Genomic DNA, 202,592 nt, shown 5'->3' on the forward strand with positions numbered 1-202,592 from the left:
AAGATGATGGCGGGTGAATGGTCAGGCACCATGAACCTGACCGAACCGCAGGCCGGATCGGATGTGGGCGCGCTGACCTCGAAAGCCGAAGACAATGGCGACGGCACCTATTCGGTGACCGGGCAGAAGATCTATATCTCTTGGGGCGACAACGACTTTGCCGAGAATGTCTGCCATCTTGTTCTGGCCCGCCTGCCAGACGGTGTTCCGGGAACCAAAGGGATTTCGCTGTTTCTGGTGCCGAAATACATCCCCGACGAGAACGGCAACCCCGGCGTGGCCAATGACCTCAAGGTGGTCTCGCTGGAACACAAGATGGGCCTGCACGGCTCGCCCACCTGCGTGATGCAGTATGACGGGGCCAAGGGTTGGCTGGTCGGCAAGGAACACTGCGGCATGGCCGCGATGTTCACCATGATGAACAACGCGCGTTTGGGCGTTGGTGGCGAAGGTGTGGGTGTCGCCGAAGGAGCCTACCAGCATGCGCTGGCCTATGCGTTGGAGCGTAAACAGGGCAACCCGCCCTCGGGCACCATCATCGACCATGCGGATGTGCGGCGGATGCTGATGTCGATGCGCGCGGATGTGTTTGCGGCGCGGGCGATCATGCTGGCCAATGCAGCTGCAATCGACATGGCGCAGGCCACGGGTGAGGCCGATTGGGCGGCACGTGCGGCGCTGCTGACGCCGATCTGCAAGGCTTTTGGCACCGAGACCGGCATGCGCGTTTCCGAGACCGGCGTTCAAGTGCATGGTGGCATGGGCTTCATCGAAGAAACTGGTGCTGCACAATATTATCGCGATGTCCGTGTGACCGCGATCTACGAGGGCACCAATGGTATTCAGGCCATGGACCTCGTAGCGCGCAAGATGATGGATGGGGGTGAGGCGGCCTCGAACCTTCTGGATGAGATCGAGGATCAAGCTGAGAAGGCGCGCGCCACGATGCCTGAACTTGCTGGTCCTGTTTGGGAAGCTTCCGAGTCGCTGCGGGAAGCGACGGAGTGGCTCGTTGCTCAATCGGATATGAACAACCGGTTTGCTGGCGCGGCTTCGTATCTAAAAGCGTTCGCGCGGGTTCTGGGCGGGCATTACCATTTGTCAGCGGCGCTGGCCGATCCCGATGGACCGCGCGCCAAGTTGGCACGTTTTTATATCAATGTGCTGCTGCCTGAACATACGGGCTTGCTTGCGCAGGCGCAGAACGGGGCGGATGACCTCTATGCCCTCAGCCCAGAGGAACTGGCGGTTTGATGGATGGCGAGGCTCCGCAAGTGATGCGATATCCGTGGGAGGAACCACCCGCTCCTGGCGAATGGGTCGAAGTTGCAGAAGGAGTTCTGTGGATCAGGCTGCCTTTGCCGATGGCGCTGGATCATGTGAATGTCTATGCATTGGATGATGGCGACGGTTGGACCATAGTCGACACAGGGCTTTCTTCAAAGAAAACACGGGGAATCTGGCAGACCCTGATGGAAGGGCCATTGGCTGGCAAACCCGTCCGTCGCGTTGTCGTGACTCATCACCATCCTGACCATGTCGGCAATGCGGGCTGGTTCCAGTCCGAGCATGGCGCGGAACTGGTCATCAGTCGTACCGCATGGTTGTTCGCGCGTATGCTGACGCTGGATGTGCAAGAGAATTGGCCGAAGGAAACGTTGGATTATTACCGCAGCGCGGGGATGGATCCGGACGTGCTGGCCGGTCGGATGGCCGAGCGTCCGTTCAACTTTGCCGACGCCGTGTACCCTATGCCGCTGGGATTTACCCGTGTCAAACAGGGCGACGTGATCCGCATGGGTGGCCGCGACTGGGATGTTCACATGGGCAACGGCCATGCGCCCGAGCATTGCACCTTCTGGAGCCGCGAGGACAATCTGGTGCTGACCGGCGATCAGATCCTCAGTTCGATCAGTTCCAACTTGGGCGTCTATGCCACCGAGCCGATGGCCGATCCGGTGGCCGACTGGTTGGAGGCTTGCGAACGCCTGCAACCGCTGGCCCGGCCCGATCATTTGGTTTTGGGCGGGCACAAACTGCCGTTCACCGGGTTGCCGATCCGCATGCGGCAGTTGATCGATAACCACCACGGCGCGCTGGAGCGTCTGCTTAACGATCTCGATCAACCCAAAACCGCCGCCGAGTGCTTTGCCCCGCTGTTCAAGCGCCAGATCAGGGGCGGGGAATACGGTCTCGCGCTGGTCGAGGCGGTTGCACATATGAACCATCTCTACCACATTGGAGCTGTCGCCCGGACGCGGCGCGCGGACGGAGCTTGGGAATATCAGCGCAAAGGGTAGAGCAATGGACAAGATCGAAACCTCAGCCGAGGCAGCGGAATCTGCGGCGTTGCCGCGGTGCTATGAGGTGCACGCCAACCCTGAAGCGGCATCGGGGAACAAGGATTTGCCCAAGCCATTGCAAAAGCCGGTCGAAAGCAAAAGCCCTGCTCAATGGGCCTATGAGCGGCTGATCATGTATATTCAGAATTTCGAGAAGACTCTGGATGGCGATCACGAGGTTGCCATGGGATTTACCGGTGGTGATGCCGGTGTAATGCGGATCGAGGGCATGGGCTATTTCGATCCGGATGTGATTACCTTCTATGGCTCGGACGGAGGCGGCGCCAAAACGCAGCTCGTCCAGCATGTCAGCCAGTTGAATGTGATGCTACGTGCCTTGCCGAAATCGATCGAGGATAAACCAGCCAACCGCATTGGTTTCCGGCTGGCGGCTGATCTGGAAGAAAGCTGACGCCCACTCTTGCAATTCACACTTACGCAGCCTTGAATGGATAGACCATTCAGGAGGCAACCGCGTGACCAATTTCTCAGCCGTTACAACTGCCTACCGGGGCGCATGGGCGCGGCGGCGCGTGTTTGTGCCTGTTTATGTCGCCGTCCGGTTGCTGCTGGTTGCACTGATCGCTCCGGGCGTTGCCATCGCCGTCAATCTTGCTGTCTCATTGTCTGATCAATCGGCGCTGACGGATCAGGACATTGCGATGTTCCTGCTGTCACCAGCAGGCTTCATCGCGGCGGTTGTAGTTCTCAGCCTGTTCTTACTGGCCGAGGTCTTTGTCTTCTCGGTCATGGCCGGATCATTGCGGATGGGTGAGCGTGACCCTTGGCGCGCGGGCAGTGCTTCCATCCGGTTGATCCTGACGCGTTTACCTGCGCTTTTCGGCTTTGCCGCACGGTTCATTTTGCGTGTGCTGGTACTTGCGCTGCCTTTTGTCGCCGTGGCTGGCCTGATCGCCTGGTGGATGCTGACTGAATACGACATCAACTATTACCTCACCTTCCACCCGCCTTCATTCTGGGTGGCGGTAGTGCTGATCGGATTTGTGGTGCTGTGTCTGGCTTGGGTTCTGATCCGCAGGCTCTCGGCCTGGGCGCTGTCGCTGCATCTTGTATTATTTGAGGGCTGCAAACCCGCCGAGGCCTTCTCCGCCAGCACGGATCGAATGGAAGGCAAACGCGGTCGCCTCAAGATCGAGCTTGGCCTTTGGCTTGCGATGCGTCTCGTGATCGCCGCACTGATTGCCTTTGTGGCCGGACTGTTGTTCGATCTGGTGCCGTTGCAGGAAAGCACGAACCTGCGCTTTGCGCTGATCTTCAGTATGATCGTAGCGGGCCTCTGGTCGCTGGCTGGGCTTGTGCTTGCAGCCGTCGCTCTGGGAGCATTGGCGGTTCTGCTGGATGGGTTCTTCGACACACAGGGCCGAGAGGTCACTCATCCCGAACCAGGCAACCTGCGCGCGCCGCTTTACGCTGTGGTCGGTGGCGCGGCAATCGCCCTGCTGATCGGGCTCTGGTCCGGGCAGGAGTTGCTAGTCCGCATTCAGGCCCCCGATCATGCGGATGTCATTGGCCATCGAGGCGCGGCGGCGATAAGGCCGGAAAATACCATGGCGGCGGTGTTGAAGGCTATCGAAGATGGCGCCGATTGGGTTGAGATCGACGTTCAGGAGACTGCGGATGGTGTGGTCATCATCGCGCATGACAGTGATTTCATGAAATTGGCGGGTGTGCCGCTCAAGGTCTGGGACGCAACCATGGAGGATATAGCCGAGATCGATATCGGCAGCTGGTTCGGCCCCGAATATGCTTCGGAACGGACGCCCACGCTGCGGGATGTTCTGGAAGCTGCGAAGGGCAAATCCAAGGTCATCATCGAGCTGAAATACTATGGCCATGACGTCGACCTGGAAAACCGAGTTGCCACGATTGTCGAGGAGCTGGATATGCAGGATGACATCGCCACCATGTCATTGAAATATCCGGCCGTGCAGAAGATGAAAGCGCTGCGCCCCGATTGGCGGGCAGGCGTTCTGGCCGCAACCGCGATAGGCGATCTTTCAGGGCTTGAGGGCGATTTCGTGGCCGTAAACGCAGCAACGGTGTCACCGGGCCTGATCCGCTCGGTCCATGAGGCGGGCAAGGACATCTATGTATGGACGGTGAATGACCCGTTGCAGATGTCGGCCATGGCATCGATGGGGGTCGACGGGCTGATCACTGACCGCCCGGCCATGGCTCGCGAAGTGCTGCGTGTTCGTGCCGAGATGGGACCGGGCGAACGCCTGATGCTTTGGTTGGCGACGACGTTCGGATTGTCTATCGATACTGCCGAGATGCGTGATGCGGAACCATAGACTGGCCGCCCTTCTGGTCTGTTGCGCGCTGCCTGCAGCTGCGCAGGACCTGATGCGTAGCGTGGAAATACCCGCTCACCGGGCGTTGGCCGACACGATAGAAGGCGCTGAACTGACCCCCTTCGAAACGGACGGCTGTTCGGGCGGATTATCTTCCAGCTGGCGTATGGTTGCCGAGACCTTTCCGAAGTTCAGTCTGCTTTATGAAGAACACCCGCCATGGGAGTACTGCTGCGTTACTCACGATCGCGCTTATTACAACGCAGGCGGCGCATCGCAGGCCGAGGCCAGCTTTGACGCCCGGCTCGCTGCCGATGACGCGCTGCGCACCTGTGTCAAAACCCACGGCGAAAGCCACGCTGATGAATACGCCGAACGTTATGACATGACGCCGGATCAGATCCGCTCGGTTCATTCAATCACCTCCGAGGCGATGTTTCTGGCCGTGCGTTTTGGGGGTGGTCCCTGCAGCGGGTTGCCCTGGCGCTGGGGGTTTGGTTATCCAGGCTGCACGATTTTTGGACCAACTGCGCGCGAATGACGTCGTGACAGGCCCTGAATTTTGCATTATCCAACATTTCAAATACGCGAATTGGGATTCTAATAAACATGGCTGATCACAAGCACGGCGAGATGGACATCACCGTTCAAACAAAAACCTTTGACGGTTTCATCAAATTCACCACGTGGTGCGTGGTAGCAATTGTACTCCTTTGCCTGTTCCTGGCGGTCTTTGCGGCCTAAACGGTACACGAGGCGCATCTCTTGTTCAGGATTCTGATTGCCTGCCTGCTGGCAGTGACAGTTGCGGGTTGCGCGGGATCGCAGCGCCCGCAGGCTGATCCCTCGGAAATCGTGGCCCGGTCCTATCGTGATCCGGGGCCATCGACACTGACGCTCTATACGATGATCAGCACGCGCACCGGATCTGGGGCACACACGTCGCTGATGATCAGCGGGAGCGAGCGGGTCATATTTGATCCTGCCGGATCGTTCCGGGCGGATGTGGTGCCGATCAAGAATGATGTCCTTTATGGCATCACGCCAAATGTCGAACGCGCCTATCGTAGCAGTCATGCGCGCGAGACGCATTATGCCCGTATTCAGACGATCGAAGTGACGCCACAGCAGGCCGAGATCGCGCTGCAATTGGCCAAGCAAATGGGCCCGGTTTCGCAGGCTTTTTGTGCAAATTCGACCTCGCAATTGCTGCAACAGGTCCCGGGGTTCGAGCAAATCAAAACAACATTCTACCCGGTGAAGCTATCCGATCAGTTTGGTCAGATTCCAGGCGTTGTCACCACGGATTATCGTGAGAATGACTCGGCTGATCTGCAGCAGGGGCTGGCGGAAAACAATGCGCGACTCAATCAGCTTGAAGCGGTCTCAACCAACTAGGTAAAGCAGACCGTAAAGCGTGGCGGCCCCTGAAAAGATGGCCGCTATGACGTTTTTCGTTACAATTCCCACCGTCAACGCAACTGCCGCAGCCGCCATGCGCGGCATATCCGGTTGTCCTTCGGTGGCTGTCGGCCAGACTACCAAAGGTGCGATCAGGGCAGGCAGAATCGCCACTGCTGTGTATCTCAGGTGCCGCAGAAGCCAGGGCGGCATCGGGCGGTCGCCAACCAGCCCGATAAAGGTAAAGCGCAGAAGGTAGCTGCCTATCGCCAGACCTACGATGATGATCCACATGGTTGTCGGGTCGATCTGCGTCATGACTTTTTTCGCTCTAACATCAATTCAGCCTGCGCACCTGCCATCATCCCGGCTATTCCTGCGATCAACAGTCCAAGATTGAACGGCACTGCCACGCAGAGCAGGGCGACAACAATCGCCACCAGCGCGGCTACAACATGCGCCATGGTGCGCATCATCGGTCCGATCATGGACAAGAACGTGATCGGCAGCGCAAAATCCAGAGCCCAGCTTTCCGGAATCTGCGCCCCCAGAACAGCACCCAGATAAGTGGCAAGTATCCAAAGCGGCGTGATCGGCGTGACCGAGCCGACAAAGTACGCCATGCGCTGAGGCACGGACATATCCGGTTCTTTCTCGAAGCGGACAATCGAACAGGCGTAAGACTGATCAACAATAAGATAGGCTCCAAGGGCCCGTTGCCACAGCGGAGCCTCCCCCAGATAAGGGGTCAGTGAAGCCGAATACATGGCCACCCGCAGGTTCACAGCCAGGGCCGAGATCAGAACGATAACCGTTGGTGTATTGTCCTGCAGCAATTGCAATGCGGTGAACTGAGCGGCGCCGGCAAACACCGTGGCGGAAAAGGCCATCGTCTGGATGATATCCAGCCCTGCTTCTGTGGCAAAAACACCAAACAGAAGGCCAAAGGGCATGGCGACGAAGATAAACGGCGTCCCGTCGCGAAAACCTTTCCAGAAGTATGACTTGGATGTGGCAGAGGCCATGGCTAAATCCTATGGTGACGCGAGCAGCAGTAGCCGTCTTGGGAAGGGGTTGCAATTGGCCACGGAGATCGACCTGTCAGACTACCTCATTGCGCCCGATCCGGGGGCTGCCCGCCTGACGCGCGGTGTCGAGGGTGTGGACCAGAATGGTGAGATAAGTCAAATCTCAGTGGTCGAGGAACGCCCGCTGACCATTTTCCTCAACTCGCAGGAAATCGTGACGGCAATGACCATCGGCGACTATCCCGAATACCTTGCGCTCGGGTTTCTGCGTAATCAGGGGATGCTGCTTGCAGATGATGAAATTACTCGGATCGACTATGACGACGATCTGGAAACCGTGGTCGTGCGTACAGCGCGTGAGACCTCATACGAGGACAAGCTGAAGAAGAAGACCCGCACCAGCGGTTGCGCAGTAGGCACTGTGTTCGGAGACATGATGGAGGGGCTAGAGGACGTGCGCCTGCCACAGGTTTCGGTGCGCACCTCGTGGCTGTATGAGTTGGCATCCAAGATCAACCGCACCCCGTCTCTGTACCTTGAGGCGGGTGCCATCCATGGCACGGTGCTTTGTCATGAAAGCCACCCGTTGGTCTATATGGAAGACGTGGGCCGCCATAACGCGGTCGACAAGATCGCAGGCTGGATGCTCTCCGAGGGTGCGAGCGCGTCTGACAAGATCCTCTATACGACCGGTCGTTTGACTTCGGAAATGGTGATCAAAACGGCAATGATGGGCATCCCTGTTCTCGCTTCGCGATCGGGATTCACCGCCTGGGGTGTCGAGATCGCGCGCGAGGTCGGTTTGACTCTGATCGGCCGGATGCGCGGGCAGCGGTTCGTGTGTTTGTCGGGCGAAGACCGATTGGTGCGCGATGTTGATCCGTCGAGCGTGGCGATTGAGGACAAAAAACATCGCAGGAAAAGTGCCGATGGCTGAACAGTCGCAAAAACCGCTGGGGGTTATTCTGGCAGGCGGCCTCGCTACGCGGATGGGAGGCGGTGATAAAGGGCTGTTGCAGATCGGCGGGCAGAGCCTGCTGGATCGGGTGATAGACAGGCTGCGCCCTCAGGTCGGCGGGCTGGCTTTGAACGCCAACGGCGATGCCGAACGGTTTGCTCGCTTGAACTTGCCGGTTGTTTCGGACTCGATCGAGGGCTTTGCAGGACCGCTGGCCGGCGTTTTGGCCGGGCTTGATTGGGCCGCTGAACAGGGCGCTCAATCTATCGTGACGGTTGCGGCGGATACTCCGTTCTTTCCGCATGATCTTGTGGCGCAACTGGTGAACGCATCCAAAGGGCAGAAATACCCCCTTGTTCTGGCAACCACCCCGCGCACGAGTGACGAGGCTTTAAAATCCGGCGGCGGCAAGCGGATCAATCGGCATCCGACCTTTGGGCTCTGGCCGGTGGCATTGCGCGATGATCTGAGGGCGGCGTTGAACGGTGGACTGCGCAAGGTTGTCCTGTGGACCGACCAGCATGATGGGCGAGAGGCGCTGTTTTCGGCCCAGCCGTTTGATCCGTTCTTCAACGTCAACACTCCCGATGATCTGGCCCGCGCTGAAACCTTGTTGGAGCAGGTATGAGGGTCTACGGCGTCACCGGTTGGAAAAACGCGGGCAAAACCGGCCTAGTGGAACGGCTGGTGGCTGAAATCACCGGACGTGGGTATACCGTTTCCACCGTTAAACATGCGCATCATTCCGTCGACGTAGACCATCCGGGTACCGACAGCCAGCGGCATCGCGCGGCGGGTGCGTCCGAAGTGCTGTTGGCATCCGGCCAGCGGATCGCACTGATGCAGGAGTTGCGCGGTGCGCCCGAGCCGAAGCTGGACACCCTGCTGTTGCGTTTGTCTCCGGTCGATCTGGTGTTGATCGAAGGCTTCAAACGCGAGCGTCACCCCAAGATCGAAGCGTTTCGCGCAGAACCCGGAAATCCGCTGATCGCCACGGATGATGAGACGGTTCGCGCGGTTGCAAGTGATACGCCTTTGGAATTGGATTGCCCGGTGTTTGATCTGGATGATACGGCGGCCATTGCAGATTTCATCCTGGAAGAGGTCGGATTATGAGCACGCCGGATATCTCACCTCCGCCCTTGCGCAATGATTGTTTCGCCTTGCCTGCAGGGGTGAACTGGACACCCGTTGATGAGGCTCTGGCGCTTTTGCGAGACAGATTGTCGGTGGTAGCTGGGGTTGAAAACGTGCCCGTGATGCGGGCGGCGGGCCGAGTTCTGGCGGTGGACGTGTCGGCCAAACGATCAAACCCGCCTCAGCCCAACACCGCTGTCGATGGGTACGGATTTGCCGGTCCGGTGCCGGAAGGACCCTGTGTCATGCCTTTGGTAGAGGGCCGGGCGGCTGCGGGTGTACCCTTTGACGGTGAGGTCCCAGAGGGCCATGCGATACGCATTCTTACCGGAGCTGCACTGCCAAAGGGTGTTAATACGGTCATATTGGAAGAGGATGTGACCTTTGATCATGGGCACATTGCATTCCGAGGTCCGTTGAAACAGGGCGCGAACACGCGAAAGGCAGGCGAAGACGTGGTTGAAGGCGCGCTGACCTTGCCAGTTGGGCGGCGTTTAACACCAACGGATCTGGCGCTTTTGTCGGCGGTTGGTCTGGCTGAGGTTTCCGTCCGCAAGGTTTTGCGCGTCGGGGTACTATCGACCGGGGATGAGCTGGTCGAGCCGGGTGACAGCGCCGGACTGGGGCAGATTTATGATGCAAATCGTCCGATGCTGCTGTCACTGGCCGAGCGGATTGGATTCAAAGCGGTTGATCTTGGGCGCGCCGAGGATGATCGCGCGGCGCTGAAACAGCATTTGGATCGCGCGGCTCAGCAAGTGGATGTAATCCTGACCAGTGGCGGGGCCTCCGCCGGCGATGAAGATCACGTCTCGGCATTATTGCGAGAGGCCGGGGCGATGCAGGAATGGCGCATCGCATTAAAACCCGGGCGACCATTGGCGCTGGGCATGTGGGATCATACGCCGGTGTTTGGCTTGCCGGGCAATCCGGTGGCAGCACTGGTTTGCACGTTGATCTTTGCCTGCCCGGCACTGAACCTGCTGGCCGGTGCAGGCTGGCAAGAGCCGCAAGGCTTCGACGTGCCCGCCGCGTTCGAAAAGCGCAAGAAACCGGGTCGCCGGGAATACCTGCGGGCGCGCATCCGTGAAGGACAGGCCGAGGTATTCCATTCGGAAGGATCTGGCCGGATCAGCGGGCTGAGCTGGGCCGAAGGCTTGGTCGAAATCGAGGACGGTGCCCGCGATATCAAGCCCGGCGATCTGGTGAGGTTCATACCCTACGGAAGTTTTGGGCTTTAATCGAACGTCCCTGCGACACGCCCCACCAGCATGAAGGCACGTGCTGTGCGGGTTTCGCCCAGGGCTGTAAGCTCGGCATCGCTGGCATTAGGTTCGAACTCGACGATCATATGGTCAAAGCGGCGCAGGAAATGGTGTGCGGCATCGCGAAAGATCGGATCCTGTTTCATCCGCGCCGCAGTCAGCGCCAGTGACGAACGGTCCCGAATGCCACCCAAGGCAGCCACCGACCGCCCGCGCGCGCCTTGGGCAAATTGCCGCCAGACTTCGGGTCGGGCCATATCGGGGCGCAGGTCATCCATATAGATGCCTTCCTGGCTGAGAAGGGTCAGAACATCTTGTGAGGCCTGCACAAGTTTCGAGGTCTTGCGATCTTTCAATGCAAGCCGCAGCGCGTTAAATCCCTCGGCATCGCTTTGTGTCTCGGGGAAGTTCAGGGCGCGGATAAAGATGTCGGTGGGCAACGGGGGCGCCATTTCTTCCGCTGAGGTGCCAAGTTCCAACGAAGTCTGATTGGCCATGTCCGGCGCGGGCCTTTGGGTGCGTCCGGGTTCACCGCGATTGGTCGAAAATGTCGCCAGCGCGCTCTCGGTCTTTTTTGCGCTTTCGGCGATTTCATCCAGTTTCTTGCCGACCGTCGGTTCATACGTGCTGGCCGCGCGTTGTTGCTGAACGACATAGCTGTTGCGGATCGCATCGATGGCTGTCTGCAGGCGGGCGCTTTCTTCGCGCATCACGCGGCTGGCGCGCATCGCGAGGGCTGCGACCCAGATCATTGCGACCGGCATGAACACCGCCAGGAAGGTGACGATGAACCCTCCTTGTTGCCCGCCGGGCAGTACCAGAAACACGACCGACACCACCAGCCAGATCAGGCTGAGAACAACTGCTGCAATCTCGATCTCGGTGACCGAACGGTGCGCCGGACGGTCGTAGATACCCAGCGAGGTGGGTTTCTCGGGTTCTTGCTCAGGTTCAGACCCTGACATGACAAACGCTCCGGTCAGGCGTATTCGATACTCAGAACTTCATAAGAGCGCACGCCTCCGGGGGTGCGGACCTCGACACTGTCGCCTTCTTCTTTGCCAATCAGGGCGCGGGCGATGGGGGATTTGATGTTCAGAAGGCCCGCTTCGATATTGGCCTCATACTCACCCACGATCTGCCAGGTCTTTTCTTCGTCGGTATCTTCATCCACCAACGTGACCTTCGCGCCGAACTTGATGGCCCCTGACAGTTTGGCCGGATCAATGACATCTGCCAGCGACAGGATGCCTTCAAGCTCTTTGATGCGGCCTTCGATAAAGCCCTGCTTTTCGCGCGCCGAGTGGTATTCGGCGTTTTCTTTCAGGTCGCCCAGTTCGCGGGCTGAGGCAATCGCCTCGATGATCGCCGGGCGCTCGACGGATTTCAGATTCTTCAGCTCTGCCTCGAGCGCGGCATTGCCCGAAGGCGTCATGGGGATCTTTTCCATTGTCTTGTCGTCCACGCAGAAATTGTTACGCCCCGCCGCACAATAGCGTCGGGGCGAAGGATGGTTTGGCAATTACCTGACCCAAATGAGGCGTGAATTGCAAGAGGGGAGGTGTGCGTTGTCAGTAAACTCGCAACTTAGCGCCGCCGTTCCGGGGGGCGGGTGCGCCTGTGGCGCTGTCCCAACAATTCTCCACTTCGCCAACGGCTGGCTTCGTGCCCACGCCACAGCATCTCAATCATACTGAACCACTTCGAATTCGATGCCATTGTCATCTTCGAAATAGAACCGCTTGCCTGGCTCATAGTCTGCGTGGTTGTGCGGTTCAAATCCCGCTTTGCGGACCTTTTCCTCGGTGGCGTCGATATCCTCGACCAGCACACCTACATGGTTCAAGCCGCCCACGAAATCATAGCTGTTTTCGCCTGATGGCTTGGGATCGCCGGGGGCGTAGAGTGCCAGATAGGTATGTGGGCTGCCCACATGCACCGTATAGCCACCGGCAATGGCAGGGCCTTCCCAGCGTGTTTTCCAGTCGAAGACTTTCTGCATCCACGCCGCAGATGCCTTTGGGTCGCGGACCGTGAAATTAGTATGTTCCAGCGTCGCCATCATGGGATTCTCCTTCCAATTTGAGGCTTGTCCCGACTCACTGTAATTTCTAAACCTAACTTTAGGTCAAGAGATTTCTTTGGGAGGATGTAATGGTTGTTTCGGAAGGTCTGGCGATTGGAGCATTGGCCCGGCGCACTGGGTTGGCGGTGTCGGCGATCCGATACTACGAGGCGCAAGGTTTGATATCTCCATGGCGTAACGCGGGTGGGCAGCGGCGTTATCAGCGCGCCGATATCCGACGGCTAAGCTTTGTGATGATCGCGCAGCAATTCGGTCTGACTTTGCCCGAGATCCGCGAGGTATTGTCGGGCTTGCCAGGAAACCGCACACCGACGCCTCAGGACTGGAAGAGTATCAGCGAACGGCTGCGCACGCATCTGGATCAGCGAATCGATACGCTGATGCGACTGCGCGACAATCTGGATGGATGTATTGGTTGCGGCTGCCTCAGCCTGCCGAAATGCAAGCTTTACAACCCCGATGACAGGGCCAAATCCCATGGTAGCGGTCCCAGATACCTTATGGGGGACGCACCCGAAGCCTGAAGTGTCGAATAGCGGCGTTGTTACGCCGTGTTTCGATTGACCAAAGTCTTTATGACCATGTAATCAGCCGTGAAACAATATTGCGCCGACCGCATGAAGAAAGCGCCAATTCGGAAAGTTAGCTAAGGAGCCCGCGATGGCCGAGATTGAACGCGAAGCGATGGAATATGACGTGGTGATCGTGGGTGCTGGCCCTGCGGGCCTGTCTGCGGCCATCCGTCTGAAACAGCTGGATGCCGACCTGAACGTCGTGGTTCTAGAGAAGGGTTCGGAAGTGGGTGCGCATATCCTGTCGGGTGCGGTGCTGGACCCTTGTGGTCTGGATGCTCTGATCCCCGATTGGAAGGAAAAGGGTGCCCCGCTGAACGTGCCTGTGCATGAAGACAATTTCTACATGCTGGGCGAGGCTGGCAAGATCCGCATCCCCAATTTCCCGATGCCGCCGCTGATGAACAACCACGGCAACTACATCGTCTCGATGGGCAATGTCTGCCGCTGGATGGCAGAGCAGGCCGAAGAACTAGGCGTCGAAATCTTCCCCGGCATGGCCTGTTCCGAGCTGGTCTACGGTGAGAACGGTGAAGTCAAAGGCGTTGTAGCCGGTGTATTTGGTCTGGAGCCAGACGGATCCTACGGCCCCAACACCGAGCCGGGCATGGAACTGCATGGCAAATATGTCTTCCTGTCGGAAGGCGTGCGCGGCTCACTGTCCAAGGAAGTCATCGCCAAATACGACCTGTCTGCCGGTAAAGAGCCGCAGAAATACGGCGTCGGCATGAAAGAGATCTGGGAGATCGACCCGGCCAAGCACAAAGAAGGCAGCGTCACGCACACCATGGGCTGGCCGCTGGGCAGCAACGCGGGTGGCGGGTCGTTCATCTATCACCTTGAAAACAATCAGGTCTATGTCGGCTTTGTGGTTCACCTGAACTACAAAAACCCGCACCTGTACCCCTACATGGAATTCCAGCGTTTCAAGCACCACCCGATGGTGGCCGAGCTGCTGAAAGGCGGCAAGCGTGTGGCTTACGGCGCCCGCGCGATCACCGAGGGTGGCTACCAGTCGATGCCGAAACTGGTCGCACCGGGTGTTGCGCTGTTGGGTTGCTCGGCCGGCATGGTCAACGTGCCGCGCATCAAGGGCAACCACAACGCGATGCTGTCAGGCAAGGCCGCGGCCGAGGCCGCCTATGACGCCATCAAGGCCGAGCGTTCGGGTGATGAGCTGACCGCTTATGAGGCCAACGTTCGCGATGGTGCAATCGGCTCGGATCTGAAGAAGGTGCGCAACGTCAAACCGCTGTGGTCGAAATACGGCCTGACCGCCAGCCTGGTACTGGGCGGTATGGACATGTGGACCAACACGCTGGGCTTCTCGCTGCTGGGCACGCTGGGCCACGGCAAGAACGACGCGGAATCGACCGAAGATGCCAGCAAGCATCAACCCATCGACTATCCGAAACCCGATGGCACACTGTCCTTTGACCGCCTGACGAACGTATCGTTTGCGGCCACCAATCACGAGGAAAGCCAGCCTTGCCATCTGAAACTGGCCGACCCGGACATCCCGGTTAAGGTCAACCTGCCCAAATTCGACGAGCCGGCACAGCGTTACTGCCCCGCAGGCGTCTATGAGATGGTCGAGGATGAAGACGGGCCGCGATTCGTGATCAACTTCCAGAACTGTGTTCACTGCAAGACCTGTGACATCAAGGATCCCAGCCAGAACATCACCTGGACTACACCGCAGGGCGGCGACGGGCCGAACTACCCCAATATGTAGGCAAGAACACGGGCGTTGGCAGGGTCGTGAAGGCTCTGCCATTGCCTCTCGCCCAGCAAAGCCCTAGCTTGTCGGTCAGTCAACGACAGCAAGGCAGATTATCAGTGGTTTCCCTGGTTCGACGCGCGGCTCTGGCCGTGATCCTCAGTTCTTCAATCGCGTTTCCTGCGGTATCGGATACCGGATCGGGGTCGTATCTGGCCGGGCGTCAGGCGATTTATGAGAGCGACTATCCCGCTGCCGAGCGTTACTATGCGCAGGCGCTTCGCGCTGATCCCCAAAATCCGAAACTGCTGGAAAACGTGGTCGTCGCCCGGCTCGCTTTGGGTGAGATTGAGCGGGCCCTGACCGTCGCCGAAGTTATCGAGGAAAATGAACTGCCCAGCCAGGCCGCTCGGATGGTGATCGCCGCCAATCTGGTGGCAGATGGCAAGCTGGATGAATTTCTGGCCCGCGATCCTGAAACGCAAGGGGTTGGACCGCTGGTTGATGGCCTGATGATTGCTTGGGCTCATATGGGGCAAGGCGCCATGACCAAAGCGATGGAACAATTTGACGTTGTTACCACGCAGGAAGGTCTGAAAGAATTTGCACTTTATCACAAGGCCATGGCGTTGGCGTCAGTCGGAGACTTTGAGGGGGCCGAGGCGATCCTTGCCGCAGATGATGGCCTGGTCGCCCGTTTTTCACGCCGGGCTGCGCTGGCGCGTGCCGAAGTGCTGTCGCAGCTGGATCGCAACGACGATGCGCTGGAATTTCTGGATAACGTCTTTGCCGCCGGCAGTGATCCGACCATCGAAGGTTACGTCACTCGGCTGTCTGATGGCGAAACGCTGCCCTTTACCCATGTCCGTTCTGCACAGGATGGCATGGCCGAGGTTTTCTTCACCGTTGGCGCTGCGCTGAGTGCGGAGGCCGCGCAGGATTATGTTCTGCTATATGCCCGCGTCGCGGCCTTTCTGCGGCCTGACCATATTGATGCGCTTTTGCTAAGCGCTGAGTTGTTGGATGGGCTGGAACAATATGATCTGGCGGTTGATGTCTATCGGCAGGTGCCTCCGGACAGCAGCGATTATCATGCCGCCGAGCTGGGGCGCGCCGAGGTCCTCAGTCGCTCTGACAGAAAAGAAGCTGCCGCCGAAGTCCTGCAAAACCTTGCCGCTCAAAGCCCCGATTTGCCCGGTGTGCATGTAGCTTTGGCCGACCTGCGGCGCCAGCAAGAGGATTACGCGGCAGCGGTCACCTCTTACGACAAGGCGATTGGCCTGACGGAAGAGGGTGCAGGCGGAAACTGGTTCCTGCATTATGCCCGCGGGATATCGCATGAACGTCTGAAGAACTGGGACGAGGCCGAGGCCGATTTCCGCCGCGCGCTTGAGTTGAACCCGGACCAACCACAGGTGCTGAACTATCTCGGGTATTCGCTGGTCGAGCGGCGCGAGAAATTGGACGAAGCGTTGAATATGATCGAACGCGCAGTCGCAGCGCGCCCTGACAGCGGCTATATCGTTGACAGCTTGGGCTGGGTGTTGTTCCGCCTGGGCCGGTACGACGAAGCAGTCGACCACATGGAGCGCGCCGTTGAACTGATGCCGGTCGATCCGGTGGTAAATGACCATCTGGGCGATGTTTACTGGGCCGTAGGTCGCGGGCGTGAAGCCGAGTTCCAGTGGAAACGAGCACTATCTTTCATTGATCCTGAAGATACCGACGGTGAAGCCGATCCTGAACGCATCCGCCGCAAGATTGAAGTCGGATTGGATGCGGTTCTGGCCGAGGAAGGTGCCGAACCCCTGAAGGTCGCCAATGAAGGCTGAGGCATTTGCCCCCGCCAAGATCAACCTGACCCTGCATGTGACCGGCCAACGCGCGGATGGCTATCATCTGCTTGATTCGTTGGTGGCCTTTGCCGATGTTGGGGATCAGTTGAGCCTCAGTTCCGGCCCCGAGCTGTCTCTGTCGGTCACGGGTGAGTTTTCGGATGGCGTACCGACCGATGATCGCAATCTGGTCTGGCAGGCCGCCGAGGCCGCAGGCTGGACCGGTCGCATTCATCTGAACAAACAACTGCCGCACGGTGGCGGTGTCGGGGGCGGCTCATCGGATGCTGCGGCGGTTTTGCGCACCGTGACGAAGGGGGGAGAGTGGCCCGATAGCGTGCCGCTGTCGCTTGGCGCGGATGTCCCGGTATGCATACATGCTGCTGCAGCGCGTATGCGCGGGATTGGTGAACAGATTGAGCCGATGGCGTTGCCGCCCCTCCCGGCGCTTTTGGTCAATCCGGGTATTGAAGTTCCCACCGGCCCGGTGTTTTCCGCTTTGCACAGCAGAGACAACGCACCGATGCCTGCTGAGATCCCTGCATTCAAAACACCGGAAGACTGCGCCACGTGGTTGAGGGCTCAGCGGAATGATTTAGAGGCACCTGCAATATCTGTAGCGCCGGGCATTGCGGAGGTCATAGCGGCGTTGGAAGACACCCGAGACGCGTTGATGGTTCGTATGTCGGGTTCAGGCTCAACCTGTTTCGCACTTTATCCAACGCTCAAAGCAGCCCATTTTGCCGCCTATGAGATCGGCGCGGCCCAACCCGGCTGGTGGTACCGCGCAACGACGCTCAGTTAAGGCGCGATACGACGTAATCGGCCAGATCGCCTAACAGGGTGCGGATTTCGTGATCCGGAAGAGGCGCCAGCGCAGCCTTGGCCTTGGCCGCCCAGCCAAACGCATCCGCGCGGGTTGCATCCAGCGTGCTGTATTTGGCCATCAGCGACAAAGCGTGATCCAGATCGCCCTCTTCCTGCCGCCCGCGACCGATCGTCCGTTCCCAAAACGAGTGTTCCTCGGCAGTTGCCTGAGCCACGGCTTTGATCACCGGTAGGGTGAGTTTACGTTCACGGAAGTCGTCGCCAACGTTTTTGCCTGTGGCCGCACTATCGCCCTGATAATCCAGAAGATCATCAGCGATCTGGAACGCGATTCCAAGCGCATCGCCATAGTCATACAGCGCCTTGACCTGAGCCTCAGTCGCGCCTGCGATCACACCACCCACTTCGGTTGCAGCAGAAAACAGCGCCGCTGTCTTGCCGCGCACAACCTGCAGGTAGACACTTTCATCCGTGCCCAGATCGGTGGCCGCTGTCATCTGCAGCACCTCGCCTTCGGCGATTGTGGCCGACGCATTTGCAAGGATATCCAGAACCCGCAACGAACCGGTTTCGACCATCAACTGGAAGCTGCGGGAAAACAGGTAATCGCCAACCAGAACACTGGATTTATTGTCCCATAGCAGGTTTGCCGTGGGTCGCCCGCGCCGCTGCCCGCTTTCATCGACGACATCGTCATGCAGCAGGGTTGCGGTATGAATGAACTCGACCGTTGCAGCCAGCTTGACGTGATGGTCGCCTGAATAGCCGAACAGCTGCGCCGCCGCCAGGGTCAGCATCGGGCGCAGACGCTTGCCGCCCGCCTCGACCAGGTGCGCGGTCACTTCGGGAATGCGCGGGGCATGTTCCGACGCCATACGCGTCCGAATCAGCGTATTTACTGCTGCCATTTCGCCCGCAAGCATCTCTGCCAGACGCTCATGCGGTTTCGAGATCGTGCTGACGTTCATCACTCTCCTGATACAAGGCTCGACATCCCTGTCACCTTGCCCTTACATCCATCCCCATGAAAGAACTATTGCGCAGCACCGATCCGACAATCCTAGCCTTTGCAACGGCTCTCCTTGAGGGCGAGGATATAGACTGCTTTCAGATGGACGTAAATATGAGCATCCTAGAAGGCGGCATCGGAATCTTTCCCCGTCGCCTGATGGTGCGGGCAGATGATCTGACCCGCGCCGAACGGGTCATGTGCGATAACGAGATCCCGCTGGGGCGATGAGCAGCTTTTCCGACAGTGATCTGACCTGCAATGATTTTCTGGGCGGGCGTGTGCGTTTGTGGCAGCCGCGCTCAGGATATCGTGCAGGGGTCGATCCGGTCTTACTGGCGGCATCGGTCCCGGCAAAAGCTGGCCAGTCGGTGCTGGAATTGGGCTGCGGGGCAGGGGCTGCTATTCAGTGCCTAATGGCGCGAGTGCCGCACCTGAAGGCAACTGGGGTTGAACTGCAGGCTGGCTATGCAGATCTGGCCCGCCGCAATTCGGAACAAAACGCAGCGATCACCGTGGTTGAGGCGGATTTGAACGCACTACCGAATGATCTGCGACAAGAACAGTTCGATCATGTGATCGCCAATCCGCCCTACTACCGGGCAGGCGCGCACAGCCCTGCCACCGACGCTGGACGGCAGATCGCACTGGGTGAAGACACGCCGCTTGAAGACTGGATCAATGTCGCCGCCCGACGTCTGGCGCCGCGCGGATATCTTCACATGATCCAGAGGGCAGACCGGCTGCCCGATATGCTTGCGGGGTGCGCGGGCCGCTTGGGCTCGATTCAGGTGCTACCTCTGGTCCCCCGTGCGGATCGCGCGTCCGAGCTGGTGATTTTGCGTGCCAGAAAGGGCGGGCGCGCCGCCTTTCGGCTACACGCACCGCTGATTCTGCACCTCGGTGACCGGCACGTAGAAGACGGCGAAAGCTATACCCCAAAGGTTTCGGCGGTGTTGCGCGATCGGGCGGATTTGACCGGGCACTTTGCCTGATCGGCAATGACCAGCCGAATTTGTCGGATTTATTATAGATTTCGTGCGTCTGCAGCGTGACAGGCTGGAAATGATGTGATCAACTTCTTACGTGACACTTACAAACCAGAGAAGGAGGACCGCCATGAGCGTGAGCGCACATCTGACGGAGTTGAAGAAAAAACACGAAATTCTCGGTCTTGAAGTGGAAGAAGCGCAACGCTCACCTGGTATTGACGATCTCCATATCGCACAGCTGAAGAAGCAAAAGCTGAAGCTAAAAGAAGAGATCGAGCGCCTGTCGACCTAAGGTTCTAGGCCTTCAGGCTGGCGCGGGCCGCGATGGCAGCGCCACCGGTGACAAACAAGGCCGCGATCGCCAGACCCCAGGACGGGGCGGCGATCCCGGCCAGAACCAACACAAGCGTCGATAGCAAAGGTGCCGCGTATGAGGCGGTGCCCAGTATTTGAATGTCCCCGCGCTTGACGCCGATATCCCAGACATAGAACGCCAGCCCAACCGGTCCCAGGCCAAGTGCAAAGGTCGAGGCCCAGCTAAATGTGCCTTGCGGCCAGGTCGTTTCTTCCACTGTGAAATGCAAGGCCCATGAGGCGATGGCCGTCAAAATGCAGAACACCGCGACCGAACTTGTCGGCACATCACCCAGCCGTCGCGATAGAACCGAGTAGCTGGACCATGTAAGCGCGCACAGCAAGGCCAGCCCGTAGCCGGGTAGATGCTGGACCTGAAACCCTGCGCTGCCACCACCGGTGATGATGACAGCGGCTCCGGCAAAGCCAAGGCAGGCTCCGATAAGGTGACCAGGTTTCAGATGTTCTCCGGGCAGCAGACCTGACAGAAGAACGATCAGCAAAGGCCAGAGATAAGCGATAAGCCCGGCCTCGGCTGCAGGGGCCATGCGAAGGGCTGAAAAGTACAGCGCGTGGTAGCCAAAAAGGCCAATTGATCCAAGCAGGTATGTCGTCCACGCGACCCGGCGCAGTTGACCCAGCCCGCCGCTGGCGAATGTCCAAATCAGACCCAGCGTACCGCCGATGGTAAAACAGATCGCGTTCAACAACAAAGGCGGCGTCGGGGCCGAACCCACAGTGAACAGCGCCAGCAGAGACCATAGCAAAACGGCGACAAAACCAATCGCGGTCGCGCCCATTCTGCTCATTCACCAGCTACCTTCTCAACAGGGATGATTTCAAACTCATCCGATATATGCGCGGTCTTTTCAATCTCGGATATGAACCAGTCGCGGAACGCTGCGATCTGCGGTCGCTTCTCTGCCCCTTGCAGGCAGAGGAAACGAAATCGCCCGGCGGTCTCCAGTGCCACTTTGAACGGCGCGACCAGTCGCCCTTCGGTCAGGTCTTTCAGGATCATGGCGCGCCGCCCCAGAACCACGCCCACCCCGGCCACGGCAGCGTCGATGGCGTGATCGGCGTTCGAAAAATGCGCCCCATGGGTCGGAGTGAAATCCAATCCCACCGCACGGAACCACGCGGGCCAGTCGCAACGCGGCTTGAGGAAACTGATCGAATCGTCGTGGATCAGGGGGGCGTCGCGCAACGACGCAGGCGTGGGGAATTGTTCGGCCAGCTCCGGGGTCATAACCGGTGTCAGCCACTCCTTGCGGACGGGAACCGAATAGAGCCCCTCATCCGGCCCGTAGCCAAAGCGGATCGCCACGTCCACGTCATCCCGTTCAAGGTCCATGTTGCGCAGAGTGGCCGAGAATTTCAGGTCAATCCCCGGATTTGCACGGGCGAATTCATAAAGGCGCGGTGCCAGCCATTTCGCCGTCAGGGCAGGGCCTGCTGTAACCGTGAGGCTGGTTTCATCCTGCAGCCTCCGCGTCGCTTGCCACGCGGCTTGCAGGGCGGCAAAGCCATCTGCGGTTCCGGGTGCCAATGTGCGCCCGGCTTCGGTCAGTTCGACAGCGCGATTGAGCCGGCGAAACACGGGGTGGCCCAGATGCTCTTCTAACGACTTGATTTGAAAGGACAGGGCAGCCGGGGTCACGTTCAGCTCCTCCGCCGCCTTGGCAAACGACATATGTCGTGCGGCGGCATCGAAGGCGCGCAAAGCAGTCAACGGAGGCAGGCGGTCGGTCATGGCGGTTAAGTTTTTCTTAACTGAAGGATCGAAAACTCTCGTTTGTGTAATTTAAAATCAAAGGCCATGTTGATGGCAAGACAAATCCAACTTGATTGAGAAGGGTTCAGCATGATCGAGATGACAACAAACCCAGCCATTCAGAACGCCATTCACCGCGCGCATGAAGAGCGCGGCAAGGCGGTTGTAGGATTCTGGTCCTGGCTATTCGGTTCCCGCTGATCGCAGCGCGCGTGATCTTACGGGATAAAAGAAGGGCCGGTCCTTGATGGACCGGCCCGTTTTCATTCTCAGATCGCCGGTTCAGACGAAGAACTGTGCTCCGTTTGCGGAAATGGTCGAGCCGTTGATGAACTGCGAATCGTCCGATGCCAGGAAGGCCACGCAACGCGCGATTTCTTCCGGTTCACCCAGACGACCAGCCGGGATTTGACCGATGATCGATTCGCGCACTTTTTCCGGCACGGCCATGACCATTTCGGTCGCGATGTAGCCGGGGCAGATCGCGTTGGCCGTGATACCGGCCCGCGCACCTTCCTGCGCCAGAGATTTCACGATGCCCAGATCGCCCGCTTTGGTTGCGGCATAGTTGACCTGCGCAAACTGGCCTTTCTGACCGTTGATCGAGCTGATCACGATGATACGACCAAATTTACGCTCGCGCATACCCGGCCATACCGGGTGCACGGTGTTGAAAACACCAGTCAGATTGGTGTCGATGACCTGATGCCACTGTTCAGGTGTCATCTTGTGGAACGGTGCGTCGCGGGTGATACCGGCGTTGGCGACCACGATGTCGATCGGGCCAACCTCGGCCTCGACTTTTTCGATGCCCGCTTTGGATTCGTCGTAATCCGCAACATTCCATTTATAAGTTTTGATACCGGTTTCGTCGGTGAACTTTGCGGCGGCTTCGTCATTGCCTGCATAAGTGGCGGCAACATTGTATCCTTCGGCCTTCAGCGCCTTGGAAATTGCTGCGCCGATGCCGCGGGAACCGCCGGTTACGAGTGCTGTACGTGCCATTTAGGACTCCTCCAAATTTAGTCGTCTTGGTAATTCTGTTACTCTGAGAGTTAAGGATGCGCAATATCGTTTCGTGATCGATCTTGTCTTTCTGTCCGGCGATATTGTCGCATCTAAGGGGTATGATCCGATTGTAACAAAAAAGGGCGCCCAGTGGACGCCCTTTTGTATTTAGTTTTCAGCGCACTTAGTCACGCTCCACACACAGGGCGACACCCATGCCGCCGCCGATGCAGAGGGTCGCGAGACCTTTCTTGGCATCCCGGCGCTTCATTTCGAACACCAGGGTGTTCAGAACCCGGCAGCCGGACGCGCCGATTGGGTGTCCGATGGCAATTGCACCACCATTGACGTTTACGATCGACGGATCCCAACCCATGTCTTTGTTTACAGCGCAGGCTTGCGCTGCGAAGGCTTCGTTTGCTTCGACCAGATCCAGATCATCGACCGACCATCCAGCTTTCTCCAGCGCCTTGCGCGAAGCGTAGATCGGGCCAACGCCCATGATCGACGGGTCAAGTCCGGCGGTCGCGTAGGATGCAATTCGGGCCAAGGGCTCAATCCCACGCTTTTCGGCATTCTCAGCCGACATCAGCAGGGTGGCAGCGGCACCGTCATTCAGGCCCGAAGCGTTTGCGGCCGTGACAGAACCGTCCTTGGCGAAGGCGGGGCGCAGTTTGCCCATGGCTTCGATTGTCGCGCCGTGGCGGATGTATTCGTCCTTGTCCATCACGATGTCGCCCTTGCGGGTCTTGATGGTGAAGGGCACGATTTCATCGGCGAACTTGCCAGCGTTCTGGGCCGCTTCGGCTTTGTTTTGCGAGGCGACCGCAAATTCATCCTGCATATCGCGGCTGATCTGCCATTTCTCGGCGACGTTCTCAGCCGTTTGACCCATGTGATAGCCGTTGAAGGCATCCCACAGACCATCGCGGATCATCGTGTCGATGTATTTCATGTCACCCATCTTATGACCGGCGCGCAGGGCGGCGGCATGGGGCGACAGGGTCATGTTTTCTTGTCCACCAGCGGCAACGATGTCGGCATCGCCCAATTGGATATGCTGTGCACCCAGAGCAACAGCACGCAGACCCGAACCGCAGACCTGGTTGATGCCCCAAGCCGCGCTTTCCTGCGGCAGGCCCGCATTTATATGCGCCTGGCGCGCTGGGTTCTGACCTTGGGCGGCAGTCAGGACCTGGCCCATGATGGTTTCGCTTACTTCGCCCTTGTCGATCCCGGCACGTTCGACAACTGCTTCAAGGACGGCAGCGCCCAGATCATGTGCGGGGGTGTTCGCAAACGAACCGCTAAAGCTACCGACGCCCGTACGTGCGGCGGATGCGATTACTACGTTGGTCATAAAGTCAATCCTTTACCGTCATGGTCCTGTGGGAAATCTGACGGCGCGGTTTGAGGAGAAGTCTTCTCCGGGTGCAAGAGCGCCTCGTGATCCCCCGCTCAAGCATCTTCTGCAATAACGCAATGCTGCATCTGCAGCAACGGACAGCTTGTCTCAGAGTGAGCCTTGGCGGTGTTCCGCGCGACCAGCTGCTATCAACTGCCCGTTTTTGCAGCTTTTTCCGAGCTCCAGGGCGGAGTGACTGAAGGCGCCCCATATAGGAAGCCCTGCAGACAATCGACACCGTTTGCGATCAGGAAATGAGCATCTTCGTCACTTTCGACCGATTCGGCAGTGACAAGAATTTCGAATTCCCGCGCAACTGCAATCAGTGCGCGCACCAGCGATTGATTGTCGGGATTGCTGCTGATGCCCCTGATAAACTGCCCATCGATCTTGGCGGCATCGAACAGAAATTCACGAAAGTGGCGAAAGCCAAAGTTACTGGCCCCAAAATCATCCAGCGCAAAGGCGATACCGCGGGCTTGTTGGCGATCCATGAAATCTACCACCAGTTCGGGCACCTGCATCGCCGAAGATTCTGAGATTTCCAGAATCAACCTTTCGCCCAAGCTTGCGTCTTTTTTCAGAAACCTATCCAGCACACGCGACCAGTTGGAATAACCGATGGACCGCGCGGACATGTTGATTGACAGGCGGATGCCAGGGTTGCGGATCAGAGTGCGCAGCCCCATTTCAAGCGCGACGCAATCAAGGTCCCGGCCAATTGGCGTGTTTTCAACCTGTGGCATGAACTCGCGCGCGGGGATGACGCGGCCGGTTTCATCCAATACACGGATGAACCCTTCGTAGAACGCGATGCCCTGAGGAGGATGTGCTTGAACGACAGGCTGGAACGCCAGCCTGCATTGTCTATGCTTCACGGCTTCGGTCGCCATCTGTACCACCGATCGATCCCGTGAAGTGACGGCGGCGCTTAAGGGGTCGTCCGATCCCTCGGGCAGGTCTGCGCGTTTCCTGTTTCCCATGACGTACCGTTCCCCTGATCCCGATGATTTTGGCCGGGGCCAGTTTCAGGGAAGACAGGTAAAACCGGGGTTAACGCTCAAAATTTTATCGCAGGTGGCGGGGCGGAAGATCAGTGTGTTGATTGCCAAGCATGACGCAGCGAAGCAGCCGCACCGATAAGCGCTCCTAAAAGTCCCAGCGCGGCCATGACAAATCCCAGCCCCAATAGCGCGGGCATTGCTCCGTTGAGTGCGGCGGTCATTGTGATGACGAGGCCCAGCAAACCTGTGATCGTAGAAATTCTCATCAGCTTTGACATGCGGACCTCCGGAAATGCACTCTTAAAACATCTCAGGGGATATGGAGCGCTTGTGCCAAATTTCAAGCAAAGAAAAGGTCTTTTTGAGACCTAGGCCCGCTTGGCTGTGGAAGCAGGTGATTTGGTGCCGAACTGTTCGAATCCCGGTGTGCCGTGATCTTGCGGATGGCGGACAAGGTGCTTGGCCTTGATCTGTTGGGAATTGTCGCGGCTGCCATCGTGGCTATAGCCCGGAGGGGCAAAACAATAAGCCAGACGTTGGCGCAAGGTCAGGCCCGGTTGGGTGGCGTCCCGCCAGATTCCAACCCATTCATGAAACGCCACGCGCAGCGGATTGAACGTGCCGATATTGTGGACAAGCCCATAGTCGACCTTGTCATCTTCTTGCTCGGGGACAAATGTGCCGAACATCTTGTCCCAGATGATAAAGACACCCGCATAGTTGCAATCAAGATATCGCGCATTTCGCCCATGATGGGCGCGGTGGTGACTGGGCGTATTCATGACGGCTTCGAACCAGCGCGGCATTTTGCCGATCGCTTCGGTATGGATCCAGAATTGGTAGATCAGGTTCAGACCTCCGACGAACAGCACCATCGCCGGGTGAAAGCCTAGTAAGATTAGCGGCGCACGTACCACCATCATGAAGGTGAATGTATAGGTCCAGGTCTGCCGCAGCGCCGTTGTGAGGTTGTAATGCTGTGAGCTGTGGTGGTTCACATGACTGGCCCAGACCCAGCGAATGCGGTGCCCAAAGCGGTGCACCCAGTAATACCGCAGATCGTCCAGTACAAAGCACAAGATGATGACCGGGATCGAGGTCCCTAGGTTGAGCGGTGTGATCTGCCACAGCCACATGAAAAACGCATATGCGATGAAGCCCAGCAAAAAGCCCGAGGCGATATTGCCTGCCCCCATGATTAGCGAGGTCAAGGCATCGCGGGTTTCGTACCTACCGCCCCGGCCTTTGATCGCGATCCAAAGGAATTCGGCCAGAATGGCCGCGATGAAGAAGGGCACGGCCCATTGCACCGCGTCGGGAAAACTCACTTGATCAGTCATGCAGGATCCATCAGATTTTGCCAGTGCTGGCGTTCGGTCTCATCAAGGTGGACGATGACCCGAGGAGTGCTGAAATCGTGGAACAGGACTTTAAAGCCTTCGGGATGATCCAGCCAATCGAAATCTCGCAAATGGCGGGCCACGGTATCGGCACCAAAGGACCACAGCAGACCGGCTCCGGTTTCGGTTCGGATAAGGGCGGCGTGACCATCATGGGCAACGGTCACGTCAATGATGGAATCATCTGGAAAGTGACGCAGCCACTGTTCGTGCGCTGTCTCGGGCGTCAGCACTTGCAAGCGTGACTTGCCCGTCAGATGCAGCAGCAAGGCGACCCCGGCAATGCCGCCGACGACGAGGATCAATAGTATTTCCAGCGGCATTCCATCCTCCTGCAGATAACCTGCAAGCGGGCGATTTGTCTGTCAAAGGTGGCGTGGCGTCAGCCGCTTTCCAGGCTTTCCAGAATCTCATGCTGGACGATGCGTGCGACAAACGGCATTAACCCGTCAGGGCCAGAGGCCCGATCTTTGAGATGGATGCAGATATCGGGCCTGCGCGCGGCGATGATGCCAACCATTTCTCCGCGTATCTTGTCATCAAGACCCGCGCCCATGATCGCACAGGCGATGCGCGGTTCCGCGTCCAGCTGCCGCCGCACCTCATCCTGATCATGCGCGCCCAGCCACTGAATCGGCAGGTGATCCAGTTGTTGTGCCACGTTGCCGATTACATTCGGCAACCGCCCAATCAACAGAACTACCGGTTTCATCGGAGTCTCCCTTTCTTCCGGTCGCAAACGAAAACCGGCCCGTTGGGGCCGGTCTCATTCTAACACAGATTTTCTGCAAGAGCGCGCGGGACCTCAGCTATTGCCTTCGACAAGCGCTGAAATTATCGCCTTGGCACTGTCCGAGTTCCATTCTGCATCACCGATCAGGCGTGCGATCTCATTGCCATCGGGGTCGATGATCACAGTGATCGGCAGGCCAATCACTCCCATTTCGCGTGCAACCGCCTGTTTCGGATCCTGATGACGCGGCAAGTTGTCGATGCCGTTTTCGTCAAAGAACTTCTTGATCCCGGCAGGTGTGTTGCGACCGGTCGCCAGGGTCAGAACCTCGAATTTGTCACCGCCAAACTCCTGTTGCAGTTCAGCGATCTGAGGCATTTCTTTGCGGCACGGCGCACACCATGTGGCCCAGAAGTTCAGCAGCACATACTTGCCTTTGTAGTCGGCCAGCGATCCGGTGCCGCCATCATCTTCTAGTTCAAAATCGACCACTTTGACCGGCTTGGGCTCACTATGCAGGATCAGCCGCTTCAGGCTGCCCTCACGCAATGGGCCAAGCGTTGCCGCATCTGTTGCCAAAGCGGCGTTTGCACCCAGCGCTAGGGCCATATAAAGGGGGATCAGACGTAACAGGCGCATATCAACTCCGGGTTTTCTTTCATGACCGATCAATCTTCGAACCAGATGTGGGGCGGCCGCTTTGCCGCTGGTCCAGACGCGATCATGGAGGCGATAAATGCCTCGATCGGGTTCGATCAGCGGATGGCAGCCCAGGACATCGCAGGCTCGCGCGCCCATGCCGCCATGTTGGCTGCCACAGGCGTTATTAGTGATAGTGATGCGCACGCCATTCGGGAAGGCCTGCTCACCGTTTTGTCAGAAATTCAGAACGGAGAATTTCAGTTCTCGACTGCGCTGGAAGACATTCACATGAATGTCGAGGCGCGCCTGAAAGAGGTGATCGGAGAACCCGCAGGCCGTCTGCACACGGGCCGGTCGCGAAACGACCAGGTGGCGACCGATTTCAAACTCTGGGTTCGCGACCAGCTAGATGCCGCAGAATCCGGTCTTCTGGCCCTGATCCGGGCGCTTTTGGCGCAGGCCGAGGCCGGGGCAGACTGGGTCATGCCCGGTTTCACCCACCTGCAAACCGCGCAGCCGGTAACCTGGGGTCACCACATGATGGCCTATGTCGAGATGTTTGGCCGCGATCTGTCCCGCGTGCGCGACGCCCGTGCCCGGATGAACGAATCCCCCTTGGGCGCAGCCGCGTTGGCCGGGACCTCTTTCCCAATCGACCGCCAGATGACAGCTGAGGCGCTGGGCTTCGACCGCCCCGCAGCCAACTCATTGGACGCTGTCAGCGACCGCGACTTCGCGTTGGAGTTCCTGTCGACCGCCTCGATTTGCGCCATGCACTTGTCGCGCTTTGCCGAGGAATTGGTAATCTGGTCCTCGGCCCAATTCCGGTTTGTATCACTGTCTGATCGCTTCTCGACTGGTTCATCAATCATGCCGCAAAAGAAGAACCCCGATGCAGCTGAGCTCATCCGTGCCAAGGTTGGCCGCATATTTGGTGCGAATACTGGCCTGATGATGGTGATGAAGGGGCTGCCGCTGACCTATTCCAAGGACATGCAGGAAGACAAAGAACAGGTATTTGATGCGGCAGATAACTGGATGCTGGCACTTGCCGCGATGGAAGGCATGGTCAAGGACATGACCGCCAATCGCGAAAGCCTGGCTGCCGCTGCCGGGTCTGGCTTTTCAACTGCGACCGACCTGGCCGACTGGTTGGTCCGCGTGCTGGGCCTGCCCTTCCGCGACGCGCACCATGTCACTGGATCGCTGGTGGCCATGGCTGAAAGCAAGGGCTGCGACCTACCGGATCTGACGCTGGAGGACATGCAATCGGTCCACGCGGACATCACCGACGACGTCTATTCTGTTCTTACCGTCGAAAATTCGGTAAACTCTCGCCAATCCTATGGCGGCACCGCACCGGATCAGGTGCGGGCCCAGATTAAGCGATGGAAGGCGCTGGTGTAATGCAGATACGACGGGTGGTGCTATTGATTGCGGTCGCAGCGGCCTTGGCCGGGTGTGGTGCCGATGGCGAACCCATACAGCCCACCATGAGCGCAAGCGTCGGCGTAGGCAGCAGCGGCACCTATGGCGGTGTTGGCGTTGGTCTCAGACGCGGTGGGCTGGGCGTTTATCTGGGGCTCTGAACTCCAAAATTGCAATTTGCTGATCGCACACCCATCTGCATCTGACACGTCCTGAATGACAAAGAGAAAATGCATGAGACCTGTCGGCCTGATCCTCTGCCTCGCCGTACTTGCAGCTTGCGACCCGTCAGGCGCACCCCGAACGGAACCAACGGCCGCACCTAGCGGGTCCGGGGTCTCGGTTTCAGGATATGCGAGGGTTGGCGCGTCAAAGACGTTCTGAACCGCGACGGTGACCACAACCCTACCGGAATCATTTGATCCACATACCTCTTTTGGTCTAAGCGCGCAGGCATGGATCATTTTCTCTACCGCGACGGCGCGCTTTTCGCCGAGGATGTGCCAATCTCCGAAATCGCAGCCGCGGTCGGAACCCCGTTCTATGTCTATTCGACGGCGACGCTGCAGCGGCATTTCAAGCTGTTCGATGACGCGCTTGAGGGCACTGATCACCTTATCTGCTATGCGATGAAAGCGGCCAGCAATCAGGCCATCCTGAAGACGCTGGCGCAGGCAGGTGCGGGAATGGATGTGGTTTCGGGCGGGGAATATCTGCGCGCCAAAGCCGCGGGCGTGCCCGGAGACAAGATTGTCTTTTCGGGCGTCGGCAAGACAGCGGATGAGATTCGTACCGCTCTGACCGGTGAAATTCGTCAGTTCAACGTTGAATCCGAGCCCGAAATGCAGGTGATCAATGCGGTTGCACTGGAATTGGGCAAGGTTGCGCCGATCACTGTTCGGGTGAATCCGGACGTGGATGCAAAAACCCACGCCAAGATCGCCACCGGCAAGTCCGAGAACAAGTTCGGCATCCCAATCTCGCGTGCGTCCGAGGTTTATGCACTGGCCGCAAGCCTTCCGGGACTGGAGGTGATTGGGATCGATGTCCATATCGGATCGCAACTAACCGAGCTTGAGCCGTTTGAACTGGCTTATAAGAAGGTTGCGGAACTGACAGAGCGCCTACGCGCAGAGGGGCATAACATCCGCCGCCTCGATCTGGGCGGTGGTTTGGGTATTCCTTATGCCCGTTCCAACGACGCGCCTCCGCTGCCGGTTGAATATGGTGCGATGGTCAAGAAAACACTGGGCCATCTGGGCTGCGAGATCGAGATTGAGCCCGGTCGGTTGATTGCCGGAAACGCGGGTCTGATGGTGTCCAAGGTCATCTATGTTAAATCCGGCGAAGACCGCGATTTCCTGATCCTCGATGGCGCGATGAACGACCTGATCCGCCCCGCGATGTATGAGGCGTATCATGATATTGTGGCGGTCGAAGAACCTGCCGCCGGGGTCGAACAACGCCCTTATGACATCGTTGGCCCGGTGTGCGAATCTGGTGATACATTTGCCAAACGGCGCAACATGCCCCCTCTGAAATCGGGTGATCTGATCGCATTCCGCAGTGCAGGTGCCTACGGTGCAGTCATGTCCAGCGAATACAATACGCGGCCCCTGATCCCTGAGGTTCTGGTGAACGGGGATCAATTTGCCGTAATTCGTGAACGCCCAAGCTTTGACGAAATCATAAACCGCGATACCATACCAGAGTGGCTTTGACGCGATAGGCGCGTCGGGCCGATCAGGAGGCCCGCCTTGCGCGACAACCAGACCTTGCCAATTCCAAGACTGTCCCTGTGGTTGACGCACGGGGGTATGCTGGCCGAGCAGGTGATGCGCGCCTTCTGGCCGTTCTTTTCTATTCTTATGGCGCTGCTGGCCGCCCTGATGCTGGGTCTGCACGATCTTGTGCGCATTGAAGCCGTTTGGATTTCTGCAGCGGTCGGATTGATTGCTTTAATTGCGACAGCGGTTTTGGGAATCAGACGGTTCCACCTGCCAACCCGGGCCGAGGCGCTGGTTCGGCTGGATGAAACCCTGCCCGGACGCCCGATACAAGCACTGATGGACGATCAGGCAATCGGTGCGATGGATGCGGATTCGGTGGCACTCTGGCATGCGCACCAGACGCGCATGGCAGATCGTGCATCAAAGGCCGATCCGGTGAAACCCGACTTGCGGCTGGCGTCTCGCGATCCCTATGCGCTTCGCTATGCTGCCTTATTGGCACTCGTCGTTGCGGCTCTGTTCGGCTCGTTCTGGCGGATAGGCTCGGTCGCTGACATGACGCCGGGGACCGCTCAGGCGGGGCAGGGCCCGACTTGGGAGGGTTGGGTTGAACCGCCGCGCTACACCGGACTGCCAACGCTCTATCTGGCCGATCAGACCGATCCAACATTGACAGTGCCCAAAGGCAGCCGCATCACGCTTCGATTTTATGGCGAGGTCGGCGCACATAGTCTGACGGAAACTTCGACGCCTCTGGGCACCGAAGCCGCGACGGACCCGGAACAGGAATTTGTTGCCGAACGCTCGGGTCAGATGCGGATTGATGGCCCGGCAGGGCGCGATTGGGCGCTTGAGATCCTTCCAGACACTGCCCCCAGGATCGCGACGGCAGGAGTGGCGCAATCAGAGGCTGGCGGACAGATGAAGCTGCCCTTCGCTGCTGCGGATGACTATGGAATCGTCTCCGGCACAGCCCGGATCGAATTGGACCTGCCAGCGGTCAACCGTCAATTCGGTCTTGCGACCGAGCCAGAACCGCGCGAGATCATTACGGTCGAGTTGCCAATGCCGATTACAGGCGATCGGACCGATTTCACCGAAGACTTGATCGAGGATTTCTCGCAGCACCCTTGGGCACATTTGCCGGTGAAAATAACCCTCATGGCCATCGACGCGGCAGTTCAAGAGACGGTGGCAGAACCTTATCTGACACAACTGCCGGCCCGTAGGTTCTTTGACCCATTGGCTGCTGCGGTGATCGAACAGCGGCGCGATCTGCTCTGGTCGCGCGAAAACGCGCTGCGTGTATCGCAATTGCTGCGTGCGGTTTCGCACCTACCCGAGGACCTGTTCCGCTCAGATACAGCGTATCTGCGTCTGCGTGTGATCCTGCGGCGGCTGGAGACCTTCGACAAATACGGCGCACTGAACGTCAAACAGCAGGAAGAAATTGCGCAAGCGCTGTGGGATCTGGCGGTTCTGATCGAGGATGGCACGCTGGCCGACGCATTGGAACGGATGCGCCGTGCGCAGGAGCGTCTGACCGAAGCGATGCAGAACGGTGCCAGCGACGAAGAGATTGCCGAACTGATGCAGGAGCTGCGCGAAGCGACACAGGATTACATGCGGCAACTCCAGCGTCTGGCGCAGGAAAACGGTGAGACGCAGCAAGGACAGCAGGGCCAGAACGGCGAAACCCTGCAGATGACGCAGGATGACCTGCAGCGAATGATGGACCGCATTCAGGAGCTCATGGAACAAGGCCGCATGGCCGAAGCGCAGCAGGCATTGGAAGAGTTCCAGCAAATGATGGAAAACATGCGCGTCACACAAGGGCAGGGCCAAGGTGGCCAGTCCGAAGGACAGCAGGCCATGGAAGGGCTGGCAGAAACCCTGCGCGAACAACAGGGCCTCAGCGATCAGGCATTCCGCGACCTGCAGGAACAGTTCAACCCCGGTGCGCAAGCGGGCGAAAGTCAGGGCAATGAGGGTCGCAACGGTGGTCTGGGACGCGGCCAGAGCCATGAAGGCCAAGGCGGTCGGGGCCAGGGTCAGGATGAGGCTGGTGAAGGCCAGCAAGGTCAGGGGTCACTGGCGGATCGGCAGCAGGCGCTGCGGGATGAGTTGAGTCGGCAACAACAAGGTCTGCCCGGCGGTGGTACACCCGAAGGCGACGCTGCGCGCGAAGCATTGGGCCGTGCGGGCCGGGCCATGGACGACGCCGAAGACGCCTTGCGCAGCGATGATCTGGCCGAGGCGATTGACCGTCAATCCGAGGCGATGGAAGCCTTGCGCGAAGGCATGCGTTCACTGGGCGAAGCCCTGGCGCAGAACCAGCAGAACCAGCCGGGTCAAGGGACCGAGGCCGGCGACATGCAGGCCAATAACCGCGATCCATTGGGTCGTACGCCAGGTTCCGTGGGATCAATCTCGACCGACGACAACCTGCTGCAAGGCGAAGATGTATATCGCCGTGCGCGCGAGTTGCTGGATGAAATCCGCCGTAGGACCGGTGAACAGGATCGGCCTCAGATCGAGTTGGAATACCTCAAGCGATTGCTCGAAAGGTTCTAGTTCTGCCCTGCGCCCCCGGTCTGTGTCTCAAGCCAAAGGCGCGCTTGATCGACCAGTGAGACATATGATTTCAACATCGGATCAGCCTGAGGAACCGCCTCGCTGATCTGATTGGCATTGCCATATATCAGAAACAGAATGACGCCGATGATAATGATCAAGGCAAAGCCACGCAGAAACCCACCGGATTTGCGGGCCGGAGCAACGGCTTCAGCTTCGTCCGATGTCAAGTCGCTGCGCAGACCCGAGTTGATCGCCTCAACATCCGGCAGCTCATCTTTCTGACCTGCGTCAGCGGCGGTTTCAGTGGCCGAGGGCCGTTTCGGTTTGACCTTGGGCTCTTCAGGCGGATCCAATGCCAGATCAGGTTGGCTTTCCAGATTGCTGCCTTCACGCTCGCGCAGTTCTGCCTCGCGTGCAGCCTCTTCCTTGAGGATGCTGGATACCGCTGGGTCTACGTTTCCAACACTCAATTCCTCGGGCGCATCGGGTTCTGGTGTGTCTTCTGCCTTAACCTTTTCTGGCTCGGCCTTGGCCGTATCGGGTTCTGGCGCATCCTCTGACTTAACATCTTCCGGTTCGGCAAAGGCTGCCTGGATTGCAGTTGCAGATTTCGCTTCCGGCTCTGCTTTGCTGGCGACTGGATACTTTTCCTGAAACCAGGTCTCTTCGCAAGCCGAGCATTGAACTTCGCGCCCGTCCTCGGGGATCACTTCGTCCGGGACTTCGTACTGGGCGCTGCAATTCGGACACGTTAAACGCATTCTGCCTCCTGGCCTTCAAGGCTGGCCTGATAATAGTTTTTTCAGGGATGATATTCCGTTAAGACCCAACAGCAAAGCGTGTTTTCGGTTTCGCGGGCCAAGTGTCGCCAATTGGCCCCGCCCGAGGCATTGAATCCACCGCTGCGCTCGGGCAAGAGGTGAGCAGAATAAAGGGGGCAGGCGTGATCGAGCTGGAGAATATCAGCTATACCTACGGCGGTGGTGAGTTGCTAAGCGATGTTTCGCTGCAATTGCAGCCCGGATCGTTCCACTTTCTGACCGGGCCTTCGGGTGCGGGCAAGACCACATTGCTGAAACTCTGTTATGGCGCGTTGTTGCCAACCTCGGGCAGGTTGATGGCCTTTGGCGAGGATATCGCCCGCATGGACCGTGATCAGATGGCGCTGCTGCGCCGCCGAATTGGCGTGGTGCATCAGGATTGCCGGTTTTTGGATCACATGACGCTGGCCGAGAATGTCGCGTTGCCGCTGATGGTCTCGGGGCGCTCTGAAAATGGGCAGCAGGACGATCTGACCGAACTGCTGGGCTGGGTCGGGCTTGGCAGCAGGCTTGAGGCGCACCCGCCTGAATTATCGGGGGGTGAACGTCAGCGTGCCGCATTGGCCCGCGCAGTCATCCTATCGCCCGATGTAGTGCTTGCGGATGAGCCCACCGGTAATGTGGACTGGGAGATGTCGCAACGACTTCTGCGCCTGTTGGTCGAATTGAACAGGATGGGAAAAACCGTGCTGATCGCCACCCATGACCTAAGCCTGATCCGCGCCGCCAAAAGCCAGGTTCAGGCTCGCGTTCTGCGTATCGCGCAGCGCCGGGTGCAGCTTGCGGGGGCGGATCTATGAGCAAGGGCACGATCCGCAATTTGCTGCGCCGTGACAGCCGCGCCGACCGGGTGGTGCCACCCACGGGCTTTACCGCGCAATTGACCCTGTTCGTGTCTGGTGCAATGGCCTTTCTGGCGGTTTTTGCGCTGGCTCTTTCGTTAGCCTCGGGCCGTGTGGCGGATCGTTGGGCTTCAGAGTTGGCGGGGGCAGCGACCTTGCGGATCAATGCCCCCGCAGATCAACGTGCGGCGCAAACCGAGGCTGCTTTGAACGTCCTCCAGCAAACGCCGGGTGTGGCTTCGGCTCGCGCGTTGACGAGCGAAGAGCAGGCCACACTGCTGTCACCCTGGTTCGGACCGGACTTGCCTCTGGACACTTTACCAATCCCGCAGCTGATAGAGATTATCGAAGGTGAGCCGGGTCTTGATGCGGCTGGCCTGCGGCTGCGGCTAGGGGCTGAGGTGCCGGGCGCAGTGCTGGATGATCACACTCGCTGGCGCGAGCCATTGGTTGATGCGGCCAATTCACTGCGGCGTCTGGGCTGGATTTCGATCCTGCTGATCGGCGGCGCCACTGCCGCCATGATCACGCTTGCCGCCAACGCCTCGCTTGCCGCCAACGCGCAGATAATCGAGGTTCTGCGTCAGGTCGGAGCGCGGGACCGGTTCATCGCCGGAGCGTTCGTGCGCCGCTTTACGTTCCGGGCGCTGTTTGGGGCAGCGGTCGGCACCTTGCTGGGTATGACGGGTGTATTGTTGCTCCCCGAAGCCTCGGATGCGGGTGGTTTTCTCACTGGCCTTGGGTTTCAGGGTATCGGTTGGATCCTGCCCGTGCTGATCCCGGTATTGGGCGCGGCCGTTGCGTTTCTGGCCACATGGTCAGCCGCGCAGCGCAAGTTGAAGGAGCTTTCGTGATGTTCATGGCTATTCAATGGGTCCGGTCGCTGATCTTCATGATCACCATCTATGCCTGGATGCTGGTACTGGGGCTTGTCTTTGCCCCCTATGCGCTGTTCGCCAAGCGTGGCGCATTGCGAGCATGCAAAACCTATGCGCGCACAACCAAGTGGTTGGCCCGCTGGATGGTTGGTATTCGCTGCGAAGTGCGCGGGGAAGTCCCACATGGCGAGGTTGTGATCGGCGCCAAGCACCAGTCGTTTCTGGACATCATCATAATCTTCGACGCCATCCCACACGGCAAATTCATCATGAAGCGAGAGCTTCTGTGGACGCCGGTCATCGGAATGTATGCGCGCCGTCTGGGATGTATCCCGGTCAATCGCGGCAAACGCGGGGCGGCGGTTGCGAAGATGGTCAAGGATGTCGCCCGCGAGTTCAGCGAACCCGGTCAGTTGGTGATCTACCCGCAAGGTACGCGCGTCGCGCCTGGGGTGCACAAGCCCTACAAGGTTGGAACGGCGGTTCTGTATGAAGGTCTCGGGTTCCCGTGCGTACCCGTTGCCACAAATGCGGGCGTCTTCTGGCCCAGAACCGGTGTCATGCGCAAGCCCGGCACGGCGATTGTCGATTTCCTAAATCCAATCGAACCCGGCGTTGCGCGGAATGACTTTCTGGAACGGCTGGAAAACGTGATTGAGACACGGTCCAACGAACTGATGCGAGAAGTGGGGTTTGACCCGGATGGAATTCGTTAAGGATATCACTGCCCTTGAGGCTCTGTATGGCACACCCGGCGCAGCCTCCATACGCAAAGTGGCGCGGCGGCTAACACCGCTCTACCGCAAATGGATTATGGCCTCACGCCTGTGTATCCTCAGCACCGTCGGCTCCGAAGGTGTCGATGGCAGCCCGCGTGGAGATGAAGGGCCAGTTGTGTTGGAACTGGACCAAGGCACCCTGGCACTGCCGGATTGGCGGGGAAACAACCGCTTGGATTCCCTGCGAAATATCGTACTCGATCCACGCGTCTCATTGTTGTTCATGGTGCCCGGTTCGAACAATGTGGTTCGGGTAAATGGGAACGCTCAACTGACTGCAGATGAAGCCCTGCGCGCCCGGTTCGAGAAAAACGGGAAGCGCCCCGCGACCGTCATCGTGATCGAAATTTCCGAAATCTACACCCAATGTGCCCGCGCCTTGATGCGCGCGCAAACATGGAGCGGGCGGGATGAATCCGATGGGCTGCCAACCATCGGCGAGATCCTCTCGGAGATGACGTCAGGAGAAGAAGGCGGCGCGCAATATGATCAGGAATGGGGTGCCCGCGCCGCAAAAACCATGTGGTAGGTAAACATGGTTCTGATTCAGCCGATCACCTCACCGATCAGCATCTGCGGTTTGACATTGGTGAAATTTGGCAGATCAGCCAGTACAGGGCCTGCCTTTGACATACCGTCGTTCATCGCTTCCTGATCTTCAAATATGATCGTTGCGATCGCGTAGTGACCCGCCGCCTCATCCGGGCCTCCCGCAATGCCTTTGGTTACGACCGTACGTTCGATATGTGACCCCATGTGCTCGCCGACAAGCGGAAGATGTGTGTCGACATAATAGTCGAAATCGAAATGTGTTTCTGTACCTATGGGATAGATCACCTGTAAACTGACGCTCATCTGACTTCCTTTCCAAAAGCAATGGAGTCAGTAAACCGCGTCTGATCACCTGCCGCAAATGGTTTTGAGCGACACGGGGTGCCGCTCAAGGAGACTAGGTAGAGGACCTGCTCAGGTTTGGTCAGCTATGAATTGGCCCGTCACCACAGGCGAGCGCCGCCTCGCGCACTGCTTCGGAATAGGTCGGGTGAGCGTGACAGGTCAGGGCCAGATCTTCGGCTGATGCGCCGAATTCCATGGCGACGCAAACCTCGTGGATCAGGTCTCCGGCCGCGGGGCCGATGATATGCGCGCCCAGAATGCGATCGGTTTCTTTGTCTGCCAGAATCTTGACGAACCCGTCGGCTGCGAAATTCGCCTTGGCCCGGCCATTGCCCATGAACATGAATTTGCCGACCTTGTAGGCGCGGCCCTGTTCTTTGAGTGTCGCTTCGGTCTCACCCACATTGGCCACTTCGGGCCAAGTGTAGATGACCCCAGGAATGACACCATAGTTCACATGACCATGCTTGCCTGCAACCTGCTCGGCTGCGGCCATGCCCTCGTCTTCAGCCTTGTGGGCCAGCATCGGGCCTTCGGTCACGTCGCCGATGGCGTAGATGCCCGGCACGTTGGTCTGCCAATCACTACCGACCTTGATCTGGCCGCGCGGGGTCATCTCGACGCCCAAAGCGTCCAGCCCCAGCCCATCCGAATATGGCTTGCGCCCGGTGGCCACCAGCACAGTATCAGCATCGATGACATGCTCGCTGTCATCTTTGAGCAGCTTGTACGTTACCTTGGCTTTGGTCTTGGTGGCTTCGGTCTTTTGCACCGCAGCGCCCATGACGAATTTCAAACCCTGTTTCTTCAGGATGCGCTGGAAAGTCTTCTGAACCTCGGGGTCCATACCCGGCGTGATTTCCTTGAGGAATTCGATCACCGTCACCTCTGCGCCCAAACGGCTGTAGACCGAGCCCAATTCAAGCCCGATCACACCGGCACCGATCACAATCATTTTCTTGGGAACTTTGCCCAGAGACAACGCGCCGGTCGAAGTCACCACGACCTTTTCGTCAACCTCGACGCCAGGCAGTGCCGATGGCTCAGAGCCCGACGCGATAATGATGTTCTTGGTCTCATGGACCTCATCACCAACCTTGACCTTGCCCGCAGCAGGGATTGAGCCCCAACCTTTCAGCCAATCGATCTTGTTCTTCTTGAACAGAAACTCGATGCCCTTGGTGTTGCCATCGATCACCTCGTCCTTGTAGGCCTGCATCTGCTTCCAATCGACCGAAGGTGACTTCCCCTTCAGACCCATCTTTGCAAAGTTGTGTTCGGCTTCGTGCAACTGATGGCTGGCATGCAACAATGCTTTCGAGGGGATGCAGCCCACGTTCAGGCAAGTCCCACCCAGCGTCTCGCGCCCCTCGACAACTGCGGTTTTAAGGCCCAGTTGGGCGCAACGGATGGCGCAGACATAGCCGCCTGGTCCGGCGCCGATTACGATGACGTCATAATTTGCCATTACATTCTCCTAAATCGACCGGCTGATCCGGCAGCGTCCCGATCCGGTATGGCGGGTCGGGTACCTATATTTCAAACGGGTTCCAGCAGCTTGATTGATATATGCGCAATGCCGCCGCGTTCGTGGTGCATCGCCAGTTCTTCGGACCCAAAAAAGGCTTTGGCCTTATCCAGATTCATAACCTCGAACATCGCTATCGCATGATCCCGCTGATCTGGATCGCGCCAGACATGCAGGTCGCGGATACCCGCGGCCTTGCGCATCGGTTGATCCTCGCGGAACACTTTCAGCCAGGCATCGAAATCGGCCACATCGGCTTGCCACAGTACATGAGTCGCCATCTTAAAGATCCATCAGCAGACGGCGCGGGTCTTCCAGCGCCTCTTTTACGCGGACAAGGAATGTCACCGCACCCTTGCCGTCCACAATACGGTGATCATAGGACAGCGCCAGATACATCATCGGGCGGATTTTGATCTCACCATTGATGACCATGGGACGATCCTGGATCTTGTGCATGCCCAGAATGCCCGATTGCGGCGGGTTCAGGATCGGTGAAGACATCAGCGAGCCGTAGACGCCTCCGTTCGAGATCGTGAAAGTGCCGCCCTGCATTTCCGCCATCGAGAGTTTACCATCACGGGCGCGCTTGCCCTTCTCGGCGATGGCTTTCTCGATCGCTGCGAAAGACATCGAGTCCGCATCCCGGATGACTGGAACCACCAGCCCTTGCGGCGTACCTGCGGCCACACCCATATGCACGAAGTTCTTGTAGACGATGTCATTGCCGTCGATCTCGGCATTCACTTCGGGCACTTCTTTCAGCGCATGACAGCAGGCCTTGGTGAAGAAGGACATAAAGCCCAGACGTACGCCATGCTTCTTCTCGAACTGGTCCTTGTACTGGTTGCGCAAGGCCATCACCTCAGTCATGTCCACCTCGTTATAGGTGGTCAGGATCGCGGCGGTGTTCTGCGCGTCCTTCAGGCGCTTGGCAATGGTCTGGCGCAGACGGGTCATGCGCACGCGCTCTTCGCGGCTCGCATCCTCGGCAGCCACAGGCGCGCGCGGAGCTTGGGCAGCGGGGGCGGGCACAGCCGCCGCAGGCGCTGGGGCCGTAGCTGCTGCAACTGCCTTTGCCACGTCTTCTTTCATGATACGACCATCGCGTCCGGTGCCAGTGACCTGATCCGCAGACAGACCAGCTTCGGCCATCGCTTTCTCAGCCGATGGAGCGTTGGACACGTCTTTACCTGTGCTGGCTGCAGCCGGAGCGGCGACGGCTGCCACCGGAGCCGCTGCCGCACCAGCGGCTGCGCCCGAGATCACCGCCAATTTGGCAGAAGCATCGACCGTGCTGCCTTCAGGCGCAACGATTTCAGCCAGAACGCCTGCCGCCGGGGCAGGGACCTCGACCGAGACCTTGTCGGTTTCCAGTTCGCACAGCATTTCATCCTGTGCAACGCTGTCGCCGACCTGTTTGAACCATGTCGAGACTGTAGCCTCGGTGACGGATTCACCCAATGTCGGCACCATCACATCTACACTGCCGCCTGATGCTGCGGGTGCCGCTGCCGCCGGGGCCGGGGCCGCCGCTGCCGGAGCAGGCGCAGCCCCTTCGCCCGCCGCTATCGTGGCAAGCAGGGCATCGACGCCCACGGTCTCACCTTCGGCTGCAACGATCTCACCCATCACGCCAGCAGCGGGTGAGGGCACCTCGACCGTGACCTTGTCGGTCTCAAGTTCACATAGCATCTCATCTACGGCGACTGCATCGCCGGGTTTTTTGAACCAAGTCGCAACGGTGGCTTCGGTGACAGACTCGCCCAGCGTGGGAACACGAACTTCAATCGTCATCGTTTACTTTCCTTCAATGCTCAGCGCTTCGTTCACCAGCGCTTCTTGTTGGGCTTTGTGTTGGCTGGCCAGACCCGTCGCGGGCGAGGCCGAAGTTGCGCGACCGGCATAGACCGGACGAGTGTGTTTTGCGCCAATGCGGGTCAGAACCCATTCGATATTGGGCTCAATAAAGGTCCAAGCACCCTGGTTCTTGGGTTCTTCCTGACACCAGACCATCTCGGCCCCCTTGAAGCGCTCAAGCTCGTTGATCAGCGAATGCGCGGGGAAAGGATAGTATTGCTCGATCCGCATTAAGTAGATGTCGTCGATGCCGCGCGCATCGCGTTCCTCAAGCAGATCAAAATAGACCTTGCCCGAGCACATGACGACCCGCTTGATCTTGTCATCTGCCACCAGTTTAGTGTCCGAGTTGCCCTGTTGAGCATCATCCCACAGCACCCTATGGAAGCTCGAGCCTGTGGTGAATTCCTCGGCCTTGCTGACCGCCAGCTTATGGCGCAGCAGCGACTTCGGCGTCACCAGGATAAGCGGCTTGCGGAAGGTCCGGTGCAATTGACGGCGCAGGATGTGGAAATAGTTCGCAGGCGTTGTGCAGTTCGCCACGATCCAGTTGTCCTGACCGCACATTTGCAGAAACCGCTCAAGCCGTGCAGATGAGTGTTCTGGGCCTTGCCCTTCGAACCCATGTGGCAGCAGCGTGACCAGACCAGACATCCGCAGCCACTTCGATTCACCCGAACTGATGAACTGATCGAACATGATCTGTGCCCCATTGGCGAAATCGCCAAACTGTGCTTCCCAGAGAACAAGCGCGTTGGGCTCGGCCAGTGAATAGCCATACTCGAACCCAAGCACCGCGTATTCGGACAGCATCGAGTCAATCACGTCATAATGTGATTGGCCCTTGCGGATATTGTTCAGCGGGTAATACCGTTCCTCGGTTTCCTGATGGACAAATCCGGAATGGCGTTGGCTGAATGTGCCACGCGTCGCGTCCTGTCCGGCCAAACGTACAGGGTAGCCTTCGGTCAGCAGAGAGCCAAACGCCAGAGCCTCGCCCGTTGCCCAGTCAAAGCCGGTTCCGTTTTCGAACATCTGTTTTTTGTGGTCCAGCAACCGGCCCACGGTTTTGTGCATCGCAAAACCTTCAGGGGTGCTGGTCAGAGCGGTGCCGATCTCGGCCAGCGTCTCTGGTGTAATTGCGGTTTCACCGCGCATGTATTCGTCTTTGTGCTTGTCCAGATGCGACCAGCGCCCATCCAGCCAGTCGGCTTTGTTTGGCTTGTAGTCTTTCCCGGCATCGAACTCTTCATTCAGATGTGCCTGAAAGGCCGCCTTCATGTCTTCAATCTCGCCTTCGGGGATAAGCCCGTCCCTGACAAGGCGCTCGGTATACAACGACAACGTGGTCTTATGCGTCTTGATCTTCTTGTACATGATCGGGTTGGTAAACATGGGTTCGTCACCCTCGTTATGACCAAACCGGCGGTAGCAGAAGATATCCAGCACCACGTCCTTGTGGAACTTCTGGCGGAACTCGGTCGCCACCTTGGCGGCATGCACCACCGCCTCGGGGTCGTCGCCATTCACGTGGAAGATGGGAGCTTCAACCATCAGCGCGATATCCGTTGGATAAGGGCTGGAACGGCTGAAATGTGGCGCGGTGGTAAAGCCGATCTGGTTGTTTACCACGATATGCATGGTGCCGCCGGTCTTGTGCCCTTTCAGACCCGACAGGCCGAAGCCTTCGGCGACAACACCCTGACCGGCAAAGGCCGCATCACCGTGCAGGAGGATGCCCATCACCTTGGTGCGGTCTTCGTCGTTCAACTGGTCCTGCTTGGCGCGGACCTTACCCAGAACCACCGGGTTCACCGCCTCAAGGTGCGAGGGGTTTGCGGTCAGCGACAGGTGAACGCTATTGCCATCGAACTCTCGGTCGCTTGACGCGCCGAGGTGATATTTCACGTCGCCTGATCCATCCACGTCTTCGGGCTTGAAGCTGCCGCCCTGAAACTCGTTGAAGATCGCGCGATAGGGCTTGCCCATCACATTGGCCAGAATGTTCAGACGACCCCGGTGTGGCATACCGATGACGATATCGCTGAGGCCCAAGGCGCCGCCGCGCTTGATGATTTGTTCCATCGCGGGGATCAGTGCCTCGCCACCATCCAGACCAAACCGCTTGGTGCCCATGTATTTCACATGCAGGAATTTCTCGAAACCCTCGGCCTCGACCATCTTGTTCAGGATCGCCTTGCGGCCTTCCTTGGTGAAGGCGATTTCCTTACCGAACCCCTCGATGCGTTCCTTCAGCCACGCGGCCTCTTCTGGGTTCGAGATATGCATGTATTGCAGCGCGAAGGTGCCGCAATAGGTCCTCTTCACGATCTCGACGATTTGGCGCATGCTGGCCATCTGCAGGCCCAGCACGTTGTCAATAAAGATCGGTCGATCCATGTCAGCATCGGTGAACCCGTAAGTCTTCGGGTCCAGCTCGGGATGCGTACTGGCGGCGCGCATGCCCAGCGGGTCCAGATCAGCTGCCAGATGGCCCCGGATACGATAGGCCCTGATCAGCATCAGCGCCCGCAGGCTGTCCAGCACCGCGCGCTTGATCTGGTCATCGCTGACCTCGACCCCCTTGGCTTCGGCCTTGCCCTTGATCTTCTTGCCTGCCGCCTTGGCGTCGATCTCGGCCCACTCGCCAGTCAACGCACCGGTCAGATCATCCGCAGGCATCGGAGGCCAATCGCTGCGTGCCCACGAAGGCCCCTCGGCCTCGCGCTGCACATCCGGCGCGTCATCGCCCATGGCCTTGAAGAACTCGACCCAGGCTGCGTCGACCGCACCGGGGTTCTTGGTGTACTGGGCATAAAGCTGCTCCAGATATTCGGCATTATGCCCCTGCATGAAGCTTGAGGCATGAAAGGCGGTGTTGGGCGAGTGTTCGGTCATTGGGCTACCTCATATGGGTTGGGACCGTATTGGTTGGTGCCTGGTTCGCTGGGGCGGGTCAGCCACCACAGAACCAGGAGGGGCGACACAAACAGGACAAGAAGTGTCGGAATGACAATAAGAAGAGTTGCGCGGGTGAACAGGATATCCAACGTGCCGCCATGGAACTGGCTGGCAAGGCCGATGCCAAAGATCAGGACGGCAAGCGCACCAAGTATCAGCAGGATCGGCAGCAAAGCATAAAGCCCGCTGCGCCCGGTATCATGCATCCGCCGCCATGCAACGGCCAGATGCGGGAAGAAGACAATCAGGCTGACGATGCTTTGGACCGGGCCTGTTGAGGTGGCCGTGACGGATTTGGATGTTTCGGTTTCAGTCACTGCGACCTGAGTGAAGAACTGCCAGTCGATGATCCCGGCAATGATGCTCCAGATCATGATGAACAGGAAAAAAAACCAGTATTCGGGCCGCGAGGCACGGCCCGAAAAGGTGAAAAACTTGGAGAAACAGGTTTTAATGGCTTCGCCGAAAGTCATGTTTACCGCTCCTCCCAAAGTAGTCAAATTCTGGTCAACCGATGGCTTCCAGCACAGCTTCACCCAGCTGCGCCGGGCTTTCGGCCACGATGATACCGGCCGAGCGCATGGCTTCGATCTTGTCCTCGGCACCGCCCTTGCCGCCAGCGACGATCGCGCCCGCGTGGCCCATGCGGCGGCCCGGAGGGGCTGTGCGGCCTGCGATGAAACCGGCGGTCGGCTTTTTGCGGCCCTTCCTGGCCTCATCCGCCAGGAACTGCGCAGCTTCTTCCTCGGCCGAGCCACCGATCTCACCGATCATGATGATCGAGTGGGTTTCGTCATCGGCCAGGAACCACTCCAGCACGTCGATATGCTCGGTGCCTTTGATCGGGTCGCCGCCGATGCCCACGCAGGTGGACTGGCCAAGACCCACATCGGTGGTCTGCTTGACGGCCTCATAGGTCAGGGTGCCGGAACGCGACACAACGCCGACCGAGCCGCGCTTGTGGATGTGGCCGGGCATGATGCCGATCTTGCAGGCGTCGGGCGTGATGACACCGGGGCAGTTCGGGCCGATCAGGCGCGAGTTCGACCCTTCCAGCGCACGCTTCACCTTCATCATGTCCAGAACGGGGATGCCTTCAGTGATGCAGACGATCACTTCCATCTCGGCATCAATCGCCTCGAGGATCGAATCCGCTGCAAACGGCGGCGGCACGTAGATCACGCTGGCATTGGCTTCGGTCACATGCTTGGCCTCGTGGACCGAGTTGAACACTGGTAGACCCAAGTGCTCCATCCCGCCTTTGCCGGGTGTCACGCCGCCGACCATCTTGGTGCCATAAGCGATGGCTTGTTCAGAGTGGAATGTGCCCTGCGAGCCGGTAAAGCCCTGACAGATCACTTTGGTATTTTCGTCGATGAGGACTGCCATCTGGCGTTCTCCTTTATACGGCAGGCTTCTGCCCGCCAAAATCTTGGGAAAGGCGGGCTGAAGCCCACCCTACGGGATGACACTCAGCCTTTAACCGCCTTCACGATCTTCTCGGCACCGTCTTTCAGGTTGTCCGCCGCGATCACGTCTAGGCCCGAGGTGTTGATGATCTCTTTGCCCTTCTCGACATTCGTGCCTTCCAGACGCACGACCAGCGGGACCTGAAGGCCCACCTCTTTCACCGCGGCAACGACGCCCTCGGCAATCACATCACAGCGCATGATGCCGCCGAAGATGTTGACCAGAATGCCTTTGACGTTCGGATCCGAGGTGATGATCTTGAACGCCTCGGTCACTTTCTCTTTGGTCGCGCCACCGCCAACATCCAGGAAGTTGGCAGGCTCGGCACCGTAAAGCTTGATGATGTCCATCGTCGCCATCGCCAGACCAGCACCGTTGACCATGCAGCCGATCTCACCGTCCAGCGCGATGTAGTTCAGGTCGTATTTGGACGCTTCCAGTTCCTTGGGGTCTTCCTCGGTCGTGTCGCGCAACTCGGCAATATCCGGGTGGCGGTATACCGCGTTACCATCAAAGCCGACTTTTGCGTCCAGTACTTTCAGGTCGCCCTTGTCCGAGACGATCAGCGGGTTGATCTCCAGCATCTCCATGTCCTTCTCGACGAAGGCATTGTAGAGCTGGTTCATCAGCTTGACGCATTGTTTGACCTGCGCGCCTTCCAGTCCCAACGAGAACGCGATGCGGCGGCCGTGATAGGGCTGATAACCAGTGGCGGGATCAACCGAGAAGGACAGGATTTTCTCAGGCGTCGCAGCGGCCACCTCTTCGATGTCCATGCCGCCTTCGGTCGAGCATACGAATGAGATACGGCTGGTCTGGCGGTCCACCAGCAGGGCCAGGTAAAGTTCACGTTCGATGCCCGAACCGGCTTCGATGTAGATGCGGTTCACCTGCTTGCCTGCGGGGCCGGTCTGATGGGTGACCAGCGTGCGGCCCAGCATCTTTTTGGCTTCTTCGGCGGCTTCTTCCACCGATTTGGTCAGACGGACACCGCCTTTTTCACCGGCGTCGGCCTCTTTAAAGGAACCCTTGCCGCGACCACCCGCGTGGATTTGCGCCTTGACGACCCAAAGCGGCCCGTCCAATTCACCGGCTGCGGTTTTGGCTTCCTCGGCGCGCAGAACTGCGCGACCATCGGAGACCGGAGCGCCATAGCTGCGAAGAAGCGCTTTGGCTTGATATTCGTGAATGTTCATCGAAATTGTCCCGTCTGACTACGATTACACCGTTATAGGGGTGTCTAAGCGCCAAAATTAAAGAGTTTTTTGACGGGTCACGGGAAATTGTCGAAGATTTTCAGTATTTGTGATCACAGGTTTTTGGGGTGTGATCACAAAAATTGCGGGGCGTGGAAATTGATTCGATGATCCGGGATCATGCCCACAAAACACATTCATAGATGAGTTTTGCGACGTTTGCGCGAACATCTTTTAGCCAGCTTGGCACCGTGTAAAAGAAAACCGGCCCGTGAAGAGGGCCGGTTCATTGGTTTTAGGGTTCGTGACTTAGGCCAGCGAGCTGTCGATGCCCTTGCATGCTTCGATCAGGCCCTTAACGGCATTGACCGAATTGTCGAAACCGGCCTGTTCTTCTTCGTTCAGCTTGATGTCGACGACGCGCTCGATACCACCTGCACCGATTACGGTAGGCACGCCGACATACATGCCGTCGACACCCAGTTCGCCGTTGCAATAGGCTGCACAAGGCAGAACGCGCTTCTGATCTTTCAAATAGGCTTCGGCCATTTCGATCGCCGAAGTCGCCGGTGCATAGAAAGCCGAGCCGGTCTTCAGCAGGCCAACGATTTCTGCGCCGCCGTCACGGGTGCGCTGAACGATGGCGTCCAGTTTTTCCTGCGTGGTCCAGCCCATCTCAACCAGATCGGGCAGCGGGATACCGGCAACGGTCGAGTAGCGTACCGAAGGCACCATCGTGTCGCCATGGCCGCCCAGAACAAAGGCGGTGACGTCGCGCATGGACACATTGAACTCTTCCGACAAGAAGTGTGCGAAACGGCCCGAGTCCAGAACGCCCGCCATGCCGCAGACTTTGTTGTGCGGCAGGCCCGAGAATTCACGCAGCGCCCAAACCATCGCGTCCAGCGGGTTGGTGATGCAGATGACGAACGCATCCGGAGCGTTTGCGGCGATGCCTTCACCGACCGATTTCATGACCTTCAGGTTGATGCCCAGCAAGTCGTCGCGGCTCATGCCCGGCTTGCGCGGCACGCCAGCGGTGACGATGCAGACGTCGGCACCGGCGATATCCTCATAGGACTGGGTGCCTTTCAGCTTGGCGTCGAAGCCTTCCGAGGGACCGGATTCGGCGATGTCCAGCGCCTTTCCTTCCGGGGTGCCTTCGGCGATGTCGAACAGCACGACGTCACCAAGTTCTTTCATTGCAGCGAGGTGGGCGAGCGTGCCGCCGATCTGACCTGCGCCGATCAGCGCGATCTTGGGTCTGGCCATTTGGAATATCTCCGGTCGGTTTTGAAATCGCGGTTGTGCTAGTCGCAAAAGCGGCGTCACGCAAGCCTTCTGCGGCGCGGCATGCCACCGCATACCGTTTGCACCCACCCCGCCGATTGCGCTAAACCGCCTGTGAATCATGCATATTTCCGGGGTGCCTGATGTTCGAGATGAACCTGATGTTTTTTGCAGTGGCGATCCCGGCGGTGATCTTCGCGGGCATCTCGAAAGGTGGGTTCGGCTCGGGAGTGGCGTTTGCATCTTCGTCGATTCTGGCTCTGATGCTGACGCCAGGACAGGCGCTAGCGCTAATGCTGCCGATCCTGATGGTGATCGATCTGGCGACGTTAAAGCCGTATTGGAAACGCTGGAGCTGGCCGGATTCGCGCCTTCTGATGTTGGGCGCAGTACCCGGTATCGCGCTGGGCGCGTGGCTTTATCGTGCGACGGATGACGATCTGCTACGTCTGTTGATTGGCGGAATATCGGTCGGTTTCGTGATCTGGCACGTTGCCCAGACCAGAGGCTGGGTACGGGGCTTTGCCAACCGATTGCCTCCATCGGCGGGCCTGTTTGCCGGGCTGATCGCCGGATTCACCAGCTTTGTCAGCCATGCGGGCGGCCCACCCGCCGCCGTGTACCTGCTGTCACAACGCCTGACGAAAACCGAATTTCAAGCCTCGACCGTGCTGGTCTTCTGGGTAATCAACGCCGTCAAATTCGTGCCCTTCGCCTATCTGGGCCTCTTCACCTGGCACACAGCCTTGGCAGACCTGTTGCTGACCCCGTTTGCGATCCTCGGGGCCTGGCTGGGCGTCCGGGCGCATTTCATGCTCTCCGAACGATTGTTTTTCAACATTGCCTACGTCTTGCTGACCCTGACGGGAAGCAAACTTATTTGGGATGCGCTGGTTTAGGCGTTGGGCGGCAATGCTTCGGCCAGTGTTTCATAAGACTGGCCTGAGGCGATCAGGCAGGTCACACCTTCCGGCAAGGTCACAACAATGGTCCAGCTGCCGGTTTGGTCCGAGGCAAAAACCTCCATCACCGCTCCCTGACGCGCAATACCGATGCCTCGTCGGGTTTCGCCATAGGACTTTGCCAATCGCTTGATCACGTCCTCGCGTGGCGCACAATTCTGTGCGCTGACTTGTTGCGCTGCCAGTACCATGATGCCCAAGCCAATCGTCATTTTCAGCATAATCGTTTTCATTGGTCACCCCTTTCAAGCTCTTCCTCAAAGCAGCGTGCCGTAGGCAAAAGGACATCGCGTTAAGGCAACGCACGTTGCGCAGCGCAGGAAATGCTGCGCTGCGGCGATTTTGTTCTTGAACTTTCCGTCAAAAAATGCCCCATTCCGCGCAACATTATTTCAATGGGAGAGTCCAGTGGACCCGCGCCAACGCCCCTATCGCTCGGTACTATACATCCCCGGCTCGCGTGAACGCGCGCTTGACAAGGCCCGCACATTGCCGGTGGACGCCATCATCTTTGACCTTGAAGACGCGGTTGCGGCTGATGAGAAAGAGAACGCGCGCGAGACCCTCAAGGCGGCTTTGGCCGCCGGAGGCTATGGTGCTCGGGTCAAGATTGTGCGGATCAACGGGCTTGATACCGAATGGGGGCGCGCGGATGCCGAAGCCATGCGCGAGATGGATGCAGATGCCGTTCTGTTGCCAAAGGTGAGTTCTGCTGCGGATGTGGATGCGCTGACCTCAATCACCGGAGACCTGCCGATCTGGGCGATGATGGAGACGCCGCGCGGGATGCTGAACGCAGCCGAAATTGCCGCACATCCGCTGATGGCAGGCTTTGTCATGGGGACCAACGATCTTGCGAAAGAGCTGCAGACGCGCTTCCGCCCCGACCGTTTGCCGATGATGACCTCGCTTGGCCTGTGCCTGTTGGCGGCCAAGGCAGAGGGGCTGATCATCGTCGATGGCGTCTACAATGCCTTCAAGGACACCGACGGTCTGGCCGCCGAGTGTGCCCAGGGCCGCGACATGGGCTTTGATGGCAAAACCCTGATCCACCCGGCCCAGGTCGACATCGCAAACTCCGCCTTTGCCCCTTCCGAGGATGAGATTGATCTGGCTCGCCGTCAGATTGCCGCTTTCGAGGAAACCGAGTCGCAGGGGCAGGGGGTCGCCGTCGTCGATGGCAAGATTGTTGAAAACCTACACGTTGTAACTGCCCGCGAAACTCTGGCAAAAGCAGAGGCGATAGTAGCTTTGCAAGCGGGGTAAGCCAGTATGGGCTTTGTTCTTCTGATCCTTGGTGTGGCACTTTGGTGGGCCGCACATCTTTTTAAGCGCGCGATGCCGGAACGACGTGCCTCCATGGGCGACGCGGGCAAGGGCGTCGTGGCGCTCGCCTTGGTGGCCTCGGTATTGTTGATGATCTTCGGTTATCGCATGACCGATTTCATATATGTCTGGGCGCCGCCAACCTTTCTGATTCACGTCAACAACCTGCTGGTGTTGATCGCGTTCTATCTGGCCAGCCCTGCGGGAACCAAAGGTCGCCTGTTGAACAAGGTCCGTCACCCCATGCTGGTTGGCTTTAAACTCTGGGCATTTGCGCACCTGTTGGTGAACGGTGATCTGGCCTCGATCATCCTGTTTGGTGGCTTGCTGGCCTGGGCAATTGTCGAAGTAATCGTGATCAACAAATCCGAACCAGACTGGGCGCCGGGCGAACCCGGCACATACGGCAAAGATGCCATGTTCTTTGTGGGCTCCATCGTTCTGCTGGGCGTTGTGGGCTATATTCACGGGCTGGTTGGTCCGTCTCCGTTTGGTGGATAAGGGGCCTAATCAATGGCGAAACTTTATCGTTTGTTGACCGAGGAAGACACATCAGCCTTCTGCCACAAGGTCTCGGACGCGTTGGCAAAGGGATGGGAGCTTTATGGCGACCCGTCCTATGCCTTTGACGCCGCAAATAACGTGATGCGTTGCGCGCAGGCTGTGACCAAAGAGGTCGCCGCTGATTACACCCCCGACATGAAACTGGGACAGCAATAATGGCAAAAACCAATCCGGGTAACTTTTTCGAGGATTATTCAGTCGGGCAGATCCTGCATCACGCCGTGCCACGCACGGTGACAGATGGCGAGCGCGCGCTTTATCACGCGCTCTATCCAGCGCGACACGCACTCTATTCCTCGGATGAGTTCGCCCGGAATTGTGGCCTGCCGCAAAGTCCGATTGACGATCTGGCGGCCTTCCATGTGGTGTTCGGTAAAACGGTTCCCGATATCTCGCTGAATGCAGTCGCCAATCTGGGTTATGCCGAAGGGCGCTGGCTGCAACCGGTCTACCCCGGTGATACGCTGCGCGCTGAATCTGAGGTGATCGGCCTCAAGCAGAACTCGAACGGCAAAACAGGTGTCGTCTGGGTCCGCACCCGCGGGCTGAACCAGCGCGACGAAGTGGTGATCGAGTATGTTCGCTGGGTCATGGTGCGCAAATCAAACCTCGATGCGCCTGCACCAGAGACGGTGGTGCCCAATCTGAAAAAGGCGCTTGATGTCAGCGATCTGGTGGTACCACAGGGGCTCGATTTCTCGAAATACAATTTTGTACAATCCGGCGAAAACCACCGCTGGGATGCGTACAACACGGAAGAAACGATTGATCACGTCGATGGCGTGACCGTCGAAGAGGCCGAGCACATGCTGGCCACCCGCCTGTGGCAGAACACCGCCAAAGTGCATTTCGACCTCACCTTCCGACCAGAGGGACGGTTGATCTATGGCGGCCACGTTATCTCAATGGCGCGTGCCTTGTCGTTTAATGGCCTGGCGAATGCGCAGATGATCGTTGGCCTGAACGGCGGTGCCCACGCCAACCCTTGTTTCTCGGGCGATACGATCAAAGCCTGGTCTGAGGTTTTGGACAAGGCCGAGACCGGAACTCCCGGAATCGGTGCCATCCGCTTGCGCCTTGTTGCGACCAAAGGCGGCGAGCCCTTCGTTCTGCGCAATGACGAGGGGAGATATCTTCCTAACGTTCTGCTAGATTTGGATTATTGGGCTCTTATGCCGATGTAGCCAATGCCTTCTGGCGGCTGACATTCAAGTGATCACGGTCCGCGAAATCCATGCTACGCTTGGCGCATGATGATGTTTCGTGCGCTCGCCGCCAGCCTGTATCTGGCATCTCAGGCCTATGCTTGTGATTTGGCTCTGGCCTTGGCCGTAGACGTTTCAGGCTCGGTTGATTCCGAGGAATATCGTATCCAAATGGACGGTCTTGCCGCAGGTCTGCGGGACCCTATCGTATCCGAGGCCTTGGTGCGCGGACAGGCTCGGCTGATGCTCGTGCAATGGACAGGCAGTTCTCGCCAGAGGATCACGATCCCCTGGACCCGGATCGATAGTTTTAACACCTTGGACAGTTTTGCTGATCAGGTCGCAGCTGATCCTCGTGTCTGGCGTAACTTCTCAACTGCGATAGGTGAGGCGCTCGATATGACGGTTGCCAGCTTTGACGACGTGCCCGAATGCGAAAGGCATCTTATTGATCTTTCGGGCGACGGAATTTCGAATGAAGGAATCGAGCCGTCGACCATCCACGCCAAACTGCGGGATCGCGGCATCACCGTGAACGCGATCGCGATTGAAGAAAGTGAACCCGATCTGACGGCCTATTTCTTCGAGAACGTCATCGTTGGCGAGGGGGCCTTTGTCGTCTCTGCAGCAGGCTTCGCGGATTATCCCGAACGTATTCGCAAGAAGCTTTTACGCGAGGTGACACAGCAGACTGCAGGGCTGACGCCGCTCCAATAATAGATTCGTGATCACATTGCTTTTTCATTGAAAACGCTAACATTGGCGGTATCGAATGTGATTTGTGATCACGAGAATATTTTGTGTGATCACAAACGCGGCTTATCAGCGATTTTGCGTTAAATTTACTGGATTTTGCACCTGCAGCGCGTGACAGAGTCGTAAAAAACAGTAAAACGTTCGGTAGCCAACCGAAAAGGAGCCAACATGGCCGATGTAAATCGAGGCAACCGCCCGCTTTCTCCACATTTGACGATCTATCGTCCACAGATGACGTCCATATCTTCGATTATGGTGCGCATCACGGGTCTTGCGTCTTTTGGTTTGGCTTTGTTGGTCGTCTGGTGGTTACTTGCTGCGGCCACATCGGAAAGCGCCTTTGAGCTGATCAATGGATTGATGACCAGTTTCCTGGGTGATCTGATCATGTTCGGCGCGGCTTGGGCCATTTTCTATCACATGCTGGGCCGTTTGCGGCACGTCATCTGGGATCTGGGATATTGCGTGAATGTTGAAGTGTCCGAGAAGATGGGCATTGGCATGTTCGTGCTGGCAACTGTTCTGGCTCTGATCACAGCCGTAGCGCTTTAAGGGGAGGTTCGCGATGCAGTTTCTCACAGACCGTAAACGCGCGCAGGGCATGGGGGCCGGACGTGCAGGTACACATCACCACTGGCAAATGATGCTCAGCTCGGCGGCATTGGTCATCCTTGTTCCGCTGTTTGTATTTACCTTCGGGCACGCCCTAGGTGGAACCTACGAAGAGGCTCTGGCCTATTACAGCCGCCCGTTCCCGGCGATTATCATGGGTCTGACACTGGTTGTTGTCGTCCCGCATTTGTTGCGCGAAGCCCAGGAAGCGATTGAGGACTACGTGCATGGCGTCGCGGAAAAGCTGGCGCTGATGGCAGCGCAGGCCTTTGCATACACACTGATTGCTGCGGGTCTCTTTGCGCTCGCGCGTCTGGCTCTCGGATATGCGCAGTAAGGAACAAGAACAATGACAGCAGCATATGAATACGAAACCCACGAATATGACGTGGTGGTTGTCGGTGCCGGTGGCGCGGGTCTGCGTGCAACATTGGGCATGGCCGAGCAGGGTTTGCGCACCGCTTGCGTGACGAAGGTATTCCCGACCCGGTCACACACAGTGGCCGCCCAAGGCGGCATTGCGGCGTCCTTGTCGAATATGGGGCCAGACCATTGGCAGTGGCACATGTATGACACCGTCAAGGGCTCGGACTGGCTGGGTGACACCGATGCGATGGAATACCTCGCGCGTGAAGCACCCAAAGCTGTATATGAGCTAGAACATTACGGAGTGCCATTCAGCCGGACCGAAGAAGGCAAGATCTATCAGCGCCCATTTGGTGGCCACACCACCGAATTTGGCGAAGGCCCCGCTGTGCAGCGGACCTGTGCCGCCGCCGACCGGACCGGTCATGCGATCCTGCACACGCTGTATGGTCAGTCGCTGAAGAACAACGCTGAGTTCTACATCGAGTATTTCGCCATTGATCTGATAATGTCTGAGGACGGACAGTGTCAGGGTGTCGTGTGCTGGAAGTTGGACGACGGCACGATGCACGTCTTCAACGCCAAGATGGTTGTTCTGGCGACCGGCGGCTATGGCCGCGCCTATTTCAGTGCAACCTCAGCACATACCTGCACCGGCGACGGTGGCGGTATGGTGGCCCGCGCGGGTCTTGCGCTGCAGGATATGGAATTTGTTCAGTTCCACCCAACCGGCATCTACGGATCGGGCTGCCTGATCACCGAAGGTGCACGTGGTGAAGGCGGATACCTGACCAACTCGGAAGGCGAGCGGTTCATGGAGCGCTATGCGCCTCAGTACAAAGACCTCGCGCCGCGCGACTACGTTAGCCGTTCAATGACCATGGAAATTCGCGAAGGGCGCGGCCACGGTGACAACGGCGATCACATCCATCTGAACCTCAGCCATTTGCCAGCCGAAGCTTTGGCGGAACGCCTACCGGGCATTTCAGAATCTGCGCGCGTCTTTGCCGGTGTTGACGTTACCAAGGAACCGATCCCGGTTCTGCCGACCGTGCACTATAACATGGGTGGTATCCCGACGAACTATTGGGGTGAAGTTCTGAACCCGACAGCCGACAACCCGACCGCCGTGGTCCCTGGTCTGATGGCTGTGGGCGAGGCCGGGTGTGCCTCGGTTCACGGGGCAAACCGTCTTGGTTCAAACTCGCTGATCGACCTCGTGGTGTTTGGCCGCGCGGCGGCGATCCGAGCGGGCAAAGTTGTGGATGCCGACGCGTCGAACCCGGTTCTGAACCAGGCCTCTGTCGATAAGGCGTTTGACAGGTTCGATGCGGCGCGCAACGCCAGCGGCGCAATTCCAACCGCAGATCTGCGGCTTGAGATGCAGCGCACCATGCAAGAGGACGCGGCGGTTTTCCGCACCTCGAAGACCATGGCTGAGGGCGTCGAGAAGATGACCGCGATCGCCGCCAAGATGGATGATCTGAAGGTTTCTGACAGATCGTTGGTTTGGAACAGCGATCTGATGGAGACGCTCGAGCTTACCAACCTGATGCCAAGCGCGCTCGCCACCATCGTTGGTGCCGAAGCGCGTAAGGAATCCCGCGGTGCGCACGCCCATGAAGATTTCACCGAGCGCGACGATGAGAACTGGCGCGTCCACACGGTCAGCCGTGTCGATGGCAATAAAGTAGAGCTTAGCTACCGTCCGGTTATCGTTGATCCGCTGACGACCGAAGACGAGGGCGGCATAAGCATGAAAAGAATCGCGCCCAAGGCGCGGACGTTCTAAGGAGAGGAACTTATGGTACAACTGACCCTCCCCAAGAATTCCCGGATCACCACCGGTAAAACCTGGCCCAAGCCCGACGGCGCGACCAATGTGCGCAAATTCCAGATCTATCGCTGGAACCCGGATGATGGCCAGAACCCGCGTGTCGATACCTATTTCGTCGACATGGACACTTGCGGCCCGATGGTTCTGGACGCGCTGATCAAGATCAAGAACGAGATTGACCCAACCCTGACTTTCCGCCGGTCCTGCCGCGAGGGCATCTGTGGTTCCTGCGCGATGAATATCGACGGGATCAACACGCTGGCCTGTATCTATGGCATGGATGAGATCAAGGGCGACGTGAAAATCTATCCGCTGCCTCATATGCCAGTGGTCAAGGACCTGATCCCTGATCTGACTCATTTCTACGCCCAACACGCCTCGATCATGCCGTGGCTGGAGACTAAGACCAATCGTCCGGCAAAAGAGTGGAAGCAATCCATCGAAGACCGCAAGAAATTGGATGGTCTCTATGAATGTGTGATGTGTGCCAGTTGTTCGACCTCGTGCCCCAGCTACTGGTGGAACGGCGACCGTTATCTCGGCCCTGCCGCGCTGTTGCATGCTTACCGCTGGATCATCGACAGTCGGGATGAGGCCACCGGTGAGCGCTTGGACGAGTTGGAAGATCCGTTCAAGCTGTATCGCTGCCACACCATCATGAACTGCGCCAAGACCTGCCCCAAGGGTCTGAATCCGGCCAAAGCGATTGCAGAAATCAAGAAGATGATGGTGGACCGCGCGGTCTGATCACGCACCAAAACAAAGCACTTGCCGGGTTGCGGCAAGTGCATGCCGCCTCTGCAAAACTATGCGATGCGCTTGTACAAGCGCGGATCTAAAGTCCGCGCAGGGGGGAGTGATGAGTTCGAAAAGAGGTCACTCCGATGAACATGCAAAACCAAAAACACGACGCGGCCAAAGCGTTGGAATTTCTGGAACAAGCCTGGGCCTATTATACGCCCGAGCCCAAAGTTCCGGCCAAAGACGAAACACCAGAGTTGTTTGAATATGCGAACGCGGCCTGACCGTGTCGCGCGGGCTTGAATATTACGACACAATAGGCAATGCAGAGCTATGCCCGTTCTATTGCTTCTGCTCGCCGCTGGCGTATTTGCCTATTTTTTCTGGCGGTCCCGCACGTCGTCTCTGACGCGCGACTGCAGGTGGCGGCAACATCGAAGCGAGGGCCAGTGGCGCTGTGCTTACTGTGGCGCGGTGTCAAAATCTGATGTTGAGCCCACGCAGTGTCTGAAAGGACAGTAGCTGCTGTTGGGGGTTTCCCACCGGGCCGAACTGCGCCACTCTCGGCCCATGTCAGAATCTCGGAATACTCCCCGCCCACCCATGGATGCAGATGCGCGCCGCGCGATTGCGCCCGTTATTTGCTACCCGAATGAAGGGCTACCAAAACCCGATCTAGGGCTCTATCAAACTGGGCGTGATACAGCGCACAAAACGGGTGAGGTGTTGGTGCCACCGCGAGATGCGCGATGCTTTGAGGTGCCTGCAGGGCATTTCTTTCGGATCACTTCTGTTGAAGGATCGCAAGTTGGCGATCTAAACCTGTGGAACCTCAACGACCTTTCCGAGCGGTTCTATTCCGGCAAGACGCGCGCGTTGCATGGCACACATATCACCGTGGGTGAGCGCATGTGGTCGAGCTTTCCACATATGCGACCGATGGCGACAATCATTGCAGATACGCTGGGGTGGTACGGAATCGATGATTTCGGCGGGTCGGTGCACGATGTGATCGGGACCCGATGTGATCCCTATACCGGTAATCTGCTAGCTGGATCCCAGTACCATCACTGTTGCCATTCGAATCTGACACGCGCGCTGGCGGATCATTTGGGCGTCTCTTTGGCCGAAGCCGAGCCTGCGGTACATGATGTATTGAACGTGTTCATGTGCACCGGTTTCACGCGTGATACCGGGCAGTATTTCATGAAAGCCTCACCTGTCCGTCCGGGAGACTATCTTGAGTTTTTCGCCGAGATTGACCTGCTGGGAAATCTAAGCGCGTGCCCGGGCGGTGATTGCTCGTCCGAGCATTCATCGGATACCGTAGCCTGTTATCCCCTGCTGGTAGAAACCTTTGCCCCGGCTGAAGGTGCGCTTGAGGGATGGCGCAGCCCCGCGCGCAACGGATATGACCGCACGCACGGGCTCTAGATATCGCGCAATTCAGCTGTCCGGGAACGCCGTCTGCAGCGCGATTTCGACCATATCGCCAAAACTGCTTTCTCGGTCCGAGGAGGGCAGGGCTTCGCCGGTCAGCAGGTGGTCCGAGACTGTCAGTACCGCCAATGCGCGGCATTTGTGACGCGCGGCAAGGATGTAAAGCTCTGCCGCTTCCATCTCGACACCCAAAATACCGTGCCGAACCATTTGTTCGTTCAGGTCCGGGCGTTCGTCATAAAAGACATCGGATGAATAGATGCCGCCAACATGGGTTGGCGTACCTTTGGCTTGTGCAGCCAATGCTGCAGACTGCAAAAGACCCCAATCCGCGCAAGGGGCGAAGTTCATTTCTCTCATGATCCCGCGCGAAGGGGTGCTGAGTGTGGTCGACGTCATCGCCAGAATAACATCACGCACATTCACACTGTCTTGCATCCCGCCACATGACCCGATCCGGATCAGAGTTTTGGCGCCGTAGTCACGGATCAATTCGTTCACGTAGATCGACAGAGACGGCATCCCCATGCCACTACCCTGAATGGTAACACGATTTCCTTTCCAGGTGCCGGTGAACCCCAGCATGCCACGCACTTCGTTTACCTGCTTTACGTCTTCAAGAAACGTTTCGGCCGCCCATTTTGCACGATACGGGTCGCCGGGCAAAAGAACGGTTTCGGCAATCTCGCCTTTTTGGGCTCCAATATGGATAGTCATTTTGCCACTTGCCCCCGATCAGATTTCCAGATCAGTAATATCGGTACCGGCTTTTATGGCGTCATGAACCCACTGCGGTTTGCGGCCCCGCCCGGTCCAGGTTTGCGACGGATTGTTCGGATTTTGATACTTCGCTTTAGATGATTTTACCGATTTAGCGCTGTCTCCTGACAATTCAGACAACGAAAACCCATATTCCGCCGCCGCCTTTTCGGCGGCTTTCAACGCTTCTTTTCGCTCACGCACTTCGGCGGTTTTTAGCGCCTTTTCGACCCGATTGCGCAATTCGAGCAGTTCTTTGCGCGACATTTTTTCAAGATCGATCGCCATAATCTTCTCCATTTCGGCTATTCCCCTACTTATTGCAGGGGAAATTGAATAAACCCGAACCTATCTATTCCCATTTTACCGGAAATAGAAATGGAGATTTCTGTAATATGCTTTTCTATTCAGCCGCAATTTCCGTTGGGTCAACCAATGTGACGATATCGCCCATGATTGCATTCAATTCGAAATTTTTCGGCGTATAGATTTTCGATACACCCATGGAACGCAATTGATCCGCGTCCTCATCGGGGATGATCCCACCTACAATGACGGGAATATCGCTTAGCCCTGCTGCTTTCAGCCGCGTCATCACGTCCTTCACCAATGGCAGGTGGCTGCCAGAGAGGATCGATAGACCAATCACATGCGCTTTGTCTTCTTGTGCCGCAGTTACGATTTCTTCGGGCGTAAGACGAATACCTTCGTAACTGATATCCATGCCACAGTCGCGTGCGCGGAAGGCGATCTGTTCGGCTCCGTTCGAGTGTCCGTCCAGACCAGGTTTGCCAACAAGAAACTTCAGCCTGCGCCCCAGCCGGTCGCTTACCGCATCTACGGCTGCGCGCAGGTCTTCCAGACCTTCGGTTTTGTTCGAAACAGATCCCGAGACGCCGGTTGGTCCACGATATGTACCGTAGGCCTTGCGCATTTCCTCGGCCCATTCGCCAGTTGTGACACCGGCCTTGGCCGCAGCGATTGAAGGTGCCATCACGTTGGCACCGGATCGCGCTGCTTCGCGCAATGCTTGCAGCGCCGCGGCCACTGCTGCGTCATCCCGATCCGCACGCCAGTCGTTCAAGCGCCCGATTTGTTCCTGTTCAACCGCCGGGTCGACGACCATGATGCCGCCATCCTCGGTCTGCAAAGGCGAGGTTTCGCCCTCGGTCCATTTGTTTACGCCAACGACGACGGTTTCATTGCGTTCAATGCGGTTCAGGCGCTCGGCATTGGACTCGACCAGCCGCGATTTCATGTATTCGATCGAGGCTACCGCGCCGCCCATCGATTCGAGATTAGCCAATTCGGCTCGTGCGCCATTTTTAAGTTCTTCGACTTTGGCGTCGACAACCGGATTGCCGTCGAACAAATCGCCATATTCCAGCAGATCGGTTTCATAGGCGAGGATTTGTTGCATCCTCATCGACCATTGCTGATCCCAGGGACGAGGCAGGCCGAGCGCTTCGTTCCATGCAGGCAACTGCACCGCACGTGCGCGGGCACGTTTAGACAGCGTCACCGCAAGCATTTCAATCAGTATGCGATAAACGTTGTTTTCCGGCTGCTGTTCGGTCAGTCCCAGCGAGTTTACCTGAACGCCATAACGGAATCGGCGGAACTTAGGGTCTTCAATGCCATAGCGCTGCTGCAGAATTTCGTCCCAAAGATCCACAAAGGCGCGCATTTTGCACATTTCGGTGACAAACCGGATGCCCGCATTCACAAAAAACGAAATCCGCCCGCAGAGTGCTGGGAAGTCTTCAGCCGGAACGCGCGGGCGAAGTTCGTCCAGCACTGCAATGGCAGTCGCCAGAGCATAGGCCAGCTCTTGCTCAGGCGTCGCGCCTGCTTCTTGCAGGTGGTACGAACACACATTCATCGGGTTCCATTTGGGCACGTTATCGTAGCAATATTCGGCCACGTCCGCGATCATCTTCAGCGATGGCTTGGGTGGGCACACATAAGTGCCGCGGCTCAGGTATTCCTTGATCAGGTCGTTCTGGACGGTCCCCTGCAATTTCGAGGCATCCGCGCCCTGTTCCTCGGCAACTGCGATATATAGCGCCAAAAGCCAAGGAGCAGTCGCATTGATCGTCATCGAGGTATTCATCTGTTCCAGCGGAATTTGATCGAACAGAACCCGCATGTCCCCCAGATGGCAGATCGGAACCCCAACTTTTCCAACTTCGCCGCGCGCCAAAGTGTGATCGCTGTCATACCCTGTTTGGGTTGGCAGATCGAAGGCCACGGATAGGCCGGTCTGACCTTTGGCCAGGTTCGCACGATAAAGCGAATTTGACGCTTTGGCCGTTGAGTGACCGGCATATGTACGGATGAGCCAGGGGCGATCTTTCTGCAACTGCGTCATGGGTCGGGCCTCGCGGATCGGTGGGTAACAAAATTACGTTCTATGGTGGTAAATAGTAATTTTCAGTACATGTCAATTCGCTGCGTTGCGGCATCGACGGTTTCTGCAGATTGTGGGTGGTCGCGTTTGATGGCACTGTGCCCGAATGATGCAGACTGTGGAAATCCCGCTTTGGCTGTTTGTGCTGATCGTGCTGTTTGCCGCGGTCACATTTGCCTCGCATTTTTTGTTTCCGTCGGTGCGCTGGTTTTTCCGCCGCCGCCTTGAGCGCGCCGTCGCACGGTTGAACAAGCGACTGCAGCGTCCGATCCAACCGTTCAAGTTGGCGGGGCGGCATGACATGATTCAACGGCTTATCTATGACCCGCAAGTAAGCCGGGCGGTGCAGCAGCATGCCAAAGAAGAAGGTGTGCCTGACGCTGTTGCCTCAGAATTGGCACGTCGTTATGCGCGCGAGATTGCGCCCTCATTCTCGACAGTGGCGTATTTCAGCATCGCGATCCGTTTTGCCCGCATGCTGAGCAACGCCTTTTACAAGGTGCAGTTGGGTTACGAGGACAAAGCCGCGCTGGACAGTATCGATCCCGATGCGACGGTCGTTTATGTCATGAACCACCGCAGCAATATGGATTACGTGCTGGTCACCTATCTGGCGGCAGACCATTCGACCTTATCCTATGCTGTGGGCGAGTGGGCCCGTGTCTGGCCTCTAAGTCGATTGATTCGCGCGATGGGGGCCTATTTCATTCGCCGCAAGTCGGGTAGCGACCTATATCGACAGGTCCTTGCAAGCTATGTAAGACACGCGACCGAAGCGGGCGTGACGCAGGCCATGTTCCCTGAGGGCGGGCTGAGTCTGACTGGCAAACTGGGGCGCCCCAAGCTGGGATTGTTGAAGTATATCCTTGACGGAGTCGAACCGCAGGGGCGGGATGTGGTGTTTGTTCCGGTTGCTTTGAACTATGATCGGGTGCTTGAAGATACCGTATTAACAGCGGCAGCGAAGGATAGTGAACGCCGCTTCCGCGCGCGGATCGGGGTTATCACCCGCTGGTCGCTCAAGCAGATTTGGCGCAGGCTAGTCGGGCGCTACAAGAGATTCGGGATTGCCTCAGTGCGGTATGCGACACCGATTTCTCTGAAGGAATTTCGAGTCGCGCACGAACGGGACCTAACGACCGATCTGGCCCGCGAGTTGATGCGCAGGATCGGCGCCGCAATTCCCTTTGTTCCAGTGCCTGCAGCGTGTCGGCTGGTTCAGGAAGAAGGTGAGATGTCAGAGCAGGAGTTGAAGGCGCGTTTGCTGACGTCGGGCGGCGACGCGGTTGCCCAGGATGATGGAGAGGCTGTTGACGATGCCATCAATCAGTTGGTCGAGCGACGGATCCTGCGTCGTGAGGCTGGAGTGTTGCGCCCATCAGGCGAGCGATCAGAGCTGCTTGCTTATTACGCGGCAGCATCAGAACCCGTTGTTCGGGCTGAGAATGATGCAAGTGCAGAAAGTATTTCTGCAACTGCTGGGTCATAAAATTACAAAATAGATACCAAAAACGGTTGCAATATTACTCATTGGCTAATATTTCGTCTTTGGAAAGCCGCGATTCTGCGGCGCGGCAACAGTTGGAAAAAGGAGGCCAGCATGGCTTTGGATGTCGACAGCGGTATCGCGTCGTATGAGGCGCCGGAAAAGGACCTCTACGAGATGGGTGAAATCCCCCCGATGGGGTACGTTCCCAAGCAAATGTATGCCTGGGCCATCCGGAAAGAGCGCCACGGTGAGCCAGACACAGCGATGCAGTTGGAAGTCGTTGATGTCCCGAAGCTGGACAGCCACGAAGTGCTGGTTCTCGTTATGGCGGCGGGTGTGAACTACAACGGCGTCTGGGCATCGCTTGGCAAGCCGATCAGCCCGTTTGATGGCCACGGCCAACCCTTTCACATCGCAGGTTCAGATGCGTCGGGCATCGTCTGGGCGGTTGGTGACAAAGTGAAGCGCTGGAAAGTCGGCGATGAAGTCGTGATTCACTGCAACCAGGACGATGGCGATGACGAACACTGCAACGGTGGTGATCCCATGTATTCGCCCAGCCAGCGCATCTGGGGATATGAGACACCTGATGGCTCGTTCGCGCAGTTTACAAATGTTCAGGCACAGCAGCTGATGCCGCGTCCCAAGCACCTGACCTGGGAAGAAAGCGCCTGCTACACGCTGACCTTGGCAACAGCCTATCGGATGCTTTTTGGGCACGAGCCGCACGATCTGAAGCCGGGCCAGAACGTCCTGGTTTGGGGCGCATCGGGCGGTCTGGGCTCTTACGCGATACAGTTGATCAACACTGCGGGTGCCAATGCGATCGGCGTGATATCGGATGAAAGCAAGCGTGAGTTTGTGATGGACCTTGGCGCCAAAGGCGTCATCAACCGCAAGGATTTCAACTGCTGGGGCCAGCTGCCCACGGTGAATACTCCGGAATATGCTGAATGGTTCAAAGAAGCCCGCAAGTTTGGTAAGGCCATCTGGGATATTACCGGCAAAGGTGTGAACGTCGACATGGTGTTCGAGCACCCCGGCGAAAGCACGTTCCCGGTGTCCACTTTTGTCGTGAAAAAGGGAGGTATGGTTGTGATCTGCGCCGGGACCACTGGCTACAACCTGACCTTCGACGTGCGTTACATGTGGATGCACCAGAAACGCTTGCAGGGCTCGCATTTTGCGCATCTCAAACAGGCCTCGGCTGCAAACCAGCTAATGGTCGAGCGCCGCTTGGATCCGTGCATGTCCGAAGTGTTCACTTGGCAGGATCTGCCTGAGGCGCACATGAAGATGATGCGCAACGAACACAAGCCGGGCAACATGTCGGTGCTGGTTCAGGCTCCGCATACAGGCATGCGCACCCTTGAAGAAGTATTGGCTGCCCGCGACTAACGGTCTCAGGCAAACAGCAGCTGCAACACCCGCAGGGCGCAAACACGCCTTGCGGGTGTTCATCGTTTCTATCGATGATTATGCATTTTCAATGCTTTAAGAAATCGCACCCCGCTATTTCTGGGGAGTAGAAAGCAGCGAGTAGGCCGAATTAGTCTGCACATGTTATGGTTGTGTTAACCCTTCGTTAACTATTTCGGGGACACCCTGATGGCGCAAAATGAGTGGATTTTGGACGTTCTGTCGGACCTCAACGCCTTTGCTGTGGCGAATGGGTTGAGCGCGCTGGCCGAGCAGCTTGACGACACAAGACTGATCGCCGCGGCCGAGATTGCGTCCTCAAAGGATGAGGCTTGCGCGCCCGCGAATGGGAAGAAAATTCGATTTGAGCCAGATCCTAGGGGATTTGGAAAGCACCAGCACGCTTGACGAGCTGACCAGCGTAGCAGTCCAGTTGCGGGACAAGCTGCAAATTGACCACATGACATATCACTGGGTTGATGGGGCCGGGGATCAATACGGGTTCACGACTTATTCGGATGCCTGGGATGAACGGTATCGAGACAGGAATTATCATCGTATTGATCCGGTTATTCTGGGTTGTTTTCAGCGATTTCACGCTGTGGACTGGAAACAGCTGAATTGGTCGGGCAAAGCAGTAAAGGCCTTCCTGCAGGACGCGCAGGAACATGGCGTCGGCAATCAGGGATATTCGATCCCGCTGCGGGGGCCAGGCGGACAATTTGCGCTGTTTACGGTCAACAACAGCTGTGATGACATCGCATGGCAGGCATTTGTCGAAACGTATGGCCGAGATCTCATATTGGTGGCGCATTTCCTCAATCGAAAAGCGCTGGAATTTGCAAAAGAACGGCAGCCGGACAACATGCGGGGGCTCTCGCCCCGCGAAATCGATGCAATGACATTGCTGGCGCTGGGGTATAGCCGAGCGCAGGTGGCGCACTCGCTTTCCATTTCTGAGCATACGCTCAGGGCCTATATCGAAAGCGCACGATCAAAACTCGGTGCGCAAAATACGACTCATGCAATCGCCACTGCACTCAGTAGAGGATTAATAGTCGTTTAACGACCGTACGGTGGTCTCACCTTAAATTAACCACGTGTTCGTACCCCCTTTGTTCCAACTATGGACGATAAGGGGAACACGTCATGTTGCGTTATTTGTATGCCGATGAGCTGCATAACTTTCCGGAATTGGCCAGGGGGATGTTCAGGGATCGCGCGGATCAGTTCAAAACCCGCCTTGGCTGGGATGTTAAGGTTAATGAAAAGGGGGAAGAGCGGGATCAGTACGATGACCTGAACCCGCTCTATGTGATTTGGGAAGAGGCAGATGGCAGCCATGGCGGGTCCATGCGGATCCTACCGACGACCGGTCCGGTCATGGTGAACGACATATTCGGACATCTCACCGGGGGCAGTCCGATCCGAAGCCCACTAATCTGGGAGGTCACTCGCTTTTGCCTCTCGCGCAACGCCAGCGCTCATACCGCCGGGGCCATCATGCTGAGCGGCGGTGAGGTGATGGAAGGGTTTGGCCTGACCCACATAGCGGGCGTTTTTGATGCCCGCATGATCCGGATCTACCGTATGATCGGATCGTCTCCGGTGGTTTTGGGCACCGAAGGGAAAGGGCGCGATCAGATCTCGGTCGGCCTGTGGCCTTATTCAGCGGATGATTGCAACCGTGTAGCAGCGCGCGCAGGCATCCCGCGAGAGTTGTCGCGCCTGTGGTTCAAGACAGCATTTGGCCATGGCGCACAGCACCGGTTCGCTTTGTCGGCATAAGCATACGGAAAAACCAATCGGCATCTGGCAGCGCGCGGCGCGTCCCTGTAGGGTCGCGCCATGTCCTTGCCCCAAGTCACATTTTCCGAAGATCAGGCTGCCGCTTTTGACAACATTGCCGAGATGTTGCGAGGTGCCGGAGTAGACCTTGAAGACGACGCTCTGCTGAAACTGCCCGGCAACGGAAAGTCTGGTGTGATGGCTGTTATTGGCAAGGCTGGATCGGGCAAAACCCTGTTGCTGGCAGAGCTTTACAAAGCTTTGGCCGAGACGGGGGTCAACCTGATCTCGGGTGATTTCGAAAGCCGCAAATCCCGCGACAAGCGCAGCCTTGCGATCCTCGCGCCGACGAACAAGGCCGCCAGCGTATTGCGGCTGCGTGGGGTGCCCGCGACCACGATCCACCGTATCCTCTATACGCCTGTTTACGACCCTGAATACGAGCGGATCGCCGAATGGCTAGCGGGCAATGACGAACGGCCCGAGATCGAAGGGCTGACAGACGAAGCGCTGGACCGCGCAGCCGCGTTCTATGCCAACAACAAATCCATCCCCGGTGCGCTGGCCGCTGCTGGGTTGCGCGGTTCGGATTTCATCACCGGCTGGAAACGTCGGGAAGAGCCGCTGGATATCGGTTTTGTGGATGAAGCCTCGATGCTAGACGACCGACAACTCGAGGATCTAAAGGAAATCTTCCCAACATTGTTGCTATTTGGTGATCCGGCGCAGTTGGCGCCGGTCAACCAATCGGGCTCGATGGTGTTTGACGGGTTGCCAGAGCCGCGCAAGCAAATCCTGCATCGCGTGCATCGGCAAACTGCGGATAACCCGATCCTAGACCTCGCCCATGCTCTATCCGATCCGGCCATGGGGTTTGAGGATTTCGAACGTCTGATCGAGGACACTGCCCGAAAGGATGACCGCGTTGTCTGGGGACAGCGGGTAGAAGTTGATCTGATGGCGCGCAGCCCGGTTCTTGTCTGGCGCAATGCGACCCGAATCCGGCTGATTCAGGCGTTCCGCACCGTACATGGCGCGCCGGAAACTGAACTACTGGAAGGGGAACCGTTGATTTGTGACGGCATTGAGCTGCCGTTGAAGCACCGCAAAAAGCGGCTGGACCTTGAGGCGCGCGGGCTGATTAAAGGCGCGCAGGTCATCTATCTTGGCCCTGGTCGCAAGCCGGGTTTTTCGCGGTTGCATGTGATGGGGGCCGAAGACCCTCAGGTCTCGGCGGCGTCGATCGTGCAGATTGAAAAGCCCGATGAGGAGGAGCCGTTCATTCCCTATGCTGCCCGTATGGGGGCAACGTTCCTGCATGGTGCCGCTGTGACGATCCATAAGGCGCAAGGGTCGCAATGGGACACGGTTCAGGTCTTTGCGCCAGACATCTACGCAGCCGCCCGCATGGGCCGTACTGAGGCCGGGCAACCTTTGTGGAAGCGCTTAGCTTATGTCGCCATAACCCGCGCACAGGAGAGGCTAATTTGGGTAGTGCGGAACCGCTTGTCGAAACCGACCCACCCATTGCGTGTGGATGACCTGCGTGCGGTTGCGGCACCATCCCTGACATTGGAGGCGGAAGAGACATGAAGACGATCATAGTGACCGGTGCAAGCTCGGGCATAGGCCGCGCCACCGCCGAGCTGTTTCTGTCAGAAGGATGGACTGTCGGGCTTCTGGCCCGCAGCGCTGACAAACTTCATGCTATGGCACAGCATAACGCCTCGGCGATCCCGCTGGTTGCCGATGTGACTGACCCGGATGCCGTTGCAAACGCCTTCACTGCATTCACCCGACAGACCGGGCGATTGGACGTGCTGTTCAACAATGCCGGGATTTTTGCCCCTGGTGGCACCATCGACGAGATCGCGCTTGAGGATTGGTACAGCTCGGTCAATGTGAACCTGAACGGCATGTTCCTGTGTGCACGGGCTGCATTTGCTGCAATGCGGGCTCAGGCGCCGCAGGGGGGGCGCATCATAAACAACGGTTCAATCGCTGCTCATGTGCCGCGCCCGAACTCGGTGCATTATTCTGCGACGAAACACGCGATTACCGGTCTGACGCGCAGCCTGTCTCTGGACGGGCGGAGTTTTGGAATTGCCTGTGGTCAGATCGACATCGGAAATGCGCGCACCCCGATGGTGCAAGGGCTGGTCGATGAGGCACTTGCCGAAGGCCGCGACCCTGATCCCACCATGGATGTCGGGGATGCCGCCCGCTCGGTACTGCATATGGCCGAACTGCCGCCTGAGGCGAATGTGCAATTCATGACCGTTATGGCCACGACCATGCCCTATATCGGTCGCGGGTGACGATCAGTTCTCGCGCAGTAGGCGGAAGGCTGTCGAAGCGCCCCAACCGGCGGCAATCGCGATGGCCAGTGACATAAGCCCGTACCAAATGGGTTGTTCGCGCGACATCGCGTACAAGAACCGCTCAAGCCCGACTTTGCGTACTCCGATCGAGGTTTCAAAGGTCGAGACCACCTTTCCGTCTCGCGTCAGGAAGATACGGGCGCTGTAGTCGCCTTCGGTTAGGTCAGACGGCATGTCGATTGATGTGCGGAACAACGTCTGTTCGTCCACAGCCACTGTGTTTTCCCGGATCGAGTACAGCCCTTCATCTTCGCGGATGCGGATGACCGCCTCGGAAAAATCCTGTGCGCCCTGAATGCTCATGTCCGCACCGACCGACCGGATGGCACGCTCGATCGAAACCTTATAGCGTAGGTCTTCGGTCTGGGTCAGAACCTCGGAAAACGGGGCGCTGGTGGCAACGGCGTAAAAGCTTGGAGCCAGATCAACAACAAGGCTGTCGGTATTCACCCAGATACCGAACCGTTTCTCTTTGCGGCGTACGGTGACAGGTTCGGATGGGCCGACCACCGATACGATGACCTCAAGCGGTGGACCGTCCGGGATCGGAGCTTCGCGCTTTACCGCGCCGAAAACCAGTATTTCGGACCCGTCAAAATTGGCGGTAATCGACACCCGATCCTGACTTAGGCCCAGAACAACCTGTTCTTCGGCTGCGTAGGCTGGCAGACAGATCAGACAAAGAAGAGCAATCAGACGCAGCATCTTAGTGCCCTCCTGCATCGCCAAGCGAATACAACTCGGCGGGTTGAAGCAGAAGATCAAGCGCCAGCTTGCCGCAGACGACAAGCACCAGAGCCGCCAACAAAACGCGCAGTTGTTCAGCCGGCATTCGGGCACCGATGACTGTTCCGATTTGGGCACCAACTACGCCACCGACGAGCAGAAGAACCGCCAACACGACATCAACGGTATAGTTGGTGGTGGCGTGCAGCATAGTGGTAAAGGCGGTTACAAAGATGATCTGAAACAGCGAAGTTCCGACAACAACCTTGGTCGGCATACCCAATAGATAGATCATCGCGGGCACCATGATAAACCCGCCGCCGACACCCATGATAGCAGACAGGACACCGACAAACAGGCCTACGACAAGCGGTGGAATGACCGAGATGTACAGGCCCGACGTCCGAAACCGCATCTTGAACGGCATGGCGTGCACCCAACCGCGCTGGCGTCGTTTCGGAGGCGGCGTGCCGCCTTTCCGCGTTTTTCTAATCGCGTTCAGGCTTTCGACAAACATCAGACTGCCGATGATTCCTAGAAATACGACATAGCAAAGTTTGACCAGCAGATCGACCTGTCCGAGGCTCTTGAGATAGTTGAAGACAACAACACCCAACGCAGCGCCTGTCAGCCCTCCGACCAAAAGGACTGTACCCATTTTAAGGTCCACGGTTCGGCGCCTGAAATGCGCCAGCACCCCAGAAAATGATGAAGCAACAATCTGGTTTGCCTCGGTTGCAACCGCCACTGCAGGCGGAATGCCGATGAAGAACAGCAGTGGAGTCATCAAAAACCCACCGCCAACGCCAAACATTCCAGACAGAATGCCCACCATTCCACCCAGTCCAAACAGTAGAAACGCGTTTACGGATACTTCGGCAATCGGGAGGTAAATCTGCATGGCTTCTTCTAGACAGGAGAGGCCGTACCACGCGGTGTGGCAAAGCCATTGGTAACATAAATCTCAACAGACGAAGCGCGCGTGCCAGGTGGGGCCATCTAGTTGTTTCCGTGGCTCGACCTGAAAATAGTCGATAGCATGGCTGCGGAACTGATGCGGGACACGTCCATACCCCCCTTAGAGCGGTTGCGGCATACAAAATCAACTCTGTATGCCGCTTTGCAGCAAACAGGACTGAGGGGCAGTCCTGAACTGGCTCTATCAGCGTTCCTTTACATATGGTTCGCCGCCTGCGCGTGGCGGTATGGCCTTGCCGACGAACCCGGCAAGAATCACCACGGTCAGGATATAGGGCAGAGCGTCCATGACCTGCACCGGGATCACGACCCCGCCCAAATCGATGTTCTGGAACCGCAAGGCAATGGCCTGCAACAGCCCGAACAAGAGGCATGCCCACATCGCGTGCCACGGACGCCATTTTGCAAAGATCAGAGCAGCCAGTGCGATAAATCCGCGCCCAGCGGTCATCTCTTTCACAAAGCCTGCTTGCAGCGCGGTGGCCAGGTAGGCACCTGCGATGCCGCAAAGTACGCCGCAAATCGCAACCGCTGCGTAGCGGAGACCTACAACCGAAACTCCAGCAGTATCCACCGCCGCAGGATTCTCTCCGACCGCGCGCAGACGCAGCCCGAACCGGGTGCGGAACAGAATCCACCAAGTCAGTGGCACCATAAGGAAAGCCACGTACACCAGAATGGAATGGCCAGACAGAAGCTCGGAATAGGCCATATGCAGGGGATTGGTTTCAGACATCAGCTCGGAAACTGGACGGCCTGTCAGTTCGGCGTCAGCCGGACCGATCGCATAAGGGAATTCTGCGGATTCAAACCGCCCTTCACCGAACAATGATGGCGTACGACCACCCTGCTTGAACCAGCTTTGGGCGACAAGAACGGTCATACCTGAGGCGAGAAAGTTGATCGCAACCCCCGAGATAAGCTGATTGCCCCGGAACGTGATCGACGCAAACCCGTGTAGCGCCGAAAGGACCAGAGATGCCGCGATCCCGGCCAGCAATCCCAGCCACACCGAACCGGTTACGGCGGCGACGGCAGCCGAGAAGAATGCTGACATCAGCATCTTGCCTTCAAGGCCGATGTCGAAGATGCCCGCGCGCTCGGAGTATAGACCGGCCAGACAGGCAAGCAGCAAAGGCGTAGCCAGTCGGATGGTCGAATCCAGAACCTGGATGAGTGTCAGGAAGAAATCCATCAGGCCGACCCCTTCCGAAGCGCCATGAACAGCTTTTCAAGCGGCATGCGCACCATGTTGTCCAGTGCTCCGGTAAACAGAATGACCAACGCTTGGATGACCACGATCAGTTCGCGCGGAATTGATGTCCAAAGCGCCAGTTCGGCACCGCCCTGATACAGAAACCCAAACAGAATAGCGGCTAGAAATACCCCGAATGGATGCGACCGACCCATCAGTGCCACGGCAATTCCAATGAAACCCGCGCCTTCGGTTGCGTTCAGCACCAACCGCTCGGCTTCGCCCATCACGTTGTTGACTGCCATCAGGCCCGCCAGAGCGCCCGAGATCAGCATGGCAATAATCGTGATACGTACAGGCGAGATACCGGCGTAGACGGCACCGGTTTCCGAATGGCCGTAGGCGCGGATTTCATAGCCCAGCCGAGTTCGCCAGATCAGCGCCCAGACAACAAAACACGCAAGGATTGCGACGAAGAACGAGATGTTGGCAGGCGCACCTCGGAAAACGATGTTTTCGGCGCTCGAGAACATCGACTGGAAAGTCGGGAGATGCACTGCCTCGGGGAAACGAGCCGTTGCTGGATCTTGCGACCCTTGCGGGCGCATGACGTTGACCAGCATGTAATTCAGGAAAGCGGCAGCGATGAAATTGAACATGATCGTGGTGATCACGATATGGCTGCCCCGCTTCGCCTGCAGATAGGCCGGGATCGCGGCCCAGGCTGCACCGAAGATCATCGAAGCAGCACAGGCGGCCAGCAAAGCTATTGTCCAATGCGGCCAAGGGACCGATAGACAGACGATGGCAACGCCCAGTCCGCCCAGCATGGCCTGACCCTCGCCGCCGATGTTGAACAAGCGCGCGTGAAAGGCAACTGCAACCGCGAGTCCGGTGAAGATGAAGTTCGTTGCGTAATAAAGTGTATAGCCCCAGCCGTAGGTTGACCCTAGGGCCCCAGTGACCATCAGATTTACCGCCTCAAGCGGATCTTCCCCGATGGCAAGGATGACGATTGCCGAAAGGATTGTGGCCAGAAGCAGACTGATTAGCGGGATCAGCACCACATCGGCCCATTTGGGCATTTTATCCATGGTTCAGGCGGCCTCTCCTGCAACACCGGCCATCAGCAGGCCTAGTTCTTTTTCATCCGTCTCGGCGGGCAGACGCTCGCCCATGATATGTCCGTCAAACATGACCGCGATCCGGTCCGAGAGTGAGAAGATCTCTTCCAGCTCGACCGAGACCAGCAAGATTGCTTTGCCCTGATCCCTCAAGGCGACGATCTGTTTATGAATGAACTCGATGGCACCGATATCCACGCCGCGCGTGGGTTGGCCCACCAGCAGCAGATCGGGATTGCGCTCGATTTCTCGTGCAACGACGATTTTCTGTTGATTGCCGCCCGAGAAGCTTTTTGCCGTCAGCCAGCCATTGGGCGGGCGCACGTCGAACTTCTCGATCTTGGCTTCGGTGTCGGCACGCAGGGCGGCGTTGTCCATGAACAGCCCGCGTTTGTAAGCAGGGTCGCGGTGGTAGCCGAACGCCACGTTCTCCCACGCGTGAAAATCCATGATCAGGCCTTCGCGCTGCCGATCCTCGGGGACATGAGCGATATGTCGGGCGCGCCGCGCTTGCCCATCCGATCCGGGGCCGTGCAACGCCAGAGGTTCGCCGTTCAGTTTGATCGAGCCTACCCCGGGTCGCATACCGCCCAAAACTTCAAGCAGCTCGGACTGCCCGTTGCCAGCAACGCCCGCGATGCCAACGATCTCACCCGCGCGAACGGTTAGGTCGATGCCTTTGACACGCTCGACACCGGCCGAATCGGTGACACTGAGGTTTTCGATTTCCAGAACCGGTTTGCCCGGCTGTGCAGGCACCTTATCAACCTGTAGCAAGACCTTGCGGCCAACCATCAATTCGGCCAGTGCCTGCGGATTGGTGTCAGCTGTTTTGACGGTGGCGGTCATCTCACCACGGCGCATAACCGAAACCGTATCAGTGTTCTCCATGATTTCGCGCAGCTTGTGCGTGATCACGATGATTGTTTTACCCTCGGACCGCAGCCGGTCGAGAATGCGAAACAGCTGGTCCGCCTCGGCAGGGGTAAGAACGCCCGTGGGTTCGTCCAGAATCAGAATTTCGGCCTTGCGGTAGAGCGCCTTGAGAATCTCAACCCGCTGCTGCATGCCCACACCGATCTCATCGATGCGTTTGTCCGGGTCGACGAACAGTTCGTATTCTTCCTCTAGGTCTTTCAGCTCTTTCCGGGCTTTCGCCAGCGACGGAGCCAACAGCCCACCGTCTTCCGCACCCAGAACGATGTTTTCCAGAACGGTGAAATTCTCGACCAGTTTGAAATGCTGAAACACCATCCCGATGCCCGAGGCGATCGCCGCCTGGCTGTCAGGGATGTCGGTCTTGGTGCCGTTGATCCAGATTTCGCCTTTGTCGGCTTTGTAAAATCCGTAGAGGATGCTCATCAGCGTGGATTTGCCCGCTCCGTTTTCACCGATGATCCCGTGGATCGCTCCGCGGGCGACGCTGATGGAAATATCTTTATTAGCCTGAACCGGCCCAAAGGCTTTGGAAATCCCTTTGAGTTCAATGGCGGGGACGGTCATATCTTGTCCTTGGGTTGCCGAAAGGGCCGCATGCGGCAGAGTGGTGCAGGGCGGAGGCCATGGCCCCCGCCCCCAGTTACATCAGAACTGCAGTGCAGGGCAGCTGTCGTTCTCGTAGTAGCTGACAACGCTTACGTTGCCATCGATGATGTCGCGACGGGCACTTTCAATGGCCGAGCTCATTTCTTCGCTCACCAGTTCCGCGTTGTTTTCATCCATCGCAACGCCAACGCCATCTTGTGCAAGACCCATGGTGTAAACACCGGTCTGGACGTCTTCGCCAGCTTTCATGGCGTCATATACAGCAACGTCCACACGCTTGAGCATCGAGGTCAGGACCTTGCCCGGGTGCAGGTGGTTCTGGTTGCTATCGACACCGATTGACAGGATGCCTTCGTCGGCTGCGGTTTGCAGAACGCCAACACCGGTACCGCCCGCAGCGGCGTAAATCACGTCAGCACCCTGGCTGATCTGTGCTTTGGTCAACTCCGAGCCCTTCACCGGGTCGTTCCATGCTGCAGGGGTGGTGCCTGTCATATTGGCAACAACGTTGATGTCCGGGTTCACGGACTTCGCGCCTTGTGCATAACCACAACCAAAGTGGCGGATCAGAGGGATATCCATGCCACCGATAAAGCCCACTGTGCCGGATTGGGACGCCATCGCCGCCATCATGCCGACCAGGTATGATCCTTCATGTTCGGCAAATCCTATCTGGCGAATGTTCGGGGCTTCCAGCCAGGTCACGTCGACCGCAACGAATTTGGTATCCGGATAGTCACCTGCCACTGCAGCCAATGGATCGGCCATGGCGAAGCCCATTGTGATAATCGGGTTTGCGCCCGCTTCGGCAAAGCGGCGAAGCGCTTGTTCGCGCTGCGCTTCCGACTGAAGCTCGATCTCGCGATAGCTTTTGCCGGTCTGTTCCGCCCAACGCTGAGCGCCATTATGCGCGGCTTCGTTGAACGATTTGTCGAACTTGCCACCCAGATCAAAGATAAGGGCCGGTTCTGCCATAGCAGCACCTGCTGTTAGTGCAACCGCAGCGGCTGCGCCCATCAAGGATTTCATAAATGTCATTTGTTACTCCCGTTGGCTGTTATCGGTCCGGGGCTTAATCGCCCGGTACCCACTCAGAGCGAGCATACCTGTTGTGATGGCGGGAATTGAAGCTGTTTGCAACAGCTTCGGTCAACACATTTTTGACCATATGGTCTAAAAAAGCGAATATTTTTCGCTCAGGGGGCGTTCCATGACGATCGCATCGGCGTTTGGGCCACTTTTGCGATGATAATAGGCTGCGCGATTGCCGCATGGCGTGTATCCGCAGGTTTGGTACAGAGAGATCGCCGAATGGTTATCTGAGGCAACGTCCAGAAATGCACGGATTGCACCGAGTTCTCGTGCCTTGGCGTGCCAGTCTGCCATGATGCGCCGCGCCAGCCCGCGTCTTTGATAGTCTGGACGTGTCGCGATCGTGAGCAGCTCGGCCTCTTCGCCGATCACTTGAATGAGAGCGAAAGACCGTTTGTCACCAACTACATGGGTAAAGCGATTGGCGATCAGATTGCTGAATTCTTCAGCGCTCCACGGGCGTGACTGTGTGAAGGCTGCGGCGTGGGTTTCTGCCATGTCCTGTGGTGTCATTCGTCCAAAAGCACCGGTGGTACATCGCTGGAGGGAGCCGCATCTGCAGGGCGGACATAAAGCGGAGCAGGTGGCGCTTGAACTGTCGTCCAACGACCAGCAGCCACCTGGGCGATCGCACGGGCCTGCTGTTCTGGGTCCTCGCAGAAATACAAGGGACCAATATCGTCAGCGGCATGACGTAAGGTCAGGTAAGGCGCGCGCCCCTTAGGCTGCACATAAACCTGATCGCGCGGTGCAGCTATCGCCGGGAGATGCCCGTCGGGCGCAATTTCCGCAACTGCATCAAACCCCGACACCCCAACCGCCGGCACACCAAGCCCAAGCGCCAACCCGCGCGCTGCGGATACCGAGATTCGGATGCCGGTGAAATTCCCGGGGCCGATTCCGACGGCGATCGCATCAAGGTGCCGCCATGTGCAATTGTTCCGGGTCAGGATTTCTTCAAGCAAGGGCATCAACCGTTCCGCCTGCCCACGAGTCATCGCCTCGGCGTGCGATGCGATAATCTTGCCCTCTCGCAGCAAAGCGGCCGCGCAATGCGCGGCCGATGTATCGAATGCCAAAATCGTCGGTTCAGACGGCAACAGGGCGAACCTCGGTCACTTCGGGGATGTAGTGACGCAACAGGTTCTCGATCCCCATTTTCAGCGTTAGGGTCGAGGACGGACAGCCCGCGCAGGCTCCCTGCATGTGCAGATAAACAACGCCGCGGTCAAAGCCGTGGAAGGTGATGTCACCGCCGTCCTGAGCCACAGCAGGACGCACGCGGCTATCCAGCAGATCTTTGATCTGGTTGACAATCTCTGCATCTTCGCCGGTGTGTTCAGCGTGGCCCGAGGCGGTCTCTGCGCCTGCGCCCATAACCGGTTGGCCGGACTGGTAATGCTCCATCACAGCGCCGAGAATTGCGGGCTTGATGTGATCCCACTGCACGTCATCAGATTTGGTTACCGTGACAAAATCGTTGCCGAAGAACACGCCTGTTACGCCGTTTACACCGAATATGCGTTTGGCGAGCGGAGATTTTTCTGCAGCGTCGGCGCTTGGAAAATCAGCGGTGCCTGCTTCCAGAACCGTCTGGCCGGGTAGGAATTTTAGTGTGGCCGGGTTGGGTGTGGATTCGGTTTGAATGAACATGGCGCGGCTCCGTCTAAGATGCACCTGATATGCGCGTCCGTGCGGGGGAAGTCAAGATTTGGAACCGTTCTAAATTGCGGCGGCGTAAGAAATCGCATCATCCAGACGATCATCACCCCAGAACAGCTCGTCCCCAATAACGAAACTCGGCGCACCAAAGATGTGTTTAGCCTTGGCCTGAGTAACTTGCTCGAACAAGGCAGCCTTGATCGCGGGGTCGCTTATCCGATCCATCAGATCAGTCGAAACGCCAGATTTGGTAAGGCACTCAGCCAGAACCGCCGGATTCGATATATCACGACTGGAACCAAACTGTGCAGAATAGACAATGCGTACAAAGGCTGCCCGTTGATCAGCTGGTTCGATCGCCAGCGCTAGCCTTGCTGCTTTCAGGCTATTTTGCGGAAATGGCTCAGGCCGCCGAAAAGGTAAATCGCGCGCGGCGCAAAGCCGTTCCATGTCCCGCCACATGTACCGACCTTTTGCAGGGTAGAGGTTGAACGGCGAGTTTTTCCATCCCTGTTCAGCAAAGATCGGCCCCAGAAGGAATGGGTGCCATTCTACGGCAACTCCATATTCCGAAGCCGCCTGCTGGATACGCATCGCGCTGAGATAAGAATAGGTCGATGCGAAGTCGAACCAGAACTGCAGCTTCGCGGACATAAATTCACCTCAGGTGATGGCTTCCAGCTTCTCTTTGCTCAGATCGCCGGGCACGATAGTAATAGGAATGGGCAAACTTCCAGAGTTCCGGGTCAGTTGTGTCACCAACGGTCCGGGGCCTTTTTTGTCAGTACCTGCACCCAGAACCAATACGCCGATCTCGGGATCGGATTGGACATGTTCAATGATTTCGGCCACCGGATCGCCTTCACGGATTGCCAATTCGGGCTCGACACCCTGTTTGTCGCGCATCCATTTGGCGAACACCTCGAAATGGGCGTGAATACGTTCACGCGCTTCTTCGCGCATCACCTCGGCAACACCGATCCAGTGGTTGAATTCGTCCGGTGGAATTACCGAAAGAACCGTAACCCCGCCGCCAGTATGTGCCGCACGCATAGCGGCAAAGCGCATGGCGTTCAGACATTCGCGGCTGTCGTCCAGAACGACTAGGAACTTGCGCATGTTTGTCCTCGTTTGTTTTCGGGATCATGCCTCACAGGGTAAGCAGTGGCAACTGAAACAGAAAAGGAGCAGATCAGCAATTGCTTGCAGCCCAATCCCAGTACATCTCGCGTGTGCGACGGGCGATTGGGCCCACCTGATACTGGGTGTCATCCAGCGCGGTGATTGGCGTCACTTTGCTCATGTTACCGCTCATGAACACTTCGTCCGCGTCGTGAAAGTCATCGAAACTCAGCACGGTTTCATGCACGGTTACCCCGTCGGCGCGCAGGTTTTTAATATGCCGCGCGCGTGTAATCCCGGCCAAGAATGTCCCATTGGGGATTGGAGTAAAAACCTCACCATCGCGCGCCATGAAGATATTTGCGGTCGCAGTCTCGGCCACATGCCCCATCGCGTCGGCCACAAGGGCGTTTGAAAAGCCCTTGCTGCGTGCCTCCTGCAACATCCGGGCATTGTTCGGATACAGGCACCCTGCCTTTGCGTTGACCACAGCGGATTCCAGAACAGGGCGGCGGAACCGAGTGGTTGTCAGCGTCGCCGAGGCGGTTTTGGGTGCCATTGGGATTTCTTCAAGACAGATGGCAAAGCCAGTGCTGTTTTCCTGAGGGACGATGGCGGTGTGATCCCCGTCGATGCCCCAATACATGGGGCGAATGTAAACGGCGGTGTCAGGTGCGTAACTTTGCAACCCTTCGTGAACCAGATCGACCATCTGTTCGGTTGTTACAGAAGGTGTCAGCATCAGCGCCTCGGCTGAACGGTTCACGCGGGCACAATGGGCATCCAGATCCGGGGTCATACCATCAAAGTACCGGGCTCCGTCAAACACCGATGAGCCCAGCCATGCGCCATGGTCAGCAGCGCGCATGATCGGTGCGTCCCCGTCATGCCATTGGCCGTTGAAATAGGTGCGGATGTTTTTGCCGACTGCCATTGCGCCCTCCCTCAAGCTTCGGGGAAACCTAGGTTGGGGCTGACGCAAGGTCCAGCAGATTATCCATGGTGCTGAGGCAGCGCTTCGCGTTTGACCATGGTGCGCAAAGCGAAGTTTGATCGTAGGTTTCGAATGCCCGAAATTTTCATAAGCCGGTTTTCCAGAAATGCATCAAACGCATTGAGGTCTTTGGCAACCACGCGCAGCAGAATGTCGCGTGATCCGGTCATAAGGTAGCATTCCATCACCTCGTCGCAGCGACGAATCGCCTTTTCGAAGGAATCGATGGCGTTGCGATCCTGTTTCTCCAACTCGACAGACACAAAGATTGTAACGCCGAATCCAAGCCGCTCGGGGTCGACCTGTGCGGCGTAGCCGGTGATAATCCCGTCCCGTTGCAGCCGATCCAAACGCCGTGCGCAGGGTGTCGGGGACAGCCCGACATGCTCCGCCAAATCGATGACAGTCATACGGCCATCGTTTTGAAGGGCGCGGATTATCTTGGAATCGATATCATCCATGGCGAAAAACTCCACAAAAGTTTTCAATTTTAGATGTTAGCACCAAAAATTTCCCTGATATAGTGACAAAAGGGTGAAAATCACTCGACGATAGGTGGCAAACTCTCGGAAGCACTCCGGAGGAGAAGAATGGACATCACCATCGTAGACGCGCCAGAGCACGAGCGCGTGGTCGAATTCAAAGATAACTCACTTGGTCTATTGGGCTACATCGCGATCCACTCAACGCAACGTGGCCCCGCTGCGGGCGGTGTGCGTATGCGCCCTTACGGCCACCCAGCCGAGGCCCTGGACGATGCTTTGCGACTGGCAAGGGGCATGACGTTCAAGAACGCCGCGGCTGATCTGCCGCTCGGGGGAGGCAAGGCTGTCATCATCGGGGATCCTCATGAGGATAAATCACCTGAACTTTTGCAGGCCTTTGGGCGCGTGATTCAAGGTTTGAACGGTCTGTACTGGACGGCAGAAGATATGGGTATGACGCCTGCAGATATGGCGCATATCGGATCTGAAACCGAATTTGTGGCTGGGCTGGCGGAAGGTGAGTTCGCCAGCGGTGATCCGTCTCCGATAACGGCGCGCGGGATATTCAATGCTATCCGGGTGACAGCGCAGCACCGGTTTGGATTTTCTGGCCTGAAAGGCCTGACTGTATCGGTTCAGGGGCTTGGCCATGTAGGCGAGCATTTGTGCCAGTTGTTGCACGATTCTGGTGCGCAGTTAATCGTAACTGACATCGACACCCGGCAAGCGGCCCGCGTGGCCGAACGGTTTGCGGCACGGGTCGTTGCACCCGATGCGATCTACGGCGTTGAAGCGGATATCTTTGCGCCTTGTGCGATCGGCGGCATCCTGAACGAAACGAGTATTCCATTACTGAAAGTCGGCGCTGTGGCCGGAGGGGCAAATAATCAGTTGTCCAGCGATCGGGACGCGCAGTTGCTCCACGAGCGTGGCATTCTTTACGCCCCTGACTTCGTCGCCAATGGCGGTGGTATCGTGAATGTGGCGACGGAAATCCTCCGTGTCGCAGAGCGTGAAGCTTGGGTCGCCGGTAGGTTGCAGGCGCTGGAGCAGACGATGGATCGCATCCTGACACGGGCCAAAGCCGAAGCGGTCAGCCCGCACGAAGTTGCGGAATCCATCGTGCACGAGATGCTGAGCCTGCAGGCGGCATAAGAGCCGACGGAACGAAAAACGCCGCCCGAGAAAGGGCGGCGTTCTTTTTGGATTGCGATCGCGTGGTCAGGACTTGCCCGCGCCGACCATCCCTACAATCTCGTAGGTCTGCTGCAGAATCGGGGCCGCGATTGCACGTGCCCGCTCAGCACCTCGGGCGAGAATCTGATCAATCTCGGCCTCTTCGCCCATCAGGCGCGCCATTTCGGTTGAAATGGGTGAGAGTTTCGAGACCGCAAGTTCTGCCAACATTGGCTTGAACTCACCGAATTGCTTCCCGCCAACCTCAGCCAGCACTTGTGCGGCCGTCTGGTCGCTAAGCGCGGCATAGATATTCACCAGATTGCGCGCCTCGGGACGGTCTTCAAGGCCATCGACCTCCGACGGCAAAGCGTCCGGATCGGTCTTGGCTTTACGGATCTTCTTGGCGATGGCATCGGCATCATCGGTCATGTTGATCCGCGTCATATCAGACGGGTCTGACGACGACATCTTCCGGGACCCGTCACGCAGGTTCATCACACGGGGCGCAGGCCCACCGATGACCGGTTCGGTCACCGGAAAGAAATCGACGCCATAGTCATGGTTGAACTTGATTGCGATGTCGCGCGTCAGTTCCAGATGTTGCTTCTGGTCTTCACCAACAGGCACATGGGTCGCGTGATAGACCAGAATGTCTGCCGCCATCAGGGCAGGATAGGCGAACAGACCCAAAGAGGCGTTCTGCGCATTCTTACCGGCCTTGTCCTTGAACTGTGTCATTCGCTGCATCCAGCCGATACGGGCGATGCAGTTGAAGATCCATGCCAGCTGTGTGTGCTCGGGCACCTGGCTCTGATTGAACAGGATCGATTTCTCAGGGTCGAGGCCAGCGGCAATGAACCCCGCGCAAACTTCGCGGGTCTTTTCACGCAGACGATCCGGATCTTGCCAGACAGTAATCGCGTGGAGGTCGACCATGCAGTAGACGGTCTCGTATTCCGGCCCCTGCATATCCACGAAACGTTTGAGTGCACCCAGGTAATTACCCAAGTGCAGGTTTCCTGAAGGTTGGATGCCGGAAAACACGCGCGGCGTGAATTGGGTCTCGGTCATCGAAGGAAACTCCTGTCTGGAAAAATCAGCCCCCGTCGCTTACCCATGAGGCCAAGGGACGTCAACAGCCGCGAAAGGCCAGCCCAATGAGCAGTGAGCATTATACACCGCCCGTGAACCCTCTGCCGCCGGTCGTGGTGGCGCTGGTTCTGTTCATCATCGGGATTGAACTGATCTTCTTGCTTGGCAGCAGGGGCTTGGTCGGAGGGCCGACTGCTGTTGGTTGGCGCTTGGATGCGTTGCAGCAATATACGTTTTCGCCCGATATATTCGATTGGATGGTCCAGAACGGGCGCTGGCCGTTCGAACATGTGATCCGCTTTGTCACATATCCCTTTGTTCAGGCCAATTTCACACAAGCTGTGTTTGTCTGCGTGTTTGTTCTGGCGATGGGGAAGATGGTGGCTGAGGTCTTTGGCAGCGTCGCCATGCTGATCATATTCGTCTTGTCCGGTGTCGGCGGAGCGTTGGCCTATGCGGTGCTGTTGAACCCGCCATATCCACTGGTTGGTGGGTTTCCTCCGGTCTACGGGCTAATCGGTGCGTTCACGTGGTTGCTATGGCGCAAGCTTTCTCTGGTGGGTGAAAACCAATCGCGCGCATTCAGCCTGATCGCGGTTCTTATGGGCATTCAGTTGCTGTTCGGTCTGATCTTCGGTGGGACCTCGGATTGGGTCGCCGATCTGGGCGGTTTTGCCACCGGGTTTGGTTTGTCTTTCTTTCTGGCTCCGGGTGGATGGGCGCGTATCCTTAGCAAAACCCGGCGGGATTGATGCGCCTTAGCTACGGCGCAGCGCTGTTCGGAATTCCGAAATCCTGAAGGCCCCCAAGAGGTGCCCCAAAAGGAAGTAGGCCACCGCCGCAGTTACAATGAGCACGATCAGCGCAAGGTAACGCCAGCCTGGTACGCCGAACGTCCAGCCGAAGAGGTTAATGGCCGTAAACAACACCACCCCCATGCCAGCCGATGACGCCACGACCCGCCAGATCCGCTGTTTGAACCGGTCATCAAATCGGGCTTCGTCGCCCATTCTGCGCGCGCCGATTGCAAGCAGCGCAACCATGGCCCAGCCAGCAGTCGACGCTGCGATTGCGGGCGCAATCCACCCGACAATGGGATAAAGCCCAAAGGCAAGTCCGGCATTCACCACCATCGCAACCACTGCGTATCGAAACGGTGATTTGGTATCTTCGCGGGCGAAGAACAAAGGTTGCAGTAGCTTCTGCAGCATGAATGCGGGCAGCCCGATACCATAGATGGCCACGGCCAAGGCGGTCGCCGCTGTATCTTCGGCGCTGAACTGGCCGCGTTGGAACAGGACCGAGACCAACGGGCCGGGGATGATCATAAAGGCAACTGTCGAAGGCAAGGTCAGCAGCAGAGTAAACTCTCCGGCTCTTGAAAAGGCGTTGCGTGCTCCATCTTTGTCGTCTGCGCGTAGGCGACGTGACAGGTCGGGTAACAGCACGATGCCGACGGCAATGCCAACCACTCCGAGCGGCAGTTGATACAAACGATCTGCGGCAAACAGCCAACTAACTGCCTTTTCGGTTTTTGATGCCACAAGCTGTCCGACTACAAGATTGACTTGCGTTACGCCCATGGCCAACGCCGCAGGAACCGCGATCCGCACCATGCGGCGCATTTCCGGGCTGAGCTTTGGCCGACCGAGCCGAATGCGAATTCCGGCGCGTTCAGTCGCAATCCAGACAAGCGCCAATTGCGCGATGCCTGCGATTGGGATGACCGCGATGAGCCAGCGTATGATGTCTCCACCAGATATCGCGCCAAAGATTAACGCGGAGCAGGCGAATATGTTCAGCAGCACAGGAGCGGCGGCTGCAGCGGCGAAGCGCCCGGTTGCGTTCAATACTCCGGAAAACAGCGCAGCGAGGGACATAAACAGGATGTAGGGGAACACGACGTACCCATAATCCACCGCCAGATCGAAGCGTTCATCACCATAGAATCCTTCGGCGGTTATCCAAACCAACGCGGGCATGAAGACCATCGCCAGACCGACTAGCGCCAGCACCGCCACTGCCAACAGGTTAAACGCATCCTGTGCGAAACCTTCGGCGTCTTCGCCGCCTTCAAGGCGTTTTGAAAACATTGGAACAAAGGCTGCGTTGAATGCGCCCTCGGCAAAGAAGCGGCGGAACATATTAGGCAGTCGGAAGGCTGCGACGAAAGCATCCATCACAGGTCCGGGCCCGATATAAGCGGTCAGCAGGATTTCCCGCAAAAAGCCCAGAATGCGGCTTGCCAAGGTCCAGAACCCAACGGTGAAAAAGCCCGAAATCAGGCGGATCGGCTTCATGATGCGGCCCGCTCGGCACCTTCGGTGATGGCCGCGCGCAGCTTGGCTTCCAACCCGCGTTGCTTGGCCTCAGAGTGGTATTTCAGGCCGAACATATCCTTGACATAGAACGTGTCGACCACCTGTTCGCCATAGGTGGCGATCACTGCGTTCGCGATATAGACATTGGCGGCTGCCATCGTGCGCGTCAAATCATATAGCAGTCCGGGCCGGTCGCGGGTGTCGACTTCGATGATCGTGTAAATCTCTGAACCTTCGTTGTCGAAGGTGATATGGGTCGGGACGTTGAAGGCGCGTTCGCGCTTCTTGATCTTGTCGCGGGATTTCAATGCGTCCCGTGCGACCACCTCACCCCTGAGTGTCTTGTGAATCATCTGGGTCAGCCGAGGCAGGCGCGTGGCCTCGAAGGGATGGCCCTCGGCGTCCTGAACCCAGAACGCATCAGTTACATATCCGTCTTTCGTCGTATAGCTGCGGGCATCAACCACATTGGCTCCGACAAGGGCAAGTGCCCCTGCAATGCGAGAAAAAATACCAGGATGATCACCCATGGCAAAACACGCGCGGGTGGCGTCGCGATCCTCATCCGGATGCAGACGGATTTCTACGGCACCTGGATCGCCGCTGTCCTCCAGCGATTTCAACATTTCCGCGAATTCGACATGTGTCGAAAGGTTCAGTCCCTGCCAATACGGATCATAATGCCGCCCGGTTTCGGTTTTCAGATCAGATTTGGACCAGTTTTCCAATTCGGCCCGCAACCGCTTTTTCGCCCCATCTCCACGATTGGCTCGGTTAAGCGCCTCCATCCCGGATTCCAGTGCGTGTTTGGTGTCAGCATGCAAAGCGCGCAGCAATGTAGCCTTCCAGTTGTTCCAGGTCGTTGGTCCGACACCGCGGATGTCACAGACTGTCAGCACCGTCAGCAAGTCCAGCCGTTTGACGGTTGCAACAGCTTTCGCGAAATCGCGGATTGTGCGCGGGTCTGAGATGTCGCGTTTTTGCGCCATATCGGACATCAGCAAGTGATAGCGTACAAGCCATTCGACGGTTTCAGAATCCGCCTTGCTCAGCCCTAATCGTGGTGCCACTTTGCGCGCGATTTGCGCACCCAGAATCGAATGATCTTCGGGGCGTCCTTTGCCAATGTCGTGCAGCAACAGAGCCACGTATAGAACCTTTCGGCTAACACCACCCTCCAGGATGGATGACGCCAAGGGCAGTTCCTCGATTAACTCTCCTCGCTCGATCTGCGCCAAATTGACGATGCACTGGATCGTATGCTCGTCCACCGTATAGCTGTGATACATATTGAACTGCATCATCGCCACGATGTGCTCAAACTCGGGCAAAAAGGCTGACAGAACCCCCAACTCGTTCATGCGTCGTAGGGCACGTTCGGGGTTGCCATGTTTCAGCATCAGATCAAGAAAGATGCGCCGCGCCTCTTTGTCGTTGCGCATCTCATCGTCGATCAGGTTCAGGTTGGCCGTTACCAACCGCATTGCGTCGGGATGGATCAGCATTCCCGTGCGCAAACCCTCTTCGAACAACCGTAACAGGTTGACCTTGTCTGACAGGAACGTGTCAGGGTCCGCGATATCCAGACGGCCATGGACCACGCGGTAACCGGCCTTGACGCGAGGGCGACGGCGGAAAATACGTTCCAGCAAGGCCGCGCCCTTCATGTGCGAGGCTTCCAGTTTGGTCAGGAAAATCCGTGTCAATTCGCCCACACGGGTGGCTTCGCGGAAATAGCGTTGCATGAACACCTCGACGGCGCGCCGACCGGCGCGGTCTTGATATCCCATACGATCGGCCACCTCGACCTGCAGATCGAAGGTCAGTTGTTCCGTCGCGCGGCCCGTCACCAGATGCAAATGAGACCTGACGGCCCAGAGGAATTCTTCGGCTTGCGCGAACTCGTCAAACTCTTCGGGCGTAAAGAGGCCCATAGGGACCAGTTCGGCCACATCCGTTACGCCATAGATATATTTTGCGATCCAGTAGAGCGATTGCAGGTCGCGTAAGCCGCCCTTGCCCTCTTTGACATTGGGTTCGACCATATAGCGTTCACCCTGCTTCAGGTGCCGCTCATCTCGCTCTTTCAGCTTGGCTTCGATAAATTCCCGCTCGGTGCCTTTGAAAAGATCGGTCTTCAGGCGCGCTTCAAGTTCTTGCGCAAGGGGCTGATCCCCGACGAGATACCGTTGTTCCAGCATGGCGGTACGGATGGTAAAATCATCGGCCCCCAGACGCAGGCAGTCTTTGATCGTGCGTGAAGAGTGACCGACCTTCAGCCGCAGATCCCAGAGAATATAGAGCATGGATTCGATCACGCTCTCGGCCCAGGCGGTGATTTTGTACGGCGTCAGAAAAAGCAGATCTACATCGGATGACGGGGCCATCTCACCCCGGCCATAACCTCCCACTGCCAGCACAGCGATTGCCTCGCCTTGCGTGGGATTTGCCAGCGGATGCAGATGCTCGCTGGCGATGCGCATCGCTGTGCCGACCATCTGGTCCGTCAGATAGGTATAGGAATGCGTCAGCGGCAGTGCATCAAATGGGCGCTCGGCAAAGGCGTCCGCAATCGCCTTGCGGCCTGTCTTTTGCGCCTCTCGCAGTATGCGCACCGTCTCGGCGCGCAAGGCTGCGTTGTCCGAACTGTTTTCAACAGCGGCGGACAGGTTGGCATTGACCTCGGCATTGTTAAAAATCTCGTCAGCCGCGCAGATCAGATTGACATCGGGCGCAGAGCCCTGCGCCGGTCGATTAGAATCCGGCGCCAGAGAAGCTTTGTGGGGCAGGGTCAATCACAACCACCTGTTTGTTCTGGATCGTGGCAACAGCCAGACCGCGTTCGTTCGTACCGTTCGGCCGCAGGCGGAAAATACCGCCGACACCCTGAAAACCGGCGTTCTGGGTTAATGCTGCACCTGTCAACGCGTTCGATTTGCCCTGGCTGACCAAGGCTCCGATCGCAGCGATTCCGTCATAGGCAAGCCCGCTGATCGGGTGTGGTGCCTCACCGTAGGTGTTGTTGTAACGCTGGCGATACGCCTGTGCCTTTGCCGGATCGGGAAGTGCGAACCAGCCACCTTGTACGCCAGGCAATTCCAGCGTTTGGGCTGGAATGTCCCAACGTGTCAGGCCGATATACTGAGTTGTCGCAGGAGACACACCAGCCTCGGGCAACAACTGGCTGTAAAGCGGCAGCGCGCCTGCGGTTGTCGCGGTCAGGAAAATCGAATCTGCGCCGGTCGAATCGACCGTTGCTTTAATCGCCGAAACAGAATCGATCACGCCCTGCTGAGACCGGTCATATCCAACTGTGCCCGCATTGTTGACGCGGCTGTTGCTGAGCGCGGCAGCGATGGCAGACTGGCCTAGCTGGCCCGCTGAATCATTGCTGTGCACAATGACAGTACTGTTTTTACCCTGCTGTCCGGCGTAGTTCACCAGCCTGTTGGCCGTGTTCTGGAAAGTGGGGCCAAGCACATAGACATTGCCGCCCGCAATGCTGGTGTTGTTCGAGAAGGACAGCACGTTCACATTGTTGTTTAGCACCGCAAGTCCTGCCGCGTTTGCGGCTTGTGCGTACACTGGCCCAAGAATGATCTTGGCCCCGTCCGCTACAGCTTGCTGTGCAACCGCCGAGGCCGTTCCGGCATTGCCGGCCGTGTCGTAGACGCGCAGATCAATCTTGACGTTCGGCAAATCCGCTATAGCCAGCCGCGCTGCGTTCTCAAGGCTACGGGCAAGGGCCGCATCGCCAGACTGAGGTGATCCGCTTGGGACCAACAGGGCCACCGGAACCGGGTCAGAGGTGTCGATCGAGGGGCCTCCGCTGATGCCGCCGACTTCACAGGCGGCCAGAAAAGCGGCCGTGGCCAGTACAATGGCGGATTTCGCCAGTTTGCGTGCGGGCTTGCAAACGGTAAACATCTAAAAGAAAACTCCCTGATCCGGCGTCTGAGGGCACCTTGGTCTATTGAACCGCGATAATAAACGTCACGCTGTGAGGGTCCAGCTTTGAATTTCCAAAAGATCAGATTGGCCACTGGGCTGTACTTTATTGCCACCCCAATCGGAACGGCACGCGATATTACGCTCAGGGCGCTCGATGTTTTGGCCTCGGCAGACATGATTGCTGCCGAAGATACGCGCAGCTTGCGACGTTTGATGGAAATCCACGGCGTGCCGCTCGAAGGGCGCCGCATATTGGCCTACCACGATCACAGCGGCGCGGGCGCGCGGGGCAAAATACTTGAGGCGCTGGAACAAGGGCAATCGGTGGCTTACGCGTCCGAGGCGGGAATGCCGCTGATCGCCGATCCCGGCTATGATTTAGGCCGCCAGGCGGCTGAGGCTGGGCACAACGTGACATGTGCACCGGGACCGTCTGCTGTTTTGACGGCGCTGACGTTGGCGGGGCTTCCCACGGATGCATTTTTCTTTGCCGGGTTCTTGCCCAATGCCTCTGGCGCACGGCGTTCACGAATCGAATCCCTGCGCAGCGTCCCCGGAACGCTTGTCTTCTATGAATCGCCGAAGCGTGTGGCTGCCTGCCTCTCTGATCTCGCGGATATTTTGGGTGGAGACCGACAGGCGGCCCTGTGCCGTGAACTCACCAAAAAGTTCGAAGAAACGCGTCGTGGCACGCTCGCTGATCTGGCAGCAGAGTACGAGGGCGCATCGGTTAAGGGCGAGGTGGTTCTGCTTGTGGATCGCGCCCATTCGCAATCTGTTAAGGACTCTGACGTAGAAGAGGCATTGATAAAAGCATTGCAAACGCATTCGGTGCGGGATGCGGCAGATTTGGTGTCAGAGATGTTCAGCCTGCCGCGCCGCCCGATCTATCAGATGGCTCTGAAGCTGGGAAAGGGATGATATGGCACAGAGATCCGTTCGGGGTTCTGTATCTTATCACGCTGGACAATCCGCCGAACTTTGCGTGGCCGCCGAATACGCGCGACGGGGTTATTCAATCGCAGGACGCAGGTGGCGCGGTGCTGGCGGTGAAATAGATCTGATCGCGCGCAACGCAGATGGGTTGGTCTTCATTGAAGTTAAGAAAAGCCGTAGTTTTGACCGCGCAGCCGCCCGGATTAGTCGCCGACAGATGGATCGAATTTGCGCATCCGCTGCCCAGTTTCTTGAACAGGAGCCGGCTGGTCAGCTGACGAATACTCGGTTTGATGCGGCACTGGTTGATGACACTGGAACTGTTCAAATCATCGAAAACGCCTTTGGTTTGGACTGACCCCCATTGAACCCGTCAAGCCTCTGCGCCATGTATCGAGCGTGGAATTGAGGGATACACCATGAAGATCGCCTTTCAGATGGACCCAATCGGGGCCGTGGATATCAACGCCGACAGCTCTTTCCGTCTGGCAGAAGAGGCTCAGGTGCGCGGCCACCAGCTGTTTTTTTATGGCCCGGATCAACTGGCTTACCAGGAAGGCAAGATCACGGCGCGCGGCCATGACATGACGGTGCAACGAGTCGCTGGCAACCCGGCAGTGTTGGGCCCTGAGCGTGAAGTGGACCTTGCTGAATTTGATGTCGTCTGGCTGCGCCAAGACCCCCCGTTTGACATGCACTACATCACCTCGACCCATTTGCTTGACCGGCTAAAGGGGCAGGCCCTGGTGGTTAACGATCCGTTTTGGGTGCGAAACTATCCCGAAAAGCTGCTGGTTCTGGATTTCCCTGAACTGACTCCGCCCACCACGATTGCGCGGGATTTGCGAACCATCAAGGCGTTCAAGGAAAAGCATGGCGATATCATCCTCAAGCCGCTTTACGGCAACGGAGGTGCTGGCGTATTCCGTCTTGATGCGAATGACCGCAACCTGACATCGCTACATGAGCTGTTCACCGGCTTTTCTCGTGAGCCTCTGATCGCGCAGAAATTCCTGCCCGATGTGCGCAATGGCGACAAGCGGGTCATACTTGTCGATGGTGAGCCGGTGGGCGCCATCAACCGGGTTCCAGCTGAGGGCGAGACCCGCTCGAACATGCATGTGGGCGGGCGCCCCGAGAAAATCGGCCTGTCCGAGCGAGATATGGAAATCTGCGCTGCGATTGGGCCGTTATTGAAGGAACGTGGTCAGATCTTTGTGGGGATCGATGTAATTGGCGACCACCTGACCGAGATCAACGTGACCTCACCCACTGGTATTCAGGAGCTTGAGCGGTTCAATGGCGTGAACATCGCCGAGAAAATCTGGCAAGCGATTGAGGCGAAACTTTAAGCTCCTGCTTTGGCGCTGATGCGAAAGCTCAGCGCCTCGGCGACATGGGGGCGGCGCACATCCGGCTCACCTTCGAGGTCGGCAATGGTGCGGGCCACGCGTAGGATGCGGTGAAAGGCGCGGGCCGACAGGCCAAAGCGTTCCGCGGCTTTCAGTAATAGTTCTTTGCCCTGAGCATCAGGGGCGGCGATTTCTTCCAGCACATTGCCTTCGACATCTGCGTTTTGACGGATATTTGGCGTGTCGCGAAAGCGATCTGCTTGTATGGCGCGCGCCGCTTCAACCCGCTCTGCGACGGTCGCAGAGTTGTCGCCGGTAGGCGGCAGGTCGAGATCGGTAAATCCGACCGGAGGGACTTCGATGCGCAAATCGAACCGGTCCATCAACGGCCCTGAGATACGCCCCAAGTAATCCTCGCCACAGACCGGTGCGCGTGAACAGGCGCGGGACGGGTCCGTCAGGTATCCGCATTTGCACGGGTTCGCGGCGGCTACCAGCATAAAGCGGCATGGGTATTTCACATGGGCGTTGGCGCGGGCGACCATTACCTCGCCGGTTTCAATAGGTTGGCGCAGGGTTTCCAAAACTGTGCGCGGAAATTCGGGAAACTCGTCCATGAACAGGACGCCGTTATGCGCCAGTGATATCTCACCGGGTTTCGCACCTTTGCCACCGCCCACGATCGCCGCCATCGAAGCGGTATGGTGCGGCTCGCGAAACGGTCTGGCGCGGCTGATGCCCCCTTCGTCCAGTAAGCCGCAAAGCGACTGGATCATCGATGTCTCTAAAGCTTCGACCGGGCTCAGTGGCGGCAAAATACCCGGCAGACGCGCCGCCAGCATGGATTTGCCGGAACCCGGTGTCCCGATCATGATCAAATGATGCCGCCCGGCTGCGGCGATTTCCAAGGCGCGTTTGGCGCGCTCTTGCCCCTTCACGTCCCGCAGGTCCCGTGCGTTGGGTGATAGTTTCACTTCGCCCGGTGTCGCAGCGGGCAGCGCAGACTGACCGGTAAAGTGCCGCACCACATCCCCCAACGAGCCCGCTCCGATCACCTGAGTGGCGTCAACCCACGCGGCTTCGGCGCTAGAGGCGCTGGGACAAAGCAAGCTGCGATCATCGGCGGCTGCTGTCATGGCAGCGGGCAGCGCGCCGACGACGGGTACCAGAGAACCATCCAAAGACAACTCGCCCAACGCGACAGCGCCCTCGGCAGCATCCGCTGGGATGATTTCCAACGCAGTCAACAAAGCGACGGCGATAGGCAGGTCGAAATGGCTGCCCTCTTTGGGCAGATCGGCAGGCGAAAGGTTAATCGTGATCCGTTTCGACGGCAGCGCGATCGCCATCGAACTTAGCGCACTACGAACACGGTCCCGTGCTTCGGAGACTGCCTTGTCCGGCAATCCCACGATGGAAAAGGCCGGAAGGCCCGGTGAGACGGCGCATTGCACCTCGACCGGGCGGGCATCGACCCCTTGAAAGGCAACGGTGTGAGCACGGGCGACCATGGCAATCCTGTCCTTGGTTAACAGGACGTTGCTGCCATGGCTGCAGTTTAAGAATCGTTAACGTCAGCAACCATCGCCGTAAATTTCGGCCACGCCTCAGGGTCAGAAACGGTCTTGTCTCGGCAAAACGGATTACAAAAGCCCCAAATCTTGCCATCGAGTTCCAGATAGTCTTGTACAGGCTTGCCGGAATAGGGGCAGGCTGTGTTGACCGAGGGGCCTGTGCTGACTGCCAATGCCCCTGAATCCCCGCCAATTGGCCAGCTGTGTGCGGGAAGGTCTTGCGGATACGGGAAGGGCTCATACGCGACCGTCATGCCCATGGCGCGCCATTGTCGAACTGCGATATCAGAGAGCAGGTGCATGCAGTATGCACGATTGACCTCGGACACGGGCAGGCCATAGCCGACAATCCGTGCAGCGACCGGCGTGTAGAAAACATCAGCCAGAGAATAGGCACCAAACAGCGGGCCCGACGCGTCACCAGAGACTTTCCGGGCATGGGCCCAGAGGGTTTCGATCCGCTGCAAATCGGCGATCGTATCAGCTGAAGGGTGGAACCCTTCCCAGCAATGTTTCAACTGCATGGGGCATTGCCCCCGCAGCGCTGTGAAACCGGCAACCATTTCAGCACAAAGCCACCGGGCTGTGGCGCGCGCGGCGGGGTCTGACGGCCAAAGCCCTGCTTCGGGGTGGCGTTCTGCCAATGTCTCTGCCATCGCGAGGCTTTCGCCGATCACGGTTCCATCTGGAAGACGCAGCGCAGGAACAAGGCGCGCCGGGGCCAGTGGTTCCATATCCGCCGCCATTGTGCCGGAATAAAGGCCAATCATGTGGGTGCGGTATGGCAGGCCGAATTTCTCAAGCAACAGCCATCCGCGCATGGACCAGCTGGAGAACAACCGGTCACCGATAAAGAGATCATATGTCATGCGGCAACGATGTCGGACAGAGACGCGTCGGTAAATCAGAGATTTGTGCGCAACCTTATCACGGTCGGTGATTAATCCGACCTACAGTCCAACCATCGTTATGGCGCGTGATCTCGGTGACGGACAGGTTGTCGATGCGGTGACCAAACGCGTGTTGGGCGTCCACGTCCAGAGCGCGTTGGACCTGAGTCAGGATCACTCCGAAATGGGCGACCAGGACTAGGTCATATCCGGTATGGGCCGCGATCAGGGTGTCGACGACCCTATCGACACGCGCGCGGACCTCATTCCAGCTTTCCCCGTTTGGAGGCCTGACCTCGCCCGGATTATCCCAGTAGGCAAAGCAAAGCTCGGGGTCTTCCGCCTCGATCTCGGCGAAGGGGCGCATCTCCCAGTTGCCGAAATTAATTTCGCGCAGATCGCGGTGGTGCGGAAGGCGGAGTCGCGTGCCTTGAATGGCGCTGGCCGTATCGCTGGCGCGTGACAAGTCTGATGAGATTACGACGGCATTGGAAGGCAGATGCGCATCAAGCCGTGCAATCGCGGCCTTATCACTCAAGTCGGCAGGAAGGTCGGACCAGCCTACCATAGTTTTAGCATGGGTGGGGCCGTGCCGTACCAAATGCAGGCGCGTCATAGGGGTTGCCCTTTGAGAACCAGCGGCAGCCCGGCCGTAACCTGCACCACCCGATCTGCCTGCGCAGCCAGAGCGATGTTCAGCCGTCCCTGCGCCTCGCGGAATCGACGGGACAAGGCGTTGTCGGGGACGATCCCGTGGCCGACTTCGTTTGATACCACGACGATCTGGGCGGCACAGGTCTTCATCGCCTCAAGCAGCCCGGCCTGTGCTTCCTCTAGGTTATTCTCTGCCAGCAGGTGATTTGTCAGCCACATGGTTGCACAATCGATCAGGCAAATCTGATCATTTGTCAGCTTGGCGAGTTCCGGCGATAGATCAAATGGCGCTTCGATCGTCGTCCACCCGCTGCCGCGTTGTGCAATATGTTGCCTGATTTTTAGGCGCATCTCGTCATCAAACACTTGTGATGTCGCAAGGTAAACGCGACTTTTCCCAGTTGAAACAGCAAGTTGCTCCGCAAAAGCAGATTTTCCGGATGCAGCGCCGCCTAGGATAAAGGTTAAATCGGCATGCACTTTTATTACCTTTCTGGTGATCCACCCGGTTTTGTCCTGCGTATCGACCACAAGTCGGCAAGGCAAGCCCGGCCCATCGCCTGTGATAAAAGGGGAGAATTGCATGGCACTCGACAACGCACATGATTTTTCGATGTCCCGTAAGGCAATGAAGGCCGAGTTGCTGGATGCCGAGACAGAACTGAAACTGGCCTATGCCTGGCGCGATGAACGCGATGAACAGGCGCTGCATCGCCTCATTACGGCTTACATGCGGCTGGCGATATCAATGGCGGCGAAATTCAAACGCTACGGCGCGCCGATGAATGATCTTATTCAGGAGGCGGGACTGGGCTTGATGAAAGCCGCCGACAAGTTCGATCCGGATCGGGGTGTGCGGTTTTCAACGTATGCAGTGTGGTGGATCAAGGCCAGCATTCAGGATTACGTGATGCGCAATTGGTCGATGGTGCGCACTGGTTCGACCTCTTCCCAGAAATCGCTTTTTTTCAATATGCGTCGGGTACAGGCGCGTCTGGAGCGCGAAGCCGCAACTGAGGGGCTGGAGCTGGATCGCCATCAGTTGCATCAGAAGATTGCCGCCGAAATCGGAGTCCCGCTGCGTGATGTCGAGATGATGGAAGGCCGTCTGGCAGGGTCCGATTTCTCGCTGAATGCGGTGCAGTCTGCAGATGAGGACGGGCGCGAGTGGATTGATGCGCTGGAAGATGACAGCGAACAAGCCGCCGAGGTAGTAGAGAACAGCCACGACAACCAGCAACTGCGCGAATGGCTGGTGGCGGCGATGCAAGCTTTGAACGATCGCGAGCGGTTTATCGTTCGCGAAAGAAAACTGCGTGAGCCTGCCCGGACGCTGGAAAGTCTTGGGAAAGAGCTTGGCCTGTCGAAAGAGCGTGTGCGCCAGCTCGAGGCGGCAGCATTCACAAAGATGCGCAAGAACCTTGAAGCGCAATCGCGCGAGGTGCAACACTTCTTCGCATGAAACCTCTTGCGATTCTTACAGCTTTTGTGTTGCTCGCCACTTTGCCTCAAACGGTTCGAGCTGCTGAATTTATCCCTCAGGACGTGTTGGCCGACATGCGGGCCGCGGATGTTGTTATTCTGGGCGAGATACATGACAACCCTCAGCATCATCTGGTCCAAGCCGAAGCAGTTGAAGCAATCACGCCCACGGCGGTTGTCTGGGAGATGGTGACCGAAGAGGGTGCTCAGCGGTTGGCTCAAAAAGCGGCAACCAATCCCGAGGAGCTGTCCCGAATTCTGCGCTGGGCAGAATCCGGCTGGCCGCCTCTCAGAATGTACTACCCCATTTTTCAGGCCGCGGATGTGCCGGTGTATGGCGCGATGGTTCCGCGTGAAGCGGCCCGCGCTGCTATGGAACGCGGGGCGGCCACAGCGTTGGGGGCTGATGCGGCCAGATATGGATTGACTGTACCCCTGTCGGATGAAGATCAAGCCGCACGCGAGGCTGATCAACTGGCGGCACATTGCGACGCATTGCCCGCTGAAGTTCTACCGCAGATGGTAGCCATTCAACGTCTGAGGGACGCTGTGTTGACCCGAGCCATTCTGCGCGCCACCGACGAAACTGGTGGGCCTGTCGCGGTCATCACTGGCAATGGCCATGCCCGTAAGGATCGCGGAATTCCGACTTTTCTGTCGCGACTGCGCCCCGGTTTGAAGGTCTTTGTACTGGGACAATCCGAAGATGGGGTCGTGAGCGGGGATTTTGATGCTGTTATCGATAGCCCCACAGTCGAGCGAGAAGACCCCTGCAAAGCCTTTGAGGTGCAGAATTAACTGCTGGAACTGCCCGCCAGCGTTGCCTAATGTCAGGGCCGACCGGGACGGGAAGGGCGAGCCATGCTGTCATCGAAACGTATTCTGCTGATTATCGGCGGTGGGATTGCGGCCTACAAGTCGCTGGACCTGATCCGGCGGTTGCGGGAACGTGGTGCAGCGGTCACGCCGGTTTTGACGCGTGCTGCCGAAGAATTCGTAACTCCGTTATCCGTGTCTGCCCTGGCCGGTGAAAAGGTCTATCGAGATCTCTTTGATCTGACCGATGAAGCTGAGATGGGTCATATTCAGCTTTCCCGTTCGGCTGATCTGATCGTGGTTGCTCCGGCAACGGCCGATCTGATGGGTAAGATGGCAGGCGGGTTGGCTAATGATCTGGCCTCGACCCTTTTGATGGCGACCGATACGCCGGTTCTGTGTGCGCCTGCGATGAATGTCCGCATGTGGGAGCATCCCGCAACCCGGCGTAACCATGCGCAACTGGAAGCAGACGGCGTGCGTTTTGTCGGCCCGAACGAAGGCGATATGGCTTGCGGTGAATACGGTCCGGGCCGCATGTCGGAGCCACTTGAAATTGTCGCGGCGATCGAGGCGCAGTTCGGGGATGGGCCTTTGGCTGGCAAACGTATTCTGGTGACATCGGGTCCGACACATGAACCAATTGATCCGGTACGATACATCGCCAACCGATCGTCGGGCGCTCAGGGAACAGCTGTTGCACGCGCGCTATCTGCGCTGGGGGCCGATGTTACATTTATCACAGGTCCGGCTGACGTGCCTCCTCCAGACGGCGTGAAGGTCGTGCGTGTAGAGACCGCGCTGCAAATGTCGGATGCGGTCGACGCAGCGCTTCCGGTGGATGCGGGGGTATTTGCAGCTGCAGTGGCCGATTGGCGGGTATCCAGTGCCTCGGACCAGAAGCTGAAGAAAAGCCGCGACGGGGTGCCCGCGCTAGAGTTTGCCGAGAATCCCGACATTTTGAAGCGCATCGCGCGAATGGGAAGTGGCAGGCCCGTTTTGGTAGTGGGTTTTGCCGCCGAAACAGACAACGTGATCGAACATGCTACGGCCAAACGTGCCCGCAAGGGCTGTGACTGGATCGTTGCGAATGATGTCAGTCCCGCGACAGGTATCATGGGCGGTTCTGAGAATGCGGTGATCCTGATCTCAGAGCAAGGTGCCGAAGAATGGCCGCGTATGGGCAAGGATGATGTGGCAAAGCGGTTAGCAGCCAAGATCGCCGGCGCGTTGACCAGATAGCAGCCATAAAGACAAGAGGTACAGGTATGGTGGCAATTCGCGTTATCCGAGAGGAGGGGGCTGACCCGTTGGTGCCCTTGCCTTCATACGAAACCGCGGGTGCTGCCGGGGCGGATGTGCGCGCCAATCTGCCGGATGGTACGTCTATTATTCTGGAACCGGGCCGTCGTGCGCTGATACCGACAGGCCTTAGGATCGAAATTCCGCAGGGGTTCGAGGTTCAGGTGCGTCCACGATCGGGCCTTGCCTTGAAACACGGGATCACCTTGCCCAACACTCCGGGTACAATCGACAGCGACTATCGCGGGCCATTGGGCGTGATCGTGATGAACGCGGGTCAGGACCCCTTCGAGATTACGCATGGCGAACGTATCGCGCAACTGATCGTCGCACCGGTGGTGCAGGCCATGTTCCAGGACGTTGAGGCTCTGACCGAGACTGATCGCGGCGCGGGTGGCTTCGGCTCGACCGGGCGCGGCTGATGCTGCTGGTTCTGATCATTGCCGCCGGGCTTTGGGGTGTCGGCTATATCGCCGGGGTGTCGCGCAGCGCGCGTCTGGTTTCCATTGGCGCGCTCCTGATAGGCGTGATTATTGCTCAACTTCTCCTGCCTGAGGGAAACCCGTTGCGTCAGGCGACCGGTGGGTCGGCAGCGATGTGGCTGATCCTCGCTGGAGCGGCTGTGCTGGTGCTGCTTTATGGGCGGGGTTTGAAGGCGTTGCGAAATCGCGCCGCGTCCGGCCAGACGTCGGAGCCCGCCAAGCCATCCGAACAGTTCAGCGAGACCGAGCTTGAACGCTATGCCCGCCACATCGTTCTGCGTGAACTGGGCGGTCCCGGCCAAAAGCGAATGAAACAGGCGCGCGTGCTGGTAATCGGTGCGGGGGGGCTCGGCGCGCCCGCCCTGCAATATTTGGCTGCCGCCGGAGTGGGAACAATCGGCGTGATCGACGATGACGTGGTCGAGAACGCCAACCTACAGCGGCAAGTGATCCACCGCGACGCAGATATCGGCATGCCCAAAGTGTTCTCGGCCCAGCAGGCGATGGTGGCGCAGAATCCCAACGTGGTCGTCTTGCCGTACCACCGTCGCCTGACCGAAGAGATTGCAGCAGATCTGTTTGCTGATTTTGATCTGATCCTCGACGGCACTGACAATTTCGACACCCGCTACCTTGCAAACCGTACGGCGGTTGCACTGGGAAAACCCCTGATATCTGGCGCGCTGTCGCAGTGGGAAGGGCAGCTCAGCGTCTTTGACCCTGCCACCACCGGCCCATGTTATCAGTGCATTTTCCCCGAAGCACCCGCCCCCGGCCTTGCGCCTTCTTGCGCCGAGGCTGGAGTAATCGGCCCACTGCCGGGTGTGGTCGGCTCGATGATGGCGGTTGAGGCGATCAAGGTGATCACCGGCGCCGGGCAGGCATTGCGAGGTGAGATGTTGATCTACGATGCGCTATACGGCGAAAGCCGCAAGATCACCCTAGCACGCCGCACCGATTGCCCGATTTGTGGGTCAGCACACTAACGCCGCCTCAAATTTTCGGGTAGCTCTGGATCATTTCGACGGACGGTCTTAGCTATGAGGTCAAAGGAGACCTCAATGACCAATCCGATCCTTTCTGACTGGAACACGCCCTTCGAAATCGCATCGTTTGACACAATCTCGGATGATGATTTTTCCCCCGCGCTGAAACAGGCGATGCACGCACATGATGCCGAGATTGAGGCGATAGCAGCGAGTCCGGACACGCCCACATTCGCCAATACGATCGAAGCGCTGGAGGCTGCAGGCGAGCAGATGGATAAGGTTCTGTCGGTCTTTTTCACCGTTGCAGGTGCGGACAGCAACCCCAAGCGTGAAGAACTGCAACGCGAATTTTCGCCCAAGCTGGCGGCACACTACTCGCGCATCTCATCAAACAAAGCACTGTTTAAGCGCGTGGCGGATTTATGGGACCGGCGCGATAATCTGGACCTGACCGATGAACAGGCGCGCGTTTTGATGCTGTCTCATCGCGGGTTCGTGCGGGCGGGGGCGGCGTTGACCGGCGCCGACGATGCGAGAATGCAAGAGATCAAGGCCCGTTTGGCGTCTCTGGGCACGTCCTTCACGCAGAACTTGCTGGCGGATGAACGCGACTGGTTCATGGATTTGACCGAAGAAGACCTGCAAGGCTTGCCGGATTTTGTTATCGATGCAGCGCGCGCAGCGGGTCAGGAAAAGGGAGCGGATGGCCCGGTGGTAACCCTTTCTCGGTCGATTATCGTGCCCTTTCTGCAATTCTCGCCCCGCCGGGATTTGCGTGCAAAGGCTTATCGCGCGTGGACTGCACGGGGGGCAAATGGAGGTGAGACCGAAAACCGCGAGATTGCGGCGGACATCCTGCGCCTGCGCGAAGAACGCGCCAAGCTGCTGGGGTATGCCAGCTTCGCTGCCTACAAGCTTGAGACCGAGATGGCCCGCACACCAGATCGCGTGCGAGAGCTGCTGTTGGATGTGTGGGAGCCCGCCAAAACCCGCGCCGACGCAGATGCCGAGGTGCTGACGGCAATGATGCAAGAGGATGGCGTAAATGGCCCGCTGGAGGCGTGGGATTGGCGCTACTATGCCGAGAAACGCCGCAAGGCCGAACATGATCTCGATGAAGCGGCGCTGAAGCCGTACCTGCAACTGGACCGGATGATCGAGGCGTCTTTCGCCTGCGCCACACGGCTGTTCGGGCTGGAGTTCGCGCCGCTTGATGTGCCGCTCTATCATCCCGATTGCCGTGCGTGGGAGGTGACCCGTGACGGGCAGCATATTGCGGTGTTCATCGGTGACTACTTTGCACGCGGATCGAAACGGTCGGGTGCATGGTGCAGCGCAATGCGCGGGCAGGCGAAATACCCGAAAGAACAGGCTCCGGTCGTGATCAACGTCTGTAACTTTGCCAAAGGTGACCAGGCGCTTTTGTCCTATGATGACGCCCGAACGTTGTTTCACGAGTTCGGCCATGCCCTGCACCAGATGCTGTCCAATGTGACCTATGAGAGTATCTCGGGCACCTCGGTGGCGCGTGATTTCGTTGAACTGCCCAGCCAGCTTTACGAACATTGGCTGGAAGTGCCCGAGGTATTGGCTGAGTTCGCCACTCATGCCGAAACGGGCGCACCGATGCCGCAGGAGATGTTGCAGAAGGTGCTACAGGCCGCCAATTTCGATCAGGGGTTCCAGACGGTGGAATATGTTGCCTCGGCCCTGGTCGATCTGGCGTTTCATGAGGGGGCTGCCCCCGCTGATCCGATGGAGAAACAGGCCGAGGTGCTGGCCGAAATCGGCATGCCTCGGGCCATTGGAATGCGCCACGCCACCCCGCATTTCGCCCATGTCTTTGCGGGCGACGGTTATAGCTCGGGCTATTACAGTTATATGTGGTCCGAAGTCATGGATGCCGACGCCTTTGCCGCCTTTGAAGAAGCGGGCGGTGCGTTTGATCCCGAACGCGCCAAGGCACTGGAGGAACACATCCTGTCAACTGGCGGATCCCGCGAGGCGGAAGAGCTGTATCTGGCCTTCCGTGGACGTCTGCCTGGCGTCGAAGCCTTGCTGAAAGGCCGCGGGCTGATCGCGGCCTAGTACCCAAGCTTTCGGTCAACGAGGTGGAGAAAGGGTTCACCCGCTTCACCTCGGCGAATGTTCTCGCAGATCACCTGAGCTGCGGTAACAGGTCTGGTTTCCGAGGCTATATGTGGCGTCACCGTCACATTGGGATGTGCCCAATAGGGATGCTCGGTCGGCAGAGGTTCGGTGCGGAAGACATCCAGCGTGGCGTGCCCGACCTGCCCTGAATTCAGCGCGGCCAGCAGGGCCTCATCATCGATAAGCGGCCCGCGACCCGGGTTGATGATCTTGGCCCCTTCCGGCAACAGCGCCAGTGTTTCGGCGTTGAGCGTGTTTTCGGTCGCCGGAGTATCTGGCAGCAGCAAAACCACTATCTCGGCCTGGGACAGTGCATCGCGCAGCCCGTTCTTACCATGCAGACAGGTCACGCCGGGAATAGTCTTGGCGGTACGGCTCCAACCGATGACATGGAAATTCAACGCTGCCAACGCGTGGGCCGATGCTTCACCCAATGCGCCCAAACCCAAGATGCAGACGGTGCGTTGCTGGGCCAGTGGTGGCGCATCAGGTGTCCAGACCCCATCCTGTAGCGTAATGTGTTGGTCCATCCCAAGGTGATAGCGCAGCATATGGCCCACCACCCATTCCGTCATGCCTTGCGTTAACCCCCCGTCAACCATACGCGCCAGCGGAACGGTCAAGGTTTCATTGCCCGAGATTTTCTCAACCCCCGCCCAGAGGCTCAGCACCGCCTTGAGCCGTGTGAAGGGCGTGAAATCCTGTACCCCTCCGTTCGGGGCGTAAACGATGTAGTCGACCTGATCTGCAGGGATGTCCGTGGCCAGATGAAAATCTAGCCCTGCGTCCGACAAGTATTGATGCATCAGAGCTTCATACTCGGGCCACAACTCAGGGCGCGCGGAAAACAGGACATTCACGGGCATAGGAAACCTTTCAGCGGGGACGATGTATATGGGCGCTTTGAACGATGCCAAAGGCGGCCATCAGGACCAGCATGGCCGAGCCGCCATAACTGACCATCGGCAGCGGTACTCCGACCACTGGGGCCAGCCCCATCACCATCGACATATTGACGGCAAAAAACAGGAAGAAATTCAGCGCGATCCCAAGTGTCACCAGAGACGAGAAACGATCCTTGGTCGACAGCGCCGTGACCATGCAGAAGATCAGGATCAGACCGTAAAGGATCAACAGTGTGATGCCGCCGACAAAGCCGAACTCTTCGGCCAAGGTGGTGAAGATGAAATCGGTGTGTTTTTCGGGCAGGAAGTTAAGACGTGATTGCGTTCCCTGCATGAAACCGCGCCCATTCCAGCCCCCCGAACCCAGAGCGATCTTCGATTGCGTGATGTGATATCCCGCTCCCAACGGATCGGTTGAAGGATCCAGAAACGTATCGATGCGTCGGAACTGGTAATCTTTGAGCAACTGCCATTCAGTCCCTCGGCTGTTGAACACTGCAGCAATCAGGCCAACCCCCGCTGCAATCACGGCAGCGAAATAGGCCCAATGCACCCCGGCAAGGAACATCAGACCACCACCAGCAGCCAATAACAGGATCGATGTGCCTAGGTCGGGCTGGCGCAGCACCATGAATGTAGGGATCAGGATCAGAATGACCGGGATAATCACCCAGAGCGGGCGCGAGGTTTTGTGCGCCGGCAGCCAGTCGTAATAGGCGGCCAGCACCATCACCAACGCCACTTTCATTACTTCTGAGGGTTGCAGCCGCATGAAGCCCAGATCAATCCAGCGCTGCGCCCCCATGCCGATCGTTCCAAACAGTTCGACCACGATCAGTAGACCGATCGCGCCCAGATAGGCCACAACCGACATGTTCCGCCAGAACCAGATAGGCACAAGCGCGATGATAAACATGGCTGCCAAGCCCAGACCGAACCGTTCCATTTGCGGTTCCGCCCACGGCATCCAGGATCCACCCGCGACCGAGTAGAGCATCAGGAACCCCGCGCTTGCCACGCTGATCAGCAACAGGGTGAGCGGCCAGTTCATATAAAGGAACTTGCGAAACCCTGACGGCGTGGATTTGACGGCATATTCAAGATAGCTCATGCGCGGTCCTTCTCGTCAGGACGCGCTTTGGGGCGACGGTCACCCTCCAGCCGTTTCTGTTGTTCTTTGATGCGCTCTCGGTCTCCGGCCGGATACGCCTCGAGCGGTGGCGTGCCATCGTAGAGTGCCTGCAGCATGATATCGCGCGCCACTGGGGCCGCGGCTTTGGAGCCGCCGCCGCCGTGTTCCACCACCACAGCCACAGCGTATTTCGGATTGTCATAGGGGGCGAAGCTGACGAACAGGGCATGGTCTCGACGCTCCCATGGCAGGTCTTCGTTTCGGATCACACCTGCGGCGCGTTCTGCCTTGGTAATATTGCGCACCTGACTGGTGCCGGTTTTGCCTGCCATGCGGAACTCATCGGCGATGATGCGACTGCGATACGCGGTGCCACGCCTGTTATTCGAGACTGTGAACATGGCTTTGCGCACTTGCTCAAGGTTGTTGCGGTTCACCTGCAGCGGTTCACCCGCGCCCGAGGGCTGCTCAACCCCATTGATTGATCGAACAAGGCGTGGTTGCACGGCGCGACCTGTCGCCAAACGCGCGGTCATCACGGCCAATTGAAGCGGTGAGGCAAGCATGAACCCCTGACCGATCGACGCGTTTGCGGTGTCGCCTACCAGCCAGTCCTGTCCGTGAACCCGCTGCTTCCATTCCTGATTGGGGGCAAGCCCGGCGGCAACGGCAGACATCGGAATGTCATGTTTGATACCCAGTCCGAAGGTGCGTGCCATCTCGGAAATCCTGTCGATCCCGACACGTATTGCCACGTCGTAATAGTAGACGTCGCAACTGCGCTTCAGCGAGGTTTCAAGGTCAACCGTCCCGTGCCCGCCGCGTTTCCAGCAGTGAAAGCGGCGGCTGCCCACTTTCATGTGACCCGGACAGTACACTGTACTGGATGGGCTGATCACCCCGGCTTCGAGCGCAGCCATGGCGGTGATCATTTTGAAAGTCGATCCAGGAGGGTAGGTGCCCTGTACTGTCTTATTGGCAAGCGGGCGATACTTGTCCTGCGTCAGCATCTGGTAGTCCGCCACCGAGATCCCACGCACGAACAGGTTCGGATCGAAGCTGGGGGCCGAGCTGATGGCGCGGATGTCGCCGGTTTCGCAATCGATCACGACCGCAGCGGCGCTTTCCCCAGCCAATCGCGCCTGCGCGTATTGCTGCAGATTGGCGTCGACTGACAATTGCAAATCTGCCCCGGCTTCGCCGACCTGGCGGTCCAGCTCGCGCATCACCCGGCCTGTGGCGTTGACCTCAACTCGCTTGGCGCCCGCCTTACCGCGCAATGTGATCTCTTGCTTGGCTTCCAGCCCGACCTTACCGATCTGAAACCTTGGAATACGTAGTACCGGTTCAGGGTCTTCAATTTGGCTTAGATCGTAATCGCTGACCGGGCCGACATAGCCAACAACGTGGGCAAAATCCTCGTAACGTGGATACTGGCGCGTCATGCCGACCTCGGGCGTGACGCCAGGCAATGCAGGGGCATTGACTGCGACTTTTGAAATATCCTCCCAAGTTACCTGATCAGCCAGTGTGACCGGCAGAAACGGGGCCGATCGACGCATCTCGGTTTTGGCACGTTCGATCTCATCCTCGGTCAATGGGATCAGTTCCGAAAGCTTGGCGATAACCTTGTCGATATCGCCTGCATCCTCGCGCACGATGACGATGCGATAGGACTGAGAGTTTAATCCTATGATCTGCCCGTTCCGGTCATATATCCGGCCCCGGGTTGGTGGGATCAGACGGATGTTGATCCGGTTTTCTTCGGCCAGCAGACGGTATTCATCCGCTTGATCCACCTGCATGAACCGCATTCGGGCTGCCAGCCCCCCGATAAAGGCCGCTTGTAGCCCACCGAGGATCAAGGCGCGGCGCGGCAAACGTTTGTAAGCAAGGCCCTTGGGCTTTGGTTTGCGCTGCTTCATGGCCGCACCCTTGGCATCGTGCTGTCGGCAACAGATTTGCGCCTAACGCCAAATACAGTTTGGCTCATCAAAACCATCACAGGATAGATTGCGATTGTCAGAATAACTTGCACCACTACCGGTCCCAGAGTTGCCTGTTGCACCGAGAGGATAGCAAGAATGAGTCGATTGAGCACAAACACAACCGTGATCACGGCCCCGACGGTTGCCCATTCGCCCACAAACCCGCTGTCTTTCATGCCAGCTGCAGTGGAATGAAGATAGGCTGCACCCAGAACCACTAACGCAGCAAGCAACCCGGGTGGGCGTTGCAACAGCAGATCGGCCATGAACATGACGATGGCAATGATCAGGATCGGAATATATTCCGGCCGCCGCAGCACCCACGCGTAGGTAAGCGCGATCAGTATGTCGGGAAAGGGCAGGCGATCAGGTTTGGTATCCAGCGGCAGCAGGTGCAGAAATACCACAAATACTGCCAGCGCGACATAGAGGCCACGCTTGGCCCACAGGTATGAGACTGGCCTATCCATCATTGACCTCGGATGGGGTCAAAGACGCCTCGGGTTGACGGGGCCCGACGATATCCCCGGATTCCGTGATCGGTGGGGCCGACTGATAGCGTAGTACGCGCAGAAACTCGAGCCGCTCGAAATCCGCCGACAGCCGCACGCGCAATCTGCCGCCGGGATCAACCGTGATCTGACCGATCAGCAAGCCACCGGGGAACACACCGCCATCGCCCGATGTAACGACCCGGTCACCCGGTCGCACGAGTTCCCGGTTTTCCAGAAACTCCACTGCAGGGGCCGAAGTATTGTCACCTGCGATCAGCGCCGTCTGACCCGAGGGCTGGATCGTCGCCGGGATCGCGCTTGAAGCATCGGTCATCAGGATCACGCGCGCGGTATCCGGGCCCACGCCCGAGATGCGCCCGACCACTCCGATCCCGTCCATCGTTGCCCAACCATCCACGATCCCGTCACGCTCCCCCACGTTCAGCAGCACAGATTGCCTGAAGGGTGAGCCGCTATCCGCCATCACCACCCCGGTGACATAGGTCAGGCGCGGATCGAGCCGAACATTGTTAAGGTCCAGCAGGCGGGCGTTTTCCTGTTCCAGTTGCAGCGCGGCCTCTTTCCAGGCGCGCATCAGGCGCAGCTCGCTGCGCAGTTCCTGGTTCTGCTCGCTGAGCCGCTGATAGCTTTGGAAATCACGAGACAGGTTCACCAGCGCAGTGACCGGAACCATTGCCCACTCCATCGAGGGGACTACCGTATCCACCACCTGCGCGCGGAAGCGTTCCACTCGCGGGCTGTCGATGCGCCAGATCAGGAAGATACCCAGCAGGCACAGGACCACGATCCCCAGCAGCAGGCGGCGCAAAGGGGTCGTGTATTCGTCGCGCTGTGAACGGTCTTTTGCCACAGGTTACCTTCCCGTGCTGCTCGTGCCCGAGTTCTCACCCCATCAGGGTGCGCGCCTTAGCTTTCGTAGTCAATCGCGTGGCGCAGTTGTTTTTCGTATTCGAGTGCTTTGCCCGTGCCCAAAGCCACACAATTCAGGCTTTCATCAGCAATAGAAACTGCCAAACCGGTCTGCTCGCGCAGCGCCAGATCCAGATCGCCCAGCAAAGCTCCGCCTCCGGTCAGCATAACACCCCGGTCCACGATATCAGCCGCCAGATCGGGCGGCGTGGTTTCCAGAGCTGTCATCACCGCCTCGCAAATCTGCTGCACGGGTTCAGACAGTGCTTCGGCCACCTGAGCCTGACTGATCTCGATTTCCTTCGGTACACCATTCAACAAGTCGCGCCCGCGAATATGCATCGACTGGCCACGCCCGTCGTCTGGCATCCGTGCGGTACCGATGGTGGTCTTGATCCGTTCCGCAGTTGATTCACCCACCAGCAGGTTCTGTTGACGCCGCAGGTACGAGATGATCGCCTCATCCATCCGGTCGCCACCAACGCGAACTGAGCGGGCATAGACGATGTCGCCCAGCGACAGAACCGCAACCTCGGTGGTCCCGCCGCCGATATCCACAACCATGTTGCCGGTTGGATCGGTGATCGGCATTCCTGCACCAATCGCAGCGGCAATCGGTTCGGCAATCAGGCCCGCGCGGCGCGCGCCTGCAGACAGAACCGACTGGCGGATTGCGCGTTTTTCAACCGGGGTTGCGCCATGAGGGACGCAAACGATGATCTTGGGTTTCGAGAAGGTTGAGCGTTTATGCACCTTGCGGATAAAATGCTTGATCATCTCTTCGGCGGTATCGAAGTCCGCGATGACACCCTCGCGCATCGGACGGATGGCTTCAATGGAGCCGGGGGTCCGGCCCAACATCAGCTTGGCGTCCTCGCCAACAGCAAGGACTTTCTTGACCCCATCCTTGACGTGGTAGGCAACGACCGAGGGCTCAGACAGGATCACTCCGCGCCCTTTGACATAAACCAGCGTGTTAGCTGTTCCAAGGTCGATAGCCATGTCGGCTGTGAACAGGCCGCCCAGATTGCCAAAGATGCCCATATTTCCCCGATCCCGTTTGTCAGAATTTCCACTGCCCGCGACTCGACGGTTCCGGGACGGATGCCTTATAGGGTGCCAACTCGCCCGGTTAAAGGGCTGATTCCGCGACAATCAGCACCTTTCCGCCTTATTGATGGAGACTTTAGAAGGCATAATGCTCTCATATCAACACATTTACCACGCTGGAAATCTGGCTGATGTGCAAAAGCACGCTTTATTGGCGTGGACGCTGCGTTATTTGACCCAAAAGGACAAACCCCTCAGCTATATCGAAACGCACTCCGGGCGTGGACTATATCACCTTGACGCGGCTGAGGCGGTTCGAACGGGTGAAGCTGTCGCCGGGATCGGGCGCGTCAGGCGCGAAGGTTGGTTTGATTCCGATCATCCAATGGCGCGGGTGCTGGATACCATACAGGCCAGTCACGGCGTGCAAGCGTATCCCGGTTCACCCCTGATTGCGGCCAACCTGTTGCGAAAACAGGATAGCCTGCATTTCGCCGAGCTGCATCCGCAGGAACATTCGGCACTTTCACTGGCATTGTCGCCGTTCGGTGCGAAGGTCTATCAGCAGGATGGGTTTGAGTTGGCCCAATCGTTGCTACCCCCGACCCCTCGGCGCGGGATGATGCTGATCGATCCCAGTTATGAAGTGAAGGCCGAGTATGACCGATTGCCCGGGGTGATCGCGAAGCTGCACCGCAAATGGAATGTGGGTGTGATCGCACTTTGGTATCCAATCCTGACGGATGCACGTCACAAGGCTATGATTTCGTCTCTGAAATCCGCTGGATATCCCAAAACGATTTGCCATGAGGTCACGTTCCCTCCGGCGCGGGAAGGTCATCGCATGGTCGGATCAGGTATGTTCATGTTGAATGCACCCTTCGGGATCGAAGACGAAACGCGCCGCTTGTCGGAGCTGTTCGCTCAGCTTTGAAAAGCAAGAATTACACAGGGAAAGCTCCCGCTCCGTTTGCCTGCATCAAAGTTGCCGTCAAACGCGTTGGGCCCGGCAGCGCGCCAGAGGTGCGTTGCCGGGCCCAAAACCCAAGAAGGGTCGGCGAAGCCGGGCCGCCGCGGGTGCGGGAGCCATTAGCCTTACCCTTCAATCAGGTCAGGTCTTTGTAGCTGATCTCGCGTGTATCTGCTCCCGGACCAGCCTTTTCACGACGCATGATCAGGCGGTTCAGCGCGTGGATATAGGCTTTGGCCGACGCAACCACCGTATCTGTATTTGCAGACTGACCGGTGGCGATCATACCATCCTCTTCCAGACGGACCGAAACCGTGGCTTGCGCGTCCGTACCTTCGGTTACCGCATGCACCTGATACAGTTGCAGCCGCGCAGTGTTGGGATAGATCGCCCGGATCGCCCGGAAGGTTGCGTCGACTGGGCCGTCACCGTTTTCTGTGGCGATCCTGTCTGCACCCTCTACCTCCAGCTCGACCGTCGCTTCGGCCTGACCTCCGGTACCGCAGGTCACTTTCATCGACACCAGTTGAAGATGATCGTCCGCTTCGTCGTCGACGCTCATCAACGCGATGAGGTCATCGTCAAAGACTTCTTTCTTGCGGTCGGCCAGATCCTTGAAGCGCACAAAAATGTCTTTGAGCTGGTTGTCACCAACCTCATACCCCAGCGTTTCGAGCTTATCGCGCAGTGCAGCGCGACCCGAATGCTTGCCCAGCGGCAAAGAGGTGCCAGAGAGCCCAATGTCTTCAGGGCGCATGATCTCGAAGTTTTCGCGGTTCTTCAGCATGCCATCCTGATGGATGCCGCTTTCATGGGCAAAAGCGTTCTTGCCGACAATGGCCTTGTTGAACTGCACCGGAAATCCGGCCACGGTCGCGACCCGGCGTGAAATATGCATGATCTTGGTGGTGTCGATGCCAGTATGCCACGGCATGATGTCGTTGCGTGTGCGCAACGCCATCACAACTTCTTCCAGCGCGGTGTTGCCTGCGCGTTCACCCAACCCGTTGATGGTGCATTCGATCTGACGCGCACCACCTGCGACCGCTGCCAGAGAGTTCGCTGTCGCCATGCCAAGGTCGTTGTGGCAGTGGGTGGCAAAGATTACCTCATCCGCGCCGGGAACCGTCTCGATCAGGCGCTTGATCAGATCTGCAGACTCGACTGGGGCAGTATAACCGACAGTATCGGGGATATTGATCGTGGTGGCGCCAGCCTTGATTGCAATCTCTATCACACGGCACAAATAATCCCATTCGGTCCGGGTCGCATCCATCGGCGACCACTGCACGTTTTCGCAAAGGTTGCGCGCGTGGCTGACCGTTTCGTGGATCTTGTCGGCCATCTCGTCCTGCGTCAGATTTGGTATCGCCCGGTGCAGCGGAGAGGTTCCGATAAAGGTGTGGATCCGGTTCTTCTCGGCGTGTTTCACCGCCTCCCAACACCGATCGATATCGGCGAAATTGGCGCGGGCCAGACCACAGATGCGGCTGTTCTTCGAGCGCTCGGCAATCTCGGACACCGCTTTGAAGTCGCCTTCCGATGCAATGGGGAATCCGGCTTCGATGATGTCGACGCCCATCTCATCCAGAAGCTCGGCAATTTCGAGCTTTTCGTTGTGGGTCATGGTCGCGCCGGGGCTCTGCTCGCCGTCGCGCAAGGTGGTGTCGAAGATCACGACGCGGTCTTGGTCGGTCACGTTTGTCATGGGGTTCTCTTTCTTCTTCTGTCCTAAAGCCTCTTGGCGCGCGGGCGTCCTCCTCTGAGCGGGCGCGCCGGATGGCACGCTCAGAGGCGGATTAGGATCAGTAGACCACGCAGCAACGCGCCGCTGGGTGCGGCGTTTGCAAAAGCGATATCTGCGCGGTTGATCATGGGGATCAGCTTATACAGGGCGCGCGGCGAATGAAAAGCGGGAAATTTACAGGGGAACAAAATTGACGGTGGAGTTGAAGCGATGAAGCTTTCGGCTAACTTCTCGAGCATGAAAACTGCATTAATCATCGGAGCTTCTGGCGGTATCGGGCGCGCTTTGAACGATCACCTGACAACGGATGGTGTCAAAGTCACCCGACTGGCCAGATCAACGGATGGGTTTGACCTGACTGACCCGGATGGCGCAGAGCGTATGCTGGCGTCCCTTTCTGATCCGTTTGATCTGATCATGGTGGCCTCAGGGGCGCTTGAGATTAACGGTATGGGTCCGGAAAAATCTATGCGCACCTTGTCCGCGAAGGCGATGATGGACCAGTTCGCGCTGAACGCAGTTGGTCCGGCCTTGGTGTTAAAGCACGTGCACCGCCTGCTGCCACGCGACCGCAGATCGGTGATCGCCGTGCTGTCGGCCCGAGTTGGTTCAATCGGGGACAACCGGCTGGGTGGGTGGGTCAGTTATCGTGCGGCCAAGGCGGCTGTGAATCAGATTGTACATACGGCTGCCATCGAATTGGCGCGCACGCACAAACAGGCCATATGTGTCGCTTTGCACCCCGGAACAGTCAAAACGGCCTTTACCGAAAAGTACCTTGCCCGCCACCCGGCTGTTGAACCAAATGAGGCCGCAGCCAATCTGCTGTCCGTCATCAATGGACTCACCCCCGCTGACTCGGGCAGTTTTTACGATTGGGCTGGCAAGCGCGTGCCTTGGTAGGGCTGATTTAGCCGTCGTTTATATCCGGGTCTGTCGCGTCAGGGGCGGGCGCGTCGGGGGTAGAGTCGGACTCAGGGGTTTCGGGGCTCGAAGCGGGGGTTTCGGGCGCAATCTCTGTCTCGGTCGCCAGCGTGTCATTTTCCCAAACGCCGGTCTCAACCTCGCCGCCTGCGAAACGCATCGTGCCGTCACCATGGCGTTTGTTTTCCAGGAAACTGCCCTCATAGACATCCCCGGTCTCATAGGTGGCGGTTCCAAAGCCAGTGATCTTGCCGTCGGCCCAGTCGCCTGTGTAGCTGTATCCGCCCGGTCGGGTCAGTGTTCCCTTGCCGTGACGCTTGCCATTCAGAAAATCGCCTTCGTAAATGATCCCGTCCGGAAACGTAGCCTTGCCCTTCCCCTGTCGGACGCCGTCTACCCAATCGCCATCATAGCGATAGCCATTTGCAAAGGTCAGAATACCTTTGCCGTCGAAGCGGGCGTTTTTGAACTGGCCCGTATAAGCCGTTCCGTTGGGATAGGTTGCCGTGCCGGTGCCCTCAAAAATCCCGGCGATCCAGTTGCCGTCGTAAACTGATCCGTCGGGGTATGTCGTTTGCCCCTTGCCATGAGGCAGGTCATCTAGAAAGTCGCCGATATAGACCGAACCATCGGGATAGAGCATCTCGCCCAGGCCCTCAATCTGGCCCTTTTGCCAGGCGCCTGTGTACGCAAACCCGTCGCTGCCCTTGTAGGTGCCCTGACCATGGCGCTGGTCGTCAGCATAGTCGCCTTCATAGGTCGCACCGTTGGCGTATATGGACTTGCCTTTGCCCTGTCGGCGATTTTCGACCATTTCGCCTTCGTAGACATCTCCGTTGGGTTGAACCAAACGGCCTGTTCCGGCCATCTGGTCGTTGGCCCAGGACCCAGCATAAGTCATGCCGTCGACCCAGACTTGACTACCCTGACCATGCCGTTGCCCGCCATTCAAGTCGCCCTCATAGGTACTTCCATCGGCGTAGGTGATCTTGGCGCTGCCGGTTTTCTGGCCGTTTACCCAGTCGCCCTCATAAACCGAGCCATCCGGGCCGGTCAGCACGCCGTGACCGTGATATCTGGCGTCCTTGAAGCCGCCCTCGTATCGCGAGCCGTTGGAATATGTCGCGATACCGGTACCGTTTATCGTGCCGTTGGCCCACTCGCCCTCATAGGACTGGCCATCAGAATAGACGATTTTGCCGCGCCCTTCCGGCTGGCCCTTGGCGAATGTCCCTTCATAGACAGAGCCATTGGCGTAGCGCGCGGTGCCTTGTCCTTGAATCTCGCCCTCGACCCATTGACCGGAATATTCAAAACCGTTCGGCAGGCGGTAAGTGCCGGTGCCATGGCGCAGCCCGTTTTCGAACGTGCCCTCGTAGACACCTCCGACATCATCATCAGCGATGACAATCTGACCGTCCTGTTGGGCGATCGCAAAAGACGCCAGCATTGTGAGCGTTGCAGCGGTAAGGGATGTGCGGATCGCTTTCATTTTTGTACCTGCCTGCGGTGTTTGTGTTGGCGCAAAACTAAGATACCGCCGAGGGCAGAGCAACGGCTTTTGGCGCATTTGCCTTTCACTCGCGGTGTGATCTGCTAAATCCCTGAAAGACATGAGGGCAAGAGGGCAAAAATGGCCGATCGTTTCCGCATCACTCTGGCGCAATTGAACCCAACGGTTGGGGATATCGACGGTAATGCCGCCAAGGCTGCTGCAGCCTGGCAGCAAGGGCGCGCGGCGCAGGCTGATCTTGTGGCGCTGCCCGAGATGTTCATAACCGGCTACAATACCCAGGATCTGGTGATGAAGCCCGCGTTTCATCGGGCCGCGATGAATGCGGTGCAGGCGTTGGCTGAAGACTGTGCCGACGGCCCGGCGTTGGCCATCGGCGGTCCTTGGGTTGAAGATGGGAAGCTTTATAACGCCTACCTGATCCTCAAAGGTGGGCGGATTGTCAGCAAAGTTCTTAAACATCATTTGCCCAATGAGACCGTCTTTGATGAAGTACGCCTTTATGATGCGGGTCCTATGGGCGGCCCTTATGCGGTTGGAAATGTCCGTATTGGTAGCCCGATTTGCGAGGATGGCTGGCACGAGGATGTAGCCGAGACACTGGAAGAAACCGGGGCCGAGTTTCTGCTGATCCCCAACGGCTCGCCCTATTTTCGAAACAAATACGATATCCGGTTGAACCACATGGTGGCTCGCACGGTCGAAACGGGTCTGCCGGTAATCTACCTGAACATGGTCGGCGGGCAGGATGATCAGGTTTTCGACGGTGCTACGTTTGGATTGAACCCGGGTGGAGAGCTTGCGTTCCGCATGCCCGTCTACGATGAGGCCGTCAGCCATATCGATCTGTCGCGCCAAGATGACGGATGGCGTATTGTGGCTGGTGAAGTCGTGCCGCAACCCGACGAATGGGAGCAGGACTATCGCGCGATGGTGCAATCTCTGCGCGATTACATGGGCAAGACGGGGTTTGGCAAAGCTGTGCTGGGGTTGTCGGGCGGCGTCGACTCGGCGCTGGTGGCCGCAATAGCCGTGGATGCGATCGGTGCGGAAAATGTACGCTGCGTAATGCTGCCTTCGGAATATACAAGCCAAAGTTCTTTGGATGATGCCGAAGCCGTCGCCAAGGCGCTGGGCGTGCACTACGACTTTGTGCCGATCTCTGAGGGACGCGCAGCGGTAACCAACACTTTGGCTCCGCTTTTTGCAGGGCGGAATGAGGACCTGACCGAAGAAAATGTTCAGTCTCGCCTGCGCGGTCTTCTGCTAATGGCGATTTCGAACAAGTTTGGCGAGATGCTGCTGACCACCGGCAACAAGTCCGAGGTCGCAGTGGGCTACGCCACTATCTATGGTGACATGAACGGTGGCTATAACCCGATCAAGGATCTGTACAAAACTCGCGTGTTCGAGACCTGCCGCTGGCGCAACGCCAATCATCGCGATTGGATGATGGGTCCCGAGGGTGAGGTAATACGCCCTACGGTGATCGACAAGCCGCCAAGTGCTGAATTGCGTGAAGACCAGAAAGACAGCGACAGCCTGCCGGACTACCCCGTTCTCGATGCGATTCTTGATATTTTGGTGGATCAGGATGGCTCAATCGCCGACTGCGTTGCAGCCGGATTTGACGAGGCCGAGGCCCGGAGGGTCGAACATCTGATTTACATTAGTGAATACAAGCGCTTCCAGTCCGCGCCTGGCACACGGTTGACACCGCGGGCCTTCTGGCTGGATCGTCGCTATCCGATTGTAAATCGCTGGCGGGATAGAACGTAAGCACCGCTCTGGTTGAAAAATTTACCATTGTTTCGAAAGTGAATGGTAATGCGGATTTCTGCGGCAGTTTGTTTATCAATTTCAGCCAGTTGTGCGGTCAAAAGACTATGTTTCGCTTGTACGCGCGTCCTTTTTTTGCCACATTTACGACAGGGGTTCGCCTCATATGGGGCGGATGTGACGCAATCCGGTAGGTTGGCCTGCCATTTTCAGAGCCGATGACCGGGATTGTGGAACTGGGAAAAGGCATCCGTGTTTGGGATGTCAGTAAAGGTATTGGTGGTCAAATGACGAATGGATACGATAAGCCGCTTCATTCTCCGTTGCAGTTGAAGCCTATGGAATCAGCGCCGCGCAAGTTGGATGAACAGGCGCTGGATGCTGCGATTGCAGACATTATGAGCCAGGAAGAGCCGACGCCCGGCGCGGTGGCAGGCCCGGTTCCGTTGCGATCGGAATTTCCGGTGTTGCAGCCACAGGAATCGCTTGCATCAAAGTCCGATCCCAAGCTCAGCACGGTACTGCGCCAGAAATGGGCGCAACTTTCCGGGGCGGCGTAATCTGAACGCATCTGCGCGGCGTAATTCGCCGCGCATTGGCCAATTGGCCACAGGTTCCGGCAATTGCCCGGGACCAACCGTTTTCTACATTGCCAGTGAAATCGCCTTCAGGCTGGATGTCGCTCCGATGAACGAGCACCGAGCGGTTAATGCCAGGCCCCACACCGACACCCGTCGAATCTGATCTCACACTTCCCAAGCACGTAGATGTTGTCGTCATAGGTGGTGGAATCATCGGGGCTTCGGCAGCCTTCGAGCTTGCTGAGCGAGGTGTTTCCGTTCTGTTGTGCGAGAAGGGCCGGATTGCGGGCGAGCAAAGCTCGCGCAATTGGGGCTGGGTGCGCCTTGGGACACGTGATCCGCGCGAGATCCCCCTGATGCAAGAGGCGCTTAGAATCTGGCAAGGGCTGGATGCGCGATTGGGACGCGCCACAGGCTATGTTCAATCAGGAATCGTGTTTGGCGCGTCTGGCGCACGAGACGATGAAAACCTGACGCGATGGCTGGACCATGTTGAAGGGCTGCAAACAGGTGCTCGCATGGTATCCGGCCCTGAACTGGACGGGTTGCTGTCGGATAACAGTATGAAACTGCGCTCAGCGCTTTACATGCCGCAGGACGGGCGCGCCGAGTCGCAATGGGCGGCCCCCGCAATCGCCGAGGCGGCGCGCGACCGTGGTGCCGCGATCATGACGCAATGCGCGGTGCGAAGTGTCGATGTTGCTGCGGGCCGGATCGCAGGTGTTTTCACCGAACGCGGCCGCGTAAGGTGTAGTCAAGTCGTACTTGCAGGCGGAGCCTGGTCTCGGCTGTTTGCGGGGAACGCTGGAATCACTCTGCCACAGCTCAAAGTGCTCAATACGGTCATGCGGACCTCTCCGGTTGCAGCAGGGCCAGAGGTGTCGCTTTGGAGTGATGATTTTGCCATTCGAAAGCGCTCGGACGGGGGATACACCATAGCTTCGGGTCACGAGAATACGGTGGATATCGTTCCTGACAGTTTCCGACTCGGGTTGCAGTTTCTACCCGCATTCCGGCAAGAGTGGCGGTCCTTAAGGTTTCGCCTTTCGAGACGCTGGATGGTCGAGGCGAATGAGGATCGAAGCTGGCTGCCGACCGATGTGACACCGTTTGAACATTGCCGAGTGCTCGACCCGGAACCTTCCCAGAAAGTGTTGCGAAGGGCGTGGGCCAACGCCCGCAAGGCGTTGCCTGCGCTTGATAGTGCGGAGATTGTTCAAAGCTGGGCTGGCCTGATCGATGTGACCCCGGATGCGATCCCGGTCATCTCGAAAGTGGACGCGGTGCTGGGCCTTCATATTGCGACCGGTTTCTCCGGCCACGGTTTTGGCATCGGTCCTGCCGCAGGTCGATTGGTGGCGGACCTTGTTACGGAAAGCACGCCTTGCGTTGAGCCGACCGCCTTTCGCCTGTCCCGTTTCACGGATGGGTCAAAAGTGCGGCCGGATGCTGGTTTTTAGCCTCTAACCCATCATTTGATAGCTGACCGGCACGAACCGGAACCCGTCGCCACGGGATTCGACATACCCAGCGGCCGGGAAAGGCATGTGATAGCCGATCATAGGCACTTTGTCCGCAGCCAGCATGCCCAGCACATTCCGGCGCGATTCCGTTGCAGCGGCTTTGTCCATGTCGAATCGCACTTCCCATTCAGGATGTGCAAATGACCAGACATAGTGATTTGCAAGATCCGCCGTCAGGACCAGACGCTGACCGTTGCTTTCTAGGTGATAGACCATATGGCCCGGAGTATGACCAAACGCTGCCATACCCGTGACGCCGGATGCGACTTCACCACCATCCCCGATAAAGGTCATCTTCTCTGCCATCGGGGTGACTTTGGCTGCAACCATATCACCCACTCGGTTGCCCGCGTCTTGCGCTGACCAAAAGTCGTATTCGGGTGCTGCTGTTACATAACGCGCATTGGCAAAAGTCGCGGCATCATTGGTTGTCATACCACCGATATGATCGGGATGCATGTGGGTAATGACCACCACATCGATCTGATCAGGCGTTACGCCGGCGTCGGCCAGCGCGGCCTGAATTCCACCTTGGCCAAGCCCAGTATCAAACAGGATCATCTCGGACCCCGTATTAACCAGCGTTGGTGTGAAGAAGAACTGCGCAACATCTGGCGAGATGAAGTTGTCAGCCGATACACGGGCGAAATCTTCATCCGAGGCGCCGCCGCCGAAAATGTCTTGCGCACCATCACGAGGCAGGCTGCCATCCAACAAGGTGGTGACGGTGAAATCGCCCAGTTGAAACGATTTTGCTATTGTAGAGTTGGCTTTGGTCTCGGTACCTGCGGCCAGAACAGGCGAAGTAGCTGCCGCAAGCGGCAGAGCCGCAACCGTTCCAAGCGCCGCCCGGCGAGTCAATCTGATGGTCATGGTCGTTCTCCCTGTCAGAGCATGTTTGACTGAATTAGGTCAGTCTGGGCCTGTGGCCATACTATGGCACTGTTATATGGGCTGCGTGGTTGAACATTACGTGTTAATTTTTGTTCATGCCGCGATCTGCGAATAAAACTGTACCCACAGGGCAAAACGTTGCTGATTTTCTGGCGAGTATTCAGCCGACCCGCAAGGCGGATGAGGCGCACGTGCTGGACAGGCTGTTTCGTGAAACCACAGGTTATGCGCCAGTAATGTGGGGCCCGTCGATCATTGGCTATGGTCGATATCATTATCGCTATGCGTCAGGGCGCGAGGGCGACTTTCTCGCAACTGGGTTCTCTCCGCGCAAGGCGGCGCATTCCATCTACATCATGCCAGGGTATGCTGACTTCGGAGATATCTTATCGAGACTGGGCAAGCACAAGCTGGGTAAATCCTGCCTCTATGTAAATAAACTACCGGATATTGATCTCGACGTGCTTCGTGAACTCATCAAAGCCGGGCTCGAACGCTTAGATGGCATTTGGCCGGTTGAACCAACCTGAAAGCCCCTGCTGGACAAAAACGCGCCCATGTGAGATGAGCCGCGCCAACAGGAGACTTCCATGACCACGACCCGTTTTGCCCCGTCGCCCACCGGTTACATCCATGTGGGCAACCTGCGCACCGCCCTGATGAACTATCTGATCGCCCGCAAGGCTGGCGGTACGTTCATTCTGCGCATTGATGACACCGATCCCGAGCGGTCTAAGGAAGAATATGTCGACGCGATCAAGCAGGATCTGGAGTGGTTGGGCCTGCATTGGGACCGGGTTGAGCGACAGTCGGAGCGTCTGGACCGCTACGCCGAGGCCGCCGATAAGCTGCGCGAGATGGGCCGGTTCTATGAGGCGTTCGAGACGCCCACCGAGCTGGACCTCAAGCGCAAGAAGCAACTGAACATGGGCAAGCCGCCGGTCTATGACCGTGCAGCGCTGAACCTCAGCGATGCCGAGAAAGAAGCCCTGCGCGCTGAGCGTGGCAATGGCGTCTGGCGGTTCAAACTGAACCACGAGCGTATCGAATGGAACGATGGCATTTTGGGCGACATCTCGATCGATGCCGCCTCGGTATCCGATCCGGTGCTGATCCGGGGCGATGGTCAGGTTCTTTATACGATTGCATCTGTGGTCGATGACACCGAGATGGGCGTAACCGATGTCGTGCGCGGCTCGGACCATGTCACCAATACCGCAACGCAGATTCAGATCATCGAGGCGCTGGGCGGGACTTGTCCGCGTTTTGCGCATCACTCGTTGCTGACTGGTCCTCAGGGTGAGGCCCTGTCTAAGCGCCTGGGCACACTGGCCTTGCGCGATCTGCGAGAGCAGGGCGTGCAGCCAATGGCCCTGCTAAGCCTGATGGCGCGTCTGGGATCGTCAGATCCGGTTGAGCTCCGCTCGGATATGGCAGAGTTGATCGACGGCTTTGATGTCACACGCTTCGGTGCGGCACCAACCAAGTTCGACGTGCAGGACCTGTTCCCGCTGACCGCGAAGCATCTGCAATCGCTGCCGCTGGCCGATGTGGCCGATGCCGTTGCTGAAGCAGGCGTTCCTGCTGAACTGGCCGAGCCTTTCTGGACGATGGCGCGCGAGAACATCACCACGTTGAGCGATCTCAAGGGATGGTGGGAATTGTGCCGTGATGGGGCCGAACCCCTGATCGCAGACGAGGATCGTGAGTTCATCGCTCAGGCTGTCTCATTGCTGCCCGAAGGCCCATTCGATGGCGAAACTTGGGGCACATGGACCAAGGCAGTCAAAGAAGCAACCGGTCGCAAGGGCAAAGGCCTGTTCATGCCGCTGCGCAAAGCGCTGACGGGGATGGAGCGTGGGCCAGAGATGGCGACCTTGCTGCCGCTATTGCAGGTGATCCGCGCTCGCGGCTGACTTAAGGGTCAGAGTTTTAGAACACGAAGGAGGCAGGCAAATCGCCTGCCTCTCTTTGTTCTCCGGGTTGCAAAACTCGCGCCGAAACGCGTTGCAGGCGGTCATCCACGAATTCGGTCTCGGCCTGCTTCAATTGTTGGTGACGGGGATAACGGGGCTCGGCGCGGTCGTTCAAAATCGGGGCATCCCAACCATCGGTTGTTGCAAAGAAGCGATCGGCGCCTTCTGGTCCAAAAGCCCGCAGATACCCTTGCACGACAACATCAATATAGCTGAGCAATAGGGGATGGTGATTGCTGGGCGCGGTGTGTCGATCATGCGGGACTGCGTAGACAGCGATTTCCACCTCTTGCGTCAGCGTGTGCGTGACCGACCGTGTGGCCGGAACGCGGTCATAAGCCCATTCTCTTTCATCCAACGCGGCCCAGTCGTTTTTTGGCACATGTGCGATCATACCATCAATCTCGGAATCAGCATCCGGCACGGCGGTCAGAAACGCCACTGGGCGCAGATCTGTGTGCCACCATGCGCGTCGCCAGCCTTTCAGGCGCGCTGGGCGCGGGTCAGGGAAATCATGCGTCGACAGGTTCACGAGGCTGCCATAGCCGAAGAAATATGGGTCTGCCATTCGGGTCGCGTCCTTCTTTGACGATTGATGTATGTCAAACAGTCTTTTTACGAGACATGCAATAAAGCTTCACCTTGAGATTCGGGAGGCCCTAATGCGGATTACCAAACGGACGAATATCGCGGTGCGTGTATTGATGTATTGCGCCGCACATCAGGAACGGCTGGTCACGAAGGCCGAGATCGCCGATGTCTGTAATATTTCAGAAAACCATCTGGCACAGGTGATCAACCAACTGAGCCAGCTAGACTATCTCAGCACACAACGCGGCCGCAATGGCGGCATGACGCTGGCGCGCCCGGCGGATCAGATCCGGGTCGGGTCCGTGTTTCGCCATGTCGAAGGCGGATTGCCGATTGCCGAGTGTTTTGCGGATGCTGACAACACCTGCCCACTGACCGATGCCTGCCGCCTCCGGTTGGCGCTGCGGGATGCGGCTGAGGTGTTTTATGCGTCGCTGGACGAAATCACGCTCGATGCGTTGGTGTGCGACAATGACCAATTGCTGAAAATATTGCAGCCTGTCGCTTGTATGCGCTGAACTCAGTCGCTGGCGCGCAGTATGCGCGCAGGGCGTACTGAAAGCGGGCGCAGGGCAAAGACCATCCCCGCGCCTAAGGTAACGCCAACACCGGCGATGACGATCCCAAGCGCGGATGGCCAGATGACCGCGAACTCTGTGTCGAATACATAAGTAGCCACGGCCCAACCGCCCAGAATTCCGGTCAGCAAAGCAACGCAACCTGCGGCTGCTCCCAAAAGGATTGCCCGCAGGGCAAAGCTGCGCAATATGCGCCCACGGTTGGCACCCAGAGTCTTGAGGATCGCTGCCTCGTACCTACGCGCCGGTTCGCCCGCTGCCGCCGCACCGATCAACACTAAAAACCCGGTCAACAGAGAAACCCCTGCGCCATATGACGTGGCTGCCGCAAGCCCTGCCAGCAGGCCTGATACCCGGTCGATGGCGTCTCTGACCCGGACTGCCGTGATGTTGGGGAATTGACCGGCCAAATCACGCAGAATGGCGGCCTCGGCCTGTTCTTCGGCATAGACGGTAGCGATGAAGCTATGCGGGGCACCAGCCAATGCAGAGGGGTTCATCGACATGACAAAACCCATTCCTGCAGTGGAGAAATCAACTTCGCGCAGCGATGTGAGTTCAGCTGTGATATCGCGGCCCAGGATATTAACGGTCAGCTCATCGCCCAGTTTCAGGCCCATCTCGTCGGCCTCTTCTGCGGCAAAGCTGACTTGCGGTGGGCCGCTGTAGTCCTCTGGCCACCAAACCCCGTCAGTCACGCGGGCATTCCGTGGGGGGCGGGCAGAGTAGGTTACGCCCCGGTCGCCGTCCAGAACCCAGTGATCGCCTGCAATCTCGCGCGCGGGTCGCCCATTGATTTTGGTAATGATCCCACGCAGCATCGGAGCGCTTTCTACCCGACTGACGGCAGGGTCGGTGTCGAGACGTTCGCTGAACCCGGGCATCTGATCCTTCTGGATATCGACGAAGAAATACGAGGGTGCGACCTCGGGCAAGTTGCCCGAAATCGCATTGCGTAGCGTGCCGTCGATCTGCCCCACCGCCGCAAGGACCGAAAGGCCGAGCCCAAGGGACAGGACCACCGATGCTGCGCCTTCGCGTGGGTCAGAGATGGCGGACAACGCCCACCGCAGGGCTGGACGCCCTCTGGCCCAAGGAGCGCCCACGCGGGCCAATTTGCGAATGGCAATGGCAGAAAGGGTCAGCAAAGTGAGCGCCCCCGCCAGACCTGCGCTTGTCCAGAGGGTCAACCGGGTTGAACCGCTGAACCAAGCGGCGGCTCCGATCAGTACGGCCAGGCCAATTGCAGTCGCAATTACATAGATCAGGCGCGGGAAGCTGCTTGCCGAAGTCAGCGCATCCCGGAACAATGTTGCCGCACGCACCTCCTCGGTTCTGGCCAGAGGCCAAAGAGTAAACAGGAACGCGGTTAGCACACCATAAAGTGCGGCCTCGAACAGGGGCTGCGGATATAGCGAGAATACAGCATGGATCGGCAATTGGGTCTCGATAACCGGTGCCAGCAGCATTGGAAGCGCCGCGCCCAGGGTCAAACCCATGACGATACCAACGCCTGAAAGAACGGCTATCTGGATCATGTATGTCTGAAAGATTGTGGCCCGATCAGCGCCCAAAGTCCGCAATGTCGCAATGGTTTCCGTTTTCTGGGACAGATAGGCGCGCACGGCAGCCGATACGCCGATCCCCCCAACCGCCAATCCGGATAGACCAACCAGCACCAGAAACGCGCTGAGGCGCCCTACAAACTCGGATATCCCCGGTGCACCATTGCGGGCATCAGTCCAGCGCATGCCGGTTCCCTCGAAGGCCTGCCTGGCTTGCTGCGACAGCGCCTCCAACTCGGCGGTTTGCGGCAAGTTCATCCTGTATTTGGTGGAAAACAAAGTACCCGGAGCCAGCAGGCCCGATGATTGCAAATCCTCGGTTCGAACCAACGTGCGCGGTCCCAGCGAGAACCCATCTGCCGCACCATCCGGTTCGTGTTCCAGCGAGGCCATCAAAACGAACCTCTGCGTGCCGAGATCAAATTGGTCCCCAATCGCAAGGTTCAGGCGGTCAATCAGGGACGGAGCCATCACGGCGCCGGGCAGACCATTGGCGCCCGCCAAGGCCTCGGGCAAAGAAACTGCGGGTTCCAGAGCCACCGATCCCAACAGCGGATAGGCCCCGTCCACGGCCTTCACCTGAGTTAACGCCCGTTGCGCGCCTGCGCCATCACCCGTGACGGCCATGGACCTGAAATTGACGACCTCCGACACTGCTTGCGCGGTGTCCGCCATCCAGGCACGTTCCTCATCGTTTGCAAAGCGATAGGTGAACTCCAGCTGGGCATCGCCGCCTAAGAGCGACGCGCCCTCTTGTTGCAATCCGGTCTGAATGGCTTGGCGCACCATGCCAACCGCAGCAATTGCTGCAACACCCAAAGCCAGGCAGGCCAGAAACACCCGAAACCCGCGCAACCCACCGCGCAGTTCGCGCCGGGCCAGGCGACCGGCCAGACGCAGGCTCATTCGGCGGCCTCACGCTGGGATTCCTCGGCGATACGCCCATCGCGCAAGCGCACAACGCGGTCGCATTTCTGAGCCAGCGTATGGCTGTGCGTGACCAGAACCAGAGTTGCCCCGTGACGGTCCCGCAGTCCGAATAACAGATCAATGATTGCTGAACCGTTGGTTTCATCCAGATTTCCCGTTGGTTCATCTGCTAACAATATATGCGGGCGCGGGGCCGAAGCGCGGGCCAGCGCCACACGCTGTTGCTCGCCGCCGGACAACTGCGCCGGGTGGTGATCGATACGATGTGAAAGGCCCACGGCCTCCAACTCGGCCGCGGCGCGCTGGAAAGCATCTTTGTGTCCCGCGAGTTCTAACGGGGTCGCCACGTTCTCAAGCGCGGTCATCGTCGGAATCAAGTGGAAATTCTGAAACACTACGCCCATGGCATCTCTTCTGAACCGTGCCAGCGCATCCTCGCTCATTTTCGTCAAATCTTGGCCCAATGCGGTAACGCGTCCACCGGTTGCCTGTTCTAAGCCGCCCATTAGCATCAGTAGCGAAGACTTTCCGGAACCAGAGGGACCGATAAGCCCCAGAGTTTCACCCTTGCTCACAGTCAAAGTGATGTCGTGCAGGATATCCACTCTTCCGGCATTGCCATCCAGCGATAATGCGGCATCTTGGAGGGTGAGAACGGGTGTCGTCATCGATCAGGCCATCAAGAGGGGTACAGTCCATTGGGATATGGCGCGATACAGAAGCTGCGCAAGGGTTTGATGTCAGGCGTGTTCATCTGTTGCGGATTTGCCGCGACGGCTGAGCCGGTGGTGATTGCGGCGCTCGGAGATTCCCTGACACAAGGATATGGACTTCCGCAACAAGACGGGTTTGTGCCTCAACTGCAACGCTGGTTGCAGGAGGAAGGGGCGGATATTCAGCTTATCAACGCCGGTGTTTCCGGGGATACGACCGCAGGAGGAGCCTCCCGCGTTGATTGGACTCTGACGCCAGAGGTCGATGGCATGATTGTAGCCCTCGGCGGCAATGATCTGTTACGCGGTATCGATCCGGATGTGTCGCGCGCCAATCTTGAGGCAATCCTGAACACCGCTGAAGCTGCGAATGTCGAAGTTCTGCTGATCGGCATGCAAGCCCCCGGGAACTATGGGACGGATTACAAGCAAAGTTTCGATGCCATGTATCCGGAACTGGCGCAGCAGTATGGCGCGATCTATGCGGAAAGCTTCTTTGACGGGCTCACGACCGAGGGCGATCCTGCAGTCGCGCGCCAGTTCATGCAATCTGATGGCATCCATCCAAATGCCCAAGGCGTTGCGCTGATCGTTGACGCGCTGGGACCTTTTGTACTGGCTTTAGCGGAGCGCGCTGCCGATTAGGAGGGTCCTATGCCAGGCCGGTTTTTTCTCACACGACCAATTGGCGAGATTGCTAAGTTCCTGAACGTGAAAGATAACGTAGGGCCTCAACCCCCGCGCAGAAATATTCAACCGGGTCAGGAGGTGACGGTATTGACCGGTGAAGGCTTGAAGATGATGCGATGGGGGATGATCCCGGTCGGCAGGGTCAATGCGCGCGGACGTCCGGTGATGGAGACCATTATCAACGCTCGCTCTGAAACGGTTTTTGACAAAAGCGCATTCGAAGGTGTTGGGCGCGCAGTTATACCAGTTGATGGCTGGTACGAGTGGACCGGAGAGAAACGGCGCAAAACTGCATGGCGTATCGCAGCGAAGGATGGCATACCGCTGTTATTTGCTGCAATTACGGATAGTTGGGAGGCCCCTGGTGGGCAGCGTGTGGATCAGGTCGCCGCAGTCACCTGCGAGCCAAATGCCGATGTAAAGCCGATCCACCACCGTATGGGTGTGTTGCTGGGGTCGCAGGATGTGGATAGCTGGTTACATGGATCCGAAGAAGAGGCGCAGAAGCTGATGCGCCCATGGCCAGAAGGTCGCCTGAGGATTGAACAAGCCGACGATGTGGATTGGTCGGCGGCTTAGACCACGGTCACCACGGTTCCAATCGGCACCCGGTTGTACAGATCGATTACATGCTCATTCAGCATCCGTATGCAGCCGTTCGAGGCCGCGCGACCGATGGTTTGCGGTTGTGTGGTGCCATGGATGCGGAAATAGGTGTCGACTCCGTTTTGGAACAGATACAAAGCGCGCGCGCCCAGTGGATTATCGCTCCCTCCGGGTTGGACATAGTCGTTGTCCTTGAACCGACCATAGGCCACCGGGTCGCGTTCGATCATCTCATCGGTCGGTCGCCAGGTGGGCCATTCCTTCTTTACGTCGATAGTTGCGGTTCCTGTAAACTCCAGTCCGGCTTTGCCGACGCCGCAGCCATAACGGATCGCTTTGCGGGGTTCGGTTATGTAATAAAGGTAGAAGGAACGGGGAACGACCAGCAGCTGACCGGGTAGGAATTGCTTTTTGACCCGCACGTATTGTGGCGTGGGATCATACTCGACCGCTTTCTTGGCGCTGACAACGCCCGGAAGCAGGCTGACGGCAGTACCGGCCAGAAATACGCGGCGTGTGAACATGGTGACATCCCTCAAATGACCAAAGAAATCATAACGCTAGTTTTGAAATGATAGCGGATTTGGTCAATCACCGGGGAGGAATAACCCGATTGTGATGTATTCCCTATGCCACACAATCAACGAGGGCATAGCAGAGAGGGCGGGAAAAATCCCGCCCTTTGAACGGCTTAGGCCAGTTCGATATTGTCGGCGCTTTCGCGGCCGTCACGACCAGCGCGCAGCTCGTACGTGACTTTCTGGTTGTCGGCCAGACCGGTGAGGCCTGAACGCTCGACAGCCGAGATGTGTACGAAGATGTCTTTGCCGCCATCTTCGGGCGCGATAAAGCCGTAGCCTTTGGTGGTGTTGAACCATTTTACGGTGCCTGCGGGCATATCCGTTGTCTCCTGTTTAGTGCTGCCCACGTGGATGCGGCAGCCCGGCGTCGTTGTCTGTATCGATAGACTGAGCGCCGTAGAAGGAGACTGCAGGTCGAAATAGAAAAACGTAAGCCTCATGGATATGGCATCGGTCAGGCGGTGTGGCAAGGGCGGATTGTACGGTTTGTACAGGGGTTTGAGGGGCAATCGTCCGACTTGTACAAGAATCCGCCGATGGTTTTGGTTATTGGTTAGCAGAGCTTTGATAAAGTCCGGTTATTTATCTGGCGCGTCGGAGTGGCATTCAGAATCCGTTAACCCTCGTCATGATCAAGTTGCAGTATGAGCAATTACCGACGCGTCCGCATTCCCGGAGCCAAGTATTTTTTCACCGTGTCTTTGGCCGACCGGTCGTCGGATTTGCTGGTGCGAGAGGTGGCGCATTTGCGGGCCGCCTTTGCGGTGACCCAGAAGGAGCGTCCGTTCTGGTGCGATGCGTTTGTTGTGTTGCCGGATCATTTGCACGCGGTTTGGACCTTGCCGCCGGGGGATGCGGATTATTCGACACGGTGGGGTGCGATTAAGGCGCGGTTTACCATGCGGGTCAGAGAAGCAATGCGTAGGCCGGACTTCAGTCCGGCACCCGCCCCCGAACACCTGCCCGTTGTGACATCCGGCAGATATGCCGGGCTGAAGCCCGGCCTACGGGCCGACAGACGCGAAGCGCCTGTTTGGCAACGCCGGTTTTGGGAGCACACCATTCGGGACGAACAGGATTACCGCAATCATATGGCGTATTGTTGGGGGAATCCGGTGAAGCACGGGTTGGTCGAGCGCCCGACCGATTGGCCGTATTCGTCAATCCATCGGGATATTCGTGCGGGTCGGGTAGAACCAGAGTGGAGCGGTGTGGTTACCGAAGGGGCGTTTGGAGAGCCGTAGGATGGGGTTTCACCCCATCATTTGAGAGGTCGGAGTTTGGAAGAGACTTGGTGCGCGGAAACACATCGTGCGGGTGTTCGGGCGTGATTATTAGGTGAGTGATGGGGTGAAACCCCATCCTACGCTTGTTTCACCAGCTAGTTATCGGATTTCTCTAAGTCTTTAAGAGTGGCATAGTTTATCGATCTAAGCGGTGTTCTATGGATCTTTTCTCTAATGGCGTTTTCACACGGCGCAAGACTAGTGGCTTCAAAACCTTGCTTCGTCCTTTTAAATGCCCCAAAAACAGAGTTCCTGGAATGCCTAGCAGGAGCATCATACATAGCGCCTAGCGACATAAAATCGGGTTGCTCTAAGTTGTTGCTTTTAATGTAATCTTCCAACAAATAGGCTTCGTCAAAATATGCAACAAATTCAATTTCTACGATCAAATGCTCATCCACTTCGATATTAGATGTAACAAGGCCTACTGGGACAGTTGAAGTTAATGGAATTGGTGCTTTTCCTTCGGTTCGGATTAGAAACTCCGGCTCCGGGGTCAACGGTTTTCTGTTCTCGGCCAAACCCGCAGAGTTAGCTTCACCAGGCTGGTACTCAGCATTCCATATTTTTGCATTAGGTCTTTCACATACTATGAATCTCGAGTGAATTGGGTCGACGCGAATATCAAAAGCGGACTTGTTTTCTAAGCTATAGTTTATCCGAAAGGCTCCGTCGGAAAATTCACTGTTATCGTGAAAAAGATTAAACCTTGGCGTGAGCTTCTCCAAAATTGTTATCTTGTTTTCCCACTCGCTTTGGTTCAACGAATGCGAGAACTGAGACAAGCCCACTCCAAAGCCAACAAGTGCCGCGACGATACCAAGATACTCAAGAATAAGTTTGTTTTTGCTCAGAAAGGCCAAGATCTTTTCATACATCGGCTCACCTCGCAAACTTCTTATGCTTCAACCGCTTGGGCTCCAGCGCGTCCGGTCCCAGACGGCGTTTTTTGTCCTCTTCGTAGTCCTCGAAGTTGCCCTCGAACCACTCCACATGGGCGTCGCCTTCGAAGGCCAGAATATGCGTGCAAATCCGGTCGAGGAAGAAGCGGTCGTGCGAGATGACGACGGCGCAGCCGGCGAAATCGACCAGCGCGTCTTCCAGCGCACGCAGGGTTTCAACGTCAAGGTCGTTGGTCGGTTCGTCGAGCAGCAGGACGTTGCCGCCCTCTTTCAGCAGGCGGGCCATGTGGACGCGGTTGCGCTCACCGCCTGAGAGTAGCGAGACCTTTTTCTGCTGGTCGCCGCCCTTGAAGTTGAAAGACGAGCAATAGGCGCGGGAATTGACCTGCGCGTCACCCAGTTGGATGATCTCGGCGCCGCCGGTGATCGCCTCCCACACGGTGTCATTGTCTTTCAGGTCGTCGCGGGACTGGTCGACGTATGACAGTTCAACCGTATCGCCCAGCGTGATGGTGCCGCTGTCGGGCTGTTCCTGACCGGTGAGCATCTTGAACAGGGTCGATTTACCCGCACCGTTGGGGCCGATTACGCCGACGATGCCGCCGGGGGGCAGGGCAAAGTCCAGCCCTTCGATCAGTTGCTTGTCGCCCATGTGTTTTGACAGGCCCTCGACCTCGATCACCTTGCCACCAAGGCGCTGGCCGTTGGGGATGACGATCTGGGCGCGGGTCAGCTTTTCGCGTTCGGACTGTTCGGCCAGCTCGTTATAGGCGTTGATCCGGGCCTTGGATTTGGCCTGACGGGCCTTTTGGCCCTGACGCATCCATTCTAGCTCGCGTTGCAGAGTCTTCTGCTTGGACTTGTCTTCGCGGGCTTCCTGTTCCAGCCGTTTGGCCTTTTGTTCCAGCCACGCGGAATAGTTGCCCTCGTACGGAATACCGCGGCCGCGGTCGAGTTCGAGGATCCAGCCGGTGATGTCATCCAGGAAATAGCGGTCGTGGGTGACGATCAGGATGGTGCCCTTGTAGTCGATCAGGTGCTGTTGCAGCCAGGCGATGGTCTCGGCGTCCAGGTGGTTGGTCGGTTCGTCCAAGAGCAGCATGTCGGGTGCTTCGAGCAGCAGCTTGCAGAGCGCCACGCGGCGTTTCTCACCACCCGAGAGGTTGGCGATGTTCGCGTCATCCGGCGGGCAGCGCAGTGCCTCCATCGAGACGTCGATCTGGCTGTCGAGGTCCCAGAGGTTCTGGCTGTCGATCTCGTCCTGCAGCTTGGCCATCTCATCGGCGGTTTCGTCCGAGTAGTTCATGGCCAGATCGTTGTAGCGGTCGAGGATCGCCTTTTTCTCGGCCACGCCCAGCATGACGTTTTCGCGGACCGTCAGCGATTCATCCAGTTGTGGTTCCTGCGGCAGATAGCCAACCTTGGCACCCTCAGCCGCCCAGGCCTCGCCGGTGAAGTCCTTGTCGAGGCCGGCCATGATTTTCATCAGCGTCGACTTACCCGCGCCGTTGACGCCGACAACGCCGATTTTCACGCCGGGCAGAAAGCTCAGGTGGATGTTTTCAAAGCACTTCTTGCCACCGGGATAGGTCTTGGAGACACCCTGCATGTGGTAGACATATTGATAGGCGGCCATGTCGCGTCCTCTGGGTCGGGGAAATTGAGTTGGGCGGTGTGATAGCGGATGCGGTTGGTGGGGGCAATCGTGTATGATTGTGACTGCGCTAACTGATTTCCAGTGCGCTTGAGTCAAAGACCTCTAGATACTCATCGCAGATTTCTGGGAGAAGGTTCTCTGGTATCAATCGATTGCTCGGATCGAATACCTCTTCATGACCGCTAGCGGCCCTCAATACACGGGTCCATAACGCAAGATCACTTTGATCGAAGTTAAAAACTTCTTGCAGATCTTGTGGTGTTAATTTGTTCTCCCTCATAAGTTCATAGGTGAGAGGAGCGCAAACTTTCACAATCGCCACAGTTACTAGAATCTTATCGGATATGTGTTGAGGTCTCTCCGGTGGAACTAAGGCGAGAACTGACAAAACCCTTTGAATGGTCCTTAGAGTCATCGGCAGGTGGCCGGTGTACAATCCAAAAAGGGCGCGTGTAGTTTCGTGTATCGGGATGGGTATCTGCATTTGAGCAGATGCATAATTGAAATAATGTAAATGGTCCCGCGTGTGCTGGATCATTCGAGGCAGCTTCAGCTTCAAGGAATAGAACTTTTGAAGATATGCGTCAGCTTCCGTTCCGCTACCGTACCTGGCTTTTACACTGTTTTGTAGTTGTTCCAGATTGACGCCAAGAATGAAGTGTACTCCATCTACGTTGAAGAAGTGTTTGATGGTTTCCAGCAGCGACAGCGCGTAGTCTGGTCGACAGCGATCCAATTCATCTACCACAATGACCAGCTTTCGTGTCGGTAGTCCGTTCACGTCTGGATCAGTCAACTCAACCAATGCTTGACGAAAGCTCTCCATCGCAACCCTTTTTCCGCTTTCTCTTTTCCAGAATTCGGCAACCGCTCCGTCAAGTTCGCGCGAAGCAGTTTCAATTGCGGCATCCGCCAATTCGTCTGCTTTATTCACGAGACCCGCTGTCGCGACTGAAACCCCGGCACGAACAATTGCCCGACCGAGTGCAGGAGCCACTCGTTTAGCTTTAATCCAAGCCTTTTGGGCGGTTTTGTCACCTGACTCTTCAAATCGTTCGGCAATTGCTCCGGTCAGCGCTATTAAAGGATCGTCTAGAAAGTCATGTTTGAATGCGTCGAAATAGACGGTTTGGGTCGTATTCCCTTCGCGCTTCGAATGCTCTCCAACCCAGCATTTCAGGAAGAATGATTTGCCAGACCCCCACGCTCCGTCCAAAGCTATCACCAGCGGGTCGTCGATCCCTTCGATCAATTCTGATAGCTTGTCGCCCGTAGCTTTGCGCGAGAGTTTGTCGTGTTCATCGAACCCATCTTCATACAATTTGATCTTGGGCTCCGGGATGGTCAGGCGCATATCTTTCTCCAATTCACAAATCAATCAGCGCTACTCTTAGCGCCTGTGTGTGAAAGGACCAGACTGCTAGATGAGGGGGATGGTGCAGGAAAGGCCCGATATGTCTCTGAAAAACCTCATCGCAGGTTGGGCTCAGCCCGGTCGCGTGGAATGGATCGGTCTCAGACCCGAACGGCGGGCTGGGATGGAGGTTGTGGAAGAAGCCATGATCTCCACCCATGGCCTCGATGGTGACCGTAGCCGGGCGGGCAAACGGGCCGTAACTCTGATCCAGCAAGAGCATCTGGCGGTGATAGGGGCGTTTCTGGGCCAAAAACCAATTGCGCCGGAAATCCTGCGGCGCAATCTGGTGGTTTCGGGGATCAATCTGGCGGCGCTAAAGGGGCGGGAGGTGCAGGTCGGGGAGGCCGTTTTGCGCTTTACCGTGATATGCGCTCCGTGCAGTCGGATGGAGGAGGCGTTGGGCAAAGGCGGCTATTCTGCTGTGCGGGGGCATGGGGGATGGTGTGCCGAAGTAGTGCAGCCGGGGCAAGTCAGGCTTGGCGATGTGGTGCAGCCGATTGATTGACAACACCTCTCAGTTCTGAACATCAGCAGAGGATGGAACGCAGTACCATTCCATATGCGGGGGCCGGGCAGGTCGTGGGGTTGTTCGGAGGGTCATTTGATCCTCCGCATCAAGGTCATGTGCATGTGACGCGCGAAGCGATGAAGGCGTTCGGGCTGGATCGGGTGTGGTGGCTGGTGTCTCCGGGGAACCCTCTTAAGGAGCGGGGGCCTGCGCCTTTGGCCCGGCGGATGGCGGCGGCGCTGGATGTGATACAGCATCCGCGCGTTGAGGTCACGGATATCGAGGCTCTGACGGGCACGCGGGCGACGGCAGACACTCTGGCGGCGTTGCGGCGGCTTTATCCTCAGGTTCGGTTCGTTTGGCTGATGGGCGCGGACAATCTGGCGCAGTTTCACCGCTGGAAGGACTGGCGACAGATCATGGACAGCGTGCCTGTGGGCGTTGTGGCGCGGCCGGGGGATCGGATCTCGGCGCGGATGTCTCCGGCGGCTCGGCTTTATGCCAAGTACCGTATCGACGGGCAGGCGCGGCATTTGCTGGGGCGGGCGGAGGCTCCGGCGTGGTGTTTTGTGAACGTGCCGATGGTTGACGTCAGTTCGACCGAGTTGCGCAATCGCGGGAATTGGAGCGATGGGGTGTTGCCCGAATGACTCCACTTGGCGCATAATCTTAATCAAGTGATTGTCTGCATTTAAGCTCTGGGATTCTAATAGACCCATGGTCGATCGAATTTCGCGTCGTTTGTTTCTGGGTGGATTAGGGGCGTCTCTGGTTCCGGGCACAGGTCTGGCCGAGGCGCCTTTGGTGTCTCTGCGCCCTGTGCTGCGTGGCCCGCAGCCCAGCGGGGCCGAGCGACTGGTTCAGGCAGCGGGGCTGAAGGGCGAGGTTGTTTTCGCCGTGGCCGACGTGGAAACCGGAACGCCGCTGGAGGTGTTCGGCGAGGGCCAAAGCCTACCACCAGCCAGCGTCGCCAAGGCGCTGACCGCGCTTTATGCGCTGGATGTGCTGGGTCCGGAGTATCGGTTCGAAACGCGCTTGATCGCGGATGGACCGGTGGAAAATGGTATTCTGAAAGGCGACCTGATCCTTGCGGGTGGCGGTGATCCGCTGCTGGATACAGACGCGCTGGCCACAATGGCAGCCAATCTGCGCAAGGCCGGGATCACCGAGGTGAAGGGCGCGTTCAAAGTCTTTGATGGTGCGCTGCCCTACGTCTTCAGCATTGATCCGGGGCAGCCGGATCATCTGGGCTATAGCCCGTCGATCAGCGGGATTTCCCTGAATTTCAACCGTGTGCATTTCGAGTGGAAACGCGAGGGCACCGGCTATGGTGTAACCATGGATGCGCGCAGCGCGAATTATACGCCTTCGGTAGATATGGCATCAATGCGGGTCGAGAACCGCAGCCTGCCGATCTACACCTATCAGCCAAGCGCGCGGCAGGATCGCTGGACCGTGGCCAAAGGCGCGCTAGGCAATGGCGGGGCACGCTGGCTGCCGGTACGCAAGCCTGCGCTTTATGCCGGAGATGTGTTCCGCACGCTGGCACGCGTGAACGGGATTGTACTGGGCCGGGTACAGCTGACGCGGCAAGCACCGCAAGGGACCGAACTGGTGGTGCATCAGAGCGATCCGTTGGAAAGCATCCTGAAGGGGATGCTGAGATATTCGACCAATATAACCGCCGAAATGGTGGGTTTGGCGGCCACCAAGGCGCGCGGGGTTGCGCCGCAGAGCCTTGAGGAGTCAGCTGCAGAAATGAACCTATGGGCGGCAGAGCGTTTTGGCGCAGATGGGATCGCGATGGTCGATCATTCCGGACTTAGCGGTTCCTCACGTATGGCCCCCGCCGGTCTGGTCAATACGCTGGTGGCGGCGGGGCAATCAGAGGAGCTGCGGCCGTTGCTTCGGTCCTTCACGCTGGCCGACAAAAATGGGCAGCCGGTCAAGGATCATCCGATCAAGGTCGACGCAAAAACGGGTACTTTGAACTTCGTCTCGGGTCTTGGCGGTTACATGACAACGGCAGATGGAGTGGATCTGGCGTTTGCGATCTTCACCGCCGACACCGCGCACCGCGCCACGATCCCGCGCGCGTCGCGCGAGCGCCCGGACGGCGCGCGGGCTTGGAACCGGCGGTCTCGCAAATTGCAACGCAATCTGATTGAGCGTTGGGGTACGCTCTACGGTAGCTAGGTTGTATGCCGCGCCCGTGCCCCGCGTTCGATAGCGGCAGCGTGCAGGCGGTCGATGCTGAGTTCGTACCGGATTTCTTCCAGCAGACGCAGTTCGGTTTCGGCCAGAGTGCCGTCAGCGGCGGCCACATCACAGGCCAGCGCGTAGGCGGTTTCGTTCAGGCGTTCGGGCAGGTTGTCACGGATCAGTCCGAATAGGGCATCCAGCCCGTCCACCTGCTCAAACAAATCAAACACGATCTGCGAGACGCGGCGGGTTCGGTCAATGTCGTAACCGGCAAAAACCGGCAGCATGTTGACCGCGCCTTCGATCTTGACCAGCTCTGCGGTTCGGATGTTCTCGTCCGAGGCGGAAATCGCCACCATGATCGCCACAAGGCAATCCTGCGGGGACATCGGATGTGGGGTTTGCTCGGTCATGGTGTCGTCCTGAATGAAACGTCTGTTGCCGCACGATAGGAGCGGGTGCGGGGAGGTTCAACTGGTAGTTTTGGGGGCCAATGAATGCGATCGATGAGGGTGAGTGATTTCGGCAGTGATGTAAACGCCCGTTGAGAGCTTATACCTGCCGTCGACCAGGCTTCTATTCATTGCATGTGCTGCGCGTCGCGAACCAAGCATTTCGGATTTTCACCGCCAGCATTCTAAAGCAGAACTTCGCCAAGTTAATTGGCCATACGGAAACGAGCAGGCACTAGCTAAGATGCGTTTCAGTTGGGCGTCTTTCTATGCCTTGCACCGCCGGTCATGCCCGATATTTAGCAAGCTCACTCCAGAATAATTCTACAGCATCCGAAGTGTTCTGTGACTTACGCGCTGCGCAGATGTTCCACGTAAGGTTCTGTGCCATAGACACGGCTTTCACCGTCTTTGCATGGATCAGATCCGCAAATGTGTCCGCCATCCCTCCCACGATGTAGTCCGGTTCTGCCAACAATCCGGTCAGGAGGTTGTAGTCGTCGCATTCGATATGCGGCTGTGCATTCACCTTTTCGACGGCTTCAGCACCGCCTCCAAGTGCTTTTGTCAAAGCGGCTTTCCAGTGTTTGTGGAGATGCGGAGATGCAAAGGGAAAATCGAATATGCCTGCCATCGTTTGCGGGCCACGCTGATGAATCTCATGGTCGCGATGTGCCACAAACTGGATTTGTTGTTTCTCCATCACCATAATCTCGACGTTGTCAGCTTCGGGTGTGTAGGTCAGGTCACCCAGGAACATGTCGAACTTTCCCGCCTGCAACAAATCAAGCGGTCGTGCGTAGGCGCTTACCAGAATTCGGAAACGAAGATCAGGCATCACTTGCCGCACTGATCGCAGGGCGGGCAGGATCAGGGTTCTCGTGGTCAGAGGCCCGCAACCGATCAGCAAAGTGCCCGGCCCGGTTTCGCGCAAAGCGGCCACGCGCGTTGCATACTGGTTCAGGTCTTCGCGCAGCGCCTGGGCGATTGGCAAGAACTCCTGCCCCGCGCGTGTCAGAGTGCTGCTGTTTCGGCTTCGATGAAACAAAACAAGCCCCGTATAGTCCTCGGCCTGCCCGACATAGCGGGACAATGATGCGTTGGACACACCCATCGCACGGGCAGCATTTTGGAAACTGCCGATTTCAGCCAATGTAAGAAAAGCGGTCAAAGAGTTTTCGTTCATCATGCCGTCAACCACATTTCAGGTTTTGTTCTTTAGATTTCACAATATGAAATTCCGGTAAAGCTCTGTTGCGACGCGAAAGTTTCGACCGCTATCCCTGATCGGACTTTCGATACTCCCTTCACCGGTATCGTCTTCTACGTTCGCAGAGGTAAAAATGTTCATTTATCGATCTATTGTGGTTTCCGCCACGCTGGCTACAGCTTCGGTCTGTGCCCTGCCAGTTTTGGCCGAAACCGACCAGCCCAATATCCTTGTCATCATGGCCGACGATGTCGGCTGGGCCAGTCTGGGTAGCTATCATCAGGGTGTGAAAAGTATCAAAACCCCCAACCTTGACCAGCTTGCTGCGGATGGTATGCGCCTTACGGATTACTATGCACAGCCAAGCTGCACCGCAGGGCGATCTGCCTTTATCACCGGACAATTGCCTGTTCGGACGGGTATGCACACAGTCGGGCTGCCCGGAGATCCGGAAAAAGGTCTGAATGAAAAAGACCCTACTCTGGCCAACATCCTTAAATCTCTAGGCTACACCACCGGGCAATTTGGCAAAAATCACTTGGGCGATATGAACAAGTTTCTGCCAACTGTGAAAGGTTTCGATGAATATTGGGGCTGGCTCTACCACCTGAATGCGATGGAATACACCTCTGACCCCGATTGGCCCAAAGATCAGAAATTCAACGACACATTTGGCCCACGGAACATCATCCACGCTTATGCCACGGATACAATTGATGAAACCGTAGATCCACGCTGGGGCCTGGTTGGAAAGCAGCGTATAATCGACGATGGCCCGGCTCCGCCCGAACGGCAAAAAACGCTCGACGATGAGGTGACGGCCCATACTCTGGACTTCATCAACCGCGCGGTCGATAGCGACACGCCCTTCTTTGTCTGGATGGCCCCGGCCCGAGCGCATGTCTGGACACATCTGAGCCCCGAATACGAGGCAATGCTGGGCGACGGGCGCGGTTTGCAGGATGTCGTAATGAAAGAGCTTGACGACAACGTGGGCAAGGTTATGGCCCGTCTGGACGAACTTGGCATCTCGGACAACACTATTGTGGTCTTCACCTCGGATAACGGCCCCGAAACCATGACTTGGCCCGATGGTGGAACAACACCGTTCCGAGGTGAAAAAGGTACGACATGGGAAGGCGGCTTCCGCGTTCCTGCTATCATTCGCTGGCCCGGAAGAGTTTCCGCCGGGACCGTAAGCAACGGTATTTTTGCTGGTCTTGACTGGATGCCTACCCTCGTCGCCGCCGCCGGAGGACCTGACGATCTGCCTGGATCACTACTGAAGGGCTATGAGGGCTATCAGGTGCATCTGGATGGTTACAACCAACTGCCTTTCCTGACTGGCGAGGGTGAGAGCAACCGGGACGAGATTATCTACTACGAAGGTCCGGACCTGCAAGCTGTACGCCATGGTGATTGGAAAGCACATTTCACGATACAAACCGAAGGATGGGCAGGTCCAAAAGAGGAACTGAACGCGCCCCTGCTGTTCAACCTGCGCCGCGATCCCTATGAAAAGGCAGCTGAGGAATCGGGGATGTATACCCGTTGGATGGGCAACAAAATGTGGGCCTTTGGCCCTGCTGCCAAAATCGTCCAAAACCACCTGTCTACCTTCAAGGACTATCCTCCGCGGGGGTCGGACATAACCAACCAGGGCCATGTCGAAGAGCAGATATCGACCGAAGGTGGGATGTCGCAGTAGAAATCAAACCTCGGGGGGCATCACCTGTTGCCTCCCGATCTGTGTCAAGGATTTCATCGAGGGCCGCGAAAATCACGCTTCACCGCCTCTTTGCTATCGCACTGCCCTGTTCATCCCGCCGTCGGACAGTATACTCTGACCGTTGATATACCGGGCTGCATCGCTGGCGAGAAACACGCAAGCCTGCCCAATTTCTTCGAACGTTGCGGGCCGCTGAGCGGGGATTTCCCGGCGTGCCTGTTCGGACAGGTTCACGTTTTCGCAGAACCCCGGCAGCAGGTTGTTCATGCGAATGTTGTGCCGTGCATATCGGTCCCCGTAAAGCTTTGAGAAACTATGCAATGCTCCACGCAGCATGCTCATGGGATAGGGCGCACGTGGCTCGATTGTGTTCATGGATGAGATATTTACGAATGCACCGCCGCCTTGTTCGATCAGAATGGGCGTGACGATACGGGCGATCTTGACGACATTTAGCACATACATGTCCAGACTTTCGTGCCATAACTCGTCGCTGAGTTCCAATAGCGGTCCGTCAAAGTCAGGATCGAAACCGACGGTTTTGATGGCTTCAGGCACCGTTCCACCGTGACCCATATTACTGACGATTGCATCAATCCGTCCATATTTGCTCATGGTGTCGTCGACCATCGCTTGCAAATCATCGACATCTAATACAGAGCCGCGACGGCCAATGCCCTCAAGTTCCTCCGCCAATTCAACCGAGCGGTTGGAAGGAGACATAAGCGAAACCTTATAGCCGGCTTTCGCCATTTCAATGGCGCAACCCCGGCCAATTCCCTGTCCTGTACCTGTCATCAAAGCAACTTTGGTATCGGGCATGGTGTGTCCTTTCTTTGGGCGCACAGTGTGTGAGGTTTATTGATCTGTGGTCAGTGTAACTGCCGGGAACAAAGCAGACCTATCGAGTTTTTGGGACAATGCTGTTAGGTTTTCTCACATGCCGGAGAACCTTAGACATCTACGTGCCCTTCAGGCCTTTGATGAAACCGCAACCCACTCCAGCCTGTCCAAGGCAGCAGATGTTCTGAACGTCACCCACGGGGCGATCAGTCGGCAAATTAAGCTGCTGGAACTGCATCTTGGCGTAACGCTTTTTCATCGCCGCCCAAATGGGGTTGAACTGACCAGTGCCGGGGAGCTTCTGCATCAATCGACGCGCGGGGCATTTTCGGCGTTGCAACTGGGCGTGATGGAGGTGAAGCGGCTGCATCACCGCCAGTCGATTACGGTGTCGTTGTCAACATCGCTGGCGCTTAAATGGCTTGTCCCGTTGCTCAGTTCATTTCAGCAAGAACATCCGGGTATCGCGTTGCTGCTGGACACAAATGATCGATTTGCGGATTTTGATGCGTCTGAGGTCGATGTCGCCCTGCGGTTCGGGGAACCCGGTTGGGACGGGCTCTATCATGAGCAGATAAGACAAGAGGACCTGATTGTTGTAGCAGCGCCATCCCTTGTTGGTAAAGCCCGACTGCCGATGCCCGCCGAGAATGTGGCTGATCTTCCACTCTTGCATGATGCCTACAACGTCGGGTGGGAAAGCTGGGCTGCGCAGGTCGGGCTGGGCGCTGACCGGATCAATTCGCAGAGCATCAAGTACGTGGACAGCGCGGTTCTGTTGGAGGCTGCGATTGACGGGCAAGGTGTAGCGTTGGCAAGACATCTCTTGGCGGAGAGGGATTTGGAACTTGGTCGCTTGATCCGCCTCGATGAAAGCCGGGTTCCATTGGATCGGGGGCTCTACTTCGTCTGCCGCCCCGGCGATCAGGAACGGGTCACCGTGAGAATTTTCAGGAAATGGCTTATGTCGATTTAATCTTTTTGCCTTGCCTGCAAATCCGCCAGAGCGATCAACAGACTACGTTTTTCAGAATGCCGCAATGCCCCGTGCTGCGGACACTTGTAACCAAGACCAGATATGGATTGCACGCCGTTCATGCGCATAGAGGCATGAAAATCACCACCCTTTATTGACTCATACTGCACCTGCACAATAACAGGGGCCGGTCCGGGCGCATGGGGTGTCTGGCACGTTTCCCGATGGAGTATCCAAATGTCTGACCTGCGTGAAACCGCGATGACGTCCAAGGCGTGGCCGTTTGAAGAGGCGCGGCGGTTGCTCAAACGGTATAAGCAGGGCGCTCCGGAGAAGGGATATGTGCTGTTTGAGACGGGTTATGGCCCCTCGGGTCTGCCGCATATCGGGACCTTTGGTGAGGTGGCGCGGACCACGATGGTCAAGCGCGCGTTTGAGGCGCTGTCGGATATCCCGACCAAGCTGATCTGTTTCTCTGACGATCTGGATGGGATGCGGAAAGTTCCCAGCAATGTGCCGAACCCCGAGGCGCTGCAGGATTATCTGCAATGTCCGCTGACCTCGGTGCCGGACCCGTTTGGTGAATATGACAGCTTTGGTGAGCATAACAATGCGATGCTGCGCCGGTTCCTCGATACTTTCGGGTTCGAGTATGAGTTCTATTCGGCGCGTGAGTTTTACCGCTCGGGCCAGTTCGACGAGATCCTGAAGCGCGCCGTTGAGAAGTATGACGACGTGATGGCCATCATGCTGAAAAGCCTGCGGGAAGAACGTCAGCAGACCTATTCGATCTTCCTGCCGATCCATCCCGAGACCGGGCGGGTTCTGTATGTGCCGATGAAGAAAGTTTGTGCCGATACCTACACTGTCACCTTCGATGACGAGGATGGCAAGGAATGGACGCTGCCCGTGACTGGCGGCAATGTGAAGCTACAGTGGAAGCCTGATTTTGGCGCGCGCTGGGCGGCATTGGGCGTGGATTTCGAGATGTATGGCAAGGAACATGCCACCAACGAAAAGATCTATGACGCGATCTGCCGGGCCTTGGGTGGCCGTGCGCCCGAGCATTTCAGCTATGAGCTGTTTTTGGACGAAAACGGTCAGAAGATTTCGAAGTCGTCGGGCAATGGTGTTTCGATCGATGAATGGCTGACCTATGCGCCCACCGAGTCGCTGGCCTATTTCATGTATCAAAAGCCCAAGACCGCGAAGCGGATGCATTTTGATGTGATCCCGAAGGCGTATGATGAATATCATCAACAGTTGCGGGCCTATCCGGGGCAGGACCTGAAGGCGAAGCTGAATAACCCGGTGTGGCATATCCATGGTGGGAATGTGCCAGAGTCCACGCTGATGGTTCCCTTTGCGATGCTGTTGAACCTGGCGTCGGTATCCGGGGCTGAGGACAAAGAGGCGCTGTGGGGCTTTATCCGCCGTTATGCGCCCGAGGCCACTGCCGAGACCCATCCCGATCTGGATCAGGCGGCGGGCTTTGCAGTGAGGTACTTCAACGATTTCGTCAAGCCGACGCGCCAGCATCGCGCGCCGACGGATCAGGAGCGTGAGGCGCTGGAAGCATTGAGGGCGGCCTTGGAAGCCTATGACGGGCCGATGGAAGACGAGGCACTGCAATCGGTGGTCTATTCCATCGGGCGTGAGCGGTTCGATCCGATGCGCGGCTGGTTCACGGCACTTTACGAAGTGCTGCTGGGGGCCTCGCAAGGACCTCGGTTTGGTGGGTTCATCGCGCTTTATGGCGTGCCAGAGACGATTGCTCTGATCGACAAGGCGCTTGCCGGGGAATTGGCCTGATTTGACCTGATCCAGTGTGGGGCTACCCTTGAAACAGGAGGTGGCCCTATGCGTCGACTATTGCTTGCTGTATCCCTGAGTGCCGGACTGGCATCCGGAGTTTTTGCTCAGAGTGACGAGATTGAGGCCAATATCTCGGCGCAGATACAGGCCTTCAAGGCGGATGATTTTGCCACCGCCTTCACGTTTGCCAGCCCCAATATCCAGCGGCTGTTCGGCGATCCGGAGAATTTCGGGATCATGGTGCGCCGTGGCTATCCTATGGTCTGGCGGCCTGCGGATGTGAGGTTTCTGGAGTTGCGCGAGATTAGCGGAGCCCTGTGGCAGAAGGTCATGATCACTGATGGTGACGGACGCGTGCATTTGCTGGACTACCAGATGATCCGGCAGGAAAACGGCTGGAAGATCAACGGTGTACAGTTGCTGGGCAACTCCGACCCGGCGGCCTGATGCAACACCATCGTCACGGTGGTAAGAGCCGCGATTAATCCCTTTTCGATACTCAGACCCATGCGCTTGGGCTCAGGGCCCGGGCGGTTTCGGGTTTTGGCGCGCGTGCTTGGCGCGATTGGGAAAGGGATTTTACATGAACAAGGCAATCACCGACGGCATCGTGTTCATGCCGCCCGCCTATGCGGCTGGTCTTGGGGTCTGGTCCAGTGGCGACGGCACGCCGGGCTCTCCGACCTATGAGGGGTCGGGCACGGGGGTGTTCGTTCCGGCGGATGCGGATTTCGCAGGCTGTCTGGAGATTTATAAGACGGCAGAACCGCAGCGGCTGCGCTATATGGGGCAAACACCTTTGTTGCCGGGCTGCTATCTGCAGATCAAGGCGCGGGTGAAGGCGATCAGCGGGCCGCTGCCCGAGGTGCGGATCGCCGGCTGGGCCGGAGGAGCCGGAGATGCGCATGTGGACGGATTGGCGGAGCAGGGTCCGGCGGTGCAGCTGACCGGCTATGGCACCGTGCATGAGGTGACGGCCATCGTGGGCACAGGCCTGCGGCCCGGCGTGGACATGCCCTGGGGCAATGCGGTGCTTTATGGCCATTTTGGATTGGATATCGAAGGCACCAACGGTGCGGTGGTGCGGGTGGATGATATCGAGATCGAGGATGTGACCTCGGTCTTTCTGCGCGACATGATTGGTCTGGTCGACGTGCGCGATTTCGGCGCTGTGGGTGACGGGGTCACCGATGACTCGGCAGCGTTTGAGGCGGCGGATCAGGCAGCGAATGGGCGCAGGGTTTATATTCCGCAAGGTGAGTTCAGGCTGGAAGAGAACACTAACATGGCGTCCGAGGTCGCATTTGACGGCACCGTCACGATGCCGGTCGACAAGATGCTGCTGCTGACCAAGAATTTCGATCTGCCCACCTATATCACCGCCTTTGGTGATGAAATGCTGGCGTTTAAAAAGGCGTTTCAGGCGTTGCTGAACAGCTCGGACCATGAATCGCTGGATCTGGGCGGGCGTAAGATCGCGGTGACCGAGCCCATCGATATGGCGGCAGCGGTGCCGAACCGGACGGGTTATGCCACCCGGCGAGTGGTGCGCAACGGGCAGTTTGACGTCAAAAGTAGCTCGAATTGGGATACCGAAACCTTCACCTCGGTTGCGACCTACAGCCCGTCTGATCCTGATACGCTGACCAATGTGGCCAATGTGGCCAATATCCCTGTGGGTTCGCTGGTGACTGGCAGCGGGGTCGGGCGTGAGGTTTATGTGCGGTCGAAAAACGAAAGCACCGGTGAAATCACGCTGAGTGCGCCGACTTATGATGCCGCAGGGACGCAGACCCTCACCTTCACATCGTTCAAGTATCTGCTAGATTTCAGCGGTTTCAGTGCGCTGCAGAAGTTCAACATGGAAGGGATCGAGTTCCAGTGTAACGGTCGGTGCAGCGCGATCCGGCTGTCTCCGGGCGGGAACACTTTTGTACTGAAAGACTGTTTCATCAGTCGCCCGAAGGACCGGGGTATCACATCAATCGGGCGCGGATGTCAGGGGATGCTGATCGATGGCTGTCAGTTCCTATCGACCGAGGAAAGTCTGGACGTGCCGGACCGAAGCTCAATCGCGCTGAACGCCAACGCCAACGACGTCAAGCTGCGCCACAACCGGGCCACGCGGTTCCATCATTTCGCGGTGCTAAGTGGCGACAACAATCTGGTGCTGGGCAACCACTTCTTCCAGGGCGACAACGTGTCGAACGGGGTGCGTAACGCTGGGTTGGTGATCATCGGCGGCTATAACAGTTCGTCTATCGCCGAGAACTATGTCGACAATTGTTTTATCGAGTGGACCAACGAGCACGACGCGAACCCGGATTACTTCACCAGCTTCTCGTTCAGCGCGCTGAGCATCACTGATAACATCTTTTATGCCAGTGATGTCGCCCCCTGGTTCAGCTATCTGGTGATCCGCCCCCATGGCACGGGGCATTTCTTGAACGGGCTGACCGTCACCGGCAACAAGTTCCGTGTCAACAACGTGCGGATCGACCGAGTGGACCGGGTCGATACCAGTTTTGCCGATCTCGACCCGGAAAGGCACAAGAGGGTGTGTTTCGAGAACAATACGTTCCACGGCATCGATACGCCTTGCGCCAATCCATTGCGGCTGCAGCATACGCAAAGCTCACCGTCATCAGCCTGGACCGTCAGTTCGCAGGGCCAATTGCCGTTCGGGGGCAGGGCGCGCGGGTGTGATGCGGTTGTTGCCCTGGGAAGCCTCAGGACATCGTTGAATGCGGTGCGCTATACCGCGCCATATGTCGAGTTGCGACAGGGATCGGGCCAGAGCGATATCCGCCTGCGCTGGTCCGAAGGCTTGCGTGGTACGGTTTCGACCATTCTGCGGATTGATACTTGATTGATGTGGTGGGCCGCCTGAATGTAGGCGGCCCATCTTTAATAGCTGCGCCACAATCCAAATTTGATCCCGATGTTATCATCAGCCGAATTGCGCTCGGCACCCAGAATCCAGGTGAGTCTGCCCGTCTTAGGGCGATACATCAGCGAAGGTCGCACCCTCCAGTACCATGGTCGGTCCGAAACATAAGAAGTTTCGATCTGCAGGAGCGGGTCAAACCTTCGACCCAAGGACAGACCAGCCGTGAAATCCAATTTGCGGATCACTGCCTCATGGGTGCGGTTTTCGAGCGCGGCATCGACATTGATCCATCCGCCTCCCAATCCGGTTTGAATGCTTTTGCCGTATGAAAGTGTTGCTTTGTACATTGCCCAGCTACTGTACTGGCGATGGTGCGCGCCAACGCCGAACTCGGCCGCCAGACGCCCTGCTGACCCCATGTCTGCAACCGGCACGCGTGCAAAGACCAGCGCGTGCCCATACAAATCCTGATGCTCCTCGGCATCCAGTCCGATCGTGAGTTTCGGCCGCAATCCCCACTCGGTATAAAGCGAGGATTTGTACTTGTAGACGTCTTCCTCTTTGAAAGCGGTCACAGATAACGCGGTGAAGCTTGACCCCTTCTCGCGGAGCCACGCACCGGACCATGCCGGAGTGCACACCATAAAAAGCAGCGGAATGACGAGAACCAGACGAGCCATGGGGGCAGCATCGGCAGACATGGTTAACGGATGGTTAGTTTCTTGTTCATCTTTGAGAAAGATTTTTTGATCCAAAAACATTGTCTATGTGCAGGAAAAGGGTGGCGTTTTCAAAAGCTGTGCTAGGCTCGGGTCAGCTATAAAGGAGGAGCCTTATGCCGCAGATTTCCAAAACCAACAGCTATCAGACTGTCATCACCACCTTCGAGATGACCCCCGGAACCTGCCAGGACCTTCTTGAGGCGCTGACCGATGCTTATGCCGAGTTCATTTCGAAACAGCCGGGTTTCATTTCAGCCGGATTGCATGTGAATGATGCCCAGACGCGGATTGCCAATTATTCACAATGGGAGCGCCGCGAGGATTTCCTGGCGATGTTGCGCACACCGGAGATGCGAGAGCGGAATCGCAGGGTTAACGAGCTGTGCAAGAGCTTTGAACCAGTGATGTACGATGTCGCCGAGACATTCGGTGAGACCTGATCTGAGTCAATGCACGGCCGCCACCGGTCGCGCAGTATAGCGGCACAACTACGGAGGCGCGAGCCATGTATCATAACATTCTTGTTCCCATTTCCTTTGATGCCGAACGGGACAGCTCGGCAGCGTTGAAGCTGGCAGAGCTACTGTCGACGCCCGAGGCTGCGGTTACGCTGCTGCATGTGGTAGAGCACATTCCGGATTATGCGATCTCGTACATGCCCGCCGAGTATCTGTCCGAAGCACGCAAGGCCATCCAGACCGAGCTTGATGCTCTGGCGGCGCGCGTCCCGAATGCGAAGGGGCTGGTGGTTGAAGGCCATTCCGGGCGAACGATTCTGGACTGGGCCGAAGTGAATAAGCCTGACCTGATAATCCTGGCTTCGCACCGCCCGGGGATGCAGGACCTGCTGTTGGGTTCAACCGCGACCCATGTGGTGCGCCACGCCAAATGTGCCGTGCATGTGGTGCGATAAAGTCGAGCTTTTTCCAAGCCGACCCCGATTGCGGCCATGGCTTTGCCACATACCGCGTGTAAGACCTATGGCATGACAACCGGGAAACCAACGAAAGACACCGATCCGAACCCTCGTCTTACACGGCGGCAACGGCGGGCAGACGCGTTGCGCAGGCAGGCTCTGTCTCCGGTGCGTATTCTAATGATGGTGCTGGCCTTGCCCTTAACCACAGGAATGATCGCAATCGGTGTCTACCTGCGCGTTTCAGACTACGAACGTCATGAAGCGGTGATCCATCTGGTGGCGCTGGCTGGGTGTGATGCTGTGGAGATGCTGGGTTTCGGGCCTTTTCGCGAAGGAAGGCCCGGATACCATAAGCGCAATGATCCCGATGGCGATGGTGTCGCCTGTGGCTCGTTTGCCTTGCAGAAACCACGCAATGTCGCGATGCCGGGAGATATCCAAGCCAATCCCCGGAATCTTCAGACCCCGAAACAGCGCACTGTCGGAACGGCAAAATTTTTGAAGCCTTGAATCGGAGGGGGGCGAAATCTTGAGAAGATTTCGGTGCGCTTTCTTTTCAAGAAAGCGTTGCGTGGCTCAGGTGAGCCAACGCACGGGCGCGCGGTTGCAGAAGATTACGATCTGGCCCGAGTTTTCCACCACTTGATAACCGCGACGATTGATTTCGGCCATAAAACGCTCCATCCCGGCAAAGCGCTCTATATCGCGCGCCTTGCGACGGATTACGCCACCTTGCTGCACCGCCTTGGAGGCGAATAGATCACTGAGCCAGACCTCAGGCGAGAGGGGAGAATTACAGTTATACATCGCCTATGATTTGGCGCAGCTAGGTTAATGCCGGGTAAAGAAAGTTGCGCCCGCAAAGCGGGTCTTGCCTTGTCCTGACCAGAGCGCCACAGTCGCCGCGATGACTCGTGATGAATTCAATGCCTTTTGCTCGGACCTCAAAGCCACCAGCCATGTCGTGCAGTGGGGCAACGCAGATGTCTGGAAAGTAGGCGGCAAAGTCTTTGCCATCTGTGGTTGGAACGACGGAAAGGATGCGTTTACCTTCAAGGCTACCGATCTTGCCTTTGAGGTCCTCGGAGATGAGCCAGGTATCCGCCCAGCGCCCTATCTGGCATCGCGAGGTATGAAATGGCTGCAGGTTTACGATGAACGTGGCATGAGCGACGCGTCGCTGCGAGATCATATTGTAATCTCATACGATCTGGTCGTAGCTAAGCTGACCAGAAAGGCGCGGGCAGAGCTGGGCCTTTAAGGCGGTCAGTCTTTCATGGCGTGCAGCAGCTCAAGCAGTTTTTTCCGGTCATCATCGTCGGCATAGTCTCCGCTGGCCAGCCGTTCGGCGATGCTCAGGCGCAGACGGTCATGTTGTGTGCGAACCTCTTCGCCCGCCGTTTCCGCGAGGGTCTTCATGATCACTGCCACCGCCTGCTGCCGTTTGGTGGTGGGATTGGCGATGTAGTCCACAAGGCTTTGCTGTCCGGAATCAAGGATGTTTTCGGCCAGATCACGCAGTTGATCCCCATTTGGAAGCAACGGCGTAGGGGCATCTTGCGGTGGCAGAATCTCAGGCGGGTTGCGCGGGGTTTCCGCGAGCGCATTGGTGCCGTCAACAAAGGCTTCGGTGATCATCCGCGTGATCCTGATCGCGCGCGGATCTTTAAACAAAGTCGAGGCAATAGCTACGCCGTAGTCGGTATAGACCCAGGGATTGACCCGTCGGCCACCGCGGCCTTCGGGTTTTGAGATCACATTCTGTGATTGCAAATCCGCAACCTCTGCGTCGGAAAGCTGAAAGCGGTAGCCTTCGAACAGATCCTTATTGCGCGAGACGGCCTGATTGAAGGCGCTGACGGATTTTCCGTAAAACTGCGCCAGATCTTCTGCCAGAACCACGCGTACACCGCGCACCCGATGAATGGCGTTTTGGACCTCTTGAGGGCTGGGCAGGTTTTCCGGGTTCGTCATCATATCCGTTTGGAATCATAATTTGTGATTTCAAACGTGACGCAGGGCGCGCTGGGCTGCAAGTTTGAACTGCAGGTAGGTTCGATGTCTCTTGCCGAGAGGTCTGCCAGATTCGGCCAATACCCTGATGGAAATAACCTTTTTGAAAGAACAAGCTTGCCCCCTATCAAGTTGACAATCCTAATGGATTGACTGATACAAACGGAACAAGACCGGGCCGTTAGCTCAGCTGGATTAGAGCAGGGAACTTCTAATTCTCAGGTCGGGGGTTCGAGTCCTCCACGGCTCGCCATTTTTTCAGATGTTTTTCGAAACGGGGCAAGGGTACGGCCCTTATATCTGAATTCAAAGCGGTCGGTCAGACTGCACCAAGCGGGTGCTTTCAGCTTTTCCCTCAGCGTTTTGGGCTGGACGTAAGGTCCAACCGCATAAACGCGCTGTTTGGATCGGCGTTATAGCCGTAGATCGGACCGCAATAGGAATATCCCAATGTTTCATATAGCTTGCGTGCTGCGTCATATTCCGAGAGATGATTTGCGCCAGTTTCCAGGACAAGTGCGGAAACGCCCTCGGCTCGGGCCAGATCGGCAAGATGGTTCATGATCACACGCGCCAATCCTCGGCCGCGCGCAGCAGCAACCACGTGCACCGATTTAACTTCGGCAGTGCCATCCGGCAGCGCCTTAAGCGCACCACAACCCAAGGGCTTACCCGCCTCATAAATAGCCCAAAAGCGAATGCGCGGCTCGCGCAGGGCATCAATGTCCAGCGTATGATTTGAGGTTTGCGGTGTCGCGTCCCAGCTATGGGCGAGATGCGCTTGAATGATCGGGCGCAGATCCTTGGCGCCGGGGTCTGCTTGGCGGATGTCGATCATTCACTGGGCCTTGTCAGTGGGTCCAGGGAGCGCGCCGGTCAGTGGCGAAATTCTCACCATAGCCGCGCGCCCGCAGGTTCGGTTTGCGCTTGTGCGGCTCGCATACCTGCGCGTCGATACCGTTGTCTTTGGCATAGTCCAGCGCCTCTTCCTTGGTATCGAACTTCAGACGCACCTGCGTTTGGGTGTCATTGGACGATGTCCAGCCCATCAGCGGATCGACCTCACGCGCAGAAGCCGGGGCGTATTCCAGAACCCATTTGCGGGTTTTGGCCATCCCCGAGGTCATCGCGTTTCGCGAAGGCTGGTAAATCCGTGCGCGCATGTCGCCTCTCCGTACTCACTTGGTGGGCTTGTTTATGCGTCAGAGCGCGCGCCGGGACAAGATGACAATTGTCGCGGGTCGCATGGACTGCCTAATGACAGGTATTGTCATTAGTTCGGGGTAGAAAGCGCGCAGACTTATAAGGACAGCAGGATGCTTCACCAAGAACGCCACCTCGACATCAACGCCCGACCCAATGAGATTTGGGCCATCCTCCGCCGCTTTATGCATATCGATGAGTTTGCCCCGCAGGTGACATCGGTTGATGCTTTGACTGCCGGATCGGATGGTGTTGGGTCACAGCGCCGGTGTCACTTCGCGAACGGCACATCATTGGTCGAAGAGGTGACGGATTGGCAGGTTGACCGCGGCTACACCGTGCGGTTGTCGCAGATGGCGATGCCTCTGCGCGAAGCACAGGCGGCGATTGCCATCACACCGCTGTCCGACACGCGCAGCCGTGTTATCTGGAGTATGGATTTTCGTATGAAATATGGACCGTTGGGCTGGTTAATGGGACAAACCCTGTTGAAGATGATGATGGGTTGCGTACTGGCCGAGAACCTATCGGCCTTGGCGGCGAAGGTTCAAACGCACCCCGACGCCCAACCCCGGACCGCTTAGCTGAAAATGAATCCAGATCAGCCCTTGCAGATGGACAAAATAAGAACAAATGTAGGGGCCTGACCCGGAGCCCGCCCATGCCTTATGCCCATTCCGACAAGACTCAACTGACCGCAGACGACGTGCGCGCGCGCCTGAAACTGGAGGGCGGCAAGCAGTTCGTCATGCACACCGAGTTCGCCCCGGCTGGCGACCAGCCGACGGCGATTAAAGAGCTGGCAGGCGGTGTGAATGATGGTGAGCGAGATCAGGTCCTGCTGGGTGCGACCGGGACGGGCAAGACCTTCACCATGGCCAAGGTGATTGAAGAAACGCAGCGGCCTGCGATCATCCTGGCGCCAAATAAGACGCTGGCAGCGCAGCTGTACGGGGAATTCAAGGGCTTCTTCCCAGAGAACTCGGTCGAGTATTTCGTTTCCTATTACGACTATTACCAGCCAGAAGCCTATGTGCCGCGGTCGGACACGTACATCGAGAAAGAATCGCAGATCAACGAACAGATCGACCGGATGCGTCACTCGGCCACGCGGGCGCTGCTGGAACGCGATGACGTGATCATCGTCGCCTCGGTCTCGTGCATCTACGGTATCGGTTCGGTCGAGACCTATGGAGCGATGACACAGGATCTGAAGGTGGGTCATGAGTATGACCAGAGGCAGGTGATGGCTGATCTGGTTGCCCAACAGTACCGCCGCAACGATCAGGCTTTCCAGCGCGGGTCCTTCCGGGTGCGTGGCGATTCCCTGGAAATCTGGCCGGCCCACCTTGAGGACCGTGCTTGGAAATTCTCGTTCTTCGGCGAGGAACTGGAAACCATCACCGAGTTCGACCCGCTGACCGGCGAACGCGCGGCAACGATGGAGCAGGTGCGGGTCTATGCGAATTCGCACTACGTCACGCCGAAGCCAACGATGAATCAAGCGATCATTGGGATCAAAAAGGAACTCCGCATCCGGTTGGATCAGCTGGTTGGCGAGGGCAAGCTGCTGGAAGCTCAAAGGCTGGAACAGCGTACGAACTTCGATCTGGAAATGCTCGAAGCCACCGGCGTTTGTAACGGAATCGAGAACTATTCGCGCTACCTCACGGGTCGCGCGCCGGGCGAACCGCCCCCGACCCTGTTCGAATTCATTCCGGACAACGCGATTGTCTTCGCCGACGAGTCCCATGTCAGCGTCCCGCAGATCGGCGGCATGTACCGGGGCGACTATCGGCGCAAGTTCACGCTGGCGGAACACGGGTTCCGCCTGCCATCCTGCATGGACAATCGCCCGCTGAAGTTCGAGGAATGGGACGCCATGCGCCCGCAATCCGTCTTTGTCTCGGCCACCCCGGCGAAGTGGGAGATCGAACAGACTGGAGGCGTCTTCACCGAACAGGTCATCCGCCCCACCGGCCTCTTGGACCCCGAGGTCGAAATCCGACCCGTCTCGATGCAGGTGGACGACCTGCTGGACGAGGTGCGCAAGGTGGCCGCCAACGGATTCCGCACGCTAGTCACCACGCTGACCAAACGCATGGCCGAGGACCTGACCGAATACCTGCACGAACAGGGCATCAAAGTGCGCTACATGCACTCGGATATCGACACGCTGGAACGCATCGAAATCTTGCGCGACCTGCGGCTTGGCGCATTCGACGTGCTGGTCGGCATCAATCTGCTGCGCGAAGGGCTCGACATCCCAGAATGCGGGCTGGTCGCCATTCTGGACGCGGATAAAGAGGGTTTCCTGCGCTCGGAAACCTCACTGATCCAGACCATCGGTCGCGCTGCGCGGAACGCAGATGGCCGAGTGATCATGTATGCCGACAAGATCACCGGCTCGATGGAGCGCGCCTTGGGCGAAACCAACCGCCGCCGCGCCAAACAGCTCGCCTATAACGAAGAACACGGCATCACGCCTGAGACCGTGAAGAAAAACGTCGAGGACGTTCTGGCCGGTCTCTACGAAGGCGATGTCGACATGAACCGCGTCACCGCCACCATCGACAAACCGATGCACGGCGCGAATTTGGAAGCGCACTTGGACGGGCTGCGCGACCAGATGCGCAAGGCCGCCGAGAATCTTGAATTCGAAGAAGCCGCCAACATCCGGGATGAGATCAAACGTCTGGAAGCGGTCGATCTGGCCGTCGCCGACGACCCCATGGCGCGCCAATGGGCGGTCGAGAAAGCCTCGGAAGACGCCGTGAAATCGCGTGGACGGTCGACGGCTGGGCGGCCGGGACGGCGGGGTGGGAATGTGAAGAGAAGGAAAAGATAATTTACCGGATTCCCCTGTAGCGATTTCCGAGCTAGATAGGCTACAGGAGGACACTGATGCCGCTTGACCACGCGATACTAGGACAGGGTGTTTATACACCTAGGGAAGCAGCACGATTGGTTGGAACCAATGTGCAGCAGGTCCTGCGTTGGACACGCGGCAGTGGCCCCCACCTACCGCTTTGGAATGCACATTATCAGTTCTTGGATGATGACATTACCGAGATTAGTTTTTTGGACTTAATTGAAGTCCGTGTTGTTGCCGCGATGCGAAACGCAAACATATCTCTACAATCCATCCGATTTGCGATTTCGTTCGCCCAAGACAAGTTTGGCATTGAGAGACCACTGGCGTCTCAATCGTTCAAAACTGATGGCTCCGAAATTCTTATGGAAGCGATTGAAAATGACGGTGAATACGTAAGCCTTTCGAAAAAAAGACCCGGTCAAAAGGTCTTTAAGGACATCATTTCACAGTCTCTAAATGACCTCGAGTACGAGGGAGAAGTAGTAGCAAGGTGGCGACCGCGAAATCACGTCGATGTAGTCTTGGACCCAACGCGTCATTTTGGCGATCCAATTTTAGATGAGTTCGGAATTTCGACGGGCACAATTTACAAAGAATTTGGTGAGTTTAACGACACAAACTATCTTTCGAAGATTTACGAAATTCCGGAAAAACTTATTCGCAAGTGCATTAAGTTTGAGCGCAGCTTAGACGAGGCAAATGGTTAAAGTACTTTTTGATCATAACATGCCACCCTGCATCGCTCGGTCGCTTCATGAACTGATCAAAGTCGATAGTCACGAGGCCTGCGCACTGCGGGATATTTTCCCGAAGAACATCTCTGACATTGATTACTTCAATAGGCTTGGCAGCGATTGGATCGTTGTTTCAAAAGACCTTCAAAATAGTAAAAAGAAAGCCGAAAGAGCTGCTATTTTGAGGAATAATGTCGTGGCATTTTACCTCGCCCCATCATTGCAAAAGAAAAAAGTCGGAGAACAAGCCGCTGCAATTTTGTGGCACTGGGATAAAATTCTCCTGCAACGATCCACGGTAAAAAGCGGACTGTTTCAACTACCTGAAAACAGGTCGAAGTTTAAATCCTTGTGAAATTCGGCGTTAGTGTAGCAACACTCCACCCTTGCAGCCCAGCGCCCTCTCCTCCACGTTTGAAATCACAAATTGTGATTCCAAACGGTTGCCATGACGAACCCCAACACCCTGCCCTGTACGCATGAAAGCTAATGTTCGATCCACTGGTGCGCTCTGCCGTAGCTGAGACTCTACATCAGACCGCACGGACTCCGTCACAATGTGATGGGTTGTTGAAACGTCCTAAAAATCAAAAAGCTCGTCCAGAAAGCCGCCGCGTTTCTTCTTTTTCCGGTATCCGTGATCAGATCGGTCATCATAACCCCGCTGCGGCGGTGGCGGCGGCGTATGGTCGGCAGAGCGATCAATGATTTTGTCCAGCTCTCCACGGTCCAGCCACACGCCACGACATTGCGGGCAATAATCAATCTCAACCCCGCACCGTTCGGTGATTACCAGCTGAGTTCCATCAATCGGACATTGCATCAGACGCTCTCCTTTTTCTGTCCTGAACAGATGGGAGCGCGCGCAGGGTTTTTCACCCTACTGCGACCGCACGTCCCTCTATGGGCAAAGCTGTAGGGCAGAGTTGACCCGGTCCCGCGCTGCACTCTTCAGCATTGGAATTCACAAATTGAGGTTCCAAATGGTTGCCATGACGAACCCTAAGAAATTTCTCAGCAGCTGATGGGTGCATAGACCCATTGTCTCTGTCTTCGAGCCCTCAATGCTGGGTTGGATACTCCCTAAAACGCGATAGAAATGTGCTTAGGGCTCACCTCAAAACGCAGGCGAAACCCAAACGTGAATTGGTCTAACGAGATGCGTGTAACGAGACCGCAGAACGACCCGAGTTTGGACAAAATTCCGCCCAAAATCGTCAATAGCCGCCGCAGTGCAACAGATCGAATACAGATTGGAAATCAATGAAAAAGGCAGCTCTTCTTCTTGCCCTATTGCCCGCAGCCGCAGTCGCTGAGGAGCGGGTGTTTGAATGTGAGGCACCGGATGCGGAACACCCGGAAATGGCCGCTCGGCTTGTGAAGTATGATGGCCAGCAGAAGGGCCACATCACGATCGGGGATATCGACAAGGATGTGGATGTGTTTCCCGGTCTCGACACCCTGACCTATCTGTATGTCGGTGAGGATTACACGCTGAATTATAACGTTCACCCTGAGAAGGGCACGTTTGATTACTCTGCCTCTGGCAGCAAGTCCGGATGGGGCAAGGGAACGTGCGTAGAGACCACGGGCCAATAATGGCGTTCGAATAGAATGATTTAAGGCGCGGTCGAGACGGCAGTCTGGTCGCGCCTTTGCTTTTGTTCCGAGATCAAGTTCGCACAGCTGATCCAAGCATTTGCAACATAATTACGAACCCAGGCGGAACTTGGTCGGTGTCATTCCGGTCTGGCCCCTGAAAAAGCGTGTGAAATGGGATTTGTCGGAGTAGCCGAGCATCAGACCGATCTCAGCTATTGTCATTTTGTCTTCTCCGAGGTGTTCCTTGGCGACATCGACACGCAGCCGTTTGATTTCGCGGGGCAGCGTTGTGCCTTGCTGCTGAAGCGCCTTAAGAAACCGTTCCGGCTGTATTCCCAACAATCCAGCCACCACCTCTGGTCCCAAATCGGTTTCATCCAGCTTATCGCGTAAAACAGATCGCAAAGCAGCTACTACGGTTACTTCTTCATCTTGTCGCGGTGAGGCGATGGGCTTGGCAGAGCCCTCAGAGATATGGTGCAAAAACAACCATTCTACAGGGAAACTAATCTGCATTCCGGGATCGGTCCCAAGGCCGACCTCGATCCCTTTGTAATCGATAGGTAGTCCGTTGATGTATCTGCTTTCCCATCGCACACGAGAAGAATCCCAGGCATCTCCGACGACGGTCTGCAATAGGCGTACATAGATTGCGGCACCAAAACCGGTCACCTGAATCGGCGGTACAGTAGGCTCTTGTTGTCTTTCGATTCGATAAGTCGCTTTGTCCGCTTCTACGACAAGGCTGTGTCGCACAGAATTGGATTCCTGCGGTACAAGCCCCACGAAACGGGTAAAGAACTCGAACAGCGTCTTTGTCGATTGCAGGGCCTGAGCGAACGGAGGCCACTCTTGCAGGTCAAACGTCTCCCCTACTTTCAGTCCAAGGTATCGATCCCCTGATACTTCTGAGAAGGCATTTACCAAACCATAGACCAACTCTGAGTGCACGAACACGGCTGGGTCAGAAAACAGTTCGGCTTTCAGGCCGACCTGATCCAATGCTGGTTGCGGATTGATCTTACGTTCGGTGAGATATTGCAGGAACGGAGCAGCTAAGGAGAGGCGAATAAAGCCCTCGCTATGCTCTTGAGAGGTGGAGTTGAAAGGCAAGCTCGTCACCCTTGTCTGGATTAGTTTTAAGAAGTGGCCATTTTTTCAATCACATTCGAACATCCTAATTCGAAAGTGGCAACCGAGCCAAGATTTTCCGGACTACAGTTTGCAAAACACGAATATGAAGGGAGTACTTATGTCCGGTCTACGAATGTCCCTTTGCTCGACGGTAATTGTCGCTGCAGCTCTTTCTTTTTCAACGTCCGCGCAGGCTCAGGATCAAGAAGAGCCCCAAACGCTGTTTACCAATGTGCATGTCTTCGATGGCGTGAATGAGCAGCGTATCGAGAATGTCAGCGTATTGGTCGAGGGCAACCTGATTAAGGCCGTATCAACCGATGCGATCGATGCCCCCAACGCTACGGTCATTGACGGAGAGGGACGGACACTGACCCCCGGGTTTATTGAACTGCACGCGCACCTCATGCTGATGGGGCCGACGTTACCTGCGATGGAGGCCAACACAACGTGGGAGGACTTTGCCATACACGGTGCACGGATGGCCGAGATGTATTTGATGCAGGGCTTTACCACAGTCAGGGATGCGGGTGGGGCCAATGGCGGGTTACGTCGCGCAATTGACTCGGGACAAATTGACGGCCCGCGTTATTTTCCATCTGGTGCATTTATCGGAACGCGAGGTGGTCACGCTGATTTCGCGAATTTCACCGCACCGCCCGGGTCTGAAACAAACATGAGCAGGCTGAACTTGGCACAGGAAATTAGCGGTGTTGATGACGTTTACAAGTTCGCACGCAACAATTTCCGCATGGGCGCGACGCAGTTGAAGTTCATGCAATCTGGTGGCGTCGTTTCGGCCTTCGATCCGTGGCAGTTGCTGGCTGGATCGCCTGAGGAAATCAAAGCCGCGGTACAGGTGGCAAATGAGTATGGCAGCTATGTCATGGCGCATTCCTATCGGAAGGAAGCAATCCTGAGTGCGCTAGACGCGGGTGTGATGTCGATCGAACACGGCTTCTCGTTTGACTGTGAAATTGCCCAAGTCATGAATGAAAAAGGCGCATATATTACGACCAACCTGACGGCCTTCGATCCCGGATTGCTCGATATCCCGGCAGTGGCAAACGTCCCGTCGAGCCTTGCCAAAGCAAAGTCCGCCTCGGCCACATTTGCGGGCTACATCGACAACATGAAGGAATGCCCGGTGAAGCGAGGGTTCCAGACTGACTGTGTTGGTTCGGTCGAGGCCTGCAATATACAGATTGCCTACGAGAAGCACCTGAACAATGAGTTTTTTGGACCCTACACGTCGATGGTGACGCTGACATCGACGGGTGGTGAGGTGGTCGCTTTGTCAGGTGACTTTATGAACCCGTATACCGCCGGAAAACTGGGCGTTATCGAGGAAGGAGCTTATGCGGATATCCTGCTCATCGATGGTAACCCACTTGAAGACTTCTCGGTTGTTGGCACGGGAGATCAATGGTTCGGTGCCGACCCGAGGCCTGAAAGCCCAGATACGATCCGCCTGATCATGAAGGACGGCGTCATCTACAAAAACACGCTGGATTGACCTGTCTGAACAGCCGGAGAGTATTTATGCGACATTGCTTCCGCTCCATAGTATTCGCAGGGTTGGTTTGGTGTGCTCATCCGGTCATGGCGACGCCAGGAACCGCGTTAGACTGGTCTGACCTGCCTGACCCGTCCGCGCAGGTCTTTGAAGACCCCTATCGCGAACTTAGCGCTGAACAGTTCGACGATGTTCTTTACGTCGTAAGGCTGCGCGGCAGATTGCAGCGGGAATCTGGTAGCGATGAAGAAAGGCAGAAATGGCAAGAGCTTCTGACCGAGACTGAGGATGCCTTGGTGGCAGATGGTATTGATGTCGACTGGCTACTCGATCAGCGAGAGGTCGTAACAGAACGTCGAAGAAAGGCTGGTACAAACGGAAATCCGCAATTCGACGGTCAAACAATCACACTCGCGGGCTTTGCCATTCCTGCTCCGAGTGATCCGGATGGTCGGCCTGTGGCGTATTTGGTGCCAGAAAGAGGGATGTGCAGTCACATGCCTCCACCTCCGCCCAACCAAATGATCCGTGTACGGCTTAATGGAGACTGGACGCCCAGCTATTTCCACGAACCCGTTCGGCTGACGGGCACGCTGACTATCGATCCTTCTGTTCAGAATATGATGGTTGTGGACGGCCTCATGCCTATGAATGCGACTTTCCAGTTAGAGACGGAACGCGTCGAAACACTGGAAACTGAAACAGACAGGCTGGAATGGAAGCAGCGCGCCGCCGATCGCATCCGGGCGGCGGGAGCTCGCAAGACCAGCGGGGCAAAGACGTCTGAATGATAAGACTTCTGTTTGCCGCATTGAGTATTGCCTTTGCTGGCGCAGCGTCGGCCCAAGGACTATCCGGACCATCTTCAGTTGAAGCTGATCTAGAGCCCGGCGATGGGCTAACCGATCCGCAATACCGTACCGATTTTCCACGCAATATCGCACCAGGTTGGTTTCAGTGGAAAGACCGACTGGCAGAGGACGGTTTTCGCTTCAATATTGACTACTTGGCATTGGGCCAATCCACGAATGCTGATCTTGGAACCGGCGAAGCGGCAAGCGGAATTGCGCGTTTTTACGGTAGTTGGCAGGCAACTGAACGCGGCTCTTTGACATTCAAGATCGAAGATCGGCACAGTTACACTGATGTTGCCCTACAGTTTCTTGGGCTGGATGGCGGAGCACTTTCGATCACTGGGACAGCCTTCAACGATAATGGTTTGCTGCTGACCAATCTATTCTGGACGCAAAGGGCCGAGAACGGCGCGTGGACGCTGCAAGTCGGGCAGATTGATGTAACGGACTTTGTGGACATTTATGGGTTGGTCAGCCCATACAGTGGTTTCCAAAACCTGTCTTTCAATACCAATCCGACTATTAACACACCCAATCAAGGCCTTGGCATTGCCGGTGGAGTAAAGCTGAGCGAAAACTTCTACGCTGTTGCGAGCATCTCAGATGCAAACGCCGACCCGTCTGATCCAAACTTTGATGTGTTTAGCGATGGCAATCTCTTCAAGTCACTCGAGCTTGGTTACACCTCCGGCTTTGATCGCATCTACTTTGACAATATCCACCTGACCCTTTGGCACGCGGATTCAGCCGACGATGGCAGCCGCCCCGAAGACTATGGGGCCGCGTTTTCAGCGGCGTGGTTTGTTGGCAATAAATGGATGCCATTCTTCAGGGCAGGGGCCTCAAAAGGGACAGCGGCGCTTTATGATCGGTCCGTTTCTGCGGGTCTGGGATATTACGGTCGTAATACCGATCTTGCCGGGCTGGGACTGAACTGGGCCGAGGCAAGGGACATAGACGGTGATCAGTTCACGCTCGAAGCATTCTATCGTTTTTCAATATCACCCGGGCTGCAGATCACGCCATCACTGCAGTTCATATCTGACCCGCTGCTGAACCCCACGCAGGATAGCATTATGCTGTTCGGTCTAAGAACCCGGATCGTTTTCTGAGGTGGTTCGAGAGTGGCAACCAAAAAGCAAAGTAGATTGGGAGGTTCGGACATGAAGACCTTGTTAGCCCTAGGTGCCATAGCGATTGCTATTGGGGGCGCATTGAACGCCAGCGAGGAAAGCAAGACTTGGGAAGCGTCAGATGAGGCGAAGCAATTTGTGCAGGACGCAATTGTCCTTGGCATGTTGGCCAGCCCCCACGGCACCGGCTGGACCGAAGACGAGCAGCTTCACACATACTTTGAGCGTGCTCGCGAGAACGGTATCACAGGGCACGAAATGACGCTGGCTGCTGCAGATATGTCTTTCGAAACCTTTCTGGATCAGCATTACCACTTCCGTGCGGCCATGGCGCAGCAACCGGAAAACTACCTGATTGTGAATGAAACCCGCGATATCGAAGCTGCCCATTTACAAGGCAAAACGGCGGTCATCTGGAACAGCCAAACGGCTACGATCCTGGACGGCGACCTTAAGAAGATGGCGGTGCTCAAGGATATGGGGATCAAGAGTATGATCCTGGCCTACAATGACATCTTCCGCACAGGTTCAGGACAATTGGCGGCCTACAACGGGCGCGATATTGGTCTGACCCCTTGGGGGAAGTCGGTCATCGATGAAATGGTGAGGTTCGGTATCCTGCTGGACCTGAGCCATACTGGCTCAAAAACGGCCAATGACGCAATGGACTACATGGATGAGACCTATCCCGGTGTGCCTTATGTTTACACGCACTCTGTCCCTGCTGGTCTTTACGCGAATGAACCGAATGCGACGCTGCGCGGGTGTTATCGTGCCATTCCCGACGACGAGGCGCTGCGCGCGGCCAAATCGGGCGGCTACATTTCTCCGACCTTCACTGAATGGATGATGGACGGCGTCTGGCCTGAAGATATCTCACCCAAGCAGGCCGCTGACATGATCGACTATTACGTCCGACTTGTAGGAGTTGACCATGTCGGAATCGCAACGGATGACATGTTCTCACTTGAACTCGTCGTGCAGTGGGCGACTGACAATGCGAGTATGTACGATGATGGCGGCTACATGATCGACGCGTTCAACAAAGGGGCTACCGGCAACGGCGAACTCGCCAAAATCCTTGCGGCGATAACCGATGACCTTTGGGCGCGGGGCTATTCAAACGAGGACCTTGCAAAGATCTATGGCGGCAACAAGATGCGGGTTTATGCGCAAGTTTGGGAAGGCAAACCACCCGAACAATTCATGAAAGAATACCCTGAGCGTTTGCGCCTGAGGCAAGAACTTCGTGATGGATTCTATTCACGGTAACCGTCTGGAGCTTGCCTCTACCCTCCCAAAAAATGTGCCGTAAATTCTCGTCCGGTCCCAAAGCGGACGTTTTTACGATCGGTTGCGAATGACCGAGTTTAGCTCTTAGCGGACGTTCGCATGAACGGATTAGCCTAATGTTGCGGCGACCTGAACTGCCGGGCTTTTACAGCAACGACGTAGGTATTTGGTATATTTCACCCCCCGGGAGTATACCAAATTGGCGAAGTGTAAGCGCGTTCCTGTGTTGAGGTCGGCACTTCAGCAGGCAATTCGTCTCCGAACCGAACGGCATCGTAAATTGTCCACCTCGGTGTGGGAATTTCCAGGACGCGGGCGTAGTAGAAAGCCCGCACAGAAGGATCGAATTCGGGGTCTGCCCAAACAGTGATCAGCTCCGGGGATCCTATCGAATTGGTAAACGTACCCGTTGCAACATCCACAGTATTCCCCACCGCCGGTGGGTTGCCGTCCGCATCAGGTTCGCGGTCTCCCGACCATGCCACGTCATAAACCCGCTCTTCAGTGTCGCCGTTGGCATTTAACCAGCCTTTCACAATCTGAATACGGTCGAGATTGCCGGAAAACGGGTCTTTCAGGGCAGCAACCAGGAATGTAGGGGCGTCCGCGCCTTCTGTAGCGGTTGCGAGGTCCCCACCCATCGGAACGCCTTTTTCATATCCGACGTCGGCGGGCAAACGAGATTTTGCATCAGCTTCAGTAAAGTCCCAGCCACCAAAGAAGCGAACCGCGATGCGACTACCAGTCGTCCCATATACTTCTTTCCTCTCCATGGCATCGAATATCGCTTCGCGCGTGTTATCTTCTGCCCAGACCGCAGCGTAACCTGAGGCTGCCATTTCCCACCCAAGAATCCTTGTCGTATCGAACTCGCCAACGACATGCTGCCAACGGCCAGGTTCCGGTTCGACACCGGAGTGTTTGCCAAAGAAATTGTCTTCTTCCGCCGTTGCCAAAGCCGTATGGCTGTCGGTCGAGCCCACTACTCCGAACTTGTATGGATTGGTGCCGAGTTGAGCCTCTAGTTTAAGACCATTCTTCAAAGCCTCACGCGCGTATTCGTACTGAAGCATCCAGTCTTCTTTGGGTGCCGGACCCAGATTTGACTTATCCCAGGTTTCATAGTCCGCGAACTCATCATTCGGGCTGAGAAACGGGTGGGTTTCTCCATCGCCCTTGATCTGGGTGATCTCATACATCGGCTCCCACTTGGCACGCCGCTCTGCGTAATCTTCTGTCAAAGGTTCACCCGTTTCAGGGTTGGTCTCGACAGGAAACATCAGGCCATTGGAGACGTTACCGTTGTGGGCAAGGGCCAGCACACGGCCGCCGGTCTCTAGTTCATAATTTTCCATCCAGTCCCACAAACGTTCGGGATTAAAAGTTTCTGCGGTTGTGAATGGCAGCATCTGCCGTGCGCGAATGGCATCATCTCGGTAGATCACGTTGCGGTGGAGGTTGTTGCCTCCTTCTGTGGACGTCCATTCGTACCCGATGAACGCAGTGAATGCGCCGGGGTCGTTGTGATGATCCGCAGTTTGCGTGAATTCGTCCCAAACGGATTGTACGAACCTGCGATCTGAAACAGCCTCGGGAAGAGCATCACCGGTTATACCCGCAAAGGTTTCTATGACCTCCATTGTTGCGCCGAGTGCAACATCTCCACCGGCATTAAGACGTTCGTTCCAGTCTCGAAGTGTTGGATCACGCATCAGCGTAGAATTCCCTGCGACGATCTCATTCATGGCGCCCATGGCGTCCGAGTGATCGGATACGACAAGCCAGTCGAGGGGACGCGATAACTGCACCCGAAGGCCGTGCGACGTAGTGACTTCCTCACCGCGTGCAAATCTATAAGCATCGTCGGGGCTCAGAATGACGCCAAATCCCCGCGCATCGAGCGAATTTGACGTGTGCAGGTGAGTGTCACCCCACAGAGGTCGTGTAGGAAAGTTTCGACCTGCATAAGGTGAGAAATCAGCAGGCGCGGGTTCACGCATATCATCAACTGATATGGTCATCTCTCCAACTTGCCCACCTTGAGCGGCCTCTTGAGCATGTGAAGAGCTTGTTATGAATGCTGCGGAAACTATTGCTGTTGATGTCGTCAGAAAAAACTTCATTTGAACCTCCCAGCCGAGCTGAATGCCAGCCCATGGCAACATCTGAGCCGGCTGTTCGTCAAGGAAAACAACTGTTTTTCTTAGTTTTGCACAAGGACCCCGGGGGAAGTTCGACCAAAATCGGATCGCAGCTTCGCCCAATTCTTTAACGCTCAGCCGTTGTGAGAAAATACCGCAACGAGTGGGTGTTCTTGACGACTGGTGGCCTGGATCGTCAGACTTGAACCTGTGATCTTGATTGGAGGCGTTGTTATGAAATGGTTGTCGCGAACATTCCTACTGGCCTTATCCCTTCTATTTGCCACGGGCGCTTCAGCTCAAGATAAACCAAACATCGTATTCATATTTCTAGATAATTTTGGTTGGGGTGAACCCGGGTTCAATGGAGGTGGCATAATCCGAGGTACAGCGACCCCCGAGATGGATGCCCTCGCTGCGGAGGGACTGCGCTCACGAACTTCAACGTGGAAAGCCAGTGCACGCCGTCCCGCGCAGCGACCATGACGGGACGATATGGCATCCGGAGCGGCAACCACACGGTCCCACTAGGCGGCGGTGTCTACGGCCTAACTCAGTGGGAAATCACGATGGCCGAGATGCTAAAGGATGTGGGATACAAAACGGCCATGTACGGCAAGTGGCACCTTGGCTGGACCGAAGGACGATATCCAACGAATCAAGGATTCGACGAATTTTTCGGAGTTGAGACCACTGACGTTACAGTCTGGCGCACGCTTCCGGGATTTGCTGAAGCCAACTTGGAAGAGCCTGTTGTGATGCAGGGTGTTGCAGGTGAGCCAGCAACCATCGCGCGGGACTACGATCTCGACTATCGCGGCGAGATAGACGGCGACCTGACGAAAAAGGCTATCGAGTTTATCAAAGCGAAGAGTGCCGAAGAAGCGCCGTTTTTTATCTATCTTGCCTATACTCAGACTCACTATCCAAATATCGCGTCCGAGGAATTTGATGGCGCCACCGGTAATGGTGTTTGGGCCGATATTCTGCTTCAAACAGATACCTATGTCGGGCGCATCGTGGATGCGATCGAGGCGGCAGGTGTTTCCGACGACACTGTGGTGATATTTACTGCTGACAATGGCCCCGAAGCTCTTCCGGTTGGAAACGCAAATGTCTCGCCCGTGCCAGCGGTACATGGCACCGCCGGGCCCTGGCGTGGCACTCTGTTCACCAGCCTCGAAGGAAGCATGCGCGTGCCTTTTGCGATCAAGTGGCCGGGTAAGATTCCCGCGGGTTCAGCAAGCAACGATGTTGTCCATTCGATGGACCTCTATCCGACACTTGCGGCATTTGCAGGCGGCAAGCTGCCTGATGACAGGGCGTTTGATGGCATCGACCAGTCGAAGTTCTTTCTTGGTGTCCAGCCAAATTCAAACCGAGAAGGCGTGATCGTTTACATGGGCGAGCAAATATTCGGCGTAAAATGGAAGGATTGGAAAGTTCTTTTCAAAGAGAATACGACGGCTTTTGGTGCAACGGAGTCTTTCGACACACCAAGGGTCTACAATCTATTGAACGATCCACACGAGCGCGAAAGTGTACTTTTCCCTTACACGTGGGCGGTCGAAAAGGCGCTTCCGCAGCTGCAAGAGCACATCGCTACCTTCGAGGAATACCCTCCGATTCCACCGGGAACGCCCGATCCCTACGAACCACCCAAAAACTGAACGGCGTCTTTGTCTGCACACTCGCCTTTAGTCGTCATTAGGTCTAACGACCTTTTTTTGCAGTTCGCGACTTGCTGCAAGAGCGAAACCCTAAACGGCGATCAAGGTCCGCTCAGGGCTCTCACCACCAGTCCAAGCGCACCACAGTGAATGGCCGCAGCGAGTCCATACTTTCGACTGCCGCAATCCAACCGAATGGCCGCAAACAGTGCTTCAAGGTGGTGAGCGATACCAGCTCTCAATTCAGAATGTCGGCGATTGCCCCTATCAGGTTCAGCACTTCATGTGTTTCACGGTTTACTTCGTAAACATAATCTCCGGCACGCACGTAATATCCGTTGCGCCGTAGTCCCCAACGGCTGGGATCATCAATGCGGACATACCCATCATAGATGTAATCGCCACGTCGATATTTCTTTGCCTGTCCAGGCGGTACGCACGGGATTGCCTTTTTTGCCAAGCCCGGCGGACAATGTCCGGATTTGGATTTCACATGGATCGGCGAGGTAGCGCCGGTTCCGCTAACGTGCCCCGTGCTAAGGCTCCACAAGCTGACACTGGCGTTCGCAAATGACGCGCCTTGCACGGTCAGTGCCACCGCCAGAATCCCAACAATCTTTTTCATTCCCAGCGCCTTTTTCAGCTTCTTAGCTTAGATATGATCTTGAATGGGCCTTGGCGAGTTCATAAGCGAAGAGTTGCTTTCCGATGCAGCAGTTTGTTCACGAGCTGAAATCATCGGCTGCGATTGTCATCGCAAATTCAACTAAAGCATCAAAACGGGATGTTCTTCCTCCATCTGGTCGCCCGCCTATTCGTTTGTCTTTATTTCGCGAACAACATTAACTGAACGTGAACAATGTATTCTCAGAGTGTTCAAACAGTCTCAGGCATAGTGACGGTGTTGGATCATACGGGACGTTGTTCCGTTTGATCGCTGACAAGGGGAAACGCATGATCAAGTCTGCCTTTGTGACTGAAGAGTCCAGCACAACAGCTGTGATGCAAACCTCCGGCAAAATCGCCGGAGAACGTTTGTCAACCACGACCAAATCGAGCAGTGGTCGCTTCCCTCCTATCGAAAATGCATTAACACAGATCGTCAAAAACAAGCGGCTTTCCGAGGCACATAACAACGTCTGAAGGCAGTTCAGCAGACCCCCACACAATTCCCGGTATTCGTCCTAGATATTGGAATTGAAAACTAAATCCCGCTCCAGTTATGGGGCGGGGTTTCTTTATTATGCCTTTGGGAAAAAGGGCGTAGCCTTTGATATGCAAAAGTATCCGGCCAGCTGCTACCCATCCTGTGAAGCCTTTGGCTGACCCGGGCTTTAGTACTTCCGTGAGTGGTCAGTACTGAGGGTTGATTGACGCAGAGAGCCGTTGTCTTTCGTTACAGACCCAACAGCGCCTTTACCTCATGTTCAACGGCGTCGGTCACGGGCTTGTTTGCGGCGGCTTCCAGGGCTTCCCGTTCGGTCAATTCCTGTTCCTCGACCTGGTCAGCCAGTTCTTGCACCTGTTCAGTCGCTTCTTCGTATTCGACGGCAGCCTGACGTTCATCGTTCAGGTCCTGCGCTGCTTCGATCGAAGAGTCCAAATCAGCGCGGGCTTCATCCAATTGCTCCTCAATCTCTGGGTCTGTTCCCCCTGCGTCTTCCAGCGCTTGTTCGAGATCCTCGACGCGTTCCTGGTTTTCCAGGACTTCACCCAACGCGGCTTCGAGGTCTTCTTCAATCTCAGGAACAGTCCGCTCTGGCGGCTCCAAGCCAGCGAGCTCTTTCAATTGTTCCTCAAGCTCTTCGCGCAAGGGTTCTCCGGCCAACACGGTATCTCGATAATTGGCAATTCGGCCTACGCGGGAATTGGGCGCTGCATTTTCTAATGCAGTTGCGCTGGCGTTGGCGGCATTGAGCGCCCCTAACTCAGACGGGTGGGCACCAAGAAGTGCCGCCATCTTGTTCCCCTTTGCCCTGACCGCTGGGCGAATGGACTCTTCGACAATTACTGTTTTCGAAGGCTTCTTGTACGTCCTGGGCTTTTGTTTGCCTCCGCTGGTGGTCGAGCGTTTTCCAGATGTGGCAACCGTTCTCGACTTGCCTTTGCCGCTAAAGATATCCTTCAAGGAAAAACGACCGCCCTTGCCCAAAGCAGAGCGCGAAGATTTTGTCTTGGATTTCCCGGTATTTCGGCCACCAAAACTTTTGTCGGCACCTTTCTTTCCGCCTTTGTTACCGGCGAAACTGTGGTCACCACGATCTCCGCTGGCAGAGTTACCTTTGCCACCGCTATTGCCTTTTCCGCCGCCGTTGCCTCCACCGTTTCCGTTATCGCCGCCCTTGCCGTTACCGCCGCCGTTACCCTTTCCACCGCCATTGCCTTTGCCCTCCTTTGCATAGGCAACGTCGGGCACGGTGACGGTGGCTATAATGGCTGTTGATCCCAGCAACGCAATTGCCAGTGTCGATGCTTTTAGCAGCCCCAAACTGGTGGTTTTCATATCGACCTCCTCGGTGGAAATCAGCGGGTATCAGTTTTCTGAAACAACTCGCTGTGTTCAATAGTCTCGATTCACGCACGAATCCCCAATGCTCCTTGCCATTTAACTTGAGGGTGCTTGAACACAGGGCTAACTGCTTGTTCATCATCGGTTCATGTCGAAAGACGTAGTCTCTAGCCGCGAAATACGAGGACTTTCATGCGCGCGAAGGTGATCTTGGTGGTTGCAAGCTTGCTTGTTTCTGCGCCCTTTGGGGAAGCGGCTGCCCAGACACGCGAGCTCAAGCAAGGTGAACTGCGCAAAGCGACCCTGACCGGGGACACCATTCGTTTGAAACGGGTTATCAAAGGTGTCGAAAAAGCCTATGGCGGGACTCCAGTCGATGCGCGCGCGTTTCAGGCTGATCAAATTTACTATCGTATTCTAGTCAAAAAGCCCGATGGAAAAATTGTCAGTGTCATTGTGAATGCACAGACCGGTACAGTCGTTTCCAATCGATCCAGTGTTGGGCGTCAAATATCGAAAGCAGCCCGTTCGAACCCCGCCAACGCCAACACCAGCCGCGACACCAACAGCAATCGTGGAGCTTCTGCGAGCCGTGGAAACAACGGCAAAAGCGGTGGCAATAGCAATGCTGGTGGAAACGGCGGTGGCAATGGCAACGGCGGCGGCAACGGCGGCGGCAATGGAGGTGGAAATGGTGGTGGAAACGGAGGAGGTAATAGCGGTGGTAACGGCAGCGGCAATGGTGGCGGAAACAGCGGTGGAAACGGCGGCGGCAACTCTGGCGGGAACGGCAAGGGCAACGGTAATAAATAGGGCTTTAACCAAAGCAGTTGTGACTGTAGTTTTTGAATATGAGAGTACTTCTGGCCGAAGATGAACCGCAGCTATGCGAGCAGATTAAGAAACTTCTTAGCGCAGAAGGCCGCGTGGTAGATGTGGCCAAGAATGGTACTGACGCCCTGCACCTGGGTGCGACCGAACCTTACGACATGATCATCCTCGACATCGGGTTGCCGGAACGCGACGGTATTTCTGTCCTGCGCGAATGGCGCAGCGCGGGCGTTAAGACACCCGTGTTGATCCTCACCGCCCGCGATGGGTGGAGCGAGCGGGTGGATGGTCTTGATGCAGGTGCTGATGACTATATGACCAAGCCATTTCACATGCCCGAGCTTGCCGCTCGTGTACGGGCCATCTTGCGCCGACAAAGCGGTCAGTTGAACCCGGTTATCGAAATGGGGGACGTTATGCTCGATACGCGAAACGGTCGCGTCAGCGTGGGCGGCATTCCTGTCGATCTGACGGCGCAAGAGATCGCAGTTCTGACATACCTTGCCCACAACATCGGACGCATGGTGTCACGTACCGAGTTGTCAGAGCATATCTATGAATATGACGGTGACAGGGATTCGAACACCATTGCCGTCTTCATAACCCGGCTGCGAAAGAAACTGGGCTCTGACCTTATTACAACGGTCAGAGGACGCGGCTATATGATCGATACGGCCTGATGTTATCGCTGCGCCAACGCGCTTTGCTTGGCGGCCTTGCGACAGGCGCGCTTTCTGTCGGCGTCGGAACGTTGATTGTGTTTTCGTACATCAACACACGTGTTCTGGAACAATTCGACCAGACGCTACGTGACCGGCACACCCAACTCGTTGTCGGTTTGAGCGCAACGACGCATAACCCTGAGGCATTGCGCGAACTGATATTCGATCCAGCCTATGGAACGCCGTATTCAGGCAGATACTGGCAGGTTACCGATGGAAACGGGGCTACATTCACATCAGCCTCGCTCTTTGACGAGACAATTTCCGAACCTGTACGTGTGAGCGAAGAGGCAATCGTTTGGAACACCACAGGTCCGGACAGCGAAGCCGTTCGTAGCGCATATCAGAGAATCACATTCGAAGACGGAACCGAGTGGGGCGTAACGGTCGCCGAAAGCAGGCGAGAGCTGATAAGCGAACGCAGAGCCGCGCAAAACAACTTGCTACCGGTTTTTGGATTGGTTGGTTTGATTGGAGTTGCCGGTTCGTTGTTTTTGATGTCAGCAATTATTGGCCCACTCAAAAAACTGCGCGCAGATGTGGTGCATCGCTGGGACAAGGGAGATGACTTGATTCCGGAAGATTACCCAGAAGAGGTTTCGCCGCTTGTTGAGGACCTAAATAAATTGCTGCACAGGAATCGTGAAATTGTGTCTGGTTCTCGGCGACAAGCTGCGGATCTGGCACATGCGCTCAAAACACCGACGGCAATTCTCAGAAATGAACTGGCGACTTTGTCGGACGCGGGTGCAGATATCGAATCTGCAGATGACGCGTTAAATCGAATTGATGCTCAGCTAAAGCGCTCACTCGCGCGTATGCGTGCGTCGAACACCGCAGAACTTACGCATTCACGAACTGACCTTACCAATTCCGTCAACAGGTTATCCAGACTGTTTTCGGTCATGGCAGAACGCGAAGGAAAATCTCTGACGACAGATTGTGAGGATGGGATTCAGGTTCGAATGGATACTCAGGACATCGAAGAGGTGATGGGAAACCTCCTCGACAACGCGCTCAAGTGGTGTCGGACAACAATTCACATCGCCGCAAAGCGTGTAGACGGCGGCATTGAGATTTGCGTTGAGGATGACGGACAAGGTATTCCGAAGGATGCACGTGAGGGAGTAGTTCGATCCGGAGGTCGGTTGGATACCTCTGTCAGCGGCACAGGATTGGGTTTGGCAATCTGTGTTGATCTGATGAACGCTTACGGTGGCAAACTGAAACTGGAGAAATCGGCGGACCTTGGCGGCTTGGCCTGCCGAGTACTTATATCAAGCTAAAGGTGGCCGCATCTGGTTAGAAATAGTCGTTGATCGCAAGCAATCAAAAGGCGGCTTTGTCCGTAGAGCAGACATTGAGTTGAATTCAAACAACGACTGCTTCGTGCCCAATCTCCCAAATGCTGCGCCTTACCCCAAACGCACCGATGCGCCCAGAGCTGACATTGAGCCATAAACGAACGACCCAAACTTGCTTTCCAGTTACCTTTAGATACCCGGCTACGTAGCTCCTAAGAATGGAAATTCGGTGCAAACGCGAAATCGGAGCAGTATCGAACCGAAAAATTTGTGGACATTCGAGTTCTTGTTTGAGTGCGGTTTGCCAGAGTTCATTGTGCTCAAGTCTGACACTGGTAGGTGACTTGTCGGACGGCAGATCCAACGTAAGAGCTTTCACGTATTCTATCAAAAAGGAGATTACGTGCAGGTTGTATGGTTCAAACGCGATCTCCGGGTCGATGATCATGAGGCGCTGGCGCAGGCGTCTCGTATCGGTCCGGTTTTGCTGCTTTATGTGGTTGAGCCCGAGCTTTGGCAGCAACCCGATGCCGCGGCGCGACATTGGGACTTTGTTGCCGAAACACTTGCTGAATTGCGTGGAGATTTAGCGGACTTGGGCCAACTGCTCATCGTACGTATGGGTCGGGTGACACAGGTGCTGTCTGATTTGGCGACCTGCCGACTGATCGAAGCCCTTTGGTCACATGATGAAAAGGGAAATGATTGGACCTATCGGCGGGATCGTGAAGTTAGCGCGTGGTGCAGGCAGAGAGGTAATCCTTGGACCCAGGTTCAGAACCATGGTGTGTTTCGCCCGCTTAAATCCCGCGATGGCTGGGCGGCCCGTTGGACAGAGTTTATGGAGCGGCCCGTGTCTTCGTCAACGCAACTTACCCCTTTAGACATAGAGCTCGGCCCCACGCCGATCCGGTGTGACCTTAACCTGGCGGATGATCCATGCGCCCACCGCCAATTTGCTGGCCGCCGTGCGGGACTTGATTCCTTGGATAGTTATCTGATCAGCCGCGGCAAACGATATCGGCGCGAAGTGTCGAGCCCTATTGAGGGCCCAGTCGCGTACTCGCGCATTTCGCCTTATCTTGCATGGGGTGCGTTTTCGATGCGTGAAGTGAAGCAAGCGACGGATCGACAGCGTCGTTCATTGCCTGCGAATGCCAGAAATTGGCGCAAATCTCTCCGATCATATTCCAGCCGGCTCCATTGGCATTGCCACTTTATTCAAAAGCTTGAGGACGAACCGCGGATGGAGTCGGAGAATTTAAATCCGCTCTACGATGGTCTTCGTGCTCGGGAGCCCCACGCGGATTTACGTTCCACATGGTCAAGGGGGGAAACGGGGTATCCGTTTTTTGATGCCTGCATGCGGTCATTTTCAGCGACTGGGTGGCTGAATTTTCGGATGCGGGCAATGGTGACGGCCACGGCTAGCTATCACCTCTGGCTTGATTGGTGGGCTCGGGGTTTGCATTTGACGCGGATGTTTTCGGATTACGAGCCGGGTATTCATTGTAGCCAAGTGCAGATGCAATCGGGAACCACGGGCATCAATACGGTGCGCACCTACAATCCAGTGAAACAGGGGTGCGATCAGGACCCGCATGAGCAGTTCATTCGAAAATGGGTGCCCGAATTGGCGGCGATCTCTGACCCGTACATCCATGAACCTTGGAGGGCACCGAACGCAGGGCAGATCATAGGCTTTGCCTATCCTGCACGCGTCTTTGATCATATGGCGGCCGTCAAAGCCGCGCGCGAAAGGGTCTGGAGGGTCCGCAGAGGCGATGAATTCCGCGATGGATCCAAAAAGATCATGTCAAAACACACCAGCAGAAAATCCGGTAAAAGAACACTTAAACGCACAGGATCGACAGAGGATCTAGCACAGCTCAGTCTACCACGCGGAGACGCCGAATGAAGATGCGAAAAAAAGCGAATCTACCACAGAAAATCTGCTCAGTCTGTCAGCGTCCGTTTGTTTGGCGCAAGAAATGGGAAAAGGTCTGGGATGAGGTTAAGTACTGCTCAAAAAAATGCAGATCCGCCGCATGACTGAACTGTTCCCGGAACTTATTACTTTACCCGAGACCGTCGATTTCAGCCCGACGCGCGCGGGTGGCCTCAAACGGCTAGAGAAATTCGTGACGCGTGCTGGACAGGACTATGCTCGCACGCGGAGCTACGATTTTGGGACCGAGCGGCGCAACAATGTATCAGTCTTGTCACCATGGCTCCGCCATCGCTTGTTGACCGAAGAGGAGGTGCTTACACGGGTATTGGCGTCGCACAGCCCCGACACTGCTGAGAAGTTTGTGCAAGAAGTTTTTTGGCGGGCTTACTTCAAAGGTTGGCTGGAACAAAGACCAAGCGTCTGGTCACACTATCAACGCGACCTGATGGACGCGCTTAACTCACTTGATAACGACACGTCATTGGCAAGCCGCCATACTGATGCAGTGTCAGGCAATACCGGCATAGACTGCTTTGATCATTGGGCAAAAGAACTCGTGGGCACCGGTTATCTGCATAGCCATGCGCGGATTTGGTTTGCCTCAATCTGGATATTCACCTTGCGTCTGCCTTGGCAGTTGGGCGCTGACTTGTTTTTGCGACATCTGATTGATGGTGATCCGGCGTCGAACACATTGAGCTGGCGATGGGTCGCGGGCTTGCACACGAAAGGCAAGACCTACCTCGCCCGACCTGACAACATCGCCAAATATACCGAAGGCCGATTTCACCCCACTGGGTTGGCCAAGTTCGCAGAACCGCTGACCGAACCGGTAGAACACCCACGTGCTTCTTTTCCAATCCTTCAAATGCAGCCGAAAGAGCCATTTCTATTGCTAGTAAGCGAGGATGACATGACCGGTGCATCCATCATGCCCGTACCGCCCGTTGCGGTGGTGGGACTTTTGGCAACCCACGGTCGCTCCCCTAATCCGGTTGGATTTATCCCGGTGAATTTTGCAAAAGAAGCAATGAACAGCGTTTTGTCAGACCATGAAGTGCGTGCGCAATCTGCCGATGATTGGAGTCTGCCAATAATTGAAGCTGCGCAAAGTGCAGGAGTAAGAAGAATTGCGACTGCTTATGCGCCAATAGGTCCGGTACGGTCCAGGTTAGATCGTGCTGAGCCTATTTTGCGAGAAGCAGGCCTGACGCTGGAACGGTTAATTCGCCCTTACGACGCTGTCTCATGGCCCCACGCGAAGGCGGGATTTTTCGGACTAAAGAAAAAGATACCGAACGTTCTGAGCCAGTTGAATTTTATCGCTGTAACGAAGTGAGATCTCAGTTTGTCAACCGCTGCCCTGCTGCTCCCTAACCAACTGTTTGCCCAACATCCCAGTCTGACTCCCCAGCCGGACAAAGTGGTGCTCTTTGAAGACCCTCTATTCTTTGGCGACCCGATCTATCCCGCCAACATGCACAAGCAAAAGCTTTGGCTGCACCGGTCATCGATGGCCCGATATCGCGACGATCTGATTAGGCAGGGTTTCGACGCGACGATCTGGCCCTATGAACGGGAGGCGGGTTCGTGTTTGCGGTTATTTCAGAACCTGCAAGAACTCGGCGTTGATCAAGTGAACATGGTCGATCCTGTCGATTTTATCGCCGAAAAACGCCTAAGTGCGGCGGCGGGTATTACAAACATCACAATCAACTTACAGCCGTCCCCAGGCTTCTTGAACAAACAAGACTATAACCTGGCTTGGTCGACCGGCAGAAAGCGCTGGTTCATGGCGGAGTTCTACAAAAGCCAACGCCGCCGTTTGAACGTGCTGATGAATGGCGATCAACCGGTGGGCGGTCAGTGGAGCTATGACGAAGACAATCGAAAGAAAGTCCCCAAAGCGCTGCTCAAGAGCCTGCCTTGGATTGATTGGCCGACCCATGATGCAATTGATCAAACGGCAAAAGACAGCGTTCTTGCCGAGTTTCCGGACGCTCTGGGGACACTGGATCGTCTTTATTACCCAACATTCCACAAAGAAGCTGCCAACTGGCTAAATCAGTTTTTGGAACGGCGCTTTGATCGGTTTGGCGATTATGAGGATGCCATTGTCGAAGGCGAAAGCTGGCTTTGGCACGCTGTCCTGACGCCCGCATTGAACATTGGACTTTTGACGCCGAAACAAGTCTTGAATACCACGCTCGCCCATGCCTATCGCAGAAATGTTCCGCTGAATTCGGTGGAAGGGTTCATCCGCCAGATCATCGGATGGCGTGAATTTATGCGGGCGACCTATGATGACCTAGGCGTAAAGATGCGGACCACAAATCACTGGAACCATCGCCGCACTATGCCAGTCGCATTCTACGACGCCAGCACAGGGATCGATCCGCTGGACGACACGATCCGCAGGGTGCTTAAAACCGGGTATTGCCACCACATCGAGCGGCTTATGGTTCTGGGTGGCTTCATGTTCCTTTGCGAGATCGATCCTGACGATGTTTACCGCTGGTTCATGGAGATGTTCGTGGACAGCTATGATTGGGTCATGGTTCCCAACGCCTATGCCATGAGCCAGCACGCTGACGGCGGGCTGATCACAACGAAGCCCTATTTTTCCGGCTCAAACTACATCCGCAAAATGAGCCATTGGGGCAAAGGGCCGTGGGCCGACATATGGGACGGTCTGTATTGGCGCTTCATCCTGAAACACGCGGGCACGCTTGCCAGCAATCCAAGATGGGCAATGATGTGCCGCACGGCTGAGCGCATGTCCTCGGATGTCAAAGACAAGCACGTCACGACCGCCGAAGCCTTTCTGCAGCGGATAACCTGAACATGATCTACCTGGGGCACCATGGACGAGATCGTGATCACATCCAAAGATCAGCTTTGGCACTGGTTGGCAAAGAACAATGCCCAAAACGAAAGCGCCCGATTGATCACCTGGAAAGCAGCACATCCCGATAAATATATCAGCTGCGAAGAGGTATCGGGTGCGCTGGTTGTACATGGGCGGATCGATGGCCGAAGGCTCAAAGTCGACGAAAAAAGGAGGGCACAACTCATCAGCCCGCGCTGGCAGCAAGCTTGGTCCAAAAGCTACAAAGATCGTGCCGCGCGTCTCAGTCATTAAGGCATCATGCACCTATCAGGTGAACCACTGTCATCGGCTGTTCGGATATGCTTGGGCCTTACTTATGGCGGGAACGGCGTTTACCGCAGTTTTCATGCACCAGACACGGTTATGGGGGAGCTACTCTCCCATCCACCTGTTGATTCCGGTTACACTTGTTAGCCTTTTTCTGGCGAGCAAGGCGGCACGTCAGGGAGACATCAACCGTCACAAGGTGCTTATGATATCCCTATTTGCTTTGGCGCTTGTGGTAACTGGCTTGTTCACGCTGTTACCTGGCCGCGTCATGAACACTACACTTTTTGGTGCTGTTCATACCTGAATCGCCGCATCGCCTAGCGCCTGATCAAGACTCGTTGTGACTTGATCCACATCCTCCATAGACAGGCAAAGCGGGGGCACCATGCGTAGGCATTGCTGGAACGGACCGGATTTCGATAAGATAATTCCTTGTGCGCGGCAAGCCTCGAAGACCTCGGACGTCATCGTCTTGTCAGGTGTTTTGCTGTCGCGGTCGATCACGAATTCCAGTGCCAGCATCAGACCGTGGCCTCGAACATCTCCGATGGCCTTATGCTTGGCTTTCAGATCGTTCAGGCGCTCCAACAGCTTTGCACCAACGGTCTTTGCGTTCTCTTGCAAACCCTCATCGCGCATTACCGCAAGGACGGCACGCGCGGCGGCAGCAGAGGTCGGGTTCGCTCCATAGGTGTGGAACATGAACTTCTCGGCCATTGGCTCTGCGATATGTTTCTTGGCCACAACGGCGCCGATAGGAAAGCCATTGCCCAAACCTTTAGCCATAACAATTATATCGGGAACCACGCCGTCCGTCTCAAACCCCCAGAAGTGATCGCCAGTGCGGCCGAAACCGGATTGAACCTCATCCGCGATATAGAGCCCACCTGCTGCGCGTACTCGTTCCGCCGCCCCCGACATGTATCCCGGCGGCATCTGGTGGATACCGCCATAACCTTGCACACTCTCAACCAAAATCCCGGCCACCTGGCCGGATGTAGCGGCATTGATCGTGTGGGTGATCTCATCAAGATAAGGCGCAGTGCCGGGGCCAAAAATGCCGCGATACTGGTTCGGATCAGCGACAAAGGCCACGTTGCCGGGCATGCCCGGGTGCCGCCACCCAGAAATACCCGTGACTGATTGCGCTGCAGCGGTCGGTCCATGATAGGCGGTCCTCAAAGCGAGCAAATCAAGATTGCTGGTGAAGGTCCGCGCCATTGTCATGGCCAGGTCGATGGCCTCAGACCCCGAATTGGTAAGATGCACCACCCAGTCATGACCTTTTGGCATTGTGGCAGCAAGTTCCTCTGCCAAATGCGCAGGCGTCGGGTGATAGAACATGGTCGTACAATGGGTGAGTTCTTGCGCCTGTTCCATCGCTGCGGCGACGACCCGGGGATGCGAATGGCCGACAGAGATGCAGACGTTCATTCCCAGAAGGTCCGTGTATTTCCGCCCGTCCGTATCCCACAAATACTGACCTTGCCCCTTCTGAAATACGATTGGTTCCCGGAACGGTGTGAAACGGGTCAGTGAGGCTGCATAGAACCGATCACGCCGCGCGGCGGTGCTGTCAAAGTTCCAATCGGTATGCAGGGGATGTTCGATCATTTGGCGGCTCCAGCTTTCAAACGGGTATTGTCAGGGTCATATGGAGGACGCGGCAGAATGGTTGCCCGCCTGTGCTGTCCTAGGATGGAAACGGTCAAGTTTTCGCGTGCGGTTGGGTCGCGCAGGTACGCCAGTGCGAGCACCTTGCCGGTGCGATGGCCATAAGCACCGGAGGTGATGATCCCAACCGGGTGCTCCCGATGCCAAAGCGTGTGGGCATAGAACGGATCGACTTCGCCTGCCTCAATCTCCAGCAGAACCATGTCCCATTCTTGACGCAGGGTGTTGCGCAAGTCTTTGCGGACAAAGGGTGTAAGGCCGGCGTCTAGCGGGCTGCGTTCCGTTGTCAGGTCGCTTCCCCAAGCGCGATAGCCCTTTTCCAGCCGCATCGAGTTGGCGGCATAGGCGCCATAAAAGCCAAGGCCATGGGGTTGGGCGGTCTCTTCCAGTTTGGTGAAAAGCGCAACGGCCTGATCGCGCGTAACATGCAGCTCCCACCCGCATTCCCCAAGGTAGGACACGCGCAGGGCTCGCACGGGGATACCAGCGATCTCGGTTGCCTGCGCGGTGAGCCACGGCATGCTGGTGAGTTCGGGCAACACATCGGGTGATTTCGGGCCCATGACACCGATCACGGCCAGATCTTCGCAGCGGTTGGTAACGGTGACCTCGAACGCCGCCGCTGCCTTGATCAACTGATCCAAGTCGATTTCCTCGGCCGCAGCCGCGCAGGTCAGGTAGGCATGATCCTCGGCCAATCTGGTGACGGTGAGCTCCGACAATACCCCGCCTGCTGGTGTTAGCACATGGGTCAGGCCGATGCGCCCCGGTTCTGGCGCGCGGTTGGATCCGTGCGCCTCAAGGAACGCCGCCACATCCGGCCCGGTGACATCGAATTTCGAGAACACCGAAAGATCGGCCATCGCAACGCGGTTGGTGGCGGCATCGACCTCGGCGGCCACTGCATCGAACCAATTGGCGCGGCGGAAGGTTTCAATCGCCTCTGCGCCGGGTGTATCGGTGAACCAGTTTGGCCGTTCCCAGCCATGGGCCGCTCCCATGACCGCGCCCCGTTCGACCATCAGCTCATGCAATTGAGACAGACGCAGGCCACGACCTGCGGGTCGTTCCTCGTGGGGATAGTGGACACCAAATTGTAAGCCGAAACACTCAATGGCTTTGGCCACGCGATAGTCGCGATCTGCCCAGGACCCGAAGCGGCGACTATCCACTGCCAGCGCATCCATAGGCGGCGCGCCATGGGTCATCCAATGCGCGAGGAACCAGCCTGCGCCGCCGCCCTCCATCACACCCATGGACGAGCCGGTCAGCAACCACGCGTTTTGCAACCCATGCGCCGGACCAATCAGCGGGTTGGCGTCGGGGGTAAAGGTGATGGGGCCGTTGATGACCGATTTGATGCCCCCAGTTTCCAGCGCTGGAATGCGTGCCATGGCCGCCTCGATGATATCTTCGACCCGGTCTAGGTCAGGCGGCATCAAGTCCGCACCAAATTCGGGCGGGACGCCATCCACGGACCAGACCTGTGCCTCTTTTTCGTAAGGTCCAAGGATCAGCCCATCGCGTTCTTGCCGGACATACCAGCTTTCTTCGGGGTCGCGGATGATCGGCAGTTCAGGCAGCCCCTGAGTAATCCGGTCTTCCACGACCTGTACAGTATCGGTTACCAGATATTGGTGTAGCACCGGGACAGAGGGGATGTTCAGCCCCATCATTTGGCCGATTTCCCATCCCCAAGTGCCAGCCGCGTTGACTACATGTACCGCCTCAACCGTGCCTTTGGGCGTGTCGAGCAACCAATGGTCGCCATCGCGCCGGATCGCGGTTACTGGGCAGTTGCGCCAGATCTGCGCGCCGACCTGGCGCGCCACCTCGGCCATGGCGTTGGTGGCAAGCGTGGGATCGACGTGGCCGTCATCGGGTTCATAGATTCCGCCCAACAGACCGTCGAGTCTTGCCAGCGGATGCAACTCGGCGATGCGTTCGGGTGTCAGGACTTCCAGCGGATAGCCCGTGAAATCCGACAGGCCTGCGACATGGCGAAACTCATCCATCCGGTCCGGGTTGCGCGTGATCCGCATTGCGCCAGTGGTGTGAAACCCGCAGTCACGGCCCGTCTCCTGTGGCAGAATATCCCGATAGAGTCGCACGGACGTGGCACGCAGTTCCTGAATCGTCGGATTGTGCGCGAAATGGGTACACAGGCCCGCTGCATGCCAGGTTGAGCCATGGGTGAGGTCGTTCTTCTCCACCAGCAGCACATCCGTCCAACCCACTTTGACCAGATGATACATCAGCGAGACGCCCATCGCGCCGCCGCCGATGATGACAACCTGTGCCTTGGTCACGGTGCTCATTGTCCACGCATCCTTTCATTTTTCGGGTCAAAGGGCGGGCGCTGCAACGGGGTGGCAGCATAGTCTTTGCCAGCGACCTTTACCGTGAAACTACGTGCGCAAGTTTGAGCTTTCGCCTCACTTGGGTCGGTGGACACAAGAGCAAAGCAAAGGTTCAGCCCGGTGCGAGGTCCACGCGCGCCGGAGGTTGTGAACCCGACATGTCGACCCTCTTCAAAGATGGGTTCATCGTGCAGAATCAACGCCGAACCTTCGATTTGCATCAGGACAAGACGTTTGCGGGTGCCCTGTTCCTTTTGTTCCTGCAAAGCTGCCTTGCCGGTGAAGTCCTTATTCCAGTCGATGGTAAAGCCAAGCCCCGCTTCCAAAGGTGTGACGGTCGGATCAATGTCATGGCCCCAGTGTTTGAAGCCCTTTTCGATCCGGCAGCCATCAAGCGCATAGTGCCCAAGCGGCGCAGCGCCTGCAGCGATGAGCGCGTCGAAAACGCGCACTGCGACAGCATTGGGAAGGGTTAACTCCCAGCCGTATTCACCGACAAAGCTTACGCGGGTGGCGCGCGCACTTTGGCCTTCGACCTTAAATTCGCACACCTGACCCATTGGCGCATTTGCCCATGCGACCCCGGCATCCAGTTTCTGCAGCACCGGGCCACTGCCTGCGCCCATGACACCAAGTGTGCAAAACTCCTCGGTCACATCCGTCAGCGTCACGCCATCGGCCAGATTGCGTCGCAGGAACGCAAAGTCACGAGCACGGGTCGCGGCACCCGATGTGATATGGAAACGGCTGTCGGCGAGACGAGAGACGGTGATATCCATCTCGATCCCGCCACGGTCGTTCAGGATTTGGGTGTAAACTGCTTTGCCGATAGCGACGTCCATCTGCGCGGTACAAAGCTGGTTCAGCGCGTCAAGAACACGCGGCCCCGTGACGTCTATCTTGGTAAAGGGGCTGAGGTCGATCAGGGCCGTGCCCTTGGCCATAGACGCAGCTTCGTTTTGGGTAATCGGCCACCATCCTTGAGCGCCAATAGAATACGCCTGCGCCTCGCCATACCAAAGCCCTCGCTCCCACCCGGCGGTTTGTCCAAACTGCGCCCCAAGGGCAGCCCATCGATCATGCAGTGCGGACCTAAGCATCCCGCGCCCGGCCTTGGGCTGTTTGTAAGGCCAATGCAGGTTGAAGAGGTCCGCGACGGCCTCTTCCATCCGTGCTTCCAAATGCGCGGGCGTTGCCGTAAGTGGGTCGACCCGGGCGACATCCACCTCCCACATGTTCATTGGCGGTTGGCCATCGACCATCCAATCGGCCAAGGCGCGTCCGATCCCGGCCGAGGACATAACGCCCACCGAGTTCATGCCTGCGCCGACAAACAGACGATCAACGTCAGTTTCCCCGACTAGTGGGCGTGTGTCGGCGGTAAAGCTCTCGGGGCCGTTCATGAAATGCTGCACGCCTAAGTGCTCCAACGCGGGGCAAAGCTCCAAAGCCGCCTCCATAAAAGGGGCAAACTGATCCCAGTCTTCTGCCATCTCAAGGAAAGGTCGGTTGCCTTCTGGCCCGTATGGGTTCCAGCATTTGGCATTGGGTTCAAATCCGCCAATCACCAATTTTCCGGCATCGCCCTTGATATAGATGCCTCGATCCAGATCGCGGATCACTGGGAAAGGGTCGGGCAGATCGGGGAAGGGTTCGGTCACAACGTACATATGCTCAACCGCTTGGAGCGGTAGCGCGACCCCGGCAGTCGCAGCCAGCTCTCGCGACCAGGCTCCTGTCGCGATGACCACCTGGTCCGCTTCCATAGTGGTGCCGTCAGCAAGTGCCACGCCCTTTGCTTTCCTGTTTTCGGTGATCAGTCTTTCGACCTCGACGCCTTCACGGATCGTTACACCGAGGGTCTTGGCGGCACGAGCATAGGCCATACATAGGTCGACCGGGTTCACATTGGCGTCTTCCGGCACATGCAATGCGCCGACATGTTTTGAAAGATCGAGCGCGGGCAGCGGAACATCGCGCGCAGCGATCACCGCTGGCGTTAACCCTTGCGTCGCGCCGAGGTCAGCAATCCGGTGAAATTCGTCCATGCGCGCCGGTTCGCGCGCCAGCCAATAACCCCCGGTGCGTCGATATCCGGTGGACATGCCTGTCTCTTGCTCCAGCGCCGGAAAGACCTCAAGCGCGGCAGAGGCAAGTACCGTCATATTGGGCGTCGCGCGCAAGGGGCCAACAATCCCCGCCGCATGCCAGGAGGTGCCCGACGTCAACTGGTTGCGCTCCAGCAACGTGACATCATCTGCGCCGCGTTTCCCAAGGTGATAGGCTACGCTAAGGCCAATTGCGCCGCCGCCAATGATCAAAATGCGGCTCATGCAAACCCCTGTTGACGCAAGCTTTTCAGCACCACTAGGCTAACCACATGACTATACATGCTTTGTGGTGCCACCCACGCTCGGTTTCGACGGCGTTTGAACGGATCATGCGCGAGCGTGGTGATCTGTCGGTCCTGCACGAACCGTTCATGTACCACCACTACCTTACGACCAAGGATCGGCTTTTTCCGGGTTTCACTCCGGAACCGGGACATCCGGTGACCTACGATGAAATCCGCGCCATGATCCGCAAGACCGCGCAGGGTGGTCTGGTTTTCTTCAAGGACATGGCGTACTACGTCGCCGACAGACTGCCCCGCGATGCAGGGTTTGCGGGCGAAATGACCCACGCCTTTTTGGTGCGCAATCCCATCGAAGCCGCGCTTTCCTACGCAAAGCGCGATCCTGAGTTTACGCAGTTGGAGTTGGGGCATGAGGCGCAATGCAGGCTTTACAGCGCGTTGACCGAGCTGGGCCATAGCCCGTTGGTGATTACTGCAGATCAGTTGCGCAATGATCCGCAGACCACGTTGCGCCGCTACTGGGCACATGTGGGGCTTACGTTTCTGGACCATGCGTTCACGTGGAACGATGCTGTGCCGGATGGATGGGGTTCGGTTCAAAGCTGGCATACCGAAGTGCTGCAAAGCGGGGCGATCAAGGCGCCTGAAGCGGTCGACTTCCAAGCAGAGCTTCACCAGCTCGGAGAACCCTATACCGACATAGCTGCGCATCACGTACCGTTCTACGAGCGGATGTGTGAGATTGCAGAAAGCCAGGCCCATCAGAAGTATTCCTGATCTGGTTTTTCGGCTTTGCGGGCGGCGATGTAGTCCTTGAGAGCTGCATCAATGTCTCGGTCGAGGCCAGGGTCCTCATACCCTGCTAGTCGTTCCTTCCAAATGACGTTGGCCCGCACGGCCGCATCCTGTTCACCTGCCGCGTGCCATTGCTCGAACGAGTTATCGTCGGGTGTCCACGGGCGAAAGAGCGCAGTCATGAAGTTGGCTTGCGTATGTTCAGACCCAAGGAAATGTTGCCCCGGCCCTGTTGTGGCAATAGCCTCCATCGCCTGAGCATTTTCGCTCATATCGATCCCGTCAAAAAAGCGTCCGATCTTGCCGCACAGATCATGATCAATCACGGTTTTTTCGAACGAGGTCACCAACCCCCCTTCGAGCCAGCCGGTCGCATGGTTGATCAAGTTGGCACCGGCAAACATCGACATCATCAGACCCCACGCGGCCTCTTGCTGGCTTTGTGCATCGGACAGTTTGGACGAACTTAGTGTGCCAACAGTGTGCAGGGGCACCCCGAGCCTGCGCGCAAGTTGCCCCGCGGCGAGAACCATCAACCCGGCCTCAGGTGTGCCAAAAGTTGGCGCGCCGGATTTCATCGACATGGTCGAGGCGAAGCTGCCCATCAGACAAGGCGCGCCGGGGTTCACCAGTTGGGTTAACGTCATTGTCGCCATGGATTCGGCCAGCACTTGCGCAAGCGTGCCGGCCACGGTTGCGGGTGACATCGCCCCAGTCAGCACCCAGGGCGTGCAGGCGACGGGCTGGCCCGCGCGGGCATAGGTTTTCAGCGCGCCAGACATATGGCTGTCCATCACCAAAGGCGCATTGGTGTTAGACACGCAGTATAACGCGGGCTTCTCTGAGATGTCGCCAAAAACAATGCGCGCCATGTCAATTGCATGACCTGCCCGTTCAGCGCCGATAAAGGCCCCCATAAACGCGCGGTCAGAGTGGCGGATATGAGCGTAGAGCATATCCAGATGGCGCTTGTTGGCGGGCAGATCAACAGGTTCACAAACCACACCGCCCGAATGATGCAGCCATGGCAGCGTGTGGTGTAGCTTTACCAGATTGTTGAAGTCTTCATGGCTCGCATAACGCCGGCCGCGATCCAGATCATGCACAAAAGGCGGACCCCAGGACGGGCACAAAACCGTCGCATCGCCGCCAAGCTGGACAGTGTTTTTGGGGTTGCGGGCATGCTGTATGAACTGGCTTGGCGCGGTTGCCATGATGGTCCGGCGGCAAAAGCCGGGCGCGAACCGTACCCGTGTGCCGTCTACATCGCACCCTGCATCCGCAAAAATCAGGAGGATCTCAGGATCGTCTTGAAATTCCATACCCGTCTCAGAAAGGATGGTGTCGGCATTTGCCTCAATCTGCTCAAGCCCGGCATCGCTGAGGACACCGAAGGTTGAAAGCTTGCGCAAAATGAATGGCGCACGCGCGTCGTTCGGTGAGCGTTGCTTTGCCGTTTTTTTGCGGCGAGAGGTGCGTATGCGAGACATGTGATAACGATGCTGCAGCGATTGACCAAACCCAAGAAAATCTAAATAGTATTAGAAATTCTTATACTAAGGATGAGCCGTGCTTGATCGCTATAAAATGTCACCCAGTCTTATGCGCTCGCTTGAGGTGTTCCTTGCGGTAGCAGAAACAGGTCAAATGCGGGCTGGAGCGAGCCTGCTGAGTCTGTCACAACCCGCCGCATCTCAGCACATTTCCGCGTTGGAAAAGGCGTTCGGCACGACGCTACTGGACCGCAGCACGCGACCCGCAAAACTGACATACGCTGGTGCACGACTGCACGGCAAAGCGCAAAAGATACTTGATGCTTTGTCGGATATGGAAACCGAGTTGCGCCATGTCGGTGGCCAGTCCCTGACGCTGCTAAGGGTGGGCATTCAAGCCTCCGTTGCAACAACCCTTACACCGCCATTGATCGATCTTGCGCAAAAGATGTTCAACGTCGAAGATATCACATTGCACGCCGGGCAAAGCGGTAACCATGAGCATCTCTTGCGCACCAAGCAGGCGGACCTGGCAATTACATCAAACCCTTTTTTGGACATGGACGGGCTAGAACGGCATCACATTTTGACCGAAAAATACCTCTTGGTTCTTCCTGAAGCATACAACGGACCAACTGAAAGCCTGGAAGCAATCCAGACAAGGCTGCCTCTTGTACGTTTCGGGGATACGACCAATGCAGGACGCCAGATTGCCCAACACCTGCGACGACTGCGCTTCGAGCCTGACAAAGTCATACAGGCAGATCGCTCCAGCATGGTGACTTCCTGCGTTTCGACAGGACAGGGTTTTAGCCTTTTGACCCCGACGCTGTTGATCGATGGTCTCGTTGAAAACATGGCTTTGCGATTGCAAGAATTGCCTGTTTCGGGTTTGTCGCGCACGTTGACGGTTGTTGCGAGGAAAGAGGAGTTGCAAGGCTTGCCAGCGGCCGTAGCGGAGTTGTGCAAACAAAGGCTAGCAGAGCGAATAACTCTCCACATGGGTAATATCGGAGTTAACAGTGTGGAGCTCGAGCGGTCTAGTAGCTCAGTCTATAGTTGAATGGCGGTTGGCTAAATCGCCTGACTTCAAGACAAAATAACAGAAGCGGACATTCCGTCCGCAAAGTTGGAGATCGGGTTTGTCCGCATTGCGGTCGTTTTCGGCGACTTGCTTGTACGTCCACTTTGCGGACATTGCTGCCGTTCGCTGTTTTGGACCCAGCAGGAGCGAAGGCCCAAACCGGACCAAGATGCGCGTGAACGGCGTAAGCCGACCTACACAGGGCTCATTAGGGGCCGCCTGATGTTTCTGCGTATTCGTTAAGCACGTCCCAGACAATTTCTTGCATCCATGCCGCCTGCACCTTGTCCGGCCCGCCCTGCGTCAGCATCGTTGGCGGCAAGCCACGCGGATCGCCGTCGTAGATCACCGCGAAATGTGCCAGTGCGATGAGATAGTTACCCATCTTGTTGGGGTGAATGCTGTCTGAAAAAAGGTCGTGAATATCATTGAGCCCCGGGGCTGTGCCTGATGCAATTTCGTCATAAGCGCGAGCCATAATCAGAGGGCCAGGGATCATGTCCATTTCAGGCATCCCATCGGGCCGGTTTGCGTTGACGTGATCAAGAATGCTTTGCCACCGCACCATCTCCAACGGCAGTCGTTCGCGAAATGTCAAATGACCTTCAGGGTCGTTGTGGCGATTTTCAAAACCCGGACCGCTTTCGATATCGACCCAGCTTGCATAGAGCACGGACCGAGCGCCATCACCATTCGCGCCATGCTCCCACGCATGACTCGCCCAATGCAAAGCCCAGTGTTTGCTGTCATGATGGTCCATTGTGTTTGTCAGTGCGACACGTTCGGTGATTGCTAGAACGTCGTAACGGGCCATCACCTCAGGCTGACGGATATCCGGGTTACTCGCATTTTCCCATCGCCACTCCATCGGACTGCCCGGAATTGTAGCCTTGTCCAGTTTGCCGCCACGCATACTGGTTACACGTACCATGATCTCAAGCGGACCGATGACGCCATCGGTGAGGCTATGACCTGATTGTACGACGCGTAGCGCCGGTAGCCGCTCAGAGGCCGCAGCGCCAATCCCGAACGCCATACTTGCAAAGCTTGCCAGCACTAGTGCCTTGACCCGGTTGCTTCGATGTAAATTCATGTCAATCCTGAAAGGTTATTCCTAGGAGTGTACAAAATATATGGCTGTGTGCACAAACGCGTTAGGCTCTGAGCGCATCACAAGTGAGAGTCTTGAGGGTTTTCGGATCAAAATCATGCGGCCTGACTGCGTGAGTGCGCGGGCTCAAATTGGCCATTTCTGACAACTTTCGAAATGTGTAAAGTTGGCCTGGTTTTTGCTGTCCCTGCTTAGGTGCATCTAGCTAACCAAGGTTGGCTTGAAGAGTATAGCAGCTGCCAAAACACTGCGACTAGCCGACGTAGGCTCATTTCGCTGCGAAAGACCGCTTTTCTGCCTTTAACAGCCAATGCTGCGTCTTAGCCTGATGTCTGCTTTGAGCCCTAAGCGGCCATTGCAGAACCTCGATCTAACTTCCGCTTGTCGGCAAGGAGGCAGAGACCACTGTATGACCTCTGCCTCATCACTTCATCTATTGAAGAACTCTGCTACAGCGTCCGTCGACGCCTTTACTGCCTCGGGCTTGTAGTAGAAGTCCACATGAGAGAACTCATCAAACGCCAATTCCTCATGTTCATTCGTCAGCTTCTCAACGAACTGCGTTGAGCAAGGGGCTGTGAAGGCCGTGCCGCTGTAAATTGTCAGGGATGGCTGCACGATCTTGTCGGCGTAAGCTTCTCCAATGGAAATCAGAGACTGCATACCTTGATCGCCGATATGCATATTGGTGTATGTCGGAACCGCGACAGGGCCTTTGACCCCATCGCGTCCGTAGTAGTCATAGGATTCTCCGGCCATCGGGTTGACCCCCGATCCAACAAATTCTTCTCGGGTTTGCTCATCATTCAGCCCAAATGGTGCGACATAATCCGGCTCGCCGGTTTCATACATCTTCTGCATCGAGGCGTTCGAGGCCGCGATTTGCTGATTAACCATGTTGCGGTCGGTCCACTGGAAAGCGTCCGCGGCCATCATGCCGGAAACCATGGCAATCTTCTTGATCCGGTGATCGGTCACGGCGGCGGATGCGATGATCGAGCCGCCTTGGCAAACACCCAGACCGTAAATCTCGTCAACGAACGGCAGAGTGCCGAGGTAAGACACGGCGTCCCAGGTGTTTTCGATCAGCCGGAACATGTAGCGGGATTGCTTGTACTCTCCGGGCAGCGCAGGGGACGAGCCCATGCCGAGGTAATCGAAACCGAGGTAAATGAAGCCCCGTGCTGCCATTTCCGGCCCGTAAGTAGCCGGGATCTGATCTTTGACCTGAGGGAACGGGCTGGCCCCCACGATGGCCTTGTAGGTCTTGGTCTCATCAAAGCCTTCGGGCAGGTAGAGATCGCCCGCCAAATCCACGCCAAAGGATTTGAAGGTGACTTCGTTTTTACCCGCAGTGAGATTTTGGGTCGTTATGGTCTTGGTCCTTTCGGGATCAGGCAGCATTGCGCCTTGCTAAAGTAAATCGTTGTGTTTACTTATGGTGGCAAGCAGTGTTTTGTAAACACTTCTTTTTACTTTTGGAGCTGAATTCGTGAAACGCACTGAAAAGAAACGTAAAGATATCATCGATGCGGCCATCGATGAGTTCAAAGAGCAGGGGTTTCTGGGGGCAAAGACCACTTCAATCGCGAAAAAAGCGAACGTATCGAGTCGCACGCTCTACAATCACTTCGAGAGCAAGGAGGCCCTTTTCGAGGCGATCTCACAGATCATGCTGGAGCAAAACCGGAGCATGGAGCCAGCGCCCTATGATCCGGATCGTGACTTCGTCGAACAATTGAAGGAAGCCTTGTGGCGTTACATTGGGGTGATCACCGATGAGACCGCCATCGGATTGAACCGGATGGTCATCGCAGAATTCATCCGTGACCTTGAACGTTCCCGGCAATTCTTCACTGAAACAGCAACACATGATTACCCAATAACGAGGCTGATCAGCGAAGCCATGGATGCAGGCGTGATCCGAAAGGCTGATCCGGTTCTTGCGACCAACCAGCTTCTGGCGCTTGTAAAAAACTTCTTCTTCTGGCCAGAGTTCTTCCTTGGTGAGAACCCAACGCCGAAAGACGTACTGGACGATTGTGTCGCGATGTTTCTAAAGCACTACAAAGCGGACGTTTAAACGGCCATCACGAAGAGCAGGAAAGTCCGCAGGACTGACGTTCGGCATAAGCTAAGGGAATGTCGGCTTCGCCTTTTTCCTTGAATACTCGATATCGGTGCGGGTTGAGCAAATTCGCAACCAGCCTTGTGCAAAGAAAACAGGTTCTAGCCCGCACGGGCGAGGCTTACGCCCCGCCCTTTGCTAGGGTGTCCCGCTTCCAAAGAGGTTGCAGGTTGCTGTAACCGCAAAGTTCGGTGAGGTGCTCCAAAGACCGAGCAGCCGAAAGCCCATAGATCGGTCGGTGTGATCAATCCAGTATAGCCTAATCTCATTCCCAAAGGTCTCTCCCGAGGAAATCATTTTGATTTTCCATTGGACCGATCCAAAGAAGCTGTTTCCTCCAAGGCAGTTAAGTGCGTACCCTTTACCTCTAAGGAACAATCCTCTGGGTAGTCCAACACGGTTTTGAAGTTTCGATTCCCGTGCATTCATCCTCAAATAGTCTCCAAGTTCTCGTTACAAGACCCTGAGTAAACCATTGAAAATGAAGGGAATGGTGGGTGATGAGAGACTCGAACTCCCGACATCTTCGGTGTAAACGAAGCGCTCTACCAACTGAGCTAATCACCCGTGAGGGCTCATGTAGCTAAGCCCGTGCGTGGGTGCAAGAGGGTATGGCACAATTTCTTTTGCAAAATTGCGCAAGGTTTCAGATCAGCGTTTAGGCAACTGGGCGCGGTTACCAATCGAGCAAACTCATGTGTCATATCGTGGTTGAATAGCGAAATGCGGATATCGCTGTTCAGGCGAGGCGGATCAGACACGTTGTTTAGCGATTGAGCGCTCTACCTCGGGAGTTTCCGGTTTTAGAGAAGCGCGACAGCATATTGATCTTGGGTTGGGCGATTCTCGTTTTCCACCGAATTCTGAGTTCAATATGGGCCGTAGCTTTGGTTGTAAGGCCAAAGGGCCTTGCCTGCCACGTGTTGCCTCCGATATGCCCAGAGGGATTGCAACCCTCTGATCCGGAGGCAAAGAATGACGGGCGCCTGTCGCTGTCTGATCGCAGCTTTGGCCTTCTGCGCGATACTCGCTGCCCCGGTTCGGGCCGAGGGCGTGCTGGTTTTTGCCGCCGCCAGCCTCAAGACCGCACTGGACGTGATTGCCAGAAGTTATGAGGCTGAGACCGGGCAAGAGGTGACGGTGTCGTACGCGGCCTCCTCGGTGCTGGCACGGCAGATACAAGCGGGGGCGCCCGCCGATCTGTTCATTTCCGCCAACGAGGATTGGATGGACGTGCTGCAGGATCAGGGCCTGATCGATACCGCTTCACGTATTGAGTTGCTGGGTAACGGGCTGGTTTTGGTTGGTGCGCCGGGGGCTGACACGGCCGAGATTGAGGCAGGGTTTGACCTGAGCACCCGTCTAGGCAGTGGGTATCTGGCCATGGCTTTGGTCGATGCGGTGCCTGCGGGCATCTATGGCCAGGCCGCGTTACAGGGTCTGGGACTCTGGGGCGATGTTCAGGACCAGATCGCCCAGACGGACAATGTTCGTGCCGCGCTGGCGCTGGTTGCGACTGGGGCGGCGCCTTTGGGGATCGTCTATCGCTCGGACGCTGTGGCTGATGAGCGGGTCGGGGTCATCGGTGTCATCCCTGCGGATGTCCATCCGAAAATTGTGTATCCGGCAGCCCTGACGCCATCTGCGGGACCTGCGGCGCACACGCTTTTGACCTATCTGCAGGGTGAAGCGGCACGGGCCGAATTTGTGAGGCAGGGGTTCTCCCTGCCCGAAGGTTAGTACGATGGGATGGTTGGGCCCGGCAGAGATGGAGGCATTGCGCCTGTCGCTGCGCGTATCGTTCTGGGCAACGCTGATCACGTTGCCCTTTGGGATTTTCATTGCCTATGCGCTTGCGCGCTGGCGGTTTCCGGGGCGCCAGTTGCTGAATGGTCTGGTTCATCTGCCTCTGATCCTGCCGCCGGTGGTGACCGGCTATCTGCTGCTGCTGACCTTTGGGATTCAGGGGCCGTTGGGCGCGCCTTTGGCCGAGCTTGGGATCGTTTTTGCTTTCCGATGGACCGGCGCTGCGCTGGCTGCCGGGATCATGGCTTTTCCGCTGATGGTGCGCGCGATCCGGCTGTCGATCGAGGCAGTAGACCCAAAACTGGAACAGGCAGGCGCCACTTTGGGGGCGTCGCGTCTGCTGGTCTTTGGAACGGTGACGCTGCCAATGATCCTGCCTGGGGTCATTGCGGGCGCGATCCTGGCGTTTGCCAAGGCGATGGGAGAGTTCGGGGCCACGATCACCTTTGTTTCGAACATACCCGGTCAGACGCAGACTCTGCCCTCGGCCGTCTATGCGTTTTTGCAGGTGCCGGGAGGTGAGGCGGCGGCTACGCGGCTGGTGATCATCTCGATCATCGTCGCCATGGGCGCGCTATTGCTGTCGGAATATGTGGGCCGTCGCGTGGCCAAACGGGTGGCCGGGTCATGAGCCTGTCGGTCCGCCTGCGACACCAGCTGCCCGAGATGGCGCTGAATCTCGATTTCGACGCACCATCGGGGGTGACGGTTCTGTTCGGGCGTTCCGGTTCGGGAAAGACGACGGTGGTGAATGCCGTCGCCGGGTTGCTGAGACCCGAGGCCGGGCGAGTCGCGGTCGGCGATTGGGTGTTGTTCGACACGGATCGTGGGGTATGGCTGCCGCCGCATCGGCGGCGTCTGGGGTATATCTTTCAGGAAGGTCGCCTGTTTCCGCATCTGACCGTGCGTCAGAACCTGAATTATGGCCGCTGGTTCGCCCCGCGTGGGGCGCGTCGTGAGAGCCGGGATCGAGTGATCGAGATGTTGGGTGTCGGCCATCTGCTGGACCGTCGCCCCGCGATGCTGTCGGGGGGTGAGAAACAGCGCGTCGCCATTGGCCGCGCCCTGCTGGCCAGCCCGCGCCTGATCCTTGCGGATGAGCCTCTGGCCGCGCTCGACGACGCGCGCAAGGCCGAAATCCTGCCCTATTTCGAACGGTTGCGGGACGAGGTATCAGTGCCGATACTCTATGTGACCCATTCGGCGGCCGAGGTTGCCCGGCTTGCAACGTCCGTGGTTGCGCTGCAGGACGGGCGTGTCGTGCGGCATGGTCCCGCGTCCGATGTTCTGTCGGACCCATCCGTGGCCCCTGCAGGCGTGCGCGCGGTGGGGGCCGTTCTGCGGGTCCGTGTTACGGCGCATCACGACGATGGCCTGTCCGAACTTGATGCCGGTGGCGCTCGTCTTTACCTGCCTCGGATTGCCCATCAAATCGGCGAAGAGCTGCGTATTCGTATTCCGGCGCAAGAGGTGATCCTGTCCAATAGACCACCCGAGGGTCTTTCAGCCTTGAATGTGTTGTCGGGGCAGGTCGAGGCGATCCGGGCAGGTGAGGGGCCCGGTGCAATCGTGTCTGTCAAAACAACTGCGGGTGTTGTGCTGGCGCGCGTGACCCGACGCTCGGTCGCGGCGCTGGGTTTGCAGCAGGGCAGTGCATGCTATGCGGTGATCAAGACCGTCGCGCTGGCTCCGCAGGATGTCGGGGGGCGGGTTGTCTAGGACCTAGGCAAGCGCACGCGCCTCATGTTCGCGCAGGATCAGCCGCGCAGCAAGGCCGAAGCCGATATGTTCGCCCGAGGCGCGCTCGGGGAATATCTCGGCGAGTTCCTGCAGCGCGTCAGAAGACAGCGTGTGGAGGGTTTCTTCACCCAGAAACAGGCTTTCGGCCTGAGCCCCTTCGGCAAACAAAATCTCGTGCCTGTCCAGCAGAATATGCAGGTATTCGACCGGCTCATCACCGGTATCAATATCTATTCCCGGCCACGAGCACAGATGTTTGGCGGCGACCAACACTTCGGGCGCGCCGAACAGCATCTCGACCTTGGGGCCACGGATCAGGAGGCGATGCTGTTGAGACACCAGCAAATCGCGGGATGGAACACCGGGTCCCAGACTGCCTGCGGTCACACGCACCGGGCGCATCGCAGGATTTGCGCGCAACCGCTCGGGCGACATGGTGCTGCTTTCGATCCAGCGGATCGGCTGTATTCCGTGATCGGCAGTTAACACGTCGTCATCCACGCGCAGGGTCTCAATGGCGCGCTGGCCTTCCGCCGTTTCAATCAGAGTGCCTGCGGTAAAGCAAACGCCTTCGATAGTGATATCAATGATCTGGGTCTGGGTTCCACTGAAGGTGAAGAAACCATTGGCGAAATTGGCGGTGACCGTCACCTCGAACGAGTCCAATTGGATTTCTCCGTCATCGAGGCTATCGAAGAAGGCCGGGTCGACGGTATAGGTCCACGTACCGTTCGCATCTATTGAGGCGGTGCCGAAATCCGGTTGATCGGAGATTGCCCAGGTGGCCCCGGTGAAGGTCCCGAAATCCGATGTTGCGGTGACATCGAGGTCACCCGAGGCGACATTCGGAGGAAAGCCGGTCACGTCGCCCGTGATATCGCCCGATATGGTTACAACCGAAGTCATCCGTTTTCCAGCTCGAGCGTTCTGGCAAATTCGGCATCGCGGTAAAGGCGCATATGCACCTGTTGCTGGTCATCGCGTGTCCATTCGACGATACGTTTTGTGGATAGGTCGCTGCTGAGGCGATTGGTGCGCACGCGTGGGTGCGGGATGTCCCGTTTCAGCATGTCGACGATCTGACGAGTTTGGCCGAAGGGTGCCACCATATCGATGATCCAGAAGGATGAGCCACTGGCGAAATCGACATCTCTCAGCGGCTCTTCCTTCACCGCATAGCGATATTCGGCTTCCGGGCTGAGACCGGCAAATGTCACGAATCCGCGCGGAAAGCCGTTTTGGCGGAAGATGTGATACTGGCCCAATCTCAGCGGCGTTTCGAACGCATAGAGAACCTGCGCCAAACTGCGGTTACGATGCGTTTTGGTCAGGGCAGCCAGATAAAATAACGCACCGAAGTCGGCGTATTTTTCACCGGAAAGATCGAACCAGTCTTTGGGAAATGACTTTTCCACGGGCCACTCTGGAAACTGCTGATGCAGAGATCATAGCGCACCACATATTCAAAGAAAGAATTTTCACTCAAGTTGATGTGTTACGGGTTGAGTTAGACCTGAGGCCCGGTTTGACTATATTGATTCGTATAGGCTGGTTGGTCCCACGTCGTCTCAGCCGTGATCGCGTTTTTCATAGGGTGTTTTATATGCGTTTTCTTACATGCCTCTCTCTGACAGCCATCATACTGGCACCCACCATTGCGCAGTCTCAGGGCGTTGGTTTTGGCTATAAACTAAGACCGCAGTTCAGAACCCAGATCACGCCGCTAAAGGATGGAACCTACGAAGTGAAGCCCGTCGGCGGGTCCTCGGCCGCGGTCACCTATTGGTGTGGAATTGGGGATTATGCAGTTCGCACATTGGGAGTTTCAAACTCGCAGCGGATTTATGTTTCCAAAGCTTACGAGAAAGGTGTTCGCACAGTACAGTTTTCGCTAACTCCACCGCCCGGCGCGGATACCAATCCGGGATATTCTTTGACCGTCAACAGGGTGGGTGAGAACCTTTCCGCCGCTTCGGCGCAAAACTACTGCTTTGATAATTCCATCGATATGGGGTTTTAGCGGTCAGACCCATTTGGCCAAGGGCGGCAGACTCATCAGAACAGCATCGGGGTCGTGCCCGGTTTCCAGACCAAACTTGGTGCCCCGGTCATAGACCAGATTGTATTCGGCATAGAGCCCACGATGCACCAGCTGGGTGTTTTTGTCCGCGTCGTCAAAGCTTTGCACCCGGCGTTTTTCGACCAGAGGCAGAAAGGCGGGCAGGAAGGCGCGACCGATGTCCTGAGTCAGCGCAAAATCCGCCTGCCAGTCGCCGGTGCAATAGTCATCCATGAAGATCCCGCCGACACCCCGAGCGCGCTTTCGGTGGGGGATATAAAAATACTCGTCAGCCCAATCTTTGAGGCGCGGGTAGTGGCCGGGTCCGTGCGGGTCGAGATGCGCTTTTTGGGTGGCGTGGAAATGGGCGGTGTCGTCGTCATATTCGATGCAGGGATTCAGGTCGGAGCCGCCGCCGAACCACCAGGCATGTGGGGTCCAGAACATCCGGGTGTTCATATGGACCGCAGGCACATGCGGGTTCTGCATATGGGCCACAAGGCTGATGCCCGAAGCCCAGAACCGGGGGTCGTCCTTCATCCCCGGAATACCCTTGCGCGCGGCCATCGCGTTTTGCGCGCGCTCGCCCAGCGTACCAAAGACGGTTGAGACATTAACGCCCACCTTCTCGAACACGCGGCCCCCGCGCATCACCGACATCAGCCCGCCGCCCGCGTCGGAGCCATCGTCAGACTGCCGTTTAGTTTCTTTGACTTCGAACCTTCCCGGCTGAGAATCCGAGAAGGGGCCTGAGGTGTGGCTGTCTTCCAACGCTTCGAAGGCGGTTGCGATGTCATCTCGCAACTGGCGGAACCAGGCAGAGGCGGTGGCTTTTTCTTTATCAAACATTGGGATCAGTGGGCCGGGGCTGCGACAGGGTCCAGCAGGGTGCGGCCTCCGTCAATGGTTAGAATTTGGCCTGTCATGAAGCCCGCAGCGTCCGAAGCGAGAAATTGCGCGGTTTCGACCAGTTCGTTCGGAGCGGCAATCCGGGAAAGCGGAGTATGTTTTTCGATGTCGTCCCGGAAATCTCGGTTTTCTTTCAGCGTTGACTGCAATGAGGCGCTCATGACCGATCCCAGCGCGATGGAGTTTACGCGAATACGGCTGGGCGCAAGTGCAACCGCCAACGAACGGGTCATCTGATCCAGCGCAGCGGTCGAAACGGAATAGGCCATCAGATCGGGATGGGTGCGGCGTGCGGCAATCGAGGACAGGTTGATGATCGACCCGGCAGGGTTCTCATCGTCTCCATCAGCCTGTTTGATAAATCGCTTAGCCACTAGTTGGCTCAGTCGCAGCGCGGGCATCAGGTTCTGGTTCAGCAATGTGCGCACGGAATCGTCATCGGTGTCCAGCGGGTCCGACGGGATCACCTGCCGCGCACCATTGATCAGGATATCAACCTGATCAAACGCATCTAGCGTGGCCGAAAGCAGATTGGCTATGGTCAGCTTTTCACGCAGGTCACCGGCGAAATAACGGATGTTGCTGTCATCCGCCTGTTCGCCCAGCTCATCGGACAGGCGCTTTTCATCCATATCGGCGAACATGACATTGGCGCCTGCATCAGCAAAGTGCCGTCCGATGGCCAGTCCGATGCCGTTGGCACCCCCGGTGACGATTGCGGTCTTGCCCGCGATGGAAAAGGACATGCGAATCCTCCTGAGTTCTGGCGCAGGTTAGCGGGCCTCAGCCCCGAGGGCGAGAGGCATGGAAAACCTTGAAGCGGTTGTCTCCTGCCACTTCGTCAACACGGTCGAAAGCCTCGGCCAGCGTGGTCTCGTAAGGCAGGTGGCGATTTGCAACCATCCAGAGTTGACCGTTGCGGGTGAGGTTGCGTGCAGTACTGGTGATAAAGCCCTGGCCCAATGTCGGGTCGGCGCTGCGCGAGGTGTGAAAGGGCGGATTCATGATCACCATGTCCAGCGGCTCGGGCGCGCTCCATTTGGTGGCGTCGGCCCAGTGGAACTGCGCACGGGTGTCGGTGACATTGGCGCGGGCACAAGTAAGGGCGGTGTGGTCGGCCTCAACCAGATGCAGGCTGCGCAAGGTGTCGTCGATCAGCATGGCGGACAGAAAGCCCCAACCTGCACCCAGATCAGCGATGCGCGTGCCGCGCTTGGTTGGCAGAGACTTCAGCAGCAGGGCCGAGGCAGGATCGATACCATCGGCGGAAAACACACCGGGCGCGGTATGGAAGCCGTCAACCATTTGGTTTTCAGGCGCAGCCCAGTCGGCAAAGGCGTCCGCATCAGACTGAAACCAGAAAATCTTGCCATGTGCCTTCGAGATTGGACCCTCGATCGCAACCCGCTTGCGGATATCTTTCAGCAAACTGTCGACGCCATCGGTTTTGGCCCCGTCCACCACGATGACCCCGCTGGCGCGGCTGCAGGCCTGATGGATCAGCGCCCGGGCCAGCGCCTTGGCGCGCGGTAGAAACACGACCGCATCCTGGCAAGGCGCGTCACTATTGGGCGTAGCGACAAAGCCCTGCGTGGCAAAGTGATCGTGGAACGGTTTGAACGGCTGCACCATCTGCGCCTCGCGCGGAAGGTCCGACAAATCGTGGTCCGGGGTAGGCGCCAAAACAGTCAGCGGTTGCGACAGGCTGAGCCCGCTGTTCAAGGCTAGATCAAGGCGAGAGGACATGGCCGCGCGTTATTCTTCGCGTTCCATGGTGCATTGCAGCGGGTGCTGATGCCTGCGCGCGAAATCCATGACTTGCCCGACCTTGGTCTCGGCAATCTCATGGCTGAACACGCCAACCACGGCGACACCTTTCTTGTGGACGGTCAGCATGATTTCAAACGCTTGCGCATGGGTCATGCCGAAGAACCGTTCCAGCACATGCACCACGAACTCCATCGGCGTGTAATCGTCATTCAGCAACAACACCTTATACAGCGGCGGCCGCTTGGTCTTGGGGCGCGTTTGCACCAGGACCGACGTGTCGTCGTCTTCGTCGTCCTTTTCAGACATGATCCACTGGTGTTTGCGCATTGCTGTAAGAGAATCTCGATTAACACTACGAATTGTTTCCCGGCTTATATAACGTCACGGTGGCCAGAGAAAAGAGCAACCGGACGGAAATGCGATGCGGGACAAGCTGACAACAATCGGGTTCGATGCAGACGATACCCTTTGGCATAACGAGCGTTTCTTCCAGCTGACTCAGGCATATTTTGCCGAATTGCTGGCCGATCACGCCGATCACGATCACCTGATGGAAGGTCTACTTGCCGCCGAAAAGCGCAACATCCAGCACTATGGGTATGGCATCAAGGGCTTTACCCTGTCGATGATCGAGACAGCGATTGAGGTGACGGAAGATCGCGTACCGGCGCGCGTCATCCGCCAACTTGTTGAAGCGGGGCAGGAGATGCTAGCACATCCCATCGAACTGCTCCCCCATGCGCGCGAGGCCATCGAGGCGGTGGCCGAGACGCATAAGGTTCTGCTGATCACCAAGGGCGACCTGATCGACCAGGAGCGTAAGCTGGCGCAATCCGGATTGGGTGAGCTGTTCGATGGCGTCGAGATCGTGAGCGAAAAAACGGCGGCGACCTATGCGATGATTTTTGACCAGTACGGTGATGGACCCGACGCTTCGATGATGATCGGAAACTCGATGCGTTCTGACGTGGTGGCCCCAATCGAAGCCGGGTGCTGGGGCGTGCATGTCCCGCACGGGTTGGTATGGGAGGTCGAGCAGGCCGAGGTCCCAACTTCCAACCCACGGTTCCGCGAGTTGAAGGATTTGGGTGATCTTTCAGCTTTGATTGATCAGATTTCCTGACCTGTTGCCGTTTGACATCAGTCACAAAAAATTCGATGACACGGCTTGCCTGAAATTCGGCACAATCGCCGGTATGGTGTCCGGGCGCGCATGAAGCACCATATGTAGCGTGAATCTGATTGTGTATATGATCCACTCAAACGCAGCTTTCAGTTTCTTTAAACCCGTCCCTGTGTTAGCCTGAAGAATATCAAAATAAAAATTGCTGACCGGGAAAACCCGGCGGCGCGAGGCAGACAGAGGCAAAGATCGTGCAGATTCGGCGGACAGTTCCGGCCCGAATGGGCTTATTACTTATAGCATTTCTGTGGCTGCTTTCATTTGCACCACTTCAGGGCATGGCGGCCCCTTACGCGGCCATGGTGATCGACGCACGCACCGGAGAAGTGCTGCATTCCCGCAATGCCGACACGCGGTTGCATCCGGCATCTCTGACCAAGATGATGACGCTGTATATTGCGTTTGAGGCCGTGCGGAATGGTGAGATCACGTTGGACACTCAGGTGCGCATCACCAAGGCGGCAGCGGCTGAGCCGCCCTCGAAGCTGGGTTTGCGCACTGGGCAGCGAATCGCGTTTCGCTATCTGATCCGGGCGGCGGCGGTGAAATCCGCCAATGACGCGGCAACCGCGATCGGCATAGCCCTCAGCGGGTCCGAGGCGGCGTTTGCTCGTCGCATGACCCGCACCGCCAAGGCGATGGGGATGAGCCGGACCACCTTCAAGAATGCCCATGGTCTGACCGAGTCGGGGCATTTGTCGACCGCGCGGGATATGACCACGCTGGGCCGTCACCTGCTGTATGATTACCCGCAGTACTACAACCTGTTCTCGCGCCAATCGGCGAATGCCGGGATCAAGACTGTACCGAACACCAACCGCCGCCTTTTGGCAGCCTATCGGGGCGCCGATGGGATCAAGACCGGCTATACCCGCGCTGCAGGGTTTAATCTGGTTGCTTCGGCCAAGCGCAAGGATGAACGTATCATCGCGACCGTCTTCGGTGGCAAATCAGGTGCATCGCGCAACGCCCGGGTGGCCGAGCTTTTGGATATGGGTTTCCGCCGTGCCCCCTCGCGTGCGCCAATCCGTAAGCCCGCCCGCCCGGCCTATGCAGGGAATGCTGGTCTGGGTAGTGCACAAGTGGTCGCCCAAGCGGGCCCGCCGAAAAAGAGCCTGCGCCCGGTGTTGCGCCCAGTGGCGAGCGAAACGGTTCAGGTCGCGGGGTCGGTCGCCGCAACGGCTGAAAAAGACAACACCCGGATTCAGGACGGTATCGCTGCTGCGATTGCAGCAGCAGACATAGCACCGTCGGATGGCGCCAAGCCTTCCGAAAACGTGGTGCTGGCCTCGGTCGAACCGGCCAAACAGCCCGAGCCTGAACCCGAAGTTGTGACCCGCTTGTCCACTTCCGGCGGTCACCTTTGGGGCGTCAATGTTGGCCGCTACACCACACGGTATGAGGCCGAGAAGGTTCTGTTGAAAACTGCGCTGTCGGAAATGACCACTTTGGAAGGCACTTTGCGTAAGGTGAACCAAAGCTCGCGTGGGTTTGACGCGACATTTCAGGGTATGACCCGCGAACAGGCTGATCTGGCCTGTCGTCGGTTACAGGCGCGCAATGTCACGTGTTTCATGATCGGGCCGTCATAAGACCCGGCATTCTCTCCTGGATGGGCCTGGGCTGCGATGACCTCGCAGCCCATTTTTTATGGTAAATCAATCGAAGACGTGGCCGTGCTTGTACTGTTCATCTTGCCCGGCCGCCGCAGTTAAGGCTGCAACGTTATCCTTGGTGAAGAAACCGTCGTAGTGATGACAACGTTCGATGTATTCGGTGATCAGCAGCGTGTGTTTCGAGTGCTTTGAGAAGATCTGTTTCAGGTTCGGATCATCTTTGCATTCCCCGACCACATGGGCCAGGAACGGAACGCCCTTGTCTTTAAGAGTGTTGACCACGAAATCGACATTTTTCTCACCCGCGCCATGGTCGCCGTCCTGGATTTCAACCGCCATGTGGTGCAAGCGTCGTCCGAAATTACGCACAAAATCCTCGGTTGGCATCGGCAATTGCTCGAAAGAGTTCACGAATGAAGGCGTGTTGTTTGCAGTAAAGACTTTGGCAGGGGATTTCTTGTCGTCATCCACATTGGCATTGCGATTCACATTGGTCGACGAGTTCATGTCGAAGATGTTGTACGCCCCCCAGAAGTAATAAGGCACCATGGTCAGAAATTCGAGGATTGCGTCCTCACGTTCCCCGGCCAGAATGCGTGTCGCCAGATGGTCGATCCCCAGCATCAGTGGTGAGATATTGCTTTCGGTCCCAAAAGCGGCGGCCTGATCCAGCTTGACCTGTTCCGCATCACTCAACAGCACACGGTCACCCAGTCCCAGACTGTCTGTGTCGTTGAAATCCAGCGTGGAATAGCCGACGCGATTGCACGTGAAATCCGATGGCGTCGTAAAGCGGTATCCTTCCAGCGTGTAGAACGGATTTTCGGTGTCCCCAGAATATTCGAACCGAATATTCTGATCCTCCAGCGTTCCAGTCAGCGCCTTCAGGTCGGTGGCACCGTAAATCTCACCTACATATCGCGTCTGCGGCTTACCGCGCGCCAGCGGGTACATACGATTGATACGCGGGATGAAATCCTCGAATGCCGGGCTGAGCGGAGCCATCAGGATCAGCGCCGGATAATCGGCATGTGAATGCATCACCGAGAACTTGTGTGTCTGTCCCAAATAGCTTGCGGTGTGGCGATAGGGGGTCATCACATAAAGCTCGACCAGCGTGTCAAACAGCGCATCTGTCTCGACCTGAATGACAATGGCCCGCATCGCACCGACCTGATCCGCAATGCCCGAGCTGATGCGGCGCTCGTAAATCCTGGGAAGATATTCGGTGAAGAAGTCCGAGTTCTTCTTGTCGCCCCTTGGCTGGTAGGACATCAGATCAAAAGACATAGGCTCACCTCCTTGCGGCGCGTTGCTTGGATTTGTGGTAGTCAGATCATGCACTTGCCGCGATGCTAGGCGCAAAGCTTCGCTTGGGCAACAGCCTGTTCAGAGAAGCATCAGATGGAATGCTTGGTTTACACGTGCGAATGTGAACTTCGGGTCGGGCACGCCTAATCGGCAGTAATCCCGTACTTGAAGGCTAAGTCGCCAAGAACTGTGCCTTTCTGTGGTCCGTTTGCGTGAAAGAAACGTCTCACATTGGCCTGATAGAAATGCGTCACACAGGTTTTGGGAGTCGATACGTCGCCTATCGATATCCCTTCAGAGAAAAGCATGTAGCCTTTGGTGTTCCCAATCGGATTGAAAACCTCGTGGCTGAAGGCTTTATCGATATTATCGGATTTCTGGAAAACATGATTAAGAAGATCGGGCCCGAATGTAGTCTGTCTGCTGGTCACAATTTCGCGGCGTTCGCGGCCAGAGAATTGTCTTGCCTTTTTGGCGCGGCGCGGTGGAACCCAATCGGGAATAGCCTCGGGGTCCAGAGCAATCTCAAGCAGTTCTGACAATTCCTGAGACTCCGAGGGGACTCGCAGAACATTGTTGTTCAATAGCTTCGATTCCGCGTCCGTCCTGGCAAGAATGATATCCGTATCCGGCAGGGGCTGAAGCGCCACGCAATCGCAATCTGCCCAGATATAATTAGTGTCCCGCATTAGAATGAGCCTGAATATGTCGGATGCCACACGAGGAGTCGTGCCAAGCTTGGTCAGAATCTGCGAATCCAAAACCTCCCGATAGTCTCGGAGCGGAAGGTCGCTCTCGGTTTCGCGCAGCGACTCCTCGCAGAACAGTTCTACGGGATGCCCGATTTCCTGAAATGTTTTGATCGCGACTTTGTTGAACCATGGCAGTTCATTGCCAAGCCACAGAAATCCAACTGTTTTCACCGCCACCTCGATCGAAGATTTAATGCATCCGGGACATTCAGGGAATGTTGGTCAACATTAGTAGCCATGTTCGCGGGGGCAAGTAAGAACGCACTTTCTGAATGAAATAGCATGCTTGTGCATCTAAACACGGCCATTGAAGCTGAGATAGATCCGAGCAGGCGAATGATCGATCAAGGATAAGCGCAGTTTCAGGTAAATAACATGACGCTCTAACGGATGAATTTTGTGACCTCGACTCCGCCCGCGATCAGGTTCTCGCGCACCGAGTGCGCGATCTGAACTGCCGTCGGGCCATCACCATGCAGGCAGATCGTATCGATTGAGGTCTCAAGGCGTTTGCCGGATTTGGTGATGATGGCGCCTTCCTTCACCATTTCCAGAATACGTGGTCCGGCCAGCGCCGGATCATGGATCACGGCTCCCGGCAGTGACCGATCCACCAAAGTGCCATCGTCATTATAGGCACGGTCGGCAAAAATCTCGCCCACCCATTTGCAGCCCAGCTCGCGCACCGCTTCTTCTTGTTTGGTGACCGCCAACACCATGATGATGATGTCCGGGTCCACGTCCAATGCACCCTGATAACAGGCCCGCGCCATATCGATATCGACCGAACACATGTTGGCCAGCGCCCCGTGCAATTTCAGGTGACGTACTTCGGTGCCCACCGCCTTGGCCATACCGATTGCCGATCCAAGCTGATAACGCACCAGATTGCGCAAACTGTCATGGGGCACTTTCATGTTTCGACGCCCAAATCCCTGCAGATCAGGAAAACCGGGATGCGCACCGATGCCCACACCGTTCTGGGCTGCCAGAGCCATGGTCTTGGCCATCACATCAGGGTCACCCGCATGAAAGCCACAGGCAATATTGGCCGAGGTGATGATCTTCAGAAGGCTTTCATCATCACCCATCTTCCACGGGCCAAAGCTTTCGCCCATATCGGCATTCAGATCGACGCTCGGCATCGCAATAACTCCTTATTCGGTGGCAGAGATCATTCCGCTGATCAGTTGGTAGGACAGGAGGTCCGGGATGTCATGTGGATCGCGGACCAAGGGTTCAACACGGGCGGGCAGGCGGGCAAGATCGGCCTTAAATGCGGCTTGCAGCGTGATGGCTTGTTCCAGTGTTACGAATTCGAAGCGCACCTCGCCTCCCGCCGGGGTCTGTGCAGCGCGGGGCAGATCACAGGGCAGAACGGTTGCGATGCGCGGGTAACCTCCGGTGGTCTGGCACTCGGGCAGTAGGATGAAGGGCGCACCGGTGCCGGTCATCTGTATATCGCCGGGGGTTATGACTTCGGACAGTATGTTCAACTGACCCTTTGCCGCGAAGCCGTTACCGTCGCTATCCAGCTGCATGCCCATCCGGTTGGCTCGGGCACCGCGGCGGAATGTCGTTTGCGTAAACCGTGCCAGCGTCTCGTCATCGAACAGGGCGGTTTGAAAGCTGGCCACAACCCGCAACGTCCCACCTGAAAACCGATCCTCCGAACGCAGCTTCAGGCCGGTCTTGCCATTTTCCGTCGAAGGCAGGTGATCACCCGCTTGAACGGCGCGCCCGATCCTTGCGGTCAGATGGGCCGCGCGTGAGCCGAGCGTCATGTCGGTCCCGATCCCGCCACCCAGATTCAGATACCCGTAACTGCCCTGCAGCACCGACCCGACTACCAGCCGCTGCCCAGCCTCCATCTGATGCGAGGCATTCCACAAGACGGGGCTGCCATCGATACTGGCCTGCATCGGTGCGCCGGTCAGCGCGATGGCGGTTGGTGCGGTTGCCTCAAACTCACCACCCATCCCTGCCATTTCGAGGGCGGCGCTCGTTGGGGTGTTACCAAGCAACGCGGCCCCTTCATAAAGCGCCGCTATATCTGCGGCACCCGAACGCGACAGGCCTTGATCCAGATACCCGGTGCGCCCTTGATCCTGAACCGTGCAAGCTGGGCCGATGCGATGGACGATCAGCGTCATGTCGTGATCTCCTCGCAACTCGCACCACCAGAGCCATCAGTGCAGGTTGTACGGATATCCTCAAGCTCTTCGCGCGTGACTGAGATGAACTGCATCTCATCACCGGGGTTGAGGGCAAAACTTCGCCCCATGTCCGGACGAAAGCAACGAAACGCGGTTTGTCCAACATGACGCCATCCGGTTGGGGTTGGCCCCGAGAACAGGACAAATTGCGAAATTGCCAAAACCAACGCCCCTTCAGGTACCATCGGCGTCAGCTCTTTCAGGCGTGGAATGTTGAATTCGGGTCCGAGTGGCCCGAGATAAGGTTGGCCCGGCGCAAATCCGATGGTTAAAACCCGCACACGCGATTGGCTGAGACGATCAATGGCGTCCGCTGGTGACAACCCTGCTGCCAATGCCGCGTCTTCTAGCTGTGGCGCAAGATCGGAACAGTAGACCGTCGGCACTTTCCAGAATCGTCGCCCCGCAGGCAAAGATGCAGCGTACCAATCGCGACTGACCAGCATAGCCCGCAGCAACTCTTCGATGTCCCGATGCGACAGGCTTAATGGATCAAACCTAATAAATGCAGATGCCAGCGAGGCCGAAGTCTCAAGCACGCCGTCAATCTGCTGCGCCTCGACTGCGCCCCGAAACGCCAGGGCGGCGCGGTTGGACGGCTCGGACATGGTTTGCGCAAAGGTCACCAACAGACCGTCAAATCCAACGGTTCGCAGCAAGGGAAACTTAATGTCATTCGTCATATCAAGGTCACAGGCGTATCGGGTTTGCTTTGAAAAGACCTGAGCCTATCCATAGACAATGCGCAAGGCCCTGTAAGACCAACTTGCATTGCGCCTGACGGCGCCGATATCGGGTGCGATTCCGGGATTGGAAATGAATCGCTGATTGCCGTCGAGTCGGTATAGTCTTGTGGGTGACTGTAGTGTTCTCACTATATGTTGGGTTTGAACCAACAAGCACTGAAACCTAGGCGGTATATCTGATGTGCTTGAAGGATGATTTTCGCCGATTTCTATGAGGTGAGTGCCACTCAACTGTTTGAAACTATTTCTTAAAAAATGAATTTGAAGTTTTTTGCGATATTCTTGAATTTTCCACTTGCGCGTTGAATGCGTAAGGCATAGAACGCCCTTCACCGGCGCTGCTGAGGTGCTGGGACGCGGTGGAAGCTGCGGAGACGCTCGGGAGAGACTGGGGGCATCTGAGGTTTTTGATTGGGCGGTGGCGCTGAGAGATTGG

General features: G+C 57.1%; 205 protein-coding genes, 2 tRNA genes and 3 pseudogenes (1 of these 210 running past the window's edge). 111 read left to right on the forward strand and 99 right to left on the reverse strand.

Going from position 1 to position 202,592, the window contains the following annotated elements; all coding sequences use genetic code 11:
* The 7 genes from ACR0NM_RS14675 to ACR0NM_RS14705 form a co-directional block, all read left to right on the forward strand.
* Positions 1–1,254: the 3' portion of an acyl-CoA dehydrogenase family protein gene (locus ACR0NM_RS14675; RefSeq protein WP_480615384.1), read on the forward strand. Its footprint begins 450 nt before the window's first position; the window shows 1,254 of its 1,704 coding nt (coding positions 451–1,704); its start codon lies beyond the left edge, outside the window; the stop codon is at positions 1,252–1,254.
* Positions 1,254–2,300, forward strand: a complete 1,047-nt coding sequence (locus tag ACR0NM_RS14680; protein ID WP_480615386.1) for an MBL fold metallo-hydrolase — start codon at positions 1,254–1,256, stop codon at positions 2,298–2,300. The genes ACR0NM_RS14675 and ACR0NM_RS14680 overlap by 1 nt, the downstream gene beginning before the upstream one ends.
* Positions 2,301–2,304: 4 nt before the next feature.
* Positions 2,305–2,754 carry a DUF6173 family protein gene (locus tag ACR0NM_RS14685; RefSeq protein WP_170395701.1) on the forward strand — a complete coding sequence of 150 codons (450 nt, stop codon included), beginning with the start codon at positions 2,305–2,307 and terminating at the stop codon, positions 2,752–2,754.
* A gap of 64 nt (positions 2,755–2,818) precedes the next feature.
* Positions 2,819–4,657, forward strand: coding sequence for a glycerophosphodiester phosphodiesterase family protein (locus ACR0NM_RS14690; RefSeq protein WP_480615388.1), 1,839 nt, complete (start codon positions 2,819–2,821; stop codon positions 4,655–4,657).
* A complete protein-coding gene (locus ACR0NM_RS14695) occupies positions 4,644–5,198 on the forward strand; it encodes a hypothetical protein (protein WP_480615390.1) in 555 nt (184 codons plus the stop codon). The genes ACR0NM_RS14690 and ACR0NM_RS14695 overlap by 14 nt, the downstream gene beginning before the upstream one ends.
* Positions 5,199–5,266: 68 nt before the next feature.
* Positions 5,267–5,401: an aa3-type cytochrome c oxidase subunit IV gene (locus ACR0NM_RS14700; RefSeq protein WP_170395707.1), complete on the forward strand. Its 135-nt coding sequence runs from the start codon at positions 5,267–5,269 to the stop codon at positions 5,399–5,401.
* 21 nt (positions 5,402–5,422) lie between these two features.
* Positions 5,423–6,055 carry a hypothetical protein gene (locus tag ACR0NM_RS14705; RefSeq protein WP_170395709.1) on the forward strand — a complete coding sequence of 211 codons (633 nt, stop codon included), beginning with the start codon at positions 5,423–5,425 and terminating at the stop codon, positions 6,053–6,055.
* Here the strand turns inward: ACR0NM_RS14705 and ACR0NM_RS14710 are convergent.
* Together ACR0NM_RS14710 and ACR0NM_RS14715 are read right to left on the reverse strand one after the other, a co-directional pair.
* The gene (locus tag ACR0NM_RS14710; RefSeq protein ID WP_170395711.1) at positions 6,044–6,376 is read right to left on the reverse strand and encodes an AzlD domain-containing protein; all 333 of its coding nucleotides are present in this window, start codon (positions 6,374–6,376) and stop codon (positions 6,044–6,046) included. The genes ACR0NM_RS14705 and ACR0NM_RS14710 overlap by 12 nt on opposite strands.
* Positions 6,373–7,083 carry an AzlC family ABC transporter permease gene (locus ACR0NM_RS14715; protein ID WP_480615392.1) on the reverse strand — a complete coding sequence of 237 codons (711 nt, stop codon included), beginning with the start codon at positions 7,081–7,083 and terminating at the stop codon, positions 6,373–6,375. Before ACR0NM_RS14715 ends, ACR0NM_RS14710 begins: the two co-directional genes overlap by 4 nt.
* Positions 7,084–7,132: 49 nt before the next feature.
* Here ACR0NM_RS14715 and fdhD point away from each other — a divergent pair, with 49 nt between their 5' ends.
* Genes fdhD through ACR0NM_RS14735 form a run of 4 tightly spaced genes read left to right on the forward strand, consistent with a single transcriptional unit; the run spans position 7,133 to position 10,422 of the window.
* The gene (fdhD, locus tag ACR0NM_RS14720; protein WP_480615568.1) at positions 7,133–8,023 is read left to right on the forward strand and encodes a formate dehydrogenase accessory sulfurtransferase FdhD; all 891 of its coding nucleotides are present in this window, start codon (positions 7,133–7,135) and stop codon (positions 8,021–8,023) included.
* The gene (mobA, locus tag ACR0NM_RS14725) at positions 8,016–8,672 is read left to right on the forward strand and encodes a molybdenum cofactor guanylyltransferase MobA (RefSeq protein WP_170395715.1); all 657 of its coding nucleotides are present in this window, start codon (positions 8,016–8,018) and stop codon (positions 8,670–8,672) included. Before fdhD ends, mobA begins: the two co-directional genes overlap by 8 nt.
* On the forward strand, positions 8,669–9,160 hold the full coding sequence (gene mobB, locus ACR0NM_RS14730; RefSeq protein ID WP_480615394.1) for a molybdopterin-guanine dinucleotide biosynthesis protein B: 492 nt from the start codon (positions 8,669–8,671) through the stop codon (positions 9,158–9,160). The genes mobA and mobB overlap by 4 nt, the downstream gene beginning before the upstream one ends.
* Positions 9,157–10,422: a molybdenum cofactor synthesis domain-containing protein gene (locus ACR0NM_RS14735; protein WP_480615396.1), complete on the forward strand. Its 1,266-nt coding sequence runs from the start codon at positions 9,157–9,159 to the stop codon at positions 10,420–10,422. Before mobB ends, ACR0NM_RS14735 begins: the two co-directional genes overlap by 4 nt.
* On the opposite strand, the gene ACR0NM_RS14740 is transcribed toward ACR0NM_RS14735, so the two are convergent.
* From ACR0NM_RS14740 to ACR0NM_RS14750, 3 genes are all read right to left on the reverse strand, one after another.
* Positions 10,419–11,411, reverse strand: coding sequence for a hypothetical protein (locus ACR0NM_RS14740; RefSeq protein WP_170597258.1), 993 nt, complete (start codon positions 11,409–11,411; stop codon positions 10,419–10,421). The genes ACR0NM_RS14735 and ACR0NM_RS14740 overlap by 4 nt on opposite strands.
* Before the next feature lie 14 nt (positions 11,412–11,425).
* Positions 11,426–11,896 carry a transcription elongation factor GreA gene (gene greA / locus ACR0NM_RS14745; protein WP_170395722.1) on the reverse strand — a complete coding sequence of 157 codons (471 nt, stop codon included), beginning with the start codon at positions 11,894–11,896 and terminating at the stop codon, positions 11,426–11,428.
* Positions 11,897–12,130: 234 nt separating this feature from the next.
* Complete coding sequence (locus tag ACR0NM_RS14750; RefSeq protein WP_170408363.1) at positions 12,131–12,511, reverse strand: VOC family protein; 381 nt, start codon at positions 12,509–12,511, stop codon at positions 12,131–12,133.
* 89 nt (positions 12,512–12,600) lie between these two features.
* Here ACR0NM_RS14750 and soxR point away from each other — a divergent pair, with 89 nt between their 5' ends.
* The 4 genes from soxR (at position 12,601) to ACR0NM_RS14770 (ending at position 17,464) form a co-directional block, all read left to right on the forward strand.
* Complete coding sequence (gene soxR / locus ACR0NM_RS14755) at positions 12,601–13,056, forward strand: redox-sensitive transcriptional activator SoxR (protein ID WP_170395726.1); 456 nt, start codon at positions 12,601–12,603, stop codon at positions 13,054–13,056.
* Positions 13,057–13,192: 136 nt separating this feature from the next.
* On the forward strand, positions 13,193–14,839 hold the full coding sequence (locus ACR0NM_RS14760; protein ID WP_170395728.1) for an electron transfer flavoprotein-ubiquinone oxidoreductase: 1,647 nt from the start codon (positions 13,193–13,195) through the stop codon (positions 14,837–14,839).
* A 104-nt stretch (positions 14,840–14,943) separates the two neighbouring features.
* Entirely contained in the window at positions 14,944–16,656 is a 1,713-nt protein-coding gene (locus ACR0NM_RS14765) for a tetratricopeptide repeat protein (protein WP_170395730.1), read from the forward strand.
* Entirely contained in the window at positions 16,646–17,464 is an 819-nt protein-coding gene (locus ACR0NM_RS14770) for a 4-(cytidine 5'-diphospho)-2-C-methyl-D-erythritol kinase (protein WP_480615398.1), read from the forward strand. The genes ACR0NM_RS14765 and ACR0NM_RS14770 overlap by 11 nt, the downstream gene beginning before the upstream one ends.
* Here ACR0NM_RS14770 and ACR0NM_RS14775 read toward each other — a convergent pair.
* Complete coding sequence (locus tag ACR0NM_RS14775; protein WP_170566258.1) at positions 17,457–18,455, reverse strand: polyprenyl synthetase family protein; 999 nt, start codon at positions 18,453–18,455, stop codon at positions 17,457–17,459. The genes ACR0NM_RS14770 and ACR0NM_RS14775 overlap by 8 nt on opposite strands.
* A 56-nt stretch (positions 18,456–18,511) precedes the next feature.
* Here ACR0NM_RS14775 and ACR0NM_RS14780 point away from each other — a divergent pair, with 56 nt between their 5' ends.
* The 3 genes from ACR0NM_RS14780 to ACR0NM_RS14790 all read left to right on the forward strand — a co-directional run bounded on the left by ACR0NM_RS14780 (position 18,512) and on the right by ACR0NM_RS14790 (position 19,780).
* Positions 18,512–18,727, forward strand: a complete 216-nt coding sequence (locus ACR0NM_RS14780) for a putative signal transducing protein (RefSeq protein WP_480615400.1) — start codon at positions 18,512–18,514, stop codon at positions 18,725–18,727.
* A complete protein-coding gene (locus ACR0NM_RS14785) occupies positions 18,724–19,491 on the forward strand; it encodes a tRNA1(Val) (adenine(37)-N6)-methyltransferase (protein ID WP_480615402.1) in 768 nt (255 codons plus the stop codon). Before ACR0NM_RS14780 ends, ACR0NM_RS14785 begins: the two co-directional genes overlap by 4 nt.
* 124 nt (positions 19,492–19,615) lie before the next feature.
* Positions 19,616–19,780, forward strand: coding sequence for a YdcH family protein (locus ACR0NM_RS14790; RefSeq protein WP_170395738.1), 165 nt, complete (start codon positions 19,616–19,618; stop codon positions 19,778–19,780).
* A gap of 4 nt (positions 19,781–19,784) precedes the next feature.
* On the opposite strand, the gene yddG is transcribed toward ACR0NM_RS14790, so the two are convergent.
* The 10 genes from yddG to ACR0NM_RS14840 form a co-directional block, all read right to left on the reverse strand.
* Complete coding sequence (gene yddG / locus ACR0NM_RS14795; RefSeq protein ID WP_480571473.1) at positions 19,785–20,651, reverse strand: aromatic amino acid exporter YddG; 867 nt, start codon at positions 20,649–20,651, stop codon at positions 19,785–19,787.
* A complete protein-coding gene (locus tag ACR0NM_RS14800) occupies positions 20,648–21,595 on the reverse strand; it encodes a transcriptional regulator GcvA (protein ID WP_170513880.1) in 948 nt (315 codons plus the stop codon). Before ACR0NM_RS14800 ends, yddG begins: the two co-directional genes overlap by 4 nt.
* A 303-nt stretch (positions 21,596–21,898) precedes the next feature.
* Positions 21,899–22,621: an acetoacetyl-CoA reductase gene (gene phbB / locus ACR0NM_RS14805; protein WP_170395744.1), complete on the reverse strand. Its 723-nt coding sequence runs from the start codon at positions 22,619–22,621 to the stop codon at positions 21,899–21,901.
* Between the two features lie 187 nt (positions 22,622–22,808).
* A complete protein-coding gene (locus ACR0NM_RS14810; protein ID WP_480615404.1) occupies positions 22,809–23,984 on the reverse strand; it encodes an acetyl-CoA C-acetyltransferase in 1,176 nt (391 codons plus the stop codon).
* Between the two features lie 194 nt (positions 23,985–24,178).
* Complete coding sequence (locus ACR0NM_RS14815) at positions 24,179–25,012, reverse strand: EAL domain-containing protein (protein WP_170626183.1); 834 nt, start codon at positions 25,010–25,012, stop codon at positions 24,179–24,181.
* Between the two features lie 110 nt (positions 25,013–25,122).
* Positions 25,123–25,311: a hypothetical protein gene (locus ACR0NM_RS14820; RefSeq protein WP_170395750.1), complete on the reverse strand. Its 189-nt coding sequence runs from the start codon at positions 25,309–25,311 to the stop codon at positions 25,123–25,125.
* A gap of 90 nt (positions 25,312–25,401) precedes the next feature.
* Positions 25,402–26,373, reverse strand: a complete 972-nt coding sequence (locus tag ACR0NM_RS14825; protein ID WP_170597266.1) for a sterol desaturase family protein — start codon at positions 26,371–26,373, stop codon at positions 25,402–25,404.
* Positions 26,370–26,756 carry a hypothetical protein gene (locus tag ACR0NM_RS14830; protein WP_480615406.1) on the reverse strand — a complete coding sequence of 129 codons (387 nt, stop codon included), beginning with the start codon at positions 26,754–26,756 and terminating at the stop codon, positions 26,370–26,372. The genes ACR0NM_RS14825 and ACR0NM_RS14830 overlap by 4 nt, the downstream gene beginning before the upstream one ends.
* Before the next feature lie 59 nt (positions 26,757–26,815).
* Entirely contained in the window at positions 26,816–27,145 is a 330-nt protein-coding gene (locus tag ACR0NM_RS14835; protein ID WP_170395756.1) for a hypothetical protein, read from the reverse strand.
* 93 nt (positions 27,146–27,238) lie between these two features.
* The gene (locus ACR0NM_RS14840; protein ID WP_170395758.1) at positions 27,239–27,805 is read right to left on the reverse strand and encodes a TlpA disulfide reductase family protein; all 567 of its coding nucleotides are present in this window, start codon (positions 27,803–27,805) and stop codon (positions 27,239–27,241) included.
* 21 nt (positions 27,806–27,826) lie between these two features.
* On the opposite strand from ACR0NM_RS14840, the gene argH reads away from it, so the two are divergent.
* The 4 genes from argH (at position 27,827) to ACR0NM_RS14860 (ending at position 33,540) form a co-directional block, all read left to right on the forward strand.
* Positions 27,827–29,215, forward strand: a complete 1,389-nt coding sequence (gene argH, locus ACR0NM_RS14845; protein WP_480615408.1) for an argininosuccinate lyase — start codon at positions 27,827–27,829, stop codon at positions 29,213–29,215.
* Positions 29,215–29,397, forward strand: coding sequence for an argininosuccinate lyase (locus ACR0NM_RS14850; protein ID WP_170395762.1), 183 nt, complete (start codon positions 29,215–29,217; stop codon positions 29,395–29,397). Before argH ends, ACR0NM_RS14850 begins: the two co-directional genes overlap by 1 nt.
* Positions 29,398–29,691: 294 nt before the next feature.
* Positions 29,692–30,957 carry a diaminopimelate decarboxylase gene (lysA, locus tag ACR0NM_RS14855; protein ID WP_170626179.1) on the forward strand — a complete coding sequence of 422 codons (1,266 nt, stop codon included), beginning with the start codon at positions 29,692–29,694 and terminating at the stop codon, positions 30,955–30,957.
* A 96-nt stretch (positions 30,958–31,053) separates the two neighbouring features.
* The gene (locus tag ACR0NM_RS14860) at positions 31,054–33,540 is read left to right on the forward strand and encodes a TIGR02302 family protein (protein WP_480615570.1); all 2,487 of its coding nucleotides are present in this window, start codon (positions 31,054–31,056) and stop codon (positions 33,538–33,540) included.
* On the opposite strand, the gene ACR0NM_RS14865 is transcribed toward ACR0NM_RS14860, so the two are convergent.
* Positions 33,537–34,304, reverse strand: coding sequence for a zinc-ribbon domain-containing protein (locus ACR0NM_RS14865; protein ID WP_170597269.1), 768 nt, complete (start codon positions 34,302–34,304; stop codon positions 33,537–33,539). The two genes, ACR0NM_RS14860 and ACR0NM_RS14865, sit on opposite strands and share 4 nt — an antisense overlap.
* 182 nt (positions 34,305–34,486) lie before the next feature.
* On the opposite strand from ACR0NM_RS14865, the gene ACR0NM_RS14870 reads away from it, so the two are divergent.
* The 4 genes from ACR0NM_RS14870 to ACR0NM_RS14885 are packed head-to-tail and all read left to right on the forward strand — an operon-like array spanning position 34,487 to position 37,392.
* A complete protein-coding gene (locus ACR0NM_RS14870) occupies positions 34,487–35,164 on the forward strand; it encodes a cell division ATP-binding protein FtsE (protein ID WP_170423929.1) in 678 nt (225 codons plus the stop codon).
* Positions 35,161–36,060: an FtsX-like permease family protein gene (locus ACR0NM_RS14875; RefSeq protein ID WP_170408348.1), complete on the forward strand. Its 900-nt coding sequence runs from the start codon at positions 35,161–35,163 to the stop codon at positions 36,058–36,060. The genes ACR0NM_RS14870 and ACR0NM_RS14875 overlap by 4 nt, the downstream gene beginning before the upstream one ends.
* Positions 36,060–36,800, forward strand: a complete 741-nt coding sequence (locus ACR0NM_RS14880) for a lysophospholipid acyltransferase family protein (protein ID WP_170513904.1) — start codon at positions 36,060–36,062, stop codon at positions 36,798–36,800. The genes ACR0NM_RS14875 and ACR0NM_RS14880 overlap by 1 nt, the downstream gene beginning before the upstream one ends.
* The gene (locus ACR0NM_RS14885) at positions 36,787–37,392 is read left to right on the forward strand and encodes a pyridoxamine 5'-phosphate oxidase family protein (protein WP_480615410.1); all 606 of its coding nucleotides are present in this window, start codon (positions 36,787–36,789) and stop codon (positions 37,390–37,392) included. The genes ACR0NM_RS14880 and ACR0NM_RS14885 overlap by 14 nt, the downstream gene beginning before the upstream one ends.
* A gap of 17 nt (positions 37,393–37,409) precedes the next feature.
* On the opposite strand, the gene ACR0NM_RS14890 is transcribed toward ACR0NM_RS14885, so the two are convergent.
* From ACR0NM_RS14890 to mdh, 9 genes are all read right to left on the reverse strand, one after another.
* Entirely contained in the window at positions 37,410–37,718 is a 309-nt protein-coding gene (locus ACR0NM_RS14890) for an EthD family reductase (protein ID WP_170733571.1), read from the reverse strand.
* Positions 37,719–37,839: 121 nt separating this feature from the next.
* Positions 37,840–39,228 carry a dihydrolipoyl dehydrogenase gene (lpdA, locus tag ACR0NM_RS14895; RefSeq protein WP_170465907.1) on the reverse strand — a complete coding sequence of 463 codons (1,389 nt, stop codon included), beginning with the start codon at positions 39,226–39,228 and terminating at the stop codon, positions 37,840–37,842.
* A gap of 71 nt (positions 39,229–39,299) precedes the next feature.
* Positions 39,300–39,569: a hypothetical protein gene (locus tag ACR0NM_RS14900; protein ID WP_170395780.1), complete on the reverse strand. Its 270-nt coding sequence runs from the start codon at positions 39,567–39,569 to the stop codon at positions 39,300–39,302.
* A gap of 1 nt (position 39,570) precedes the next feature.
* Positions 39,571–41,085: a 2-oxoglutarate dehydrogenase complex dihydrolipoyllysine-residue succinyltransferase gene (gene odhB / locus ACR0NM_RS14905; RefSeq protein WP_170465910.1), complete on the reverse strand. Its 1,515-nt coding sequence runs from the start codon at positions 41,083–41,085 to the stop codon at positions 39,571–39,573.
* Between the two features lie 3 nt (positions 41,086–41,088).
* Positions 41,089–44,046: a 2-oxoglutarate dehydrogenase E1 component gene (locus ACR0NM_RS14910; protein ID WP_480571508.1), complete on the reverse strand. Its 2,958-nt coding sequence runs from the start codon at positions 44,044–44,046 to the stop codon at positions 41,089–41,091.
* Entirely contained in the window at positions 44,043–44,582 is a 540-nt protein-coding gene (locus tag ACR0NM_RS14915) for a DUF805 domain-containing protein (protein ID WP_170395785.1), read from the reverse strand. The genes ACR0NM_RS14910 and ACR0NM_RS14915 overlap by 4 nt, the downstream gene beginning before the upstream one ends.
* Positions 44,583–44,616: 34 nt before the next feature.
* Complete coding sequence (gene sucD, locus ACR0NM_RS14920) at positions 44,617–45,498, reverse strand: succinate--CoA ligase subunit alpha (protein ID WP_480615412.1); 882 nt, start codon at positions 45,496–45,498, stop codon at positions 44,617–44,619.
* 83 nt (positions 45,499–45,581) lie between these two features.
* A complete protein-coding gene (sucC, locus tag ACR0NM_RS14925) occupies positions 45,582–46,775 on the reverse strand; it encodes an ADP-forming succinate--CoA ligase subunit beta (RefSeq protein WP_170395786.1) in 1,194 nt (397 codons plus the stop codon).
* Between the two features lie 309 nt (positions 46,776–47,084).
* Positions 47,085–48,047: a malate dehydrogenase gene (gene mdh, locus ACR0NM_RS14930; RefSeq protein WP_170353522.1), complete on the reverse strand. Its 963-nt coding sequence runs from the start codon at positions 48,045–48,047 to the stop codon at positions 47,085–47,087.
* Between the two features lie 161 nt (positions 48,048–48,208).
* Here mdh and ACR0NM_RS14935 point away from each other — a divergent pair, with 161 nt between their 5' ends.
* Positions 48,209–48,964 (forward strand): sulfite exporter TauE/SafE family protein, encoded by a 756-nt coding sequence (locus tag ACR0NM_RS14935; RefSeq protein WP_480615414.1) that lies wholly within the window; start codon positions 48,209–48,211, stop codon positions 48,962–48,964.
* Here ACR0NM_RS14935 and ACR0NM_RS14940 read toward each other — a convergent pair.
* Positions 48,961–49,260, reverse strand: a complete 300-nt coding sequence (locus ACR0NM_RS14940) for a hypothetical protein (RefSeq protein ID WP_480615416.1) — start codon at positions 49,258–49,260, stop codon at positions 48,961–48,963. The two genes, ACR0NM_RS14935 and ACR0NM_RS14940, sit on opposite strands and share 4 nt — an antisense overlap.
* Before the next feature lie 175 nt (positions 49,261–49,435).
* On the opposite strand from ACR0NM_RS14940, the gene ACR0NM_RS14945 reads away from it, so the two are divergent.
* The 11 genes from ACR0NM_RS14945 to ACR0NM_RS14995 all read left to right on the forward strand — a co-directional run bounded on the left by ACR0NM_RS14945 (position 49,436) and on the right by ACR0NM_RS14995 (position 57,868).
* Positions 49,436–50,293 (forward strand): HpcH/HpaI aldolase/citrate lyase family protein, encoded by an 858-nt coding sequence (locus ACR0NM_RS14945; RefSeq protein WP_480615418.1) that lies wholly within the window; start codon positions 49,436–49,438, stop codon positions 50,291–50,293.
* Between the two features lie 6 nt (positions 50,294–50,299).
* Positions 50,300–50,854 carry an NnrU family protein gene (locus tag ACR0NM_RS14950; protein WP_480615420.1) on the forward strand — a complete coding sequence of 185 codons (555 nt, stop codon included), beginning with the start codon at positions 50,300–50,302 and terminating at the stop codon, positions 50,852–50,854.
* A gap of 12 nt (positions 50,855–50,866) precedes the next feature.
* Positions 50,867–51,073, forward strand: a complete 207-nt coding sequence (locus tag ACR0NM_RS14955) for a DUF1737 domain-containing protein (RefSeq protein WP_170408336.1) — start codon at positions 50,867–50,869, stop codon at positions 51,071–51,073.
* Positions 51,073–52,101, forward strand: coding sequence for a MaoC family dehydratase (locus ACR0NM_RS14960; protein ID WP_480592459.1), 1,029 nt, complete (start codon positions 51,073–51,075; stop codon positions 52,099–52,101). The genes ACR0NM_RS14955 and ACR0NM_RS14960 overlap by 1 nt, the downstream gene beginning before the upstream one ends.
* A gap of 66 nt (positions 52,102–52,167) precedes the next feature.
* On the forward strand, positions 52,168–52,839 hold the full coding sequence (locus ACR0NM_RS14965; RefSeq protein ID WP_370644346.1) for a DUF1194 domain-containing protein: 672 nt from the start codon (positions 52,168–52,170) through the stop codon (positions 52,837–52,839).
* A gap of 207 nt (positions 52,840–53,046) precedes the next feature.
* Positions 53,047–53,430: a succinate dehydrogenase, cytochrome b556 subunit gene (gene sdhC, locus ACR0NM_RS14970; protein WP_170395798.1), complete on the forward strand. Its 384-nt coding sequence runs from the start codon at positions 53,047–53,049 to the stop codon at positions 53,428–53,430.
* A gap of 13 nt (positions 53,431–53,443) precedes the next feature.
* Positions 53,444–53,827, forward strand: coding sequence for a succinate dehydrogenase, hydrophobic membrane anchor protein (locus tag ACR0NM_RS14975; RefSeq protein WP_170395800.1), 384 nt, complete (start codon positions 53,444–53,446; stop codon positions 53,825–53,827).
* A 12-nt stretch (positions 53,828–53,839) separates the two neighbouring features.
* Complete coding sequence (sdhA, locus tag ACR0NM_RS14980; RefSeq protein WP_170395802.1) at positions 53,840–55,648, forward strand: succinate dehydrogenase flavoprotein subunit; 1,809 nt, start codon at positions 53,840–53,842, stop codon at positions 55,646–55,648.
* A gap of 12 nt (positions 55,649–55,660) precedes the next feature.
* Complete coding sequence (locus tag ACR0NM_RS14985; protein WP_170408332.1) at positions 55,661–56,440, forward strand: succinate dehydrogenase iron-sulfur subunit; 780 nt, start codon at positions 55,661–55,663, stop codon at positions 56,438–56,440.
* Positions 56,441–56,577: 137 nt separating this feature from the next.
* Positions 56,578–56,718 carry a hypothetical protein gene (locus ACR0NM_RS14990; protein ID WP_170395806.1) on the forward strand — a complete coding sequence of 47 codons (141 nt, stop codon included), beginning with the start codon at positions 56,578–56,580 and terminating at the stop codon, positions 56,716–56,718.
* A 286-nt stretch (positions 56,719–57,004) separates the two neighbouring features.
* The gene (locus ACR0NM_RS14995) at positions 57,005–57,868 is read left to right on the forward strand and encodes an urea carboxylase-associated family protein (protein WP_480615572.1); all 864 of its coding nucleotides are present in this window, start codon (positions 57,005–57,007) and stop codon (positions 57,866–57,868) included.
* Between the two features lie 12 nt (positions 57,869–57,880).
* Here ACR0NM_RS14995 and deoD read toward each other — a convergent pair whose 3' ends face one another.
* The 3 genes from deoD to ACR0NM_RS15010 all read right to left on the reverse strand — a co-directional run bounded on the left by deoD (position 57,881) and on the right by ACR0NM_RS15010 (position 61,004).
* Positions 57,881–58,591 (reverse strand): purine-nucleoside phosphorylase, encoded by a 711-nt coding sequence (gene deoD / locus ACR0NM_RS15000; RefSeq protein ID WP_480615422.1) that lies wholly within the window; start codon positions 58,589–58,591, stop codon positions 57,881–57,883.
* Between the two features lie 18 nt (positions 58,592–58,609).
* Complete coding sequence (locus tag ACR0NM_RS15005) at positions 58,610–58,921, reverse strand: H-NS histone family protein (RefSeq protein WP_170395811.1); 312 nt, start codon at positions 58,919–58,921, stop codon at positions 58,610–58,612.
* A gap of 115 nt (positions 58,922–59,036) precedes the next feature.
* Positions 59,037–61,004, reverse strand: a complete 1,968-nt coding sequence (locus ACR0NM_RS15010; protein WP_480615424.1) for a methylmalonyl-CoA mutase family protein — start codon at positions 61,002–61,004, stop codon at positions 59,037–59,039.
* Positions 61,005–61,149: 145 nt separating this feature from the next.
* On the opposite strand from ACR0NM_RS15010, the gene ACR0NM_RS15015 reads away from it, so the two are divergent.
* The 6 genes from ACR0NM_RS15015 (at position 61,150) to ACR0NM_RS15040 (ending at position 68,057) form a co-directional block, all read left to right on the forward strand.
* Positions 61,150–62,532, forward strand: a complete 1,383-nt coding sequence (locus tag ACR0NM_RS15015; protein WP_480615426.1) for a 1-acyl-sn-glycerol-3-phosphate acyltransferase — start codon at positions 61,150–61,152, stop codon at positions 62,530–62,532.
* A 111-nt stretch (positions 62,533–62,643) separates the two neighbouring features.
* Positions 62,644–63,930, forward strand: a complete 1,287-nt coding sequence (ccrA, locus tag ACR0NM_RS15020; RefSeq protein WP_170395824.1) for a crotonyl-CoA carboxylase/reductase — start codon at positions 62,644–62,646, stop codon at positions 63,928–63,930.
* Between the two features lie 367 nt (positions 63,931–64,297).
* On the forward strand, positions 64,298–65,017 hold the full coding sequence (locus ACR0NM_RS15025; protein WP_170395826.1) for a helix-turn-helix transcriptional regulator: 720 nt from the start codon (positions 64,298–64,300) through the stop codon (positions 65,015–65,017).
* Positions 65,018–65,100: 83 nt separating this feature from the next.
* Complete coding sequence (locus ACR0NM_RS15030; RefSeq protein WP_170423735.1) at positions 65,101–65,739, forward strand: acyl-homoserine-lactone synthase; 639 nt, start codon at positions 65,101–65,103, stop codon at positions 65,737–65,739.
* Between the two features lie 60 nt (positions 65,740–65,799).
* The gene (locus ACR0NM_RS15035) at positions 65,800–67,332 is read left to right on the forward strand and encodes an ATP-dependent DNA helicase (RefSeq protein WP_480615428.1); all 1,533 of its coding nucleotides are present in this window, start codon (positions 65,800–65,802) and stop codon (positions 67,330–67,332) included.
* On the forward strand, positions 67,329–68,057 hold the full coding sequence (locus ACR0NM_RS15040) for an SDR family oxidoreductase (protein ID WP_480615430.1): 729 nt from the start codon (positions 67,329–67,331) through the stop codon (positions 68,055–68,057). Before ACR0NM_RS15035 ends, ACR0NM_RS15040 begins: the two co-directional genes overlap by 4 nt.
* Before the next feature lie 3 nt (positions 68,058–68,060).
* Here the strand turns inward: ACR0NM_RS15040 and ACR0NM_RS15045 are convergent, their stop codons facing one another.
* The 13 genes from ACR0NM_RS15045 to ACR0NM_RS15105 form a co-directional block, all read right to left on the reverse strand.
* Positions 68,061–68,825 carry a TIGR02186 family protein gene (locus ACR0NM_RS15045; RefSeq protein WP_170395832.1) on the reverse strand — a complete coding sequence of 255 codons (765 nt, stop codon included), beginning with the start codon at positions 68,823–68,825 and terminating at the stop codon, positions 68,061–68,063.
* Position 68,826: 1 nt separating this feature from the next.
* Positions 68,827–69,747, reverse strand: a complete 921-nt coding sequence (locus tag ACR0NM_RS15050) for a sulfite exporter TauE/SafE family protein (protein WP_170395834.1) — start codon at positions 69,745–69,747, stop codon at positions 68,827–68,829.
* A 261-nt stretch (positions 69,748–70,008) separates the two neighbouring features.
* On the reverse strand, positions 70,009–71,019 hold the full coding sequence (locus ACR0NM_RS15055; RefSeq protein WP_170408321.1) for an ABC transporter permease: 1,011 nt from the start codon (positions 71,017–71,019) through the stop codon (positions 70,009–70,011).
* The gene (locus tag ACR0NM_RS15060) at positions 71,019–72,113 is read right to left on the reverse strand and encodes an ABC transporter permease (protein WP_170395837.1); all 1,095 of its coding nucleotides are present in this window, start codon (positions 72,111–72,113) and stop codon (positions 71,019–71,021) included. The genes ACR0NM_RS15055 and ACR0NM_RS15060 overlap by 1 nt, the downstream gene beginning before the upstream one ends.
* A gap of 3 nt (positions 72,114–72,116) precedes the next feature.
* Positions 72,117–73,646, reverse strand: coding sequence for an ABC transporter ATP-binding protein (locus ACR0NM_RS15065; RefSeq protein WP_170395839.1), 1,530 nt, complete (start codon positions 73,644–73,646; stop codon positions 72,117–72,119).
* 81 nt (positions 73,647–73,727) lie between these two features.
* Positions 73,728–74,726: a BMP family lipoprotein gene (locus ACR0NM_RS15070; protein ID WP_170395841.1), complete on the reverse strand. Its 999-nt coding sequence runs from the start codon at positions 74,724–74,726 to the stop codon at positions 73,728–73,730.
* A gap of 135 nt (positions 74,727–74,861) precedes the next feature.
* The gene (locus ACR0NM_RS15075) at positions 74,862–75,278 is read right to left on the reverse strand and encodes a GNAT family N-acetyltransferase (protein WP_255612006.1); all 417 of its coding nucleotides are present in this window, start codon (positions 75,276–75,278) and stop codon (positions 74,862–74,864) included.
* A gap of 11 nt (positions 75,279–75,289) precedes the next feature.
* Positions 75,290–75,880, reverse strand: a complete 591-nt coding sequence (gene tsaB, locus ACR0NM_RS15080) for a tRNA (adenosine(37)-N6)-threonylcarbamoyltransferase complex dimerization subunit type 1 TsaB (protein ID WP_170423745.1) — start codon at positions 75,878–75,880, stop codon at positions 75,290–75,292.
* A complete protein-coding gene (locus ACR0NM_RS15085; RefSeq protein WP_170395847.1) occupies positions 75,870–76,433 on the reverse strand; it encodes a NifU family protein in 564 nt (187 codons plus the stop codon). Before ACR0NM_RS15085 ends, tsaB begins: the two co-directional genes overlap by 11 nt.
* A 69-nt stretch (positions 76,434–76,502) precedes the next feature.
* A complete protein-coding gene (locus tag ACR0NM_RS15090; protein ID WP_170612905.1) occupies positions 76,503–77,096 on the reverse strand; it encodes a 2-hydroxychromene-2-carboxylate isomerase in 594 nt (197 codons plus the stop codon).
* A 9-nt stretch (positions 77,097–77,105) separates the two neighbouring features.
* Positions 77,106–77,561 carry a universal stress protein gene (locus tag ACR0NM_RS15095; RefSeq protein ID WP_074736907.1) on the reverse strand — a complete coding sequence of 152 codons (456 nt, stop codon included), beginning with the start codon at positions 77,559–77,561 and terminating at the stop codon, positions 77,106–77,108.
* Between the two features lie 73 nt (positions 77,562–77,634).
* The gene (locus tag ACR0NM_RS15100; RefSeq protein ID WP_170423749.1) at positions 77,635–78,498 is read right to left on the reverse strand and encodes a branched-chain amino acid aminotransferase; all 864 of its coding nucleotides are present in this window, start codon (positions 78,496–78,498) and stop codon (positions 77,635–77,637) included.
* Between the two features lie 59 nt (positions 78,499–78,557).
* Complete coding sequence (locus ACR0NM_RS15105; RefSeq protein WP_170423751.1) at positions 78,558–79,019, reverse strand: Lrp/AsnC family transcriptional regulator; 462 nt, start codon at positions 79,017–79,019, stop codon at positions 78,558–78,560.
* Between the two features lie 129 nt (positions 79,020–79,148).
* Between ACR0NM_RS15105 and ACR0NM_RS15110 the strand changes: the two genes are divergently transcribed.
* Positions 79,149–80,198, forward strand: coding sequence for a Glu/Leu/Phe/Val dehydrogenase (locus ACR0NM_RS15110; RefSeq protein ID WP_170513963.1), 1,050 nt, complete (start codon positions 79,149–79,151; stop codon positions 80,196–80,198).
* Positions 80,199–80,264: 66 nt separating this feature from the next.
* On the opposite strand, the gene trpS is transcribed toward ACR0NM_RS15110, so the two are convergent.
* On the reverse strand, positions 80,265–81,293 hold the full coding sequence (gene trpS / locus ACR0NM_RS15115; RefSeq protein WP_170423755.1) for a tryptophan--tRNA ligase: 1,029 nt from the start codon (positions 81,291–81,293) through the stop codon (positions 80,265–80,267).
* Positions 81,294–81,379: 86 nt separating this feature from the next.
* Here trpS and ACR0NM_RS15120 point away from each other — a divergent pair, with 86 nt between their 5' ends.
* Complete coding sequence (locus ACR0NM_RS15120) at positions 81,380–82,066, forward strand: rhomboid family intramembrane serine protease (RefSeq protein WP_170423757.1); 687 nt, start codon at positions 81,380–81,382, stop codon at positions 82,064–82,066.
* Between the two features lie 6 nt (positions 82,067–82,072).
* Here ACR0NM_RS15120 and murJ read toward each other — a convergent pair whose 3' ends face one another.
* The 3 genes from murJ to ACR0NM_RS15135 are packed head-to-tail and all read right to left on the reverse strand — an operon-like array spanning position 82,073 to position 87,562.
* Positions 82,073–83,614 carry a murein biosynthesis integral membrane protein MurJ gene (gene murJ, locus ACR0NM_RS15125; protein ID WP_480615432.1) on the reverse strand — a complete coding sequence of 514 codons (1,542 nt, stop codon included), beginning with the start codon at positions 83,612–83,614 and terminating at the stop codon, positions 82,073–82,075.
* Positions 83,611–86,430 (reverse strand): [protein-PII] uridylyltransferase, encoded by a 2,820-nt coding sequence (locus ACR0NM_RS15130; RefSeq protein ID WP_480615434.1) that lies wholly within the window; start codon positions 86,428–86,430, stop codon positions 83,611–83,613. The genes murJ and ACR0NM_RS15130 overlap by 4 nt, the downstream gene beginning before the upstream one ends.
* Positions 86,390–87,562, reverse strand: a complete 1,173-nt coding sequence (locus ACR0NM_RS15135) for a penicillin-binding protein activator (protein ID WP_170395865.1) — start codon at positions 87,560–87,562, stop codon at positions 86,390–86,392. Before ACR0NM_RS15135 ends, ACR0NM_RS15130 begins: the two co-directional genes overlap by 41 nt.
* An 87-nt stretch (positions 87,563–87,649) precedes the next feature.
* Between ACR0NM_RS15135 and rsmI the strand changes: the two genes are divergently transcribed.
* The 3 genes from rsmI to gshB all read left to right on the forward strand — a co-directional run bounded on the left by rsmI (position 87,650) and on the right by gshB (position 89,874).
* Positions 87,650–88,507, forward strand: coding sequence for a 16S rRNA (cytidine(1402)-2'-O)-methyltransferase (rsmI, locus tag ACR0NM_RS15140; RefSeq protein WP_170513969.1), 858 nt, complete (start codon positions 87,650–87,652; stop codon positions 88,505–88,507).
* A gap of 1 nt (position 88,508) precedes the next feature.
* A complete protein-coding gene (locus tag ACR0NM_RS15145; RefSeq protein ID WP_170423764.1) occupies positions 88,509–88,880 on the forward strand; it encodes a YraN family protein in 372 nt (123 codons plus the stop codon).
* A gap of 61 nt (positions 88,881–88,941) precedes the next feature.
* Positions 88,942–89,874 carry a glutathione synthase gene (gene gshB / locus ACR0NM_RS15150; RefSeq protein ID WP_480615436.1) on the forward strand — a complete coding sequence of 311 codons (933 nt, stop codon included), beginning with the start codon at positions 88,942–88,944 and terminating at the stop codon, positions 89,872–89,874.
* Here gshB and ACR0NM_RS15155 read toward each other — a convergent pair.
* The 4 genes from ACR0NM_RS15155 to cobU are packed head-to-tail and all read right to left on the reverse strand — an operon-like array spanning position 89,871 to position 93,472.
* Positions 89,871–91,385: a YifB family Mg chelatase-like AAA ATPase gene (locus ACR0NM_RS15155; protein WP_480615438.1), complete on the reverse strand. Its 1,515-nt coding sequence runs from the start codon at positions 91,383–91,385 to the stop codon at positions 89,871–89,873. The genes gshB and ACR0NM_RS15155 overlap by 4 nt on opposite strands.
* A gap of 47 nt (positions 91,386–91,432) precedes the next feature.
* Positions 91,433–92,317 carry a glutathione S-transferase N-terminal domain-containing protein gene (locus ACR0NM_RS15160; protein ID WP_480615440.1) on the reverse strand — a complete coding sequence of 295 codons (885 nt, stop codon included), beginning with the start codon at positions 92,315–92,317 and terminating at the stop codon, positions 91,433–91,435.
* Between the two features lie 58 nt (positions 92,318–92,375).
* The gene (locus ACR0NM_RS15165) at positions 92,376–92,954 is read right to left on the reverse strand and encodes a histidine phosphatase family protein (RefSeq protein WP_480615442.1); all 579 of its coding nucleotides are present in this window, start codon (positions 92,952–92,954) and stop codon (positions 92,376–92,378) included.
* On the reverse strand, positions 92,951–93,472 hold the full coding sequence (cobU, locus tag ACR0NM_RS15170; protein ID WP_170408461.1) for a bifunctional adenosylcobinamide kinase/adenosylcobinamide-phosphate guanylyltransferase: 522 nt from the start codon (positions 93,470–93,472) through the stop codon (positions 92,951–92,953). The genes ACR0NM_RS15165 and cobU overlap by 4 nt, the downstream gene beginning before the upstream one ends.
* A 103-nt stretch (positions 93,473–93,575) precedes the next feature.
* Here cobU and ACR0NM_RS15175 point away from each other — a divergent pair, with 103 nt between their 5' ends.
* The 6 genes from ACR0NM_RS15175 to ACR0NM_RS15200 all read left to right on the forward strand — a co-directional run bounded on the left by ACR0NM_RS15175 (position 93,576) and on the right by ACR0NM_RS15200 (position 100,151).
* Positions 93,576–94,454 carry an RNA polymerase factor sigma-32 gene (locus ACR0NM_RS15175; protein ID WP_170566354.1) on the forward strand — a complete coding sequence of 293 codons (879 nt, stop codon included), beginning with the start codon at positions 93,576–93,578 and terminating at the stop codon, positions 94,452–94,454.
* Positions 94,451–95,272 carry a ChaN family lipoprotein gene (locus ACR0NM_RS15180; RefSeq protein ID WP_170395880.1) on the forward strand — a complete coding sequence of 274 codons (822 nt, stop codon included), beginning with the start codon at positions 94,451–94,453 and terminating at the stop codon, positions 95,270–95,272. Before ACR0NM_RS15175 ends, ACR0NM_RS15180 begins: the two co-directional genes overlap by 4 nt.
* A 63-nt stretch (positions 95,273–95,335) precedes the next feature.
* Positions 95,336–96,532 (forward strand): bifunctional phosphopantothenoylcysteine decarboxylase/phosphopantothenate--cysteine ligase CoaBC, encoded by a 1,197-nt coding sequence (gene coaBC / locus ACR0NM_RS15185; protein ID WP_170802387.1) that lies wholly within the window; start codon positions 95,336–95,338, stop codon positions 96,530–96,532.
* Positions 96,533–96,558: 26 nt separating this feature from the next.
* On the forward strand, positions 96,559–97,014 hold the full coding sequence (gene dut / locus ACR0NM_RS15190) for a dUTP diphosphatase (protein WP_480615444.1): 456 nt from the start codon (positions 96,559–96,561) through the stop codon (positions 97,012–97,014).
* Complete coding sequence (locus ACR0NM_RS15195; RefSeq protein WP_480615446.1) at positions 97,014–98,060, forward strand: HesA/MoeB/ThiF family protein; 1,047 nt, start codon at positions 97,014–97,016, stop codon at positions 98,058–98,060. The genes dut and ACR0NM_RS15195 overlap by 1 nt, the downstream gene beginning before the upstream one ends.
* Positions 98,061–98,135: 75 nt before the next feature.
* The gene (locus ACR0NM_RS15200; protein WP_480615448.1) at positions 98,136–100,151 is read left to right on the forward strand and encodes a M3 family metallopeptidase; all 2,016 of its coding nucleotides are present in this window, start codon (positions 98,136–98,138) and stop codon (positions 100,149–100,151) included.
* Here ACR0NM_RS15200 and ACR0NM_RS15205 read toward each other — a convergent pair.
* From ACR0NM_RS15205 to ACR0NM_RS15230, 6 genes are read right to left on the reverse strand one after another with little or no spacing between them, the layout of a single operon-like run.
* Complete coding sequence (locus ACR0NM_RS15205; RefSeq protein ID WP_480562818.1) at positions 100,148–101,080, reverse strand: 2-hydroxyacid dehydrogenase; 933 nt, start codon at positions 101,078–101,080, stop codon at positions 100,148–100,150. The genes ACR0NM_RS15200 and ACR0NM_RS15205 overlap by 4 nt on opposite strands.
* A gap of 10 nt (positions 101,081–101,090) precedes the next feature.
* The gene (gene rodA / locus ACR0NM_RS15210; RefSeq protein WP_170395892.1) at positions 101,091–102,230 is read right to left on the reverse strand and encodes a rod shape-determining protein RodA; all 1,140 of its coding nucleotides are present in this window, start codon (positions 102,228–102,230) and stop codon (positions 101,091–101,093) included.
* A complete protein-coding gene (gene mrdA, locus ACR0NM_RS15215) occupies positions 102,227–104,176 on the reverse strand; it encodes a penicillin-binding protein 2 (protein ID WP_480615450.1) in 1,950 nt (649 codons plus the stop codon). Before mrdA ends, rodA begins: the two co-directional genes overlap by 4 nt.
* Positions 104,173–104,709, reverse strand: coding sequence for a rod shape-determining protein MreD (locus tag ACR0NM_RS15220; RefSeq protein ID WP_480615452.1), 537 nt, complete (start codon positions 104,707–104,709; stop codon positions 104,173–104,175). Before ACR0NM_RS15220 ends, mrdA begins: the two co-directional genes overlap by 4 nt.
* Positions 104,702–105,604 (reverse strand): rod shape-determining protein MreC, encoded by a 903-nt coding sequence (mreC, locus tag ACR0NM_RS15225; RefSeq protein WP_170423788.1) that lies wholly within the window; start codon positions 105,602–105,604, stop codon positions 104,702–104,704. Before mreC ends, ACR0NM_RS15220 begins: the two co-directional genes overlap by 8 nt.
* 56 nt (positions 105,605–105,660) lie before the next feature.
* Entirely contained in the window at positions 105,661–106,707 is a 1,047-nt protein-coding gene (locus ACR0NM_RS15230) for a rod shape-determining protein (protein ID WP_039523195.1), read from the reverse strand.
* 154 nt (positions 106,708–106,861) lie between these two features.
* Here ACR0NM_RS15230 and ACR0NM_RS15235 point away from each other — a divergent pair, with 154 nt between their 5' ends.
* The gene (locus ACR0NM_RS15235; RefSeq protein WP_480562820.1) at positions 106,862–107,647 is read left to right on the forward strand and encodes a 23S rRNA (adenine(2030)-N(6))-methyltransferase RlmJ; all 786 of its coding nucleotides are present in this window, start codon (positions 106,862–106,864) and stop codon (positions 107,645–107,647) included.
* Between the two features lie 172 nt (positions 107,648–107,819).
* Here ACR0NM_RS15235 and ACR0NM_RS15240 read toward each other — a convergent pair whose 3' ends face one another.
* Complete coding sequence (locus ACR0NM_RS15240) at positions 107,820–109,391, reverse strand: 2-isopropylmalate synthase (RefSeq protein ID WP_170395900.1); 1,572 nt, start codon at positions 109,389–109,391, stop codon at positions 107,820–107,822.
* 276 nt (positions 109,392–109,667) lie between these two features.
* Between ACR0NM_RS15240 and ACR0NM_RS15245 the strand changes: the two genes are divergently transcribed.
* Complete coding sequence (locus tag ACR0NM_RS15245) at positions 109,668–110,333, forward strand: SDR family NAD(P)-dependent oxidoreductase (protein ID WP_480615574.1); 666 nt, start codon at positions 109,668–109,670, stop codon at positions 110,331–110,333.
* Between the two features lie 7 nt (positions 110,334–110,340).
* Here ACR0NM_RS15245 and ACR0NM_RS15250 read toward each other — a convergent pair whose 3' ends face one another.
* Positions 110,341–111,846, reverse strand: coding sequence for an MORN repeat-containing protein (locus tag ACR0NM_RS15250; RefSeq protein WP_480615454.1), 1,506 nt, complete (start codon positions 111,844–111,846; stop codon positions 110,341–110,343).
* 141 nt (positions 111,847–111,987) lie between these two features.
* Between ACR0NM_RS15250 and ACR0NM_RS15255 the strand changes: the two genes are divergently transcribed.
* The 3 genes from ACR0NM_RS15255 (at position 111,988) to ACR0NM_RS15265 (ending at position 115,687) form a co-directional block, all read left to right on the forward strand.
* Complete coding sequence (locus tag ACR0NM_RS15255) at positions 111,988–113,646, forward strand: NAD+ synthase (protein WP_480615456.1); 1,659 nt, start codon at positions 111,988–111,990, stop codon at positions 113,644–113,646.
* A gap of 218 nt (positions 113,647–113,864) precedes the next feature.
* Complete coding sequence (locus ACR0NM_RS15260) at positions 113,865–114,206, forward strand: hypothetical protein (RefSeq protein ID WP_170395910.1); 342 nt, start codon at positions 113,865–113,867, stop codon at positions 114,204–114,206.
* Positions 114,207–114,355: 149 nt separating this feature from the next.
* Entirely contained in the window at positions 114,356–115,687 is a 1,332-nt protein-coding gene (locus ACR0NM_RS15265) for an NAD(P)/FAD-dependent oxidoreductase (protein WP_480615458.1), read from the forward strand.
* A gap of 3 nt (positions 115,688–115,690) precedes the next feature.
* Here ACR0NM_RS15265 and ACR0NM_RS15270 read toward each other — a convergent pair whose 3' ends face one another.
* A complete protein-coding gene (locus tag ACR0NM_RS15270) occupies positions 115,691–116,623 on the reverse strand; it encodes an MBL fold metallo-hydrolase (protein WP_170395914.1) in 933 nt (310 codons plus the stop codon).
* Between the two features lie 116 nt (positions 116,624–116,739).
* On the opposite strand from ACR0NM_RS15270, the gene ACR0NM_RS15275 reads away from it, so the two are divergent.
* Together ACR0NM_RS15275 and gltX are read left to right on the forward strand one after the other, a co-directional pair.
* Positions 116,740–117,174, forward strand: coding sequence for a DUF1801 domain-containing protein (locus ACR0NM_RS15275; RefSeq protein WP_170514021.1), 435 nt, complete (start codon positions 116,740–116,742; stop codon positions 117,172–117,174).
* 60 nt (positions 117,175–117,234) lie between these two features.
* Positions 117,235–118,560, forward strand: coding sequence for a glutamate--tRNA ligase (gene gltX / locus ACR0NM_RS15280; RefSeq protein WP_480615460.1), 1,326 nt, complete (start codon positions 117,235–117,237; stop codon positions 118,558–118,560).
* 16 nt (positions 118,561–118,576) lie between these two features.
* Here the strand turns inward: gltX and ACR0NM_RS15285 are convergent, their stop codons facing one another.
* Positions 118,577–119,188, reverse strand: a complete 612-nt coding sequence (locus ACR0NM_RS15285; protein WP_480615462.1) for a gamma-glutamylcyclotransferase family protein — start codon at positions 119,186–119,188, stop codon at positions 118,577–118,579.
* A gap of 94 nt (positions 119,189–119,282) precedes the next feature.
* On the opposite strand from ACR0NM_RS15285, the gene ACR0NM_RS15290 reads away from it, so the two are divergent.
* The gene (locus ACR0NM_RS15290) at positions 119,283–119,729 is read left to right on the forward strand and encodes an Rrf2 family transcriptional regulator (protein WP_170423813.1); all 447 of its coding nucleotides are present in this window, start codon (positions 119,283–119,285) and stop codon (positions 119,727–119,729) included.
* Positions 119,730–119,731: 2 nt separating this feature from the next.
* Here the strand turns inward: ACR0NM_RS15290 and ACR0NM_RS15295 are convergent, their stop codons facing one another.
* Both ACR0NM_RS15295 and ACR0NM_RS15300 read right to left on the reverse strand, forming a co-directional pair.
* Positions 119,732–122,260, reverse strand: coding sequence for an ABC transporter permease (locus ACR0NM_RS15295; RefSeq protein WP_480615464.1), 2,529 nt, complete (start codon positions 122,258–122,260; stop codon positions 119,732–119,734).
* Entirely contained in the window at positions 122,257–122,952 is a 696-nt protein-coding gene (locus tag ACR0NM_RS15300) for an ABC transporter ATP-binding protein (protein ID WP_480615466.1), read from the reverse strand. Before ACR0NM_RS15300 ends, ACR0NM_RS15295 begins: the two co-directional genes overlap by 4 nt.
* A 69-nt stretch (positions 122,953–123,021) precedes the next feature.
* Here ACR0NM_RS15300 and ACR0NM_RS15305 point away from each other — a divergent pair, with 69 nt between their 5' ends.
* Together ACR0NM_RS15305 and ACR0NM_RS15310 are read left to right on the forward strand one after the other, a co-directional pair.
* Complete coding sequence (locus ACR0NM_RS15305; protein ID WP_170423816.1) at positions 123,022–123,642, forward strand: arylesterase; 621 nt, start codon at positions 123,022–123,024, stop codon at positions 123,640–123,642.
* Between the two features lie 9 nt (positions 123,643–123,651).
* Entirely contained in the window at positions 123,652–124,266 is a 615-nt protein-coding gene (locus ACR0NM_RS15310) for an SOS response-associated peptidase (RefSeq protein WP_170626137.1), read from the forward strand.
* Here ACR0NM_RS15310 and ACR0NM_RS15315 read toward each other — a convergent pair.
* Both ACR0NM_RS15315 and ACR0NM_RS15320 read right to left on the reverse strand, forming a co-directional pair.
* Positions 124,263–124,817 carry a L,D-transpeptidase gene (locus ACR0NM_RS15315; protein WP_480615469.1) on the reverse strand — a complete coding sequence of 185 codons (555 nt, stop codon included), beginning with the start codon at positions 124,815–124,817 and terminating at the stop codon, positions 124,263–124,265. The genes ACR0NM_RS15310 and ACR0NM_RS15315 overlap by 4 nt on opposite strands.
* Before the next feature lie 167 nt (positions 124,818–124,984).
* Positions 124,985–125,191 (reverse strand): cold-shock protein, encoded by a 207-nt coding sequence (locus tag ACR0NM_RS15320; protein ID WP_010442474.1) that lies wholly within the window; start codon positions 125,189–125,191, stop codon positions 124,985–124,987.
* A gap of 327 nt (positions 125,192–125,518) precedes the next feature.
* Between ACR0NM_RS15320 and ACR0NM_RS15325 the strand changes: the two genes are divergently transcribed.
* Positions 125,519–126,118, forward strand: a complete 600-nt coding sequence (locus ACR0NM_RS15325; RefSeq protein ID WP_480615471.1) for an REP-associated tyrosine transposase — start codon at positions 125,519–125,521, stop codon at positions 126,116–126,118.
* A gap of 137 nt (positions 126,119–126,255) precedes the next feature.
* Here ACR0NM_RS15325 and ACR0NM_RS15330 read toward each other — a convergent pair whose 3' ends face one another.
* The 3 genes from ACR0NM_RS15330 to ACR0NM_RS15340 all read right to left on the reverse strand — a co-directional run bounded on the left by ACR0NM_RS15330 (position 126,256) and on the right by ACR0NM_RS15340 (position 130,073).
* Entirely contained in the window at positions 126,256–127,038 is a 783-nt protein-coding gene (locus ACR0NM_RS15330; protein WP_170597315.1) for a hypothetical protein, read from the reverse strand.
* 4 nt (positions 127,039–127,042) lie between these two features.
* Positions 127,043–128,698 (reverse strand): energy-dependent translational throttle protein EttA, encoded by a 1,656-nt coding sequence (gene ettA / locus ACR0NM_RS15335; RefSeq protein WP_480615473.1) that lies wholly within the window; start codon positions 128,696–128,698, stop codon positions 127,043–127,045.
* A gap of 88 nt (positions 128,699–128,786) precedes the next feature.
* The gene (locus ACR0NM_RS15340; RefSeq protein WP_480615475.1) at positions 128,787–130,073 is read right to left on the reverse strand and encodes a KAP family P-loop NTPase fold protein; all 1,287 of its coding nucleotides are present in this window, start codon (positions 130,071–130,073) and stop codon (positions 128,787–128,789) included.
* 100 nt (positions 130,074–130,173) lie between these two features.
* On the opposite strand from ACR0NM_RS15340, the gene ACR0NM_RS15345 reads away from it, so the two are divergent.
* The 3 genes from ACR0NM_RS15345 to dacB all read left to right on the forward strand — a co-directional run bounded on the left by ACR0NM_RS15345 (position 130,174) and on the right by dacB (position 132,840).
* Positions 130,174–130,641, forward strand: coding sequence for an MOSC domain-containing protein (locus ACR0NM_RS15345; protein WP_480615477.1), 468 nt, complete (start codon positions 130,174–130,176; stop codon positions 130,639–130,641).
* A 32-nt stretch (positions 130,642–130,673) separates the two neighbouring features.
* Entirely contained in the window at positions 130,674–131,294 is a 621-nt protein-coding gene (locus ACR0NM_RS15350; RefSeq protein WP_480615479.1) for a nicotinate-nucleotide adenylyltransferase, read from the forward strand.
* Between the two features lie 67 nt (positions 131,295–131,361).
* Positions 131,362–132,840 carry a D-alanyl-D-alanine carboxypeptidase/D-alanyl-D-alanine endopeptidase gene (gene dacB / locus ACR0NM_RS15355; protein ID WP_480615481.1) on the forward strand — a complete coding sequence of 493 codons (1,479 nt, stop codon included), beginning with the start codon at positions 131,362–131,364 and terminating at the stop codon, positions 132,838–132,840.
* On the opposite strand, the gene ACR0NM_RS15360 is transcribed toward dacB, so the two are convergent.
* Entirely contained in the window at positions 132,837–133,259 is a 423-nt protein-coding gene (locus tag ACR0NM_RS15360) for a tellurite resistance TerB family protein (protein WP_170395941.1), read from the reverse strand. The genes dacB and ACR0NM_RS15360 overlap by 4 nt on opposite strands.
* A 325-nt stretch (positions 133,260–133,584) precedes the next feature.
* Positions 133,585–134,487, reverse strand: a complete 903-nt coding sequence (locus tag ACR0NM_RS15365; protein ID WP_480615483.1) for a LysR family transcriptional regulator — start codon at positions 134,485–134,487, stop codon at positions 133,585–133,587.
* Between the two features lie 154 nt (positions 134,488–134,641).
* Between ACR0NM_RS15365 and ACR0NM_RS15370 the strand changes: the two genes are divergently transcribed.
* Positions 134,642–136,216: an arylsulfatase gene (locus ACR0NM_RS15370; RefSeq protein ID WP_480615485.1), complete on the forward strand. Its 1,575-nt coding sequence runs from the start codon at positions 134,642–134,644 to the stop codon at positions 136,214–136,216.
* A 93-nt stretch (positions 136,217–136,309) separates the two neighbouring features.
* Here the strand turns inward: ACR0NM_RS15370 and ACR0NM_RS15375 are convergent, their stop codons facing one another.
* A complete protein-coding gene (locus tag ACR0NM_RS15375; RefSeq protein WP_170395947.1) occupies positions 136,310–137,059 on the reverse strand; it encodes an SDR family oxidoreductase in 750 nt (249 codons plus the stop codon).
* Positions 137,060–137,177: 118 nt separating this feature from the next.
* Here ACR0NM_RS15375 and ACR0NM_RS15380 point away from each other — a divergent pair, with 118 nt between their 5' ends.
* The 4 genes from ACR0NM_RS15380 (at position 137,178) to ACR0NM_RS15395 (ending at position 142,740) form a co-directional block, all read left to right on the forward strand.
* Positions 137,178–138,056, forward strand: coding sequence for a LysR substrate-binding domain-containing protein (locus tag ACR0NM_RS15380; protein ID WP_170395949.1), 879 nt, complete (start codon positions 137,178–137,180; stop codon positions 138,054–138,056).
* 237 nt (positions 138,057–138,293) lie between these two features.
* Entirely contained in the window at positions 138,294–139,868 is a 1,575-nt protein-coding gene (locus tag ACR0NM_RS15385) for a lysine--tRNA ligase (protein WP_480615487.1), read from the forward strand.
* A gap of 48 nt (positions 139,869–139,916) precedes the next feature.
* The gene (locus ACR0NM_RS15390) at positions 139,917–140,318 is read left to right on the forward strand and encodes a DUF4864 domain-containing protein (protein ID WP_223117582.1); all 402 of its coding nucleotides are present in this window, start codon (positions 139,917–139,919) and stop codon (positions 140,316–140,318) included.
* A gap of 136 nt (positions 140,319–140,454) precedes the next feature.
* A complete protein-coding gene (locus ACR0NM_RS15395; protein WP_480615489.1) occupies positions 140,455–142,740 on the forward strand; it encodes a glycosyl hydrolase family 28-related protein in 2,286 nt (761 codons plus the stop codon).
* Between the two features lie 38 nt (positions 142,741–142,778).
* Here ACR0NM_RS15395 and ACR0NM_RS15400 read toward each other — a convergent pair whose 3' ends face one another.
* Positions 142,779–143,441, reverse strand: a complete 663-nt coding sequence (locus ACR0NM_RS15400) for a hypothetical protein (protein WP_480615491.1) — start codon at positions 143,439–143,441, stop codon at positions 142,779–142,781.
* A 155-nt stretch (positions 143,442–143,596) separates the two neighbouring features.
* On the opposite strand from ACR0NM_RS15400, the gene ACR0NM_RS15405 reads away from it, so the two are divergent.
* The 5 genes from ACR0NM_RS15405 to ACR0NM_RS15425 all read left to right on the forward strand — a co-directional run bounded on the left by ACR0NM_RS15405 (position 143,597) and on the right by ACR0NM_RS15425 (position 145,663).
* A complete protein-coding gene (locus ACR0NM_RS15405) occupies positions 143,597–143,923 on the forward strand; it encodes an antibiotic biosynthesis monooxygenase family protein (protein ID WP_170395957.1) in 327 nt (108 codons plus the stop codon).
* Between the two features lie 65 nt (positions 143,924–143,988).
* Entirely contained in the window at positions 143,989–144,396 is a 408-nt protein-coding gene (locus ACR0NM_RS15410; RefSeq protein ID WP_170395959.1) for a universal stress protein, read from the forward strand.
* 72 nt (positions 144,397–144,468) lie between these two features.
* Positions 144,469–144,912 carry an excalibur calcium-binding domain-containing protein gene (locus tag ACR0NM_RS15415; RefSeq protein WP_480615493.1) on the forward strand — a complete coding sequence of 148 codons (444 nt, stop codon included), beginning with the start codon at positions 144,469–144,471 and terminating at the stop codon, positions 144,910–144,912.
* 33 nt (positions 144,913–144,945) lie between these two features.
* Positions 144,946–145,161 carry a hypothetical protein gene (locus ACR0NM_RS15420; protein ID WP_480615495.1) on the forward strand — a complete coding sequence of 72 codons (216 nt, stop codon included), beginning with the start codon at positions 144,946–144,948 and terminating at the stop codon, positions 145,159–145,161.
* Positions 145,162–145,309: 148 nt separating this feature from the next.
* Positions 145,310–145,663, forward strand: a complete 354-nt coding sequence (locus ACR0NM_RS15425; RefSeq protein ID WP_170423840.1) for an MmcQ/YjbR family DNA-binding protein — start codon at positions 145,310–145,312, stop codon at positions 145,661–145,663.
* 5 nt (positions 145,664–145,668) lie between these two features.
* On the opposite strand, the gene ACR0NM_RS15430 is transcribed toward ACR0NM_RS15425, so the two are convergent.
* The gene (locus ACR0NM_RS15430) at positions 145,669–146,379 is read right to left on the reverse strand and encodes an ORF6N domain-containing protein (RefSeq protein ID WP_255612009.1); all 711 of its coding nucleotides are present in this window, start codon (positions 146,377–146,379) and stop codon (positions 145,669–145,671) included.
* Between the two features lie 211 nt (positions 146,380–146,590).
* Between ACR0NM_RS15430 and ACR0NM_RS15435 the strand changes: the two genes are divergently transcribed.
* Positions 146,591–146,668 (forward strand) — tRNA-Arg (locus ACR0NM_RS15435).
* 102 nt (positions 146,669–146,770) lie between these two features.
* Here ACR0NM_RS15435 and ACR0NM_RS15440 read toward each other — a convergent pair.
* On the reverse strand, positions 146,771–147,253 hold the full coding sequence (locus tag ACR0NM_RS15440) for a GNAT family N-acetyltransferase (RefSeq protein WP_480615497.1): 483 nt from the start codon (positions 147,251–147,253) through the stop codon (positions 146,771–146,773).
* Positions 147,254–147,266: 13 nt separating this feature from the next.
* The gene (locus ACR0NM_RS15445) at positions 147,267–147,578 is read right to left on the reverse strand and encodes an ETC complex I subunit (RefSeq protein ID WP_170395965.1); all 312 of its coding nucleotides are present in this window, start codon (positions 147,576–147,578) and stop codon (positions 147,267–147,269) included.
* A gap of 153 nt (positions 147,579–147,731) precedes the next feature.
* Here ACR0NM_RS15445 and ACR0NM_RS15450 point away from each other — a divergent pair, with 153 nt between their 5' ends.
* From ACR0NM_RS15450 to ACR0NM_RS15465, 4 genes are all read left to right on the forward strand, one after another.
* Positions 147,732–148,202 (forward strand): SRPBCC family protein, encoded by a 471-nt coding sequence (locus ACR0NM_RS15450; protein WP_480615499.1) that lies wholly within the window; start codon positions 147,732–147,734, stop codon positions 148,200–148,202.
* A gap of 77 nt (positions 148,203–148,279) precedes the next feature.
* Positions 148,280–150,466 carry an excinuclease ABC subunit UvrB gene (gene uvrB, locus ACR0NM_RS15455; RefSeq protein WP_480615501.1) on the forward strand — a complete coding sequence of 729 codons (2,187 nt, stop codon included), beginning with the start codon at positions 148,280–148,282 and terminating at the stop codon, positions 150,464–150,466.
* A gap of 56 nt (positions 150,467–150,522) precedes the next feature.
* On the forward strand, positions 150,523–151,200 hold the full coding sequence (locus tag ACR0NM_RS15460; RefSeq protein ID WP_170408260.1) for a hypothetical protein: 678 nt from the start codon (positions 150,523–150,525) through the stop codon (positions 151,198–151,200).
* Complete coding sequence (locus ACR0NM_RS15465) at positions 151,193–151,582, forward strand: PIN-like domain-containing protein (protein ID WP_170408259.1); 390 nt, start codon at positions 151,193–151,195, stop codon at positions 151,580–151,582. Before ACR0NM_RS15460 ends, ACR0NM_RS15465 begins: the two co-directional genes overlap by 8 nt.
* Positions 151,583–151,807: 225 nt before the next feature.
* Here ACR0NM_RS15465 and ACR0NM_RS15470 read toward each other — a convergent pair whose 3' ends face one another.
* Entirely contained in the window at positions 151,808–152,050 is a 243-nt protein-coding gene (locus ACR0NM_RS15470) for a TFIIB-type zinc ribbon-containing protein (RefSeq protein WP_480615504.1), read from the reverse strand.
* 440 nt (positions 152,051–152,490) lie between these two features.
* Between ACR0NM_RS15470 and ACR0NM_RS15475 the strand changes: the two genes are divergently transcribed.
* Positions 152,491–152,826 (forward strand): hypothetical protein, encoded by a 336-nt coding sequence (locus tag ACR0NM_RS15475; protein ID WP_170514092.1) that lies wholly within the window; start codon positions 152,491–152,493, stop codon positions 152,824–152,826.
* Between the two features lie 111 nt (positions 152,827–152,937).
* Here the strand turns inward: ACR0NM_RS15475 and ACR0NM_RS15480 are convergent, their stop codons facing one another.
* The gene (locus ACR0NM_RS15480) at positions 152,938–153,942 is read right to left on the reverse strand and encodes an AraC family transcriptional regulator (protein WP_480615506.1); all 1,005 of its coding nucleotides are present in this window, start codon (positions 153,940–153,942) and stop codon (positions 152,938–152,940) included.
* A 139-nt stretch (positions 153,943–154,081) separates the two neighbouring features.
* Between ACR0NM_RS15480 and ACR0NM_RS15485 the strand changes: the two genes are divergently transcribed.
* The 4 genes from ACR0NM_RS15485 to ACR0NM_RS15500 are packed head-to-tail and all read left to right on the forward strand — an operon-like array spanning position 154,082 to position 158,738.
* The gene (locus ACR0NM_RS15485) at positions 154,082–155,479 is read left to right on the forward strand and encodes an amidohydrolase family protein (RefSeq protein ID WP_480615508.1); all 1,398 of its coding nucleotides are present in this window, start codon (positions 154,082–154,084) and stop codon (positions 155,477–155,479) included.
* Between the two features lie 26 nt (positions 155,480–155,505).
* A complete protein-coding gene (locus ACR0NM_RS15490; protein WP_480615510.1) occupies positions 155,506–156,270 on the forward strand; it encodes a DUF3299 domain-containing protein in 765 nt (254 codons plus the stop codon).
* Positions 156,267–157,445 (forward strand): carbohydrate porin, encoded by a 1,179-nt coding sequence (locus ACR0NM_RS15495; protein WP_480615512.1) that lies wholly within the window; start codon positions 156,267–156,269, stop codon positions 157,443–157,445. Before ACR0NM_RS15490 ends, ACR0NM_RS15495 begins: the two co-directional genes overlap by 4 nt.
* Positions 157,446–157,496: 51 nt before the next feature.
* Positions 157,497–158,738, forward strand: a complete 1,242-nt coding sequence (locus tag ACR0NM_RS15500) for a dipeptidase (protein ID WP_170626120.1) — start codon at positions 157,497–157,499, stop codon at positions 158,736–158,738.
* Between the two features lie 197 nt (positions 158,739–158,935).
* On the opposite strand, the gene ACR0NM_RS15505 is transcribed toward ACR0NM_RS15500, so the two are convergent.
* On the reverse strand, positions 158,936–160,780 hold the full coding sequence (locus ACR0NM_RS15505) for a DUF3604 domain-containing protein (protein ID WP_480615514.1): 1,845 nt from the start codon (positions 160,778–160,780) through the stop codon (positions 158,936–158,938).
* Between the two features lie 554 nt (positions 160,781–161,334).
* On the opposite strand from ACR0NM_RS15505, the pseudogene ACR0NM_RS15510 reads away from it, so the two are divergent.
* Positions 161,335–162,570: pseudogene (locus tag ACR0NM_RS15510) on the forward strand (sulfatase-like hydrolase/transferase); the annotation flags it as partial.
* Positions 162,571–162,808: 238 nt separating this feature from the next.
* Here the strand turns inward: ACR0NM_RS15510 and ACR0NM_RS15515 are convergent.
* Complete coding sequence (locus ACR0NM_RS15515) at positions 162,809–163,195, reverse strand: excinuclease ABC subunit A (RefSeq protein ID WP_255612012.1); 387 nt, start codon at positions 163,193–163,195, stop codon at positions 162,809–162,811.
* Positions 163,196–163,524: 329 nt separating this feature from the next.
* On the opposite strand from ACR0NM_RS15515, the gene ACR0NM_RS15520 reads away from it, so the two are divergent.
* Positions 163,525–163,713, forward strand: coding sequence for a hypothetical protein (locus ACR0NM_RS15520; protein WP_170395992.1), 189 nt, complete (start codon positions 163,525–163,527; stop codon positions 163,711–163,713).
* A 253-nt stretch (positions 163,714–163,966) separates the two neighbouring features.
* On the opposite strand, the gene ACR0NM_RS15525 is transcribed toward ACR0NM_RS15520, so the two are convergent.
* Positions 163,967–165,073 carry a hypothetical protein gene (locus ACR0NM_RS15525; RefSeq protein WP_480615516.1) on the reverse strand — a complete coding sequence of 369 codons (1,107 nt, stop codon included), beginning with the start codon at positions 165,071–165,073 and terminating at the stop codon, positions 163,967–163,969.
* A gap of 198 nt (positions 165,074–165,271) precedes the next feature.
* Between ACR0NM_RS15525 and ACR0NM_RS15530 the strand changes: the two genes are divergently transcribed.
* Genes ACR0NM_RS15530 through ACR0NM_RS15540 form a run of 3 tightly spaced genes read left to right on the forward strand, consistent with a single transcriptional unit; the run spans position 165,272 to position 167,918 of the window.
* Positions 165,272–165,892, forward strand: a complete 621-nt coding sequence (locus ACR0NM_RS15530) for a PepSY domain-containing protein (RefSeq protein WP_480615518.1) — start codon at positions 165,272–165,274, stop codon at positions 165,890–165,892.
* Positions 165,893–165,930: 38 nt separating this feature from the next.
* Positions 165,931–166,590 carry a response regulator transcription factor gene (locus ACR0NM_RS15535; protein ID WP_170395997.1) on the forward strand — a complete coding sequence of 220 codons (660 nt, stop codon included), beginning with the start codon at positions 165,931–165,933 and terminating at the stop codon, positions 166,588–166,590.
* A complete protein-coding gene (locus tag ACR0NM_RS15540; protein ID WP_480615520.1) occupies positions 166,590–167,918 on the forward strand; it encodes a sensor histidine kinase in 1,329 nt (442 codons plus the stop codon). Before ACR0NM_RS15535 ends, ACR0NM_RS15540 begins: the two co-directional genes overlap by 1 nt.
* An 85-nt stretch (positions 167,919–168,003) precedes the next feature.
* Here ACR0NM_RS15540 and ACR0NM_RS15545 read toward each other — a convergent pair whose 3' ends face one another.
* A complete protein-coding gene (locus ACR0NM_RS15545) occupies positions 168,004–168,480 on the reverse strand; it encodes a hypothetical protein (protein ID WP_480615580.1) in 477 nt (158 codons plus the stop codon).
* Here ACR0NM_RS15545 and ACR0NM_RS15550 point away from each other — a divergent pair.
* The 7 genes and pseudogenes from ACR0NM_RS15550 to ACR0NM_RS15580 all read left to right on the forward strand — a co-directional run.
* Positions 168,391–168,675, forward strand: a pseudogene (locus ACR0NM_RS15550) (deoxyribodipyrimidine photo-lyase); the annotation flags it as partial. The gene ACR0NM_RS15545 and the pseudogene ACR0NM_RS15550 sit on opposite strands and share 90 nt — an antisense overlap.
* Positions 168,676–169,038: 363 nt before the next feature.
* Entirely contained in the window at positions 169,039–169,854 is an 816-nt protein-coding gene (locus tag ACR0NM_RS15555) for an FAD-binding domain-containing protein (protein WP_480615576.1), read from the forward strand.
* A gap of 2 nt (positions 169,855–169,856) precedes the next feature.
* Complete coding sequence (locus tag ACR0NM_RS15560; RefSeq protein ID WP_480537249.1) at positions 169,857–169,988, forward strand: DUF2256 domain-containing protein; 132 nt, start codon at positions 169,857–169,859, stop codon at positions 169,986–169,988.
* Positions 169,970–171,226: an FAD-binding domain-containing protein gene (locus ACR0NM_RS15565; RefSeq protein ID WP_480615521.1), complete on the forward strand. Its 1,257-nt coding sequence runs from the start codon at positions 169,970–169,972 to the stop codon at positions 171,224–171,226. The genes ACR0NM_RS15560 and ACR0NM_RS15565 overlap by 19 nt, the downstream gene beginning before the upstream one ends.
* A 9-nt stretch (positions 171,227–171,235) precedes the next feature.
* Entirely contained in the window at positions 171,236–172,729 is a 1,494-nt protein-coding gene (locus ACR0NM_RS15570; protein WP_480615522.1) for a cryptochrome/photolyase family protein, read from the forward strand.
* A gap of 21 nt (positions 172,730–172,750) precedes the next feature.
* Positions 172,751–173,029 (forward strand): YdeI/OmpD-associated family protein, encoded by a 279-nt coding sequence (locus ACR0NM_RS15575; RefSeq protein ID WP_480459925.1) that lies wholly within the window; start codon positions 172,751–172,753, stop codon positions 173,027–173,029.
* Complete coding sequence (locus ACR0NM_RS15580; RefSeq protein WP_480615524.1) at positions 172,917–173,351, forward strand: DUF2306 domain-containing protein; 435 nt, start codon at positions 172,917–172,919, stop codon at positions 173,349–173,351. The genes ACR0NM_RS15575 and ACR0NM_RS15580 overlap by 113 nt, the downstream gene beginning before the upstream one ends.
* On the opposite strand, the gene ACR0NM_RS15585 is transcribed toward ACR0NM_RS15580, so the two are convergent.
* From ACR0NM_RS15585 to ACR0NM_RS15595, 3 genes are read right to left on the reverse strand one after another with little or no spacing between them, the layout of a single operon-like run.
* Positions 173,342–174,661, reverse strand: coding sequence for an aspartate aminotransferase family protein (locus ACR0NM_RS15585; RefSeq protein WP_480615526.1), 1,320 nt, complete (start codon positions 174,659–174,661; stop codon positions 173,342–173,344). The genes ACR0NM_RS15580 and ACR0NM_RS15585 overlap by 10 nt on opposite strands.
* Positions 174,658–177,039, reverse strand: a complete 2,382-nt coding sequence (locus tag ACR0NM_RS15590; protein ID WP_480615528.1) for a GcvT family protein — start codon at positions 177,037–177,039, stop codon at positions 174,658–174,660. Before ACR0NM_RS15590 ends, ACR0NM_RS15585 begins: the two co-directional genes overlap by 4 nt.
* Positions 177,036–179,414, reverse strand: coding sequence for a GcvT family protein (locus tag ACR0NM_RS15595; RefSeq protein ID WP_480615530.1), 2,379 nt, complete (start codon positions 179,412–179,414; stop codon positions 177,036–177,038). Before ACR0NM_RS15595 ends, ACR0NM_RS15590 begins: the two co-directional genes overlap by 4 nt.
* 47 nt (positions 179,415–179,461) lie before the next feature.
* On the opposite strand from ACR0NM_RS15595, the gene ACR0NM_RS15600 reads away from it, so the two are divergent.
* Positions 179,462–180,214: a sulfotransferase-like domain-containing protein gene (locus ACR0NM_RS15600; protein ID WP_170396015.1), complete on the forward strand. Its 753-nt coding sequence runs from the start codon at positions 179,462–179,464 to the stop codon at positions 180,212–180,214.
* Here ACR0NM_RS15600 and ACR0NM_RS15605 read toward each other — a convergent pair.
* Positions 180,199–181,722, reverse strand: coding sequence for a trimethylamine methyltransferase family protein (locus ACR0NM_RS15605; RefSeq protein ID WP_170566487.1), 1,524 nt, complete (start codon positions 181,720–181,722; stop codon positions 180,199–180,201). The two genes, ACR0NM_RS15600 and ACR0NM_RS15605, sit on opposite strands and share 16 nt — an antisense overlap.
* A 112-nt stretch (positions 181,723–181,834) precedes the next feature.
* On the opposite strand from ACR0NM_RS15605, the pseudogene ACR0NM_RS15610 reads away from it, so the two are divergent.
* Positions 181,835–181,999, forward strand: a pseudogene (locus ACR0NM_RS15610) (helix-turn-helix domain-containing protein); the annotation flags it as partial.
* 60 nt (positions 182,000–182,059) lie between these two features.
* Positions 182,060–182,788: a substrate-binding domain-containing protein gene (locus ACR0NM_RS15615; protein ID WP_255612158.1), complete on the forward strand. Its 729-nt coding sequence runs from the start codon at positions 182,060–182,062 to the stop codon at positions 182,786–182,788.
* A gap of 229 nt (positions 182,789–183,017) precedes the next feature.
* On the opposite strand, the gene ACR0NM_RS15620 is transcribed toward ACR0NM_RS15615, so the two are convergent.
* Positions 183,018–183,902, reverse strand: a complete 885-nt coding sequence (locus tag ACR0NM_RS15620) for a hypothetical protein (protein WP_480615532.1) — start codon at positions 183,900–183,902, stop codon at positions 183,018–183,020.
* A gap of 447 nt (positions 183,903–184,349) precedes the next feature.
* On the reverse strand, positions 184,350–185,324 hold the full coding sequence (locus ACR0NM_RS15625; RefSeq protein WP_480615534.1) for an alpha/beta hydrolase: 975 nt from the start codon (positions 185,322–185,324) through the stop codon (positions 184,350–184,352).
* A gap of 88 nt (positions 185,325–185,412) precedes the next feature.
* Between ACR0NM_RS15625 and ACR0NM_RS15630 the strand changes: the two genes are divergently transcribed.
* Complete coding sequence (locus ACR0NM_RS15630; RefSeq protein ID WP_480615536.1) at positions 185,413–186,003, forward strand: TetR/AcrR family transcriptional regulator; 591 nt, start codon at positions 185,413–185,415, stop codon at positions 186,001–186,003.
* A gap of 536 nt (positions 186,004–186,539) precedes the next feature.
* Here ACR0NM_RS15630 and ACR0NM_RS15635 read toward each other — a convergent pair.
* Positions 186,540–186,615 (reverse strand) — tRNA-Val (locus tag ACR0NM_RS15635).
* Between the two features lie 408 nt (positions 186,616–187,023).
* Here ACR0NM_RS15635 and modA point away from each other — a divergent pair.
* From modA to modC, 3 genes are read left to right on the forward strand one after another with little or no spacing between them, the layout of a single operon-like run.
* Positions 187,024–187,788 (forward strand): molybdate ABC transporter substrate-binding protein, encoded by a 765-nt coding sequence (gene modA, locus ACR0NM_RS15640; RefSeq protein WP_480615538.1) that lies wholly within the window; start codon positions 187,024–187,026, stop codon positions 187,786–187,788.
* 4 nt (positions 187,789–187,792) lie between these two features.
* Positions 187,793–188,485 carry a molybdate ABC transporter permease subunit gene (modB, locus tag ACR0NM_RS15645; protein ID WP_170423885.1) on the forward strand — a complete coding sequence of 231 codons (693 nt, stop codon included), beginning with the start codon at positions 187,793–187,795 and terminating at the stop codon, positions 188,483–188,485.
* Positions 188,482–189,573, forward strand: a complete 1,092-nt coding sequence (gene modC, locus ACR0NM_RS15650) for a molybdenum ABC transporter ATP-binding protein (RefSeq protein WP_480615540.1) — start codon at positions 188,482–188,484, stop codon at positions 189,571–189,573. Before modB ends, modC begins: the two co-directional genes overlap by 4 nt.
* Before the next feature lie 3 nt (positions 189,574–189,576).
* On the opposite strand, the gene ACR0NM_RS15655 is transcribed toward modC, so the two are convergent.
* Entirely contained in the window at positions 189,577–190,500 is a 924-nt protein-coding gene (locus tag ACR0NM_RS15655) for a Hint domain-containing protein (RefSeq protein WP_480615542.1), read from the reverse strand.
* The gene (locus ACR0NM_RS15660; protein ID WP_480615544.1) at positions 190,497–191,009 is read right to left on the reverse strand and encodes a toxin-activating lysine-acyltransferase; all 513 of its coding nucleotides are present in this window, start codon (positions 191,007–191,009) and stop codon (positions 190,497–190,499) included. The genes ACR0NM_RS15655 and ACR0NM_RS15660 overlap by 4 nt, the downstream gene beginning before the upstream one ends.
* A gap of 188 nt (positions 191,010–191,197) precedes the next feature.
* Here ACR0NM_RS15660 and ACR0NM_RS15665 point away from each other — a divergent pair, with 188 nt between their 5' ends.
* Positions 191,198–191,614 carry a hypothetical protein gene (locus tag ACR0NM_RS15665; protein ID WP_170396038.1) on the forward strand — a complete coding sequence of 139 codons (417 nt, stop codon included), beginning with the start codon at positions 191,198–191,200 and terminating at the stop codon, positions 191,612–191,614.
* Positions 191,615–191,617: 3 nt separating this feature from the next.
* Here ACR0NM_RS15665 and hemF read toward each other — a convergent pair whose 3' ends face one another.
* The 4 genes from hemF to clpS are packed head-to-tail and all read right to left on the reverse strand — an operon-like array spanning position 191,618 to position 194,659.
* Entirely contained in the window at positions 191,618–192,502 is an 885-nt protein-coding gene (hemF, locus tag ACR0NM_RS15670; RefSeq protein WP_480615546.1) for an oxygen-dependent coproporphyrinogen oxidase, read from the reverse strand.
* Between the two features lie 5 nt (positions 192,503–192,507).
* On the reverse strand, positions 192,508–193,308 hold the full coding sequence (locus tag ACR0NM_RS15675) for an SDR family NAD(P)-dependent oxidoreductase (RefSeq protein ID WP_170408883.1): 801 nt from the start codon (positions 193,306–193,308) through the stop codon (positions 192,508–192,510).
* Between the two features lie 37 nt (positions 193,309–193,345).
* The gene (locus ACR0NM_RS15680; protein ID WP_480615548.1) at positions 193,346–194,308 is read right to left on the reverse strand and encodes a class I SAM-dependent methyltransferase; all 963 of its coding nucleotides are present in this window, start codon (positions 194,306–194,308) and stop codon (positions 193,346–193,348) included.
* 9 nt (positions 194,309–194,317) lie between these two features.
* Positions 194,318–194,659, reverse strand: a complete 342-nt coding sequence (clpS, locus tag ACR0NM_RS15685) for an ATP-dependent Clp protease adapter ClpS (RefSeq protein ID WP_170396046.1) — start codon at positions 194,657–194,659, stop codon at positions 194,318–194,320.
* A 94-nt stretch (positions 194,660–194,753) separates the two neighbouring features.
* Here clpS and ACR0NM_RS15690 point away from each other — a divergent pair, with 94 nt between their 5' ends.
* A complete protein-coding gene (locus tag ACR0NM_RS15690; RefSeq protein ID WP_480615550.1) occupies positions 194,754–195,455 on the forward strand; it encodes an HAD family hydrolase in 702 nt (233 codons plus the stop codon).
* A 281-nt stretch (positions 195,456–195,736) separates the two neighbouring features.
* Positions 195,737–197,107, forward strand: coding sequence for a D-alanyl-D-alanine carboxypeptidase family protein (locus ACR0NM_RS15695; protein WP_480615552.1), 1,371 nt, complete (start codon positions 195,737–195,739; stop codon positions 197,105–197,107).
* 66 nt (positions 197,108–197,173) lie between these two features.
* Here the strand turns inward: ACR0NM_RS15695 and ACR0NM_RS15700 are convergent, their stop codons facing one another.
* From ACR0NM_RS15700 to ACR0NM_RS15720, 5 genes are all read right to left on the reverse strand, one after another.
* Positions 197,174–198,421: a hypothetical protein gene (locus ACR0NM_RS15700; protein ID WP_170514121.1), complete on the reverse strand. Its 1,248-nt coding sequence runs from the start codon at positions 198,419–198,421 to the stop codon at positions 197,174–197,176.
* Positions 198,422–198,585: 164 nt separating this feature from the next.
* Positions 198,586–199,365 carry a hypothetical protein gene (locus ACR0NM_RS15705; RefSeq protein ID WP_480615554.1) on the reverse strand — a complete coding sequence of 260 codons (780 nt, stop codon included), beginning with the start codon at positions 199,363–199,365 and terminating at the stop codon, positions 198,586–198,588.
* Positions 199,366–199,577: 212 nt separating this feature from the next.
* Positions 199,578–200,339: a 5-oxoprolinase subunit PxpA gene (locus ACR0NM_RS15710; RefSeq protein WP_170514124.1), complete on the reverse strand. Its 762-nt coding sequence runs from the start codon at positions 200,337–200,339 to the stop codon at positions 199,578–199,580.
* Positions 200,340–200,351: 12 nt separating this feature from the next.
* A complete protein-coding gene (locus tag ACR0NM_RS15715; RefSeq protein ID WP_480615556.1) occupies positions 200,352–201,347 on the reverse strand; it encodes a 5-oxoprolinase subunit C family protein in 996 nt (331 codons plus the stop codon).
* Positions 201,344–202,093, reverse strand: a complete 750-nt coding sequence (locus ACR0NM_RS15720; RefSeq protein ID WP_480615558.1) for a 5-oxoprolinase subunit B family protein — start codon at positions 202,091–202,093, stop codon at positions 201,344–201,346. Before ACR0NM_RS15720 ends, ACR0NM_RS15715 begins: the two co-directional genes overlap by 4 nt.
* Between the last annotated feature and the right edge of the window lie 499 nt (positions 202,094–202,592).

This window comes from Ruegeria sp. AF2 (genome assembly GCF_056542025.1).

Coding starts and splice junctions, on each gene's coding strand:
- ACR0NM_RS15655 (WP_480615542.1), bottom strand. CDS start 190,500: ATGACTTCGGTTGTAACCATATCGGGCGATATCACGGGCGACGTGACC.
- ACR0NM_RS15320 (WP_010442474.1), bottom strand. CDS start 125,191: ATGCCCGCAGGCACCGTAAAATGGTTCAACACCACCAAAGGCTACGGC.
- ACR0NM_RS15025 (WP_170395826.1), top strand. CDS start 64,298: ATGGGAAGAAAATTCGATTTGAGCCAGATCCTAGGGGATTTGGAAAGC.
- ACR0NM_RS14815 (WP_170626183.1), bottom strand. CDS start 25,012: ATGGGAAACAGGAAACGCGCAGACCTGCCCGAGGGATCGGACGACCCC.
- ACR0NM_RS14700 (WP_170395707.1), top strand. CDS start 5,267: ATGGCTGATCACAAGCACGGCGAGATGGACATCACCGTTCAAACAAAA.
- ACR0NM_RS14965 (WP_370644346.1), top strand. CDS start 52,168: ATGATGATGTTTCGTGCGCTCGCCGCCAGCCTGTATCTGGCATCTCAG.
- ACR0NM_RS15160 (WP_480615440.1), bottom strand. CDS start 92,317: ATGACATATGATCTCTTTATCGGTGACCGGTTGTTCTCCAGCTGGTCC.
- hemF (WP_480615546.1), bottom strand. CDS start 192,502: ATGTTTGATAAAGAAAAAGCCACCGCCTCTGCCTGGTTCCGCCAGTTG.
- ACR0NM_RS15555 (WP_480615576.1), top strand. CDS start 169,039: ATGCGTGAAGTGAAGCAAGCGACGGATCGACAGCGTCGTTCATTGCCT.
- ACR0NM_RS15695 (WP_480615552.1), top strand. CDS start 195,737: ATGGGCTTATTACTTATAGCATTTCTGTGGCTGCTTTCATTTGCACCA.
- ACR0NM_RS15515 (WP_255612012.1), bottom strand. CDS start 163,195: ATGAAAAAGATTGTTGGGATTCTGGCGGTGGCACTGACCGTGCAAGGC.
- ACR0NM_RS14900 (WP_170395780.1), bottom strand. CDS start 39,569: ATGGCGACTCATGTACTGTGGCAAGCCGATGTGGCCGATTTCGATGCC.
- ACR0NM_RS15525 (WP_480615516.1), bottom strand. CDS start 165,073: ATGAAAACCACCAGTTTGGGGCTGCTAAAAGCATCGACACTGGCAATT.
- ACR0NM_RS14685 (WP_170395701.1), top strand. CDS start 2,305: ATGGACAAGATCGAAACCTCAGCCGAGGCAGCGGAATCTGCGGCGTTG.
- ACR0NM_RS15680 (WP_480615548.1), bottom strand. CDS start 194,308: ATGTCCTCTCGCCTTGATCTAGCCTTGAACAGCGGGCTCAGCCTGTCG.
- ACR0NM_RS15110 (WP_170513963.1), top strand. CDS start 79,149: ATGGACATCACCATCGTAGACGCGCCAGAGCACGAGCGCGTGGTCGAA.
- ACR0NM_RS14695 (WP_480615390.1), top strand. CDS start 4,644: ATGCGGAACCATAGACTGGCCGCCCTTCTGGTCTGTTGCGCGCTGCCT.
- ACR0NM_RS15120 (WP_170423757.1), top strand. CDS start 81,380: ATGAGCAGTGAGCATTATACACCGCCCGTGAACCCTCTGCCGCCGGTC.
- ACR0NM_RS15040 (WP_480615430.1), top strand. CDS start 67,329: ATGAAGACGATCATAGTGACCGGTGCAAGCTCGGGCATAGGCCGCGCC.
- ACR0NM_RS15175 (WP_170566354.1), top strand. CDS start 93,576: ATGGCACTCGACAACGCACATGATTTTTCGATGTCCCGTAAGGCAATG.
- modA (WP_480615538.1), top strand. CDS start 187,024: ATGACGGGCGCCTGTCGCTGTCTGATCGCAGCTTTGGCCTTCTGCGCG.
- ACR0NM_RS15605 (WP_170566487.1), bottom strand. CDS start 181,722: ATGTCTCGCATACGCACCTCTCGCCGCAAAAAAACGGCAAAGCAACGC.
- ACR0NM_RS15075 (WP_255612006.1), bottom strand. CDS start 75,278: ATGGCAGAAACCCACGCCGCAGCCTTCACACAGTCACGCCCGTGGAGC.
- dacB (WP_480615481.1), top strand. CDS start 131,362: ATGGTCGATCGAATTTCGCGTCGTTTGTTTCTGGGTGGATTAGGGGCG.
- ACR0NM_RS15105 (WP_170423751.1), bottom strand. CDS start 79,019: ATGGATGATATCGATTCCAAGATAATCCGCGCCCTTCAAAACGATGGC.
- ACR0NM_RS15530 (WP_480615518.1), top strand. CDS start 165,272: ATGCGCGCGAAGGTGATCTTGGTGGTTGCAAGCTTGCTTGTTTCTGCG.
- ACR0NM_RS14830 (WP_480615406.1), bottom strand. CDS start 26,756: ATGCCGCTGGAAATACTATTGATCCTCGTCGTCGGCGGCATTGCCGGG.
- uvrB (WP_480615501.1), top strand. CDS start 148,280: ATGCCTTATGCCCATTCCGACAAGACTCAACTGACCGCAGACGACGTG.
- ACR0NM_RS14740 (WP_170597258.1), bottom strand. CDS start 11,411: ATGTCAGGGTCTGAACCTGAGCAAGAACCCGAGAAACCCACCTCGCTG.
- ACR0NM_RS14775 (WP_170566258.1), bottom strand. CDS start 18,455: ATGAACGTCAGCACGATCTCGAAACCGCATGAGCGTCTGGCAGAGATG.
- ACR0NM_RS15440 (WP_480615497.1), bottom strand. CDS start 147,253: ATGATCGACATCCGCCAAGCAGACCCCGGCGCCAAGGATCTGCGCCCG.
- sucD (WP_480615412.1), bottom strand. CDS start 45,498: ATGGCAGTCCTCATCGACGAAAATACCAAAGTGATCTGTCAGGGCTTT.
- ACR0NM_RS14840 (WP_170395758.1), bottom strand. CDS start 27,805: ATGCGCCTGTTACGTCTGATCCCCCTTTATATGGCCCTAGCGCTGGGT.
- argH (WP_480615408.1), top strand. CDS start 27,827: ATGACCGATCAATCTTCGAACCAGATGTGGGGCGGCCGCTTTGCCGCT.
- ACR0NM_RS15255 (WP_480615456.1), top strand. CDS start 111,988: ATGGCCGATCGTTTCCGCATCACTCTGGCGCAATTGAACCCAACGGTT.
- ACR0NM_RS15395 (WP_480615489.1), top strand. CDS start 140,455: ATGAACAAGGCAATCACCGACGGCATCGTGTTCATGCCGCCCGCCTAT.
- ACR0NM_RS14825 (WP_170597266.1), bottom strand. CDS start 26,373: ATGACTGATCAAGTGAGTTTTCCCGACGCGGTGCAATGGGCCGTGCCC.
- ACR0NM_RS14875 (WP_170408348.1), top strand. CDS start 35,161: ATGAGCAAGGGCACGATCCGCAATTTGCTGCGCCGTGACAGCCGCGCC.
- ACR0NM_RS15470 (WP_480615504.1), bottom strand. CDS start 152,050: ATGCAATGTCCGATTGATGGAACTCAGCTGGTAATCACCGAACGGTGC.
- ACR0NM_RS14800 (WP_170513880.1), bottom strand. CDS start 21,595: ATGACCGACCGCCTGCCTCCGTTGACTGCTTTGCGCGCCTTCGATGCC.
- ACR0NM_RS15275 (WP_170514021.1), top strand. CDS start 116,740: ATGCCGCGATCTGCGAATAAAACTGTACCCACAGGGCAAAACGTTGCT.
- ACR0NM_RS15485 (WP_480615508.1), top strand. CDS start 154,082: ATGTCCGGTCTACGAATGTCCCTTTGCTCGACGGTAATTGTCGCTGCA.
- ACR0NM_RS14865 (WP_170597269.1), bottom strand. CDS start 34,304: ATGCGTTTAACGTGTCCGAATTGCAGCGCCCAGTACGAAGTCCCGGAC.
- ACR0NM_RS14955 (WP_170408336.1), top strand. CDS start 50,867: ATGGCGAAACTTTATCGTTTGTTGACCGAGGAAGACACATCAGCCTTC.
- ACR0NM_RS14780 (WP_480615400.1), top strand. CDS start 18,512: ATGAAAGAACTATTGCGCAGCACCGATCCGACAATCCTAGCCTTTGCA.
- lysA (WP_170626179.1), top strand. CDS start 29,692: ATGGATCATTTTCTCTACCGCGACGGCGCGCTTTTCGCCGAGGATGTG.
- ACR0NM_RS15205 (WP_480562818.1), bottom strand. CDS start 101,080: ATGCCCGTGAATGTCCTGTTTTCCGCGCGCCCTGAGTTGTGGCCCGAG.
- ccrA (WP_170395824.1), top strand. CDS start 62,644: ATGGCTTTGGATGTCGACAGCGGTATCGCGTCGTATGAGGCGCCGGAA.
- ACR0NM_RS15065 (WP_170395839.1), bottom strand. CDS start 73,646: ATGACCGTCCCCGCCATTGAACTCAAAGGGATTTCCAAAGCCTTTGGG.
- ACR0NM_RS14680 (WP_480615386.1), top strand. CDS start 1,254: ATGGATGGCGAGGCTCCGCAAGTGATGCGATATCCGTGGGAGGAACCA.
- ACR0NM_RS15060 (WP_170395837.1), bottom strand. CDS start 72,113: ATGGATAAAATGCCCAAATGGGCCGATGTGGTGCTGATCCCGCTAATC.
- ACR0NM_RS15445 (WP_170395965.1), bottom strand. CDS start 147,578: ATGCGCGCACGGATTTACCAGCCTTCGCGAAACGCGATGACCTCGGGG.
- ACR0NM_RS15135 (WP_170395865.1), bottom strand. CDS start 87,562: ATGTTTACCGTTTGCAAGCCCGCACGCAAACTGGCGAAATCCGCCATT.
- soxR (WP_170395726.1), top strand. CDS start 12,601: ATGGTTGTTTCGGAAGGTCTGGCGATTGGAGCATTGGCCCGGCGCACT.
- ACR0NM_RS15380 (WP_170395949.1), top strand. CDS start 137,178: ATGCCGGAGAACCTTAGACATCTACGTGCCCTTCAGGCCTTTGATGAA.
- ACR0NM_RS15620 (WP_480615532.1), bottom strand. CDS start 183,902: ATGAATTTACATCGAAGCAACCGGGTCAAGGCACTAGTGCTGGCAAGC.
- ACR0NM_RS14860 (WP_480615570.1), top strand. CDS start 31,054: ATGCTGGCCGAGCAGGTGATGCGCGCCTTCTGGCCGTTCTTTTCTATT.
- ACR0NM_RS15700 (WP_170514121.1), bottom strand. CDS start 198,421: ATGTCTTTTGATCTGATGTCCTACCAGCCAAGGGGCGACAAGAAGAAC.
- ACR0NM_RS14820 (WP_170395750.1), bottom strand. CDS start 25,311: ATGTCAAAGCTGATGAGAATTTCTACGATCACAGGTTTGCTGGGCCTC.
- ACR0NM_RS14750 (WP_170408363.1), bottom strand. CDS start 12,511: ATGATGGCGACGCTGGAACATACTAATTTCACGGTCCGCGACCCAAAG.
- ACR0NM_RS15490 (WP_480615510.1), top strand. CDS start 155,506: ATGCGACATTGCTTCCGCTCCATAGTATTCGCAGGGTTGGTTTGGTGT.
- ACR0NM_RS15675 (WP_170408883.1), bottom strand. CDS start 193,308: ATGTCCTTTTCCATCGCGGGCAAGACCGCAATCGTCACCGGGGGTGCC.
- ACR0NM_RS15010 (WP_480615424.1), bottom strand. CDS start 61,004: ATGACGCAGTTGCAGAAAGATCGCCCCTGGCTCATCCGTACATATGCC.
- ACR0NM_RS15240 (WP_170395900.1), bottom strand. CDS start 109,391: ATGACAAACGTGACCGACCAAGACCGCGTCGTGATCTTCGACACCACC.
- ACR0NM_RS15165 (WP_480615442.1), bottom strand. CDS start 92,954: ATGACGCGCCTGCATTTGGTACGGCACGGCCCCACCCATGCTAAAACT.
- ACR0NM_RS15360 (WP_170395941.1), bottom strand. CDS start 133,259: ATGACCGAGCAAACCCCACATCCGATGTCCCCGCAGGATTGCCTTGTG.
- ACR0NM_RS14950 (WP_480615420.1), top strand. CDS start 50,300: ATGGGCTTTGTTCTTCTGATCCTTGGTGTGGCACTTTGGTGGGCCGCA.
- ACR0NM_RS15600 (WP_170396015.1), top strand. CDS start 179,462: ATGACTATACATGCTTTGTGGTGCCACCCACGCTCGGTTTCGACGGCG.
- ACR0NM_RS15715 (WP_480615556.1), bottom strand. CDS start 201,347: ATGACGCTGATCGTCCATCGCATCGGCCCAGCTTGCACGGTTCAGGAT.
- rodA (WP_170395892.1), bottom strand. CDS start 102,230: ATGAGCTATCTTGAATATGCCGTCAAATCCACGCCGTCAGGGTTTCGC.
- ACR0NM_RS15090 (WP_170612905.1), bottom strand. CDS start 77,096: ATGTCCGCGAAGCTGCAGTTCTGGTTCGACTTCGCATCGACCTATTCT.
- ACR0NM_RS15595 (WP_480615530.1), bottom strand. CDS start 179,414: ATGAGCCGCATTTTGATCATTGGCGGCGGCGCAATTGGCCTTAGCGTA.
- ACR0NM_RS14960 (WP_480592459.1), top strand. CDS start 51,073: ATGGCAAAAACCAATCCGGGTAACTTTTTCGAGGATTATTCAGTCGGG.
- ACR0NM_RS15285 (WP_480615462.1), bottom strand. CDS start 119,188: ATGGCAGACCCATATTTCTTCGGCTATGGCAGCCTCGTGAACCTGTCG.
- ACR0NM_RS15500 (WP_170626120.1), top strand. CDS start 157,497: ATGAAGACCTTGTTAGCCCTAGGTGCCATAGCGATTGCTATTGGGGGC.
- ACR0NM_RS14835 (WP_170395756.1), bottom strand. CDS start 27,145: ATGAAACCGGTAGTTCTGTTGATTGGGCGGTTGCCGAATGTAATCGGC.
- ACR0NM_RS15390 (WP_223117582.1), top strand. CDS start 139,917: ATGCGTCGACTATTGCTTGCTGTATCCCTGAGTGCCGGACTGGCATCC.
- ACR0NM_RS15690 (WP_480615550.1), top strand. CDS start 194,754: ATGCGGGACAAGCTGACAACAATCGGGTTCGATGCAGACGATACCCTT.
- ACR0NM_RS15430 (WP_255612009.1), bottom strand. CDS start 146,379: ATGATGACGAACCCGGAAAACCTGCCCAGCCCTCAAGAGGTCCAAAAC.
- ACR0NM_RS14975 (WP_170395800.1), top strand. CDS start 53,444: ATGCAGTTTCTCACAGACCGTAAACGCGCGCAGGGCATGGGGGCCGGA.
- ACR0NM_RS15460 (WP_170408260.1), top strand. CDS start 150,523: ATGCCGCTTGACCACGCGATACTAGGACAGGGTGTTTATACACCTAGG.
- ACR0NM_RS15235 (WP_480562820.1), top strand. CDS start 106,862: ATGCTCTCATATCAACACATTTACCACGCTGGAAATCTGGCTGATGTG.
- ACR0NM_RS15375 (WP_170395947.1), bottom strand. CDS start 137,059: ATGCCCGATACCAAAGTTGCTTTGATGACAGGTACAGGACAGGGAATT.
- sdhA (WP_170395802.1), top strand. CDS start 53,840: ATGACAGCAGCATATGAATACGAAACCCACGAATATGACGTGGTGGTT.
- ACR0NM_RS15100 (WP_170423749.1), bottom strand. CDS start 78,498: ATGGCAGTCGGCAAAAACATCCGCACCTATTTCAACGGCCAATGGCAT.
- ACR0NM_RS15180 (WP_170395880.1), top strand. CDS start 94,451: ATGAAACCTCTTGCGATTCTTACAGCTTTTGTGTTGCTCGCCACTTTG.
- ACR0NM_RS15450 (WP_480615499.1), top strand. CDS start 147,732: ATGCTTCACCAAGAACGCCACCTCGACATCAACGCCCGACCCAATGAG.
- ACR0NM_RS14880 (WP_170513904.1), top strand. CDS start 36,060: ATGTTCATGGCTATTCAATGGGTCCGGTCGCTGATCTTCATGATCACC.
- ACR0NM_RS14890 (WP_170733571.1), bottom strand. CDS start 37,718: ATGAGCGTCAGTTTACAGGTGATCTATCCCATAGGTACAGAAACACAT.
- ACR0NM_RS14735 (WP_480615396.1), top strand. CDS start 9,157: ATGAGCACGCCGGATATCTCACCTCCGCCCTTGCGCAATGATTGTTTC.
- ACR0NM_RS15520 (WP_170395992.1), top strand. CDS start 163,525: ATGATCAAGTCTGCCTTTGTGACTGAAGAGTCCAGCACAACAGCTGTG.
- ACR0NM_RS14935 (WP_480615414.1), top strand. CDS start 48,209: ATGTTCGAGATGAACCTGATGTTTTTTGCAGTGGCGATCCCGGCGGTG.
- murJ (WP_480615432.1), bottom strand. CDS start 83,614: ATGAAGCCGATCCGCCTGATTTCGGGCTTTTTCACCGTTGGGTTCTGG.
- sucC (WP_170395786.1), bottom strand. CDS start 46,775: ATGAACATTCACGAATATCAAGCCAAAGCGCTTCTTCGCAGCTATGGC.
- ACR0NM_RS14915 (WP_170395785.1), bottom strand. CDS start 44,582: ATGACTTTCGGCGAAGCCATTAAAACCTGTTTCTCCAAGTTTTTCACC.
- ACR0NM_RS15200 (WP_480615448.1), top strand. CDS start 98,136: ATGACCAATCCGATCCTTTCTGACTGGAACACGCCCTTCGAAATCGCA.
- ACR0NM_RS15580 (WP_480615524.1), top strand. CDS start 172,917: ATGGCCGAAGGCTCAAAGTCGACGAAAAAAGGAGGGCACAACTCATCA.
- lpdA (WP_170465907.1), bottom strand. CDS start 39,228: ATGGCAAATTATGACGTCATCGTAATCGGCGCCGGACCAGGCGGCTAT.
- ACR0NM_RS14985 (WP_170408332.1), top strand. CDS start 55,661: ATGGTACAACTGACCCTCCCCAAGAATTCCCGGATCACCACCGGTAAA.
- ACR0NM_RS15005 (WP_170395811.1), bottom strand. CDS start 58,921: ATGGCGATCGATCTTGAAAAAATGTCGCGCAAAGAACTGCTCGAATTG.
- ACR0NM_RS15540 (WP_480615520.1), top strand. CDS start 166,590: ATGTTATCGCTGCGCCAACGCGCTTTGCTTGGCGGCCTTGCGACAGGC.
- ACR0NM_RS15035 (WP_480615428.1), top strand. CDS start 65,800: ATGTCCTTGCCCCAAGTCACATTTTCCGAAGATCAGGCTGCCGCTTTT.
- ACR0NM_RS15400 (WP_480615491.1), bottom strand. CDS start 143,441: ATGGCTCGTCTGGTTCTCGTCATTCCGCTGCTTTTTATGGTGTGCACT.
- ACR0NM_RS15030 (WP_170423735.1), top strand. CDS start 65,101: ATGTTGCGTTATTTGTATGCCGATGAGCTGCATAACTTTCCGGAATTG.
- ACR0NM_RS15315 (WP_480615469.1), bottom strand. CDS start 124,817: ATGTTCACACGCCGCGTATTTCTGGCCGGTACTGCCGTCAGCCTGCTT.
- ACR0NM_RS14885 (WP_480615410.1), top strand. CDS start 36,787: ATGGAATTCGTTAAGGATATCACTGCCCTTGAGGCTCTGTATGGCACA.
- gshB (WP_480615436.1), top strand. CDS start 88,942: ATGAAGATCGCCTTTCAGATGGACCCAATCGGGGCCGTGGATATCAAC.
- ettA (WP_480615473.1), bottom strand. CDS start 128,698: ATGGCCGCCTATCAATATGTCTACCACATGCAGGGTGTCTCCAAGACC.
- modC (WP_480615540.1), top strand. CDS start 188,482: ATGAGCCTGTCGGTCCGCCTGCGACACCAGCTGCCCGAGATGGCGCTG.
- mobA (WP_170395715.1), top strand. CDS start 8,016: ATGGCTGAACAGTCGCAAAAACCGCTGGGGGTTATTCTGGCAGGCGGC.
- ACR0NM_RS15045 (WP_170395832.1), bottom strand. CDS start 68,825: ATGCTGCGTCTGATTGCTCTTCTTTGTCTGATCTGTCTGCCAGCCTAC.
- ACR0NM_RS15340 (WP_480615475.1), bottom strand. CDS start 130,073: ATGCGCCTGACCATCCCGGAGCCCAAGATCAAATTGTATGAAGATGGG.
- ACR0NM_RS14710 (WP_170395711.1), bottom strand. CDS start 6,376: ATGACGCAGATCGACCCGACAACCATGTGGATCATCATCGTAGGTCTG.
- ACR0NM_RS15350 (WP_480615479.1), top strand. CDS start 130,674: ATGGAACGCAGTACCATTCCATATGCGGGGGCCGGGCAGGTCGTGGGG.
- ACR0NM_RS15505 (WP_480615514.1), bottom strand. CDS start 160,780: ATGACCATATCAGTTGATGATATGCGTGAACCCGCGCCTGCTGATTTC.
- ACR0NM_RS15330 (WP_170597315.1), bottom strand. CDS start 127,038: ATGTATGAAAAGATCTTGGCCTTTCTGAGCAAAAACAAACTTATTCTT.
- ACR0NM_RS15145 (WP_170423764.1), top strand. CDS start 88,509: ATGGCACAGAGATCCGTTCGGGGTTCTGTATCTTATCACGCTGGACAA.
- ACR0NM_RS15370 (WP_480615485.1), top strand. CDS start 134,642: ATGTTCATTTATCGATCTATTGTGGTTTCCGCCACGCTGGCTACAGCT.
- ACR0NM_RS15720 (WP_480615558.1), bottom strand. CDS start 202,093: ATGACGAATGACATTAAGTTTCCCTTGCTGCGAACCGTTGGATTTGAC.
- ACR0NM_RS15585 (WP_480615526.1), bottom strand. CDS start 174,661: ATGATCGAACATCCCCTGCATACCGATTGGAACTTTGACAGCACCGCC.
- ACR0NM_RS14785 (WP_480615402.1), top strand. CDS start 18,724: ATGAGCAGCTTTTCCGACAGTGATCTGACCTGCAATGATTTTCTGGGC.
- ACR0NM_RS15265 (WP_480615458.1), top strand. CDS start 114,356: ATGCCAGGCCCCACACCGACACCCGTCGAATCTGATCTCACACTTCCC.
- ACR0NM_RS14760 (WP_170395728.1), top strand. CDS start 13,193: ATGGCCGAGATTGAACGCGAAGCGATGGAATATGACGTGGTGATCGTG.
- ACR0NM_RS15260 (WP_170395910.1), top strand. CDS start 113,865: ATGACCGGGATTGTGGAACTGGGAAAAGGCATCCGTGTTTGGGATGTC.
- ACR0NM_RS15560 (WP_480537249.1), top strand. CDS start 169,857: ATGCGAAAAAAAGCGAATCTACCACAGAAAATCTGCTCAGTCTGTCAG.
- ACR0NM_RS14940 (WP_480615416.1), bottom strand. CDS start 49,260: ATGAAAACGATTATGCTGAAAATGACGATTGGCTTGGGCATCATGGTA.
- sdhC (WP_170395798.1), top strand. CDS start 53,047: ATGGCCGATGTAAATCGAGGCAACCGCCCGCTTTCTCCACATTTGACG.
- ACR0NM_RS15590 (WP_480615528.1), bottom strand. CDS start 177,039: ATGAGCACCGTGACCAAGGCACAGGTTGTCATCATCGGCGGCGGCGCG.
- deoD (WP_480615422.1), bottom strand. CDS start 58,591: ATGACTATCCATATTGGAGCCCAAAAAGGCGAGATTGCCGAAACCGTT.
- ACR0NM_RS15050 (WP_170395834.1), bottom strand. CDS start 69,747: ATGCAGATTTACCTCCCGATTGCCGAAGTATCCGTAAACGCGTTTCTA.
- mobB (WP_480615394.1), top strand. CDS start 8,669: ATGAGGGTCTACGGCGTCACCGGTTGGAAAAACGCGGGCAAAACCGGC.
- ACR0NM_RS15015 (WP_480615426.1), top strand. CDS start 61,150: ATGATGCAGACTGTGGAAATCCCGCTTTGGCTGTTTGTGCTGATCGTG.
- ACR0NM_RS14715 (WP_480615392.1), bottom strand. CDS start 7,083: ATGGCCTCTGCCACATCCAAGTCATACTTCTGGAAAGGTTTTCGCGAC.
- odhB (WP_170465910.1), bottom strand. CDS start 41,085: ATGACGATTGAAGTTCGTGTTCCCACGCTGGGCGAGTCTGTCACCGAA.
- ACR0NM_RS15565 (WP_480615521.1), top strand. CDS start 169,970: ATGCAGATCCGCCGCATGACTGAACTGTTCCCGGAACTTATTACTTTA.
- ACR0NM_RS14850 (WP_170395762.1), top strand. CDS start 29,215: ATGCAGATACGACGGGTGGTGCTATTGATTGCGGTCGCAGCGGCCTTG.
- ACR0NM_RS15095 (WP_074736907.1), bottom strand. CDS start 77,561: ATGCGCAAGTTCCTAGTCGTTCTGGACGACAGCCGCGAATGTCTGAAC.
- ACR0NM_RS14910 (WP_480571508.1), bottom strand. CDS start 44,046: ATGACCGAACACTCGCCCAACACCGCCTTTCATGCCTCAAGCTTCATG.
- ACR0NM_RS15545 (WP_480615580.1), bottom strand. CDS start 168,480: ATGTCGCGCCGCGGCATCGGGTTGCTGCCAAAGCTCGGGCTCAACCAC.
- ACR0NM_RS15415 (WP_480615493.1), top strand. CDS start 144,469: ATGACAACCGGGAAACCAACGAAAGACACCGATCCGAACCCTCGTCTT.
- greA (WP_170395722.1), bottom strand. CDS start 11,896: ATGGAAAAGATCCCCATGACGCCTTCGGGCAATGCCGCGCTCGAGGCA.
- yddG (WP_480571473.1), bottom strand. CDS start 20,651: ATGAGCAGAATGGGCGCGACCGCGATTGGTTTTGTCGCCGTTTTGCTA.
- ACR0NM_RS15425 (WP_170423840.1), top strand. CDS start 145,310: ATGACTCGTGATGAATTCAATGCCTTTTGCTCGGACCTCAAAGCCACC.
- ACR0NM_RS15385 (WP_480615487.1), top strand. CDS start 138,294: ATGTCTGACCTGCGTGAAACCGCGATGACGTCCAAGGCGTGGCCGTTT.
- clpS (WP_170396046.1), bottom strand. CDS start 194,659: ATGCGCAAACACCAGTGGATCATGTCTGAAAAGGACGACGAAGACGAC.
- ACR0NM_RS14995 (WP_480615572.1), top strand. CDS start 57,005: ATGTCAGAATCTCGGAATACTCCCCGCCCACCCATGGATGCAGATGCG.
- gltX (WP_480615460.1), top strand. CDS start 117,235: ATGACCACGACCCGTTTTGCCCCGTCGCCCACCGGTTACATCCATGTG.
- phbB (WP_170395744.1), bottom strand. CDS start 22,621: ATGGCACGTACAGCACTCGTAACCGGCGGTTCCCGCGGCATCGGCGCA.
- ACR0NM_RS15245 (WP_480615574.1), top strand. CDS start 109,668: ATGAAAACTGCATTAATCATCGGAGCTTCTGGCGGTATCGGGCGCGCT.
- ACR0NM_RS15270 (WP_170395914.1), bottom strand. CDS start 116,623: ATGACCATCAGATTGACTCGCCGGGCGGCGCTTGGAACGGTTGCGGCT.
- ACR0NM_RS15625 (WP_480615534.1), bottom strand. CDS start 185,324: ATGCTGCCTGATCCCGAAAGGACCAAGACCATAACGACCCAAAATCTC.
- mrdA (WP_480615450.1), bottom strand. CDS start 104,176: ATGAAGCAGCGCAAACCAAAGCCCAAGGGCCTTGCTTACAAACGTTTG.
- ACR0NM_RS15410 (WP_170395959.1), top strand. CDS start 143,989: ATGTATCATAACATTCTTGTTCCCATTTCCTTTGATGCCGAACGGGAC.
- ACR0NM_RS15405 (WP_170395957.1), top strand. CDS start 143,597: ATGCCGCAGATTTCCAAAACCAACAGCTATCAGACTGTCATCACCACC.
- ACR0NM_RS14990 (WP_170395806.1), top strand. CDS start 56,578: ATGAACATGCAAAACCAAAAACACGACGCGGCCAAAGCGTTGGAATTT.
- ACR0NM_RS15305 (WP_170423816.1), top strand. CDS start 123,022: ATGTCAGGCGTGTTCATCTGTTGCGGATTTGCCGCGACGGCTGAGCCG.
- ACR0NM_RS15290 (WP_170423813.1), top strand. CDS start 119,283: ATGCGGATTACCAAACGGACGAATATCGCGGTGCGTGTATTGATGTAT.
- modB (WP_170423885.1), top strand. CDS start 187,793: ATGGGATGGTTGGGCCCGGCAGAGATGGAGGCATTGCGCCTGTCGCTG.
- ACR0NM_RS15495 (WP_480615512.1), top strand. CDS start 156,267: ATGATAAGACTTCTGTTTGCCGCATTGAGTATTGCCTTTGCTGGCGCA.
- ACR0NM_RS15220 (WP_480615452.1), bottom strand. CDS start 104,709: ATGGATAGGCCAGTCTCATACCTGTGGGCCAAGCGTGGCCTCTATGTC.
- ACR0NM_RS14790 (WP_170395738.1), top strand. CDS start 19,616: ATGAGCGTGAGCGCACATCTGACGGAGTTGAAGAAAAAACACGAAATT.
- ACR0NM_RS15070 (WP_170395841.1), bottom strand. CDS start 74,726: ATGACATTTATGAAATCCTTGATGGGCGCAGCCGCTGCGGTTGCACTA.
- ACR0NM_RS14770 (WP_480615398.1), top strand. CDS start 16,646: ATGAAGGCTGAGGCATTTGCCCCCGCCAAGATCAACCTGACCCTGCAT.
- ACR0NM_RS15055 (WP_170408321.1), bottom strand. CDS start 71,019: ATGGATTTCTTCCTGACACTCATCCAGGTTCTGGATTCGACCATCCGA.
- ACR0NM_RS15615 (WP_255612158.1), top strand. CDS start 182,060: ATGGAAACCGAGTTGCGCCATGTCGGTGGCCAGTCCCTGACGCTGCTA.
- ACR0NM_RS15300 (WP_480615466.1), bottom strand. CDS start 122,952: ATGACGACACCCGTTCTCACCCTCCAAGATGCCGCATTATCGCTGGAT.
- ACR0NM_RS15475 (WP_170514092.1), top strand. CDS start 152,491: ATGAAAAAGGCAGCTCTTCTTCTTGCCCTATTGCCCGCAGCCGCAGTC.
- ACR0NM_RS15230 (WP_039523195.1), bottom strand. CDS start 106,707: ATGGGCATCTTTGGCAATCTGGGCGGCCTGTTCACAGCCGACATGGCT.
- dut (WP_480615444.1), top strand. CDS start 96,559: ATGGTGGCAATTCGCGTTATCCGAGAGGAGGGGGCTGACCCGTTGGTG.
- mdh (WP_170353522.1), bottom strand. CDS start 48,047: ATGGCCAGACCCAAGATCGCGCTGATCGGCGCAGGTCAGATCGGCGGC.
- ACR0NM_RS15575 (WP_480459925.1), top strand. CDS start 172,751: ATGGACGAGATCGTGATCACATCCAAAGATCAGCTTTGGCACTGGTTG.
- ACR0NM_RS15535 (WP_170395997.1), top strand. CDS start 165,931: ATGAGAGTACTTCTGGCCGAAGATGAACCGCAGCTATGCGAGCAGATT.
- ACR0NM_RS15665 (WP_170396038.1), top strand. CDS start 191,198: ATGCGTTTTCTTACATGCCTCTCTCTGACAGCCATCATACTGGCACCC.
- coaBC (WP_170802387.1), top strand. CDS start 95,336: ATGCTGTCATCGAAACGTATTCTGCTGATTATCGGCGGTGGGATTGCG.
- ACR0NM_RS15465 (WP_170408259.1), top strand. CDS start 151,193: ATGGTTAAAGTACTTTTTGATCATAACATGCCACCCTGCATCGCTCGG.
- ACR0NM_RS15325 (WP_480615471.1), top strand. CDS start 125,519: ATGAGCAATTACCGACGCGTCCGCATTCCCGGAGCCAAGTATTTTTTC.
- ACR0NM_RS15195 (WP_480615446.1), top strand. CDS start 97,014: ATGCTGCTGGTTCTGATCATTGCCGCCGGGCTTTGGGGTGTCGGCTAT.
- ACR0NM_RS15155 (WP_480615438.1), bottom strand. CDS start 91,385: ATGGTCGCCCGTGCTCACACCGTTGCCTTTCAAGGGGTCGATGCCCGC.
- ACR0NM_RS15295 (WP_480615464.1), bottom strand. CDS start 122,260: ATGAGCCTGCGTCTGGCCGGTCGCCTGGCCCGGCGCGAACTGCGCGGT.
- ACR0NM_RS15710 (WP_170514124.1), bottom strand. CDS start 200,339: ATGCCGAGCGTCGATCTGAATGCCGATATGGGCGAAAGCTTTGGCCCG.
- ACR0NM_RS15365 (WP_480615483.1), bottom strand. CDS start 134,487: ATGATGAACGAAAACTCTTTGACCGCTTTTCTTACATTGGCTGAAATC.
- ACR0NM_RS14810 (WP_480615404.1), bottom strand. CDS start 23,984: ATGACCAACGTAGTAATCGCATCCGCCGCACGTACGGGCGTCGGTAGC.
- ACR0NM_RS15085 (WP_170395847.1), bottom strand. CDS start 76,433: ATGTTCATTCAAACCGAATCCACACCCAACCCGGCCACACTAAAATTC.
- ACR0NM_RS15345 (WP_480615477.1), top strand. CDS start 130,174: ATGTCTCTGAAAAACCTCATCGCAGGTTGGGCTCAGCCCGGTCGCGTG.
- ACR0NM_RS15250 (WP_480615454.1), bottom strand. CDS start 111,846: ATGAAAGCGATCCGCACATCCCTTACCGCTGCAACGCTCACAATGCTG.
- trpS (WP_170423755.1), bottom strand. CDS start 81,293: ATGACCGAGACCCAATTCACGCCGCGCGTGTTTTCCGGCATCCAACCT.
- ACR0NM_RS15310 (WP_170626137.1), top strand. CDS start 123,652: ATGCCAGGCCGGTTTTTTCTCACACGACCAATTGGCGAGATTGCTAAG.